Annotated in this window: 206 protein-coding genes and 1 pseudogene (1 of these 207 cut by a window edge); 117 read left to right on the forward strand and 90 right to left on the reverse strand. The window is 52.9% G+C overall.

Annotated elements, in window-relative coordinates; all coding sequences use genetic code 11:
• Nucleotides 1–23: 23 nt before the first annotated feature.
• The 6 genes from BN8_RS04785 to BN8_RS04805 all read right to left on the reverse strand — a co-directional run bounded on the left by BN8_RS04785 (nt 24) and on the right by BN8_RS04805 (nt 3,826).
• A complete protein-coding gene (locus BN8_RS04785) occupies nt 24–665 on the reverse strand; it encodes a VOC family protein (protein WP_009280680.1) in 642 nt (213 codons plus the stop codon).
• Between the two features lie 211 nt (nt 666–876).
• Nucleotides 877–1,398 carry a hypothetical protein gene (locus tag BN8_RS04790; RefSeq protein WP_009280681.1) on the reverse strand — a complete coding sequence of 174 codons (522 nt, stop codon included), beginning with the start codon at nt 1,396–1,398 and terminating at the stop codon, nt 877–879.
• 106 nt (nt 1,399–1,504) lie between these two features.
• Nucleotides 1,505–1,981 (reverse strand): cupin domain-containing protein, encoded by a 477-nt coding sequence (locus BN8_RS31540; protein WP_009280682.1) that lies wholly within the window; start codon nt 1,979–1,981, stop codon nt 1,505–1,507.
• A 225-nt stretch (nt 1,982–2,206) separates the two neighbouring features.
• Nucleotides 2,207–2,914 (reverse strand): porin family protein, encoded by a 708-nt coding sequence (locus BN8_RS04800; protein WP_009280683.1) that lies wholly within the window; start codon nt 2,912–2,914, stop codon nt 2,207–2,209.
• A 200-nt stretch (nt 2,915–3,114) separates the two neighbouring features.
• Nucleotides 3,115–3,249 (reverse strand): hypothetical protein, encoded by a 135-nt coding sequence (locus BN8_RS33745; protein ID WP_009280684.1) that lies wholly within the window; start codon nt 3,247–3,249, stop codon nt 3,115–3,117.
• A gap of 7 nt (nt 3,250–3,256) precedes the next feature.
• Nucleotides 3,257–3,826: a cupin domain-containing protein gene (locus BN8_RS04805; RefSeq protein ID WP_009280685.1), complete on the reverse strand. Its 570-nt coding sequence runs from the start codon at nt 3,824–3,826 to the stop codon at nt 3,257–3,259.
• Between the two features lie 523 nt (nt 3,827–4,349).
• Between BN8_RS04805 and BN8_RS04810 the strand changes: the two genes are divergently transcribed.
• The 9 genes from BN8_RS04810 (at nt 4,350) to BN8_RS04850 (ending at nt 13,411) form a co-directional block, all read left to right on the forward strand.
• Entirely contained in the window at nt 4,350–6,248 is a 1,899-nt protein-coding gene (locus BN8_RS04810; protein ID WP_009280686.1) for an AAA domain-containing protein, read from the forward strand.
• 390 nt (nt 6,249–6,638) lie between these two features.
• A complete protein-coding gene (locus BN8_RS04815; RefSeq protein ID WP_009280687.1) occupies nt 6,639–7,169 on the forward strand; it encodes an outer membrane beta-barrel protein in 531 nt (176 codons plus the stop codon).
• A gap of 203 nt (nt 7,170–7,372) precedes the next feature.
• Nucleotides 7,373–8,443: a sensor histidine kinase gene (locus BN8_RS34005; protein ID WP_229367739.1), complete on the forward strand. Its 1,071-nt coding sequence runs from the start codon at nt 7,373–7,375 to the stop codon at nt 8,441–8,443.
• 207 nt (nt 8,444–8,650) lie between these two features.
• Nucleotides 8,651–9,724 carry a sensor histidine kinase gene (locus tag BN8_RS04825; RefSeq protein ID WP_009280689.1) on the forward strand — a complete coding sequence of 358 codons (1,074 nt, stop codon included), beginning with the start codon at nt 8,651–8,653 and terminating at the stop codon, nt 9,722–9,724.
• The gene (locus BN8_RS04830; protein ID WP_009280690.1) at nt 9,721–10,503 is read left to right on the forward strand and encodes a LytR/AlgR family response regulator transcription factor; all 783 of its coding nucleotides are present in this window, start codon (nt 9,721–9,723) and stop codon (nt 10,501–10,503) included. Before BN8_RS04825 ends, BN8_RS04830 begins: the two co-directional genes overlap by 4 nt.
• Before the next feature lie 25 nt (nt 10,504–10,528).
• Nucleotides 10,529–11,008, forward strand: coding sequence for a hypothetical protein (locus BN8_RS04835; protein ID WP_009280691.1), 480 nt, complete (start codon nt 10,529–10,531; stop codon nt 11,006–11,008).
• A 24-nt stretch (nt 11,009–11,032) separates the two neighbouring features.
• A complete protein-coding gene (locus BN8_RS04840) occupies nt 11,033–11,746 on the forward strand; it encodes a 16S rRNA (uracil(1498)-N(3))-methyltransferase (protein WP_009280692.1) in 714 nt (237 codons plus the stop codon).
• 96 nt (nt 11,747–11,842) lie between these two features.
• A complete protein-coding gene (locus BN8_RS04845) occupies nt 11,843–12,502 on the forward strand; it encodes a DUF4159 domain-containing protein (RefSeq protein WP_009280693.1) in 660 nt (219 codons plus the stop codon).
• A gap of 102 nt (nt 12,503–12,604) precedes the next feature.
• Entirely contained in the window at nt 12,605–13,411 is an 807-nt protein-coding gene (locus tag BN8_RS04850; RefSeq protein ID WP_009280694.1) for an acyl-CoA desaturase, read from the forward strand.
• A gap of 68 nt (nt 13,412–13,479) precedes the next feature.
• On the opposite strand, the gene BN8_RS04855 is transcribed toward BN8_RS04850, so the two are convergent.
• The 3 genes from BN8_RS04855 to BN8_RS04865 form a co-directional block, all read right to left on the reverse strand.
• On the reverse strand, nt 13,480–14,007 hold the full coding sequence (locus tag BN8_RS04855; protein ID WP_040005455.1) for a 5' nucleotidase, NT5C type: 528 nt from the start codon (nt 14,005–14,007) through the stop codon (nt 13,480–13,482).
• Nucleotides 14,008–14,092: 85 nt separating this feature from the next.
• Nucleotides 14,093–15,517: a dihydrolipoamide acetyltransferase family protein gene (locus tag BN8_RS04860; RefSeq protein ID WP_009280696.1), complete on the reverse strand. Its 1,425-nt coding sequence runs from the start codon at nt 15,515–15,517 to the stop codon at nt 14,093–14,095.
• Nucleotides 15,518–15,595: 78 nt separating this feature from the next.
• Nucleotides 15,596–16,849, reverse strand: a complete 1,254-nt coding sequence (locus BN8_RS04865) for a competence/damage-inducible protein A (protein ID WP_009280697.1) — start codon at nt 16,847–16,849, stop codon at nt 15,596–15,598.
• 96 nt (nt 16,850–16,945) lie between these two features.
• Between BN8_RS04865 and BN8_RS04870 the strand changes: the two genes are divergently transcribed.
• The 3 genes from BN8_RS04870 to BN8_RS04880 all read left to right on the forward strand — a co-directional run bounded on the left by BN8_RS04870 (nt 16,946) and on the right by BN8_RS04880 (nt 19,279).
• Nucleotides 16,946–17,707 (forward strand): DUF4197 domain-containing protein, encoded by a 762-nt coding sequence (locus tag BN8_RS04870; RefSeq protein WP_009280698.1) that lies wholly within the window; start codon nt 16,946–16,948, stop codon nt 17,705–17,707.
• A 61-nt stretch (nt 17,708–17,768) separates the two neighbouring features.
• Complete coding sequence (gene gldC, locus BN8_RS04875; protein WP_009280699.1) at nt 17,769–18,119, forward strand: gliding motility protein GldC; 351 nt, start codon at nt 17,769–17,771, stop codon at nt 18,117–18,119.
• Between the two features lie 11 nt (nt 18,120–18,130).
• Nucleotides 18,131–19,279, forward strand: a complete 1,149-nt coding sequence (locus tag BN8_RS04880) for a DUF255 domain-containing protein (RefSeq protein ID WP_009280700.1) — start codon at nt 18,131–18,133, stop codon at nt 19,277–19,279.
• Nucleotides 19,280–19,381: 102 nt separating this feature from the next.
• Here BN8_RS04880 and BN8_RS04885 read toward each other — a convergent pair whose 3' ends face one another.
• The 4 genes from BN8_RS04885 to ispG form a co-directional block, all read right to left on the reverse strand.
• The gene (locus BN8_RS04885; protein WP_009280701.1) at nt 19,382–19,936 is read right to left on the reverse strand and encodes a tetratricopeptide repeat protein; all 555 of its coding nucleotides are present in this window, start codon (nt 19,934–19,936) and stop codon (nt 19,382–19,384) included.
• A 62-nt stretch (nt 19,937–19,998) separates the two neighbouring features.
• Nucleotides 19,999–20,349 (reverse strand): MmcQ/YjbR family DNA-binding protein, encoded by a 351-nt coding sequence (locus BN8_RS04890; RefSeq protein ID WP_009280702.1) that lies wholly within the window; start codon nt 20,347–20,349, stop codon nt 19,999–20,001.
• A complete protein-coding gene (locus tag BN8_RS33540) occupies nt 20,346–20,534 on the reverse strand; it encodes a DUF6728 family protein (RefSeq protein WP_009280703.1) in 189 nt (62 codons plus the stop codon). Before BN8_RS33540 ends, BN8_RS04890 begins: the two co-directional genes overlap by 4 nt.
• Nucleotides 20,535–20,640: 106 nt before the next feature.
• Nucleotides 20,641–22,704, reverse strand: coding sequence for a (E)-4-hydroxy-3-methylbut-2-enyl-diphosphate synthase (ispG, locus tag BN8_RS04895; RefSeq protein WP_009280704.1), 2,064 nt, complete (start codon nt 22,702–22,704; stop codon nt 20,641–20,643).
• Between the two features lie 442 nt (nt 22,705–23,146).
• Between ispG and BN8_RS04900 the strand changes: the two genes are divergently transcribed.
• Entirely contained in the window at nt 23,147–23,617 is a 471-nt protein-coding gene (locus BN8_RS04900; RefSeq protein WP_009280705.1) for a hypothetical protein, read from the forward strand.
• A 126-nt stretch (nt 23,618–23,743) separates the two neighbouring features.
• On the opposite strand, the gene BN8_RS04905 is transcribed toward BN8_RS04900, so the two are convergent.
• From BN8_RS04905 to BN8_RS04915, 3 genes are all read right to left on the reverse strand, one after another.
• Nucleotides 23,744–25,498, reverse strand: a complete 1,755-nt coding sequence (locus BN8_RS04905) for a pyruvate dehydrogenase complex dihydrolipoamide acetyltransferase (RefSeq protein ID WP_009280706.1) — start codon at nt 25,496–25,498, stop codon at nt 23,744–23,746.
• Nucleotides 25,499–25,689: 191 nt separating this feature from the next.
• The gene (locus BN8_RS04910) at nt 25,690–26,232 is read right to left on the reverse strand and encodes a hypothetical protein (protein ID WP_144051590.1); all 543 of its coding nucleotides are present in this window, start codon (nt 26,230–26,232) and stop codon (nt 25,690–25,692) included.
• A gap of 321 nt (nt 26,233–26,553) precedes the next feature.
• Nucleotides 26,554–27,789: a class I SAM-dependent rRNA methyltransferase gene (locus BN8_RS04915; protein WP_040005457.1), complete on the reverse strand. Its 1,236-nt coding sequence runs from the start codon at nt 27,787–27,789 to the stop codon at nt 26,554–26,556.
• 115 nt (nt 27,790–27,904) lie between these two features.
• On the opposite strand from BN8_RS04915, the gene BN8_RS04920 reads away from it, so the two are divergent.
• On the forward strand, nt 27,905–28,774 hold the full coding sequence (locus BN8_RS04920; RefSeq protein WP_009280710.1) for a sugar phosphate isomerase/epimerase family protein: 870 nt from the start codon (nt 27,905–27,907) through the stop codon (nt 28,772–28,774).
• Nucleotides 28,775–28,848: 74 nt separating this feature from the next.
• Here BN8_RS04920 and BN8_RS04925 read toward each other — a convergent pair whose 3' ends face one another.
• Nucleotides 28,849–29,877, reverse strand: coding sequence for a zinc dependent phospholipase C family protein (locus tag BN8_RS04925; protein ID WP_229367741.1), 1,029 nt, complete (start codon nt 29,875–29,877; stop codon nt 28,849–28,851).
• 130 nt (nt 29,878–30,007) lie between these two features.
• Between BN8_RS04925 and BN8_RS04930 the strand changes: the two genes are divergently transcribed.
• The 3 genes from BN8_RS04930 to radC all read left to right on the forward strand — a co-directional run bounded on the left by BN8_RS04930 (nt 30,008) and on the right by radC (nt 31,713).
• Nucleotides 30,008–30,406 carry a Dabb family protein gene (locus BN8_RS04930; RefSeq protein WP_009280712.1) on the forward strand — a complete coding sequence of 133 codons (399 nt, stop codon included), beginning with the start codon at nt 30,008–30,010 and terminating at the stop codon, nt 30,404–30,406.
• Nucleotides 30,407–30,598: 192 nt separating this feature from the next.
• The gene (gene rpsT / locus BN8_RS04935; RefSeq protein ID WP_009280713.1) at nt 30,599–30,871 is read left to right on the forward strand and encodes a 30S ribosomal protein S20; all 273 of its coding nucleotides are present in this window, start codon (nt 30,599–30,601) and stop codon (nt 30,869–30,871) included.
• A gap of 146 nt (nt 30,872–31,017) precedes the next feature.
• Nucleotides 31,018–31,713, forward strand: a complete 696-nt coding sequence (radC, locus tag BN8_RS04940; RefSeq protein ID WP_040005458.1) for a RadC family protein — start codon at nt 31,018–31,020, stop codon at nt 31,711–31,713.
• A gap of 51 nt (nt 31,714–31,764) precedes the next feature.
• Here the strand turns inward: radC and BN8_RS04945 are convergent, their stop codons facing one another.
• The gene (locus tag BN8_RS04945) at nt 31,765–32,916 is read right to left on the reverse strand and encodes a site-2 protease family protein (protein ID WP_009280715.1); all 1,152 of its coding nucleotides are present in this window, start codon (nt 32,914–32,916) and stop codon (nt 31,765–31,767) included.
• Nucleotides 32,917–32,978: 62 nt separating this feature from the next.
• Nucleotides 32,979–33,647: an HAD family hydrolase gene (locus tag BN8_RS04950; protein ID WP_009280716.1), complete on the reverse strand. Its 669-nt coding sequence runs from the start codon at nt 33,645–33,647 to the stop codon at nt 32,979–32,981.
• An 84-nt stretch (nt 33,648–33,731) separates the two neighbouring features.
• On the opposite strand from BN8_RS04950, the gene pepT reads away from it, so the two are divergent.
• The 3 genes from pepT to BN8_RS04965 are packed head-to-tail and all read left to right on the forward strand — an operon-like array spanning nt 33,732 to nt 35,881.
• A complete protein-coding gene (pepT, locus tag BN8_RS04955) occupies nt 33,732–34,979 on the forward strand; it encodes a peptidase T (RefSeq protein WP_009280717.1) in 1,248 nt (415 codons plus the stop codon).
• 12 nt (nt 34,980–34,991) lie between these two features.
• The gene (locus BN8_RS04960; RefSeq protein WP_009280718.1) at nt 34,992–35,462 is read left to right on the forward strand and encodes a DinB family protein; all 471 of its coding nucleotides are present in this window, start codon (nt 34,992–34,994) and stop codon (nt 35,460–35,462) included.
• A gap of 14 nt (nt 35,463–35,476) precedes the next feature.
• Nucleotides 35,477–35,881, forward strand: a complete 405-nt coding sequence (locus BN8_RS04965) for a hypothetical protein (protein ID WP_009280719.1) — start codon at nt 35,477–35,479, stop codon at nt 35,879–35,881.
• Nucleotides 35,882–35,931: 50 nt separating this feature from the next.
• Here the strand turns inward: BN8_RS04965 and BN8_RS04970 are convergent, their stop codons facing one another.
• A complete protein-coding gene (locus BN8_RS04970) occupies nt 35,932–37,602 on the reverse strand; it encodes a CsgG/HfaB family protein (RefSeq protein WP_009280720.1) in 1,671 nt (556 codons plus the stop codon).
• Nucleotides 37,603–37,956: 354 nt separating this feature from the next.
• On the opposite strand from BN8_RS04970, the gene BN8_RS04975 reads away from it, so the two are divergent.
• The 8 genes from BN8_RS04975 (at nt 37,957) to BN8_RS05010 (ending at nt 46,771) form a co-directional block, all read left to right on the forward strand.
• Nucleotides 37,957–38,943: an MBL fold metallo-hydrolase gene (locus BN8_RS04975; protein WP_063827455.1), complete on the forward strand. Its 987-nt coding sequence runs from the start codon at nt 37,957–37,959 to the stop codon at nt 38,941–38,943.
• 88 nt (nt 38,944–39,031) lie between these two features.
• Nucleotides 39,032–39,664, forward strand: coding sequence for a ribonuclease H1 domain-containing protein (locus tag BN8_RS04980; RefSeq protein ID WP_009280722.1), 633 nt, complete (start codon nt 39,032–39,034; stop codon nt 39,662–39,664).
• A complete protein-coding gene (locus BN8_RS04985; protein WP_009280723.1) occupies nt 39,664–40,362 on the forward strand; it encodes a tRNA1(Val) (adenine(37)-N6)-methyltransferase in 699 nt (232 codons plus the stop codon). Before BN8_RS04980 ends, BN8_RS04985 begins: the two co-directional genes overlap by 1 nt.
• Before the next feature lie 73 nt (nt 40,363–40,435).
• Nucleotides 40,436–41,428, forward strand: a complete 993-nt coding sequence (locus tag BN8_RS04990) for a glycosyltransferase family 2 protein (RefSeq protein WP_009280724.1) — start codon at nt 40,436–40,438, stop codon at nt 41,426–41,428.
• A 168-nt stretch (nt 41,429–41,596) separates the two neighbouring features.
• Nucleotides 41,597–42,244, forward strand: a complete 648-nt coding sequence (locus BN8_RS04995) for an inorganic pyrophosphatase (protein ID WP_009280725.1) — start codon at nt 41,597–41,599, stop codon at nt 42,242–42,244.
• A 197-nt stretch (nt 42,245–42,441) separates the two neighbouring features.
• Nucleotides 42,442–44,211, forward strand: a complete 1,770-nt coding sequence (gene sppA / locus BN8_RS05000) for a signal peptide peptidase SppA (protein ID WP_009280726.1) — start codon at nt 42,442–42,444, stop codon at nt 44,209–44,211.
• Nucleotides 44,212–44,289: 78 nt separating this feature from the next.
• Nucleotides 44,290–45,480: a helix-turn-helix domain-containing protein gene (locus BN8_RS05005; RefSeq protein WP_009280727.1), complete on the forward strand. Its 1,191-nt coding sequence runs from the start codon at nt 44,290–44,292 to the stop codon at nt 45,478–45,480.
• A gap of 67 nt (nt 45,481–45,547) precedes the next feature.
• Complete coding sequence (locus BN8_RS05010; RefSeq protein WP_009280728.1) at nt 45,548–46,771, forward strand: acyltransferase family protein; 1,224 nt, start codon at nt 45,548–45,550, stop codon at nt 46,769–46,771.
• Here the strand turns inward: BN8_RS05010 and BN8_RS05015 are convergent.
• The 3 genes from BN8_RS05015 to BN8_RS05025 form a co-directional block, all read right to left on the reverse strand.
• Complete coding sequence (locus tag BN8_RS05015; protein WP_009280729.1) at nt 46,752–47,954, reverse strand: acyltransferase family protein; 1,203 nt, start codon at nt 47,952–47,954, stop codon at nt 46,752–46,754. The two genes, BN8_RS05010 and BN8_RS05015, sit on opposite strands and share 20 nt — an antisense overlap.
• A 164-nt stretch (nt 47,955–48,118) precedes the next feature.
• A complete protein-coding gene (locus BN8_RS05020) occupies nt 48,119–49,354 on the reverse strand; it encodes a S8 family serine peptidase (RefSeq protein ID WP_009280730.1) in 1,236 nt (411 codons plus the stop codon).
• A gap of 231 nt (nt 49,355–49,585) precedes the next feature.
• Complete coding sequence (locus tag BN8_RS05025; RefSeq protein ID WP_009280731.1) at nt 49,586–50,860, reverse strand: glycosyltransferase family 4 protein; 1,275 nt, start codon at nt 50,858–50,860, stop codon at nt 49,586–49,588.
• A gap of 213 nt (nt 50,861–51,073) precedes the next feature.
• Between BN8_RS05025 and bioB the strand changes: the two genes are divergently transcribed.
• Both bioB and BN8_RS05035 read left to right on the forward strand, forming a co-directional pair.
• Nucleotides 51,074–52,075, forward strand: a complete 1,002-nt coding sequence (bioB, locus tag BN8_RS05030; RefSeq protein WP_040005460.1) for a biotin synthase BioB — start codon at nt 51,074–51,076, stop codon at nt 52,073–52,075.
• A gap of 44 nt (nt 52,076–52,119) precedes the next feature.
• Complete coding sequence (locus tag BN8_RS05035) at nt 52,120–52,617, forward strand: hypothetical protein (RefSeq protein ID WP_009280733.1); 498 nt, start codon at nt 52,120–52,122, stop codon at nt 52,615–52,617.
• Nucleotides 52,618–52,696: 79 nt separating this feature from the next.
• Here the strand turns inward: BN8_RS05035 and BN8_RS05040 are convergent, their stop codons facing one another.
• Nucleotides 52,697–53,500 (reverse strand): hypothetical protein, encoded by an 804-nt coding sequence (locus BN8_RS05040; RefSeq protein ID WP_009280734.1) that lies wholly within the window; start codon nt 53,498–53,500, stop codon nt 52,697–52,699.
• Between the two features lie 155 nt (nt 53,501–53,655).
• On the opposite strand from BN8_RS05040, the gene BN8_RS05045 reads away from it, so the two are divergent.
• Nucleotides 53,656–54,444 (forward strand): UDP-2,3-diacylglucosamine diphosphatase, encoded by a 789-nt coding sequence (locus BN8_RS05045; RefSeq protein ID WP_009280735.1) that lies wholly within the window; start codon nt 53,656–53,658, stop codon nt 54,442–54,444.
• A 48-nt stretch (nt 54,445–54,492) separates the two neighbouring features.
• Here BN8_RS05045 and BN8_RS05050 read toward each other — a convergent pair whose 3' ends face one another.
• The 4 genes from BN8_RS05050 to BN8_RS05065 form a co-directional block, all read right to left on the reverse strand.
• On the reverse strand, nt 54,493–55,218 hold the full coding sequence (locus BN8_RS05050; RefSeq protein WP_009280736.1) for a carboxypeptidase-like regulatory domain-containing protein: 726 nt from the start codon (nt 55,216–55,218) through the stop codon (nt 54,493–54,495).
• Nucleotides 55,219–55,343: 125 nt separating this feature from the next.
• Nucleotides 55,344–56,177: a phosphatidate cytidylyltransferase gene (locus BN8_RS05055; protein ID WP_009280737.1), complete on the reverse strand. Its 834-nt coding sequence runs from the start codon at nt 56,175–56,177 to the stop codon at nt 55,344–55,346.
• The gene (locus BN8_RS05060; RefSeq protein ID WP_009280738.1) at nt 56,158–56,376 is read right to left on the reverse strand and encodes a putative signal transducing protein; all 219 of its coding nucleotides are present in this window, start codon (nt 56,374–56,376) and stop codon (nt 56,158–56,160) included. Before BN8_RS05060 ends, BN8_RS05055 begins: the two co-directional genes overlap by 20 nt.
• A 126-nt stretch (nt 56,377–56,502) precedes the next feature.
• Nucleotides 56,503–57,447 (reverse strand): CPBP family intramembrane glutamic endopeptidase, encoded by a 945-nt coding sequence (locus BN8_RS05065; RefSeq protein WP_009280739.1) that lies wholly within the window; start codon nt 57,445–57,447, stop codon nt 56,503–56,505.
• Nucleotides 57,448–57,623: 176 nt separating this feature from the next.
• On the opposite strand from BN8_RS05065, the gene dusB reads away from it, so the two are divergent.
• The 9 genes from dusB (at nt 57,624) to BN8_RS05110 (ending at nt 67,694) form a co-directional block, all read left to right on the forward strand.
• Entirely contained in the window at nt 57,624–58,616 is a 993-nt protein-coding gene (gene dusB, locus BN8_RS05070) for a tRNA dihydrouridine synthase DusB (RefSeq protein ID WP_009280740.1), read from the forward strand.
• 41 nt (nt 58,617–58,657) lie between these two features.
• The gene (locus tag BN8_RS05075; protein WP_009280741.1) at nt 58,658–59,569 is read left to right on the forward strand and encodes a DMT family transporter; all 912 of its coding nucleotides are present in this window, start codon (nt 58,658–58,660) and stop codon (nt 59,567–59,569) included.
• A gap of 60 nt (nt 59,570–59,629) precedes the next feature.
• Nucleotides 59,630–60,124, forward strand: coding sequence for an acyl-CoA carboxylase biotin carboxyl carrier protein subunit (locus BN8_RS05080; protein WP_009280742.1), 495 nt, complete (start codon nt 59,630–59,632; stop codon nt 60,122–60,124).
• A 165-nt stretch (nt 60,125–60,289) separates the two neighbouring features.
• The gene (pyrH, locus tag BN8_RS05085; protein ID WP_009280743.1) at nt 60,290–61,009 is read left to right on the forward strand and encodes a UMP kinase; all 720 of its coding nucleotides are present in this window, start codon (nt 60,290–60,292) and stop codon (nt 61,007–61,009) included.
• Between the two features lie 87 nt (nt 61,010–61,096).
• Nucleotides 61,097–61,657: a ribosome recycling factor gene (frr, locus tag BN8_RS05090; RefSeq protein WP_009280744.1), complete on the forward strand. Its 561-nt coding sequence runs from the start codon at nt 61,097–61,099 to the stop codon at nt 61,655–61,657.
• A gap of 324 nt (nt 61,658–61,981) precedes the next feature.
• Complete coding sequence (locus BN8_RS05095; protein WP_009280745.1) at nt 61,982–64,600, forward strand: YfhO family protein; 2,619 nt, start codon at nt 61,982–61,984, stop codon at nt 64,598–64,600.
• A gap of 5 nt (nt 64,601–64,605) precedes the next feature.
• Entirely contained in the window at nt 64,606–65,754 is a 1,149-nt protein-coding gene (locus BN8_RS05100) for a T9SS type B sorting domain-containing protein (protein WP_040005461.1), read from the forward strand.
• 32 nt (nt 65,755–65,786) lie between these two features.
• On the forward strand, nt 65,787–66,890 hold the full coding sequence (locus tag BN8_RS05105; RefSeq protein ID WP_009280747.1) for an alcohol dehydrogenase catalytic domain-containing protein: 1,104 nt from the start codon (nt 65,787–65,789) through the stop codon (nt 66,888–66,890).
• Between the two features lie 3 nt (nt 66,891–66,893).
• On the forward strand, nt 66,894–67,694 hold the full coding sequence (locus tag BN8_RS05110; protein ID WP_009280748.1) for an alpha/beta hydrolase: 801 nt from the start codon (nt 66,894–66,896) through the stop codon (nt 67,692–67,694).
• Between the two features lie 68 nt (nt 67,695–67,762).
• Here BN8_RS05110 and BN8_RS33855 read toward each other — a convergent pair whose 3' ends face one another.
• The gene (locus BN8_RS33855) at nt 67,763–67,882 is read right to left on the reverse strand and encodes a 30S ribosomal protein THX (RefSeq protein ID WP_083882483.1); all 120 of its coding nucleotides are present in this window, start codon (nt 67,880–67,882) and stop codon (nt 67,763–67,765) included.
• A 75-nt stretch (nt 67,883–67,957) separates the two neighbouring features.
• Between BN8_RS33855 and BN8_RS05115 the strand changes: the two genes are divergently transcribed.
• On the forward strand, nt 67,958–69,334 hold the full coding sequence (locus BN8_RS05115) for an ethanolamine ammonia-lyase subunit EutB (protein ID WP_009280749.1): 1,377 nt from the start codon (nt 67,958–67,960) through the stop codon (nt 69,332–69,334).
• Nucleotides 69,335–69,344: 10 nt separating this feature from the next.
• Here BN8_RS05115 and BN8_RS05120 read toward each other — a convergent pair whose 3' ends face one another.
• The 12 genes from BN8_RS05120 to rimP all read right to left on the reverse strand — a co-directional run bounded on the left by BN8_RS05120 (nt 69,345) and on the right by rimP (nt 84,214).
• Entirely contained in the window at nt 69,345–71,429 is a 2,085-nt protein-coding gene (locus tag BN8_RS05120; RefSeq protein ID WP_009280750.1) for a BatA domain-containing protein, read from the reverse strand.
• A gap of 107 nt (nt 71,430–71,536) precedes the next feature.
• The gene (locus BN8_RS05125; protein WP_009280751.1) at nt 71,537–72,238 is read right to left on the reverse strand and encodes a metallophosphoesterase; all 702 of its coding nucleotides are present in this window, start codon (nt 72,236–72,238) and stop codon (nt 71,537–71,539) included.
• On the reverse strand, nt 72,235–73,284 hold the full coding sequence (locus tag BN8_RS05130) for a hypothetical protein (RefSeq protein ID WP_009280752.1): 1,050 nt from the start codon (nt 73,282–73,284) through the stop codon (nt 72,235–72,237). The genes BN8_RS05125 and BN8_RS05130 overlap by 4 nt, the downstream gene beginning before the upstream one ends.
• On the reverse strand, nt 73,281–74,927 hold the full coding sequence (locus tag BN8_RS05135) for an NAD(P)-binding protein (protein ID WP_009280753.1): 1,647 nt from the start codon (nt 74,925–74,927) through the stop codon (nt 73,281–73,283). Before BN8_RS05135 ends, BN8_RS05130 begins: the two co-directional genes overlap by 4 nt.
• Entirely contained in the window at nt 74,917–76,470 is a 1,554-nt protein-coding gene (locus BN8_RS05140; RefSeq protein WP_009280754.1) for a polyamine aminopropyltransferase, read from the reverse strand. Before BN8_RS05140 ends, BN8_RS05135 begins: the two co-directional genes overlap by 11 nt.
• Entirely contained in the window at nt 76,463–76,669 is a 207-nt protein-coding gene (locus BN8_RS05145) for a DUF350 domain-containing protein (RefSeq protein ID WP_009280755.1), read from the reverse strand. The genes BN8_RS05140 and BN8_RS05145 overlap by 8 nt, the downstream gene beginning before the upstream one ends.
• Before the next feature lie 12 nt (nt 76,670–76,681).
• Nucleotides 76,682–76,876 (reverse strand): hypothetical protein, encoded by a 195-nt coding sequence (locus BN8_RS05150; protein ID WP_009280756.1) that lies wholly within the window; start codon nt 76,874–76,876, stop codon nt 76,682–76,684.
• 5 nt (nt 76,877–76,881) lie between these two features.
• On the reverse strand, nt 76,882–78,192 hold the full coding sequence (locus BN8_RS05155) for a DUF4178 domain-containing protein (RefSeq protein WP_009280757.1): 1,311 nt from the start codon (nt 78,190–78,192) through the stop codon (nt 76,882–76,884).
• A complete protein-coding gene (locus BN8_RS05160) occupies nt 78,189–78,542 on the reverse strand; it encodes an S-adenosylmethionine decarboxylase family protein (protein WP_009280758.1) in 354 nt (117 codons plus the stop codon). The genes BN8_RS05155 and BN8_RS05160 overlap by 4 nt, the downstream gene beginning before the upstream one ends.
• Nucleotides 78,543–78,714: 172 nt before the next feature.
• Nucleotides 78,715–82,206 (reverse strand): translation initiation factor IF-2, encoded by a 3,492-nt coding sequence (infB, locus tag BN8_RS05165; RefSeq protein WP_009280760.1) that lies wholly within the window; start codon nt 82,204–82,206, stop codon nt 78,715–78,717.
• 177 nt (nt 82,207–82,383) lie between these two features.
• Nucleotides 82,384–83,628: a transcription termination factor NusA gene (gene nusA / locus BN8_RS05170; RefSeq protein WP_009280761.1), complete on the reverse strand. Its 1,245-nt coding sequence runs from the start codon at nt 83,626–83,628 to the stop codon at nt 82,384–82,386.
• A 76-nt stretch (nt 83,629–83,704) separates the two neighbouring features.
• Complete coding sequence (rimP, locus tag BN8_RS05175) at nt 83,705–84,214, reverse strand: ribosome maturation factor RimP (RefSeq protein WP_009280762.1); 510 nt, start codon at nt 84,212–84,214, stop codon at nt 83,705–83,707.
• Nucleotides 84,215–84,501: 287 nt separating this feature from the next.
• Here rimP and BN8_RS05180 point away from each other — a divergent pair, with 287 nt between their 5' ends.
• Nucleotides 84,502–85,629 carry an endonuclease/exonuclease/phosphatase family protein gene (locus BN8_RS05180; RefSeq protein ID WP_009280763.1) on the forward strand — a complete coding sequence of 376 codons (1,128 nt, stop codon included), beginning with the start codon at nt 84,502–84,504 and terminating at the stop codon, nt 85,627–85,629.
• A gap of 3 nt (nt 85,630–85,632) precedes the next feature.
• On the opposite strand, the gene BN8_RS05185 is transcribed toward BN8_RS05180, so the two are convergent.
• The 4 genes from BN8_RS05185 to BN8_RS05200 form a co-directional block, all read right to left on the reverse strand.
• Nucleotides 85,633–86,043: a molybdenum cofactor biosynthesis protein MoaE gene (locus BN8_RS05185; protein WP_009280764.1), complete on the reverse strand. Its 411-nt coding sequence runs from the start codon at nt 86,041–86,043 to the stop codon at nt 85,633–85,635.
• A 73-nt stretch (nt 86,044–86,116) separates the two neighbouring features.
• Nucleotides 86,117–86,365 carry a molybdopterin converting factor subunit 1 gene (gene moaD / locus BN8_RS05190; RefSeq protein ID WP_009280765.1) on the reverse strand — a complete coding sequence of 83 codons (249 nt, stop codon included), beginning with the start codon at nt 86,363–86,365 and terminating at the stop codon, nt 86,117–86,119.
• A gap of 147 nt (nt 86,366–86,512) precedes the next feature.
• The gene (locus BN8_RS05195) at nt 86,513–86,860 is read right to left on the reverse strand and encodes a hypothetical protein (RefSeq protein WP_009280766.1); all 348 of its coding nucleotides are present in this window, start codon (nt 86,858–86,860) and stop codon (nt 86,513–86,515) included.
• An 88-nt stretch (nt 86,861–86,948) separates the two neighbouring features.
• Nucleotides 86,949–87,902 (reverse strand): polysaccharide deacetylase family protein, encoded by a 954-nt coding sequence (locus tag BN8_RS05200; RefSeq protein ID WP_009280767.1) that lies wholly within the window; start codon nt 87,900–87,902, stop codon nt 86,949–86,951.
• 156 nt (nt 87,903–88,058) lie between these two features.
• Here BN8_RS05200 and BN8_RS05205 point away from each other — a divergent pair, with 156 nt between their 5' ends.
• The 8 genes from BN8_RS05205 (at nt 88,059) to BN8_RS05240 (ending at nt 98,716) form a co-directional block, all read left to right on the forward strand.
• A complete protein-coding gene (locus tag BN8_RS05205; protein ID WP_009280768.1) occupies nt 88,059–90,491 on the forward strand; it encodes an endonuclease MutS2 in 2,433 nt (810 codons plus the stop codon).
• Between the two features lie 361 nt (nt 90,492–90,852).
• Nucleotides 90,853–91,761, forward strand: coding sequence for an LEA/WHy family protein (locus tag BN8_RS05210; RefSeq protein ID WP_040005544.1), 909 nt, complete (start codon nt 90,853–90,855; stop codon nt 91,759–91,761).
• Between the two features lie 32 nt (nt 91,762–91,793).
• Nucleotides 91,794–93,251 (forward strand): dihydrolipoyl dehydrogenase family protein, encoded by a 1,458-nt coding sequence (locus BN8_RS05215; RefSeq protein WP_009280770.1) that lies wholly within the window; start codon nt 91,794–91,796, stop codon nt 93,249–93,251.
• Between the two features lie 176 nt (nt 93,252–93,427).
• Entirely contained in the window at nt 93,428–94,474 is a 1,047-nt protein-coding gene (locus tag BN8_RS05220; protein WP_009280771.1) for a sensor histidine kinase, read from the forward strand.
• Complete coding sequence (locus tag BN8_RS05225) at nt 94,455–95,279, forward strand: LytR/AlgR family response regulator transcription factor (RefSeq protein ID WP_009280772.1); 825 nt, start codon at nt 94,455–94,457, stop codon at nt 95,277–95,279. The genes BN8_RS05220 and BN8_RS05225 overlap by 20 nt, the downstream gene beginning before the upstream one ends.
• Before the next feature lie 103 nt (nt 95,280–95,382).
• On the forward strand, nt 95,383–96,834 hold the full coding sequence (locus tag BN8_RS05230) for a S41 family peptidase (RefSeq protein ID WP_009280773.1): 1,452 nt from the start codon (nt 95,383–95,385) through the stop codon (nt 96,832–96,834).
• A gap of 256 nt (nt 96,835–97,090) precedes the next feature.
• Nucleotides 97,091–97,594: a hypothetical protein gene (locus BN8_RS05235; protein ID WP_040005462.1), complete on the forward strand. Its 504-nt coding sequence runs from the start codon at nt 97,091–97,093 to the stop codon at nt 97,592–97,594.
• A gap of 39 nt (nt 97,595–97,633) precedes the next feature.
• On the forward strand, nt 97,634–98,716 hold the full coding sequence (locus tag BN8_RS05240; protein ID WP_040005463.1) for a PQQ-binding-like beta-propeller repeat protein: 1,083 nt from the start codon (nt 97,634–97,636) through the stop codon (nt 98,714–98,716).
• Between the two features lie 191 nt (nt 98,717–98,907).
• Here the strand turns inward: BN8_RS05240 and BN8_RS05245 are convergent, their stop codons facing one another.
• From BN8_RS05245 to BN8_RS05275, 8 genes are all read right to left on the reverse strand, one after another.
• Nucleotides 98,908–99,384 carry an SMI1/KNR4 family protein gene (locus tag BN8_RS05245; protein ID WP_040005464.1) on the reverse strand — a complete coding sequence of 159 codons (477 nt, stop codon included), beginning with the start codon at nt 99,382–99,384 and terminating at the stop codon, nt 98,908–98,910.
• A gap of 112 nt (nt 99,385–99,496) precedes the next feature.
• Complete coding sequence (locus BN8_RS05250) at nt 99,497–100,165, reverse strand: hypothetical protein (RefSeq protein WP_040005465.1); 669 nt, start codon at nt 100,163–100,165, stop codon at nt 99,497–99,499.
• Entirely contained in the window at nt 100,162–101,634 is a 1,473-nt protein-coding gene (locus tag BN8_RS05255) for an IS1182 family transposase (protein ID WP_009280775.1), read from the reverse strand. Before BN8_RS05255 ends, BN8_RS05250 begins: the two co-directional genes overlap by 4 nt.
• A gap of 72 nt (nt 101,635–101,706) precedes the next feature.
• The gene (locus BN8_RS32795; protein ID WP_144051591.1) at nt 101,707–102,162 is read right to left on the reverse strand and encodes a hypothetical protein; all 456 of its coding nucleotides are present in this window, start codon (nt 102,160–102,162) and stop codon (nt 101,707–101,709) included.
• A gap of 133 nt (nt 102,163–102,295) precedes the next feature.
• The gene (locus BN8_RS05260; protein ID WP_009280777.1) at nt 102,296–102,814 is read right to left on the reverse strand and encodes an acyl-CoA thioesterase; all 519 of its coding nucleotides are present in this window, start codon (nt 102,812–102,814) and stop codon (nt 102,296–102,298) included.
• Between the two features lie 228 nt (nt 102,815–103,042).
• Nucleotides 103,043–103,309, reverse strand: coding sequence for an esterase-like activity of phytase family protein (locus BN8_RS05265; protein WP_009280778.1), 267 nt, complete (start codon nt 103,307–103,309; stop codon nt 103,043–103,045).
• A 31-nt stretch (nt 103,310–103,340) separates the two neighbouring features.
• Nucleotides 103,341–104,630, reverse strand: coding sequence for an amidohydrolase family protein (locus BN8_RS05270; protein ID WP_009280779.1), 1,290 nt, complete (start codon nt 104,628–104,630; stop codon nt 103,341–103,343).
• 162 nt (nt 104,631–104,792) lie between these two features.
• Nucleotides 104,793–105,248 carry a DUF4920 domain-containing protein gene (locus BN8_RS05275; RefSeq protein WP_009280780.1) on the reverse strand — a complete coding sequence of 152 codons (456 nt, stop codon included), beginning with the start codon at nt 105,246–105,248 and terminating at the stop codon, nt 104,793–104,795.
• A 163-nt stretch (nt 105,249–105,411) separates the two neighbouring features.
• Between BN8_RS05275 and BN8_RS05280 the strand changes: the two genes are divergently transcribed.
• On the forward strand, nt 105,412–107,454 hold the full coding sequence (locus tag BN8_RS05280) for a M13 family metallopeptidase (protein WP_009280781.1): 2,043 nt from the start codon (nt 105,412–105,414) through the stop codon (nt 107,452–107,454).
• Nucleotides 107,455–107,498: 44 nt separating this feature from the next.
• Here BN8_RS05280 and BN8_RS05285 read toward each other — a convergent pair whose 3' ends face one another.
• The 4 genes from BN8_RS05285 to BN8_RS05300 form a co-directional block, all read right to left on the reverse strand.
• Entirely contained in the window at nt 107,499–108,668 is a 1,170-nt protein-coding gene (locus BN8_RS05285; RefSeq protein ID WP_009280782.1) for a spore photoproduct lyase family protein, read from the reverse strand.
• 512 nt (nt 108,669–109,180) lie between these two features.
• Nucleotides 109,181–109,495 carry a hypothetical protein gene (locus BN8_RS05290; RefSeq protein WP_144051592.1) on the reverse strand — a complete coding sequence of 105 codons (315 nt, stop codon included), beginning with the start codon at nt 109,493–109,495 and terminating at the stop codon, nt 109,181–109,183.
• Between the two features lie 289 nt (nt 109,496–109,784).
• Complete coding sequence (locus BN8_RS32800; protein WP_144051593.1) at nt 109,785–110,030, reverse strand: hypothetical protein; 246 nt, start codon at nt 110,028–110,030, stop codon at nt 109,785–109,787.
• A 312-nt stretch (nt 110,031–110,342) separates the two neighbouring features.
• On the reverse strand, nt 110,343–110,855 hold the full coding sequence (locus tag BN8_RS05300) for an RNA polymerase sigma factor (protein WP_009280784.1): 513 nt from the start codon (nt 110,853–110,855) through the stop codon (nt 110,343–110,345).
• 563 nt (nt 110,856–111,418) lie between these two features.
• Between BN8_RS05300 and BN8_RS05305 the strand changes: the two genes are divergently transcribed.
• The 3 genes from BN8_RS05305 (at nt 111,419) to BN8_RS32395 (ending at nt 114,675) form a co-directional block, all read left to right on the forward strand.
• Nucleotides 111,419–112,426, forward strand: coding sequence for an IS110 family RNA-guided transposase (locus BN8_RS05305; protein WP_009280785.1), 1,008 nt, complete (start codon nt 111,419–111,421; stop codon nt 112,424–112,426).
• A 555-nt stretch (nt 112,427–112,981) separates the two neighbouring features.
• Complete coding sequence (locus BN8_RS05310) at nt 112,982–114,250, forward strand: glucuronyl esterase domain-containing protein (RefSeq protein ID WP_009280786.1); 1,269 nt, start codon at nt 112,982–112,984, stop codon at nt 114,248–114,250.
• Nucleotides 114,251–114,375: 125 nt separating this feature from the next.
• A complete protein-coding gene (locus BN8_RS32395; RefSeq protein WP_009280787.1) occupies nt 114,376–114,675 on the forward strand; it encodes a hypothetical protein in 300 nt (99 codons plus the stop codon).
• Nucleotides 114,676–114,888: 213 nt separating this feature from the next.
• Here BN8_RS32395 and BN8_RS05315 read toward each other — a convergent pair whose 3' ends face one another.
• Nucleotides 114,889–115,638, reverse strand: a complete 750-nt coding sequence (locus tag BN8_RS05315) for a TIGR04283 family arsenosugar biosynthesis glycosyltransferase (protein ID WP_009280788.1) — start codon at nt 115,636–115,638, stop codon at nt 114,889–114,891.
• A 107-nt stretch (nt 115,639–115,745) separates the two neighbouring features.
• Between BN8_RS05315 and BN8_RS05320 the strand changes: the two genes are divergently transcribed.
• Nucleotides 115,746–117,305 carry a hydroxymethylglutaryl-CoA reductase gene (locus BN8_RS05320; protein WP_009280789.1) on the forward strand — a complete coding sequence of 520 codons (1,560 nt, stop codon included), beginning with the start codon at nt 115,746–115,748 and terminating at the stop codon, nt 117,303–117,305.
• Nucleotides 117,306–117,431: 126 nt separating this feature from the next.
• Here BN8_RS05320 and BN8_RS05325 read toward each other — a convergent pair whose 3' ends face one another.
• Nucleotides 117,432–117,872: a hypothetical protein gene (locus tag BN8_RS05325; protein ID WP_009280790.1), complete on the reverse strand. Its 441-nt coding sequence runs from the start codon at nt 117,870–117,872 to the stop codon at nt 117,432–117,434.
• Nucleotides 117,873–117,956: 84 nt separating this feature from the next.
• On the opposite strand from BN8_RS05325, the gene BN8_RS05330 reads away from it, so the two are divergent.
• From BN8_RS05330 to BN8_RS05360, 7 genes are all read left to right on the forward strand, one after another.
• A complete protein-coding gene (locus BN8_RS05330) occupies nt 117,957–118,259 on the forward strand; it encodes a DUF4286 family protein (RefSeq protein WP_009280791.1) in 303 nt (100 codons plus the stop codon).
• Between the two features lie 89 nt (nt 118,260–118,348).
• Entirely contained in the window at nt 118,349–118,909 is a 561-nt protein-coding gene (locus BN8_RS05335; RefSeq protein ID WP_009280792.1) for an RNA polymerase sigma-70 factor, read from the forward strand.
• A 105-nt stretch (nt 118,910–119,014) separates the two neighbouring features.
• Nucleotides 119,015–120,064, forward strand: a complete 1,050-nt coding sequence (locus tag BN8_RS05340; RefSeq protein ID WP_009280793.1) for a FecR family protein — start codon at nt 119,015–119,017, stop codon at nt 120,062–120,064.
• 33 nt (nt 120,065–120,097) lie between these two features.
• Nucleotides 120,098–123,586 (forward strand): SusC/RagA family TonB-linked outer membrane protein, encoded by a 3,489-nt coding sequence (locus tag BN8_RS05345; RefSeq protein ID WP_009280794.1) that lies wholly within the window; start codon nt 120,098–120,100, stop codon nt 123,584–123,586.
• Nucleotides 123,587–123,678: 92 nt separating this feature from the next.
• Complete coding sequence (locus BN8_RS05350) at nt 123,679–125,316, forward strand: RagB/SusD family nutrient uptake outer membrane protein (protein ID WP_009280795.1); 1,638 nt, start codon at nt 123,679–123,681, stop codon at nt 125,314–125,316.
• A gap of 11 nt (nt 125,317–125,327) precedes the next feature.
• Nucleotides 125,328–126,002: a hypothetical protein gene (locus BN8_RS05355; RefSeq protein ID WP_009280796.1), complete on the forward strand. Its 675-nt coding sequence runs from the start codon at nt 125,328–125,330 to the stop codon at nt 126,000–126,002.
• Nucleotides 126,003–126,224: 222 nt separating this feature from the next.
• The gene (locus BN8_RS05360) at nt 126,225–128,387 is read left to right on the forward strand and encodes a beta-galactosidase trimerization domain-containing protein (RefSeq protein ID WP_229367744.1); all 2,163 of its coding nucleotides are present in this window, start codon (nt 126,225–126,227) and stop codon (nt 128,385–128,387) included.
• Between the two features lie 43 nt (nt 128,388–128,430).
• Here BN8_RS05360 and BN8_RS05365 read toward each other — a convergent pair whose 3' ends face one another.
• Nucleotides 128,431–129,579: a LacI family DNA-binding transcriptional regulator gene (locus BN8_RS05365; protein WP_009280798.1), complete on the reverse strand. Its 1,149-nt coding sequence runs from the start codon at nt 129,577–129,579 to the stop codon at nt 128,431–128,433.
• Between the two features lie 306 nt (nt 129,580–129,885).
• Between BN8_RS05365 and BN8_RS05370 the strand changes: the two genes are divergently transcribed.
• The 12 genes from BN8_RS05370 to BN8_RS05425 all read left to right on the forward strand — a co-directional run bounded on the left by BN8_RS05370 (nt 129,886) and on the right by BN8_RS05425 (nt 152,853).
• Nucleotides 129,886–132,909 carry a SusC/RagA family TonB-linked outer membrane protein gene (locus BN8_RS05370; RefSeq protein WP_009280799.1) on the forward strand — a complete coding sequence of 1,008 codons (3,024 nt, stop codon included), beginning with the start codon at nt 129,886–129,888 and terminating at the stop codon, nt 132,907–132,909.
• Between the two features lie 67 nt (nt 132,910–132,976).
• A complete protein-coding gene (locus tag BN8_RS05375; RefSeq protein WP_009280800.1) occupies nt 132,977–134,455 on the forward strand; it encodes a RagB/SusD family nutrient uptake outer membrane protein in 1,479 nt (492 codons plus the stop codon).
• A gap of 29 nt (nt 134,456–134,484) precedes the next feature.
• Nucleotides 134,485–137,064, forward strand: coding sequence for a hypothetical protein (locus BN8_RS05380; protein WP_009280801.1), 2,580 nt, complete (start codon nt 134,485–134,487; stop codon nt 137,062–137,064).
• Between the two features lie 58 nt (nt 137,065–137,122).
• Nucleotides 137,123–139,135: an early set domain-containing protein gene (locus BN8_RS05385; RefSeq protein ID WP_229367747.1), complete on the forward strand. Its 2,013-nt coding sequence runs from the start codon at nt 137,123–137,125 to the stop codon at nt 139,133–139,135.
• Nucleotides 139,132–140,856: a sodium:solute symporter family protein gene (locus BN8_RS05390; RefSeq protein WP_009280803.1), complete on the forward strand. Its 1,725-nt coding sequence runs from the start codon at nt 139,132–139,134 to the stop codon at nt 140,854–140,856. The genes BN8_RS05385 and BN8_RS05390 overlap by 4 nt, the downstream gene beginning before the upstream one ends.
• Entirely contained in the window at nt 140,853–143,696 is a 2,844-nt protein-coding gene (locus BN8_RS05395) for a glycoside hydrolase family 2 TIM barrel-domain containing protein (RefSeq protein ID WP_009280804.1), read from the forward strand. Before BN8_RS05390 ends, BN8_RS05395 begins: the two co-directional genes overlap by 4 nt.
• Nucleotides 143,671–145,953 carry an FAD-dependent oxidoreductase gene (locus BN8_RS05400; protein ID WP_009280805.1) on the forward strand — a complete coding sequence of 761 codons (2,283 nt, stop codon included), beginning with the start codon at nt 143,671–143,673 and terminating at the stop codon, nt 145,951–145,953. The genes BN8_RS05395 and BN8_RS05400 overlap by 26 nt, the downstream gene beginning before the upstream one ends.
• A gap of 144 nt (nt 145,954–146,097) precedes the next feature.
• Nucleotides 146,098–149,733: a DNA polymerase III subunit alpha gene (dnaE, locus tag BN8_RS05405; RefSeq protein WP_009280806.1), complete on the forward strand. Its 3,636-nt coding sequence runs from the start codon at nt 146,098–146,100 to the stop codon at nt 149,731–149,733.
• Between the two features lie 9 nt (nt 149,734–149,742).
• On the forward strand, nt 149,743–149,970 hold the full coding sequence (locus tag BN8_RS05410; RefSeq protein ID WP_040005471.1) for a type II toxin-antitoxin system MqsA family antitoxin: 228 nt from the start codon (nt 149,743–149,745) through the stop codon (nt 149,968–149,970).
• A 140-nt stretch (nt 149,971–150,110) separates the two neighbouring features.
• A complete protein-coding gene (gene trxA, locus BN8_RS05415; protein ID WP_009280807.1) occupies nt 150,111–150,440 on the forward strand; it encodes a thioredoxin in 330 nt (109 codons plus the stop codon).
• A gap of 137 nt (nt 150,441–150,577) precedes the next feature.
• Complete coding sequence (locus BN8_RS05420) at nt 150,578–151,795, forward strand: pyridoxal phosphate-dependent aminotransferase (protein WP_009280808.1); 1,218 nt, start codon at nt 150,578–150,580, stop codon at nt 151,793–151,795.
• A 227-nt stretch (nt 151,796–152,022) separates the two neighbouring features.
• Nucleotides 152,023–152,853 (forward strand): LOG family protein, encoded by an 831-nt coding sequence (locus tag BN8_RS05425; protein WP_009280809.1) that lies wholly within the window; start codon nt 152,023–152,025, stop codon nt 152,851–152,853.
• An 85-nt stretch (nt 152,854–152,938) separates the two neighbouring features.
• Here the strand turns inward: BN8_RS05425 and BN8_RS05430 are convergent, their stop codons facing one another.
• Nucleotides 152,939–153,940: a ComEA family DNA-binding protein gene (locus BN8_RS05430; RefSeq protein WP_009280810.1), complete on the reverse strand. Its 1,002-nt coding sequence runs from the start codon at nt 153,938–153,940 to the stop codon at nt 152,939–152,941.
• Nucleotides 153,941–154,052: 112 nt separating this feature from the next.
• On the opposite strand from BN8_RS05430, the gene BN8_RS05435 reads away from it, so the two are divergent.
• Complete coding sequence (locus BN8_RS05435; protein ID WP_009280811.1) at nt 154,053–155,558, forward strand: glycine--tRNA ligase; 1,506 nt, start codon at nt 154,053–154,055, stop codon at nt 155,556–155,558.
• A gap of 85 nt (nt 155,559–155,643) precedes the next feature.
• On the opposite strand, the gene BN8_RS05440 is transcribed toward BN8_RS05435, so the two are convergent.
• Nucleotides 155,644–156,528: an AraC family transcriptional regulator gene (locus BN8_RS05440; protein WP_009280812.1), complete on the reverse strand. Its 885-nt coding sequence runs from the start codon at nt 156,526–156,528 to the stop codon at nt 155,644–155,646.
• Nucleotides 156,529–156,664: 136 nt separating this feature from the next.
• Here BN8_RS05440 and BN8_RS05445 point away from each other — a divergent pair, with 136 nt between their 5' ends.
• From BN8_RS05445 to BN8_RS05455, 3 genes are all read left to right on the forward strand, one after another.
• Nucleotides 156,665–157,540 carry a sugar phosphate isomerase/epimerase family protein gene (locus tag BN8_RS05445; RefSeq protein WP_009280813.1) on the forward strand — a complete coding sequence of 292 codons (876 nt, stop codon included), beginning with the start codon at nt 156,665–156,667 and terminating at the stop codon, nt 157,538–157,540.
• Between the two features lie 44 nt (nt 157,541–157,584).
• A complete protein-coding gene (locus tag BN8_RS05450) occupies nt 157,585–158,703 on the forward strand; it encodes a Gfo/Idh/MocA family protein (RefSeq protein WP_009280814.1) in 1,119 nt (372 codons plus the stop codon).
• A 75-nt stretch (nt 158,704–158,778) separates the two neighbouring features.
• Nucleotides 158,779–162,573 carry a PVC-type heme-binding CxxCH protein gene (locus tag BN8_RS05455; protein ID WP_040005472.1) on the forward strand — a complete coding sequence of 1,265 codons (3,795 nt, stop codon included), beginning with the start codon at nt 158,779–158,781 and terminating at the stop codon, nt 162,571–162,573.
• Between the two features lie 56 nt (nt 162,574–162,629).
• On the opposite strand, the gene BN8_RS05460 is transcribed toward BN8_RS05455, so the two are convergent.
• The 3 genes from BN8_RS05460 to BN8_RS05470 all read right to left on the reverse strand — a co-directional run bounded on the left by BN8_RS05460 (nt 162,630) and on the right by BN8_RS05470 (nt 164,874).
• A complete protein-coding gene (locus BN8_RS05460; RefSeq protein ID WP_229367752.1) occupies nt 162,630–163,520 on the reverse strand; it encodes a sensor histidine kinase in 891 nt (296 codons plus the stop codon).
• Nucleotides 163,521–163,750: 230 nt separating this feature from the next.
• On the reverse strand, nt 163,751–164,275 hold the full coding sequence (locus BN8_RS05465; protein ID WP_009280817.1) for a hypothetical protein: 525 nt from the start codon (nt 164,273–164,275) through the stop codon (nt 163,751–163,753).
• Between the two features lie 62 nt (nt 164,276–164,337).
• Nucleotides 164,338–164,874 carry a TrmH family RNA methyltransferase gene (locus tag BN8_RS05470; protein ID WP_009280818.1) on the reverse strand — a complete coding sequence of 179 codons (537 nt, stop codon included), beginning with the start codon at nt 164,872–164,874 and terminating at the stop codon, nt 164,338–164,340.
• A 164-nt stretch (nt 164,875–165,038) separates the two neighbouring features.
• Here BN8_RS05470 and BN8_RS05475 point away from each other — a divergent pair, with 164 nt between their 5' ends.
• The gene (locus BN8_RS05475) at nt 165,039–168,092 is read left to right on the forward strand and encodes an outer membrane beta-barrel family protein (RefSeq protein ID WP_009280819.1); all 3,054 of its coding nucleotides are present in this window, start codon (nt 165,039–165,041) and stop codon (nt 168,090–168,092) included.
• A 77-nt stretch (nt 168,093–168,169) separates the two neighbouring features.
• Complete coding sequence (locus tag BN8_RS05480) at nt 168,170–168,790, forward strand: hypothetical protein (protein ID WP_040005473.1); 621 nt, start codon at nt 168,170–168,172, stop codon at nt 168,788–168,790.
• Nucleotides 168,791–168,809: 19 nt separating this feature from the next.
• Here BN8_RS05480 and BN8_RS05485 read toward each other — a convergent pair whose 3' ends face one another.
• The 3 genes from BN8_RS05485 to BN8_RS05495 all read right to left on the reverse strand — a co-directional run bounded on the left by BN8_RS05485 (nt 168,810) and on the right by BN8_RS05495 (nt 172,006).
• A complete protein-coding gene (locus tag BN8_RS05485; protein WP_009280821.1) occupies nt 168,810–170,156 on the reverse strand; it encodes a dihydrolipoyl dehydrogenase family protein in 1,347 nt (448 codons plus the stop codon).
• A 200-nt stretch (nt 170,157–170,356) separates the two neighbouring features.
• Complete coding sequence (locus BN8_RS05490; protein WP_040005548.1) at nt 170,357–171,427, reverse strand: M42 family metallopeptidase; 1,071 nt, start codon at nt 171,425–171,427, stop codon at nt 170,357–170,359.
• Between the two features lie 150 nt (nt 171,428–171,577).
• Entirely contained in the window at nt 171,578–172,006 is a 429-nt protein-coding gene (locus tag BN8_RS05495) for a helix-turn-helix domain-containing protein (protein ID WP_009280823.1), read from the reverse strand.
• A gap of 132 nt (nt 172,007–172,138) precedes the next feature.
• Between BN8_RS05495 and BN8_RS05500 the strand changes: the two genes are divergently transcribed.
• The 10 genes from BN8_RS05500 to argB all read left to right on the forward strand — a co-directional run bounded on the left by BN8_RS05500 (nt 172,139) and on the right by argB (nt 181,463).
• Nucleotides 172,139–172,816, forward strand: a complete 678-nt coding sequence (locus BN8_RS05500) for a ClpP family protease (RefSeq protein WP_009280824.1) — start codon at nt 172,139–172,141, stop codon at nt 172,814–172,816.
• 121 nt (nt 172,817–172,937) lie between these two features.
• The gene (locus tag BN8_RS05505; RefSeq protein WP_009280825.1) at nt 172,938–174,098 is read left to right on the forward strand and encodes a methionine aminotransferase; all 1,161 of its coding nucleotides are present in this window, start codon (nt 172,938–172,940) and stop codon (nt 174,096–174,098) included.
• A 229-nt stretch (nt 174,099–174,327) separates the two neighbouring features.
• Nucleotides 174,328–175,560, forward strand: a complete 1,233-nt coding sequence (gene clpX / locus BN8_RS05510) for an ATP-dependent Clp protease ATP-binding subunit ClpX (protein ID WP_009280826.1) — start codon at nt 174,328–174,330, stop codon at nt 175,558–175,560.
• A gap of 175 nt (nt 175,561–175,735) precedes the next feature.
• Nucleotides 175,736–176,338: a hypothetical protein gene (locus BN8_RS05515; RefSeq protein WP_009280827.1), complete on the forward strand. Its 603-nt coding sequence runs from the start codon at nt 175,736–175,738 to the stop codon at nt 176,336–176,338.
• 156 nt (nt 176,339–176,494) lie between these two features.
• The gene (locus BN8_RS05520; protein WP_009280828.1) at nt 176,495–177,136 is read left to right on the forward strand and encodes a hypothetical protein; all 642 of its coding nucleotides are present in this window, start codon (nt 176,495–176,497) and stop codon (nt 177,134–177,136) included.
• A gap of 2 nt (nt 177,137–177,138) precedes the next feature.
• Nucleotides 177,139–177,867: an alpha/beta fold hydrolase gene (locus BN8_RS05525; RefSeq protein WP_040005474.1), complete on the forward strand. Its 729-nt coding sequence runs from the start codon at nt 177,139–177,141 to the stop codon at nt 177,865–177,867.
• Between the two features lie 170 nt (nt 177,868–178,037).
• Nucleotides 178,038–179,180: an aspartate aminotransferase family protein gene (locus BN8_RS05530; RefSeq protein WP_009280830.1), complete on the forward strand. Its 1,143-nt coding sequence runs from the start codon at nt 178,038–178,040 to the stop codon at nt 179,178–179,180.
• 18 nt (nt 179,181–179,198) lie between these two features.
• Complete coding sequence (locus tag BN8_RS05535; protein ID WP_040005475.1) at nt 179,199–179,576, forward strand: GxxExxY protein; 378 nt, start codon at nt 179,199–179,201, stop codon at nt 179,574–179,576.
• A gap of 47 nt (nt 179,577–179,623) precedes the next feature.
• Nucleotides 179,624–180,571, forward strand: a complete 948-nt coding sequence (locus BN8_RS05540) for an N-acetylornithine carbamoyltransferase (protein WP_009280831.1) — start codon at nt 179,624–179,626, stop codon at nt 180,569–180,571.
• Between the two features lie 88 nt (nt 180,572–180,659).
• The gene (gene argB, locus BN8_RS05545) at nt 180,660–181,463 is read left to right on the forward strand and encodes an acetylglutamate kinase (RefSeq protein ID WP_009280832.1); all 804 of its coding nucleotides are present in this window, start codon (nt 180,660–180,662) and stop codon (nt 181,461–181,463) included.
• Nucleotides 181,464–181,474: 11 nt separating this feature from the next.
• On the opposite strand, the gene BN8_RS05550 is transcribed toward argB, so the two are convergent.
• Nucleotides 181,475–182,005 (reverse strand): C40 family peptidase, encoded by a 531-nt coding sequence (locus tag BN8_RS05550; protein WP_009280833.1) that lies wholly within the window; start codon nt 182,003–182,005, stop codon nt 181,475–181,477.
• A gap of 234 nt (nt 182,006–182,239) precedes the next feature.
• A complete protein-coding gene (locus tag BN8_RS05555; RefSeq protein ID WP_144051594.1) occupies nt 182,240–183,283 on the reverse strand; it encodes an App1 family protein phosphatidate phosphatase in 1,044 nt (347 codons plus the stop codon).
• Between the two features lie 76 nt (nt 183,284–183,359).
• Between BN8_RS05555 and BN8_RS05560 the strand changes: the two genes are divergently transcribed.
• Together BN8_RS05560 and BN8_RS05565 are read left to right on the forward strand one after the other, a co-directional pair.
• Nucleotides 183,360–184,250, forward strand: a complete 891-nt coding sequence (locus BN8_RS05560; RefSeq protein WP_009280835.1) for a diacylglycerol/lipid kinase family protein — start codon at nt 183,360–183,362, stop codon at nt 184,248–184,250.
• A gap of 104 nt (nt 184,251–184,354) precedes the next feature.
• Complete coding sequence (locus BN8_RS05565) at nt 184,355–186,094, forward strand: T9SS type A sorting domain-containing protein (RefSeq protein WP_009280836.1); 1,740 nt, start codon at nt 184,355–184,357, stop codon at nt 186,092–186,094.
• 1 nt (nt 186,095) lies between these two features.
• Here BN8_RS05565 and BN8_RS05570 read toward each other — a convergent pair whose 3' ends face one another.
• Nucleotides 186,096–186,932: a hypothetical protein gene (locus BN8_RS05570; RefSeq protein WP_009280837.1), complete on the reverse strand. Its 837-nt coding sequence runs from the start codon at nt 186,930–186,932 to the stop codon at nt 186,096–186,098.
• 62 nt (nt 186,933–186,994) lie between these two features.
• Here BN8_RS05570 and BN8_RS05575 point away from each other — a divergent pair, with 62 nt between their 5' ends.
• Nucleotides 186,995–187,948: an NAD(P)/FAD-dependent oxidoreductase gene (locus BN8_RS05575; RefSeq protein WP_009280838.1), complete on the forward strand. Its 954-nt coding sequence runs from the start codon at nt 186,995–186,997 to the stop codon at nt 187,946–187,948.
• 13 nt (nt 187,949–187,961) lie between these two features.
• On the opposite strand, the gene BN8_RS05580 is transcribed toward BN8_RS05575, so the two are convergent.
• The gene (locus BN8_RS05580; RefSeq protein ID WP_009280839.1) at nt 187,962–189,236 is read right to left on the reverse strand and encodes an NAD(P)/FAD-dependent oxidoreductase; all 1,275 of its coding nucleotides are present in this window, start codon (nt 189,234–189,236) and stop codon (nt 187,962–187,964) included.
• 208 nt (nt 189,237–189,444) lie between these two features.
• Here BN8_RS05580 and BN8_RS05585 point away from each other — a divergent pair, with 208 nt between their 5' ends.
• The 7 genes from BN8_RS05585 (at nt 189,445) to BN8_RS05615 (ending at nt 195,514) form a co-directional block, all read left to right on the forward strand.
• Complete coding sequence (locus BN8_RS05585) at nt 189,445–190,059, forward strand: anthranilate synthase component II (protein ID WP_009280840.1); 615 nt, start codon at nt 189,445–189,447, stop codon at nt 190,057–190,059.
• A gap of 14 nt (nt 190,060–190,073) precedes the next feature.
• A complete protein-coding gene (locus BN8_RS05590) occupies nt 190,074–190,868 on the forward strand; it encodes an alpha/beta fold hydrolase (RefSeq protein ID WP_009280841.1) in 795 nt (264 codons plus the stop codon).
• A gap of 156 nt (nt 190,869–191,024) precedes the next feature.
• Nucleotides 191,025–191,693 (forward strand): CBS domain-containing protein, encoded by a 669-nt coding sequence (locus BN8_RS05595; RefSeq protein WP_009280842.1) that lies wholly within the window; start codon nt 191,025–191,027, stop codon nt 191,691–191,693.
• Nucleotides 191,694–191,805: 112 nt separating this feature from the next.
• Nucleotides 191,806–192,681 (forward strand): NAD kinase, encoded by an 876-nt coding sequence (locus BN8_RS05600; RefSeq protein ID WP_009280843.1) that lies wholly within the window; start codon nt 191,806–191,808, stop codon nt 192,679–192,681.
• 218 nt (nt 192,682–192,899) lie between these two features.
• Complete coding sequence (locus BN8_RS05605; protein WP_009280844.1) at nt 192,900–193,901, forward strand: DUF6089 family protein; 1,002 nt, start codon at nt 192,900–192,902, stop codon at nt 193,899–193,901.
• Nucleotides 193,902–193,937: 36 nt separating this feature from the next.
• Entirely contained in the window at nt 193,938–194,612 is a 675-nt protein-coding gene (gene porG / locus BN8_RS05610; protein ID WP_009280845.1) for a type IX secretion system protein PorG, read from the forward strand.
• 110 nt (nt 194,613–194,722) lie between these two features.
• On the forward strand, nt 194,723–195,514 hold the full coding sequence (locus tag BN8_RS05615) for a M23 family metallopeptidase (RefSeq protein WP_009280846.1): 792 nt from the start codon (nt 194,723–194,725) through the stop codon (nt 195,512–195,514).
• Nucleotides 195,515–195,593: 79 nt separating this feature from the next.
• Here the strand turns inward: BN8_RS05615 and BN8_RS05620 are convergent, their stop codons facing one another.
• The 3 genes from BN8_RS05620 to BN8_RS05630 form a co-directional block, all read right to left on the reverse strand.
• Nucleotides 195,594–195,800: a hypothetical protein gene (locus BN8_RS05620; protein WP_009280847.1), complete on the reverse strand. Its 207-nt coding sequence runs from the start codon at nt 195,798–195,800 to the stop codon at nt 195,594–195,596.
• Nucleotides 195,801–195,806: 6 nt separating this feature from the next.
• Nucleotides 195,807–197,288 carry a CCA tRNA nucleotidyltransferase gene (locus tag BN8_RS05625; protein ID WP_009280848.1) on the reverse strand — a complete coding sequence of 494 codons (1,482 nt, stop codon included), beginning with the start codon at nt 197,286–197,288 and terminating at the stop codon, nt 195,807–195,809.
• Between the two features lie 76 nt (nt 197,289–197,364).
• Entirely contained in the window at nt 197,365–197,895 is a 531-nt protein-coding gene (locus BN8_RS05630; RefSeq protein ID WP_009280849.1) for an L-threonylcarbamoyladenylate synthase, read from the reverse strand.
• 217 nt (nt 197,896–198,112) lie between these two features.
• On the opposite strand from BN8_RS05630, the gene BN8_RS05635 reads away from it, so the two are divergent.
• Nucleotides 198,113–198,343, forward strand: a complete 231-nt coding sequence (locus BN8_RS05635; RefSeq protein ID WP_009280850.1) for a DUF2905 domain-containing protein — start codon at nt 198,113–198,115, stop codon at nt 198,341–198,343.
• Here BN8_RS05635 and BN8_RS05640 read toward each other — a convergent pair.
• From BN8_RS05640 to BN8_RS05650, 3 genes are all read right to left on the reverse strand, one after another.
• Nucleotides 198,312–199,889, reverse strand: coding sequence for a hypothetical protein (locus BN8_RS05640; protein WP_229367756.1), 1,578 nt, complete (start codon nt 199,887–199,889; stop codon nt 198,312–198,314). The genes BN8_RS05635 and BN8_RS05640 overlap by 32 nt on opposite strands.
• Nucleotides 199,890–200,034: 145 nt before the next feature.
• Nucleotides 200,035–200,838 carry a sugar phosphate isomerase/epimerase family protein gene (locus BN8_RS05645; RefSeq protein ID WP_229367759.1) on the reverse strand — a complete coding sequence of 268 codons (804 nt, stop codon included), beginning with the start codon at nt 200,836–200,838 and terminating at the stop codon, nt 200,035–200,037.
• A 200-nt stretch (nt 200,839–201,038) separates the two neighbouring features.
• Nucleotides 201,039–201,584 carry a hypothetical protein gene (locus BN8_RS05650; protein WP_144051595.1) on the reverse strand — a complete coding sequence of 182 codons (546 nt, stop codon included), beginning with the start codon at nt 201,582–201,584 and terminating at the stop codon, nt 201,039–201,041.
• 219 nt (nt 201,585–201,803) lie between these two features.
• On the opposite strand from BN8_RS05650, the gene fbaA reads away from it, so the two are divergent.
• Nucleotides 201,804–202,883 (forward strand): class II fructose-bisphosphate aldolase, encoded by a 1,080-nt coding sequence (fbaA, locus tag BN8_RS05655; RefSeq protein WP_009280854.1) that lies wholly within the window; start codon nt 201,804–201,806, stop codon nt 202,881–202,883.
• 126 nt (nt 202,884–203,009) lie between these two features.
• Here the strand turns inward: fbaA and BN8_RS05660 are convergent, their stop codons facing one another.
• Nucleotides 203,010–204,128 (reverse strand): D-TA family PLP-dependent enzyme, encoded by a 1,119-nt coding sequence (locus BN8_RS05660; RefSeq protein WP_009280855.1) that lies wholly within the window; start codon nt 204,126–204,128, stop codon nt 203,010–203,012.
• Nucleotides 204,129–204,139: 11 nt separating this feature from the next.
• Complete coding sequence (locus BN8_RS05665; RefSeq protein WP_009280856.1) at nt 204,140–204,517, reverse strand: RidA family protein; 378 nt, start codon at nt 204,515–204,517, stop codon at nt 204,140–204,142.
• 256 nt (nt 204,518–204,773) lie between these two features.
• Between BN8_RS05665 and BN8_RS05670 the strand changes: the two genes are divergently transcribed.
• The 3 genes from BN8_RS05670 (at nt 204,774) to BN8_RS05680 (ending at nt 209,211) form a co-directional block, all read left to right on the forward strand.
• Nucleotides 204,774–207,500, forward strand: a complete 2,727-nt coding sequence (locus BN8_RS05670; protein WP_009280857.1) for a DUF5686 and carboxypeptidase regulatory-like domain-containing protein — start codon at nt 204,774–204,776, stop codon at nt 207,498–207,500.
• A gap of 70 nt (nt 207,501–207,570) precedes the next feature.
• Nucleotides 207,571–208,674 carry a glycoside hydrolase family 5 protein gene (locus tag BN8_RS05675; RefSeq protein ID WP_040005478.1) on the forward strand — a complete coding sequence of 368 codons (1,104 nt, stop codon included), beginning with the start codon at nt 207,571–207,573 and terminating at the stop codon, nt 208,672–208,674.
• 12 nt (nt 208,675–208,686) lie between these two features.
• Nucleotides 208,687–209,211 carry an MOSC domain-containing protein gene (locus tag BN8_RS05680; protein ID WP_009280859.1) on the forward strand — a complete coding sequence of 175 codons (525 nt, stop codon included), beginning with the start codon at nt 208,687–208,689 and terminating at the stop codon, nt 209,209–209,211.
• Here BN8_RS05680 and BN8_RS05685 read toward each other — a convergent pair.
• The 3 genes from BN8_RS05685 to BN8_RS05695 form a co-directional block, all read right to left on the reverse strand.
• Complete coding sequence (locus BN8_RS05685; RefSeq protein WP_009280860.1) at nt 209,180–209,956, reverse strand: peptidase associated/transthyretin-like domain-containing protein; 777 nt, start codon at nt 209,954–209,956, stop codon at nt 209,180–209,182. The genes BN8_RS05680 and BN8_RS05685 overlap by 32 nt on opposite strands.
• 71 nt (nt 209,957–210,027) lie before the next feature.
• Nucleotides 210,028–210,690 carry an HAD family hydrolase gene (locus BN8_RS05690; protein WP_009280861.1) on the reverse strand — a complete coding sequence of 221 codons (663 nt, stop codon included), beginning with the start codon at nt 210,688–210,690 and terminating at the stop codon, nt 210,028–210,030.
• Between the two features lie 122 nt (nt 210,691–210,812).
• The gene (locus BN8_RS05695) at nt 210,813–212,021 is read right to left on the reverse strand and encodes an MFS transporter (RefSeq protein ID WP_009280862.1); all 1,209 of its coding nucleotides are present in this window, start codon (nt 212,019–212,021) and stop codon (nt 210,813–210,815) included.
• A 131-nt stretch (nt 212,022–212,152) separates the two neighbouring features.
• Here BN8_RS05695 and BN8_RS05700 point away from each other — a divergent pair, with 131 nt between their 5' ends.
• Nucleotides 212,153–213,001, forward strand: a complete 849-nt coding sequence (locus BN8_RS05700) for an AraC family transcriptional regulator (protein WP_009280863.1) — start codon at nt 212,153–212,155, stop codon at nt 212,999–213,001.
• Nucleotides 213,002–213,030: 29 nt separating this feature from the next.
• Here the strand turns inward: BN8_RS05700 and BN8_RS05705 are convergent, their stop codons facing one another.
• From BN8_RS05705 to BN8_RS05715, 3 genes are all read right to left on the reverse strand, one after another.
• Nucleotides 213,031–213,675: a hypothetical protein gene (locus BN8_RS05705; protein ID WP_009280864.1), complete on the reverse strand. Its 645-nt coding sequence runs from the start codon at nt 213,673–213,675 to the stop codon at nt 213,031–213,033.
• A 69-nt stretch (nt 213,676–213,744) separates the two neighbouring features.
• Nucleotides 213,745–214,758, reverse strand: coding sequence for a glycoside hydrolase family 113 (locus tag BN8_RS05710; RefSeq protein WP_040005479.1), 1,014 nt, complete (start codon nt 214,756–214,758; stop codon nt 213,745–213,747).
• A 19-nt stretch (nt 214,759–214,777) separates the two neighbouring features.
• Entirely contained in the window at nt 214,778–215,716 is a 939-nt protein-coding gene (locus BN8_RS05715; RefSeq protein WP_009280866.1) for a hypothetical protein, read from the reverse strand.
• Nucleotides 215,717–216,233: 517 nt separating this feature from the next.
• Here BN8_RS05715 and BN8_RS33860 point away from each other — a divergent pair.
• Nucleotides 216,234–216,440, forward strand: coding sequence for a PLDc N-terminal domain-containing protein (locus BN8_RS33860; protein WP_040005480.1), 207 nt, complete (start codon nt 216,234–216,236; stop codon nt 216,438–216,440).
• Nucleotides 216,441–216,490: 50 nt separating this feature from the next.
• Here BN8_RS33860 and BN8_RS05725 read toward each other — a convergent pair.
• Nucleotides 216,491–217,954: pseudogene (locus tag BN8_RS05725) on the reverse strand (IS1182 family transposase); the annotation flags it as partial.
• A gap of 172 nt (nt 217,955–218,126) precedes the next feature.
• Here BN8_RS05725 and BN8_RS05730 point away from each other — a divergent pair.
• A complete protein-coding gene (locus tag BN8_RS05730; protein WP_040005481.1) occupies nt 218,127–218,450 on the forward strand; it encodes a hypothetical protein in 324 nt (107 codons plus the stop codon).
• A 428-nt stretch (nt 218,451–218,878) separates the two neighbouring features.
• Nucleotides 218,879–219,280 carry a hypothetical protein gene (locus BN8_RS05735; protein ID WP_009280868.1) on the forward strand — a complete coding sequence of 134 codons (402 nt, stop codon included), beginning with the start codon at nt 218,879–218,881 and terminating at the stop codon, nt 219,278–219,280.
• A gap of 53 nt (nt 219,281–219,333) precedes the next feature.
• Here BN8_RS05735 and BN8_RS05740 read toward each other — a convergent pair whose 3' ends face one another.
• On the reverse strand, nt 219,334–220,995 hold the full coding sequence (locus tag BN8_RS05740) for an ArnT family glycosyltransferase (protein ID WP_009280869.1): 1,662 nt from the start codon (nt 220,993–220,995) through the stop codon (nt 219,334–219,336).
• A gap of 84 nt (nt 220,996–221,079) precedes the next feature.
• A complete protein-coding gene (locus BN8_RS05745) occupies nt 221,080–221,928 on the reverse strand; it encodes a 2OG-Fe(II) oxygenase (RefSeq protein ID WP_009280870.1) in 849 nt (282 codons plus the stop codon).
• Nucleotides 221,929–222,107: 179 nt separating this feature from the next.
• Between BN8_RS05745 and pgi the strand changes: the two genes are divergently transcribed.
• The 6 genes from pgi (at nt 222,108) to BN8_RS05775 (ending at nt 229,320) form a co-directional block, all read left to right on the forward strand.
• Complete coding sequence (gene pgi, locus BN8_RS05750) at nt 222,108–223,763, forward strand: glucose-6-phosphate isomerase (protein WP_040005482.1); 1,656 nt, start codon at nt 222,108–222,110, stop codon at nt 223,761–223,763.
• Between the two features lie 161 nt (nt 223,764–223,924).
• A complete protein-coding gene (locus BN8_RS05755; RefSeq protein WP_051041012.1) occupies nt 223,925–224,707 on the forward strand; it encodes a porin family protein in 783 nt (260 codons plus the stop codon).
• A 222-nt stretch (nt 224,708–224,929) separates the two neighbouring features.
• Entirely contained in the window at nt 224,930–225,805 is an 876-nt protein-coding gene (locus BN8_RS05760) for an outer membrane beta-barrel protein (protein ID WP_009280873.1), read from the forward strand.
• A gap of 145 nt (nt 225,806–225,950) precedes the next feature.
• Nucleotides 225,951–226,967 (forward strand): outer membrane beta-barrel protein, encoded by a 1,017-nt coding sequence (locus BN8_RS05765; protein WP_009280874.1) that lies wholly within the window; start codon nt 225,951–225,953, stop codon nt 226,965–226,967.
• Between the two features lie 109 nt (nt 226,968–227,076).
• Nucleotides 227,077–227,643 carry a precorrin-2 dehydrogenase/sirohydrochlorin ferrochelatase family protein gene (locus tag BN8_RS05770; protein WP_009280875.1) on the forward strand — a complete coding sequence of 189 codons (567 nt, stop codon included), beginning with the start codon at nt 227,077–227,079 and terminating at the stop codon, nt 227,641–227,643.
• 21 nt (nt 227,644–227,664) lie between these two features.
• Complete coding sequence (locus tag BN8_RS05775; RefSeq protein ID WP_009280876.1) at nt 227,665–229,320, forward strand: M28 family metallopeptidase; 1,656 nt, start codon at nt 227,665–227,667, stop codon at nt 229,318–229,320.
• Between the two features lie 58 nt (nt 229,321–229,378).
• Here BN8_RS05775 and BN8_RS05780 read toward each other — a convergent pair whose 3' ends face one another.
• Nucleotides 229,379–229,744, reverse strand: a complete 366-nt coding sequence (locus tag BN8_RS05780; protein ID WP_009280877.1) for a hypothetical protein — start codon at nt 229,742–229,744, stop codon at nt 229,379–229,381.
• Nucleotides 229,745–229,803: 59 nt separating this feature from the next.
• On the opposite strand from BN8_RS05780, the gene BN8_RS05785 reads away from it, so the two are divergent.
• Nucleotides 229,804–230,262 carry an OsmC family protein gene (locus tag BN8_RS05785; protein WP_009280878.1) on the forward strand — a complete coding sequence of 153 codons (459 nt, stop codon included), beginning with the start codon at nt 229,804–229,806 and terminating at the stop codon, nt 230,260–230,262.
• Between the two features lie 148 nt (nt 230,263–230,410).
• Nucleotides 230,411–230,686, forward strand: partial view of a DUF3667 domain-containing protein gene (locus tag BN8_RS05790; protein ID WP_009280879.1) — the start only. It continues 612 nt past the right edge of the window; only the first 276 of its 888 coding nucleotides appear in the window; it begins with the start codon at nt 230,411–230,413; its stop codon lies beyond the right edge, outside the window.

Raw genomic sequence — 230,686 nt, forward strand, 5'->3', positions numbered from 1 at the left:
TTTTTGTGGGGGTAATGTGTAGATCAAATACGTAGCGAATGCGTCTGCTCACCGTCGGTCTGGAACACCACCTTGCATTGCTGCTGAGCGGCAGGCACATCGGTAAACAACCAGTTGCGGCCGGTTTTGGCCAGAATGAACAGACCATAATCATCGCCGATAGCGTTGAAGTCGTTCATTGGCTGGCTTTTCAGAAACTGCCCGATGCCGAATTGCCGCGACAGTTGCCGGGTGGTAGCCGGTACGTCGTTCGTTACTAGTCCAATTTCACTGATGCCCTGAAAGATATCCTCGGCCGGCTCGATAAAGCCTGCATCCTGCCGTTCGATGAACTCGACGAGGTTGCCGTTCGTATCGAAAAAGTAGGCGGCCCGGGCTTTCCACTTCGGGAAATAAGCCACTTTGCAATGCGACGGACTCGTGTCGATATACGGCAGTTGAAACGAGTTCTGGTACTGCTCCAGCGAATAAAGCGGGATGTTGAACGCAAAATGGTACGGCTTGACAGGCTTATTCGTTTGGCGGAACACCAGTTCGCTCCAGCCTACCCGGAACGTAGCGCTCCAGTAAGTATAGCTCACCATTGGCAGCAGCAACTGGTGCGCGTAGAACTGCTGCGTAGCCAAAAGGTCGTTAGTTTCGAGTTCAAGTCGTACGATTTTCATGGCTGGTCATATTGGTTGTGGCTACCGTCAGGCGTAGTCGTTGCGTGGGTTGCCCGCCCTGGCTGAGCGTACGACAGGTGACTATCCATGACAATATAAGTCAATTCGCGCTTATTCATGTCCCCACCACACCTGCGTGCGGGGTTTCGGCCGATGAACAGGCCGCCGGCGGGGCCTGGGCAGAAGGATTTGAATGAATCGTTTCATGGTTTTATACTGATTTCCAGGTCATGAAAGCCGCGTATGCCTGCCCGTCTTCCGTGATTGATACCTTTACCTTCAGCGTGCTGGATGAAGATTCAACGACGGTCCATTCCGATACGTCGGTTGGGTTTTCGCCGTCGATGATGCGTAGTTTTTTCGATTGATCGTCGTATGACCAGGTGCTGGGTTTGACCGGGTTCGGGTCTGAATCGTCGTCGCAGCGGAGCCGGCCGGCATCGCCGGTCATCTTGCCGCCCCGCTCAAACGTAACGGTGTTGTCCAGATCGCAGGGGCGGAGGAACCTGGTCAGGTCCGAATCAAGTTTGCCGTCGCCGTCGAGGTCGATGGCCGGATCGAGCGTGAAAGCAGTCATCTGCCATTTTTTGCCCACAAAGTTGGGGGCTGACGTACCGTTGCCGGGCTGGCCGGGTTGCGGTTCAACGCCGTCTTTCGTTTTGTCACAGGCGGCTGTGAACAGGAGCAGGCCAAGCAGAATTGACCAGAGGGTGAGGGTTGATGTGCGGTTCATGTTGTGTATTTGTTGTTGGTTGTTATTGGTTCAATCGGGTAGGTTGTAAGTTCCAGGTTTGATATTCAGACACCGGGTGTCATCAAACCTGGAACCTGAAACTCGATTAGTGCACGTACTTGATGCCGTAACGGGTCGATGTTTCCAGGAATACGTTCATGACTTCGGCGGGCATGGGACCTTCGGGTTTCGGCGGCATGATGGCTTCCGTAGCTTCTTCGCTCAGTTCATAGAAAAAGTTGACAAAGTTGCCGGGCGTCATATACACCAGAATGTTGGCCGTCGGGCTGATGACGCTGTAGGCGTGGGGAACCTGGCGGGGCAGAAACACCGTCTGACCGGCGGTAGCCTCGATGGTTTTGTCGCCGACCGTTACGCGCAGCACGCCTTCCTTGACGTAGAACATTTCGTCTTCCAGTTCGTGAATGTGCATGGGTGGCTCAGAGCCGGGACGCATGTTGAATTCGACCAGGGAGAAAGCGCCGTTGGTTTGCTCGTTGCTAACGTGTACACGCATCAGGTACCCGCTGAAGTACCGAATAGCGCCGGTTTGGGCAATAGGTTGTGAAAGTTCAGTTGTCATGGCTGTTAAAATAGAGGTCTGTGTTTTGGTTGATGGCTCAAAGTTGGGGCGCTACGGCGCGTATTCTATGGACCACTCCAGTCAACCGGAAAAACGGACCGATGAAACGAGTTTTCGCGGTAACCAGGCGACTTAGACTGGAGCACTGAAGTCGACAGCCATAAAAAAACGACCACGGTAAACCGTGGTCGCTGTTGGTGAATGTGAGATGACATTCGGGCGCGATCAGAACGCAAAACCGGCTGTGATTTGCCAGAGACTTGTTTTACCCGTGAAGCGGGCGTCGTTGCTGGGCGTTTTCAAACCGACTGACGAGAAATCGGACAGGCTGCCTTCGTAACGGAGGTCGAGCTGCAAGCCCAATAGTGAAAGGCCACCCCCGGCCTGGTAGCCAAACACCGCCTGTTTGGCCGTTTTGTCAATCGACTGGGTCGTATATTGCTTGAAAGCCTCTTTCAGGCTGTTATTCTCAGAAACCGTGAGCGAAGCGATGGGACCGGCGTTGAACCGCAGGGGACCCAGCCGGAAGCCTACCAGCAAAGGAATGTCGAACGTAGTAAACTTGACATTCACCTGCTGGGTCATGAGGCCCGTCTGCACAAGGTCAAATGTTCCCCCCTTCGACGATAGCAGCAACTCCGGCTGTAGGAAAACCTTGTTGCCCAGCCGTACGAATACCCCTCCGACAATTCCCGTCGTGCGTGAGTTGTTCGACTGGAAAAAGTCATAAACGACCTGCCCGCCCGACAGCACCGGCATGCCGTTCTCCATGAGTCGGGGTGTTCGAAACTCCAGGGTGTTTAATTGTGAAAAGTTAGCCCCGACTTTCAGGCCTATTGACATTTTCTTGCCCGACTGCGCCTGGCAGGGTAGGGTGGGGATAAGGGCTGACAAACTAAGCGAAACCGCGAGTACTGTTGAGCGAAAAGACATTGGATGGCGTAAGGAGTTAGTTATACTACCAAAGATGCCGGGTTGGTGACAGATGGACAACCGCCGACTGTCCGAACTGGTATAACCGCTGGTTGGAATGCGGTAGTTGCGGTGTCAGTTGCAACACAAAAACGCCCGGCCGTCGGGATGGACCGAAGCCGGGCGAAATGGAATGGAAGCGTTGCCGGTGTGCCGGCGGCTTACATGATGAACGTACGTTGCGACATCTCCTCCAGGTTCGAGAACTGATAGGCCTCCGAAGGCGATGCATAAGCGGGCTGGTAGCCGGTAAGCCGGCCGATCCACCGGCGAAGTTTAAGTATGAGCAGTTGCATAATGTTGTTAGCGGATCATAACGTACCGCCGATGCAGGGTGGCGGCAACCCCTTTTTCTATGGCCTTGCGGGATAACCAGCGCATAACCGGGGCCGCCAGAAACAACCAGCGGGGTAGTCCCGAATCGTCGAGTGTGTAGAGATAGCCCATCGCAAGCGGACTCCTCGGAATGCCCGTCCGGTGGCTGTACTGACCATCGCAGGCCAGCCCGTAGGCAATCTGGATCGATTGCTCGAAATTAGGACAGCCGGGAGCGATCTCCCACCGAAACTGGCAGGTCTGAGCTGACCGATTCGTGATGCGATGCCGCGTTCCGGGCAGTATGGTTATCGACTCGCCGGGCTTCAGGTGAACAAACTGTTTGTTAATCAGGAGGGTCAATTCCCCATCCAGACACGTAAACGTCTCCTCATGCTGGTGCTGGGCATGGGCTGGTACGTTCCCGTTTGGGGGCAGAATAACCTCAAGCAACGTATGACGCCCCTGGCTCTCGCTGCTGGTCTCGATGAATGTAATGTAGTCCCGGGCGGCCGGGTTGCGGATTGTTCTCAGAACGTGTCTTCCATGAGTAACCATGATGTGGAGCGTTTTGGCTAAACGTAAAGAGTCTTTTTATATGAAATGGGTTGTACGATGTCAAAAAAATATTGCACTGGTTACGGCTGCGTCGGCAGATCATCCTGCCTTCTTTTTCGGATTAGCTTCAATTTTATCATCATTTAGTGAAAAAAATTTTACTTATCCGTGCACCTTTCGGGCTATACGTTATGGCTGATGGTACCGTGCAGAACACCTCCATGTAGCCGGGAGATGAATGCAAACATCCGTATTGCGGGCAGGCGGATCAACTAAATTGGTATGAAGTGCCACGTATTGCCGCTGAATGGGCAATCTGGCCGTACGAAATGTGTACCTGCCGGCCTGTTTTGCGTTGTTTATGCCAATAAGATGGGACTTTTTGAGCAGAAAAGCTACAAGCATCAAACCAGATGCAAGCACATACAGCACTCTGCAAACTAGTACATGTCAATTGCCTTTGATTGAAACCTGATCGTTGAAGTCAGATTAAGGATTGACAGTAAAATGAGGATCTTTGTACATGGATTATTTTATAAATCTGCTTGATTTACTAAAGCTCGAACGCGAAGAAGACCGGAATCAATACCGAAAACTCACCGAAACCACCTCCATTACCGAACGCCGGGCCAATGGCATGACCTGGTATCCAGTCGCGATTCGCGGCTCTGAACTAGGTCGGGGCGATTACCTGACTGTTGAACTCGAACGCACGACGCATCAGGAGATTCCGCATCAGTTTCGTTTCGGCATGCCCGCCGTCCTGTTCAGTAATCACGATCCAAAAAATGATCGTGCAGAAGGCACCATTTCACACCAGAGTGGCAATCGGCTTAAACTCACCCTGCGCGTGGATGAACTTCCTGACTGGTCGCGGGACGGAAAGCTGGGCGTGGAACTGCTGTTCGACGACAACAGCTATGATGAAATGGAGCAGGCTCTGAAAACGGCCAGTACGTTGAGCCGGAAATCGGACCATCGGCTCATTAATATTCTGACCGGCGAACAATCACCAACGTTTCGGTCTGAGGTAGCAGAGCTTTCCCTGCCCCAACTGAATCCGAGCCAGGTAGCCGCCGTCGACAAGATCCGGTCGGCCAACGAGCTGGCCATTGTTCACGGCCCGCCGGGCACCGGCAAAACCACAACGATCGTGCAGGCCATCAAAGCGCTGATCAGGCAGGCCAATCAGAAAGTGCTGGTGGTCGCGCCCAGCAACACCGCCGTCGATTTGCTGAGTGAGCGACTACACGACCAGGGGCTGAACGTACTGCGGGTGGGCAACCCGGCCCGGGTGTCAGAACGGCTGATGGCGCTCACGCTCGATCATAAGGTGAACGAACATCCGTATATGAAGGAGGCCAAGAAGCTGAAGAAACAGGCGAATGAGTTCCGAAACATGGCCCATAAATACAAGCGTCAGTTCGGGAAGGCCGAACGTGAGCAGCGAAAAGCCCTGTTCGACGAGGCCCACCGGATTATGAAGGACGTCGCTAATTCGGAGCAGTACGTCATTGATGATCTCATTGCCAGGGCTCAGGTGATCACCGCTACGTTGGTAGGGGCCAACCACCACACCGTTCGGAATCTGACGTACCATACCGTCGTCATCGACGAGGCCGGTCAGGCGCTCGAACCGGCCTGCTGGATTCCGATCCTGAAAGCGCAGAAAGTCGTGCTGGCCGGGGATCATTGCCAACTGCCACCGACCATCAAATCGCCCGAAGCGGCCCGGCGCGGGTTGAGTGAGACCCTGCTCGAAAAATGTATAGCCATGCACCCCGAAGCGGTTTCTTTACTTGATGAGCAATATCGGATGCACGAGCACATCATGGGCTACTCCTCGGAGGTGTTCTACGAGAAAAAGCTGAAGGCCCACGCGTCGGTAGCCCGCCATACCCTGTTCGACGGTGATACGTCGCTGGTGTTTGTGGATACGGCTGGTTGCGGTTTCGACGAGAAACTCGACGGCACCAGTTCCACCAACCCCGACGAAGCAGCCCTGCTGGTAAAACACCTGACCCAGCTCGTAGCGGACCTTAGTACGTACTACAAACCGCAGGACTTCCCGACGATCGCCGTCATCTCGCCCTACAAACAACAAATTGCCATTCTGAAAGAACAGATAGCGAACACTCCGGAGTTACAGCCCTATAGCCACGTGATTTCAGTGAACACCATCGACAGTTTTCAGGGGCAGGAGCGGGATATTGTCTACATCTCGATGGTCCGCAGCAACGCTGACGGCGATATTGGCTTTCTGGCCGACATCCGGCGCATGAACGTCGCGATGACGCGGGCTCGTAAGAAACTGGTCATTGTCGGCGACAGCGCTACGTTGGCGGGGCTTCCATTCTACGCCGACTTCATTGCGTATGCTGAAGCACTCGATACCTACCAAAGCGCCTGGGAATGGCTGTGAGGGCACCTGTCGGTACGTTGCTTTGACGGACTATTTGCATCGTTTGTCGGTATTACATGAGAGACAGCCATACGGTCTGGCAGAGTCGAAAGGAAGCCTCATTTTCATGCTTGAAAAAGCGAGAGGTTTTGGTTAGTCACGTAGTCTGAACGGGTAATTTTTCAATGGCTCTTAACGCGATTGTAGTCGGGGTGTTCCCGGTACGCGCAGTCGCACCTGTTTTTTCTGACCTTTTCCGCCGGTTCAAAGGCGTCAGATAACAATTCATACAGGAAAGCAAGCACTTGGTGCGAATTTACATAGCAGACGGACGCTTCACCCACCACCTTTGTATCGTCAAGCACAAAAAACAAGACAGAATCTTCCTCTTTTTAACCAACAACAACTACAATGAAACAACTACTTACTTTCGCTACCGCGCTGTTTTTGAGCGCATTTGCTACCAGCTCATTTGCCCAGTCGTACAAGAACGGCGATAACCTCCTGAACGTCGGTATCGGTCTGGGGGCTTACACGGCCGGCGGACTGCCCATCGGCGCATCATTCGAGAAGGGCATTACTGACCAGATCAGCGTTGGCGGTTCGTTCGATTTCGCCCGCTACGGTTACAACTACGGTGGCTACAAATGGAACTACACGTTTATGTACATTGGTGCCCGGGCTTCGTACCATGCCGGTGAACTGCTCAATATCAGCAACGACAAATTTGACCCATACGCTGGGGTATCGCTGGGTTTCCGGGCCGCTTCGTATAAGGACAACTCCGGTTATTCAGACAACTACTACAACCCGTATAACAGCGGTCTGTTCCTGGGGCTGCACATCGGTAGCCGCTACCGGTTCAGTGAAAAACTTGGGGTGTTCGGCGAGGTAGGCTACGGGATCGCAGCCCTGAAACTCGGCCTGAGCGCAAAATTCTAAAAATACTACATAGAGTTTGGATAGAAGGCTGACTCCCCGGCGACCCTGTCGCCGGGGAGTTTTTTGTTACGTCTATGACCGTTGTGACAAACGGACTACAATTCATCAGGTTTTATCCTCAATTCATTCAGGCTGATACGCAATTCATACATTCCATTGGGAGGATGTTTTGCCGATTCCTGTTAAGTTTGATAATAGTCAGCATGAACGTTTTCATTAACCGAACACTATTTTTCTTTTCCAAACCGGAGTGGTGGTACCACGTCCTGATGATGCCGTTGCTGTTTCCACTTGGCAACTACTACTTCATCGGAACGCGTTACTTCGACGATACCCGGGTGTGTCTGGTTGGAACGGCTATTATCTTCGTTTTATACTGGATATCAATCGTTTTGCTGACGCTGGTGGTTCGGAGCGTGATCCGGTGGTATCCGGATGTGCGGCAGACCTTGCCCCGGACGTTCGTAATGCTGGTGCTGGTGGGCTTGGTAACGGCGCTGCTGGCCCTCTTCGACGTGTGGGTGTACAGCCTGGTGCCGCTGACCGGCGTCCGGTTTTCATGGGAAACCGTGAAACCAATCTGGGCGCTGGGGCTTGTGTTCGACGTATCGATGTGCCTGACGCTGACGATGCTTTATACCTACACGAAGTGGCACGAGAACCAGGCCGAAACGGAACAGCTTAAACGCGAGGCTCTCCAGCACCAGTTCGATACGCTCAAGAATCAGATCAATCCGCATTTTCTGTTCAACAGCCTCAACTCGCTCTCATCGCTGATCGGCGAAGACACCGAACGGGCCGAACAGTTTGTCGATCAGTTGGCGAAGGTTTACCGCTATCTGTTGCAGTCCAATACCCGGGATCTAGTCCCTCTCCGGACGGAACTGGATTTCATCACGGCCTATATCAATCTGCTGCAAACCCGGCACGGAAACAGCCTGCAGGTTGAGCAGGTGGTTGATCCGGCGTATCTGGAAAGCAGTCTGCCACCGCTAAGCCTCCAGGTGCTGATCGATAATGCCATCAAGCATAATGTTATGCTGGCCGACAAACCGCTTTACATTTCGATCCGCACGATGCCCGGGGGCCAGTTGCAGGTGGTTAATAACGTCCAGCGAAAGACCCGTCGGTTCGAAACCCACCGGTCGGGGCTGGCCAACCTGATGGCAAAATATCGGCTACTGAGTACCACCCCAATCGGGATTGAACAGACGGAGGTAAATTTCGGGGTCACGCTGCCTTTACTTACCGTTTCCGGCGTATTGACCTCCTGACAACCCAGCCGAGTAGCCCTGATCCCGAAAGCTGATGAAAATTTTTTATGAACTGCGGTTTATCCATTCGTACGCGCATTTACTCAGTACGCGTTACGGAAAGGACGTTTCGGTAAGTATTGACGTGGAATCGGCCCATATTGATAGTAATTTACCACCTTTACCACGTCGACTACGTATCAGCCGGTCTGAACCGGTAGCTGTTTCATGATGACACTTTCTCCCAAACAACGGGTGCCCTGGTGGCTCAGTCTGAATGCCCGGATGCAATGGCATATGCTGCTGTTGTTTCCGTGGTTCATTCCGCTGGTGAGCTATCTATTGCTGGGGCCGCGTTACCTCGCCGACTGGCGGACGTTTGTGGGAGCTACTGCGTTAAACCTGACCATTGGAGTTCTGTGTCATTTCTCGCTCGATTCCCTGACAAAGAGTGTTGTTAGCTGGTATCCGGATCTGCGGCAGACGGGCCAGCGGGTGCTGCTCCTGCTGCTGGTGTTCCTGCTGGTCACGCCCGTTGCCATTCTGGGGGGGCTCTGGCTATACGACCACTTCCACCTGTTCGGGTACACTGTTCACCCTACCATTCTGAAGCGGGTTATGCTGTTTAATATCGCGGCTAATCTCGTTTCGGTGGGCGTGTACGAGAGCGTATACTCGCTCAACAAATGGCGGGAAAACATGCTCGAAAAAGAACAGTTGAAAAAAGCCAATCTGCAAAGCCAGTTCGAAAGCCTCAAGAACCAGGTAAATCCGCATTTTCTGTTCAACAGCCTCAACTCGCTCTCATCGCTGATCGCCGACGAACCCCGGAAGGCCGAAGAGTTTGTCGATGAGATGTCCAAAGTGTATCGCTACCTGTTGCAGACGAACGAGGGCGAACTGACGACGCTGGAAACGGAACTGGCATTTACCCGGTCGTATTATCACCTGTTAAAAACCCGCTATGGGGCTGGTATTCAACTGAACGTATCCGTAGCAGCACCGTATGAAACGTATCAGTTACCGCCCCTGACGCTTCAGATGTTGATTGAAAACGCCGTTAAACACAATGTTATCCACGTCGGTCGTCCGCTCATCATTGATATCGTAGTGAACGAGTCCGGATACCTTCAGGTTCGTAATAACCTTCAGCGGAAGTCCGTTCGGGTTGCTTCGAATCAGGTTGGGCTGGCGAATATTTCGGCTAAATATCGTCTGCTGACCCAAACCGAACCGACCGTCAGCGACGACGGCGGCTACTTTACCGTTGTTTTACCCCTTTTATCACCTGTAACTGTATGAATGTATTAATCGTGGAGGACGAAGATTTGGCGGTTCGTAAACTGAGAAAACTGGTGCAGGAAGTCGACCCGACGCTCGACATTGCGGGTGTTACAGCCAGCATCGAAGATACGGTTGACTGGATGAACCAGCACCCTGCTCCCGACCTGATTTTTATGGATATTGAACTCGCCGACGGGCAGAGTTTCGAGATATTCGAGCGGGTCGATGTGCGCAGTACGGTCATCTTCACGACCTCCTACGATGAATACGCGCTCCAGGCATTTAAGGTCAACAGCATCGATTACCTCCTGAAGCCCATCCAGCGCGAAGATCTGCAACGTAGTCTGAAAAAATTCTACGACCTGCACGGCCGCAACCAGGCGCAGGAAGCCACCAATCAGCCCCTGAATCTGGATAAGCTACTGCGCGAACTGCAATTGCAGCAACAGCCGAAAGAGTATCGCAAGCGGTTTCTGGTTCGGCAGGGGCAGCGATTGCTCTCGATTGAAACCGGTGATATTTCTTATTTCTATACCGACGAACGGTTCAGCTTTTTCCGGACGCACAACAATCAGAAATTCCTGGTCGACTACACGCTCGATGAACTGGCCGACGCGCTCGACCCAGCCCAGTTTTTCCGCATTAACCGGGGGCTGATCCTGACCCACCGGGCCGTGGAGCAGATGCAACCGTATTTTGGTAACCGACTGGCCTTAACGCTCCGGCCTGCGTTCGAGAAGGAAGCCATCGTGAGCCGTGAGAAGGTGAGCGATTTCAAAAAGTGGATGGGAAAGTAGACCGTACAGCCTGTTTTCTACGTCCATGGCCAGACTCATCTTTGGAGGCATCATTGCCATTCTGCTGCTGGGATTATACGCCTACGCGACCATCGTAGCGATCATTACGGTCGAATGTCTGGTGCAGCCCGGGCCAGATTCGGCCTGCCAGTACGGGCCAAACCTGACCGAGGGTTTTACAACCATCCTGAACCTGGTGGGCGGTCTTGTATCTGCCCTGGTAGTGGCCGTACTGGCCGTGACCAAACCCGACGATCCGCCGTCCGCCCTGGCGCTGACCGCTAAAATTCGGCCGGTAGATCTGACTAAAACTACCCAAAACGTCGTTACGGGCGTTTCAGTCGCCTACGTGATCGTGTGGCTGATCTGCGGCCTGGCTGCGCTGATTGTCGGTTATATGCAGCATGCCGACGTAGTGCCTGCCCTGACCGCTTCGGGCAAGTCGTGGCTGGGGTTGGCTGTTGCTGCGGCTTATTCCTACCTTGGGGTCAATCCGGCCCGTTAGTTTTGGCCGTATCTTTGGGGGAGTATGCATTTGTTTTATCAACCCGACGTCCAGACGGTTCCCTACCTGACCGACGATGAATCCCGCCATGCGGTCAAAACCCTGCGCCTGGGTGTTGGCGACACCATTGCCGTGACGGATGGGCACGGAAACCGGTTTTCAGCCGTTATTACAAAAGCCGATGCCCGGCAGTGTGCATTCCGGATAACCGGTCAGCAAAGCACCCCTCCGCGTCCATTCTCCATCCGATTGTGCGTAGCGCCAACCAAAAATCTGGATCGCATAGAGTGGTTTGTCGAAAAAGCCGTTGAGGTAGGCATCGAACGTATCAGCTTTTTTTTCGGGCAGCATTCCGAGCGCCGGGTGCTCAAACTGGAGCGCCTGGAGAAAATTGCCGTAGCCGCCATGAAGCAATCGCTGCAAAGCTGGTTGCCTCAGATCGATGAAGCTGTTTCATTCGATAACTTACTGAAAACCATAGGCGAGGGTGAGCGGTTTATAGCTCACCTGCCGGAGCGGTCAGCCGATACGGACGAACCGCCAGCGCATCTGTTGCGGGCAGCCACCTCGGGTGGAGAGTATGCCGTGTTGATTGGGCCTGAGGGTGATTTTTCGGAACGGGAATTGCAGGCAGCTACGACAGCCGGATTCCGAATGGTAACGCTTGGGGCAAACCGGCTACGAACAGAAACGGCCGCACTGGTAGCTTGCCAAATTTTGACTATATTGAATACGTAAACAGGTTTGCCACCAATTACACTGGGTCTACCAATTCTACTTCAGTTCCGTGTTGCTTTGTTTGATGTAATCCGCGTAGTCGGCGGTAAAGAAGAGATGAGAAAATTAATTTGCTTACTAATAATCGGGTTTGTCTCGCTGGCTACGGCCAAGGCGCAGTATGCCTACAAAATTGCTAAACTGAAATACAATGGCGGGGGCGACTGGTACGCCAACAAAACATCGCTGCCGAACCTGATTAAGTTTGCCAATGCGAATCTCCGGATGAATATATTCCCCGAAGAAGACATTGTGGAGCCGGGTAGTCCTGATATTTTTAACTATCCGTTTGTGCATATGACCGGTCATGGCAACGTGGTTTTTTCAGACGCTGAGGCCCAGAATATGCGTCGCTACCTGATGTCGGGCGGTTTTCTGCACATCGACGACAACTACGGGATGGACAAGTTTATCCGGCGGGAAATGAAAAAGGTATTTCCGGAGCTGAACTTCATCGAACTGCCGTTCAACCACCCCGTGTATCAGCAGAAGTATAAGTTTGCCACGGGGCTACCGAAAGTACATGAGCACGATGGTAAAGCACCCCAGGGATTTGGCCTGATCTATCAGGGGAGGCTGGTGTGTTTCTACAGCTACGAGTGTGATCTGGGCAACGGCTGGGAGGATCAGAGTGTTTATAATGACCCTGAGCCCGTTCGGCAGCAGGCGTTGCGAATGGGCGCCAATCTGCTCCAATACGCGACAACCATAAATTAGTTTGGTATTTTTCGGTTGTCGAAATACAAAACCGCGCGAAAAACGTTAGTTTTGTATAGATTTTCTAAGTCTGTCTTTTATTCACTTTAACTATATTACGTTGTGATTGTACTGGCTGCATTTATTGGGCATTGGTACCTCTCTCTGTTTTGCCAAACATTCTTCCTGCATCGCTACGCGGCTCATAAGATGTTTTCAATGAGCAAATTCTGGGAGCGGTTCTTCTATTTCCTGACGTACCTGTCGCAGGGGTCGTCGTACCTGAGCCCCCGGGCCTATGCTGTGCTGCACCGGATGCACCACGCGTTCAGCGATACGCCCAAAGACCCCCACTCTCCGCATCACACGAAGAACGTGTTCACGATGATGTGGAAGACGAAAGACATTTACAATGCGGTACTGCACCGCAAGCAGCCGGTCGAACGTCAGTTCGATCGCAACTATCCCGTTTGGAACTGGATGGAGAAAGTAGGTGATTCGTGGGTATCACGAATTGGCTGGGGAGTACTCTATAGCCTGTTCTACATCTTTGCGTACATCTACCTGGATATGCACTGGGCGTTTTTCTTCCTGCTGCCGATTCACTTCCTGATGGGGCCTATTCACGGTGCCATCGTAAACTGGAGCGGCCACAAATACGGTTATTCGAACTTCGATAACCACGACCACTCGAAAAACTCGCTTATGCTGGACGTACTGATGCTGGGCGAATTGTTCCAGAACAACCACCACAAGCGGCCGAACTCGGCTAACTTCGGAGCCAAGTGGTTTGAGTTTGACCCCACCTACCCGGTTATTAAAGTGTTGCACAAGCTGCGCATTATCGAGCTACGGGCACCGAAGCAAAGCAGTCAGGCCCAGCAGGAAGTTGGCCATGATCGCGTTGTTAACAAAGAAGTGGAAGCATAAAGAATACGACTTATCATCGACAAAAAAGGGAGCTCGACCGGGCTCCCTTTTTTGTCGATATGAATTATCTATAACAGAACGGCGGCTACGTCCTGCCAGTTATTAACGCGCTGGTACGCGGTTTCGTCGCGGTTGTGCAGAGCCGTAAACAACAGACCCTGCCCCTGAAACGTACGGATGTTGCGAGGCAGATCGTCGATCAGGAAGTCGGTGTTCAGTACGCTCTTGTCGCCCATGAAAATGTAGTTGCGCCACGAGATGGCCGGGAAATGCTCCTGAAGCCAATCCCATTTTTCACGTAACGAATTAGGGAATTCCTGGGCTGCGGACGCCACAAAGACGTCGTATTTCTGCATCAGTTCAGCGATAACAGCCTGCGCTCCTTCCATTACCGGAATATCGCGGAAGAAACCCGGTTCGTAAACGCGTCGGGAAATTGTTTGATACTCGTCTTCGTCGAACAACTCATGGAATGACTTTTCTTTCAGCTGTTCCAGTGTGTAACGGGGCGCTTCGCCTTCCAGATACAATTTTACAAACTTAGCGTGGGTATCGGCCATGACATCATCCATGTCGATGGCAATGCGTTGTTTCATGCGTGTTAGAATTGCAGATATTGAACGTGGGCTATCAGACTTTTGGCTGGAGCAGGTCTGGTAGCTAACATCCAGCATCCAACGTCTATAAAGTTCGATTTATATCAAATTGCTCCAGATAATCCGCAACCCGCCGAACGAACTGACCGCCCAGCGATCCATCCACGACGCGGTGATCGTAGGAGTGGGAGAGGAACATCAACTGCCGGATGCCGATCAGGTCGCCCTGTGGCGTTTCGATCACGGCGGGCTTCTTCACGATTGCGCCGAACGCCATAATGGCCACCTGCGGCTGCAAAATGATCGGTGTCCCCATTACGTTGCCGAACGTACCGATGTTCGAAACGGTGTATGTACCCCCAGCCAGATCGTCGGCGGTGAGTTTGTTTTCGCGGGCGCGTTTGCTCAGATCGTTCACCTTCTTGGTCAGGCCGATGAGGTTGTACTGGTCGGCATCGTGAATAACCGGCACGATCAGGTTGCCGCTCGGTAGGGCCACCGCCATGCCGATGTTAATTGAGCGCTTGACAATGATGTTGTCGCCGTCGACCGATATGTTGATCATCGGAAAATCCCGGATGGCCTTCACCACCGCTTCGATCAGCAGGGGGGTGTACGTCAGGTTTTCGCCGGTCTGCTGCTTAAACTGATCTTTGATCTTGGTGCGCCACTGTACAACTGGGGTCATGTCAGCCTCAACAAACGAACTGACGTGGGGCGAAATCTGCTTCGACTCGACCATACGCTGCGCAATCATCTTGCGCATCCGATCCATCTGGATAATGTCCGTTTGGCCATTCAGCGACGTAGCCGGTTTAACCTGCCCATTACTGCCTGGCGTGGCTTCGGGCTTCGTAGGAGCCGGTTGCTGCGCAGCAGGAGCCGGTGTTGGTTCGGTCGTTACGGGTGCCTGAATTGGTTGCTCCTGCCGCTGCTGCACATAGGTCAGAATGTCTTTCTTGGTCACACGGTTGCCGGTGCCAGAGCCGGGTATCCGGTCGAGTTCAGCCCGCGCAATGCCTTCCTCTCTGGCAATATTCAGCACCAGGGGCGAGTAGAACCGATTTTCATAAATAGGGGCATCGGTCGTGAGTGACGTAGCGGAGGCCGCCACTGCTTTTTCAGAGTCGTGGCTGCTCATTGACGAGATGCTGGCTTCCAGTTCCCGGGCGACTTCGTGTACTTCGGACTCCGCGGCTGCCGGTTCGTCTTGGTCAACTGTGGGAGCTTGGGCTGGAACAGGCTCTTTAGACTCCTCGGCGACGGTGGCATCAACCTCAATCCGAGCGATAGGGGCACCTACCGCTACGACATCGCCTTCGTTGACGAGCGTTTCTTTCAAGATGCCGTTGTGCAGAGCCGGTACCTCCGTATCCACCTTGTCGGTAGCTACTTCCAGTACAGATTCGTCGGTTTCAATACGGTCGCCGGGCTTTTTGAGCCATGAAATGACCGTACATTCCATTATACTTTCGCCCATTCTGGGCATAACCATGTCGATGAGTGCCATTGTTTGTTAAATAAAAGGAATGATGAGTGATAAAGTATGAACGAATGCAGGGAGTTGATGTTCAGGCTTTACCCTTCGTCATTGGTTTAAGAGTTCTTCGCGGAGCAAATTTAACAGATACGTGCTGGTGAGTTGAATATTTTGGTCGCGATACTTCCCAAGTCTGAGCAGGCGGGTCACCGTACGCTGTTCTGTCGCGCAGGCAATCCAGATCGTACCGACGGGTTTGTCGGGCGTACCGCCGTCTGGTCCGGCAATACCACTGGTTGCGATGCCAACGTCGGTTCCGAGCGTTTTCCGAACGCCCTCAGCCATTTGCCGAATGGTTTCTTCACTGACAGCCCCAAACTGCTCCAGGGTTTCAGGTTTAACACCTAATTGACTAATCTTAACGGAGTTGCTGTAACTAACGACGCTGCCCCAGAAGTAAGCCGAAGAGCCGGGTACTTTCGTTATCTGAGCTGACACAAATCCGCCGGTGCAGCTTTCCGCAATGCCCAGCGTCTGGCTCCTGTCTTTCAGCAATCGACCAACAACAACCTCCAGTTCGTCGTCGTCAAAACCAAACACATGCTGCTGGATAAGGGGCATGACCTTATCAACCTGTTCGGCCAGTTCGCGGTCAATCTGAGCCGTATCCTGGCCTGTGGCCGTCAGCCGGAGTTTCACCTGCCCGAAGCTGGGCAGATACGCCAGCCGGATATGAGGGGGCAGGTTGTCTTCCCAATCGGCGATCCGTTCAGCCAGAAACGACTCGCCAATGCCGACTGTCCGGATGATTTTGTGTTTGATGACCGGCGTGCTGAAATGGCCCTGCAACCGGGGTAGAATCCGGTGGGTCATCAGGTTTTTCATCTCAAACGGAACGCCGGGCAACGATACGTACACTCGTCCGCCGTGCTCAAACCACATACCGGGCGCCGTACCCCAATCGTTCTGAATATACACCGCATTGGCCGGCAGATCGGCCTGACCGCGGTTGAGGTCGGTCATGGGGCGCCCCCGCTTCTCAAAAAAACTCGTGACCAGGGCCAGGGCTTCCTCGTTGCGAACCAGCCCGACACCAAAGTAATCGCAAAGCGTTTTTTTGGTGATGTCGTCCTTGGTTGGTCCAAGGCCCCCCGTCAGAATGATGACATCGGCGCGCTGGTGGGCTTCGTGCAGAACGGCCAGAATGGCCTCGGCCTGATCACCCACCGACGACTTGCGGACGGTGCGGATGCCAATGTTTGTAAGCTCGGTGCTGATCCACTGGGTGTTCGTGTCGGTGATTTGCCCGAACAAAATTTCGTCGCCGATCGTAACCACTTCGGCTCGTATAATGTTGGTCATACTGTAGCACAGGCTGAAGCCTGTATTAATCAAGGAAGCACGTTTTAAACGTTTGCCTCCGAACGCGATCAAAAGTACGTAAAAACGTTGTATTGCATGAACAGGAAGATGTGGCTGGCCTTCGTATTGGCCTCGTTCTTTATCCAACCGGCCCTGGCCCAGGATTCATCCCAGACTCAACCGCAAAAACGCAATGGGTTGGGCGGATTTCTCGAAAAAGTAATTACGACCGCCACCGGCGGAGAGGGTAACCTGTCGGCAACCGAGATTGCCCAGGGCCTTAAGGAAGCCTTACAGGTAGGGGCCGGCAAAGGGGCCGACCAGGCGTCGGCAGTCGACGGATATTTTAAAAATCCGCTCATCCGAATCGCTTTTCCGCCCGAAGCCCAGCGCGTAGCGACCCGGCTGCGGCAATTAGGGTTTAATAAGCAGGTCGATCAGTTCGAACTGTCGCTGAACCGTGCCGCCGAGGATGCGGCCAAAAAAGCGAAGCCTGTATTTCTCAAAGCGATTACGCAGATGACTATTCAGGATGCGGTAGGGATTCTGCGGGGGCAGGACGATGCCGCTACGCAGTACCTGCGCCGGACGTCGGGTGCTGAACTGGTTCGTGAGTTTACGCCCATTGTCGATAAAGCACTGGCGCAGAACAAGGCGACCCGCTACTACACTGATCTGGTGACCACCTACAACAGATTGCCACTGGTTCAGAAAGCCAACCCGAACCTGACGGAATACGCCACCAACAAGGCTGTAGATGGCCTTTTTCTGTTGATTGCGCAGGAAGAAAAACAGATTCGCGAAAATCCGCAGGCCCGCGTAACGGAGCTTCTGAAGCGGGTGTTTAACCGACAATAGCAATCCCTTCGACTATAGGCGTTAACTTTGCCAACGTATTACACGTTGGCAATTTTTTTGTATGAGAAAATCTGACATCCATTTCAGCGTTGAATTAGACGACCAGAGTGTTCCCGATAAAATTTACTGGGATGCAACCGATAACCCCAACGAAGGGCTGAGCGACACGCGGGCCATTGCGATTGCGCTCTGGGATCATTATCACAACAGTACGCTCAAAATTGACCTTTGGACGAAGGATATGGAGGTAGTTGATATGAAACGCTTCCTGATCGAAATCATGAGTGGTATCGCTGATACAGCCGTCAGCGCCACCGGCGATCAGCGCATGGCGACCGATATCGAAAATACCTGCCGTATTCTGAGCAAGCGACTGGAGGAAGAGATTCGGGCGCAAAAGCAACAACAGTAAGCGTCGCTTGTATGAAAAAAGTAGTGTTTTTGTTTTTCCTGGCCGTTCAGGCGGCCGTGGCTCAGAAAGCCGGTATTCAGTTTCGGGCGACTCCGCTGGACAAGGTATTTCAGGAGGCCCGACGGACGGGAAAGCCGGTGTTTGTGGAGGTTTTCTCGCCTACCTGTCACGTCTGTGAAAGCTTCGTGCCAACGCTGAACGATGCCCGGGTAGGCCGGTTCTACAATGATAAGTTTATCAGCACAAAGCTGGACATTGGCCTGCCGACCACGAAGCAGTTTCTGGACCGACGCCAGTTGTTTGTGCCGTCGCTGCCGTTGTTTCTGTATTTCGACCCCCAGCAGAACCTGATCCACTTCGCGATGAGTAATAACTCCACCGACGAAGTGATCCGCCACGGTACCAACGCCCTGAACCCCCAGGCCCGGAGCCAGACTATGAAGGCGCGGTACCAGCAGGGCGAGCGGGCAGCCAATTTCCTGATTGACTACGCAATGTACGCCCGGGTCACCCGCGACACCGTAGCTGGCATGGCGGCTATGAACGACTACGCCAAACAGCAGAACCCGGCTACGTTCGCTAATCAGACGAACTGGCTGGTGTTGCAGAAACTGATACTGGACTACGAAAACCCTATGTTTCAGTACATGATGGCGCACCTCGATACGTATCGGAAAGCCTACGGCGCAGAACCAACGCTGCGGGTGGCTGAGAACATCCTGATGTCGTCGCTGTACAGCGGCCGGGGTGCCCAGTATCCGCCAGCCAAGATTTTGCAGATTCAGCAGCAACTGGTGAAGGCGGGTATCGAACCCCGGGTGGCGGCTAACCGTACGCTTCTGCCGGAGGTCAATGCCTATTTCAGAACGCATCAGACGGCTAAAGCAACCGAGCGCATGGATGCGCAGGCCACTACCAATCCGCTGACAGTGCCTGAATACCTGTACATCTCACGGTTGTTTAACCGGAACAGTCCGGACGCCAGCGACGTACCGACAGTGGTGAAGTGGATTAACAAGGCCCTTACATTAAAGCCATCGGTTAAGGAACAGGCTGATCTGTATGCGGAGCTGGCGAATGCGTACCGCAGGGGCGGAAAAGCGGACGAAGCCCAGAAAGCTGCGCAGCGGTCAAAAGAATTGACGCAGGCCAGACGGTAAGCGGTTTACGGATTTTGATATACGGTTTTCGGTTTACAGATAGGAACGCTGGCAGCATCACCAAGTGCCACCCACCAAAAACTGTATACCGAAAACTGTATCTTATTTTTGCTGGTATACCGGCCGGGTGAACGGCGGCTGGCAGAGGAGGTGGAATGAATTTTCGTCGCCCAGCGATACGGCCCGGCGCAGATCACTCTCGGCCTGCGGGAGCTGTCGAACCTGAATACGGGCTAAAGCCCGCCAGCGGTAGGCATCCGGGTTTTCGTCGCGGAAGTGCCAGACGGCCTTGTCAAACTCCCGGAACGCTTCGTTATACTGTTCGACGTGGTAGTGAGCAATACCGCGGTCTAAGTAACAGTCGGCAAGGGTGTTGTCGCGGTTGACGGCCTGGGTGAGATCGTAAATGGCTGAATAGTAATTTTCCTGGGCAAGCTGGCATTTACCCCGATAGGCGTAGGCAACCGCCGATTTCGGGTACTGCCGGACCGCTTCGTCGAAAAACCGGTGGGCTTCAACGAAATGCCGGCTTTTGATCAGCTTAATACCCTTCTGAAAACGCTTGAGATCCTTGTCGGACGGAGTGTCGTGATCAGTCAGGTAATAGCGGATAACCAAATAAGGGATAAACAGCAGACTTAACAGCGCAACTTCCATAACTCAGTCTGGTTTAGAACCTCAAATTACGCATTTTGCCAGCAGGCAGACAAGTGCGTTACTCAGTTTAATTGCTCCCGTACGGCTTTCGGCAATCCTTTCTTTACCAGTTCGTAGGAGTGGTCAATCCATTCCTGGACCTGATTTGTACGGATGCTACCATCCAGCGTAATGGAGTTCCAATGCGTTTTATTCATGTGATAGCCGGGGCGCACAGCCGAGAACGTTTCGCGAAGCTGTAAGGCTCGCTCCGGATCACATTTAAGCGCCAGCGTCGTAGGCTGATTATCCAGCGACAGTAAGGCGAACATCTTACCACCCACTTTGAAAACCAGCGTCACATCATCAAATGGAAACGATTCCGTGACGCCCGGTTTTGCTATACAATAATCTCGTATGCTTTCGCTGTTCATCGCGTACAGGCGCGAAAAATCATCACAATTAGACAGATGGTGAACATGATGATGGAGATTCGGTTAATGCCATGCATCATGCGCAAATTGACACTTGTTGGGCGATTGGGGTCCGGCTTGCGGAAAACGCGCAGGAAGTACCGGAAAACTTCGCCCAACTTGAAATAATCACTTATTCTACGCACAGGTTTTGGTGTTGCTACAGGTTGATAAGGAACTGTTTAGGCATATTGTTCCCTCCTCAGGCAACTATTTTACGGTAATTTTGGAGGCTGAGCAGGCTGGCTCAGATCATGACGCTACCACTTCCGGCTCAATCCAGCGGTCGTCTTCGCGAATTAGCTCGATCAACTCATCAACCGCCCGATCGGCCGGAACTGATTTTTTGATCACCTGCTGGCCACGGTACAGCGCGATCTTATCCCGCCCAATACCAACGTAGCCGTAATCCGCGTCGGCCATCTCGCCGGGGCCGTTCACGATACAGCCCATGATGCCGATCTTGACACCCTTGAGGTGATCGGTACGCTGGCGGATCATGGCCGTTGTCTCCTGCAAATCAAACAGCGTACGGCCGCACGATGGGCACGAGATGTACTCGGTTTTTGTAATACGTGTCCGGGCTGCCTGCAAAATACCGAATGCCAGGTTATTGAGCGATTTAAGATTCTCTGGTGTTGGAGGTTCGGCTTGAGTAAGGGCAGGAGAGAGCATCACGCCATCGCCCAGCCCATCAACCAGCAACCCGCCGAGGTCGGTAGCCGCAAAGAGAGGAATGTCTTCGGATGGTACGTCCGGATAGCTCCGTTGGATCACAACCGGTGTCGTGATACCGTTGTTGATCAGTTCGACGAACAGCCGGCGCAGTTCGGGCATGGCATGGGCGTTGTCGGTTTGCGCTAACAGAACAACGGTTCGGTCGTTTTGTAGAGCGTTCAGTAAGTCAGTTCCTGTCAGAGGTGATAAGTCGGTTAGCTGACCGAAGATCTGACGAGGCAGTAAATCATTCAGCGACACCCGCACAAAGTTCAGTCGGGGATGCCGGTCGCTACCGTTCAGGTATTCGTCGACCGTCAGCAGCGGAAAGGTGTTAACCTGATCGGCTACCGTCTGCCAGACGGCGTAATCCAGGATTTCCTTCAACCCGTTGGGCAACATAAACTGCGCCGGTTGCGAACCCGTGTATATATAATCCGCGCCAAGGTCGTTCATCCGCCATTTGTCGGGGACAGGCAGGTAAAAGTGCCCGATCGGCCGCAACACCTCATGGTCGGTCACAGGTACGTGGCTAAAATCGGCAATGACACGCGGTACGTTGCCACCGCCAATGTTGGCAGTTTCGAGCGTAGCTCGGCGGGTGTACTGAAACGGGTTGATTGGATAGGTCGTAACGGCCGGGATAGGCGCGCTGTGGCTGGCCCGGTGTGTATATCGATCGATCAGAGCTTTGGCCACCGGTGCTTCGCGCTCGGGTTCTTCGGTCAGGGATACGCGGACGGTATCGCCCAGGCCATCTTCCAGCAACGTACCAATCCCTACGGCCGACTTGATACGACCGTCTTCGGCTTCACCTGCTTCCGTAACCCCCAGGTGCAGCGGATACGGCTTCAGTCCTTCCTCATCCAGTCGTTGAACCAGTAGTCGGTATGCCTGAACCATTACCTGCGGATTGCTCGACTTCATCGACAACACGATGTTGTAATAGTTCTCGTCTTCGCAGATGCGCAGAAACTCCAGCGCCGATTCCACCATCCCAACCGGCGTATCACCGTAGCGGCTCAGGATACGGTCCGATAACGAGCCATGGTTAGTGCCGATGCGCATAGCCGTACCGTATTCCTTACAGATGCGAACCAGCGGTAGAAATTTTTCGCGGATCCGGTCGAGTTCGGCCGCGTAGGAAGCATCTGTATACTCAATATGTTCGAAGCGTTTCCGATCGGCGTAATTACCGGGATTGATACGCACTTTCTCTACGATCCGGGCGGCCAGTTCGGCAGCATTGGGTGTGAAGTGAATATCCGCAACGAGGGGCGTAGTATAGCCCCGTCCCCGCAGTTCCTTACGGATGTTTTCCAGGTTCTGCGCTTCCTTCACACTGGGAGCCGTAATGCGAACGTATTCGCAACCGGCCTCAATCATGCGGATGGTTTGTTCAACGGAACCCAGCGTGTCCATGGTATCGATGGTCGTCATGGATTGCACCCGGATGGGGTAGTCCGAACCCATCGGAACGTCGCCAATAGTTACGGTTATGGTTTTACGGCGAACGTATTCCGTTAATGAAGGTGTATAAAGAACCGGCAAACTGATATTGTCAACCGGGGTTACTGGCGTTTGCAGTGAATCGAGCATGTGCTTATCAGCAAAGACGATGTATAAAGCAAAGGTACGGAAAAAGTAGCTACCCTTTTAAGGGTAAAACAGTAGGCTTCTTGTAATTGTTCGCTAAATTATAGATATAAACAAAGGGTGAAATTGTGCATTGGTATAGAAATTGTGAGGGAATTTAACCGCAATTTATTGGCCTGTTAAGTTTATCTAAACTGGCGCGAAATGTTTATTTGAAACTGTGTCAAATCACTCTATAAATAAACATGTAAACCGTTTATGATAAAACAGTCAATAATTGCTTATCGTCAATAATTGCATTTTGTATGTGATTACCGTTTGCACAGTCTTCATTACCTTATATGTAATTAGTGATGATTAATTACATTATTTGACTCTATATTGTGCATTCTAAAATTCTTTTCTTAATCTTGTATTGACACTCAAAAAACAGCTTTGTATTAATATGAAAAATAAACCTCTTCATTTTTTCTCGCCGTCTGACAATGAGCTGCCTGCACCCGAAAAAGTGGTCAAGGCAGAGCCATTAAAAGGATCTGTTTCCAGCGCTGGTAAATTGGTTTTTCCGCTTAAAACCATCGAAGGATTAGGCCTTAATCCGTCCGAAGCTCGTTTTAAAATTGGTACACCTCAGGGAAAACGAAAGCTGAAATCATTGTACCTGATACCAACTTCTGACGACACCGAGAACACGTTTGAGCTGTCAAAAGTAGGACGTACGTATGGTATTCCACTGAGTGGCATTCTTCAGAAACAAGGCGTCGACTACTCCACAAATAAATTAGGGTTTTCGGTAAAGCCGTTTGATTATGAAGAAGGTACAACCGGTTATGAACTACGATTAGAGGAGGTTTCAGATGAACCACGCGTACCGAAACCGCGTGGACGCCGGCCTAAAAATCAAGCGGCAAGCTGATAGTAAACGCTCAGCGTATTGCTGAAAATATGCTACTAACTTTTGTAAATCAGTATATAGTATCTAACAAAAACGTCGACTCCATAGAGTCGACGTTTTTGTTAGATACAAATTTTAAATACGAGGTTACACCAGCATCCGCATTGGATTCTCCAGCAGTTCTTTAAACGTCTGGAGGAAAGCGGCACCCGTAGCGCCATCGACCACGCGGTGATCGCACGACAGTGTCACTTTCATTACGTTAGTCGGCTTCGGAGTTTCGCCTTCAAACTTCACCGTTTGCTTGATTGTTCCCACAGCCAGAATGCACGAATCGGGCGGGTTAATGATAGCCGTAAATTCATCAATACCGAACATACCGAGGTTCGAAATGGAGAACGTACTGCCTTCCCAATCTTTCGGTTGAAGCTTACGGTCTTTCGCTTTACCGGCCAGGTCTTTCACCTCTCCCGCGATGGTCGACAGTGTTTTCTGATCGGCATTACGTACAACAGGTACCAGCAAGCCCTCGTCGATGGCAACGGCCACACCGATGTTAACGTAGTGGTATTTCCGGATTTTGTCGCCGAGCCACGATGCGTTTACATTCGGGTGCTGCTTCAGCGCGATAGCAGCCGCTTTGATCACGAAATCGTTGAAAGAAATTTTGACCGGGCTTATGCCGTTGACCGTACCGCGCAGTTCCATAGCCTTGTCCATGTTGATTTCCATGGTCAGGTAGAAATGCGGGGCGGTATACATGCTTTCGCTCAGACGACGGGCAATGGTCTTGCGCATCTGGCTGACCGGTACATCTTCGAAATCTCCCTGGGCAACCGGGGCAGGGCTTGGTGCTGGAGCCGGTTGAGTTGCCTGTGGCTGAGCTGGAGCAGCTTGAGGAGTCTGAGCAGGTGCCTGAGTCGGTTTCTGCTGCGGTACAAACGACTCAACGTCACTTTTTACGATTCGGCCTTCCGGACCGCTGCCATGCACCTGCGCGAGGTTGATGCCCCGTTCTTCGGCAATTCGTTTGGCCAGTGGCGATGCTTTAATACGGCCGTTTGATCCGGCTGCCTCCTCGTTTTCGCCGGCATACGACAGGTCCGTAGCAGCATTGTCGGGCTGGGTAGCCTGCGGGTTCTGCTGAGCGGTCGCGTTGCCTGATTCGGCCGGTTGGCTGGCTGCGGGAGCCGGGGCTGCTGAGCCACTGCCGTCGAGCAGAACTTTGAAGTTGGCACCTTTCTCGCCGACTACGGCAATGACGTCATCAACTGCAACGGCCTGACCTTCTTTTACGCCGATGTACAGCAGGGTACCCTCCTCGTAAGCTTCGAGGTCCATGGTCGCCTTATCGGTTTCTACCTCAGCCAGAATATCACCGGATTTTACCGTATCGCCTTCTTTTTTGTGCCACGCCACAATGGTCCCTTCGGTCATCGTGTCGCTCATCTTAGGCATCCGGATCACCGCAGCGTTTACGTTTTCAGTTGGGGCGGCCGAAACCGCTTCCTGATCCGGCAGGTTTTTCGCCACCTCGTCCTGCTTGATTGGGCCACTGGGGGCCGGAGCTGCCCCGTTCGAGGCTGATGCTGCCGGTTTAGCTTCTTCGGCCGGAGCCTGGCTGCCGCCACTCGAACCATCGAGCAGCGCTTTGTAATCTTCGCCATCAGCACCGATCACCGCAATGACACCGTCTATCGGTACCGACTGACCTTTTTCAACGCCGATGTACAACAAAGTACCTTCTTCATAGGCTTCGAGGTCCATCGTGGCTTTATCGGTTTCCACTTCAGCCAGCACATCGCCGGATTTTACTTTATCACCCACTTTTTTGTGCCACTCCGCAATGACCCCTTCGGTCATGGTGTCGCTCATTTTGGGCATTCGGATTAGTTCAGCCATACGAAACGCTATATCGATTTATGCAACGAGACAATTGTGTACTGATGGGTCAAAATTAGCGGAAAGCGGTCATGTAGCACAGGCTTCTGTCTGATTTTTTGGTATTGCGAGTTCAAGACCAGACAGGTTATAGCCTGCACTACACGATAATGCATTCATCAACCTGAAAATAGAAACTTCAGCTACGTCAATTATAGCTGGGGCTTTATATCATATTTGTGGGTTGGTCCTGAAATACCATTCACTTGTAAACTGGCCTCCCCATAACCGGTTGAAGGATTCAATGAAAACGTAATGTACGCTACGTCTGCCTGTAAAAACCTGACTGGCTGCTTTATGTTTCTTCGATACATTACCGACGTATTTTTACCATTCGTTATGGCTATTCGCGCTTCCGGGGCCGCCGATACCGTTCGTTCTGCGGTCGAATTATATTGAAAGCTAAGATTACCAATAAACTGAATCGTATTCTCGGAAAAATCAGCAACCGGTACTGCATAATTATTGATCGTTTGAGGAGCTGCCAGCCCAAACATCGTAGCGCCTGATGCCAGCACTTTCCCCATTGCATGATAGATTACTACGCAGGAAACCGTTACTAATTGACGATTTACCTGGAATGGAACATCGAGTCGAATCGCCCTCAATGAACTATCTGTTTGGTTAAGTAGCCCATTTGTACAGCCTTCGTCAAACGGGTTCCTGCTTTCGCAATCAGCAGCTACCGCATGCATAGGTGCCAGTTGCCTGTATTGCTTCAGCAACGTTATTAAACTGGCACTCCCCTCCGTGCGGGCCACCGCTCGCAGATACGCCCACGAAACAGGAGGTGATGTTGAAATGGCCGAAAGTGAACTTGTTTTCACCGTAGTTCTGGAGAAACCCGTAAGAAAAATCAGCAGGGCAAAACCAGAAAAATAGCCTATCAATAAATACGTGTGGTGCCTGAACCGACGACTGGTTGACATAACGTAACGTACTGAAAGTTATAAAACTCAAATCAGAGCCCGCTAAGCTAAAAACTGTTCAAAAATGTTTCATTTCACTCTTTTCATTTATTCAACCCATAACACCAGCCCTTTCAGATAGCCACCTTCGGGGTGGAAGAGGCTCACCGGATGGTCGGCGGGCTGACTCAGGTGGTGCAGCACCCGGACCTGCCGACCCGCTTCGATGGCAGCCGCTACGATGGTGTTGTAAAACAGTTCACGATCCACTACCTGCGAGCAGGAGAACGTGAACAGAATACCGCCTTTGGCTACCCGGCGTAGTCCTTCGGCGTTCAGGCGCTTGTAACCCTGCACGGCCCGGTGCCGGGCCGATAAACTTTTGGCGTAGGCCGGAGGGTCCAGAATCACTACGTCGTACTGCTCATCGTCGGGCGATGTTTCGTCCTCGTCTGTTTCGTGAGCGTGTGCCTGTGCTTTCAGAAAATGCATGACATCATCGGCGTAGGATTCGTGGGCATCGGCCTGATCGAAATTGGCTGCTACGTTCCGGTTCGTAAGGTCAATGGCTTTCTGCGATACATCGACCGAATGCACCGCCCGGGCACCGGCTTTCAGGGCATATACGGAAAAGCCACCCGAATAACAGAACGCATTCAATACTTTCTTGCCTTTGGCGTAACGGGCCAGCAGATAGCGGTTATCACGCTGATCGAGGAAAAAGCCGGTTTTCTGCCCTGTAACCCAGTCGACCATAAACGTGTGTCCATTTTCAAGCACCGGATGGGGCGTTTCAACCTGCCCGAGAAGATAACCGTTCTGTACGGTCTGGCCGTACTGCTCCGGCAAGGTTTCGGCGCTTTTGTCGTAAACGGCGATCAATTCATCACCCAGTACCTGCTTTAGCGCTTCAGTAATCAGATGGCGTTCGCGGTGCATGCCAATTGAATGAGACTGCACAACTGCCACGCCGTTGTACACGTCGATGATCAGCCCCGTGCAGCCGTCGCCCTCACCGTGAACGAGCCGGTAGCAGTTGGTATCAGTTGGAATGATGGCCTGCCGTACGCTACGGATTCCGGTCAGCTTACGGGTCCAGTAGTCGACGTCGGGCGTAACGGGGCCTTCTTCGGTGGCTGCAAATGAAAAGATACGAACGGCGATGCTGCCGTCGTGGTAGTGACCCGTTGCCAGGTAGTGACCTTTCCGGTCGTACACCTCAACGACATCGCCATCCTGTGGGTTGCCTTCGTAGCGCCCGATAGCACCCGAAAATACCCAGGGATGAAACCGCCGGACAGCTTCGTCGCGGCCGTTCTGCAAATATATTTTTGATGAACTCATTCGATCCATGTATGCTCTAACGAAAAACGGATTGCAAAGGTCGCAAAGAATATGGTGTTGATTTTGCCAAAACTTAATAACCTTTGCGTTTAGTATCATAAATCCTTTTCTGCGTATGCAACGTCGCTTATTTCTGAAACAGGCCGGCTTCCTCAGCGCCGGTGCCTTTGCCCTTAACCAGACCGATTTATTGGCCGGTGCGCCCGCCGAAACGTTTAAAACCTTCGGCGTTCAATTGTACAGCGTTCGGGACGTATTGCCTAAGGACCCGAAAGGTATTATGACCCAACTGGCTCAGATGGGCTACAAGCAGTTCGAAAGCTACAGTGGGCCACAGGGCTTTCTGTGGGGCATGTCGCCGAAAGAAATCAAATCATTCCTGAACGATCAGGGCGTAACGATGGTCAGCACGCATTTTAACTACGGTGCGCAGGCCGGCAAACCCGACGAACTAAAGAAAAGCATCGACATGGCCAGCGAGGCCGGATTGAGCTACCTGTTGTGCCCGTACATTGGCGCGCAGAAAACGATGGACGACTGGAAACGCATTGCCGACGGCTTCAACCGGGACGGTGAACTGGTGCGCAAAAGCGGGCTTAAATTCGGCTACCATAACCACGATTATTCATTTAAGCCGCTCGATGGGCAAATTCCGCAGGAGTTTTTGCTGGCGAATACGGACCCCAAGAACGTCATGTTCGAGTTGGATCTGTGCTGGATCGACGTAGCAGGGCAAGATACGATCGCGCACCTGAAAAAGTACGGGAAGCGGTACGAGCTGTGCCACATCAAGGATTATACGAAGCAGAACGGTAAACCGGTGCAGAATGACCTTGGCAAAGGCGCGGTTGACTTCAAAAAGACCTTACGCGTAGCCAAAGACAGCGGCATCAAATACTTTATTGTGGAGCAGGAAGAATACCCGCAGGCGGTCATGACCAGCATGAAGAATGACGCTGAGTACATGAAAAAACTGGTGGTGTAGTTCTGACCCGAAATTCAGACTTACCCTAAGCCCCTTCAGCGGTTTGGGGTAAGTCACAGTATCGATGCGACAATCTATTCTTCCCGCGCCGAAAACAGTCGTTTCAGCCAGCCTTTTTTCTCTTCTGCTTCTTCCTGCTGCTCCTGTTCCGTAAGCTGGTATCTGGCCAGCGCTTTCATGTCGGGCTGACCCGCGTCGACCCAGCAGGTATACCAGAAATCGCCGACCATCTTCACCGACGCCCGCATCTGGCGTTCGACCTGACCCCGTAGTAGGGTGTGGTACTGCTGCGAAAAATCGGCTGAATACACTTTTGTGGTCAATCCATTACGTTCCTCAAAGCTGAATTTCCGGGTATCGCCGGTTGCGGCCGTCAGTTCCCGTTCGAACCGTAGCACCGAATCCAAGGCTGCATGGGCGGTAAAGACTGCCCGCCAGGCAGCCTTTTGTGGCGAATAGAGGTACTCGGCCGACCCCGTCAGAAAATCATAATCCGAACTGAATAACTCCGGTAAACGCGACTCCCAGAAGCCATGAATGCCCTGCTGCCCGGTCAACTGGCCATTGTAGTTGCGGGTGGTGTGAAGTGGTACGTTCGCGTCGGCAATGTAATGCCCCAGATCGGCCGCTACGCGCAGAATTCGCCGGACGTCGCGCTGACGGAATGCCTCGGTCAACTGATACTTGGTCAGTTGGATCTGCCACGGCACAATACCGTGTAAGGCTAGTGTATCGGCCCCGTACCGCTCAGTCGCATCCCGGTACAAGCGGGGTAGGGTTGCTGCCGACGTGTCGGCGTACACATCCAGATCGATGAAATGGCGGGGGGCTTCTCCAACGACAGCATACCGGCGTTTGTCGGGGTTAACGGCGTTGTCGGTCAGAAATCCAAGGTGTTTTTTAAAGAAGGGCATCATCTCGGCGGGGAGTGTAAAAACGGCCAGCCGATTGATTTGCTGATGGGCATGAAAGCCCCAGCCAGGCGCCTTTGCAATAACCTGATCGCCAGTTGATGGCAGGTTTAAACGACAAAAGTCGGTAGAGGCAGTAGCTACGCCGGACGCCCCGGTAAGAAAACAGATGATAAAAAAGTTACGGAACATTATTTGCAAAATAAAAGTTAAGTACATTTGTGTTGCTGTAGTACTTTTTGGTGAAAAAATTTAAACATTCACACAAAACTACAGCATATTTCAGAATAAAATTTTGTTAAAAACATAACTTACCAAAACAATGAATCGTAAATCCATTGGATACGCGTTAGTTACAGGATTCTTTCTGGCATTTGCCCTGATAATCTACGGTGCCTATTCACCCGCCCGCAAAGCGCAAAAACAGCGGATTGTGTGCGTTAAATTCAAAAAAGGGGTAGAAAATCAAGCAGTTGAGCAGCATATGCACGGTTTTGCGGCCCTGAAACACGAAATTCCGCAGATCGTCAATTACTCATCTGGCCGGACCATTTTGCCAAATGGAGCCGTTTCTGATTATGACGTAATGCATTACCTGACGTTTCAAAGTGAAGACGATATTCTGGCGTACGAGAAAAGTGAAGCTTATCGCCAGTTCATTGAACGGAACAAGGGTATATGGGAAAAGACCCTGGTTGTCAATGCCGACATCCGGCCGTAGTACGAAGGGCTTTACTGGTTTACGGTTTTCAGTTCACAGTGGTGTAGCGTCGTTAAGGCGTAAACTGAAAGCCGTAAACCAAATGACTACCAGTCACTAAACTAAGATTTTTGAGCAGACCTGTTGCTGTTTCTGACTAATTCTGCTATCTTTGCGGACTCATTTGGCGACTTCGAAATTTATTGCATAAAAATGGCAAATCACAAATCCGCTAAGAAAGCGATCCGGTCAAGTGCAAAAAAGCGGCTGTTGAACCGTTATCAGCACACCACGACCCGGAATTTAGTTAAAAAGCTGCGCACGACAACTGACCACGCGATGGCGGTTGAACTGTTCAAAAAGGTTTCTTCAGCCCTGGACAAGCTGGCGAAGCGTAACGTCATCCACAAAAACAAGGCTTCTAACAGCAAGTCGAAGCTGGCTCGTTTTGTTAACAAACTGGCTCCTGCTCAGGCAACTGCCTAAAGATTGGCTTCTTGTCACGGCCGGTTTTGAAGCTGGCTGGCAGTAAAGATGGCCCTGCTTTCATGAATCAGACCTTATCTGCATGCCGGGTAAGGTTTTTTTATGCATTTTCGGGACGTATTCCATCCGTAACGTTACCCGAATTAATGTCCTACGATAATCCCCGCAAAATCCTGAGCTGGGCGGAAGAAGACCGTCCCCGCGAAAAATTGATGCTCAAGGGCAAAGCAGCTCTATCTGACGCTGAACTCATTGCTATCCTGATCGGCTCCGGCACCACAGATATGACTGCCGTTGACGTATCAAAAATTATTCTTCAGAGTGTCAGCAACAACCTGAACGACCTGGCCCGATTAAGCGTCAAAGACCTCTCGAAATTCAGGGGAATCGGCGAAGCAAAAGCGATCAGCATTGTGTCAGCACTGGAACTGGGCCGTCGGCGCAAAGAGCAGGATCGGCCGCAGCGGGCGCGGATAACCTGTTCGCGCGATGCCTACAATGAGATGATCCCCCACCTGATGGACAAGCCGCACGAAGAGTTCTGGATTCTGTTGATGAACCGGGCCAACGAGATTTTGCGGCCGGTGCAGATTAGTGCCGGAGGAATATCAGGAACGGTTGCCGACCCCAAGCTGATCTTTAAGCAGGCTATCGAGCACCTGGCCAGTTCCATGATCCTCTTCCACAATCATCCGTCGGGTAATCTGACGCCCTCGCAGGCCGACAAGGATCTGACGCGAAAGCTCAAGGATGCCGGTCGCCTGCTCGACATTCCGGTGCTGGATCACCTTATTTTTACCGATAAGGCATACTTCAGCTTTGCCGACGAAGGTTTGCTGTAGCAACGCTATGCTGATCGTTCGGACGGGTTACGCTGGCCTGTCCGGACGAGATCAGCCGATTATGAACGGTCTGGGACTGAAACACAACACAAACACGACCAAAGCCAGCCAGCCAAGAATCTGACGCTTCAGGTCTAGTGGCTCGTCGAGTTGGGTTTCGGGGTGATAAATGCCTAAAACTCGTCCGAGAACGAACGTAAAGACTAAGAAATTTGAATAGCCTTCCCAATCGGGTCGTATCCACGAGAACACCAATTGAGCAGCCACAATGCTGAGAGCAACCATCAGGCTATTCAAGCGGTTTTCGCTGATGCGGGAACAGCAGATGTAGACGAACAGGATATACCCGCCAAAGTAGAGCAATTCCGAAAAGAAAGCTTCGTCAGTCGACACGGCAAAGTCGCTGGGTTTGAAAACGCCCAGCCCGGCGTAAAACACAAAGACGATGAACAGAGCCGGGGCCACCCATTGAAATCGCTCCCGACCGATGAGTCCGTAAAGGATATGTCCGCCATCCAACTGACCAATTGGAATCAGGTTCAGCGAGGTGAAGAACAAAGCCAGATACCCCGCCAGCAGAAACGGATAATGCGTAATCTCGTTGGGATGTGGTAATAGTGTTGGGTCGGCTACGTATGTCTTGAAAAACCAGAACAATGGCGAGTTACCCAGACTGATAGCAGCACCTTTGGGAAGGTTCAGGTAGGCGTATTCACCGTAGCGCAACCCCCATTTTTTGTACTCCGGATGGATCGTGAAAATGTAATCGATAGGAGGCAGATGCGTAAATCCATACCACAGCACGATCAGCGCCAGGACAAAGCCGGCCAGTGGTCCGGCGATGCCAATATCGAAGTATTTCCGGCGGCTGTTCACATAATCCTGAATACGGATAAACGCCCCCAGCGTACCGATGCTTTGCCCGATGCCAAACCACAACGGTATGTAATAGGGTAGGGTAACGCGTACCCGGTTAGCTTTAGCGACAAAGTAATGCCCGAATTCATGAACGGTCAGGATGGCCAGAAATGGAACAGAAAATTGCAGACCAGCCAAAAACTCCGGCCAGCCGAGCGTTTGCATACCTTCAACGGGAATAAACAACCGGCCATAGATCCACTCCGCACCTGCCAGGGTGGTGGTGATGAGCGTGATCACGAATAAGCCGATGTGGATGAGGTAACTTCTAATGCGTGGGTTCATTGAAACTATATGATGCGTGATGTAAGATGTATGATTTCAGGCAATACATCATAGCTACTACATCATACATCTTTCAGGTAATCGATGATAGTTAATGGGGGCTGCACGTGCACGGCCGTAATACCTAACTCTGCAGCGGCCCGGATGTTCGCGGCATTGTCGTCGAGGAAAGCCGTTTCGTCGGCTGCAATACCGGCTTCGGACAATACGTGCTGGTAGATCTCGGGCGATGGCTTGGCGAGCCGGACTTCATAAGAATAAAAAACGCGTTCGAAGAGTTCCTCCAGGGTTGGTTGACCCAGTTCCGTCAGGATATGGTTTACCTGCCGGATGTGGATCGGGCTCGTGTTGCTGAGCAGAAACAGACGGTACCGATCTTTCAGTTGCCTGATTCGTTCAACCCGTTCGACGGGCAGTTCAAGCAGTACGGTGTTCCAGGCCGTATCGATTACTTCATCAGCCCAGTGGTCTGCCGTTTCCGTATTGGGATTGTTGCTACGGTTGTTGAGCAACTGGCGAACGTGGGCGCGGAAGGCTTCATCGTCGATCAGGCCGGTTTCGTACTGCATACCGATGTTGTGCTGGTTCCAGATCGCCCGTACGTCGTCTTCGGGCATATTGGCCAGCATAGCAAAGTTGCGGAGGGGAGCGCTCAGGTCGATCGGGATGATGACATCGCCAAGGTCGAAGATGATATTTTTCAGATTGGGTTGAGTCAGAATTGAAGACATTTGTAGCGGATGAATGTTCGTCGGCGCAAAGTAAGCCAAACTTACGTTTACATTTGCAGCCTACGTGAATAACGGCAAAACGATATGAACGACTATCGCTTCACGGCACTCGAGCGGTTCCTCCGCTACGTCCAGATTGATACTCAATCGGACCCGCAATCGACGGCCAACCCATCGACCGAAAAACAGAAAGACCTCAGCCGCGTCCTGGTCCAGGAATTGCACGGGATGGGCATTACAGACGCCGAGCTTGACGAGTGGGGCTACGTATACGCGACTATCCCGGCCAATACCGATAAGTCAGATGTGCCGGTCATCTGCTTCTGCTCGCACGTGGACACATCGCCCGACGTAACCGGGGCCGGGGTGAAACCGATCGTGCATGAGCATTGGAATGGGGCCGATATTGTTCTGCCGGATGACCCGGCGCAGGTTATTCGCGTGGCCGACCACCCCGATTTGCGGGAACAAATTGGTAACGACATCGTCACGGCCAGTGGCACAACGCTCCTCGGAGCCGACAACAAAGCGGGGGTAGCTGAAATTATGGATGCCGCGCATTATCTGATGACCCATCCGGAGGTGAAGCATGGTACCATTCGGCTGCTGTTCACACCCGACGAAGAAGTTGGGCGCGGTACCGAGAAAGTGGATATTCAGAAACTGGGTGCTCAATTCGGCTACACGATCGATGGCGAAGCTCTCGGGACGCTGGAAGACGAAACGTTCTCGGCCGATGCCGTTAAGGTTATCATTCAGGGCGTCAGTACGCACCCTGGTTTCGCGAAGGGTAAACTCGAGAACGCGCTGAAAATAGCCGCCGATTTTCTGGCCGTCCTGCCTAAGGACACGCTATCGCCCGAAACGACCGAGGGCAAGGAAGGCTTCGTTCACCCGACGCGGATGGAAGGCAACCAGGATCAGGCTGTGGTGGAGTTCATCATTCGAGACTTTACCGTAGCGGGGTTGCACGAAAAGGAAGCGTACCTGCAGGAACAACTGGACAACGTACTGGCCCATTATCCTAACTCAACGGCGCAGTTCATCGTAAAAGAACAGTACCGGAACATGAAAGAAGTGCTGGATCAGCATCCGGCCGTAGTGGACAATGCCCTCGAAGCGATTCGCCGGGCTGGCCTGGCTCCCGAACGACGTAGTATTCGGGGTGGTACGGACGGGTCGCGGCTGTCGTTCATGGGACTGCCCTGCCCGAATATTTTCGCCGGTGAACACGCCTTTCACTCCCGGCTGGAGTGGGTATCGGTGCAGGACATGCAGAAGGCCGTGGAGGTGATTGTAAACGTGTGTCAAGTTTGGGAAGAACGAGCGTAGTCAACAAATTGTATGCTGGCCAAAACGTTTGACATACTTTTCGCGCGGGATTTAAAGCGATTATTACAACAGATCGAGGCTTATCCCGATGAGGCAATATTGTGGGAGGTGGCACCGGGCATCAGCAACTCGGCCGGTAATTTATGCCTGCACCTGATCGGAAACCTGAACACCTACATTGGTAAACAATTGGGTGGAACCAACTACGTGCGTGATCGGGATGCTGAGTTCTCGACGAAACACGTACCCCGAGCCGAACTGCTGGCTGGTTTGACCACAACAAGCGAGGTCGTAAGCCGAACGTTATCCGCGTTGCCGGATGATTCCTTCAACGAGCCTTACCCCGAGGAGGTGCTGGGCTATCCCATGACGATCCATTACTTTCTGACGCACCTCAGTGGTCATCTGAACTACCACCTGGGCCAGATCGACTACCACCGTCGCCTGCTGACAAAAGGCCAACGCGTTACGTACGTACAATGACCAACCATTAACCTATGCCTGCTGCCCGACTTGTCGTAGACTTTGGCTTAGTGGTGCTGATCTGGCTCGTACAGCTTATTATATATCCCAGTTTTCGGTACATGAGTCCGGAACAACTAGCGGTCTGGCATCCCAAATACACCAATCTCATTACGGTTATTGTCGGGCCGTTGATGCTGGCGCAGGTGGGGCTAGTAGGGTGGGAGCTGTTCACCCGTTTTTCGTGGCTGGCGCTGATCTCGGCCGTTCTTGTGGGATTGACCTGGGTTCTAACTGTGTTTCAGGCGATACCGCTACATAATCAGATCGCGGCCGGAATAAACCTGTCAGACACGATCGAACGACTGATTTCGGCAAATTGGCTTCGAACGGTAATATGGACGGTGATTTTTCTACTGGGGCTGGTGCGGACCGGCTGATATGAAAACCGGTAGGCCATTGCAAAATAACCTACCGGTTTCGGTCAAATCTACAGCATTGTCAGGCTGGCGCTACCTTCTTCAAGCGCGGTGACCTCCAATTTTAGAGCCGGGTTCTTGGTCAACAGGTCGATCAATTCGTCGGTGGTTCCGGTATGTTCAATCCGAATCGTACCTTCTGTGCCTTTGAACGTTTTCTGCACGCCTTTTACTTTCGGATTTTTCTGAAGTGCTGCTGCCACTGCATTGACTTTGGCAAAAGTGGTGTTAGCGATAGTAATCTCCGTGTTACTAGTCGAAGCACCGACACTGGCTGGTTTTGCCGATGGGGCTCCACCGCCCGTTCCGGCAAAGATAATGTTGCGGGCGCAGAGTTGTTCCAGCATATAATCAGCCATTTTGTTCCCCACATTGGTCAGAGCCATCTTTGCCGCTACCGTTTCGGATACGTCCACCGCGCCGGCCTGTAATACGTTAGATGCCAGGATGGTTGCGTCGTCGGTGGTTAAAGCCCGCAGTTCAATACGTCCTCTGAATGCATTCATACCATTGTTAGCATTGACAAGTTCGCTGGTAGCCATCCCCGTGATGATGATGTTAGCCCCCATCTTCAGGCCGAGAGCGGCAAGTTTGGCCGGATCGCTCGCCAGACTGTCGGAGCGGGTCCGCATTTTTTCGTATACCTTGGGGTCAATTACCCGAAATCCAGCTTCGATGAACTTCCGGATAATCTCGTTTTCGGCGGTTGCCTGCTCAATGACTACAGGTTTGTAAACGGCGTTTGTCTGCGGTTTTGCAGGTTCGGCAGTTTGTTTCTTACGTCCGAAAATGGCGGTAATCATTTCGCGGGTTTCTTTCCGTTCCTGATACTCACGCTCTTCATCCGTTAACCGGCGAGTCTGGGCATTAGCCGTACTGGCCGAACCGGTCTGGGCTTCCGGGATTAAAATCATCACTTTGGGCGCACCCTTTTTGAGCATGTTGCAGCGCGACGGATCAAATTTTTTAGCCGTTTCAGGCTTCATTGGCTCCGGTATCTCTATCTTATCTTTGGTGTCGGCCAGGAACTCTGCCGAGCGGATGACTGCGATTCCACAGGCATCTGTAACGGCGCTGTTCTGGCTGCTTGTAGAAGTTTCGATGCCAAAAATCTTCGTTGTACGAGCACCAGCTTCCTGCCCTTCGGCCCGTACTATTTTTGACGCCAGAATCTCACCGGTTTGTGGATCAAGAATTTTGAGCGTGAAGCCAACTTTGGCCGACTTTTTGGAACTGCCGAAGCCCATTACCTGCTGCGATCGCTCAGAAACCAGGTACTCCGTTACTTCGCCCGTGACGATTAGTTGCGCCATAAGCATCTTGCCCGCTTCGGGGCCGCCACTGCCGTATCCACTTTGGGCAAAGCTCATTTCGCCGGTCATGTCGCTGGCATTTCGCTGCATTTCCAATACCCGGAAGCAGTTTGTCTGTTGTAGCGCCGAGGTAAGCATTGTGGCCAGTTCATCGCCGAATTTTCCATCAGCACTGGTTTTTGATACGTCGAAACGAGCTACACGTACCGTTACGCGTTTGCTGGCTGGCAGAGCCTGGCACTTTTCTGCCACTTGAGCAATCGTAATTTCCGGTTCTTTCGACTCGTTTTTGTTTTTCTGGGCCAGCAACAAGGTTGGCAATAAAAGCCAGATACTAATCAATACAAGTGAGGGGTAAATAGACTTCATGCGGATAGGATTTGAAATGATTAACTAGTTTGTATATGTGTTAAATCAAATACTTATATAAAAGTCAGCCGGATTCATAGTCATTCCGGTTCGAGGCTGGCACGTATGTATTCAGGCCGATCTGCGATAAGTGACAGAGAATCAAAAAATATTTTTGGGAAGTCGAAAATGCAGAGATGTCGGTTCTGTCGTATTTACTTAAGGTGTTCTCTAAAGATTCAATAGTTACCAAGGCGTAGTACATCTATCACTCTACTTTATAAGTAGGCCATTGGGTTGATGTATTGAACATTCTCCGTGGGGCAACGTTGACCTCATGAGATAAACTCATTGACGCCAACCGTTATGGAAACAATGCCAATAGCTGACCGGCCTGTCGCCGAAGCGCCTGATGCCAGTGGGATACCCATGACCCCGTACGACGTAACCGACGACGTTCGGGGCATGAAAATCCTCTTTGTGAACGTATTTTTTATCGGTAAACCCGGTCCTGGTAATTCATGGGTCCTGGTCGACGCTGGTTTACCTGGCTTCGCAGGCCAAATCAGGAAACGGGCTGAAGAGTTGTTCGGACCCGGTACCAAACCGCAGGCCATCGTACTCACCCATGGCCACTTCGACCACACGGGGGCGTTGAAAGCATTGTTGACGGAGTGGGATGTACCTGTCTACGCGCATACGCTGGAGACTCCGTTTTTACGTGGAAAATCGCATTATCCGCCACCGGACCCGGCTATTGGTGGGGGAGCCATGGCGTATATGTCGTGGATGTTTCCGACCGGCCCGACCGATCTGGGCGACCGGCTGCAGACCGTTGGAGATGGCGATGAGATTCCTGGATTATCCGGCTGGCGGGTAATTCATACACCTGGCCATGCGCCCGGTCATATCTCGCTGTTCCGCGACAGCGACCGGACGTTGATTGCAGGCGATGCCTTTATCACGACTGATCAGAACTCAGTGACGGCTGTCGCGACGCAGCGGCAGGAATTCCACGGGCCACCGGCTTATTTTACCATCGATTGGCAGGCTGCCAGGCAATCGGTTCAGAAGCTGAATCGGCTAAATCCAACCGCTGCGGGGGTTGGACATGGCGTATCCGTACATGGACTGGATTTGCAGGTTGGTCTGAACCGACTCGCGCATGACTTTGAAGCCATGTCAATTCCGTCGGAAGGTCGATACGTGAAGCAGCCGGCCGTGACCGACGAGAACGGTATAATAGATATGCCGGCTCCCACATCGTATAACGTAGCCCGGGCTATTGGCTGGGGACTACTAGCCGGGGTGGCGCTGTACCTGCTCTGGCCCGGTGGCAGTAGTGATGACGATGACGAATAGCCACTATAAGACGTGATAAGCGGCTCTGACTACGTAGTCAGAGCCGTTTTTGTTTCCGTATCTTTGCTGATCACTTAGTTGACGTTAAATGGCGAAGAAGCCAAAATTTTATGTTGTCTGGCGGGGTCGGAAAACGGGCGTTTTCGATAGCTGGGAAGAGTGCCAGGCACAAACGGCCGGCTTTGACGGGGCGCTGTACAAATCTTTTGATACGAAACCGGCGGCCCTGAAGGCATTTCAGGAAAAACCTCATCTGCACATTGGCGGAACCCCGAAACCCGCCAAACAGGGCAAATTATCGGCGTTGGTGGGAAACCCAATTCAGGACAGTCTGGTGGTCGATGCGGCCTGGAACACGGCTACCGGCGATATGGAGTACCAGGGAATCTACCTGGCAACAAAGCAAAAGCTTTTCACGATGGGACCGTATGCCGACGGGACTAATAACATCGGTGAGTTCCTGGCAATTGTGCATGCGCTGGCCCTCCTGCACCAGAAGGGGAGCAACATCCCCGTTTATTCCGATTCACGAACGGCCATCGGCTGGGTCAGCAAGAAGAAAGCGAACACAAAGCTGGAAGAAACGTCACGGAACGAAGAGCTCTTCGACCTGATTGAGCGTGCTGAGAAGTGGCTTCAGACGCACCGCTACGCTAACCCCGTATTGAAGTGGGAAACCGAATACTGGGGCGAAAACCCGGCTGATTTTGGCCGAAAATAATGTTCCGTTTTAAGCAATTTATCATTCAGCAGGATCGGACAGCCATGAAGGTCTGCACCGATGCCTGTGTGCTGGGGGCCTTCGCCGACGTAACGGCCGGCCGAATCCTTGACATCGGTACCGGAACGGGTCTATTGGCGTTGATGGCTGCTCAACGGAATCCTGACGCATTTATCGATGCGGTCGAATTAGACGATGCGGCTTATGGTCAGGCTTCCGAGAACGTATCGGCCAGTGCGTTCAGAGAACGTATTTGGGTCATACACAGCCGGATTCAGGCATTTGGCAGTGAGGAAAAACGTTACGATCGTATCCTTACCAATCCGCCTTTTTACTCCAATCACCTCCGGTCGCCGGATGCGGCCGTCAATCGGGCTTTGCATACTGATGATCTGCCATTTACGGAACTGATTGAGGCTGTCGGGCGGTTACTGAAAACAGATGGACAGTGGTGGGTGCTGCTACCGCCTTACGAGACGGGCGTACTGACTCAACTGGCCGGGGCTATTGGACTGTGGCCGTTCAGCCGCTTGCACCTGCGGCACCATGCCCGTAAGTCGGTTTTTCGAATTATTACCGGCCTGCAATATGGTACTGAGGACGTTACCGACGAAACGCTGGACATCTACGAGCCGGACGGCCGAACGTACACGGCTGCGTTCCGGGCGCTGCTACAGCCGTTTTATTTGATTTTCTGATGAGTTGTTGCAGCCCTTGCGCTAATCCTTGCGAACTTTGCGTTTATAGTTTGTCTCCGGTGGAGATACATTCATGACTGACACCTTGCAACTTACCGTCCTTATCCCGCTCCTGAACGAAGATGAGTCGCTGCCCGAACTGCACGACTGGATCACACGGGTCGCGACGGAACAAAATTATACGTACGAAATTATGTTTATCGACGACGGCAGTACCGACAACTCCTGGGAGGTGATCGAACGGCTGGCCAGCGTCGATGCCCATGTACGGGCTATTCGCTTCAACCGCAACTACGGCAAAACGGCCGCGCTGCAAACCGGTTTTCTGGCTGCCCGTGGACAGGTCGTCATTACGATGGATGCCGACTTGCAGGACAGCCCCGACGAAATACCGGAACTGTACCGAATGATTACGCAGGACGGCTACGACCTCGTGTCGGGCTGGAAGCAGAAACGTTACGATCCGCTCAGCAAAACCCTGCCAACCAAGTTGTTCAACGGGGTATCACGCTGGATTTCGGGCGTTCAACTGCACGATTTCAACTGCGGTCTGAAAGCCTACAAGCAGAAAGTGGTCAAGTCTATTGCGCCGACGCTGTACGGCGATATGCACCGCAACCTGCCGATTGTAGCCAACTGGAACGGCTTCCGGAAAATTGGTGAGAAAGTGGTGCAGCACCGGGCCCGTAAATACGGTACCACTAAGTTTGGCCTGGAGCGGTTTATCAACGGCTTTCTTGATGTGCTGGTTATTGCGTTCGTGCACCGATTCAGCAAACGCCCTATGCACCTGTTTGGCGGGCTTGGTACGTTGTCGTTCTTCGTCGGAACGGTCCTGACAACGTACCTGATCGGCGAGAAGCTATATAACATTGCGCACCAGATCCGTTACCGAAACGTCACGGACAATCCACTGTTTTTCTTGGCGCTGGTGGCAATTATCCTCGGTGTTCAACTGTTTCTGACGGGCTTTCTGGGTGAAATGCTTGTGCGCCAAAACCTGAATAAAACGGCAGATTTTCAGGTTGCCGAACGAATTGGTTTTTTGGACAACATCTCCGTTTAAAAATAAAACCGTTTGTTGTCAACGCAAGTTTGTATTTTTGGAGCGTATACCCATTCCGCCCCTGCCTTGTCAGTGCGCCAAGCGCATCAAACTGATCAGGCAGGGGCGGAATGTGTGTTTAAACAACCTGACAAACCAAGATTTTTACAGTTTTTTCTTTAAAATCGTATGCAAGCACAATTTGACGCTACTCAACTGGATCAAATGGCTAAAACTCCTTCAAAAGCGCATCCCTGGCACGGTATCTCGGCGGGCGATAATGCTCCCGAAATCATTACGGCCTTCATCGAAATCGTACCGACCGATACGGTCAAATATGAAATTGACAAAGAGTCGGGCTATCTCAAAATTGACCGCCCGCAACAGTATTCAAACATCATTCCGGCCCTATACGGCTTTGTGCCACGGACCTACTGTGGCGACCGGATCGCCCAACTGGCTTCCGAGCGGTCGGGGCGGCTGGTCGAAATGGGCGACGGCGACCCCCTCGACATCTGCGTACTGACAGAACGTGAAATTACCCACGGCGACATCCTGTTGCAGGCTATTCCCATCGGCGGTTTCCGGCTGATCGACAAAGGCGAAGCGGATGATAAAATTATTGCTGTGCTGAAAGGGGATGCCATGTATGGGCAGTACCGGGATCTAAGCGAACTACCGGAAGCGGTTGTAAAGCGGCTGCGCCACTATTTCCTGACCTACAAAAACCTGCCAGGGGAGCCTGAGATTATGGAACTGGCCAGCATCTACGGCCGTGATGAAGCCCTGGAGGTGATTCGTACGTCCATGGACGATTATGCCGAAATGCCGGCGTAACGGTGGCTGTTGTGCAGAACATATGACGGTAACCAATTGAATTTGACTAATAAATAGCCCGGTGACAGCCGGGCTATTTTGTTGGGTACCATTTATCCGCCATATTGTACACTCAACATTTTTTGAGTCATGTGACGCATAAACTGCGTTTACTTTTGTTATTCATCCAATGACTAACCAACGCGAAATACCCATTCATGCGACAGTTTTTTAAATACGTACTGGCCACCATCGTAGGCCTGTTACTGTTCTCGATCGTTGGATTTTTGCTGTTGATCGGCATTGGCTCGGCGATTTCGTCGACAGCCGACCGGCAAACCACGGTGAAGGAGAATTCAGTGTTGAAGCTTAACCTGAACAGCCCTATTCAAGAACGAAGCGTTGACAATCCATTCAACGGATTTGGACCGTTCGATTCATCGGGCGACGCAATTGGCCTTGTTGAACTCAAACAGGCACTTAAAGCCGCTAAGGAAGACGATAATATCAAGGGCATCTATTTGCAAAGTGAATACCCTCAGGGCGGCTGGGCGTCGCTGGAGGAAGTTCGTAACGCCCTGATTGACTTCAAAACTTCGAAAAAGTTCGTGTATGCCTTCGGTGAAAACATGACCGAGAAAGGTTACTACGTGGCTTCAATGGCCGATAAAATCTACATCACCCCAACCGGCGGTCTGGAGTGGAACGGTCTGAATGCCGAATTGACCTTCTTCAAGGGGACGCTGGATAAGCTGGGTGTGAAGCCGGAAATCTTCCGCGTAGGGGAATTCAAGAGCGCTATCGAGCCGTTCGTGCGCGACGACATGAGCGAACCCAACCGGCTCCAGGTTTCGTCGTTCCTGAACTCGGTGAATAATCACATGCTCGTGAAGGTAGCCGAAAGCCGTAAGGTACGTGTGGACTCGTTGAAGCAATACGCCGATAACCTGCGTATTGAAGAACCCGAGGACGCGCTACGTACCAAACTGATTACCAACGTTGGCTACCAGGACGAGTTTGAAAGCCAGATCCGGAAGCAACTCGGTATCGAGGAAAAGAAAAAGATTAACTACATCTCACTCGGTAAGTACGAGGATGCGAACAAACCGGATGCTGAACTGGGCAATAGCCGAAACCGGATTGCAGTGATTGTGGCTTCGGGCGACATCACCGACGGTGAAAGCAGCGAAGGAACGATCGGCTCCGAAACCGTAGTGGAGGAACTGCGCAAAGCCCGGCTCGACGAGAAAGTGAAGGCCATCGTGCTACGTGTCAACTCCGGTGGGGGCAGTGGGCAGGCGTCGGACGCAATGTACCGCGAGGTAGAACTGGCCCGCAGAGTGAAACCCGTCATCGGCTCTATGTCCGATTACGCGGCTTCGGGCGGGTACTACATGCTCATGGGTTGCAACCGGATCGTTGCCGAGCCGAACACCATTACCGGATCGATTGGCGTGTTCTCGTTGCTGTTCAATACCGAAACGTTCTTCAAGGACAAACTGGGTATTACCTACGACCGCGTAAAAACTAACACGAACGCTGACTTTCCGGCTGTAACGCACGAAATGACACCGTTCCAGAAACAGGTGCTGCAGCGTGGTACGGATCGGTTCTACAAAATTTTTACGACGAAAGTGGCGAACGGTCGCAAACTGCCCATCGATAGTGTGAAAGCTATCGCGGGTGGACGCGTCTGGACGGGTCAGCAGGCCAAAGCAATCGGGCTGGTGGATCAGCTCGGTGGCCTTGACGATGCTATAAAGGTCGCAGCCCAATCGGCCAAGCTGAAGGAAGGTGACTATCGGATACGCTACCAGCCTCGGAAGAAAGAGTTCTTTGAGCGGTTGTTCAGCGCATTTGGCGATAGTGAAGAAGCCCGGCTTCAAACACAGCTAGGCGAACTGGCCCCCTATGTTAAATACCTGAAGAAGCTCCGGACGATGGAGGGCATTCAGATGCGACTACCGTTCGACCTCGATATTCGCTGATTGCTGATGAACAGTTATTGAAAGCGGACGGTTTAAACCGTCCGCTTTTGTAATTTAGAGCGGTTATCCTGTTTTGCTATGCGTACGCTGCCCCCTAACCTTGATTTGTTTGCTTTGATTATCCTGCTCGGGGTAGCGCAAGGAGTATTTCTGGGGTTATTTTTTCTGACTGGTAGCCGGGGGCGGCTTGTTGCTAACCGGTGCCTGGGCTGGTTCAATCTGGCCCTGTCGGCTATCAGCGCCGAAATCTTTCTAAATTACACAAACTATACGTTCCAGGTGTTATGGACGGTCGATCTGGCCGAACCATTCAACTTTGTGCTGGGGCCGCTGTTTTATTTCTACGTTTTCAGCCACATTTATCAGCGATTGCCCCGGGGCTGGGTTTTGCATTTACTGCCATTTGCCATCTGGCTGGTCAACGCCGTGACCTGGGTCTATCAGCCCCCGGAATTTAAATACAACTCGTACATCTATTCCTGGCATCCCGAAATAATGTACATACCCTCCGGATCGTATCTGGATGAGGATTTTACGGGCGTTCGTGGCTTAATCAACGAACTAACCTTATTAAGCTGCGTCATCTATGCAGCGACGGCATTATTGACCATCCGCAAGGCAGCGCAATCCGTCGCGACACGGGCTGCGGCCAAACTGCCGATGCTACGGTATTTGAGCTGGTTGTTTGCGTCGGTGCCGGTACTGATTACCGTTGTAAAGCTTCAGTTTTATAAAGACCTGGGCGATCACCTGCTGGCATCGTATATGGCGCTAACCATCTACGTAACCAGCTTTCTGGTCATGCGCGGTTCCAATTTTTTTCAGCCCGACCCGCCCGTGAAGGAAGCGGAGGGGAGCGGTGAATCGCGTAAAAAGTACGAAAAGTCATCTATTTCGGAGGAGGTGGAAGAGGCCGTTCTGCAAAAGCTGAATCGCCTGATGACCGACGAGAAACCGTACCTGCAAAGTGATCTGTCGCTGCCCAAACTGGCCGGTCAGTTGAACACCACTCCGCACCACCTTTCGCAGTTGCTCAACGACCGGCTGCAGCAAAGTTTCTTCGACATGATGGCCGAATACCGCATTCGTGAAGCGAAGACCCTCCTCCATGATCCTGCCATCGCACACCTCAAGATCGACGAGATTGCCGAGCGGGTAGGGTATAACTCCACATCGGCATTCCATACGGCATTTAAACGAATCACCGGCCAGACGCCCGCCCAGTTTCGGGCATCTGCAACTTCGTCCCGGTCGGCGCGAACTTCGTAACTATCGGAAAATAGCTTGTTTTGGGGCAAACAGGGCCACTTTTGTGCATCATCTTACTTGCAACGAAATGGTTACTGCTTCCGCACATTCCCCAACCTTAACGCCCTCTGCGCTAACAGCGAGCCGCCGGTACGACCTGGACTGGCTGCGTGTATTCGCTATCATCACCCTATTGTTTTACCACACCGGTATGATCTACGTGAGCTGGGGGTGGCACGTGCAGAGTAAAGAAACCAGCCCCGTGTTTGAGCTAATTATGCGCTGGCTTCATAACTGGCGGATGCCGTTGTTGTTCTTTATTTCCGGGGCGGGCAGCTTCTTCGCCCTACGTAAAGGGTCTTTTGGAAAATATGCCGGTGAGCGTTTTCGGCGGCTGTTCATCCCGGTTGTATTCGGCATCTTCGTGATTGTACCTCCCCAGATTTATTACGAATGGCTGTTCCGGGGACGCTTCACGGGAAGTTACACCGAATTTTACCCCTACGTCTTTCAATTCGAATCCTACGAAGATGGTGGTACAGGCGGGGCCTTTAGCTGGCATCATCTATGGTTCGTGGCTTACCTGTTTCACTACGCCATTCTAAGCATTCCGTTGTTCTGGTTTCTAAAAACCGAACGTGGGCAGCGGCTCACCGACCGCATTGGTGGGCTCATCGCGCGAAAAGGGGGCGCTTTGTGGCTGGTTGTTCCTCTATTGGTGAACGACGTAGCGCTGGGTGGTTTATTTCCCGATGAAACTCACGCCCTCACCGACGACTGGGCGTATTTTATGAAGAATATGATCCTGTTCTGGCTGGGTTACGTACTGATCAGCCGACCAAATTTCTGGCAGATCATCACGGACCAACGCCGATATTTTGTCGTTGCGACGCTGATTTGTACCGTCATCATGTACGCGGCTCCTGTCGTGCTGGGCTACGACCGTATTGATGGATCTGTACTGCTTACAACGTTGTACAGTTTCGTTAAGCTGGGACTAACCTGGTTCTCGGTGCTGATGACGGTGGCGTACGGCTACCGCTACCTGAATGTCAACCGACCAATTCTAGCGCACCTGACCGAAGCGGTTTATCCGTTCTACATTCTGCACCAGACGGTTATCGTCATCATTGGCTATTACGTACTAAAAACGAGCCTGGGCGTGTACGATGGATTTCTGGTGGTGAGCCTTTCGTCATTTATCGTATCGGTCGCTATGTATCTTCTGCTGATCCGGCCGTTTAGCTTACCAAGGGTGCTGTTTGGGATGAAGGCCCGGAGTGTTAGGCAACTCAACGAAAAAGCTGCCTGACTTTAGTGAGGAATAGTGGCGTATCGGCCGTGCTGCGTCGAAGCTGAAGTACCATACGCCAGATAGGCGTAGCACGGCGGCCATTCAGAACCTGCCCTACAACCGTGTCGCGGACGAACAAATCATAGCTGATTAGAGAAAGAGCGAACGTTATTGCCAGCCCTACAGCGAATTTACCGAAGGCTGTCCACGCTACCGGCATCAGCCAGATCTGAACGTACGTGCAAATGAGCAGGTGAATGATATAGACCCAATACGATGATTGGGCGAGGTAGCGCGAAAGTGGACTGGGTTGGTCGAGGTAGCGCTGGAACAGACCAATCAGACCAAACGAAATTAACCAGGTACTGGTCGCCGACAGGGCCGAAAGATCTACGCGATACGTTGTTGGCAGGGCCGTGTTGTGGCTGATCTGCAACATCATTATGGCGTAGATCACAAACACGACCAGTCCCCCCAGGAGCAACCACCAGGCTGGTCGCTGTATTGAGGTCAACCAGTGGGGTTGCTGAAACAGGAGCCACCCAAAAACGAAATACATACCCAGCCCAGCCAGAATGATTGGGCTGGGGGTCAGGTCGCTGGGGGTGTAAAAAGTAGCGCCGGGCATGAACCACAAAAACAGCGCACTGAAGGCAATCCAGACCGGGATAGCCCAGCCGGATACCAGCCAGCGGCTGAGGGTATGTCCAGGAAGCGTAGCTTTCAGCCCTTTGATACGTACGGCCACGTACACCCCCACGTAGAATATAAGCAGGAAGTACAGAAACCACAGGTGAACGGTAGGCGTGATAACAGGCAGCAGAAACGTACCGGTCGAAAACCATTTGACGACCGGTGCCATCGTGTAGTTTGAAAAGCAGTAGACGTATGCGGCCTGAATCAGGATATTGATCGTGAAGTAGCCAATCAGAAAAGGGATCAGAATCCGGTTGGCCCGATTTTTTACGAACGTGACCACACCCCGGCGCTCAACCAGAAGGGCGGAAAAGAAGCCGGACATGATGAAAAAAGCGGGCATTCTGAACGTATGAATGAACAGAAACATCATGTCAAAAAAGGGATGATTCGCTATGGGGTCATCCGGGAGGTAAGCTGCCTCCATATAGGGACCGGCTGCGTGGAGTACCAGCCCCATCAGCATCATAGTTGTTCTCAGATTGTCAAGCGAATGGTAGTGCATTGACAGTACGGATACAGTTTGGAGTAGTAAATTAAAGCCTCACCCCTCCTTTGAAAAACTAATCTACTGAATGGATGTCTATGTAGTTGATTATCAACCCGAATATGTAACCAGTAACGGCTCTTTTGTTTGAAAAGCCGTTGTATCTGGTTCGGGAAAGAAAATCATTTAGGTGTTCGCGTTGCAATCAGATCGGGCGTCTTGTCCCGGTCGTTTTTCACCGTCCCTCTTGAATAAATCTTGCCCTTAGTTACCAGTAAAATCCCGGATGCATGGGCCGTGCATAACGTTGTACCGCCATACACATTGACATAGCCGCCGTTATAGTATGTGCTTTTGATCCGGTTGCCGGGAGCCGCAAAGTCGATGGGTGGATTGCCCATGCAGGAGAATGAGCCACAGAAATTTCCACTCTGGTCATGAGCCGAGATCGTATAGAAATTGGTCGTGTTGACCCGGGCCGGTGAAATTTTATTGGCATCCCGATTCCCGTTTTCAACATTTCCCGCGGCTGCCGCTGCGTATATATCCCCACGGCTCATCATCCGCACAATGGCATCGTCGGCCGCCTGATTGGCTGCGAAGCCTAAGCTTAGGTTAACCACATCGCCGGACCGGGCGTTGGCTGTAACAAAATCAAGGCCGGCAATTGTATTGGCTACCGTACTGGTATTATCCTTCCCTTTTGTTTTCACTGGCACAACCCGGACACCGGCGGCAACCCCTACCAGACCGATTGAGTTATTGACCGCACCGATAATACCAGCTACCACCGTGCCATGCCCGTTCAGATCGTCCAGGGTCTGAGCGTCGGGGCCCGTTGTGAAAACGTTGTATCCGCGACTAACATCGATCCGTAAGTCCGGATGGTCGAGATCAATCCCAGTATCCAGAATATACACGACGTTTGGATGGTTCGAACAGTCAACAAAACCACCTACTGAGTTAATCCCCCAGGGAACCTCCTGACCCGCTGCAGCTTTGGCTCCTTTTTCCGTGACCTCCCCCTCAATGACGTCCGGCAGCGACGCCTGATTAGGGGCAATGTAGTCAATACGGGGGTCTTGCCGAAGAGCGGTCACCTGTTCGGTGGTCAGTTTGGCCGCAAAACCGAATAGCGCATGGCTAAAGACGTGTTGAACCGCCGTGGATTTAACATGAAACTGGGTTAGAAATTGATTGGTAAACTGTCGGTTTGCTTTTTGCAGATTTTGGAATGTCCGGTCAATTCGTGCGCCGGCCATTGGGTCTTTTTTGTAAACGACGATATACTCGCCTTCAATCGTCGTCGGAATGGTGGATGGATCGAAAGAGCTATCAATCGGGCGACAGCCGTTTGTCCATACGAAAACCAAGGCAATTGCGCTTGTGGATAGAACTTTAAAAAATGAAAGCTTCATGATGGTAAAGGACAGAGCCTGTTAATCAATGCAATTATTGATTAAATAAAGAAGCTTACAGACACTCAATAATGATTTATTTACTGGTTGGTATAGATAATTTGGTAAGCGGATGTAAAATGGTAGATAAGTTAAAATATACTATTCTGACTTATGTTAATTCATTCGTCTACATAAATTAGTTCGAGTGGGCAGACCTGAACATCAACAGGTCTGCTCAAGTGCTAACCATCAAACCTGCTGATCTACCTTTTGATGGTGCGACTGCGATAATGGCGAGGAGGCTATCAAAGCGTTTTCAAGCCGGTCAACGGCGTCTTCAACGCTCCACCGCTCCCGAACAACCTGCCGACCATTTGCCGACAGCCGTTCGAAGAGAGCCGGATTGGTCAGGACCTGCTCCAGAGCTCGGGCTATTTCGGCGGGACTACGACCGGTCAGTAATCCATTGTACCCATTGATGACCGTTTCCCGAACCCCACCTTCGCCAATGGCTACCACCGGAAGGCCACAGGCGTTGGCTTCCAGTGGAGCGAAACCAAATGGCTCGAGGGTTGATGTGTACAACAGACATGAAGCGGTATTTAGCAGTTGTACTAACTCACGATGGGGAACGTACTGACGGGGTTCGAATGCTACCCCTTCCTGCTGGCTGAGGGCCAACAGACTTGCCATATAGTCTTTGTTGCCAATGTTGCCTACCCACACCAGTTTAGGACGGATGGATTCGGGAATACGGGCCAGCGTGCGAATAGCCGTGTCAACTCCTTTGGGCGGGTGAAATGATCCCAATCCCATCACGAAGTTTTCGCGGGCCATATCCAGAAACGGGAACAGGTCGACATCGACGCCCAGATAGCAGACCTCACCAGGGCCGCCATAGGCCCGTAGCAGGCTTTCGTTGCTGAAATACGAATTAACCAGAATTTTGTCATAGCTCTGGTAGTTTGTAAACTCCTCACGCACCAGCACGCGTGCCCGGTGCGTCCTAAGCAAGTCCTGCCAGTATGACGTGTAATAGGAAGGCTTCAGAATGTTGTGCTGAATAGAGGGTAAGCCTTTCCAGATCAGGTTGGGATAAGCTTCGTATAGACTGCGGTTCGGCTCCTGCAGATACAGTACTTTAGGGATTGTCTTAACGAAACGGCCGATAAACGGCATGTTGAAGAAGTGGCACGAATTCGCAAACAGAATATCAAAATCACCCGCTTCAATCTCTTTGGCGCAGGCCTCGCAAAAGGCCATCATTCGCTTGATACGGGTACTATTGAGGAACAGCAACGAACGAACATCATCTACGTATTCGATCCGTAGTCGGGTGGCAATGGTGAGGGGGAGTATGTGTGTACGAGCGACATACGCGTCTACATCCAGGAATTGGCTGTCGGCCAGTGACGATGTCCAGACTTCGATGTGATGACCTCGCTGAGCTAATCCTTTTATGTGCTGGTGTAACGCCCGGCTCGCTCCGCCACTGGGCAGATTGTGCCATACTGCGATTTTCATAATTCGTAAAACTGCGTAATGGAATGGAGTTGTATTGAAATGCCCTAAAATAAGATACCAAACGTAATTATTTTGCTGCTTGACTTACAACAAAACATTCTTATTTATTACACGAATATAGTAAGAATTGTGTACATGGTAGGTATCCGATGCTAACACAAGATTGGCAAACTGATGAACTCTGCCTATTTTTGGCTTTCGACTCTCAATACTATGACCGCTATACGTAACGACTGGACTCGGGCCGAAATCTCCGAAATATACAATTCTCCTGTTCTTGACCTGGTGTACCGCGCTGCTACGGTTCACCGACAGTTCCACGATCCGCAGGAAGTGCAGGTCTGTACACTATTATCGGTCAAGACGGGCGGCTGTCCTGAAGACTGTGCTTACTGTCCGCAGGCGGCCCGTTACCATACCGGCGTGACGGTGCATAAGCTCATGGAAGTTGATGAGGTGCTGACGGCCGCGCAACGGGCTAAAGAAGCCGGTAGCACGCGATTTTGCATGGGCGCGGCCTGGCGGGAAGTTCGCGACAACCGCGATTTTGACAAAGTACTCGATATGGTACAGGGCGTCAACGCAATGGGGATGGAGGTTTGTTGTACTCTCGGGATGCTGACCGAAAGCCAGGCCCAGAAGTTGAAAGATGCTGGCCTGTATGCCTATAATCACAACCTCGACACCAGCGAAGAATTCTACGGCGATATTATCAGCACCCGCACCTACGATGACCGGCTGGAAACCATTGGTCACGCCCGTAAAGCCGGTATTTCGGTCTGCTCGGGGGGAATTATCGGTATGGGCGAGTCCGATTCCGACCGGATTGGTATGCTGCATACACTGGCTACGCTACCTGAACATCCTGAATCGGTGCCCGTGAATGCACTCGTTCCGGTTGAAGGCACACCGCTTGAAGATCAGCCGCGTGTGTCGGTCTGGGAAATGGTACGGATGATCGCTACCGCCCGGCTCATCATGCCGAAAGCGATGGTAAGGCTCTCGGCCGGTCGCGTCCGGATGAGCATTGAAGAACAGGCACTGTGCTTCCTGGCCGGAGCAAACTCGATTTTTGCCGGCGATAAACTGCTCACCACCCCGAACCCGGGCGATGACCTGGATCAGCAACTTTTCCAGACGCTGAATATCCGCCCTCGTCAGGCATTCAAGGATGCCAGTCAGCCTGCCATAAAGTTTGAACAGATTCCTGTCTGAAGATACGATAATGGCAACTTGGGCGTTGGTCTGAAAAAAGACGTATGCAATTTGTACAAAAGAAAGGGTGGCTGGTCGCTGCTTTGTTAACCGGCCAGTTGGCTCTGAACGCCTGCCAAACACAATCTGACATCGTAACGCCTGATCAGGCAGTAGCCATCAATTCCGTAACGTCGGCATCTGACTGGACAGCCGTTAAAGCCGAGAACTGGACCGAGAATGCGGCAGATCCGGGCAAGCGGGTCGCTGGTTTTGTCGATAATGCCATCACGTCGTCTATCGTCGCCGATGGAATGGTGGTAGCGTTCTTCCGCGATGCCACGACCAAAGAGATTAAAACCCTGCCCGCCGTAATCGACGGTCGGCTGATATCGTTCTCGTACCACGCCCTCAATGATAAGGGTATCATCAGCATCGAGCAGGAGAGCAACCAACCTGTTGCCGGTGAGTATCGCTGGGTAGTAGTGTCCAAGGAAGCACTCGCAACGGCCAATTGGAATGAGTACACGGCCGCTAAACAACGACTCGGTCTAACTGACTAAGTTTTCATGCTATACACCTATTAGCCAGGAAGGCCCGGTACGTACCGGGCCTTCCTGGCTAATAGGTGTAATTGCGAGCTTACTCAGCCACATCCAGATCAGCATTTACATCATCAAAGTGAGACAATAGTACACCGGCAAGCTGAACGGCCTTGTTCATGCGAACTTCCGGTTTTTCTTTTGTCTGGACTTTCAGATTCAGAATGTGATTATTGTACAGCACATGCAGCGTGTTTTTAGCCGGCTCCCAGATGGCCTTGTCCCCAACGCCCGTAATAGCAACGCCGGTTACTGTGTTTACAGCCGGTTCGGTGAAGACCGTTGCCTGGGGCGGAATGCGGGCAACGGTCGTCGCCGTATCATTCTGGGCCAGCGTATCACGACCCGCCGGGCTGGTTGGTAAAACGGGCGGCCGTTCAGAAACAGTTCCCGTTGGGTCGGGTCCAAACAGCGATTCAGCTCCTACATCGCCCATCTGACCAGTAGTAATTCCCTGTTTAGAGGGCTGGTACATCTTGTCAAAAATGTATTCCGCGTGGTAGATCGACGGATACGGTTTAGGACCGCCAAAAGCGACGCTTACCTGATTGCCTTCCCACTCGAACGTACAACCGTTGCGGGCATCCGTAACGGATAGTTCTTCCAGTAAGCCCACATTAAACGTACTTTGAATCATCCCTTCGTCCAGTACGTTACACGGTGCATCATAGGCGAAGCGGTGGTCTGTGCTCAACAGCCAGGTGCCCGATACTTCCCGGGCCAGGTATGGGCTTCCGGTGCCGCCCGCATCGTTGGCGTCGTCGACGGTATTACCGTTATCGCCCTGGAAGCAAGAGGAAAGGCTCACCAGCGGAATGGCCAGCCACAGTAATTTGGTTTTCATAACGTGTACGTAGTAAATCCAGCGTTTTTGATACTACCAATTTGCCCGCCGGGTTGTTTGATTTACCAATACAATTTGACGAATTCGGCCTCAAGCCAGGAGGACGTACCGACAATTCAAACCGGGATATTATTTTTGTACGTTGCACTGAACGAATGTCTGTTATCGAAACGATTGCTTTGCCCACTGGCCGAAAGGTTTATTTTGCTTCTGATTTTCACCTGGGGGCTCCCCCGCTTGAGAAGAGCCGCGAACGGGAACAGGCGGTTGTGAACTGGCTGCAGTGCATTGAAGCTGATGCCGAAGTTATTTTCCTGGTGGGCGATGTGTTCGATTTCTGGTTCGAGTATAAGCGGGCTATTCCCAAGGGATTTATCCGATTACAGGGTAAACTGGCACAACTGACGGATGCAGGTACGAAAGTCGTGCTGTTCACGGGGAACCACGATATGTGGATGAACGATTATTTTACGCAGGAACTGGGTATTCCGGTGTATCGTCAACCACGGCAGTACGAGATCGGCGGCAAACGCTTCCTGATTGGGCACGGCGACGGACTTGGTCCCGGCGACTACGTATACAAACGGCTGAAACAGGTTTTTGAAAACGACATGGCCCGGCGACTGTTTCGCTGGGTACACCCGGACGTAGGTATTCGGCTGGCGCATGCATGGTCGCACCGGAGCCGGATCAGCAACAACGAGAAGGGGGAAGACGAATTTCTGGGTGAGGACCGTGAATGGCTGATGCTTTACTGTCGGGAGGTGGAGCAGCGGCAGCACCACGATTTCTACATCTTTGGCCACCGGCACCTGCCCCTCGATCTGGCCGTAGCCGCAAGTAGTCGGTACGTGAACCTCGGCGAATGGGTATCCGCCCGGACGTACGCCGAATTCGATGGGACAGACCTGCACTTGAAGACCTGGAAATCTGGTCAGGAGTAATCCCGATCAGGTGTAGCGAATCTAGTGCCGCACGCACCGCCAACTTAATTACTGATTCTGCAAAATGTCTTTGCGGGATACGTTCTCACGCGGGGCTTTGTTCAGTTCGCTCCGCCACTCCTTGCTCTTTAAGTCGCCCCGTTTGACCGATCGGATAAAATTAGCCCAGGCAAAGGGGTTTGTGAAGGCAAACGTAGTAGCCTGGCTTCGGTTAATGATGTTCTCCCGCCCGAAAAACTGCTGATTGACAAAGTTCTGGTGGTTTGCTACGGCGCCCATCGGCATTGTAGCGGCCTGACGCAGAATGGCCTGCGGGTCCAGGTTTTTAGCCAGGTTTTCGCGTTCCTGCTCGTCGGGAAGCTTCAGGTTTACGAACGCATTCTTAAACAGTTCTTCCGTAGCATACGGGTATACCTTCACTTCGGCCAGCGTTTTTACGTCTTCCTGCAGCGCAACCACCGCCGAATAGGTTACGTCGCTGAGACGACGCGGGATAATGTGATACTGTGTTTTAAAACCGACGTAGCTGAAAATGATACTGTCGCCGGGGAATACGGGCAGGGCAAAGTAACCGTTCTGGGCTGACAGAACGCCTTTTCCGGCTTTAGGAATGTAGATATAGGCACCCGGCAGCGGCTCGTTGGATTTGCCACCGGTGATGAATCCTGTAAAGGTAATCTGTCGATCCTGACCCTGCCCGAACGCGGTTGTAAAGAACCCCGTCATCACGAGCAGACCCAGCCCGACCACTATATGAGTCAACGCTTGTTTCATAGCAAAAGACCAACGGAGGTCAGAAAGACGGTACTATTATACAAAACAACGAATGAATTGGTAATGTCCGATATAATAGCAAATAATTTAAGAAAAGTTAGGAATTACCAGTTCAAGCGGTAGCGTTATGTAAACAACTTCAGAAACGTAATGATAAACGGTGCGGCCAGTAGAAGCCCATCAAACCGGTCCAGAAAGCCACCGTGGCCCGGAATGCTGCTACCCGAGTCTTTAATGGCGATGCTCCGTTTGAACAGCGATTCGACCAGGTCGCCGTAGGTACCCGTTACGACGATAATGGCGCCAACGCAATACCACTGCCACGGGCGCAGCTCGGGGGCGTAGAAAGCCAGTCCCAGGGCAATCAGGGCGGCTGCCGCTGCACCCCCGAGGGCTCCTTCCCACGATTTCTTTGGGGATACTCGTTCAAATAATTTTCGACGCCCAAATTTGGTTCCGGCGAAGTAAGCGCCAATGTCGCTGGCCCAGAGCAGCAACAGACAACCCAGAATAATCATTGGGTGGTAGGTGCCGCCCCGTAGCGCCATCACAATCAGAAGCGCAAACGGTACGGCTACGTAAATGATGCCCAGGAACGTAAAGCCGATGTTGGTAAAGGGCTTCATATCGCGTTTTTTGTACAGCTTGATCAGAAAGATCATCGACGAGGCCGGGCAGATTAGAAAGTAGTTATCGAATCCAATCATCCGCTTTTCGATGAAGAAAGCCAGCGCACACACAAAACACCCGACAATGGTGCCGTAGACGGTCAGGGGCTGGAAGCCGTCGAGGCCGAGCAGCCGATAAAATTCGAGTTGGGTTAGGGCACTAATGACACAGAACAGCAGCGCGAAAGTCCAGTCCTGGTACCAGATGCAGAATAAAATTACCAACACCCCAACAACGGCCGCAACGACCCGTTGTTGGAGGTTAGTCATGTTAGCTAAACGTTGCTTCATTCTCCAGAATTACTTTGGCCAGCACGGCGTGGCTGACCGGTACGTGCACTTCACTTTTACCCCAGCCAATGGTTGGGTAACTACTGCTTTGCCGATTCACCACTACCGCCGGAATGTCGTGTTCGGCGAGTAGTGCCTTGGCCAGTTCGGCCCGATGCGGCATTGGGGACACATATACTTTTTCCCAGTTTTCAGTCATGATGAGGTTGTGTTTGCCGGGCAGGGGCGGTTTGTGGTTTACGGTTTTCGGTGAAAAGCCAATCTGATTAAATCTACGCGGATTCTTCCGTGAACCGTAAACCGACAACCGTGAACCGATGATCGGTCAGGGTATAGCCCGGTTACGTTCACGAAAGTAATACAATATCCCTAACGACACCGCCAGGGAGGCCACGGCCGCTGCTACGGGAACGGCCTCGGTGCTTTCAATGTCGACCGGTACCATCTTCTGCTGGTACAGATAAACCATCAGCACAGTGAATCCATTATTGACAAAATGGGCCAGAATGGGTACCCACAAATTCCCCGACCAGACGTAGAGATAACCAAACAGGGCACCCAGCAGCATCCGGGGAACGAAGCCGAGAAATTGCACGTGAATGGCACTGAACAGAATCGCAGCCAGCCAGATGCCCGCGTGAACGTTGCCAGTCCAGACGACCAGATTTCGTTGCAGGATACCCCGAAACAGTACTTCTTCGCCGATGGCCGGGATGATGGCAATAACGAGCAGGGCAACGATGAGCTGAAGGGGTGTATTAAACGTAGTCAGGTATTTTGTGACGCCTTCGAGGTCTTTCTCCTTGTCCCGAATCCATTGTTCGAGCGGGGCGAGCGTCTGTGGGAGCCGCAGGTTCTGGTTCCATTCAATTACCAGACCGTTGAAGGGCATGAACGCAATAACCACCAGCACTACCAGCCCAAGCCCGGCTACGGCCGACAGCGGCCGTCGGCTGAACTGCGGCCAGGTCCGGTGTTCGACCCAATACCAATAGGCCAGTGATGGCAACAGGAACGTACCTAGGTGATTAACAGCCTGCAAAACCATCAGTTCGAACCAGCCGTTCGGTTGGGAGGCTGGTCGGGATGCGAGGGCCAAAAGGTACGCCTGAGCTTCGGTCAGACCGACGCCTTTGATGGCAATAAAGCCCAGCAGCGCAAGAATGGCGCTGAATACACCGCCCAGCAGCGTAAAGCCCACGAGCATCATCAGACCGCCCAGGGTGGGCGGGCGCGAGGATGGGTGGTTAGAAGTATTAATTGGTTGCATATTTCCTCGTAAATTTACAGACTCATTTGCACAATCGGTGCGTTGAACTTGTTTCAACTACGTATTGTACTAAACCTACCGTTTTAAACGGTTGTTAGAAAATAGGTTAGGGGCCTGGGGCAGGGGTGTCGCGTAACCCCTAAGCCCTCTGTCACAAGCTCACTGCAACAAGCGATATGGTTAAAATTGGCAACATAGCATTACCGGATTTTCCACTGCTGCTGGCTCCGATGGAGGATGTCAGCGATCCTCCGTTTCGGGCGGTATGTAAAGCAAACGGGGCCGACCTGATGTACACCGAGTTTATTTCGTCGGAAGGGCTGATTCGCGATGCGGCTAAAAGCGTTCAGAAACTGGATATTTTCGAATACGAACGGCCCATCGGTATTCAATTGTTCGGCTCCGATATTGAAACCATGGGTGCTTGCGCCGAAATCGCTAGTCGGGCCAACCCGGACCTGATCGATATCAACTACGGCTGCCCGGTCAAGAACGTAGCCTGCCGGGGAGCTGGCGCTGCCTTGCTGCAGGATATTCCTAAAATGGTTCGCATGACCGAGGCCGTAGTGAAAGCGACGCACCTGCCCGTGACGGTTAAGACGCGGCTCGGCTGGGACGAAAACACGAAGAACATACTGGAAGTGGCCGAACGGCTACAGGATATCGGTATTCAGGCGCTCACCGTTCACGGCCGGACGCGCGTACAGATGTACAAGGGCGAAGCTGACTGGACGCTGATTGGTCGGATCAGGGAGAACCCCCGCATCAACATTCCTATCTTTGGCAACGGTGATATCGACAGTCCCGAAAAAGCGCTGGAATACAAAAATCGATACGGCGTCGATGGCGTTATGATCGGCCGGGCGACGATTGGGTACCCCTGGATTTTCAACGAGATCAAGCATTTTGTGAAAACTGGTGAGCATTTGCCCGCGCCAACCGTGGCCGATCGGGTGGCCGTATGCCGACAGCACCTGGATTTTTCGATCCGCTGGAAAGGCGAAATCACCGGGATTTTCGAAATGCGCCGACACTACGCCAATTACTTCAAAGGACTGGATAACTTTAAAGCGTATCGGATGCAACTGGTGCAGGCTGGTACGTACGACGAATTACTTCGCATTCTGGATGAGGTTTCGGAGCACTATGCCGAAGCCGTATTAGCCTGATAGAACCGAACCTAACGTTCGGTTCTATCCCTACTGACTACATGACAACTACTACCGCTCCTGTTGCCGTCGATCAAAAGCGTCCACTGCTGGTGTGGGGGCTGCTGTTTGTGCTGGCACTCGTATGGGGTAGTTCCTTCATTCTGATCAAGCGGAGTCTGACAGTTTTTCCGCCGGAGCAGGTGGCCGCCGGACGTATCTTTTTTGCGCTGTTGTTCTTCATTCCCTTTCTGGGCGTTCAGACTCGAAGCGCCGATATCCGGCAATCAGTACGGGGGCGATGGGTAGCGTTGCTGGCTGCCGGGCTGCTGGGCTTTCTGTTTCCTGCCTTTTTATTTGCTATAGCCGGTGCTCACCTGAACAGTTCACTAGCGGGAGCACTCAATGCATTGAGTCCGCTGTTCACGCTTGTTACAGGTGCCCTGTTTTTCGGTCGGGTGATTCGTCCTACACAGGTGCTGGGCATTCTGATTGGGCTCGGCGGTTCGATTCTATTGATTTTCTACAGCGCTACCGGCTCGTTTTCCATCAATGGGTACGCCCTGCTGATTGTGCTGGCTACCGTTTGCTACGGTACGAATATTAACCTCATCGGCCGACACCTAAGCCATTTGCCCGCGCTCGTGTCAACGGCCTGGCTGTTTGCCTTCATTGGTCCGCTGGCCTTGCTGATTCTGTTTACTACCGACTTTTTTACCCGGATTACCCTTTCCAACGCGTCGCTGGCGCTGTCGGCGCTGGCATGCCTGGGTATTCTGGGGTCAGGAGCCATGTCGGTGCTGTTCAACCGAATCATTCAACTGGCGTCGCCCCTGTTTGCGTCGTCGGTGACGTACCTGATGCCGGGCGTTGCGTTGCTATGGGGCGTGCTGGATGGTGAACAGGTGCATCTGGTGCAATACGCCGGTATGGGCATCTGTCTGTTTGGTATCTGGCTGATTAATAAATCTTGACAAGGTAACAGGCCGAGACTGCTAACTAAACCAATCAACAACGTAAACGAATTCAGGAAAATGTACCAGATAACCCTTACCGATCAGCCGGTTACTATTGATTTCACCGCCGAGGGGCCTACTATCAACGGCCAGTCCTACGCCTGGGATGTTGTTCGGCTTTCGGAACGGCAATTTCATATTCTACACGACAACCGGTCGTTTCGGGCTGAACTGCTCGACCTCAATGCCGCTGAAAAGACGGTTCGGGTAAAAATCAATGATCACATCCACGAAGTGAAGTTGAAAGACCGCTTCGATCTGCTGCTGGAGCAGATGGGGATGAGCAGTGCGGCCGGTTCGAAAGTCAACGATCTGAAAGCGCCCATGCCAGGTCTAATTGTAGGCATCAGTGTGCAACCCGGCGACGTAGTCAAGAAGGGGGATAGCCTGCTGGTTCTGGAGGCTATGAAGATGGAAAACGTCCTGAAAGCCCCCGGCGAAGGAACCGTTCGGACCGTCCGCATTGCCAAAGGCGACCGGGTCGAAAAAGGGCAGGTGCTGATTGAATTTTAAAAAGAAGCAGGAAAGGGAGAAAGGGGAGGAGAGGGAGAAAAAAGTAAAAGCCTGGCCCCTCTTTCCTTTCGTCCCCTTTCTCCCTTTCCTCCTTCCCATCCTTTTCTCCCTTCCTCCTTTCCTCCTTTCCTCCCTTTCCCTATCTTTGCCCGCAAAATTTTCCGAATGTCTCAGCCAACTAAGTACAAACGAATTCTGCTCAAGTTGAGCGGAGAAGCTTTGGCCGGTCCCAGCGGCTACAACATCGATCCCGCCGTACTCGAGCAGTACAGTAAAGAAATCAGGCAAGTTGTTGACATGGGCGTCCAGGTTGCCATCGTGATCGGCGGGGGCAATATCTTCCGGGGCGTGTCGGGCGAGCGCTCGGGCATCGACCGGGTGCAGGGTGACTACATGGGAATGCTGGCTACGGTCATCAACGCCATGGCCATTCAGAGTTCGCTCGAAAAGCACGGGATGTTCACGCGGGTCATGTCGGCCATCAAGATGGAGCAGGTCTGCGAACCGTACGTTCGTCGGCGGGCAGTACGTCACCTCGAAAAAGGTCGGGTCGTAATCTTCGGCGCTGGAACTGGTAGCCCCTACTTCACGACCGACACCACGGCTAGTCTGCGGGCTATTGAAATTGAAGCCGACGTCGTGCTGAAAGGAACGAAGGTGGATGGGGTGTACTCGGCTGATCCGATGAAAGACAAAACCGCTGAGCGCTATACCAGCATCTCGTTTCAGGACGTTTACGAAAAGAAACTGAACGTAATGGACCTGACGGCTTTTACGCTCTGCCAGGAAAATAATCTTCCGATCATTGTCTTCAACATGAACCAGCAGGGCAGTCTGCTCCGGGTGGTACGTGGCGACGAAGATGCGGGAACGTTAATTCACTGATCTTAACAAAACAGTGTTTTCGGTTTACAGTTTTTGGTACGAGTACATACGCCTAAAACCGTAAACCATAAACCGAAAGCCATACAAATGGAAGACATCGAGCTATATCTCGAAGACGCGAAAGACACGATGGAGAAGGCCCTCAAGCACCTGGCCATCGAACTGACTAAAATCCGCGCCGGTAAGGCATCGCCCGATATGCTCAACGGCATTCAGGTTGAATATTATGGGTCCATGACTCCGCTCAACCAGGTGGCCTCTGTTAACACGCCCGATGCCCGGACGATTGCCATCAAGCCATTCGAAAGGAAAACGATCGGTGACGTTGAAAAAGCCATTCGAAACAGTAATCTGGGCCTGGCGCCAATGAATGATGGCGAAACAATCCGGTTAAGCATTCCTCCCCTGACCGAAGAACGTCGGCGCGACCTGGTGAAGAAGGTCAAGCAGGAGGTTGAGGTAGCCAAAGTAAACATCCGCAACATCCGCAAGGACACCAACGAAGACATCCGCAAACTGACCAAAGAAGGCGTTTCGGAAGACGCCGTGAAGCAGGGCGAAGAGCGCGTTCAGAAACTGACTGACAGCTTCATTGCGCGGGTGGACGAGGTGTTTGCCGCGAAGGAGAAAGATATTTTGTCGGTGTAGAGACGCAACATATTGCGTCTCTACGAGCCGTAGAATTATTAACCGGTCCTGGTTATCAGGACCGGTTATTTTTTTGAATTTTACCAATTCACCGTAACTACTCAGTAATGCAATCTATCTCTGATGATCCGGTTGAGCGGTTGATCCAACACCAGTACCGTATTGATTCGGCACACCTGGCTGGTTATGATTATGGATCGAATGGGATGTATTTCGTGACCATCTGTACCCGGAGCCGGGAATCGTATTTTGGCCAACAATCCGCCTGCTCCGCCTGCCGTTATCCCCTAAACCTGTATCTTTGGGCTACGTATCGTTTGCTCTATGAATCAACCTACTTTATTCCAAAGGCTTCGGCCGCATCTGATCGCGTTGCTGGGGCTGCTGGTGCTCGCTACCATCTACTTCGCTCCGGTGCTGTCGGGCAAGACGCTGGCCATGCCCGATGTGCAGGAGAGTGCAGCAGCCGCTCGCGAAATCCGCGAAATTGCCAAAGCTACCGGCGATAAACCGATCTGGACCGATGCCGTCTTCAGCGGGATGCCGGCCTACATGATTGATTTTGAATACCCATATATCTTTGTTTATAAAGTCGTCAGTACGGTCATCTGGTGGTTGCCCGCCAACGCCAACATCGTGTTTGTGTTGATGCTCGGAGCCTATATCCTGCTGGTGGTGCTGGGGTGTAATCCGTGGCTGTCGGCGTTAGGAGCCGCTGCTTACGGACTCGGTACGTTCAGTATCGTCAGCCTGGAAGCCGGGCACGTATCGAAGCTGTTTGCGCTGGGCTACGGTGCCGGTATGCTGGCGGGCGTGGTCCTTTGTCTGCGCGGACGCTACTGGGTGGGAGCGGCCGTAACGGGTCTGTTCACCAGCATGGAATTTGGGGCCAACCACATCCAGATTACGTATTACCTCTTCATGACCATTGGCCTCTATGTCCTGTACGAAGCCATTGCCCTGTTTCGGGCCGGCAAAACGCGACAGCTTGCCCTGGGACTGGCTACGCTGGCGGTAGTCGGGGTGGTAGCGGCTGGTAGCTTTGGTAAGCGGCTGCTGGTGCTGAATCAGTACACGAAGGAAACCATCCGGGGGGCATCGGAACTGACGGCCAAGACGACAAATCCTGATGGACAGTCGACCACCAGCGAATCGAAAGGCGGTCTCGATAAGGATTATGCGTTTACGTACAGCTATGGCATTGCCGAAACACTGACGTTGCTGATTCCCAACTTTTCTGGTGGCGCATCGGTTGGCGGAGGACTTGGTGCCGACTCTGAGTTTTACAAGGCGATGGTCAACAAGGGCGTCGACCCGGCCGCAGCCCGGCAGTTTGTCGAACTCGGTGCGCCAACCTACTGGGGTGATCAGCCGGCGGTGGGTGGCCCGGCCTACGCGGGGGCGGCTCTGCTGTTCCTGTTTGTGCTCGGGATGTTCATCATCCGAACCCCGCTCCGGTGGTGGCTGCTCAGCGCGACCGTATTGCTGGTCATGCTGACTTGGGGGAAGAACTTCGCGGCTTTTAACTATTTCCTGTTCGATACGCTGCCGTATCTGAATAAATTCCGGGCGATGACCATGGCCTTTACGCTGGCGCAGTTGTTCATCGCGGTTGGGGCAGCTCTGGCCGTGCAGACCATTGTGACGCAGAAGCTGACGTTCGCGCAATTGAAACAGCCGCTGCTTATTAGCTTAGGCCTGACGGCGGGCGTAGCACTCATTCTAGCTGTGCTGGGGGGCTCTTTCTTCGATTTCCAGTCGGACTTTGATGTGGATCGGCTGACGCGCATCTTCGGCGATCCCAGCGTGGCCAATGACATGGTTCGGGCACTGGTCAGCGACCGGATTAGCCTGATGCGGGGTGATGCCTTCCGGTCAATTATTCTGATTCTGCTGACGGCCGGGGCGGTCTGGCTGTTCGTGACCAACAAACTGAAGCCGTCTATTTTCTACCCGCTGGTGTTTGCCGTTGTGGTATTTGACCTGTTTGCGGTCGACAAGCGGTTTTTGAACAACTCGGATTTTGTAGCGAAAACGGAACTGAGCATACCGTATCAGCCGACAGCCGCCGATCAGCAGATTTTGCAGGACAAATCGCTCGGCTACCGGGTGTTCGATCAGACCGGTTCGTTTATGGAAAGCAACCGGGCATCGTATTTCCATCGTTCGATTGGGGGCTATAACGTAGCGCGGCTGCGTCGCTACAACGAGTTGATTACGTACGCGTTTCCGGTCAACACGCTCAACATCCTGAACATGTTGAACGCCAAGTACGTCATCGCGCAGGGGCAACCAGCCGCTAATCCGCAGCAACAGGAGGCACCCGCTCCGGTTGCCCAACAGAATCCGGAGGTATTAGGAGCCGCCTGGTTCGTCCAGACGGTGCAGCAGGTGGATAATGCCGACGCGGAAATGGCGGCCATGAAAACCCTGAATCCGCGCGACACAGCGGTGGTCGACAAGCGGTTCGCCGAACAACTGACCGGATTGCCCGCTACGATGGACCCGGCCGGCAATAGCATCCGTCTGACGAGCTACCGGGGTGATAAGCTTACGTATGAAGTAAATGCCGCTCGTGAGGGACTGGCTGTGTTCTCCGAAATTTACTACCGGGGCCACGAGGACTGGCAGGCGTATCTGGACGATAAGCCCGTACCGCACATGCGGGCCAACTACGTGCTGCGGGCGATGCGGATTCCGGCCGGGCGTCATACGGTTGAGTTTCGGTTTGAGCCGCCTTTGGCAAAAACCGGCGATACGATCGACCTGATTTGTAATGTCCTACTCCTGGCGCTGTTTGGCGTGGTTATCTTCCGCGAAGGCCGTCGGCCAACCCCCGAGCCAGAACCAGCCCCGACTCCATCACCCGCTCCGGCCATTGCCCAGGAGCCTGTTGAGCAGACGCCAAAGAAGAAAACGACGAAAGCGAAATCATCGCGCTGACAGCTATGAACGGACGAGTGACTGGCATCGGGCTTGTAATAGGGCTGCTTTGGATGATCAGTGGCTCGTCCGTAGTTTATGCGCAATGCGCTACGTCGACCTCCTTTACGGGGTCGTTGCGGGTGCGCAATTCGATTGGCTGCGTACCGTTGACCGTTCAGACCGGCAGCGATCTGGTTGGGGTGCAGAACGTTCGCTACGTTTACGAATATGACGGCCAGCGCGAAACGCCTATCACGGCTGCCAGTACCTACACGTACAAAAAGCCTGGGGAATACCGGATTTTACAGTTATCCGAAAAAGAAGGGTTACCCTTGCGGGCCTGCGCCACCATCATCGTCTATGATACCATTCCGCCGACGGTAGACCTGACGGCCTGCGGTAATCAGGTGACGCTCCGGGTAAGCGATTCGCAGACGGATTTCTGGCGGTACGATTACATGGTCGTACGGTGGGACGATGGGCGTGTTGATACCCTGAAAACCATTCCCGTAGCCATTGGGCATACGTATACCAACACGTCTCCGCGCCGGATTCAGGTGCAGGGCTTCCATCGATACGGCCAGTGTGGAGGGACGGCATCCCGCCTGTTTGTGCCTAATCAACCGGCCGTAGTACGCGGGCTGGAACTGTTGAACTTGCAAACGGGCCAACTCCGAATCGATAACCCCAGTGGTACGCCACTAACTGTCGAACGGCGGCTTGGTAACGGTGTCTATTCGAAGCTGCCCGGTACGTTGTCAGGTAACGCACCTTCTACCAGTGTACCACTCGATTCGGCCGAAATCACCTGCTTCCGGGTCGTACCAACATCCAATTGCCCGGGTGAAAATCCGTCGCCGGAGCTGTGCTACACGCCACCCAACCAGGCCGCGGCCGATGCCGTGTACCTACCCGATGCGTTTAGTCCGAACGACGACGGTGTCAACGATACGTTCGGGCCGGTCGGCAAGCTGCCCCCCGGCGACTTTCGGCTGACGGTTGCCGACCGCTGGGGCCGGATTGTGTTTTCTACCGATGATCCATTAAGTCCGTGGGATGGGGTACTGAACGGCCAATCGCTACCAACCGGTACGTATGCCTACCAACTCGAAGTTCGCCTGTCCAGCGGACAAATTAGTCGGCGGAGCGGACGGGTGCAATTGATTCGTTGAGTAGCTTTACCCAACTATTCCAACGAACCACCATGCAAGCCAAAGCCGCTATTGCCACGGGCAACGGGTCGTTTACCATCCAGACTATTGATGTGCAGGAGCCGCAGGGCGATGAACTCCTGATCGAGATGAAAGCCGCCGGGCTCTGTCATACCGACTACGATTCCATGTCGTGGGGCAAGTCGCTGGTTATGGGCCACGAAGGGGCGGGTATTATACGGCAGGTTGGGCCAGCGGTGACAAAATTCAAGCCCGGCGATTCGGTCATTCTCAACTGGGCCATTCCCTGCGGCCGGTGTTTCCAATGCCAGGAGGGGAATCAGCACATTTGTGAAGTAAATTCACCCGTTACGGCCGGAAACCGGGTTAGTGGTGGCCATGCTACGTTGGAGAGCACCACCCTCGACGGTACGCCCATCGAACGGTCGTTCAGCATTGGTACGTTGTCGGAGTGGACACTGGTCCGCGAAGCAGCCGCCGTTAAGCTTATCGTGGATATGCCTTTTCCGTCGGCCGCCATCGTGAGTTGTGGCGTCATGACCGGCTACGGCTCAGTTGTCAATGCGGCCAAGGTAAAGCCGGGGCGGTCGGTGGTGGTGCTTGGTACGGGGGGCGTTGGCCTGAACGTGATTCAGGGGGCTCGCATTGCCGGTGCGGGGATGATCATTGCCGTCGACGTAAACGAGAACCGGCTGAACATGGCCCGGCAGTACGGCGCTACGCACACTCTGCTGGCCGACCGCGCCGACGAAGGCTTGTTACAAGCCGCTCAGCAGGTCAAAGCTATGACCAATGGGCGCGGAGCGGATTACGCTTTCGAGTGTACGGCCATCCCGGCGCTGGGGGCGGCTCCGCTGGCGATGGTCCGCAACGCGGGCGTGGCCTGTCAGGTAAGCGGTATTGAGCAGACCATTTCCATCGACATGAACTTGTTCGAGTGGGACAAAATTTACATAAATCCGCTCTACGGCCAGTGCCGACCGGAAATTGATATGCCCATTTTGATGAATCTCTATCAGAAAGGGGATCTAATCCTCGACGACTTAGTCACCCGTACCTACGCCCTTGATAACCTGAATCAGGCGTTCGATGATATGCTCGCCGGACGTAATGCGAAGGGTGTGATTGTGTTCTGACGTATGCCATTCCGAACGATTGAACTTTCCGATCCGCGTTTTGAGCGCGATGGACTGCGGCTCATTACGGTCAAAACACCGAATCTGCGCGGTCGGGGCGATATGACACTCTGGTTACCTGACGTAGTAAAGCAACCTTTGCCGCTCGTTATTCTGTTGCACGGCGTGTATGGTAGCCATTGGGTATGGGCGTTGAAAGGTGGAGCGCACCACACCGCCGACCAACTTATCCGTGAAGGTAGAATTCGTCCGATGGCACTGGTGATGCCATCGGATGGCCTTTGGGGCGACGGCAGTTGCTACCTGCCCCACGATGGTCAGGCGTTTGACCGCTGGATTCTGGATGATGTACCACAGGCCGTAACCGAAGCCACAGAGGTATCGATAGAGGGTCTGTTTATCAGCGGCCTGTCGATGGGTGGCTACGGGGCGTTACGGTTGGGAGCCATGTATCCGGAGCGCTTCAAAGCCATCAGCGGATTGTCGTCGATTACCGACCTGAAGCAGATCAAACTGTTTGTGGAAGAACCGCTGGTGGCGTATCAGCAGGCCACATCTGAGGATGAATCGGTCCTTAGCCTGATGAGACTGAATCGCGACCGATTACCACCCATTCGCTTCGATTGCGGTCGCGACGATCTACTGATCGACTATAACCGCGAGCTACACCAGGCCTTGCTGGATGATAAGATTCCCCACCAATACGAAGAATTTGACGGCGGGCACGAATGGACGTACTGGGAAACGCATCTGGTCGAAACGCTGCTGTTCTTTAATGAGGTAGGCTCCCGAACGTCGGAGTAATTGCTAATAAAAAACATCGCTGACGAGGTTTGCCAGCGATGCACTAGCATTGCTGTTCCATGGTTCAGTTAGGCGCTTTCCTTAGTTGGTTTTGCTTCCGCTGATGGCTGCGATTTACTGGGTCGGCTTTTACCGTAAGACCCCGGCGTGATTTTACCTCTGCGGCTTCGCTTATCTCCTTTTCCCATATTGGTCGGTTTAGATTGGTTTGAATTTTTATTACCAATTTAGGGGTGTTATTGTTTGTTTGAACAACGTTACTCATGTCATACCGCCATACCGTTCGTCAGACAACCTACGTTTTTGAAAATCTGAAAATCCTGTTGGCCAAAGCGACGCCCGGTCGGTCGGGCGATCTACTGGCGGGTGTTGCAGCCGGTTCTGCTGAAGAACGCGTGGCGGCTCAGATGGCGCTGGCTGATTTGCCGCTGACGACATTCCTGAACGAAGTCGTGATTCCCTACGAACGGGATGAAGTGACGCGTCTGATCATCGACACCCACGATGCCGTCGCTTTCGCGCCTGTTCGACACCTGACCGTTGGCGGGTTTCGGGATTATCTGTTGTCGGAGCAGACCAATACCGCAACTCTTCGGGCGCTGGCTCCCGGCCTGACACCCGAAATGGTGGCCGCTGTATCAAAACTGATGCGGAATCAGGACTTAATCACCGTAGCCGCCAAATGTGAAGTAGTGACCCGCTTTCGGAATACGATCGGTCTGCACGGCCGGTTTTCAACCCGATTGCAGCCGAATCACCCAACAGACGATTACCGCGGAATTGCCGCCAGCATCGTTGACGGCTTGCTCTATGGCTCTGGCGATGCGGTTATTGGCATCAATCCCGCTACCGATCACGTCCAGACCGTTGTGCGTTTACTGGACATGATTGATCAGGTTCGGCAGCGGTTCGATATCCCAACGCAATCCTGTGTTCTCAGCCACCTCACCACCACGCTACAGGCGATTGAACAGGGGGCTCCGGTCGATCTGGCATTTCAGTCGATTGGCGGGACTGAAGGGGTTAATACGTCGTTTGGCGTGAACCTGAATCTACTGAAGGAAGGCTTTGACGCGACGCGGGCCCTGGGGCGCGGAACGGTGGGGCAGAACGCCATGTACTTTGAAACGGGTCAGGGGAGTGCGCTGTCGGCCAATGCGCACCATGGCGTCGATCAGCAAATTTGCGAAGTGCGGGCCTACGCCGTAGCGAGGGCGTTTGAGCCACTGCTCGTCAACTCCGTGGTGGGGTTCATCGGACCGGAATATCTCTACGACGGTAAACAGATCATCCGGGCGGGACTGGAAGATCATTGCTGCGGAAAACTGCTGGGACTGCCTATGGGCGTTGACATTTGCTACACCAACCACGCCGAAGCTGATCAGGACGATATGGATACGCTGCTGACCCTGCTCGGCACGGCAGGCGTTACGTTCATCATGGGTATCCCCGGTGCCGACGACGTAATGCTGCACTACCAGAGCACGAGCTTCCACGATGCCTTGTACCTGCGCGACCTGCTGAAACTACGTCCCGCCCCCGAATTCGAAGCCTGGCTGCTGCGTATGGGTTTGCTGAATGAACAGGGACAATTGCAGCCGGTGGCAAAAGGGCATCGCTTGCTGGAACTGGCGGGCTGAAAAGTGTTGATTACCCTTTCATAAACCGCACCAGCGCTACCTCAATCAACAGGAAGGCCAGTGCCCCCATCAGGAAGTATTTCCAGAGGCTCCGACCCAGGTTTTCCTGCTCCAGAACCTGCACAAAATCACCATCCTGGATGCTGTCGAAGACTTCGACGTTCGGCTGGTTGGCAAACGCCCGGCGGAGTTCGTCGGCCGAGTAAAAATCCATTGCCGATTCCTGATTGCCGTGGTTGAAGGCCAGCAAGCGCTCTGTCTTACCAGCTCCGGGACCGTTGTTGAGCTGCAGTTCGTAATAGCCCGACTCTACCTCCTGACCGGTAGCCAGTTCATTGCTCTTCGGCATTTCCAGCAGCAGTTGATTGCCAACCAGTCGCTGAACGGGGATTATCTCCAGCTTATCGCGCTTGAGTTTGTACACCGCCCGCTCGGATGGATTGCTGATCGGCAACGAGATCAGGCTCTCGTCAAACGAGTACGCTGTCCGTTGCGGCCGGACGCTGAGAGCTGCCATTTTGTACATGACCGGCACAAACAGGGCGTGTTCGGCCAGGTTGCCATACTGCGTAGCCAGTGGGTTCGCCAGGAGGTACACGTAGCCCTGCCCTGCGCGTGCCTGCGAGAGCAGCGGATTGCCGTCACGCAGACTTAACAACCGGTCGCCACCACTCCAGCGCCAGACAGGGGCTGCACTCGGCAGGTTCAACGGATCTGACTGATACGTTTGCTGAAACACATCGCGGAAGAAAGGATTCCGGCGGTCTGGTTCAGCCAACGGTAGCAGCGTAGGCGAGGAGCCGGCCGCCCCGCTGCTCTGCACTCCAGCAACACCTAAAGCGCTCAGGAATGGGTTGTAGTTACTGATGTCGGGCGTTGGGGGAGGGATGATCGCCAGACTACCACCCTGCCGGACAAAGCGTTCCAGTTCGGTGCGGAGCGTACCGTTCACCTGCGAAACGCCTTCAAGCACCACCAGGTCGGTTTCTTTCAATTGCCCAACGTCGAAATTCTGGGCGTTGAAGCTCCGACGGACGAAGAGGCTGTCGTTCGAGAAAACAGTGTTGATGTAGTCCGTGTTGGCCCGTTGCTCGTACACGTGCATGACCCGTACGGCCGGCGACGCTTCAATGACGAAAAAATACTGGTTATCAAACGTAATAGGGTAATCCTCAAAGACAATTCGGCCCCGGTGATAGCCTTTCGACGTTACGTTGAAGTTGAGCGAAACCGTTGCCGAACCACCCGGCGCAATGGTAGCCGAGGCCGTTGACGTCTGTGTATCATCGAGATAAAGCCGGATTGGTAGGTTGCGGACCTCCTCCCGGCCCCCGTTGCTGAGCTTGACGTTCAGGCTGTTGTTTTGCATTTCCCGAATGAATGGCGTGCTGAGCCAGACCGAATCAACGTACACGTTTTTGGTTGCCTGGGCATCGAGCGGCACCAGAAAAAGCCGGTCGGTCGTGTCAATCTGTAAGCGCGACAGATCACCGGCGGTACTTTTTTGAAAATCGGAAAACCAGAACAACTGATTCCCGCCACTCGGACTGAGTGAACTAAGCAGGTTACGCTGCCGCTTATACACACTCTCCAGCGTCCGGGGCGTGTGCGCAAACCGTATCGACGTAACGCGGTCGCGGATTGCTTCGGCGGAGCCGGCCTGCTGCTCAGCCGCCGAAAAATCATTGGTTAATAACTGAAGCGAAGTCGCGTTGCGGAAAAGGGTCAGTAATTCGTCGAGCCGGCCGATGGCAATATCCAGATACCGCTTCGTGTTGCGCTCGTTCTGCATACTGTACGAATTATCGACGTACAGGCTGGTGACGCCCTGCCGCGACAGCCCGATTTTGTTCTTGCTTGGGATAAATGGCTGGGCAAAAGCCAGTACCAGACACGCCAGAAACAAACAGCGAGCCGCCAGAATCAGCCAATGTTTCAGCCGCCGAAACGACTTGGTTTCGGTCTGGACAGTTTTCAGCAGGGCCACGTTGGAGAAAAACACCCGACGGGTCCGGCGGAAATTAAATAAGTGAATGGCGATAGGTACCGAAACGGCCAGCAGACCGAACAAAAACGACGGATACAGAAAACTCATTCAGACAGTTCGCCGAAGCGACGGGTTAATTCAGAACGTTAGACAATCGGACTGCCGAGCGGCTACTCTTTCTATGGAAGCATCTAGGGTCTATTATTTAACGTTCATCAAAGGTCAAGATTATAAAACGCCGTCTTCGTTTGCAAGACGTCGGTATAGGTAATGGAACTGGTTTCGTCGCCTACAGTTCGAAAATCGCTGATCGGCGTGTGGCCAACCACCTGATGGAAGCCAGTCAGATGGTCGGTCAGGGTTTCAGACCGGTCTGCCCAGACCGGTCCACTGAACGGGTCGTCTCCACCCCGGACGGGTGCCACCTCGAACAGAATCGACTGAAAGTCCGGGCTTTGATGCAGACGATTCAGTCCATCCGCAACTGTTTCCGGGTTATTCAGCAGGGCCAGAATCTCCGCATCATCGACCTGCCGTTTCGCTGAATTCATCCAGCCGTTGGTCACCCCCGCGTGGGTAAACAGGTAGTTTCCTTCCTGGTAGGCCAACTGGAACGAATCCTCATGGTTCCGGAACAGGTCGGTGAGCGTCGGCTGCATGGCGGCCCGAAAACCAGAACAGCTATAATCGGGAAAATGCAGGTACTGAGCGTCGTGGTTACCAATCAGAAGGACAATTTTTTCCGGATACCGTTGCCTGAGCTCAATGATTTGGTGAAAATTATTCAGGATCACACCGTCGCTCAGCGAATGACTATCCACGTAATCCCCCAGAAAAATTACCCGGTCGTAGTCGGCTACATTCACATGTACCCAATTACCTCGTCCGTGTATGTCACTGATTGTAACGAGTTTCATGTCGTTTGGTTTCGGCGCCAGATAAACCCATCCAGCACGTAATGCGTCATTTGAGGGAGGGCCAGTAGCGGAACCAGCAACGCCAGTATCTGTTGGTCGGTTATGGCCGGTAAGATCTGAAACCAGCCGAAGACCGTCTTGTGTTCCCGCCAGATAAAACCATCCCACAAACCCTCCTCAAGATACGCCAGGATAATGAGTACACCAACAAAAACTATCCAAGTCCGCCGAGTGATCAATGCCAGAAAACGGCCCGGGGTATGATTGGCATACGCTACGTTGGTGCGGTCGCTGATCCAGATCAGGGCCATGTACGGAATCCCGTGCGAAACGACGTTAAGCATAGTAAACGCCAGGTCGCCGTTAAACCAGATAATCCCAAAGTACCAGGATACGCCCGTGCCAGCGATCAGGAGGTTACGGGGCCAGTTAAACCAGCGGGTGCGTGTATACAGCCAGCATTCTTTCAGTACGTAGGCGCTCAGCACTAAGCCGTAAAGCACCGCGGCCAGGGACTTCAGCGCAGTAACGTCTCCCTGCACAAAATCCCCATCGACAAACCAGTTGAAATGCCGGTCGGGGGTTAGGTGCCACCAGAGAATGGGGTACAACGTAGCTGCGTAGATCACACACGTATCCAGACTGGCAGACCATCCTGGCCGGGTTTCAGTCCGGCTGTAGATACGCATGAAGCCGTACTGTTGCCGGACGAAGTGAAAAACCGCCAGGTAGGCCAGACAGCGCCAAAACCACAAACTACCAGCGCTGTGCAACAGAACGCCCGCTACGTAGCACAGCAGCGGCACCGTCAGGTACAGTATTCGCTGACGCTGAAAACGTGCTTTGTTAAAATAAGTGCGAAACAGCGTACTGTACACGTGCGCTACGTCGATCAGCAGAACCAGAGCGACCCAGCCGACAACCGGCATCTCGTCAGTGGTTTTGAACCGATCGGGCAGGAGCAGTACGATGAGTAGCGCTACGAACGGCGGAGCCAGCACGTAGAGGCCGTCGAACCGTGGGCTTTTTATCCAGGGCTGTTTCATACCGTTTCGGCTACCTCCCGAGCCGCCCGGATGCCCTGGTAAAAGGCTTCCTCAAAAATCGAAACGCCACTCAAATCCGAATGGGCGAAAAACACACTGTTCGCGATAGGCTGAGCGGCCTGTCGGCGTTCCGGGCCCCAGACGAATCCCGGCGAGGGCGCAACCATGCCGTGCCCCCACACCCAGATGTCGGCCTGCGAGACATAGGGCGTCACACCCGGATGAGCCATTTCCAGTTCGTCCAGAATTTGAGTCAGCCATTGTTCGTAGGTCGTGCTGTAGGCTTGCCGACGCGCTACGTCCGGTTCGGTGTCCGTCAATGGTTTGTAATACGTGATGACCTTGTGGGGGCCATCCCGCAGATCCTGGTGATTGGCCGTAATATAGCCGACGGATGAAGCGCCGTAGAGGACGTTATCCCAGCACAGCGACATCCCCCGGCCCTGCGGCAACCCATTGAGTGTCAGATTGGCCACAATCCACGGGGCGTACCGAAAGCCGTTGAACGAGCTACGTTCTGGCGCCAGCTTTTGAACGATGTGTTTCGTAATGAACTGGGGCGTTGCCAGAATCACCTTATTCGCGTCGATTACGACGTTGCGGCTTGTTGTTACGTCGAAAGCCATGACGGTCACGCCAGTATCGTTCAGTTGAACATCATAAACCAGCAGATGCTGACGAATTGGCGAGGTCGCTCCGGCGCGTAGCTGATCAGTCAGAAAACCGTTGCCCTGCGGCCAGGTTAGCACCGACGATGCATTGGCATTAGCTGCCTGGCCTTTGCGGGAAGCAAAGTAGTGAATACCGGCCCAGGCCGAAGTCGTTTCCGGCGTAGCCCCGTAGTCGTCGCGACAGCAATAGGCCAGGTACCACCGCAGGTAAGGCGATGTAAAGCCCTCTTTGTCGAGGTAACCGGCGAACGACACCCGGTCTAACCGACGAAATGTTTCGTCCGACGATGACCGGTCGAGCGGAATCGTAAAGGCGTCCAGACCATCGGCGCCCCTGGCTGTTTTAAATTGGTCAATTACCCGAAAAAAACGGTTGATCTCGTCTTTGTCGCTGCTCGGTACCCCGGCTTCAGGAACCAGGCCTTCCTGCCAGAAGCCGTTGATAAACAGTCGCTCTTCCGGATCGTGGCACAGGAAATAATCATTATAAAGGGGAAGGCCCTGCGCATCGGAACCGGTAATGATCTTGCTTTCGCTCAGGAAGTCGAGTAATTCCTGATTGCGTAGATCAGGAATTGGCAGGTAATGCGCTCCGTAGGGATAAGCAGAAACAGAATTTCGTCCATACGCTGCGTTACCGCCGGTTTGCCCATCCATTTCGAGCAGCAACGTATCGACAACGCCCAGTCGCTCCAGCCAACGCCGGGCCGATAGCCCCGCCACCCCGCCACCTGCAATGAGTACGTCCGTCGTTAGCCGATCCGATACGGGTAGTTTAGCCAATTCGTTGACCGCCCGCAGGCGGTGGCCGGCCTGGTGATTCGCGCCAGTCATACCCCCCTGAATGTGGCTGATCGAACGAGCCGATGTACAACCGGATACGTTAACACCGGCCGTCAGGAGCAGTGCTGCCCCGACACCAGCCTGCGCCAAAAACGTACGCCGATTAACTGCGTCAGAATTATTGTCCATACGGTGCCCACTCTTCTTCGAACGACTGAACCAACACCTGATTATTCAATTTATTCACTTCCGTTGGCACTTCGGCCATGTCGGGCGGAAAGTATAGCATGTCACGGATGGTTGATGGGGTAACGTAACGCAACCCTTTCGGCAATGGGCCATCCAATCGCCAGTGCTGATTCCGGAGGGCCAGTACATACCCCCATTCACCAAAAGAGGGTACGTACGTATGGTACGGAATCGTCTGAAAACCAACAGTGGCCAGTGTATGATTGATGCACCAGAATGACTTCCGCGCTACGTAGGGTGAGGTTGACTGCACCACTGCCAGACCGTCGGGAGCCAGCCGTTTTTCCAGTTCGGTGTAGAACGTAGTGCTGTATAATTTACCGATGGAGTAGTTCGAAGGGTCTGGAAAATCGACAATAATGACATCATAACGGGCGGTATCCTGCCGTATCCACGTAAACGCATCGTTATTGATAACCTGAACTTTAGGCGACAGCAACGAACGATTATTCAACTGTACCAGCGTCGAATTCTGCTGAAACAGCTTTGTCATGCCAGGGTCGAGATCTACGAGTTTAACTCGCTGGACAGACGGGTATTTTAATAACTCCCGTACCGCCAGACCATCGCCCCCGCCCAGCACCAGTACGTTCCTCGCCAATGGGCGGGCCTGCATGGCCGGGTGTACAAGCGCTTCGTGGTAGCGGTACTCATCCGCCGAGCTGAACTGTAGATTCCCGTTTAAGTACAGCCGTAACTCACGATTGTTGCGGGTCAGCACAATGCGTTGGTACGGTGTGCTCTTGGTGTAAATCACCGTATCCTGGAATGCCAGCCCCTCGGAATAGGTCATAATCCGCTCGGCGTAGATAAAACCCGTGGTAAGCAGACCAACCGACACCAGCAGAATTAAGCTAAACCCCCGGCGGAACGGCCGGGTTTCTGCAAATCGATAGAGCAGGAAGGCTGCTACGCCAATGTTCAGCAAACCAAAGAACAACGACGTCCGAATAAGCCCTAATTGTGGGATCAGGATCAGCGGAAAAATGAGCGACGCCAGCAGCGCACCGATGTAGTCGAACGTAAAAACGCGCGAAACCAGATCTTTGAACGTGAGCTGATTCTCCAGAATCCGCATCAGAAGCGGAATCTCCAGCCCAACCAGAATCCCCGTCAGACCGACCAGGGTGTAGAGAATCAGCCGGAATGACGCGACATATTCAAACAGAACAAACAAGAGGGGCGCACTACATCCGCCAACAAGACCGACCAGGATTTCGATGCGGATGAACCACTTGAGCAGGTTACCTTCGAGGTACTTCGACAGCCACGAGCCGATACCCATCGAAAACAGATACGCACCGATAATGGTCGAAAACTGCGTAACCGAATCCCCCAGCAGGTAACTGGCCAACGTACCGGCTACCAGCTCGTAGATGAGGCCACAGGTAGCGATGACGAACACCGATACCAACAGCAGCCAGTGCAGGGATGTCAGTCCCGACCGCACCGTAGTCGGTTCCGGTTCCGCTTCCTTAACCATGAATGGCCGAACTGATAATGATGGATACGGCGATCATGAACGCAGCCGCCAGAATAGCCAATGCTACGTTCTGCTCGTCAACAATTTTCTTCCAGAGATTTTCAGGCGCAATTTTTTCAATAATGATAAAACAAACGACCAGAATGAAAATGCCGAGCAGTGAGTAAACTATTGAAGCGGTGATGTACTTGAGTTCCATGCGGGATTTAGGTTATTTGTGGTGTAATCGGTTGTAGACACGGCCGCCGGTACTACCTGAATGACCGTAATACCCTCGGTTGTTCTCAACGCTGTTGACGTCGTCGCCGAACACACGGGTACCGCTGAAGCCGGCCCAGGTGAACAGAAGCAGGGCTACTAATACGGCAGCCGCGTAAAATTTTATCTTCTTAATTTCGTCCAGCATCGGTCTTATTCGTTAGTATCTATATCCGAAAAATCGCTGTTGCTCCAACGGCTTTGTTCGTACCACTGCCGACGCCAGTATAGAATCGCCGGATACAGGCAGAGCAGTAGTAACAATATAATCAGATTGGACCACAGCATTGGATTCTGTTTGACCGTCACCCTGAATGAAACGGTATTGCCAGGTGCCGTGGCCGGGTAGATATTCAGATGATAGCGTCCGGATGGGATGCGCGAGAGCACGGCATCGTCGGTTCGGCTGCCTTCCGACCAGTTTTCTCCCCCTTCGCGGCCGTAGTAATACTCCAGTGCTTTGGTAAGTTCGTACGTCTTGCCCGTCTGATCATTGATCAGCGACATAGGTAGTTCGAGCCACTGGTTAGCCAGCTCAGCGCGTAGATCAATAGTCAGCACTGCAGGGCCGTCGACTGAAAACGTGGGTGTTACAATAGGCTTGAAACTGACCGATGCCGAATCCAGTACCGGCTCTGTTTGATACGTTTCGTTGAATAACTGCCGGGATGGTCGGCTGAAGCTAATAACCGCCTGAATCAACAACAGCACCACAACGGCCATACCCGTAAATGACAGCAACGCATCCCAGCGTCCTTTCGGATCAGCAGGCTGGATGGCTCCCACACCATACGGCGTGGGTAGTGTATCTTCCGACAGATCAAAAGCCGTAACGATATCCGTATGCCGGATGTACCTGGCAACGTACCAGTCCGAACGAGACCCATTCTGCTCGCTGATGAGCATGAAAGGTGGGTGTATATATTCAGAAATAGTTAATTCCTCATCGTCGAGGATATTCCAGTCGAATTCGCCGACGGCATCCAGTACGGTTGCCTTGTAGCGGTTGTAGAGCCGGTACTGACGTTGCTCCGTATCGACATAATACGCTTTCCCGGTGGTATGGTATTCGGTATACTTTTTATCGATAGGCTCAACATACATCCAGTGTCCATTGTATTCGGCTAACTGCGCATACCTGCCATTTTGCCGCAATAGCATGTATTCTGTCCATTCGTAAGGAGCTGTGGTTTCTTTCTTACGCATGAACCCAACCACCCGCATAAACTGGCCGTCCAGATACCCTTCGGTCCCGATAGGAATGGGAATGAGCGAGGTCGTGCTGGCGAATGTAGTTAGTATGTTGGGTGGTCCTTCGTATTCATATTTAAAGAATGTGTGGCAGGTCGGACAACCATAAAAAGAACTCCCTTTTACGTCATAATACGTAATGGCTGACTGACACCTGGGGCAGTCGAGCGTGGCCGATGGGGGTGTCTGGCCAGAAGGAACTGCATCAGTCATCGCGTAAGCTCCTGTTTAGAAAGTTCGGTGGCTGCGAAATACGTCAATACATCAGCGTGAAATTGACGGGCTTTCGCTGAATTGTCGCGCAGGTAATTGGACAGAAAGACATCGAAGGTCGCGAGTCCCAGTTCCGGCCAGGTATGAATCGATACGTGCGACTCCGTCAGGCAAACTACGGCCGTAAAACCGCCGTTCGGAAAGATGTGGTAGGCCTCTCCAACCTTTGTTAGCTCCAGGCTCTCAATGAGTTGGTCGAACGTCGTTCGGCAAGCTGCTGCATCGCCTAGAAGCTCCACCGAAGACAAAAAGGTTGACAAGAGGTGCAGACCGGGTCGGTATGCTGTCATGGTTTAGGTTACAGTAACGTGTTGTAAGATACAGACACAAATGTATTTGCGGAAAAATTGCAGGAAGGAAAAATCGGAGTATCGGTTGGCGGGTTGTACAATCGGCATAAAAAAGCCCTCCAGACGTCGACGTCTGGAGGGCGGTCATTCGTTTATTTATTGAGCGTTGTCTTTACAACGTACGCTTCACTTCTTTAATTTCGAAGGCTTCGATCGTGTCGCCTACTTCAATATCGTTGAAGTTCCTGACACTCAGACCACATTCGTAGCCGGAACGCACTTCGCCAACGTCGTCCTTGAAGCGTTTCAGAGCGCTGATTTCGCCGGTATGGATCACGATAAAGTCGCGGATCACCCGAATCTTGTTGTTCCGTTTGATGATACCATCCGTTACGTAACAACCGGCTACCGTACCTACCTTACTGATCTTGAACACCTCGCGAACGTCAATGTTACCCGTAACAACTTCTTCCGTTGTCGGTGCTAACAGACCTTCCATGGCATCTTTAACCTCGTTGATCGCGTCGTAGATGATTGAGTACAGACGAATCTCGATCTGTTCCTGCTCAGCCAGACGACGGGCGTTTGCCGATGGACGAACCTGGAAGCCGACAATGATGGCGTCGGATGCGGAAGCGAGCAGAATGTCCGACTCCGAAATCTGACCAACCGCCTTGTGAATGATGTTCACCTGAACTTCTTCCGTCGACAGTTGGAGCAGCGAATCGGAGAGTGCTTCTACCGAACCGTCCACGTCACCTTTCACGATTACGTTCAGTTCTTTAAAGCTACCGATCGCTTTCCGTCGACCAATTTCTTCCAGCGTAATGTGCTTACGGGTACGCAACGTCTGCTCACGCAGCAATTGCTCACGTTTGTTGGCAATTTCGCGGGCTTCGCGCTCCGTTTCCATGACATTGAATTTGTCACCGGCTTGTGGAGCACCCGGCAAACCAAGAATCTGCACCGGAGTGGCTGGACCCGCTTCCTTGATGCGTTCACCACGGTCGTTGGTCATAGCGCGAATACGTCCGTAGTGGGCACCCACGAGCATAATATCACCCTGACGGAGCGTACCATTCTCAACCAGCACCGTTGATACGTACCCACGGCCTTTGTCGAGCGAGGCTTCAATGACCGTACCCAGCGCCCGACGATCGGGATTCGCTTTCAGTTCGAGCAGTTCGGCTTCGAGCAAGACTTTCTCGAGCAGGTCGTCAACACCCATACCGGATTTTGACGAAATCTCCTGCGCCTGGTACTTACCACCCCATTCTTCAACGAGGAGGTTCATGGTCGCCAGTTCTTCGCGGATTTTATCAGCATTGGCACCCGGCTTGTCGACCTTTGAGAAGGCAAAGACAATCGGTACGCCAGCTACCTGAGCGTGGTTTATAGCTTCCCGTGTTTGTGGCATGACGCTGTCGTCGGCCGCAATCACGATAATAACGACATCCGTCACTTTCGCACCACGGGCGCGCATGGCTGTAAAGGCTTCGTGACCCGGTGTATCCAGGAACGTGATCATCCGGTCATCGGCGGTTTTCACGCTGTAGGCACCAATGTGCTGCGTGATACCACCGGCTTCACCGGCGGCAACTTTCGCCCGACGAATGTAGTCGAGCAAAGATGTTTTACCGTGGTCAACGTGACCCATGATGGTAACGATCGGGGCGCGTGGTGCCAGATCTTCCGGAGCATCAGCTTCTACGTCGACACCCGCTTCGGTTTCGTCTTCGGCTGATACAAACTGTACGTCAAAACCAAATTCGTCGGCAATTACCGTAATGGCTTCTGCATCGAGTCGCTGGTTAATTGACACGAACATGCCCAGGTTCAGACAAACCGAAATAACTTCGTTGACCGATACGTTCATCAGCGACGCCAGGTCGTTGGCCGAGACGAACTCCGTTACTTTCAGCGTTTTTGCTTCAAGCTGCTCTTGTTCATCCAGCAAACGGCTGCGTTCTGCACGTTCATTACGACGGTCCCGACGGCGGTCGGCACCACGGTTAGGCTGGTTACCGGCCATCCGGGCGTTGGTAGCCCGAATACTTGCCCGAACGTCTGCTTCGGAAGGCGCTTCCCGGCGGTCACGACGATTGTTGTCGCGGCCACCACCACCCCGGTTATCGCGTCCGCCACCCTGGCGGTTGTTGTTATTATTGTTGTTGTTGTTGTTCCGGCCACCGCCACCTTGTCCCTGGGTGCGGTTGTTGTTATTGTTGCCACCCTGGCCCTGACCTTGGCCTTGTTGATTCTGGTTATTGTTATTGCGGTTGGCAGGTGCCTGGTTCCGGTCACCCTGGTTCTGACCTTGCCCGTCGCGTGCTTCGCGCGGAGCACCATCCCGAGGGCCACCTTCGCGTGGTCCGCGGTCGTTGCGGTCATTCCGGAAGTTATTACCACCCTGGCCCTGCGGCTGACCACCTTCGCGCGGTGTACCCGGTTGGTTAGGCTGGCCAGTACCACCAACGGCTCCTTCGCGACCACGAATCCGCTTGCGCTTCTTCTTACGGTCGTCGGCGTTGTTGCCTCCACCCTGACGTGGGTTATTGACGGGCAATTCAATTTTACCCAGAATCTTCAAGCCACCTAATTGATGGCTACCGGCCGCCCGAATCGTTTCGGGTTCAACGGTCGCATCATCCGAATCAGTTACAGGTGGCGTAGGGATACGCTCCTCGCGCGGCCGGTTTTGCTCCGGTCGGGGCTGATTCTGATTTGCCGGACGATTCGACTGATTAGTGGGCCGATCGCCTTGTCCCTGCGGACGCTGGTTGTCCCGGCGATCGTCGCGCCGTTCTTGTGTCGGATTTCCTGTCGGCTGAGGACGCTGTTGGTTGCCCTGCTGCTGTGGCGACGGTGTCGCCTGAGCGGGTTGTTGAGCAGCGGGCTGCCGATTTTCAACCGGAGCTGCCGGCTTTACATCCGGACGGGCAACCGGTTGTGTGGCAACAGGCTGGGGTGTTTCGGGTTTTGGTGTCTCAACCGGCTTAGGTTGAGCGGGCGGAGCCGCCACTACCGGCTGCGGTTGAACCGGAGTTGGCTGTGGCTTCTCAACGGGTTTGGTAACCTCGGCCTGGGGAGGGGTTGCGGAAGGCACTGTGGGCGCTGGCTTAGGCTGAGCAACTGGCTCTGCAGGGCGCGTACGCTCAACAGCCGGTGCTGGGCTGGGTTGTGAAGGGGCCGCTTTGGGTTGCTCCGGCGAGGATTGAGCCGGTGGCGTACCCGGTCGGGCATTCAGATCAATTTTGCCCACCACTTTGAGGCCCGGGAGTCCCGTTCCTACAGACTGAGTAGACGACGAGGCCGGCTGCGGAGCAGCGGGCCGTGGCGTTTCCGCCGGTTTAGATGCTTCGGGTTTGGGAGTGTCCACAATAGGACGACCTGCGTCATCACGACGGTACAAAATGACATCCTCCTCCTGACGGCGCGGTGGCTCGGCGACCGCAACCGACGGTTCGGAACGGCGAGCTCCGGTCAGGAGTTCATTGGATTTGTATTCCTTCGCCAACACCTCCAACTGCTCAGCGTTGATTTTGGTGTTGGGATTACTATCAACCTTGAACCCTTTGGCAGACAGACTTTTCAAGATAGTATCTCTACCTATCTTGAGAATGCTTGCCACTTGGCTAAGGCGCATTGACTTATCTTCTGCCATATATTCGGTTTAAGTTCGGCAAATTTAATGCTTGTTGGTATCCTAAGAACACCGGTTTACTAAATAAAAATCCCACGTAGTCATTAAATATGGACGCCGGATGCCGGGTGGCAGTTCGCAGACCCAAATTAGGTAGGCCGCCTGCCAGCCGGCTTATCGGAGTCGGGCACCTGAAAATTATTCAAACTCCCGACGCAAAATGCTCAGGATTTCGTCAATTGTATCCTCTTCGAGGTCCGTTCGGCGAACAAGTTCATCGCGGTTCAGTGCCAGAACACTCTTGGCCGTATCGAGACCTACCCGGCGGAGTTCGTCGATCATCCACTCGTCGATCTCGTCGGTAAATTCTGACAGGTCAACGTCCTCGTCGTCTTCCTGACCTTCGTTATCGCGGAATACGTCAATTTCCATATCCACTAACCGGCCTGCCAGTTTAATGTTCTGACCGCCTTTACCAATAGCAAGCGACACCTGGTCGGGCTTCAGGAATACCGACACGCGTTTGGCTTCCCGGTCGATCTGCATTGAACTGATCTTGGCGGGGCTAAGAGCCCGGCTAATGAGCAGTTCGAGGTTTTCGGTGTAGTTGATTACGTCGATGTTTTCGTTCCCCAACTCACGAACGATGCCGTGAATTCGCGAACCTTTCATACCGACGCAGGCACCAACGGGATCGATCCGGTCGTCGTAGGATTCTACGGCTACTTTGGCCCGCTCGCCCGGCTCCCGGACAATTTTCCGGATGGAGATCAGGCCGTCGTAGATTTCGGGTACCTCGATCTCGAACAGTCGCTCCAGGAATACCGGCGACGTGCGGGACAGGATGATCTTGGGCGATCCGTTGATCATTTCGACACGACCCACGACGGCTTTGATAGTTTCGCCTTTGCGGTAACGATCTTTCGGAATCTGCTCGGTACGCGGCAGGCTCAGTTCGTTATTCTCAGGGTCGACCAGAATAATTTCGTGCTTGAGCAACTGGTAGACTTCTGCCGTAATCAGGTCGCCGACCTGATCCTTATATTTCTGGTACAGTAACTCTTTTTCTAAGTCCTTGATTTTCTGGATGAGGGTCTGACGGGCCGTCTGTACCACCCGTCGTCCAAAATCTTCCAGCTTCACCTCTTCGGCTACCTGTTCGCCTACTTCAAAGTCGTCCTGAATTTTTCGGGCTTCGGCAAGAGGAATTTTGTCATAATCCCAGATATCTTCCGAGTTATCATCGACAATCTCACGGGTGCGCCACATTTCGAGGTCGCCACTTTCGGCGTTGATGATTACGTCGAAGTTCTCATCGGTGCCGAACTTTTTGCGAATCATTGTCCTGAACACATCCTCCAGTATAGCGATCATGGTGGGCCGGTCAATATTTTTCGACCGGGCAAAGTCCGCAAATGATTCGATCAGTAATCCACTGGTCATGGTAGTTTGCAAGTTAATCAGTTGATCAGTCGTCGATCGGCGGAAGATGTTCCAACGCGTTTACCGACCGGCTGACTCATTTGAATGATATTTCTACGTTTGCTTTCAGAATCGCATCGAAGCGAATCGGTACCGGGCCGGTCACTTCTTCAATGCCAAGCTTAGCGTCTTTCTTTTTCTGCGTCTTCGATTTCTGTTCTGGCGTGATGTTCAGGATAATCTGATCGTCAGCAACGGATTCAAGTACGCCCGTCCGGGTCGTACCGTCGGTAAGGGTCAATTTAAGGCGTCGACCAATATTCCGTCGGTACTGGCGTGGGAACGTCAGCGGATGATCCACACCCGGCGACGATACCTCCAGCGTAAAGGGTGCTCCGTCGAACAGGTCGGTTTCGTCCAGTTGCGCCCCAAACCGGCGGCTAATGTCAACGCACTCATCAATCGTAATCCCGGTATCGCTATCCAGTAGGAGGGTTACTTTAATGCGCCCCCCCTGGCGGCCGGCTACCTGACAATCAACAATATAAAATTGGCCGTCGTTCAGATACGGCTGAATCAGCTCCGCGATGCGCGTTTTGTCATCCATGCAATAGGGCTAACAAAAAAGGGAGTGCGACTCCCTTTTTTACTTAACAGAAATACGTATTACGACTGCAAATATAACAGATTTACGAGCGAATTGCAAACGTGTCCACAGCGAGGGGCAGGGCGTTGCAGCGTCAGTACGTTGGGATAATAACTGACAGCCCCAAAAGCCGTATAGTGGTTGTATTCAGGGGGCCGTGCCTGGAAAATAGCACGTTTCTGTTAATTATGACGTACTTTTGGGCCTGTGTGCGTCGGTGAGGTCTGATGCCAAACGTACGATAAATAATGCGTTTTCGAGTTGGTGAGCTTATTGCGTATTTTTTTCGATCGCTGTTTTGGTCGTTTAATCTGCTGCTTGTTTTATATACGCTGCTGGCTTACTGGCTTTTATATAAACTTCCGATCGAGCATTGGTCGGCCGGTATGATCATGATCACCCTGCCGGTGGCCTGGGTGTTTAACCTGATCGTCGTGTTTTTCTGGCTGGCCACGCGACCCTGGCGGAGCTGGTTGTCGGGGCTGGTGCTGATTCTGGGCGTTATTCTGTTCGGGGAGCGAACCTTCCAGTGGCATCAGTCTACGGGCAATGCTGCGGTATCGACGCCCAGTCATCCGGTCATAAAGGTGTTCAGCTACAATGTAGGGATGTTCAACCTCAGCGACTACTGGGCTCGTCAGCGGAGTTCGCCACCCATTCGCCGAACGCTCAACTACGTGCTGCGGTACGATGCTCCCATTAAATGCTTCCAGGAGTTCTGCTCGTCCACTACCTTGCCCGAATACAACATGGTTCGCCGGTTTCGGAACGCGGGCTACGAACATTCTGTAGTGCTGTACCCGGAACTACTGGGCACGGACTACGGTGACCTCGGCGTCGCGATCTTTTCCAAATATCCGATCATTCATTCGGGGCGGGAGATTTTTAACGGCCGGAACGGATTGGTGTGGGCCAATATCAAGGTCGGTAACGATACGATCCGGATTATCAACGTACACCTGCACTCGATGGGCATTCGGGTGGGCAAGGTACTCCGCCAGGACGAACTGACGGGGGTGAAACAGGAAACCCGGGGTATTCTGAGTGCACTCCGCTTTGGGTTTATGGAGCGTCGTGAACAGGTCCGTAAGGTCGAGCGCCACATCACCGAAAGTGAGTTTCCGGTAATCGTTACGGGCGACCATAACGATACGCCCTACAGCGTTGTCTACGAGCGAATGCGTCGGGTACTGCGCAACAGCTTCGAGGCCGCCGGCAGTGGGTTCGGCTTTACGTACAATCGCCTGCCGGGCTTTATCCGCATCGATCACCAGTTTTTTGATCCAAAGCACTTCGATGCGCTCGATTTTGAGACCATCAACTACGTGCGCTACTCCGATCACTACCCAATCATGGGCACTTACCGTATCAAGTAGGTATTACGGGGTGGCGTTGACCCACACCTCGCCGTCAGAGAAGATTTCCTTTTTCCAGATCGGAACGGTTTGTTTGATGGTGTCGATCACGTAGCGGGTGGCGTCAAATGCATCGGCGCGGTGGGGCGTAGCAACCCCAATCAGAACGGCAATTTCCCCGATGCGAAGCGTACCCTTGCGGTGGATAACCACGCAACGCAGCAGCTTCCAGCGCCGGTTGGCTTCGTCGACAATTTTCCGCATTTCACTGATCGCCATGCGGTCATAAGCTTCGTATTCGAGGTGATCGACGGAGCGCTCCTGCGTCTTGTCGCGAACAACGCCGAGAAACAGATCAATAGCCCCTGCTTCGTCGGCCTGCAATAGTTTTAGGGCTGACGCAACATCGATAGGGTCCGTGGTAATGGCAATCATAACGTAACAGTGATCAGTGAGTGAGGGTCAACAGGTTTTAGCCGGCATAATGTCAACGTAGACAACGTCCGGCTTAGCCGCCACTAACGGGTGGAATCAAGGCTACTTCGTCCTTGCTGTTGATGACCGTATCGGAATCTGCGTATTCGCCGTTGACGGCTACCAGCAACGATCGGATGTCGGACAGACGGGGATACTGCTGCTGAAGTCGTTGCAGCAGATCACCCACGCGGTTCCCGTCGGATAGGGGGACCGATACGGCCGACTGACCCGTAATATCGCGGGTGATCCCGAACAATAATACTGAAATGGATGCATTCATGATTCAAAGTAACAGCACAAATGGTATCAAGTCAACGTATAGACTTGGACGTACTGTTTTTCGTTGTATCTGCCATTGGTTTGAAACAAAAGTGCCACCGCTTGATCAAGCGGTGGCACCCGGAAAGACACGTAGGTCGTTCCTTACTTATTTCGAGTTATCGAGTTTCCGTTCTGCTTTTTTCAGCTTGCGGTCGGTTTTGTCGAGGGCTTTGTTCGTGCCGTCCTTTACGTCTTCCTTCGTATTCTCAGCGGCCCGGTCAATCTTACGGCCTGCTTTTTTTGCGCCCCGTTTTACGTCCTGGCTCGTTTCCTGAGCCGCATCCGAAATCTTGTCGCCGGCTTCATCGGCTTCCCGTTCAATTTTGTTGCCGGCAGCTTTTGCCGTACGTTTTGCCTGACGGCCCGTTTCTTTGGCATTCTCTTTAACGTCCTGAGCCGTAGCAACCGCTACCGAGAAAACCAGCGCAGCGGCCAGCATCATGAGCTTTTTCATAATCGTTGTGTTACTGTGTAGTTGATCAAGATGATATCAACTCACTAACGATTACGGAACGAGAATGTTTAGCGGAATTAGCTTAAAACTATTGACGAAAGCTGCCCACCATGTTCCGGTAAAGCGTTTTAGCACTCCACGGGCCACCGGCAATAATCCGCCGGGTGGTCAACAAGGGCAGTTGCGGGTCGCGTTTTTTCTCAGCCAGCGTAAAGGCCATCAGATACCCCCGTTTTTTCAGTTCCGGCAAAGCAGCTTCGTTCCATAATCCGAATGGATAGGCAAAGTAACGTACTGGCTTGCCCGTAATGGTTTGCAGTTTTTCGTTCGGCTCGTCGATCTGAATTTTCCAGTCGTCGCCCTGGTATTTCTTCACGTTATGGTGGTCCCAGGTGTGGGCACCGATGGTATGCCCGCGGTCCGACAGATCCTTGATCTGCTGCTTGTCCATGTACGGCTGGTAGCCCCGGCGACCAATAGCAACGGTCATGATGAAGAACGACGCTTTGAAGCCGTGCTTTTCCAGAATCGGGGCCGCTACGGTGTACTGGTCGAGGTCGCCGTCGTCGAAGGTGATCATAACGGGTTTAGCAGGTAATGGCGCGCCGGTGGTTAGGTAGGCGTAGTACTGATCGGGCAGAATGGTGTGATAACCGCTGTCGGCCAGCATTTGCATGTGGTCTTTGAACAGATCCGGTGGGACAATGTAATCCTTCGCACTTTTTGAGTCGCGGGCCCGCCAGTCGCGGATCTGGTGGTAACAAAGGACCGGTACCTGCTGACGGCTCAGGATGGTAGCCGGATCAGCAATTTTCCCGGCTGGGATTGTGGTCGGATCGGTGACCGGGGCTGCGGTTTCGGTTGGTTTAGCGGCCGTGATGGCCGATTTGGTTGAGGCTTCGGCTGTGGCTATCGCTCCGGCGTTCGTGTTCGCCGAGTTCGTATCGGCCGATTGACCTTGCTTACAACTTGTTAAGCCGCTGATTGTGAGAAGAAAAAGCCCAAGGGCTGTTACGACAGGTAAAACTGGACGAGTAAACATAGCGATTTAGTATGCCCAAACATACTCAAAAACTGAAATGCTGTATCTGGCCGCTACGTTTCTAAACGCTTTTTAATCCGGACGAACCAGTGATTTACGGAAAACGTTATCTACAAGGCGGGAAACAATTGCCCGCCTGTTCCATACTTTTGTTAAATGCTTTACCCTGATAAATTAGAAAGCAAATTAGGTTTCGATACAATCCGCGAACGTTTGAAAGCGGCCTGCGTCAGTTCTCTGGGGCAGGATTATGTCGATAAGATTCGCTTTACCGATAATTTTCAACTGATCGATAAACTGTTACGTCAAACGGCTGAGTTTAAGCAGATCGTTCAGTACGAACCTGATTTTCCGCAATCGAATTACATTGACGTTCGGTCGCAGCTCAGCCGGGCTCGTGTCGAAGGGCTGGCCCTGACCGAAGCCGAATTTTTTGACCTTAAACTGGCTCTGCGTACCATTCAGGATTGCCTTCGCTTCCTCGAAAAGCGTGAAGAAGAGAGTGCGTTCCCGTACCTAAAAGAACTGGCGGGGCCCGTAGCCGTTGACCGGAAACTGACCGACGCGCTGGAGCGAATCATCGACGACCGTGGAAACGTACGTGATTCGGCCTCGCCCGAACTCGCCCGCATCCGCCGGCAGATTATCGCTGAGCAGAACAACCTGCGTAAACGGCTGGACACCATTCTGAAACAGGCCCGGCAAAACGGGTGGATACCCGACGATCTAAGCCTGACGGTACGTGGTGGCCGACTTGTGATTCCGATTGCGGCCGAACACAAACGCAAGATCAAAGGCTTTGTGCATGACGAGTCACAGACGGGGCAGACCGTGTTTCTGGAGCCGGCCGAGGTGTTTGATGCCAACAACGAGATTCGTGAGCTTGAATACGAAGAGCGTCGCGAGATTTACCGCATCCTGCTGGCGCTGACGGATCAAATACGTCCGCACTTACCGGAGTTGCAGAAAGCTGTTAACTTCCTGGCCCAGATTGATTTCATCCGCGCCAAGGCGAAGCTGGCTGTGCAACTGGATGCGTCTATGCCGAAGTTGCAGAACCGGCCATTGGTGAGTTGGGTCGATGCCCGCCATCCGCTGCTGTACCTGTCGTTTCAGAATCAACGTAAGAAGGTAGTGCCGTTGGGCGTCCGGCTGGACGAAAAGCAGCGTATCCTGATTATCTCCGGTCCGAACGCAGGTGGTAAATCCGTCGCCCTGAAGACCATTGGGCTGATTCAGTACATGCTGCAATGCGGGATGCTGGTGCCCATGATGGAACACTCGGAAATGGGCGTGTTTCAAAACCTGTTCATCGACATTGGCGACGAGCAATCACTGGAGAACGACCTCAGTACGTACAGCTCGCACCTGACAGCTATGAAGCAGTTTCTGGTCGGAGCCAACAAACGGACGCTGTTCCTGATCGACGAGTTCGGTACGGGAACGGAGCCCGGGCTGGGCGGAGCCATTGCCGAAGCGATTCTGGAAGACCTTAATAAGTCCGGTGCCTATGGTGTAATTAATACGCACTACACCAACCTGAAACTCTTTGCCGACAAAACGCCGGGGCTGGTCAATGGGGCGATGCGCTTCGATGGTGAGCACCTGGAACCGCTGTATGAACTCGAAATTGGTCGGCCGGGTAGTTCGTTTGCCTTCGAGATTGCCTCCAAGATTGGTCTGCCGAAAGCGGTGGTTGATCGGGCAAAAGAGAAGCTAGGTACCCAGCAGGTTAACTTCGAGAAGTTGTTGAAAGAACTGGATATTGAGAAGCGGGTATTTGCCGAAAAGAACCTCGATGTCAGCATCAACCAACGCAAGCTGGCCCAGCAACTGGCCGAGTACACAGCCCTGAAGACCAGGCTTGACAACGAGCAGAAGCAACTACTGAACGATGCGAAACAGAAAGCTAAGGCACTTGTTCAGGAAGCGAACCAGCGCATCGAAAACACCATCCGTGAAATTAAGGAAAATAAAGCCGAACGTGATGCTACCCGGCAGGTTCGCCAGCAACTGGAGCAGTTTGAGCAGAAAGAACTGAAACCCGAAACGCTGGTAGTCGAAAAACCGCAACAGCAGGAAGAATTTGAAACGGCGGGCGGTGAGATCACCGTGGGCAGCTACGTCCGGATTCAGGGACAGAACGCCGAATCCACGGCGGCCATCGGCGAAGTGCTGGCATTACGTGGAAAAGACGCCGAAATTCGCATTGGTGACCTGAAATCGAACGTAAAGCTGAACCGTCTGGAAAAGGTGAGCCGGAAGGTGTTTAAGGAAGCCACCGCAACCGACGAAAAGCCACGGAGCGTAGGCGGTAACCTCGACCTGAACGAGAAGATGATGAACTTCAGCTTCAACCTGGACATCCGGGGGAAGCGGGGCGAAGAAGCACTCGGCGAAGTGGACCGTTTTATGGACAACGCCCTGATGCTGGGCTATCCGGAACTTCGGGTCGTACACGGCAAGGGCGATGGCATCCTGCGGAACCTTGTCCGGAACCACCTGCGCACGTACAAGCAGGTGGCCCGTATGGAAGACGAACACGCCGATCGTGGTGGCGCCGGGGTGACGATCGTGAAGATGAAGTAAGCTGCCTGGTCTGCTAAAAACAAGGTGGGGTAGGTTCTCAAACCTACCCCACCTTGTTTTTAGCAGACTTTATTCTGGTAGATACCTCTGTACATTCCACGGATTATGAGCGTGATCCCCAGCAGGTCTACCGTGTGCTTCTTTGGTTTCTGTTGAGTCGAATAACACGTCGATCAACAAGCTGGGTGATTCGACAACGCCTTCAGCTCATTCGAGCGCTTCATGTTCGTCAAACGAATAGGTCTTTTTAGCTGATTCGGCAATCATGTATAACGTACTGGTTGTTAGGGACAGCAATAAAAAAAATATAACCCTTGATCCTCACTGTCAGTTTAGCGATGTACATGTTTGCGACAGCGTTATGAAAAAAGGATGGTTAATAGCTCTCGGCCTGCTGGTGTTAGGCTGCATCGGCGCGTACATATGGTATAACCGACTAAAAACCAATGCGGAAGCCGAAGGGGGGGCGTATGACGACACCCTGAAACCCCGACTAGAGGTAAGCACCCTTGACATCACAAACATTGATGATGATGTCATCACCATGAATGTGAAGATGCTTATCGACAACCCCTTACCGGTGGGTTTTAAAGCGAACAACCTCAAGTACACCGTGTACATGGCCAAGACACCCATCATTGAGGAAACGTACGCCAAACCTATTGAGGTCGAGTCGGGCGACAGTACGCTGATTACCCTGCCGATGAAACTGCGTAACAAAACGCTGATGACGGTTCTTAAAACGCTGGAGGAAAAAGGCATCGACAGTACGACCTACGGCGTTCGGGCCGCGTTTGACCTCGATGTGCCGATTGTAGGCGAGCGAACCTTTACGCAAACGATCGAAAAACGGTTGCCTACCTACTACCTACCCGAAATCAAAGTGGAAGATATCGACTTTGGCAAGCTGGGACTCAAGCAGACCGATGTAGCGGCTAAGGTGAGTGTAGTGAACAAAAACAAGTTTCCCTACAATATCACCGATACGCATTACACCGTTTCGATTGATGGCAAGAAGATTGCCGAAGGTAGCCAGCCGGAGCCAATTCTGATTAAGAAACAGGCTACCACGCCCGTTGTCTTTCCCGTTACGGTGAAGCCGGGTCAGTCGCTTAGTCTGCTGCCTAAAATGCTATTTGATAAGAAAGATACGCCGTTTCTGGTGACGTTTCGCTGTAAGATTATCGATAAGGATGGCAACGCAGCCTTTGACAATAGTAAGTTGAATACGACTATACGCGGCACACTGGCCGACTTTAAGAAAGACTAGCCTGCCGGGAAACCAACGGTCTGGCTACCACCATGAAACAACACTACGACCTGATAGCGATCGGAGCTGGCTCGGCTGGCCTGAGCGTTGCCATTGGCATGAAGCGACTGGGCTTCGATGTCCTGCTGATCGAACGGAATGACCACCGGGTAGGGGGCGATTGTCTCAACGACGGCTGTGTGCCCAGCAAAGCCCTGATTTACGTCAGCCGAATGGTGCATCAGGCGCGGCAGTCGACCCGTTTCGGGTTGAAGATCGATGGTGATGTTGATCTGGCAACGGTCATGCAATACGTCCGCGAACGGCAGGACATTATCCGGGAACACGAAAACGCGGCTTACTTCCGCCAGGCCGAGGGGCTGGATGTTGAGCTGGGTACGGCCCGGTTCGTTGGTTCGCAGGAAATCGAGGTAAATGGCCAGCGGACATCCGCGAAAAATATTGTACTCTGCACAGGCTCCCTACCGCAGCAACTGAACGTACCTGGCGTTGAGCATGTCAAAGTCTACACGCACCAGAACCTGTTTGATCTGGACCAACTGCCGAAACGTCTGTTGGTTGTCGGAGCCGGACCAATTGGTATGGAGATGGGGCAGGCGTTTCGGCGGCTGGGCAGCGACGTAACGGTGGTTGGCTCCGACGACCGGATTCTCAGCAAAGAACTGCCCGAAGCATCGACCATCCTGCAAAAGCGGCTCGAAGCAGAGGGCGTTGCGTTTCGGCTGGGGGCTAAGGTGACCGCGTTTGCGGACGCTCACACGGCCGAGGTGACATTGGCTAATGGCGAAACTGAGCATGTACCGTTCGATGTAGTGCTGGTGGCCATCGGCCGGACGTTCCGCTTCGATGACCTGAACCTGCCATCGGCCGGAATCGATCTTGACGACAAAGGCCGACTGAAACTGAACGATTACCTGCAAACGACGAACCCACACGTATTTGCGGCCGGGGACGCGGCTGCGGGCGCTCCGGCGGGGGCGCGGTACTTTTCCCACGCGGCTGAACTCCACGCGTCGACGCTGATCACGAACCTGATTAGTCCGGGTGGTAAGCCGTTCGACAAAAAACTGAGCTACGACAACTTCTCGTGGGTGACGTTCACCGAGCCCGAAATTGCTACGTTCGGATTGCTGGAAGACGATCTGAACGAACGCGACATTGCCTTCGAGCGGATTGTCTATGACTTCGCTCACGATGACCGGGCCGTTGTTGAGGACTACGAATACGCGAAAATGATACTGTTCGTGGAGCCGCAGTCGATTAACCCGTTCAGCACGAAGATATTTGGCGGGACATTTATCGCGCCCAACGCGGGTGAACTCGTTCAGGAGTTGATCCTGGCGGTTCAGCACAAACTAACCGCAGGCGACTTCTTCAACAAAATATACCCGTATCCGACGGCCAGCCGCGTCAATAAAAACATCTGGACCGACCGGATTCTGGAAGGTGTGCCGGGTGTGCTGAAGAAAGCCGTGAAGTGGTTATACTAGTCCTCATCAGGGCCTACCTTTCACCCTGTTGAGTCAGCCTTTCCGACACTTCGGTAATCACTACCTTTCCCGTCAGTGAGATTTATGGCATTTTTAAGGAGCGGTTTAAGAGAGCGATTTGGAATTAGAAGGAGTGTCTTTCAGCCAAAGCGATTACCTTAACCGCTCCTCAAGTCATGGAAAAGCTGAACGACCGGTGGATGCGGTTAGTGGGTGTACCACTCATTTCTATCGTCTCCAATTTCATATTCTTCCAGCCCGCCAACGACGCCAACCACATCAGCCGGTGGTTAGCGCTGGGTGTAAGCCTGGTTGAGTGTGTGCTGCTTTGGGAAACCGTGCGGCTGGGCATCGTCTGGGCGCGTCGTCGGTATCCGCGCCTGAACCAGACAACCCCGCGCATATTGATGCAGGTAGTCTGGTTTATCGTGGTGACGGTTGTGCAGCGCGTCGTCATCATCTATGTCTACGATGTGACGCAGTTCTGGGGCTACCGAATGTCAGAGCGAGCGTATTGGGTTAATACGTTGATTCCATTCCTGTTCACCGTACCGATTGCGGCTATCTACGAAGGACGCTACCTGTACCGGCAATGGTGGGTTACGTATTATGAGGCCGAGCAGTTGAAGAAACAGGCGCTCCAAAGCCAGCTCGACTCACTGAAGGCGCAGATTAACCCACACTTTCTGTTCAATAGCCTCAGCACGTTATCGTCGCTGGTGGGGGAGAACCCTAAACTGGCCGAGCGGTTCATTGAGGAACTGGCCTCGGTGTACCGCTACGTCCTGCAAACCAATGAACAACTGCTGACCAGTTTAGCCAACGAACTGGACTTTATCCGGGCGTATTTTCACCTGCTGCAAATGCGATTTGGCCGCAGTATTGAGTTGGACGTAGCGGTCGACGAACGGTATCATTCGTTTCTGATTCCGCCCCTGACGCTGCAACTGTTAGTCGAAAACGCTGTAAAACACAACGCGGCCCTTCCCAATAAGCCGTTGCTGATCCGGATTTATTCCGATGAAGTCAATAATTTATTTGTGATTAATTCCGTGCGACGGAAACAGAACGTAGTACCGTCAAACCAGACCGGTCTGGCCAATATCACGGCCAAATACCGGCTGCTGGGCCAACCGGATGTGATTGTCAAACAGACGGATGAATGCTTTCAGGTGATGGTACCGCTTATTCCCGAAACCCGCTATGACTATTCTCATCATTGAAGACGAAGAACTAACCGCCCGCAAACTCCAGCGCCTACTGACTGATGTGGAACCAACGCCAACCGTCGTCGGCATGACGGTCAGCGTGGAGGAGTCGGTGGCGTGGCTGCAAACCCATCCGCAGCCCGACCTGATTTTCATGGACATTGAACTGGCCGACGGACAGAGCTTTGATATTTTCAATCAGATAGCCGTAAAAAGTCCGGTGATCTTTACCACGGCCTACGACGAATACGCCATCAAAGCCTTCAAAGTCAATAGTATCGATTACCTGCTGAAACCCGTTAAGGAAGACGACCTGCGGCAGGCGCTGGTCAAGTTGCAGACCTTACGGCAGGTGCTGGCAGGCCATGAACGTGGCATGGAAACTGGTGGCCTGGAAAATTCACTGTCGAGTCTGCTTGATTATCTGCGCAATGCCGCCCCAGCGACGGCTTTGAAAAATACGGTTCAATCGCCCGCTACATTTCGGGACCGGTTTATGATCAAACAGGGGCAGCGCCTGTTTTCGATTGGGCTAGACGAAGTGGCTTATTTTTTTACGCGGAATAAGATGTCCTTCCTGAAAACGCGGGACAACCAGGAATGGCTGCTCGACTACACCATCGATGAACTGAGCCACATGGTTGATCCCAGGCGGTTTTTCCGGCTGAATCGGCAGGTGATTGTCGAACTCCGGGCCGTCGACAAGGTACATCTGTATTTCAACGGGAAGCTGAAGATTAACCTACAACCGGTCTTTGACGAGGAAGTGATTGTGAGCCGCGAAAAAGCGGGCGATTTCAAGCTGTGGTTGGGCGAATGAAACCGACACTCCGGATGCAAATCCTGCCTTTTCGGTAGCCGCTCCGTTTTGATAGCGGCTTTTTGCGGCCAGTTTTACGTCGTCAATCACGAACTGATACGTCATGAAAATTACCTTCCTCACAATCTGTTTCAGTCTGCTATTTTGTCTGTCGCTGGTAGGTCAGACCTTAACGCCCGAACAACTCCAGGCAGACTTTAACCGCTTCCGAACGGCGCTGAATGAAGCCCATCCGGAGATGTACCGCTACACCCCGAAGCCTGCGTTCGACTCGCTCTTTACGGCAACGGCGGCCAAACTCAACCGCCCGATGACGCAGCATGAATTTTACGTAACGATGCTGCCGCTGCTGGTCGCCCTGCGCGATGGACACATCAAATGGATAGTGTCGGGGCGGGACGAACACTACCCGTTTTTCACCGACAAGCTCTTTCCGCTGAAGCTGTACTTCCTGGGCGAAAAAGCCTGGGTAGTCGGCAGTTACGGCAACACGAACGTACCGACCGGGGCTGCGATCACGTCGATCAACGGACAAAGCATATCGGCAATCATACGGAAGCTACTGCCCAACATGACCTTTGCTGACGGTGACCGCATCGGGGGTAAATACGAAGACCTGAACCAGTACTTTTCGGGTTTTTATGCTACTCACTTCGGTGGACCTGACGCCTTTACCATCACGTACCAGACGGGCAACGACGAGAAGTCAGCGATGCTGCCAGCAGTGACCGAAAAGACGATTAAGGACTACGTCGAAAGCCACAAACCGGCGGTTCAACCTCCGTTCCGCGTTACGTTTCTGGATAACGGTGGCTCCTTGCCACAGACGGCCATCGTAACCATCGAACGGTTTTACACCGACAAAGGCGAGCAGGACTATTCCACGTTTTTGAAGGAAGCGTTTGCGCAGATTAAGCAGAAACAAATCAAGAACGTAGTGCTCGACCTGCGGAACAACGAAGGTGGGGAAGAATCGTACGGCGTTCAACTCTATGCGTACTTAGCTGAGAAACCGTTTCGCTACTACGACCACATCAGCGTTCGGCAGAAGCACAAGTTCTCATTCCCGGTCTGGACGTCGAAGCTGTACCTGAAAATGCGGTGGCTGGTGGTTAAGAAGCGTGGAGATGGGTATGTCTTTACGTACCAACGCGGCCTGAAAACCGTGAAGCCCGAGCGCGACGCCTTTCACGGTAATCTGTACATACTGCTCAACGGCAACAGTTTCTCAGTGACTACTGAGTTTGCAGCCCGCGCTCATGCCGACAAACGCGCTACGTTCATTGGGCAGGAGAGTGGAGGAGGCTACGCCCTGAATAGCAGCGGCATTTTTGCCATCACCCAACTGCCCAACTCAAAAATCGACCTCGGCATCGGTATGTTCGGCTTCCACATGGCCAACCTTCCGAACGACCTGAAGCCGGGGCAAGGTATTGTTCCCGACCATATCGTTGAACCAACCGCCGAGGACGTATTGAGCGGCCACGACCGGGCGATGGAATACACACTTAACTTGATTCAGGGGCAAAAAGCCGCATTGACCAAGTCAGAATAGGTTCTGTACCATAAAGCCCTGTCAGAGCACATTAACTTTGGCGGGCTTTGTTATGTGTAATGAAGGTATGAGAAACCAGCAGTTTAGGGGGCACTGGCCGGTGAGGATCAAGCCTTGTTTTGCACATCAAGGAGTTAAGAGAAGTGCGCCGTGTTGGCAACAGAAAATAGTGGATTAGAGCTTGAATGAAACGGTTCTGTTTAGTATATTTTAGCCATTTCCGGTTAACATATAAGAGATTATACAACAGAAAGTAATGAGTATTGACGCAATTGCGAATGAACAAATTTGCATCATTAAGAAGAATCTAGATCCTCAGTCAGAACACGAGTTTAATACTTTATTAGATGCTTTTACTACTTTAGAAGCAATTGATTACCAACTTCTTAAAGATCCTTTAATACTGATGAAAAGCCTAATCGGGTTAGTTAGTGATAGGTTAGATAGCGGTTACGTGCAGACACTTAATACGTTGATTCTTAAATTTAAAGAGGTTATCCAATATCAAATGTATTATGATGTCATATTTCAAGATATGACTCTTGATTTCAAAGCTAAGTATTATGCTTATCAAGACTTGTTGCTACGAGACCTAAGTATTTTGGATAAAGGAAGAGCCTTTACTGAGTTTATCAGAACCTCTGGAGCCGGCTACAAAACCTTCATAAAAAGCTCACTTTCAGAACACATTGAGGAGTTAAAAAAATATAGTGCTTTTGATGCTGCCAACGTGTTTGAAAAGGTGTTTTTAGCCATCTAGCTAACATAATCGCACTTATAAAACAGTTTTTACCATTAGATGGAGTTTAAAAGAAAGACACTTCAAATATTCCCTTATCCCAATTGTTGGGATGCAAAAGATGGTATACTGATTGCTCATTTGCTTCAAGGAAATCATCAAATATCGGACGTGAGAACTGGGGAAATATACTGTGAGCTTGATATGAAAGGGTATGGAAATACAATTTACATTCGCGAAAAGTACTTTTTAGATATTGGCGCAGCAGACGGTGTCACAGCTTATGAACTCATTACAGGCAGTGAAATTTCTTTAACCGACAAGACGGGTATCAGTTATCAGCCACGTAGTAGCGAGTCAGTTTCCAAAACTAAATGGGTTGTGAATGTTGGAAGCGATGAAACGAGCGAAACAGGTCTCTTTGATTCTACTAACAATCGACTTATTTGGACTGCTAAGTCTCCTTATCGTTTTATTGAAAATCTGTTATGTAGTAGGAATGACGAATCTTTTACCCTGTACGACATAAATACTGGCCAATCGCTATGGCAAGTTGATGTTCGGGAGATAGGCAGGTACATCCCGCCCCCCAGCTTATATCTACCAGAACAGGCAGGTAAGATCATTTCCGTCCTGGGGAAATACGACGGTATTGTTTGGCTGCACTTGGAAAGCAGTAAACTGCTTGGTATCGACGTTGCCACCGGAAACGTTTTGCACCAAATCGGGCCGTTCGGACCTTTCCCGGAGTTGGAAATTGAGTGGTCGATACCCAGCACACACAAATGCTACCTGGATAAGGAACAAGGCAATATAATTGGGATGCGCTGGAAAATGTACTGGATCATTGACCTGAAGAAAGACCAGCCTAAACTCGAATACCACTGGCTGGCCGACGAACTAGACGCTTATCAGGTATACGAGAGTGTGCCCTACGGAGGGTGTTTTTCGCCAACACACTTCTTCTTCGCCCAGTACGATGACAAGCGAATAGCTGCCCTCAACAGGCAAACCCTGAAAGTGGATTGGGTACACCGATTAGAGCCTATATCGGGTAAACGCAGCATCATCAACCGTATGAAGTATGATTCAGACCGCCTTTTCGTCTTCGAGACAGCAGGGCTATTACATATTTTTGAATAAAGCCTTCTCCGAAAATAACGTAAAAACGATTTTGTACTATTACACTTTTCTGAGCTATTTATTATGACATACAATTCTCACCTTCTTTCACTAACATATTCATAGTTATAAAACGAGTCTAGAATAAATACAATTTTCATAAAGCGATCAAATTGTATTATTCTGAGTGTGATAGTTTCAGATAGCTTTTACTACTCACAGACATTATCAGCGCAAATTGTTAGAAATTCATCAATAGAGTTAGCAATATGATAGGTTCTTGCTTTCGATTCTATCGTTTCGTCAATCTCAAAATCCATACACCAAACACCTTTTTCAAATACTGGAGATATAGAGAGGCATACGTATACACTGAAAATATTGGTATGAGCAATTGGAAGCAGATGGCCTGTGTGACAAAATGCATTCCACTCAACCTCTATTGTGTTTGGTATATAACTGTTGTATTCATATTCAATCTCATCAACAGAATAGAAATAGGCAAAGTATCCCATATATTCTGGTAGGTCACAGAGTTGAAAATGGGCACCTTGGTAGCTAAGTAAAAATTCTGTTTGTTCCGCAGATAGATGAATGTTTAACTTTTGCTCTAAAGCTTTTATTTGTTCGATTGTAGCTAGTTTCTCCGGAAGTGATTTCAAAAGTTTATCGAATTCTGTGTTATTCATTGTCTGTAATTTGCATTATACCCATACTCGTTTTATAACTAAGATTATGTAATGAGATTAAAGTGAGAAATCTAGTCAAATGCTCTTCGATTCACTTATTATAAAAGTCATATTAATTTCGTTCGCAAAAATTACCAATAGCTTTTGCGCGAATTGCTGGGTCAACCTCTGAAAATAAAGTAGTTGTTTTGACTTGGTACTTCTGCAACATCAAAAATTCTTCACTCCACTGTTTTGTCTGATACTGAGTATAATCTAAACCTAATTTGCGCATCCATTCCATCGTGATTCGATGATGAACGAAAGCCACATTGAAATGCGTTAACCAGCCCAAGTGCTTAACCTGTTCGTAAGTCGCATATTCTTTATAATAATCTGCCAGTGCCCCTCCCCAATAAACTACCCAAGTTGCATCTTGAGGTATCTTGTCATAGTCAAAAGGTTCATCTGACTCATTGTTGAGGATTTTAAATTCTGGAAGTAAATGATCAAAGGGAATAAGAGGTAAATAACCTACGGCTTTCCATCGGACTTCACCTTTTCGTTGAGGAGGAGTACCCATAGATAACAGATGACTTGTTAGCAAGTCAAACTGTTGGAAATGCTCAAGTTCAAACTTTTTGAGGGCAACTTCTGAGCGATAATCTAATATCTTCAACAAGAATGACGGTGATACATGACCTAATTGATTGGGGTCAATTGTTTGTACATAAGCATATCCTAATTGATTAGTTAGAGGTACTTCCCACACTAACCCTTGATAGCCGTTTTCTAGCTTCATCGAAACTGAAAATTTGTTGTATAAGTGCAGTGGCTGTTGCAAAAGTAGATCAGTATACAATAGAACTGATCAGGTACTGGTAGGGCAATTACCATTCCGCTTTGTTCAGCCGGCGTAAAGCGCATAAACTTCTTCAAGTTGTAGGCCATGGCCGCCACGTACATCACCTTAGCTGCGGCTTCTCGGCCCCGGGAATTAATTTGGCGTAGACCATAGTAGTTGATCAGACTGCCTAAGACGGGTTCCACAGTTGCCGAACGGATGCGTATCATGCGCTTGCCGAGTCGACTTGATAACCGACCCATCATTCGTTCGTATTGAGCTTTGTAGTAGGTATGATGCAGGCGCTTTTCCTTGGCTTTCTTACCCTTACACTCTTCACTGATAGGACAGCCCCTGCAATCAGAGGTCTTAGCCAAGTATCGCTTCTTGGGGTTACCCTGCTTATCGATCAATAACTTGTCAAAGGCCAAGCGTTTGCCTTGACTACAGGTGTAACTATCACTTCTAGTGTCATAGTGAAAGCCAGGCCGTTCGTCTTTGTACTTGCCATGAGGAGGAATGAAGCCGGTCAGTCCCTTGGTTTCCAATAACTCATAGTTCTCCCCTGAACAATACCCAGCATCGGCCACTACAGTGTTCATTAGTAGACCAAAAAACTTTAAACGGGCCTGAGTTGAATCGACAATCGGCAGTAAGTTGCGGCTATCGCGCCGGTCAGCCGAGCCAGCCTCGATATGGGTGATTACATGCTGAGCGGCATCGACGCTTATGCTGGCCATATACGCTAATTGGCGGGGCTTTCCCGTTTTGAAGGCAATGCGAGCATCGGGATCAGTGGGACTGTAATGAGTGAGATTGCTGACAAGTTGCCCCGCTTTGTTGGGCGCTGCTTTCCGGATGTTCTTGTGAAACCGGTGGATGTGCTGCAAACGATCTGCCGAAGCGGTTAGCCGAGGGGCCTTTGGCTTACCTAACCTGGGATTGGTCTCATACGACCAGATGGCAGGCTTGGGTTTGAGCCGGCTCATCGACGCATTGGCTTTGATATAAGCCGAATCAATGACTTGCGTATGGCCGCTGACAAGCCCTTTGTGGATGCACAAGCCGACGATGTGGCTAAAGCAAGCTTCAAAGACCGTAGCCGGGATGCGTTGGCGGGTCCGTGACAGGGTGCTGTGGCAGGGCAAGGGCTGCTCTAGCCCATAGCCAACAAAGGTGCGGATGCCCAGATGCAGCTTAGCCAGGTCAAGTAGTTTACGATCCGATGTGCTGTTCTCAAAGTGGCCAACCAGCAGCAGCTTGACGAACACCACCGGATCGATAGATGGTCGTCCCATGGTGCTATAGAAGGGCTCAAACAGGGGCCTGATGAAGCTAAAGTCGACCTCCTGTAGCAATTGGAGATAGAAGTAATGAGCTGGCAGGAGTTTAGCCAGCGAAGTGTTCGATGGATGATAGCCGAGCATAGGCTCTTAACCTACTACGCCCTCAAGGTGTTACTTTTGCAACAGCCACCTGCAATTATGTTAAGTAATGGCTTATTTCCAAACTTTTAAGTCTGGATGTGCTTCGTTTAAATAATTTAGAAGCCACTCTTTAGCAGATCCACAAGCAATTAAATTTTCGTGGTCATTATAAGCCAGTAAAAAGGAGGTATTTGAATCGGTCAAATAGAACGTAAACCGATAGCATTCTGCTAGAACAGGGATAAGGTTACCACCATCATCAAAGAGAAAGCAACCATCGTTTTCATCAGGTTCAAAAAACAGAATCACTTCTTTACCTGATAGTAAGCTATCAAACCATTCCCAAGCGAAAGGATAGGTGACAGATATTGGCCTATTTAAATGCTCCCAGAAAGGATACACATATTCAGAGCCTGAAAACAGTCTTAATACCTGATCCCAAATAGTCAACTTAGACTGAAAGATAACCCTTTCAGATAAGCCTATCTTACTGACAGCATTCTTAACTTCTGAGCTATGTGGTACCACTTAACTGTTGTATAATCTCTTATACGTTAACTATTACCCAATGTAAAAAAAAGGTTTTGTTCTGAATGTTCTGTAATCAATGGTATCAGCGCAAAGACCCCAATTTTTTGCAGCGCCTTTGCGCTGAACCGCATTACTCTACTCGCAAATATTCCCGTAGTTCCTTGGCGTCCTGGGCATTCATGCGGCCGGCCAGGACCAGACGTAGCTGCCGCCGACGTAACGCGCTTTCATAACGGGCTTTCTCCTCATCAGTTTCAGGAATTACGGCCGGTACTTCAATAGGGCGACCGCTTTGGTCAACGGCCACGAAGGTGTAAAAGGCGCTGTTGGTACTCACCCGAACGCCCGCCGGAATGTCTTCCGCCCAGACTTCGATGAATACTTCCATCGACGAACTAAACGCCCGGGTAACCTGCGCTTTCATCGTAACGATGTTGCCGAGCTTAATCGGTTCGGCGAAGGATACGTTGTCGACCGAGGCCGTGACGACAATACGGTTTGAGTGTTTCTGAGCGGCAATGGCAGCCGCAATGTCCATGAAGTGTAGCAGGCGCCCGCCCATCAGGTTGTTGAGCGTGTTGGTATCGTTGGGCAGGACCATTTCGGTCATGACCGTCATCGATTCGCGGGCGTATTTTGGTTGAGGCATGTAAAAAACAGATTGTACGTTGATCGCAAAGGTACGATTCTGATCCGTAGGAAGTGTTTGGGAACTTGTTTGAACGCTTCAAACTCTATCCCCAACCCCCTGGAGGGGGTTTAGCTCCGCTATTCCCAGAATCTTGACCTAAGAAGCGCCAAGCCCCCTCCAGGGGGTTGGGGGTAGAAAAAAGCCCCGCTGCTGACAACGGGGCTTCTATCAGAAATCGTTGATGCACTACGGCAGTACCTCGAACGCCAGAAACTGCGTGATCTGCGCGGCTCCGAAGTTATCGTCGGATACCATAACCAGCGAGTAGTTGACATTTGGCAGTTTTAGTACCAACGTCATGACTTCGAGGTTGTCGATGTGCGGAACACCACTCGACGCTACGTCGTACAGCAGTGTTTTTGTAACGGGCTGGCTCGTCTGGCAGTCGTATTTGATGATCCGGATGGGTGAACCCGCTACGTTGAAAGCCGCCCGGGGACCATCTTCGTACATGAGTCTATTTTACAAATGGTTTGACTTCAGCTTACTGCTTATATACCTTGCCGTCTTTCATCACGAATCGTACGGCCTGTAACGTTTTGATGTTCTGAACAGGATTCTCGTCCACGGCAATGATGTCGGCCAGCTTGCCGGTTTCAATCGAACCAATCTGTGCATCCATACCCAATAGTCTGGCGTTGTTCAGCAGGGCCGATTTGATGGCTTCGACCGGCGGCATACCGGCCTCAACCATGTACTCAAACTCCTTGGCGTTGTAGCCGTGGATGTAGACACCCGCGTCCGTACCGAACGCGATCTTCACACCGGCTTTGTATGCTTTCCCGAACGTAGCCTGAATCTTGGGGCCGATGGCCAGCGCTTTGGGCGTTACCAGGGCCGGATAGTAGCCGAACATCCGGGCCGAGTCGGCAACGGTCTTGCCCGCGATGATGGTCGGTACGTAGTAGGTGCCGTATTTTTTGAACAGCTCGATGGCTTCGTCGTCCATGTACGTACCGTGCTCGATGGTCTGTACACCCGCGCGGATGGCCCGTTTCATCCCCTCAGCACCGTGGGCGTGGGCCGCTACCACAAACCCGTAGTCCTTGGCGGCATCGACAACGGCTTTCACTTCTTCCGGTGTGAACTGCGGACCGGAGCCGTCTTTGGCGTTGCTCAGCACCCCGCCCGTGGCCGTGATTTTGATCAGGTCGGCTCCTTCCTTGTAGCGTTGCCGAACGGCTTTGCGGGCATCCTCAGGGCTGTTGATAACGCCTTCGGCCGGACCAGGATCGCCCATCAGGTCGCGCCGGTAGCCGTTGGTTGGGTCGGCGTGGCCGCCCGTGGTAGCGATAGACTTTCCGACGGTGAAAATACGCGGCCCCTCGACCAGTCCGCGGTTCACGGCATTCCGCAGAGCGATGTTGATGCCTGAACCGCCGAGATCCCGAACGGTCGTGAAGCCGGCCAGCAGGGTTGTTTTGGCATAGCTGGCGGCCTGGAACGCTACATCCGGCACGTTCTGCGTAAACGCATCGATCTGGCCACCCCGCCGGGTCTGGGATTCCAGGTGGACGTGCATATCGATCAGGCCGGGCAGAACGGTCTTGTTTTTCAGGTCAACGACTCGATCCTGACCGCTGGGTGATTGGTATCCTTTCTGAACGGCAGTGATCTTGTTACCTTCCACCACAACCGTCATTTGCGGCTGGAGGTCGTTGCCGGTGCCGGTGAAGAGGTTGCCGCAGTGAAGCAGGGTACGCTGTGCAAGCAGGGGAGACGTAGTGAGCAATAAGCTGGTCAGCGCCAGCAGGTTCAGGTACTGTTTTTTCATGAATGTTTCAGTGGGTTGGGTACGAAAAAAGCCGCAACAGTTAGTCGCGGCCCTGAATATAGCTAATTGAACAGTGATGCCACAGATTCATCAGCTTTACACAGATTTTATTTGTGCAAAGCTGTCGGTCCGTCGATGCGGGTTTCTGCGGCAGTTGAACGTTTATTTCTTCACAATCACCCCGTCGGCGACAAAAGTCAGTGCTTTTTCGGGCTCCGTGATTTTCTCAATTTCTTCTTTTGGCTTACCGGCGTCGTGGGCGTAGTGGCGCAGTTCGTCAACGGGCGTCACGGTGGTCTGGGCGGTGCCTTCTACGACGACTTTCTTGCCTACGATGTCTTTCGGTACGAAGAAGCCGTAATCCTTGAATGTAACGCGCATGGACTGGCCATCACCGGTTTTTACCTTCATCCAGCAGCCTTTCATTTTGCAGACATCTTCAACCACGCCTTCTACCTTAGCGGGCATTTCGGCTTTCGTTCCCATTTTATCCACGAGCTGCGTAGCCTGGATGGCACCTTTTTCGGAAATCTTTTTGCCATGGTAGCTTACTTCGCTCTGCGCCGAAACCGTGAACGATGCGCCGACGAGCAGCCCAATGATCAGTATGTTTTTCATAATGAGATAGTATATGACTGATTGACAGGCAAAGATACGAAGATTGCGGCTTGCCACTTGTACTTTGTTCTGGACGGCTATCAAAAATCTCAATAAAATTCGTCAAAAATTTATAAGCTTGTTCCTTAAGTAGCTACTTCAATTAACGAATCATCTCCGTACTATGACGATGAATAAACAACTTCTGGCGGCTGGGCTTTGCGCCTTATCCGTAGTAGCCTGCCAGCAGAAAGATCAGGACACACCCCGCCGTACTACGTTCTTCGACAAATCGGGCATGGATACCACCGTATTGCCCGGCAATGACTTCTTCAGCTACGCCAACGGCAACTGGGTGAAAAAGACCAAGATTCCCGACGACCAGACCGGCTGGGGGTCGTTCTATTCGCTGTACGACGAAAACCAGTTGAAGACCAAAGCGATTCTGGAAGAAGCCGCCAAAGCTGATGCCAAGCAGGGGAGCGTTGAACAGAAAGTGGGCGATTTTTACGCCAGCGGCATGGATACGGCCACCATCGACAAACTAGGCTACGAGCCGCTCAAAGCTGAACTGGCTAAAATCAACGCACTGACGGATTATAAGCAGGTGCTGGCATACCTCGCAGCCGACGAATCGAACCGTGGGGGAGAATTGTTCGGTTTTTACATCGGGGCCGACGACCGCCAGAGTTCCATCAACCGGATCAACTTCGGCCAGGCGGGACTATCCTTGCCGGAGAAAGAATACTACACCAAGACCGACGAGCCGACCAAAAAAATACGGGCTGCTTTCGTGGCTTATATCGCCAAGATGTTTACGCTGATCGGGGTCGATTCGACCACGGCGAAAACCAAGGCGCAGGGCATACTGGATTTCGAAACGGCATTGGCCAAGGCGCACAAAGCCCCGGCTGATCTGCGCGACCCCGTGGCCAACTACAACAAACTGGCCGTAGCCGATCTGACCCGGCAGATGCCGAATCTGAACTGGCGGCAGTTTATGGACAACATGGATCTGAAGCGAATCGATACGGTGCTGGTTGGGCAGCCGGGCTATTACCAGGCACTGGATAAGCAACTGCCAGCCACACCCATCAGCGTACTGAAAGACCGGCTCGTATTCGACCTGCTCGACCGCAACGCAGGGCTTCTGAGTAAACCGTTCGAAGAGGCCAGCTTTGCCTTCAACGGCAAAACGCTGTATGGCCAGCCCCAGCAACCCGAACGCTGGAAACGCATTGCCAATCAGGTAGATGGCTCGCTGGGCGAGGCCCTGGGTGAACTGTGGGTGAAAAAGTATTTTCCACCCGATGCGAAGGAACGGATGCTGACGCTGGTGAACAACCTCCAGAAAGTGTACCGCGAACGTATCGAAAAGCTCGACTGGATGTCGCCGGAAACCAAAAAAGTCGCGTTGATAAAACTGGATCGGTTTACAAAGAAAATCGGCTACCCTGATAAGTGGAAGGATTACTCGGACGTTGAGGTGAAACGTACCGACTATTTCGGCAACGTACAGAGCGCCCGCAAGCATCACTACAAGGAAGAATTCGCCAAAATTAACCAGCCCGTCGACCGGTCGGAGTGGGGAATGACGCCCCCGACCGTAAACGCCTATGCCAACCCTACCAACAACGAGATCGTGTTCCCGGCCGGAATCCTGCAATTCCCGTTCTTCGATAAGGACGCCGACGACGCTATCAATTACGGGGGCATCGGTATGGTGATCGGCCACGAGATGACTCACCTGTTCGATGATCAGGGCCGCCAGTACGACCCCAACGGCAACCTCCGCGATTGGTGGACGAAGCAGGACGCTGAGCGATTCAAAGCTAAAGTAAAGCCCGTAGTTGACCAGTACGGCAACTACACCGTGTTGAACAACCTGCGGCTGAACGGCCAACTGACCCTGGGTGAAAACCTGGCCGACCTCGGCGGCTTGACGCTGGCTTATCAGGCGTTTAAGCTAACGGAGCAAGGTAAGAGCAATGAAAAAATCGACGGATTAACGCCTGATCAGCGGTTCTTCCTGGGCTTTGCGCAGGTCTGGCGCATCAAGATTCGCGACGAAACCCAGCGCGTGCTGGTGTCGGTCGATCCGCATTCACCGGCCAAGTTCCGCGTTAATGGCCCACTTACGAATTTCGAGCCGTTCTATAAGGCGTTTAATGTACAGCCCGGCCAGAAGCTGTACAAGCCTGAAGTCGCCCAGGCGAAGGTTTGGTAGTTCTCTCACGGCAGCGGTTCCTGCGGGGACCGCTGCCGTGAGGGCTACGTCCAGTACAGAATCGGTGCGTTTGGAAAACGCTTCTGCCACTCGGTATAGAAAAACGTTTTCAGTTCTTTCATGTCGTCCGGCCGGTAAACGTACTTCGTGCCGCCGAACTTGTTGCGCTTTTCGGCGCGGGTAGCCTCCTCCATGTCGAGGGTCGTGTTGGGATACCACTGCAACAGCACATCCTTTGAGCCGGGCGTGAAGCGGTGGCTGATCAACTCGACGTTCATGTCCAGCGGTCCGGCGGTTCGGCTAAAATCAAGCACCTCGGCGATGCGGTCGAGGAGGGCGGTGTAATGCTCCCGCCAGTCCGGAATCGGCATGATTGGCGCGATAACCAAACCAATCGGGTAGCCGCCACCCCCCAACTCCTTCGGTAAGGCCAGCTTACGAATCGCCTGGAGCCGGGCCTCAACCGAGGCCGTACCACCCTCCAGCCGTCGGGCAACCGTATCAGCGTTGAGGCTGACGCGGGCGCGGGTCTGGCCATTATGGGGCAGATCGAGCAGACTGTCCACCTGGTCGTATTTCGTCACAAAACGCAACTGCCCTTTCGCCCGCGTACCATAGTATTTGATACATTCAGCCAGGCTACCGGTCAGGTGTTCAATGCCCAGTACGTCGGTATAGCAGCTTACCTCAAACGTAGTCGGGCGATCAGCGTCTGTGCCCTGCCAACTGCGGTTTGGTGGGTACGTACCTTCATAGGCAGCCGTACTTTCCAGCATTTTGGGCAGATTGGCGTAGACACGCACAACCGGTGGGCCGGCCAGACTACCAGCCAGATAACAGTACTGACAGTGGGCGGGACAACCTTCAGCCAGGTTCATCTGCCAGTCGGCCGAGGGCGGAATGGGTTGCAGGCGGAAGGCACTCTTCGGGGCGTTAACAACCGCCAGCGTGTTCTTGGCAATACGGTACGTTTCGCGGTCGTCGGCTCCGCGCAGGCCGGTGATGCGGTTGTTCTTCATGACCTCGATCGGCAAGTTCAGGGCCGTAACGCGCTCGTAAATCTGCTGACCAAATGGCTCGTCGAGCGCATCAGGGGTGAACACAACGCGCTTCGGCATCCAGATGCGGGCTGAGCGCGTATCCGCAGTACGTACAGGGGTATTTTGTTGAGGAGATAAAGGCGTAGAAGCCGCGGGTGTATGTTCCAATACCATGTCGACGTTGAGGGGCAAACCCGTCAAATCATCACGAACCTTTCGCTGTGGGCTGCCAGATAAATAACACGAATAGCGGCCGTATAAATCCCATAATCTGGTTTAAGTTGTATATGTAAGCTATTGATTTTTAGTGTTTTGTGAAATATTTTGGTCATTATAGCAGTACGCTGTGCTGACGAAATCATATTCAGTGTTTCATCACAATGGAAACGCCCAACATATTGTTATGCGTTGGGCGTTTCCATTGTGATGGAAGAATCACTCGTTCGCCCGTCAGTTCAAGGAAATGAGATTGTAGAAACGACTAAAAAGGGCTTAATAAAGCCAGTTGCTGGTGAAAGATCGGCCATTTTGTTCGTATTATGGAGAGCGCTGTGTTCTTGCTTGCCCTACTCCGCTTGAGCTGGCTCCGGCAGGTCGCTATCCGTGAATCAATGCGTCAATCAGACCGGCGACCTGTTGGTATCTCCAGTGAACGATTGGGTAATAGTTAGACGCTGTTAATGGTTTCAGATTAGTCCGGCCGTAGCACCCGACATGGTGGCTATGTAATACGTTGCCCCATAAACGCCCAATAAAACCAGAAAGTTGTTTTCGGCGGCTGCTTTGTAACTGATGTCGTACTTGTAATTGAACTGTCGACAGTTGAACGTGGGGTCGTACTGAATTATCAATTCACCATCCTGATTTTCCAATACGTACTTGCCCTGAAAAAGCGGTGCTTTTAATACATATTCCTGCGTTTGCCGAACCATCAATACAACTTGCCCTAACCAGTTCATGGTTAAACTGGCAAGCTCGGCCCCGTCTTTTGTCACAGCCATGCGTGTGCTAAAAATACCTATGGGCCGAATTGCGTATGATTCGCCATTTGCTAGCCTAATTTCGGCTTTGAACGAAAATAAATTTTGATAGATTAGTTCGCCCAACAATTGTCCATTCTGGGTTAATTGAAACGTCTTTGTGTCTGTCGATTGCGCTTGCATGCTTTTTTGAGTTAAGTCCTTAATACAAAATAAAAGAAGGCAGTCCCTTGCCAGGATAACCACTAAGAAGTAAATCGATGTCTTTTGCCGTTTATTTGTCTTACGTGGTCTACTTGCAACGTAAACGTCAGTCAGCCTGTAATTTTCTCCGAAGCTTTTCCAGGTCCTGTTTTCTGGCTTTGTATTGCCTGTGCTCCCAACCGGTGGTATAATAACCCACCACAAAAAACACAAGTAGGGCCAGCGTTGGCCAAACGGATTGTCCATCTGTCCAGACACCCAGCACACTCAGCACACTGATGGGGAGCATGTTCCACCGCATGAGGAGAGAGAGACGAACCTGATAGGTAGCAATGGCAAGGGCATAATCCAATTCACCAAGCAGGGTGCGATCTGTTTTTTTTCAGTCTGTAATCGACGTATCCGACTGACCATACTATAAAGGCCCGTAACCAGCATCCAGCCCGCCATTAGGTAGATAAATACATTCGCTGACCGGTTGATCACATTAAGGCCCAGCACGAAAAGCCCACCTCCGGCGTAAGCAATCAGTAAGAGCAGTTCTGTCATGTTGGTAATCTTGCGTACCTGACTTTTTTGGGCCAGAATATGCTCGGTCAACGCCTGTTCGTTGATCGACCAGAGTGGCTTTCTGGTCTGGGAATCCCAGATTTTTTGCAATTCGTCAAATTCCATGATAGTGCTGCTGTTTGGATTTTGAAACAAGCTGGCTTTTGATCCGATTAATTTTTACGCCCAGATGTGATTCTGAAATACCCAAAATGCTGGCCATTTCTTTGTAGCTGAACCCATCCAGCAGCAGTAGGCAAAGAGAACGATCTATTTCATCGAGTTTATAAATTTCCTCGTACAGCCAGGTGAGTCGTTCATCGGGCTGATCGTCAGGTTCCGATAAAATAGACGGCAGTTGGTCGAGTGGTTGGTTTGCCTGCGTATGTTTGCGCTCTTTATTGACCCATTTAATAGCCGTATTCAGGGCAATACGATAAATCCAGGTCATCGGGGATGCCTGGCCCCTGAAACCCGGAACAGAGCGCCAGATCTGAATGATAACTTCCTGAAAAAGATCATCCTGATCCATAGCCGTCCAGGCATACGATCGTACGACTTTAAAAAGCAGTGCTTTATACCGAACGAGCCACTCGTTGAAGGTATGGTTCTGCTCCTGCTCACTCATATTACCCGTAGTTTACGCAATTAGTACCCGGCGAGCAGTGAAATATTACAAGGAGTAAAAAGAAAATCTATTGGTGACTATTTTCCTCCTTTGAACGGCCCAATGCGCTCCCTATTACTTTAGCAGTCCGGCAGGCCATCTCGCTCAAACCCGGCCGGCCATAGAGGCCTGTTTGTTGGATCCCCGAACGGCTAACGGCTGTAGTCTGACTGAGGAACCAATTTCATTTTTTGATCATTTTGAGGAAGTTTGTGTGCGCTCGTTACCAACGAAATGACCACCATTACGGATCCCAAGCAGATGGCGGCTTCGGCCTTTAGATTTACCTCGTTGCACGTTTCCAAGATTATACGTGTAGCTTAACCCCACTCACAACCTGTGAGAACCAACTCCGGCAGGATTACCTTAAGGCTTCGGCAAGGAAAGACCTATGGACGGATTCAGGGACCTGCCGGATTACTTTAGACATTCGCTTCAAATAGAAATGCGGGCTTACGACCCATAAGAAAGGTATTGAGGGGTCTAAACGTTGGTCAATCCTTATTTTTTTACCCTGTAAACTTATGCAGCAATTTGACTACTTCATTGGCGTAGATGTATCCAAAGCCACTCTGGATTTTGCGGTTGCTAAAGCCAACCAAATCTTGTTTCATCAGCAAGTAACTAATGACAAAAGAGGCATCACTCAGTTTCTCAAAGAGTTGCGCCAGCTCACAAAAGCCAGTCTAAAACAATGCTTATTCTGTGTGGAGTTTACCGGAATCTACAATAACCCATTACTTAACGTACTCCACCGACAGGGTGCCCCTATCTGGGTGGAACGAGCCGCTCATATTCAAGAGAGTATGGGACTGACACGGGGTAAAACCGATCAAGTAGATGCCAAACGCATTGCCCTATTTGCTTACAAGAACCGCGATGAAGCTCGCCTGTGGACACCTCCCAGAGCCATCATCGCTCAACTGGACCGTCTAACTGCACAGCGTGCCCGCCTGGTTAAGGTGATTAAAATGCTGCAAACTCCACTGACTGACACGGAGGGCTTTGTTGGAAAAACAGAACGTAAGGCTGATCAACAGGCGTGTGCCGCTTCTCTCAAATCGCTCAAAGCCGACCTACAGTCAATTGATCAGGCAATTGCAAAACTGGCTCAACGAGATCCTGAACTAAAACGACTTTTTGAGCGAGTCACTTCCGTAGTGGGCATCAGCCAAACGACTGCTGCTGAGATCATCGTAGCGACTAACGAATTCACGACCATTTCAGACCCCAAGAAATTCGCTTGTTATGCTGGCGTGGTGCCCTTTGAACGGAGTTCTGGCCAACGAAGAGGAAAACCCCAGGTTAGTCATATGGTCAACAAGAAAGTCAAATCGTTACTTCATTTAGGAGCCATGTCGGCCATTCAGCATTGTCCTCAATTGAAACTATATTACAAACGCAAGGTGGCCGAAGGAAAGAACAAAATGTTAGTTCTCAACAACGTTCGCAACAAGATGGTCCACCGGATTTTTGCTTGTGTTCGTCAAGATCGAAATTATGACGAAAACTTTTCGCACTCCTTTGTTTAAGTCATAGAAATCCGTCCGACTGCCTTGTAGGTGTAGCTGTCTTTGTATATAGCTCAGGGACCAGTATACGAGCCGGTCCGCCGGGCGGTAAAACCCGAGTAAGTCATCAAGCGGCAGCGGCCGTCCGTCAGGAAACGCTTAAAGGCTTTATTTCATTTAGGAGCGATGTCCTGCATCCGAAAGGAAGGCGAGCTGCAAAAGTATTACCAACGAAAAATAGGCGAAGGCAAGATCGGATCGCCGAAGCGACAAGATGCTGCCGGGCCGCCGGGCGGTATTAAATGCTATTCGGAACAATCGGACCGCCGAAGCGGCTCATCCACCGAGTGTATGCGGTAGTTCGCCGGAAAGAGAAACATAACGAAAAGTATATCTCACCCCTTGCTTAGGTCATAGAAATCGGTGCGATTACTGAACTGTCTCTTCTTACTTAAAAACCATTGCTCAGACACTTTTAACACCCAAGTGGATGCGTGTCGAGTAATCTGGCGCATTTACCCAAAATGTGTTATACTACCTCAACAATCTGATTCTGGATGTAAAACAAGTTAGTCAATGAACAAGCTCCTAGTTACGCTGCTTCTTTTGCTGACCGTTCGCCTGGCCTACGCTCAGAAAATTGTCAATAACTATGACGAGGCCAACGTAGGTACATTTGCCCTGCCCGATCCGCTGGCTTTGCCGGGTGGTGGCCGAATCACTACCGCCAAACAGTGGGAAATGCAACGGGCCAGCTGGTTAAGGACATTTCAGGAAACGATGTATGGCTATACGCCCGACAAAAAATTAACCCTACGATTTCAGGTCGTTGAGACGAAGCATGATGCACTGAACGGGCAAGCCATTCGCAAGCGGATCAATATCTACGTGACCGAGTATCCGACTCTGTTACCCATCGAACTGGTTCTATACGTACCCAAGGCGGCCAAAAAACCGGTTCCTGTTTTTGTCTCCCTGAATTTTGTGGGCAATCACGGCATTACGGCTGAAAAAGACATTCCCCTGTCGGAGCGGTGGATGCGAAATAGCCCGGATACAATGAGTACCCCTGCCGTCGTGAAAAACAAAGCCAACGAGTGGGCAAGGGGTGTACAAACCCGCCGTTGGCCGCTGGAAGCTATTTTGGAGAGGGGGTACGCTGTCGCCACGGCCTATTACGGCGATATCGAACCCGACCACCGGGACGGGTGGAAGATAGGCATCCGGTCTATGCTGGGCGACACGGCCAAAGCGAACAACTGGGGGGCTATTGGGGCCTGGGCTTGGGGCCTGAGCCGGATGCTCGATTATCTGGAAACCGACAAGCTGGTCGATGCGAAGAAAGCGATTTCGCTGGGCCATTCCCGATTGGGCAAAGCCGCTTTATGGGCGGGTGTTCAGGATACCCGGTTCGCCATGACCATTTCCAACGATTCCGGTGAAGGCGGGGCAACCCTGACCCGTCGCAACTTCGGGGAGAACGTGTTTGACATCCATAAGAACAATTCGTTTTGGTACTGCAAAAACTACTTTACGTATCTGGGGCATCCCAATGATTTACCTATGGATCAGCATATTTTGCTGGCATTAGTTGCGCCCCGGCCTTTGTACATCGCCAGTGCTTCCCAGGATTTGTTTGCCGACCCGAAAGGGGAGTTTTTGAGTGCTCTGAACGCCGAACCGGTCTATAAACTGTATGGGAAAGCGGGCCTGGGCACTACGGTTTGGCCCAGGCCCGGCATGGCGATAGGCAACACGATCGGCTATCACCTCCGTGACGGCATACACGACATCCTACTTTACGACTGGGAGCGTTTCATGAACTTTGCCGATAAGAACTTGTAAAACCCTATGCTCGTGTCTCTGCGTCTGACACTTTTGGTTGATTTTACATGTGCTGACCGCCCTACGTGCGGCCCACGGCCAGAACCCGGCTGGCGCGCCCAAAGCAGAGCCGAAAAAGGGTGTGTATGTCAACATGCACTACAACCAGCCGCTCCGACCGCAGGTGCATTACCCCACCCTCCGGGCAAATCGCCGACCCCACCGGCCTGATTCGCTACAAGGGCAAGTACCACCTGTTTTATATGTTCGACGAATGGTCTCGTCCCTGTAGGAACAATAAAAACTGGGGCCAATCCATCAGCGACGACGGCATTAACTGGGAACAGCTCCCCCACATTACCAACCCGGTCATCGACAACCCACCCAGCAGTGTCAACCTCCTATCAGGATTAATTTTGAGTATCAATCATCGAGTCCAAAACTGACAACCTTTTTTCAGGATCGGACAAACGGTCAACGCTTTTCAGGACGGGTCATCCCAAAGTGGCTGGTTTGTAAACAAGTGATTCTCCAAGCAGAATGTATTGCCGAAAAGTAGACTTAACTCTACTCGTTGAAATGTAGAGATGGTCAGGCTTAATACCCTATCGGTTAGATATTTACATCCGACCGCACTATAGGCTCATATGCATTCGGATTTACCGAATATCATCGTACCATCGTTTCAGCTTATCCGGCGGGTAACCGATGCCCCATAGAAACCCAATCGCCAGGAAAATACCGTTCGCTTTCCAGAACCCCCATTTAGCCACGCGCCGATCCGACGATTCCACGACGCGGTTTACCTGCCGGATGCGACCAAAGCGTACCAGTTTCAGCAGCAGGTCGGCTTCTTCCATGATCGGCATATTATCGGTATAGCCACCCACGGCCAAAAACTGCTCCCGTCGGCAGAAAATCACCTGATCACCAAACAGGAGCCGGGCACCTTTGAAAAAGAACAGATGCGGCCGGAACAGCATGGGGGCATAGTAGGTCTTGATGTAATTGTGAAACGACGTCAGCCAGCGCGTTTTAGTTGGTCCGCGCATAACCGAAATAAAACCACCGGCGGCAATCCTGGGGTCGTTGAGGGTCCGTTTGATCACTGAAAGTGCGTCGTCGGGTAGGGACGTATCGGCGTGCAGGAAACACAGAATGTCGCCCCGGGCTTGTCTGGCGGCATGGTTCATCTGACACGACCGCCCTACCTGTGGGCAGGCCACGACCCGCAGCCGGGGATAGTCCTGCTGAGCGGCTTTCGCCAGCCGAACGGTCTGGTCGGTACTCCCGGCATCAGCCACCAGCACTTCGAGCGGTTCGGGACACAGGCGCCGGAGCAGGCGAAGTGTTCGCGGCAGGTCACGCTCTTCGTTCAGCGTAGGGATGATGATGGAGACGTTGAGCATACAGAGTCCAAACCAATTTAGGGCGGGTCGGTTTACGTATCGATGGATGATACTAGCAGCCGGTCGCTAGTTTAGTCATTCTTTTCGTACAAATTTTCCTCTATACGGTGTTTCGATTCCTTCCGAATGTGCTGCTGAAGCAGCTTTATACGCGCCAAAGCCTGCGTAACACCAGCGTTGGTTTTACCTTCTCGCTCAAGAACCGCCTGGCCGATGCCCGGTTTACGGGCCTGCAACGGGCTCTGATTGACGGACATGAATACCCTGCCGACATCTTTACAATTGAACCTGATGGTGCAGAACCCGTAGCCGTAAGTGCCATTTCAGCTTCACAGCCACTGGACTTTCCGCTTCGGCGGTCGGTGCGGGTGCGGGCAAATGCCGACCACCTGACGCCCGGGCTGCATACACTGGAAATTACGTTGCATACCCAACCGTTCGGTACCATCACGCTGCGGGTCGAGGATGAACTACAAACGGAAGCAGCAACCCAGGGCCGCTCTGCCGGTGTTCCCCGCGACCCGGTCAATGACTACAGTCCCGAAGCGATCGACCAGCGCCGACAGTTTGTAGGCCAGTTTGCAGGGGTTGATCTTCAGCACGTAACTCGTCAGTCGTTCGATCCCGCTCTGGTAACGGGCAATTGCGAACAGTTTATCGGGGTGGCACAGGTGCCGATCGGCGTAGCCGGACCGCTGCGGGTCAACGGGGAACATGCGCAGGGGGAATTCCTGATTCCTATGGCCACCACCGAAGGAACACTGGTGGCCAGCTATAACCGGGGCATGAAGTTGATCAACCTCAGCGGTGGCGTTACGTGTACCGTGCAGGACGACGGGATGCAGCGGGCACCGGTGTTCCAGTTTGCAGATGCCCGACAAGCCCGTCAGTTTGTGCAGTGGGTCAACGAGCACCAGCCAGAACTGGCAGCCGAAGCCGAATCGACCTCGCGGTTCGCTAAACTACGGTACATTGATAGCTACCTGAACGGCCGGCTGGCGTTCCTGCGCTTTGGCTATTCGACCGGCGACGCGGCCGGGCAGAATATGGTCAGTAAGGCGACGCTGGCGGCCTGTAATTACATCCTGCAGCAGGTTGAGGGTATTGACCATTTTTTTCTGGAATCGAACCTGGCAACGGACAAGAAGCCGTCGCAGGTAAACGTACTGAGGAGCCGGGGCAAACGCGTAACGGCAGAGGTGCGCATTCCCCGCGATCTGCTGATCCGGGAGCTACAAGTCGAACCTGAGCAGCTCCACCGACACGCCCGCATCGGCGACGTAGGGGCGCGGCTGGCGGGGACCAACAACAACGGCCTGCATTCAGTCAACGGTTTAGCGGCTCTGTTTATCGCGACGGGGCAGGATGTGGCCTGCCTGGCCGAATCTTCGGCGGCCATTACGTATTCGGAGATTACGCCCGAAGGTGATCTGTACGGTTCGGTTACGTTGCCGTCGCTGGTTATCGGCACGGTGGGGGGCGGCACCGCCCTACCAACGCAGCGGGAATGTCTGGAGCTGATGGGTTGCTTCGGTCCCGGCCAGGTGAACAAACTGGCCGAAATCATGGCTGGGGTCGTAGCCGCGGGAGAACTGTCGCTCGCTGCGGCTATCTCGTCGCTCGACTGGGTGTCAAGCCACGAAAGCAGCCGATTTGCGGGGAAGTAACGGGTCGATATGGGCTCATGCGCCCGTAGTGAACAAACGAGCTGAAAGTCTCCAATGTGCTTTTTCTGTCATCCCGGCGGCCCGGTCCTGACGTCGGGATGACAGAAATTTGAAACTCAGCCATCATCAGAACCAGCCCGCGCCGGGAATACGGAACGGCCAGGGAATCAGAGCCAGAATAAGCAGCAGCCCGAGACCATACCAGATGGCGACAAACCGCTGCTTGGTAGTGGGGTCGGTGGCGCGTTTCGACCGCGAGTAGCCGACCGTGATGAGGGCGATGGCCACCAGCATACCCGTGATGTGCTCAACGGTGTAGAAGCGGTATACCTTATCGCTCAGCAACGCACCGTCGAACTGCACTTTAGGACTGACGAAATACAGAATCAGCCCCAGCACCAGTTGAATATGGACGGAAATAAGGGTAAACAGGTATAGCTTACGGTTACCGTCCGTGTAGCCGGAGCGACCCTGCCAGCGTTGAAACGCGACCACAACGGCTGCAAGTAATAAAATAAGGGCTATCCAGCGAAGCCCCGAGTGAGCATGAACAAGTCCAGGATACATAATCTGAAGAAGTAGGTAAACGTTTACCAGGCAAAGAAAAAGACAAAATGTCAACTTTCGGTTGAAAAGAGTTGTTCGTGCTCTATGATTCTTTACAATGTTACCGTCAACATCGATGCAACCCTGGAGCAGGACTGGCTCCGGTGGATGAAAGCTGAACACATTCCCGCCGTCATGGCTACGGGGTTACCCGTCAGCAGCAAGGTGCTCCGATTACTTACCGAACTCGATAACGGCGGGGTGACCTATACCGTCCAGTATTTCTTCAATACGCTGGAGGACTACGAAATCTACCAGAACGATTTTTCTCAGGCCCATCAGCGGCAACACCACGACCGCTACCGGGACCGTTACGTATCGTTCCGGACATTACTGGAAGATGCCTGATCTTTCTGGCTTGGGCGAGACAAACTGATTATTTTTAATGTTTGCCACTATTTGAGGAAAATATTGAAGAATAATCAGAAATTGCCTGAGTGAAAGCAACTTCGGAGCAACTACAGCATTGGCTCGACCGCATTGCCCGGCACGATGATCGCCGGGCATTTCGGATGCTGTTTGACGTGTTCTATCCGCAGTTGCTCCGGTTGGCTGTATACTACCTCAAAGTGCGCGAAACGGCTGAAGAGATCGTGCAGGATGTATTCGTTAAAATCTGGCAAATTCGGCAGACGTTACCTGCGGTCGGTAATTTTCGCTCCTATCTCTTCTCCACTACCCGTAACCATTGCCTGAATCAGTTGCAGAAAAAAGGCAGCCCGGTCCTGATGAGTTTCCACGACGTACCGATTGATGGCCTGGCCGGTCCCGATCAAACCCCCGACGAAGCCGTCGAATTTCAGGAAACCCAGTCGAAAGTACAGACGGCGATCAACAACCTTCCTCCGCAGTGCCGTCTTGTTTTTCAATTTGTAAAGGAGCAAGGTCTGTCATACAAAGAAACGGCCGAACTGCTGCAAATCTCCCCCCGAACGGTAGAAACTCAGATCGGTATTGCCCTCAAAAAACTGGCTGCTGCTCTGGGTGACTCTCATTGATTAATGCCTGACGGGTTCTTGCCTTAAAATTTTCAAAATTTTTCTTGAATCGTTTACGGGTTGTTGAGGCCAAACACTGTCTTAGCAGATGAAACCATGTGAACGATGAACGAATCGATTGATTGGGAACTACTCGGCAGGATTTTCGCGAACGAAGCGACCGAAGATGAACGGCGGGCGTTCAACGAGTGGCTGAAGGCTAACCCCGAATCGCAGCCGCTGGTCGATGCGCTACGGCAACACTGGCAGGCTTCGCCCCCCACGGAATCATCGCTGGCAACGTCGGTGGCGTTCAACCAGGTCTGGGGCCGTATTGAAGCCGAAGAGGAGACAGGTACGGCTGTCCGCCGGATTGGGCAGCGTTCGTGGCTGGGTTGGGTCGCGGCTGCATCCGTTGTACTCGTCGGGCTGGTCATCGGCTGGAACGTCTACCAGAGCCGAAGTGTTGAGCCGACGCTGGTACAGCAGGCTAACCCCAAAGGTACCCGCTCGAAAATTCACCTGGCCGACGGCAGTACCGTATGGCTCAACGCCGACAGTCGGCTGAACTATCCAAAGACGTTTACGGGCGCATTGCGTGAGGTATCGCTGGAGGGAGAAGCTTTCTTTCAGGTGGCGCATAATCCGAAACAGCCGTTTGTGGTGCGGCTGAAAACCGGGTCGGTACGCGTACTGGGAACGTCGTTCAACATCCGGGCGTATCCGGGCGACAGTATCGTTGAAACGTCGGTCGTAACGGGTAAGGTGGCGTTTATTCCGAAGCAGCCGGCCAGAAAACGCGCCGACTTGCGGGCTGAACAGACGATACAGCCCGTATCTGATACGTTGTTCCTGACGCCGAACCTGAAAGCTGTTCAGTCGCTGACATCGCGACAAGTTATGACGCAGTCGACGGTGGCGGCTAACCAGATCGCCTGGACAGAGTCCAAGCTTGTCTTCCGCAATACTCCACTGGGCGAAGTGGCCAAAACACTGGAGCGCTGGTACGGCACACCGGTTTCCCTCGAACATGAATCGCTCCGCCAATGCCCGCTGACGGGTACGTTTCAGAACCAGAGCCTGAAAGAGGTCATGAATCTGATTGCCATGACCAAGCGGTTCGATTACGAACTGACTGAATCCCGGCTTACCATCAAGGGACCGGGCTGCGAATAGAATAAATCCCAACCGAGTTTAACCCTACTATCTATGAATCGAATCACTACTGGTTGGCTGTTGGTCGGCATGCTAAGTAGCGGCCCCTTTCTTGGGGCGCAGGATGTAGCCAGTACTATTAAAGTGCTCCCGGCCGGGCGGCTGGGCGACAATACGTTCGTTACGTTGTCGGCAGAGGGACGAACGCTGGACTCTATCCTGCGCGATATTGAGCAGCAAACCGCCCATACGTTTGTGTACAGCGACGACCGGTTCCGGCACCTGAAACCGTCGGTGCAGGTCGTTCGTCAGCCGCTGATGCAGGTACTGGCCGAGTTGTTTACGCCCCTTCAGGTAACGTACCGGATTGTTGGTAAACAGATTATTTTATCGAACCAGGACCGCGTACTGACCGGCCAGGTGGTTGATAGCGAGAGTGGCGAAACGTTGCCGGGCGTTAACATCACCGTCAAAGGAACCAACCGCGGGGTGTCGTCCGATGCGCAGGGAAACTACCGCATTACGTTGCCTAACGGGAGTACTACGTTGGTTTTCAGTTACGTGGGGTACGTATCGCAGGAGGTGACCGTCGGCAATGAAAACACCCTCACCATCAAACTGGTGGCCGACGTGCGGGGGCTGGATGAGGTGCAGATAGTGGCCTTTGGCGAACAGCGGAAACGCGACCTGACCGGCTCAATCGCTTCCATCAAATCCGATGCAATCCGGACCAATACGGCCGCCAGTCCCGATGTAGCCCTCCAGGGTCGGGCAGCGGGTGTGCAGATTACGCAGGCCGGTGGGACGCCGGGTGGGGCCGTGCGGATCAACGTGCGGGGCGTCGCGTCCATTAATTCCAATTCCCAGCCGTTGATTGTGATTGATGGCGTACCGGTGCTGACGTCGGCGTATGGTGCGGGCGGAATCGCCATGAATCCGCTGGCCGAAATCAATCCGAACGATATTGAGAGCCTGGAAGTGCTCAAAGATGCGTCGGCGTCGGTGCTATACGGGTCGCGGGCGGCCAACGGCGTTATTCTGATTACGACCAAAAAGGGTAAAAGCGGTAAACCGAGCTTCGACGTAAGCTATGAGGAAGGCGTTACGAGCGCGACCAATCGGGTCAAGTTTTTGACTAATCCGTCTGATTACTTCGCCGTGCTGAAGCGGGCTGCGGCTCAGAACCGGCTGGCGGGATTGGCACCAGTGCCTTCAAATCTGGTAAACCTACTGCCCACAGGGATTCTAAGTGGCTCGGATGCAAACATTAATAGTCGGTTTTTAGCGGATTCAGCAACGCTTTATAACACATCTACCGACTGGCTTTCGGAAACGCTTCGGCAAGGGTCGTACCGGGTGGCCAATCTGGGAATCAGTGCGGGAACGAACAAGCTATCGGTTTACGCCAGCGGGTCGTACCGGCGGGACAACGGCATCGTTATTGGGCAGTCGCTCGAACGGCTGAGTGGTCGGGTTAATCTGACGTACCGGCCGATCCGACAGGTGCAGATCGGCGTCAATGGGTCAATCAATGGACTGGAAACGCAAACCATTCCGCTGGGTAACTCATTTCGGTATGCCCTGACGACGGCCCTGCCCGTTTATCCGGTACAACTGGCCGACGGTACGTATTTCAACGGCATTAACTACGGTAGTAATCAGATCAACATCGGGTCGAATCCCGTGTTTTACCGGAATAATTACAGCAACGTTGTCAACACGACCCGCAGCATCAATACGGCCTTCCTGCAAGTGGAGCCGCTGCCGGGGCTGGTGTTACGTACCGAGTGGGGATACGACTTCCAGAAAAGCACCAACGATGTGCTGCAAACACCGGCGGTATTTCCGGCGGGGGTTAATGGCCAGGAGCGAAACGGAAACGGCAGGGCCGAAAACCGGGATGCTACCAACAACACCTGGAACACGAACAATACGCTGACCTACACCCGGAAACTGTTCCGGTACCACAGCCTGAAGATTCTCCTTGGCAACAGCGTGCAGAGCCAGAGCGGTAAGTCCAATACGTTCATTACCGAAAACGTGCCCGAAGGCGCACGGGGCGGCAGCGATACGGCGCGGGTTGTCCAGACCGACGATAGCCCGGCGTTTCGGTTTGTATCATTCTTTGGGCGATTGAACTACGCCATTCAGGACAAATACCTGTTCGAAGCCAGTTTTCGGACCGATGGCTCGTCGCGGTTCGGTCCGGGTCGGCGGTTTGCGTCATTCCCGGGCGTATCTGTGGGGTGGGTGCTGAGCGATGAACCGTTCCTGCGCGACCGCCTGAAAGCCGTTTCGCTGCTCAAACTCCGGGCGTCGTATGGCTCAACCGGTAATGCTGAAATCGGCAACTTTTCGTGGCAGAAGACCTTCACTTACGTTGGCTACAACGCAGCCATTTACGGTGGCATTCAGGGCGGGCAGTTTACGAATCCGGGCAACCAGGACCTGAGCTGGGAAACTACCCGCCAGTTTAACGCGGGGCTTGACTTTGGGTTGCTGAACAACCGCATCCAGGGTTCGTTCGATTTCTATAACAAAATATCCGACGGCCTGCTGCTGGAATACAGCCTTGGCCCACTCTATGGCACCATTAACAACACCATGACGCTGAACCTGGGCTCGGTACGTAACCGGGGGCTGGAGTTCAGCGTCAGTTCGCAGAACATCGTCCGGCCGCGTTTTCGCTGGACGACCGACTTCAACATCGCCCGCAACAAAAACGAGGTGCTGAGTACGTACACGGCGTCGTTTTTGAACTATCCGTATCAATTCATCAGCGGGCCGAGTATTGCGGCTGTGGGTTATCCGCTGGGGACGTACTACATGCCCACGTTCGCCGGTTTCGATCCGGCAACGGGCAACGAACTGTTTTACGAACGCGACCGGACGGCATTTACCGTTACGGGACAAACCGTACGCACGGGTAATCTGTGGGATGGGACAATTAATAATCAGTCGGCTAACAATCAGTTTATCCAAACCGGCAAAACACCGTATCCTACCTTCTTCGGTGGCCTGACCAACACCTTCACGCTCGGCCAGATTGACCTGAGCTTCCTGCTGTACTACCAATACGGCAACTGGATCTACGACCAGGGTGAACGCTCGCAGAGTTACCCGACAGTCGGGCAGGTGCTGCGGACAGAGGTCCCGGGCATCGGCAACCTGAGCGATGAAGTACGTCGGGCAGAAACAGGTGGTGTTTACCGGCTGCAATGGCAATCGAATGCCCGGGGCTTTGAGTCGACCCGGTTTCTGCACGATGGGTCGTTTGTCCGTCTGAAAAACATCCAGATTGGCTACTCGCTGCCCCGGGAAACGGCCCGGCGTTTTCGGCTGCGGACCGCCCGTATCTACGTAACGGGGCAGAATCTGCTGACGCTTACCCAATTCAAAGGCTGGGACCCGGAGATTTTCCGGAATGCGGGTGTAGGTAATACGCCGGGCGAGCAGGGAACGGCCAACCTCCAGCCGGGGGTGACCAGCAACGATCTGCCGCAGGTTCGGACGGTGAGTATCGGGTTAAATGTGGGATTTTAAAGTACCCCCAACCCGCTACAGGGGGCTTCTGCACCTGCTTCATTGTTGAGCAGAAGCCCCCTGTAGGGGTGTGAGTATAAAAGAACTTAGCCATGAAAAAGATACATTTTCTACTATTCATCGCTCTCTTATGCGGTTTAACAGCCTGCGAAAAGTTCATCGCCGAACCAACCTCATCAACGCTGATTTCGCGCGAAAATCTGCGTACCGTTGAGGACCTGGATATTCTGATGACTGGTGCCTATTCAGGAATTGCCCGTGAGGTTGCCTTTTCAGGAAACGCTGTTCTGATCGGCGATATGTTCGGCGACCTGGTGACGGTTAATAACACGAACTTCCGCAATAACCCCGGCCGACTATCGCGGGTGTACCTATGGACGCACCGCGAAGAGGATTATGGCGCGCAGGCCGAGTTTCTGCAATGGTCGACGTTTGGGCTCAACAATGCCAACAACGTACTGGAGGTCCTGCGCCTGAATCAGGTGCAGACGCCCGGCGAAGCTGATCCGCGCCGGGACATTGCCCGCCAGCGAAACCGGATCGAGGGTGAGGCCCGGTTTGTGCGGGCGTTGTGCGTGTTTGAGCAAACGCGATTGCTGGGGTATCCGTGGGGCTTTCAGCCGGATAACGCGCAGCCGGGGCCAATCGGTAATTTCCAGTCGCTGTCTACATTCGGGGATCTGGCGTATCCGCGACTGAGTGTCAAAGCGGCTTACGATAGTGTACTGTATGATCTGCACCGCGCCGAGCAACTACTGCCCGACGCCTATGATCCCGCTTTGCATCCGGTCGATTTTCAGCCACGGGGCAACAAATACGCAGCACTGGCGCTGATGGCGCGGGTGTACTGGCAGCAGGACAATATGGACAGCGTGCTGGCCGTCACGAACCGGCTGCTGGGCGCGGGCAGCGCCAACCGGTTCCCGCTGGAGCCGGGTGCTACGTTGCTAAGGAACGTTTATCAGCGGGCGGGTATTCTGCCGACAACCAATGCCACGAACCGCAGTGAGGTGATTTTTGAACTGGTACACGTGGTTGGACGCAATCCACGCACAACGAATGGAGCACCGATTCGTGCGAGTTATGTACTGCAAACGAACTACACAGCCGCTCAACTCGCGAACGTGAACAACCTGAACTCCGGTCCGAACCTGCGGTTGAGTCAGCGCTTCAAAACCCTCGCCAACTTCGACCGCCAGCGGGATCTACGCTACCGAAACCTGATCGATACCTCGCAGGCCAGCAATGCCAACGCGGCCTGGGATAGCCCCAATCGGCTGTGGTTCACCAAAAAATGGGGCCATCTGGGTACTACCAACCTGGGACCGGCGCAGGGGGTGAACATGAACGTTTCCCTGTTTCGGTCGGCGGAATTTGTGTTGATGCGCGCCGAAGCCAACGCCCGGAAAGGCAATGCTGCCACGGCACTGGCAGACCTCAACGCCGTTCGGACGCGGGCCGGGTTGCCTGCCCTGGCGGCAGCGCCAACCGACTTGCTCGACCAGATACGGACAGAATACGTTCGGGAAATGTACGCCGAAGGAACGCGGGTACACGACCTCAAACGACGACGGGCCAGCGTTAACCCCGGCGACCGGACACTGTCGCCCAACCGGGCTGACTGCGCAGCCGGGGGATGCAACGAAGTGCCCTGGAATAGCCGTTTGCTGGTGTTTTTAATACCGCAGACCTTCCTGGATCGGAATCCGCTCGCTACACAGAACGATTAATCCTGACCCTCATGAAACGAATCAACATCCTGATAATCTGCCTGCTCGGTGTAGCCTTTGTCGCTTGCCAGGACGAAACATTACCCAGTATATCGGCCGATGAAACCCGAAAGAGTCAGCTTCGTGGTACCTGGCTCCCCACCGAACTGACCATGCGTTATCAGATCGGCTTAGCGCCCAACCAGCGTGATACGGCCATTCGCCTGACGCCCACGACGCAACCGTTGCTGGTGGCTGGTCGTCCCAATCCGATCACGGCCTTTACGGATACGTTGACCTTTGGAAATGCCGCTACGACCGGCCTTGATACGTTTTACCTGGCCAACCGGGGTATTCGCCAGCGTGGCTACTTTTTCGTGACGGGCGCTACCGAGGGTGGTTCGTTGCTCCGGATTGGCGTAGCCACTCGCACGGCCGGGCAAATTACCCGCTGGAATTACGACATCGTGTCGCACGGCAACGTATCGGTTGGAGCGAATAACTCAGCCAGCTTTGCACCCGCTACGTACCAGAACTACGCCTATTCCATTCAGGAACTGAACGGATCGCGGTTGGTGCTGTCGTTCCAGTCGCCAACTAACGTAGCCAACCTGCCGCAGGTGCCGATTACGGCGGCAAACCAGAATAGTACGTCTGCCTGGGCCGGCCGACCGGTATTGTTTACGGCCACCTTTACGAAGCGATGAAAGAATGAATATATACTTTATATTACCCCCAACCCCCTGAAGGGGGCTTAGCTCCGCTTGAACCAAAAACTTGACATTAGCAGCGCTAAGCCCCCTTCAGGGGGTTGGGGGTAAGACACAGAAGTTATCTTAAAATGCCCTAAGTAATCAAAGGTCAATAGTGAATTATAACTTTATAATGCGGTGATGCTGAAATCAAGGGCGGTCAGTCAAACAATTTTGTTGGTCTGGTTAATCTCAACTACAGCTTACAGTCAATCCAGCGACCCATTTTTACACAAACTCTACGACCGCCTGCACGAATCACGAGCACAAACCAAATACCGCCAACTCGCGCCTATACCGGTCGGAGCGGTGTACGTGCAGCGGCCGGGCGAAGGTGAAAAAGAAATCCGCGAACACTTTCGCACCATGAAACGCCTGGGCTTCAACGCCCTTAAGCAGATTATGACCGTACCCGGCTGGACGATCGAGCAGGTGCAGTTGATGGCACTGGAGGAAGGCATTATTCCGTGGTGGTACGGCGAAGGTGGCTGGGAGGCCATTACGGACAATTTGCTCAAAAAGCTGGCTATCCCGCTTCAAACGCCCATGACGGAAGTACGACGACACCCGCGCATAATAGCATATCAGACGGAGGTGTTGCGTCGTCGGATTCTTAATACCCAAGCCTATATCAAAACAAATGGCAGGCCGCTCAAGGATCGCAGCGTGGCTTATGAACCGGAACTTGGTGGGCGCGGCTTCGACCTGACCGAGCGTGGTAAGCAACAGTTCAGGCAGTGGGTTCGGAAGCAGTACGGCACCATCGGGCAGTTGAATAAAGCATGGAACCAGCACCATGCGGGTTTGCAGCCCGGCGAGACTGAGCCATTTCAGTCGTGGGATGATTTTGAGCAACGCTACGATAAACTGGGCGGCAAAGAATACCGGCATCTGCATGACATCCTTAATTTCAAAGCCGAACATGGCATCGCGAGCATCCGGCAGACCTGCGAACAATTCCGGGCGTTCGACTCCAGCGCGGTGTTTCGGGGTGGGGGCGAAATCGGGTTGTTTCACCCGCTGGCCTGGTATGGCGTTGATCTGGAACGTATCGCCGATCTGATGACTCAATACGGCTCATTCTACCCGTCGATTCACTTTGCCTGGCATTATGGCGAGGTGAACTACGAACTGGTACGGCCGTTTTACATGCAGGCGTCATTAGCCAATGACTTCTTCAAAGGCGGCTGGGCGGCTACCTGGGAGTCGACTGGTGGACCGCAGCAATTTAGCGGGGGTAGGGGCGGTGGAGCCGACTTCACGGTTGATGAAGGCACCATTACGCAATTTCTGCTGAGCCAGATCGCGGCCGGGTTTCGTGGCTGGGGTGCCTGGGCTTACAACGCCCGCACGGCTGGCTGGGAGGCCGGTGAATACGCCTTACTGGACCGCCATAACCAGGTGACGCCCCGCGCCATCCGAATGGGGCAGATTGGGCAAGCCGCCAACCGCTACCGCGACGAGCTGTGGGCCGCGCATAAGGAGCCGGTCGTCGGTGTGCTGTATGACTGGCACAACGAAGCCATGTGGGCGGCCATGACCGAATCGGGCCGCGATGAATTTAAGCACCGGCCGATGCAGGCCCGCGTGGGGGTTAGCCGGGCGCTGATCAACGCCAACGTACCCTTTGAGTACGTTACCGTGCCGGATTTGAAAAAAGGGCTGGGGCCACGGTATAAGGTCATCTACCTGCCTGCTGAACTGAGTCTGAGCGATGAGTTGCTGAAACTGCTGACGACCTACGTTGAACAGGGTGGGCGGCTGGTGCTGGATGTACCCTCGGCGTACTACGATGACTATGCCGCGCTGTTTCCAACCAACGACGGAACGCCATTTGAGCGGCTAACCGGCGTAACGATTCGCGAGTACCAGGGGGCCGGTGCTAACCGGACGTATAAGCTGGGTGAGACAACCGTGACGGGCATGATTGCCAGTCTTCTGCCTACGAAAGCAAAGGTCATTAGCCGCTACGACGATGGGCAACCGGCCGTGACAGAACACCGGTTTGGTAAGGGAACGGCCGTTGTGCTGGGCTACGAAGCCGCTCGGATGTGCTTCAGACCGAACAATGCAGCCTCCGAAAAACAACTACTTGCCAGTACGCTTGGACCGTATCAGGCCCCCTACACCTGCGATGGAGCCATTGCCTATCGTCTGGCAAGCCCACAAGCCGACCATTATTTTCTGGTCAATGATGGTCCGGCCAAAAGCGTAACCCTGGCGACGGGTACGATGCGGTACAAAAACGCAAAAGACGCGGTAACGAGTGAGCCGATTAACCTCAGCCAACCCATCCGCATCGATGCCAATAGTGGTCGGTGGGTCAGGGCAGAGCGTTGATGTAACCTGGATCAACGGTCAGGATACGCACCAGCGGGCCAGGCTACGCAACCGTCGACCCTCTCACAATCAACTCGGTGGGTAATACAACCGTCTGAGGTTCAAATTTTTCCTCGCTGGTCAATTGCCGGAGCAGTAACCGTGCGGATTCCTGCCCGATCTCATTAATCGGCTGTGAGACTGTTGTCAGACCCGGCTCTACCAAGGCGGATACCGGATCGTTGCTGAATCCCACAATGGCAATGTCGTCGGGAATGCGCAGACCGCGGCTTTTGATCACTTGCAGTGCTTCGATCGCCGTCGGATCATTGATGGTGAACAGGGCGTCGGGTGGTTGGGGCAAGTTCAGCAGGTGGTTGATGTAAATGTTTGCTTTTTCGAGCGTCAGATCATAGGAGATAACCAGTTCTGGTTCTTCGGCAATGCCGTACTGCCTGAGGGCATCACGGTAGCCGTTCAGCCGGTTCCGACTGTTGGCCAGGCTATCGGGGCCGGCTAAGTGGGCGATACGTCGGCGACCGGTCTGGATCAGGTGCTCAACGGCCCTGAATGCCCCCGCCTGATCGTCGACCGTTACTTTCGATACAGTCATGTCTTCACAAAACCGGTTGAAAAACACCACCGGAATATCGCGACGCTGAAACGCCCGGAAGTGTTCAAAATTACGGGTTTCCTTGGTGTGCGATACCAGCAGACCGTCCACCCGGCTAGCCAGTAGTGCCCTGGCGTTGGCTACTTCTGTTTCGTACGATTCGTTGGAGTGACAAATGACAACATTGTAACCTGCGTCGGCCAGGACGTTCTGGGCACCAATAATCACCTTGGGGAAAAAGAAGCTGACAAACTCCGGCACTATAATGCCAACGGTGTTTGTGCGGCTTTTTACCAGGCTGTGTGCCAGCAGGTTAGGCTGGTAGTCGAATTGCTTGACCGCGTCCAGGACCGCCTGTCGGGTACCCGGATGAATATCGGACTGCCCGCGCAACGCCCTGGACACCGTTGACTTTGAAATACCCAGCTCCTTCGCAATATCAACAATCGTAACCTGATGCCGTCGCATCGGGCGGGTAGCTTCGGCGGTTGGGAAGCTGAAATGCACCTGGCACGACTTGCAGAAATAGCGTTGTTTCCCCCGCACAATTCCTGTCTTATTGATCGCGTCAACCTGCTGACAATGCGGACATTTAACCATGTGAATTGTCTTTTTCCGTGATACGAGATTTTGGTAGTATGTGGCAGGCCTGCCAAGCTCACAACTGGTATGTTCAGCTTTGCCAGTACCTCAAAGAGAATCACCACCTATCGGTTTCGTTACCGGGAACGTTCCCGGTGTTTTCTGTTGGATAAATCTATGAATTTCACTTGAAAAGTCAATTCGGGCTAATAGCTTCCGTCTCAAAGTCTGCTAATCGTGTCTGTTAATCAACGCTGTTTATTAGTCCGATTTTTACTTTTTCCAAGAAGCTTACTTGATACTAACCTTAATCTTACTTCACGTATGAGGCACCTCTTCTGCCTGTTCTGGTTTGTCCTGTCCACGTGCGGGATGGCCATTGCGCAAACACCGGATCGCACCGTGGCGGGACGCGTCACCAGCCAAACCGGCGAGGGATTACCCGGCGTTAACGTTGTCATAAAAGGTACCCAGAAAGGCACCACAACCGATGCAAATGGTCGGTATTCCCTGACAGGCGTTCCGGCGGGTGCGACGCTCACCTTCTCATCCATCGGCTTTGCTTCGCAGGAAGTTGCCGTAGGTAACCGCTCCACTATCGACCTGAGCCTGTCGTCCGACGAACGGTCGCTGTCGGAAGTGGTCGTGGTTGGGTATGGAACGCAGCGCAAGATTGAAACTACGGGCTCTATCGCGTCCGTGAAAGCCGCTGACATTGTGCAGACACCGGTTGCCAACGTAGCGCAGGGGTTGCAGGCCCGCGTTTCGGGTATTCAGATCAATCAGAACTCGGGCGCACCGGGTGGCAATATCAGCGTACGGATTCGGGGAACGAACTCCATTAATGGCACGTCGGAGCCGCTGTACATTGTTGACGGCATTCAGATTTCGAATGGTGGAGGTATTAATGACGTTAGTCCATTGTCGACCATTAACCCGAATGATATTGAGTCGGTTGAAGTTCTGAAAGATGCGTCGGCAACGGCAATTTACGGATCACGGGCGGCCAACGGCGTTATTCTGATTACGACCAAGCGGGGTAAAGCTGGTATAACACGTGTTACCTACGACGGCTATTACGGAACGCAGCAGGTAAACCGAAAACTGCCGGTGCTTAATGCGTCTGAATTTGCGCAACTGGAGAATGAGGTATTCCGGAATAATTTTTACCAGAACCCATCCAGTTTGGGCGAAGGCGTCAACTGGCAGAATCTGATATTTCGGGAGGCTCCTATTCAAAATCACCAGCTAAGTATTAACGGTGGCTCGGAGAAGACCCAACTGGCGGTTTCGGCTAACTATTTTGACCAGCAGGGAATCGTTATCAACTCGGGTTTTAAGCGCTATTCCGTACGTGTAAACCTCGACCACCGGATTAGCGAGCGCGTTAAAATGGGCGCCAGCATTTTGGGTAGCTATTCTGTCAGCAAGAATGTACCGTACGGTACGCAAAACCTGGGGGATGCTGATGTGGTGACGAGCAGCATTCTGGGTGCGGCCGTAGGGGCTCCGCCGACCTTACAGCCTTACCGGCCAGATGGCAGTATTTTTCCCTTTGGTGAGCAGGCCAACGGGCAATACCGCGAGGTGGCCAACCCGCTCGGTCTGGCCGCTATCTCAAACCAGATTGCTATCCGCCGAACCCTGGCTAACTTCTATGGTGAAGCGTCATTACTGAAAGGACTGACGTACCGGGCGTCGTTCAATGTTGATCTCGATAACCGGTTACGCGACGTGTATTCGCCCCGCTCGATTGTCTCCCGTAACGACCTGAACGATAACTCGGGTTCAGGTTCGAAAACGAATGAGAGTAACACCGTTCTACTGCACGAAAGTATCATGACCTATGCCACTGCGTTGGCAGCTCAGCACTCGCTGAAAATTACGGGGGTGTTTGCAACGCAGAGCAATCTGTACGACCAGAACGTAATCAATGCCAATGGTTTCCCGAACGACGCAACAGCTAACGAGGCTTTGCAGTTGGCCCTCAACCGTACAGTCAGTAGTTTTCGCTCGAAAGAGCGCCTGGATTCCTACCTCGGTCGAATCAACTACGGCTTTAAGGACCGCTACTTTCTGGATCTGACCGCTCGGGTGGACGGTTCGAGTAAGTTTGGGGCAAATAACAAATACGGCTTTTTCCCGGCCGTGTCGGGGGGCTGGCGTATTATCGAAGAGCCATTTCTGAAAGGCATTGACTGGTTAACGGATCTAAAATTGCGCGCCAGTTGGGGAATTACCGGAAACGCGGGCGGCATTAGTCCGTACCGGTCGTTGGCTACAGTGTCAGCGTCGGGTAGTGATTATCAGTTCAACCATGTTTACCAGACCGGGATCAACCCGTCGGGTATTGCTAATCCGGACTTGCGCTGGGAGCGCTCCATTCAGACAAACATTGGTCTGGACCTTAGCTTGTTCAACAATCGGTTGAGTCTGGTCATGGACGTGTACAATAAAGACACTCGTGACCTGTTGTATGTCAAAGGCTTACCGCTTTCGTCGGGGTACGGTAGTATTGTCGGGAACTTTGCCCGTCTTCAAAATCAGGGGATAGAACTGGCTACGAACGCCCGCCTTCTTCAGGGAGCCGTTCGGTGGGATGTATCCGCTAACGCTACGATTAACCGCAACAAAATTGTTGATTTGGACGGTGGTGTCACGCGCGAACGGTTTGTGACAACCTACAGCGTACTGAGCGTCGGGCAACCGCTGGGCATGTTCAAGACGTATGTATTCGACGGTATTAACCAAACCGGCGAAACGATTCTGCCGGGCTACGACGGGCGATTGGGTGGCCACAAAATCAGGGACATCAACGGTGATGGTACCATCAACTCGGCCGACCAAATCTTCACCGGCAACCCGAACCCAACGTTCATCTTCGGTTTTTCAACCAATCTGGCTTACAAGAACTTCGATTTTAGTGCTTTTCTGTCGGGAACACAGGGTAACTCAATCTTCAACCAGGCGCGGTTTGCTTTTGAGACACCATTGGGTCAGCGTAATCTGCTGAAAGGCGTGGTCAATCGCTGGTCGCCTACAAACCCGAATAACGAGTACGCCAGTGCCGCTCAGGGAAGTCGCCTGCCCGTCAGCGACCGCTTTGTAGAGGATGGCTCGTACCTCCGCTGCAAGAACATTACGTTGGGCTATACCCTGCCGAAGTTCAAGGGCATTGAGCGGGTTCGAGTATACGCCAGCGCCAACAACCTCTTCACGATCACGAATTACACCGGTTTCGACCCGGAAGTCAACACCTTCGCCGGGAACAACACCGTCATTGGAGTCGACAACTTAGTCTATCCCCCTGCCCGGTCGTTCCTGGGTGGATTGCAGGTTACATTTTAATTGCGAATGAGCGAATAGCCTAACCATTTAACAGGGGCCTGTCTCTTTAATTCACTCATTAAATAAGATGAAAAAGATAGTCATTCCTATACTCTCTACTTTGTGTCTCACAGCCTGTGAGTTGAACGAGACCGTGTATTCCTCCATTTATACCGAGGCTTTTTATAAGACGGCATCGGATGCCGAGAAAGGGCTGATTGCCGTGTATGACCCACTGGCCGATATGTGCGCCGGTCCGGCCATGACGCTGGCGTCAGACTTTAGCGCGGACCAGTGCTATCCACGAGCGGTAGTCGGTCGTAATACGTTGACGCTGTTTACGTATGATCCGAACTATACTACCCAGCGGACGGCTGGCCGACTGAACGAAGCTCCTCAGCAGATATGGGCCTCCTGCTACGACGGTATTGAGAAAGCCAACTGGATTATCGAGCGGGTACCCAGTGCGAACATGGATGCAACGCGCCGAAGCCAGATCGTGGGCGAAGCGTATTTCATGCGGGCGTTTTATCACTGGACGCTGGCCAAAAACTTCGGTGATATTCCTGTGAAGACGAAAGCCAGTGTTTCGCAGGCTGAAGCCATTGTGGGTAAAAGTGCCAAAGCTGACGTGTACAAGCAGATATACGCTGATCTGGAGCAGGCTGCTGCGGCCGGGCTCGTTTCCGGTCCAACAGTAGAAAAAGGTCGTCCGTCAAAAGAAACAATAAGCGCCCTGTACGCCAAAGCGGCTCTGTATAACGAAGACTGGGCCAAAGCCTTACAAAAGGCACAGGAAGTAATTAACTCAGGCAAGTACTCTCTGATGACCGACGTTCGGGATGTGTACCGTTACGACCGCGAAGACGCGGCTCGAGTAGAAAACATGTGGGCGTTTGAATCGGAGGGCGGTTTCAGCCCCAGCCGTGGACATCAATTAACCGGTTTGTGTGGACCAACCGGTAACGCGGGAGCCGAATATGCCCGGACGTCGTTCGGCTCCATGTTTGCTTATCAGTCGTTTTTCAACTCCTTTGACCCAAAGGACAAACGGCGCCAATTGCTTGACACAACCTACGTGGACAGAAGTGGCAGAGTAGTGCCTCAACGAAGCATCACGCCGATTACGACGCAGGGCGTTTTGATTAAAAAATATCAGGACCCCATCTCAACAACTGGTAACCTGCCGAATATTCCCATCTTGCGCCTGCCCGACATGTATCTCATCGCGGCCGAAGCCGAAGTCCGACTCAACGGGCCAACAGCCACGGCCTACAGCTACATCAACGCTGTTCGAAAGCGGGCAGGTCTTGACGATCTGAGGACTGGGTTAAGCAAAGAAGCTTTCATCGATGCCGTTATCCAAGAGCGTTCGTGGGAATTCTTTGCCGAGGGTGACCGCTGGTACGACCTCACTCGCACCGGTAAATTCCTGACGGAAGTGCCTAAGGCTGTCAACAATGTTTATCCAACCCGGACGGTGCAGGCCCGTAACAAGTACTTCCCAATTCCGCTGGATGAGTTGAATGCTAACCCGCAACTGGAGCAAAACCCGGATTGGAAGTAGACCAACAACAAACAGCCATTCTGTATGGTATGAGAACATTGTATCTTTTGTACGTCTTGCTGTCTTTATGGAATAGCGGGGCAATAGCTCAGACGGCCTTGAAACCGGCGTTGGAAAACGACCAGCTTCGACTTCGTTGGGAACAGGCAACTGATGGTTGGCGTCTGCGGGAGGTCTCGGTCAGGCAAGGCAATCAGTGGAGGCCTGTCGCCAATCCGTCCGGCGAAAACACGCTGCTCTACTCGGCCGAAAAGCCGTCTGCCGAACCCGAACGGACGTTTACGTCGAATACGGGCGAGGAGTTTCCGGGACCAAAGTACCACTATCAGCAGGACCAGTGGCGGCAGACGACCAGTCCCGTTGGGTTGAACACGGCCGGAAGGGCGTATCATTTCTTTCCTGAACAAGCGCAGCAAACCGGAAAAAACGGCGTTCGCTTTCAACAGGAGACCGACGTAGCCACGGTCGTTTCAGAATGGTTGCTCGATCCGAAATTTCCGACGGATGTAGTCATTAAACAGACGATTACCGTCAAGAAACCGGGCTACTACTCCTCGGCCAGTCCGACGGTGGTTGCTGTCTCGGAAAACGACCTGGCCTGGGCGACGGTACCGGGGTATTTCCAGGGCAATGCGATCCAGAAAGATTTCGTGCGGGCGTATGCCTACGGTCAGGGAGTGCCCGAGTTGCCAGTCATCTACCGCGAACGGTGCGCCAGTACGCTATGCCCGATGGTGACGACAAAAGCGGGCCAGACGATCGCTGTGATACCCGACCCGTCGCTGGGCCGCGATCCGTGGGCGGTCGACAAGATCACGCAGGAGGACTGGAACATTGGTTTGTCGCACAAAAACCGGAAGTCGCAGCTCAGCCCGACGTTATACTATCCGATTCTGGGTGAACCCAAATCGCAGTTCAGGGCGGGCGATGTGCTGACGTATTCGTTCCGCATCACTCTGAACAATGGCGACTGGTTCAATACGTTGAAGCACGCAGTGTATGATGTGTACCTGTTCAGGGAATCGCTGGCGTTGCGGCAGAACAGGCAGTCGCTGACTGACCGGATTCAGAAGATGCACCAGTACCTGACTGATCCGGTTACGTCACTCTGGAATGTGGAGGAGTATCAGAATCTGAAAATTGGTGGGCAGTCGTACCTCGGCGGGGTAGTTGGGTCGAACAAAGACGCCATGAAAAACTCCGACTACGGCGCAATGTGGATGCTGGCAAACGCGACCGGCGACCCAAAGTTGACGCGTGAAGTACTGCCCTACGCCCTGAATTTCAAGCTGACGCAGCAACAAACGCAGGATGGATTTTTCAAAGGCGCGGCTGTGGGGCAGTACTATCTGGCCAAGTCGAAGAAGTTTGTGGAAGAGTGGGGCGAGGTGGTTGAACCCATCGGCCTGACGTATTACACGATGCTCGACATGGGCAACATCCTGTTGTTCGAGCCGGATAACCAGGCGTTGAAAGAGCGTCTACGGCTCGGGGCCGACCGCTTGTTGCAGTGGCAGAAACCAGACGGTAGCTGGGCCGTCGCCTATGACAAACCCACCGAAAAGGAAGCCTTTCAGGATATTCCCGACACTCGCCCGACGTTCTACGGCCTGATCGTTGCGCACCGGATATTGAAAGACGATAAATACTTGCAAGCCGCCCGCAAAGGAGCCGACTGGTTCCTGGAAAATGCCGTCAAAAAAGGCCATTTTCTGGGCGTATGTGGCGATGCCCGTTATGCTCCGGACTTCGCTACGGCACAGTCGGCGCAGGCATTGCTGGATCTGTATGACCTGACCAAGGACAACCGATATAAAGACGCGGCTATTACAACGGCGAAGATTTACACCACATCAATCTACACCCACCCCATACCAAACCGGAAGGTCAAAGATGTCAAAGATATTCAGCGAGAGGATTGGGAGATTGCGCAGTCGGGTTTGGGCTTTGAACATGGCGGCATTTTCGGCTCAGCCAATCGGCATGGGCCGATTCAATTAGCCAGTCACGCAGGTTTGTTCATCCGGATGTACGAGTTAACGAAAGAGCCGTTGTTCGCGGACATGGCCCGGGCCGCGGCCGTTGGTCGACATGCCTTTGTGGACGATAAAACGAGCGTCGCATCCTATTACTGGCAGACCATGAACAAAGGCGCGGGTCCGTATCCGCACCATGCCTGGTGGCAGATCGGCTGGATTACCGATTACCTCATGGCCGAAGCTGAACTACGGTCGGGCGGCAAGGTGACGTTCCCACGTGGGTTCGTAACGCCCAAAGTTGGCCCGCACCAGACGTATGGCTTTGCGCCCGGCACCATCTACGGTCAACCTGCCAGCCTCATCATCCGCGAAGGCCTTGTAGCGCCCGGCAACCCGAATATTGAATACGTAACGGCGCTGTCGCCGGACAAAAAAAAGCTGTTCATCGTCTTGCTGAACAACCGCGCCGAGGCTACGCAGGCAGCCGTAAAACTACAACCGACTGTGATTAAGACCGGCAACGGCCGATTGACAAATTTGACAAACAAGAACACCGTCGACACGCAACAGGTAACGGTCAGCCTAGCGCCATTTGGCATTGATGTCTGGCAGTTTGAGTGGCAACAATAGAACAACATTAAAGATGGTACGACTACTCTTTACCAGCTTGATACTCAGTGTTAGCCTCGTGACAGTTTCTGCTCAGCCCCGGCCGAACATTACCATCAAAGGCAAGCCCTTTGTCAATCAGGCGGGCTACAACCTCGGTGAAGCCAAACGGTTTACGGTGCCGGGAGCGGCTGATGGAACGGCGTTTACGGTAAAAGAAGCCGGTTCGGGCAAGGTCGTCTACAAGGGAATAATTAAGGATTACGTCGGCTATTTTACCGACTTTAATCCTGCCGGTTCTACGAAAGAATACATTGTCAGTGTACCGGGGCATGGCGAGTCTGTGCCGTTCTGGGTAGCCGATCACCTGATGGAAAAAGTGTCGACGCGGCTGGCCTATCAGTTTTTCATTGACGTACGGGGTGGCTACACAACGTCGCTGCTGCCGTCCAACGTCACGGGCGGTGGTCCCTCGCGCGATGGCGGTGGGCACGGACTGGAAACCGTTTTTGAAGGATTGCTTTATGCATCCAATCCGGCGCTGTTCGACCGCTGGACGAAAGAATTACGTCAGTACGGCAACAAGGTCTACCCGGTTGTTCCACCCGACGATACCGAGCCGGATTCCGACCACGGTGAGTACGGTGAACGCCCGTACGCCGAATATCGTAAGATGCCTGACCTTATCAAGCTGTTGCTCTGGCATGCCGAGTTTGCCTACAACAACGTCGGTTACAACGGTAAAGCGGGCGGGGCTTACGAAAATCTGCGTGATTTCGATGGAACGCGGGTATTTGGCTACCAGGGGCAACCCATGCAAAGCTTCGATTACCAGAACCTGCTCGATCAACTGGCGGCTACGTGTGCTTTCTATCATGCGTTTCTGAAGCCATATCTACCCGAGAAAACGTACCGTCAGTACCGGGCTACCTGCCTCCAGCGCTGGGAGATTTACGAGCGGCAGAAAGAGGTACGCTACTGGGTAAACAGCAAAAAGTGGATTGACGAAGGCTGGCGGGAGTTCAACGAAATGGGTAACGCCTACGGGCAGGGACTGCTCCGGAACCTGCTCATGTACGAGGCTGAGCGACATGAACCCAATGGGGGCGAATCGGCGCGTTTTCTAAAATACGCTCAGGATTGTGCGACCGATATCATCAAAAACTGGAACTTTGATAACGAGTGGCACACCTGGGCCATGCGTAACGCTGAACACATTACGCCCCAGGCGCTGGCCCTGTTTCTGATGCTGGAGCCGGAAAAATGCCCGGTCGGTACAAAGGAGAAACTGGCCGCCTGGGCCGATTACATCAAAAGACGCTCCAACAACCTTTGGCAGTACCGCACCCATTCGGACACGGAATGGGCGCACCGCAAGAGTAAAGAAATCGGCACAGTATGCGGTCTGGGTGGTTCCCTGTTTGCCGTGGCGCAGGTGCTGAACGATCCAAAGCTGCGGGAAATCGGCTGGTCGCAGGTAAACAATGTTTTTGGGCTGAATCCGTCCGGTTGTCACTTAGGCAACAAGAGTGCGGCCCGGGTTGCCCTGAATGGCTATTGGGCGGGTGTAGAACAGGGCTGGCCTTATATTCACTCATTCGGCGCTGGTGAGCTGGCCTATTGCCGGGGCACTATCGATGGTTCGCCTACGAATAGTGGTTTTCCGTTCAACCCTGACTCAGCCTCACTCAGTGACCGTCCGAATTTGTATGCAACAGAAGGCTGGTGCCTGACCAACCGGGCCTGGATGACCTCTGTCACCTTCTCGACGTTTGGAAGCCACGTCGTTCGCATCCTGAATAAACAGAATCAACCCATTACCAACGCGAAACCTGGCGATGTCGTCACGCTGGAGCTAAAAGCCGCGCTGAATCAGGACTGGACTAAACCGGAGGATGGTTACGTACTGGTTACCGCTGGAAATACGTCTGCTACCAAAGTGGCATTGACAGAAACCGGGCCTAACACGGGGCTGTTCCGGGCGGCCTATACGATACCAGACGGAAGTAACTTGCTCACGGTCAGTTACGGGTATCTTGGCTTCCAGAAAAAAGCAATATTAACCCTTAATGGGGCAAATGCCGCCAAATGAATACAACAATCGATACCGCTGTCATTGTCATTTTCTCGGCCTTTGTGCTGGGAATCGGGATGCTGTTTGCCCGGACGGGACGGAACCTGAAGTCATTTTTTGCGGGTGGCGAGGCCGTGCCGTGGTTCATCGGCGGGCTGTCGCTGTTCATGAGCTTTTTCTCGGCCGGTACGTTCGTAGCCTGGGGAAGCATCGCCTATAAATACGGCTGGGTCGCTATCACTATTCAGTGGACGATGTGCATCGGGGCGTTGGTCACCGGCCTGTATCTGGCTCCGCGCTGGAAACGAGCCGGAGCCTTAACGGCCGCCGAGTTCATTCGCGAACGACTGGGCCTGACTGTGCAAAAAGCGTACATTTTCATTTTTACGCTGGTATCCGTGTTCATCAAAGGCTCGGTGTTATATCCGGTTGCTAAGCTGGTTAGTTCGTCGCTGAACCTGCCGTTGGTGCCATGTACAATCGGCCTGGGGATCTTCATGATTGCGTACACGGCGGTTGGCGGCCTCTGGGCCGTGATGGTGACGGATATTCTGCAATTCGTGGTGTTATCGGCAGCCGTGTTTATCCTGCTGCCATTGTCGCTGGATCGGGTAGGGGGCTTTGCGGGGTTTACGCAGAACGTACCGGATGACTTTTTCGGACTGCTCAACGGCGAATACACAATTGGCTTCATTCTCGCTTTTGTGTTCTACCACATCGCCTACATCGGCGGCAACTGGACGTTCGTTCAGCGGTATACCAGTGTTGACAGCCCCAAATCAGCGCGGAAGGTAGCGTTTCTGTTTGCGGGTTTGTACCTGATTAGCCCGGTGATCTGGATGCTGCCGCCGATGATCTACCAAGTCATTAACCCGTCGCTGGTGGGGTTAGATACGGAGAACGCGTACCTCAAAATCTGCCAGCTCGTGCTGCCACCCGGTCTGCTTGGCCTGATGCTGACAGGTATGTATTTCTCCACTTCTGCCAGCGCCAATACCGCCCTGAACGTCGTTTCGGCCGTGTTTACCAATGACATCTACAAAGGTTTAGTTAACCCCAATGCGTCTGATAAACAACTGATTCGGGTGGCTCGCGGCTCGTCGTGGTTTTTTGGGCTGGGTATGATCGGCATTGCGTTGCTGGTGCCGGCCGCAGGGGGTATTGTTGAAGTTGTGTTGAGTATATCGGCTATTTCGGGCGGACCGCTGCTGGCACCGCCACTCTGGGCGTTGTTCTCCAAACGTCTGACCAGTCGGGCAACGCTCTGGATTACAGGTGTCGGCCTGTTTGTCAACCTGTTCTTTAAAGTACTGTCGCCCTGGCTGCTGGATTACAAACTGTCGCGTGCCTGGGAAACCGCGATTGGCGTAGGCTTGCCGTTGTTGCTGCTGCTGGGGTATGAACTGTACCAGCGATCGCGAAACGTAGTGGCCGATGACTATCTGAATTACCGTACCATTCGTGAGCAGAAGCGGGAAGACGCCCTGTTGCAGGCCGAACAACCCGAAGAGGCCGTGGCTATCCGTCAGCAAAATCGTTTCGGCCTGCGGGTCATTGCCGGTTCGCTGGTGTTCACGGCAGTGATGCTATTTGGGCTGAGTTTGCTGGCTACATCGGGCGCGGGAGCAACGGCGGGCATAGCGGTCGTGATTTTACTGGCGGCACTGATTCCCTGGCGGGCGGCACAACGCGTTGTCGTAATCGATCCTTTACCTTCTAAAACGCCACAACCGTTATGACAAGACGCTTAACCATACTAATACTTCTACTGTCCTCCGTTGCTTCTGCACAAACCACTTCCCTCAACGGCACCTGGGCATTCCGAACAGACCCGAACGGTCGTGGCGAATCGGCAGGGTGGTTCAGAGCAGACTACGCCCCAATGGAGTGGGACTCACTGCCCGTGCCCGGCAACTGGGATTTACGGAATGAATACGCGCATTACGCTGGTAAAGGCTGGTATCGGAGAACGTTGACAATTCCTGCCAGTCTGAAAGGTAAAACCATGCGGTTATGCTTCGAGGCCGTATACCACGATAGCAAGGTCTGGCTGAACGGACAGCTTTTAGGAACCAACAACAGCGGTTATCTGCCGTTTGAATTTGACGTTACCTCACTGCTGAACTACGGTGGACCGAACACCATTGTGGTCTGTGCTGATAATACGTTCCGGCGTGGAGCGATCTGGAACTGGGGCGGCATTCGGCGGCCGGTTAGGCTCGAAGCAACGGAAGCCGTCCGTATTGTTCGGCAGCACATCACGCCCACTGTTGATTTGTCGAAACGTACGGCCGCGGTAAGTGTGAAGGTGCTGTTGCAAAATCACGGAACGACACCCGAGTCGGTACAAGGCGAAGTGACGTTGTCAGCACCAAACGGCTACCAGAAGAATCTGCCGTTTACCGCAACAGTGCCACCAAAGCAAACCCAGGAGGTTGTGGTCAGCACGAACGTAAGCAGTAAGCAGGTTCACCTCTGGCATTTTGACGATCCGTTTCTGTATTCATCTGCAGTGACAATACGTACTGATAAGCCAGTGGTTGACCGCTTCGGCCTGCGTAAAATTGAGGTTGATAACAAAAATTGCGCCTTTAAGCTGAATGGTGAAGCCATTCGACCAATGGGTTTCAACCTCGTCCCGGACGACCGCACCACGGGCAATACGCTTCCTCTCTGGCGCATCAAGGAAGACATTGACAAGCTGAAAGAACTGGGTACTAACCTGGCTCGGCTGACGCACCTGCCCTTACCCAAAGAAGCGCTGGACTACCTCGATGAACGCGGTATTATGACCTTCGCCGAGATACCGCTCTGGGGGTTTGATCAGTTGGCCGACAAAGACAAACCAACGGCGACTGAATGGCTGGAGCGCATGATAGCGCGAGATTTTAACCATCCGGCCATCATCGGCTGGAGCGTCGGTAACGAGATCGGCGATTATCCCGGAACGATGGCGTATGTCGAGTCGGCGATTCAACTGGCTCACAAACTTGACCCCAATCGGCTGGCCGTGATGGTTAGTCATACGGCGCAGCGCAAGCCCGATGCGATTCAATTTTCGGACTTGGGCTTAATTAATAAATACGGGAAAAACCTGGGTCAACTCGCCGATCAGATTCATGCTCAACACCCCGACAAAGTGCTTTTTTACACCGAATATGGCTACGGTCAGTTGCAGGAAAACCTGGATGCTGACGTAGACGCCAAGGCAATGGTGGATTCGATTCGCAACCGGCCGTACCTGATTGGTGGCTCGCTCTGGACGTTTAATGATTACCGAAGTAGTTTCATTGGTACCAAAGAGTTCACTGAAAATCGGCCGTGGGGCGTTGTCGATGTGTTTCGCCAGCCCAAGAAAGCCTGGCATTCCTTTCGTCGAGAAACGGCCCCTATTCGATCCCTGACCGTCTCGAACGTATCCCGCAACAGTGCTACGGTTGTGCTGACACCCCGGCGTGTCCTCGACCTCCCGGCCTATACCCTGAACGGCTACCGGCTCGTCTGGAAAGCACTCGACCGCAATGGTCGGTTTGTGCAGGGCGGCTTCTCAAATCTGCCCACTATCAATCCTGGTGAGGCTCCTATCCAGCAAGCGGTGCAGTGGGCAACTGGTTCGGCTTCGTCTGATGCGGTGCAGATCGCGCTCATATCGCCCCTGAATTACACCGCTTACGATACAACTATATATTTCAGTAAGCCCCAGTCACCAACTGTACTGGCAGCCATCAGCGGACGTACTGAACAGAATGATCTACGAGAAAACAGCGGAACCGTTCGGGTGACGTTTGCACCAGCCCCTATGGCTACTGGCTATAAGGTGCGTTATGGTACTGACGGGCTCTCGAACGAAACCGTACTGACCATGAACCCGTATGTAGACGTTCCTAAACTAGCGTTTAACAAAACCTATCAGATTGCGCTGATCGCGGTTAATCCAGCGGGTGAAAGTGAGCCTACATCGGTTCGTTCGGTCAAAGTAGAGCTGGATTCGTACGTACCGCCCGCCATCCAATATGTCGAATCGGCCGACCGTGGGTTCTTCGTAGGATATGCTACCCAGGCAGATGATTACCTGTTCCAGATTCAATACACCACTAAATCGGGTGATTACACGAATGCGCCAATCCTGCAATCAGACACCAAGGGCGTATTGTTTGTTCCGAACCTGACCAATGGCCAACCGTACTTTTTCCGGCTCCGTCGGTTGAAGCACAATAACTACCAGACCGCCTGGTCGGAGGAGCGAACCGTGACGCCCGATGGCGGGCAGCTACCATCGGTGCCCAACGTGCAAGGCGTTATCCGTCAGCCAACAGAGGTTATTGTCTGTTTCGAGCCGGTCAGGAAAGCCACGGGATACGTTCTCGAATATCGACAGACCGGCAGCTCAACTACAGCAACTGACACCTGGACAAAAGTTGATATTAATGCTGCGCAGGGTGGCTATTTCCATCTATCAGGTTTAGCTAAAAACACACCCTATCAATTCCGTATGGCATCGTTGAATGCCGTCGGCCAATCTGATTTTTCACCTGTAATCGACGCTCAACAGTATGCTGAAGTCCGACGCAACCGGTAAACGCACTCTGAAAACCATTCGCTACGAAGCTGACCTGATAGTGGTTGGGGGTGGCTTATCCGGCACCTGCTGTGCCATCACCGCGGCTCGGGCGGGCATCCGTGTTGCACTCGTTCAGGACCGGCCGGTGCTGGGCGGCAACTCGTCCAGCGAAGTGCGGTTGTGGGTGTTGGGTGCTACGTCGCATATGGGTAACAACAACCGCTGGGCGCGAGAAGGGGGTGTTATCGACGAGATATTGGTAGAGAACTGGTACCGGAATCCGGAAGGTAATCCGTTACTTTTTGACACAATCCTGCTGGAAAAGGTTGTCAGTGAGCCTAATATTACGTTGCTGTTGAACACGGCTGTTTACGACGTAGAAAAGTCAAACGCCGACACGATCAGCAGTCTGAAAGCTTTTTGCAGCCAAAACAGTACTGCTTATGAGCTGACGGCACCGTTGTTTTGCGATGCATCGGGCGATGGTGTCGTTGGCTTTCAGGCTGGTGCCGCTTTCCGGATGGGCGCTGAGTCTCAGGAAGAGTTTGGCGAGAAGTTCGCGCCTTCGGCCGAGTACGGTGAGCTGCTGGGTCATTCATTGTATTTCTATACCAAAGATACCGGTCGGCCGGTGCGGTTTGTGCCACCGTCCTACGCCCTCGATGACATTACGACGATTCCGCGTTATCGCCGGTTCAACGCCCAGGAATACGGTTGCCAGCTCTGGTGGATTGAGTACGGCGGGCGTTTGGACACCGTTCACGATACCGAGACGATCAAGTGGGAGTTATGGAAAGTGGTGTATGGTGTCTGGAATCATATCAAAAACTCCGGCCAGTTCCCCGAAGCCGAAACCATGACGCTCGAATGGGTAGGGACGATTCCCGGCAAGCGCGAAAGTCGTCGGTTTGAGGGCGATTACATGCTCAGACAACAGGATATTGTCGAACAACGCATCCATCAAGACGCCGTGGCTTTCGGTGGCTGGTCGATTGACCTCCACCCGGCCGACGGGGTCTTTTCGGAGAAACCGGGCTGCAATCAGTGGCATGGTAAAGGACTTTACCAGATTCCGTACCGCTGCTTGTACAGCCGCAACATCTCGAACCTCTTCCTTGCCGGTCGGATCATCAGCGCTACACACGTTGCTTTTGGATCGGCGCGGGTGATGGGCACGAGCGCCCATGTTGGTCAGGCGGTGGGTATGGCCGCTGCTTTGTGTACGCGCGAGAATACATTGCCCCGCCGTTTAAGTGAGCCGCAAAAGATTGGTTTGTTGCAGCAAGAATTACTGAAAACCGGCCAGCACATTCCGGGCCTGCGCTTGCACGATGAGCGGGACCTGATTCAACAGGCAACACTGACCGCATCCAGCGAGTTTGTCCTGACCGAACTCCCTGGCGACGGTCCGCTGATATCACTGGCACAGTCAGCCGCCCAGATGCTGCCGCTTCCAACCGGTCCCGTTCCTCGCCTGACTGCCTGGGCCACTGCTGATCAGGACACGACGTTAACGGTAGAACTACGCAGGAGCACTAAGGCCGATAATCACACACCGGACGTTACGTTGCAGACATTGACAATCCCGTTGAGAAAAGGAAAACACGAGGTTGATTTAGACTTCAGTGTACGTATCGACGAGCCATGTTATGTATTTGTCATGTTCATGAAGAACGAACACGTCAAGCTGCAATACAGTAACCTTCGTGTAACGGGCGTGTTGTCGGTGTTTAACAAAATCAACGCGGCTGTGTCGAACTACGGCAAGCAGGAGCCGACCGAAGACATCGGTGTTGATACGTTCGAGTTCTGGTGCCCCGAACGGCGGCCGAAAGGCCAGAACGTCGCCCTGAAATGTAGCGGTGGTATTGGCTTATTTGGTGCCGAAAATATTCGGAATGGCATTCAGCGGCCAACCAGCCAACCCAACGCTTACGTTGCCGAGCTAACCGATCCAAATCCAACGCTAACCGCAAGCTGGCCGACCAAGCAACGTATCAGCCGCGTCGAACTGTTTTTCGATACAGACTACGATCATCCATTAGAGTCAGTGATCATGATCCACCCGGAAACCGCTTCGCCATTCTGCGTTCGGGAGTACATCTTGTGCAACGATCGGCAGAAACGTATCTATCACGAAACCAACAATCACCAAAGCCGGAACATAATCCGATTTGCAGAGCCCATTGAAACCAGTAGCCTGACGATTCATCTGAAAGAAACAAACGGTGGCGCTCCGGCTTCGTTGATGGAGGTAAGATGTTATGCGGACTAGCGGTTAACTTTTACGTCGTTCATTATCTACTGATTACGTTTTTTATTAGCCTGGGTCCTTTTAACCAAGAGTCCAGTTGCCTATTTTTACCCTGTTAACTTCTCAACATAATCAGGTTAAACGGCGTAATCTCAGTACTGACGTATGCAATTCTCCCACCTCCACTGCCACACGCAATACTCCCTGCTCGACGGGCAAGCCGACATTAAGAAACTGGTCAAAAAGGCCAAAGCGGATAATATGCCCGCCGTTGCCATCACTGACCACGGTAATATGTTCGGTGTGTTTGAGTTCGTGGCCGAAGCCAGCAAACAGGGCATCAAGCCCATCGTTGGCTGCGAGTTCTACGTGGTAGAAGATCATACCCGCAAGCAGTTTACCAAAGAGGTCAAGGACGTTCGCTACCACCAGTTGTTGCTGGCTAAGAACCCGCAGGGGTACAAAAACCTGGCGAAACTCTGCTCGCTGGGGTACATGGAGGGCTTGTACGGCAAGTACCCGCGTATTACCAAAGCCCTGATCGACCAGTATAAAGAGGGGCTGATTGCGACTACGTGCTGCATCGGAGCCATTGTACCGAAAACGATCCTTAAAAAAGGAGAAGCGGAAGGCGAAAAAGAGTTTAAATGGTGGCTCGATCGCTTTGGTGAGGACTACTACGTTGAACTTCAGCGCCATGATATACCCGATCAGATCAAAGCCAACGAGGTGCTGGTCAAGTTTGCCCGTAAGTACAACGTCAAGATCATTGCGTCGAACGATTCGCACTACGTGGACCGCGACGACTGGGTTGCTCATGATATTCTGCTGTGCGTGAACACCGGCGAAAAGCTGGCGACGCCCTCCGAAAAAGAATTCAACGACGAAGAAGGACCCAAGAAAGGTACCCGATTCGCGTTCTTCTCCGACCAGTTCTATTTCAAGAACACCCAGGAGATGACCACGCTGTTTCACGACTTACCCGAAGCCATAGACAATACTAACGAGATTGTCGACAAGGTAGAAGTGCTGAAACTCAAGCGGGACATTCTGCTGCCTAACTTCCCCATCCCACGTGAATTTCAGCTCCACGACGATGACGTAGCCAATCAGTGGGAGTATCTGAAACACCTCACGTTCGAAGGAGCCAAAAAACGGTGGGGTGAGATCGATCAAAAAGCACAGGAACGGCTTGATTTTGAGTTGTTTACGATAAAGACGATGGGCTTCGCCGGTTACTTCCTGATCGTCGCTGACTTTATCAAAGCGGGTCGGGATCTGGGCGTGATGGTGGGGCCGGGGCGGGGCTCAGCGGCCGGTAGCGCGGTGGCCTACTGCATCGGTATTACCAACATCGACCCCATCAAATACGATCTGCTGTTCGAGCGTTTCCTGAACCCCGACCGGAAGTCAATGCCCGATATTGATACGGACTTCGACGACGAAGGCCGTCAACGGGTAATCGACTACGTGGTTGATAAGTACGGCAAGCAGCAGGTGGCGGCCATTGTTACGTATGGTACCATGGCGGCTAAATCGGCCATTAAGGACGTAGGGCGGGTGATGGACTTGCCGCTGCCGGATGCCAATGCCCTGGCGAAACTCGTGCCGGATAAGCCGACCTATAATATGACCCTGAGACGGATTTTTGAAGATCCGATTGATGGCCCCGGCGGACTGGCAAATATTATTCAGCCTGAAGAGGTTGATAATGTAAAGAAGATGCGGGCGCTCGAAGCCGGTGACCAAAGCGTGGGGCGGGCCATGAAACTGATCGATACGGAGAAAGTTCAGAACGTATTGCAACAGGCGCGTCGGCTGGAAGGTACTGTTCGGAACACGGGCGTTCACGCGGCCGGGATCATCATTGCGCCCGACGATCTGTCGAACATCGTGCCGGTCTCTACGTCAAAAGATACCAACCTCATCATCACCCAATATGAGGGTAAGGTGATTGAGGATGCGGGCGTTATCAAGATGGACTTCCTGGGGTTGCGCAACCTGACGATCATCAAGGAGTGCCTGCGGCTTATCAAGCAAAATCACGGTGGATTAATAATCAATGGGGTTGAAACGGATATCGACGATATTCCGCTTGACGATCCGAAAGCCTACGAACTGTTCCAGCGGGGCGAAACCAACGCTATCTTCCAGTTCGAATCCGACGGTATGAAAAAGCACATGAAGGACCTGAAGCCTGACCGCTTTGAGGACCTCATTGCTATGAACGCCCTGTACCGTCCGGGCCCGATTCAGTACATCCCGAACTACATTAACCGGAAGCACGGCCGTGAGGAGGTCAAATACGACCTACCCGAAATGGAGGAGTTTCTGGCCGATACGTATGGCATTACGGTCTATCAGGAGCAATTGATGCTCCTCTCGCAGAAGCTCGGCAACTTTACCAAAGGCGACGCTGACGTACTGCGGAAGGCAATGGGTAAGAAGCAGAAGGACGTGCTCGACAAGATGAAGGGCAAGTTTATGGACGGCTGCTCAGCCAACGGCCTGAACCTGAAAATCTGCGAGAAAGTCTGGAGCGACTGGGAGGCCTTTGCTTCCTATGCCTTTAACAAGTCGCACTCGACCTGCTACGCGTTTGTGGCGTATCAGACGGCTTACCTTAAAACGTACTACCCATCGGAGTACATGGCGGCCGTCCTGACAAGCTGCCTTGGTAACATTGAAAAAATCACGTTCTTCCTGGAGGAGTGTAAAAATCTGGGTATTCCGGTGCTCGGCCCCGATGTCAACGAATCGGAGCGGGTGTTTGGCGTAAACGCCAAAGGCGAAATCCGATTCGGTCTGGGTGGTATCAAAGGTGCCGGTGACGCGGCCGTGGAAGCCATCATTGAGGAGCGGCAGGCGGGTGGTCCGTATCAGGATATTTTCGACTTTGCCATCCGGGTTAACCTCCGGACGGTGAATAAGAAAACCCTCGAATCGCTGGCATATGCCGGAGCGTTCGACGCGTTGGATGAATACCATCGGGCGCAGTATTTCGATGTGCCGCCCACGGAAACCAGCCCCTTCCTGGAAAAAATTATCCGGTATGCCAACAACTACCACGCCGAGAAAGCCGCGGCCCAACAATCGTTGTTTGGCGCGCTGACGGGGGGCGAGCCGATGCTGCCGCGTCCTAAAGCGCCGGTGGTGCAGGAATGGAACCAGATTGAGAAACTCAAGTTTGAGAAGGACGTAGTTGGTTTCTACATCACCGGTCACCCGCTCGATGAGTTTAAGCTCGAACTGGAAGGGTTCTGCAACTGTACGCTGGATAAGTTATACGAGACGCGCCAACCCGAAATCAAGGTCGGTGGTATCGTATCAGCGGTGCAGACGAAGATTGCCCGGAATGGTAATCCCTTCATGATCTTCAAGTTTGAGGACTATAGTACCTCTGTCGAGATGACCCTGTTCGGCGACGACTATGTACGGATGGCGCAGTACGTGGAGGTGGGTCGCTTCCTGCACATAACGGGTAAGACGCAAAACCGCTGGAACTCCGACCAACTGGAGTTCAAGCCGACAAGTATGCGGCTGCTCAGTGAGATGCGCGATAAGTTCTGTAAAGAGCTACGTGTCTCGTTATCGCTGGATTCCGTAAATGCTCAACTGATCGCTAAGATAACAGAACTGATAAACGCGCACCCCGGTACGTGTACATTGCTACTGAACGTAGCCGACCCCATCGAGCGGATCGAGGTAAGTCTGCTGTCGCGGACAGTAAAGGTTGCCCCATCTAATACGTTGCTGCGGGCGCTGGATAGCCTGGACGGGGTGACATGCAAGGTGGCGTAATGGAGAAATATGATCTGCTTAACCTGTAAAATGGGCACTCCTGAGCCGGGTTTAACCACTGTCACGTTGGAGAGAAACGGAGCTATAGTGGTTTTTAAAGACGTTCCGGCTCAAATCTGTGACAACTGTGGTGAAAAATATTTCGATGCGGATATAACTCGCCGACTGCTCACGCAGGTAGAAGACGCAGTGGCCAGGGGGGCTGAAGTTGAAGTTGTTCGTCTGCAAGCTGCTTAACGCCTGATACTATTAATACGGCTATACAGGTTTTGGAATCTATTAGCTCATGATCCGCACTATAGCCTAGCCGGAACTTATCCGTATTAAAACGGTTTATGGTGTAGAATCTTATTTACACACATAAAACTCGTTTAGTCATGGCAGCAGGATCACGCGCCTTTGAAGCAACTGACGCGAACTTTAACGATTTAATTAATTCCGATAAACCGGTATTGGTAGATTTCTGGGCCGAATGGTGTGGTCCTTGTAAAATGATCGGTCCGGTTGTAGAGCAACTGGCCGACGAATACGAAGGCAAAGCCGTTATCGCCAAAATGGACGTTGATCAGAACGCCCGCGTGCCGCAGCAATTCGGCATCCGCAGCATCCCGACACTGATGGTTTTCAAAAACGGTCAGTTGGTCGATAAAGTAATCGGTGCCGTACCGAAAAACATCCTGGAGCAGAAATTACAAGCCGCGCTGTAATCGGTAAAACATAGATGAAGCTGACCCCGGACGAATTAACGTCCGGGGTCAGCTTTTTTGTGGCAACTTAAACCAGATGAGGGTCAACAGTTTTTGTACCTTTGCGGTCCGGCTTTGGAAGCCAGTATGTTGCTAGTATGGAGGAAATTCTGAAGAGCGAACGGCTCACTAACTTGAAGTACGATATCCGGGGACCGGTCTACGAAAAGGCCCTCGAACTGGAAAGTCAGGGGTATAAAATCATCAGCCTGAACATTGGTAATCCTGCGCCTTTCGGTTTTGATACACCCGACGAAATTGTCCACGATATTATCCTGAATATCCGCAACGCGCAGGGCTATTCCGACTCACGCGGGTTGTTTGCGGCCCGCAAGGCGGTGATGCACCATACTCAGAACATCGGCCTGCCGGGTATAACCATCAATGACATCTTTATTGGAAACGGCGTTAGTGAGTTGATTCTGTTATCGATGCAGGCGCTGATTAACGAGGGCGATGAGGTGTTGGTACCTTCGCCGGATTATCCGCTCTGGACCACATCGGTAGCCCTTTGCGGTGGTCGGCCCGTTCATTACATCTGCGACGAAGCTGCCGACTGGAATCCCGATCTGGCCGATATTGAGCGTAAAATTACGCCCCGTACCCGGGCCGTTGTGGTTATCAACCCAAACAACCCGACCGGTGCTGTCTATGATAAGGCTGTACTGGAAGGCATTGCCCGCATCGCCGAAAAACACAAAATCATCGTGTTCTCGGACGAGATCTACGACAAGATTCTGTACGATGGGGCAACGCATCACCCCATCGCCAAAAATGTGCACGATACGTTATGCATTACGATGGGCGGGCTGTCCAAGAACTACCGGGCGGCTGGGTTTCGTGGTGGCTGGCTGATCCTGAGCGGAGCCAAGCAGAAGGCAAAATCATACATTGAAGGACTCACGTTGCTGGCCAGCATGCGGCTATGCGCGAACGTCCCGACGCAGTATGCGATCCAGACGGCGCTGGGGGGATACCAAAGCATCAACGATCTGATAGCGCCCAGTGGCCGGCTGCATAAGCAAATCATGCTGGCCTACGACCGAATGGTGGCCATTCCGGGCGTGTCGTGTGTGAAGCCCAAAGGGGCACTTTATATCTTTCCCAAACTTGATCTCGATCGTTTCCGGCTTGCCGACGATAACCAGTTTGTGTACGACCTGCTGACTGAGCAAAAGGTGCTGGTTGTGGCAGGAACGGGCTTTAACTACGTACACAACGACCATTTCCGTATCGTATGCCTGCCAACGGTTGACGAGTTGACGGTGGCGCTCGACCGCATCGAAGCGTTTCTGGAAAGCCGACGTATCGCGTAAGCCGATCAGCGGGTAACTACTCATTACGTTAACGGCAAATTAGGTGGGCGGACCACAATAATTACATAATACGCTACGGGAAACTTTCACCTGAAATATTCGTTATTACATTCCGCCTTGATGCAAATTACCGACGTGTATGGCTGACGTCAGTGAGCAGACGCGGGCGGTTTACAAATTAACCAAACAGTGTGTACGAGTTAGGACTCACCGTTTTTGCAGAAAGTATGGAAGAAACAAAAGAAAATGCAGCCGTTTCGGTGACATCAACATCGACGATGCAACGCTCAGAAACCCAGAGCCCAAACCAGATAGCCAAAGATCTACCAAAGCGTGACGAGTTACTTTTAACGCCCGACGAACAACGGATCAAGGAAGCCTTTCAGGACCGGAACTGGAACGAAGTTAAAACCGCCGACTCCTGGGTTATTTTTAAAGTAATGGCCGAGTTCGTTGAAGGTTTCGATAAACTGGCACAGATTGGCCCTTGTGTGTCCATTTTTGGATCAGCCCGGACCAGACCTGATAACCCGTATTACAAGATGGCCGAGGAGATTGCCGCCAAACTGGTTCGACACGGCTACGGTGTGATTACGGGTGGTGGTCCTGGTATCATGGAAGCCGGTAACAAAGGAGCTTTTGAACAAGGTGGTAAATCCGTTGGTCTGAATATCAAACTCCCGTTTGAACAGCATAGCAACATCTACATTGATCCGGACAAGAGTATCAATTTCGATTTCTTCTTTGTCCGGAAGGTCATGTTTGTCAAATATGCCCAGGGCTTTATTGTGATGCCGGGCGGTATGGGCACACTCGATGAACTTTTCGAGGCCATAACGTTGATCCAGACCAAGAAGATAGCCCGCTTCCCGATTGTGCTTGTTGGTCGGTCGTACTGGCAGGGTCTGATTGACTGGATCACGGAGGTTATGCTGGGCCAGGAACATAACATCAACCCCGAGGATATGAAACTGATCAGCCTGGTTGATACCCCAACCGAAGCCGTGGAGGTGATTGACGCGTTCTACGCCAAATACCTGCTGAAGCCTAATTTTTAGAAGGAGAAAAGGAGGAGGGGAGGAAAGGAGGAGGGAATCGCCCGGTAGCCATCCTTTTCTCCTTTCCTCCTTCCTGCTTTCCTCCTCAAAATTCTAGATACGGCGCTATCTTCTCGATCGTTTTGGCGTCCAGGATTCGAATCGGGCGGAGCGACTCCGCGGAGGTGTAGGCCCCGTGCTGTTCGCGGTACTTGACGATGATTTCGGCTTGCCGGCGCGACAGGAAGGGGTGCCGATCCAGGGCTTCGGCGGTGGCTGTGTTGACCGGTATTTTTCGTGGTGCCGACTGAATTTTACCAAACTTCTGCAACTCATCCAAAGCCAGCGAATCCAGGCCGTAAACGTCGTGGAATTGGTCAGTCGACACGAAGCCGCCCAGGGCATCGCGGAATTTAACGATTCGTCCGGCGAGCGTTGACCCAATACCTTTTAGCGCAATCAGTTGCGACGTATCGGCCGTGTTGATATCAAACGGCTGGAGGGCAGGTTTAGCTTTCTCCGGAAAGGAAGGTCTTTCCGAAGATCGACCCGATTCATTGGCATACGGCTTATCGCTGAACGCAGCGAAGCTCCTTTCTCCCTCCTCCTTTCCTCCCCTTCCTCCTTTCAAAACAATATACGGCTCCAACTGATCGTACAGGTCGGGCGGAAAGTCATAGATTTTCAGCAGATCTTCTTTTTTGCGAAACTGACCCCCTTTGCTACGGTATTTGTCGATACGCTCGGCCATCCAGCGCGGCAGACCCAGTTGCTGCCACTGCGTAACGCTCACTGTATTGGGGTCGAAGGGAAACAGTTTGGGCTCGCTGAAATGCTCAGCGGTGGTTCGGTTGCGGTCACTGGCGTAGTGGCTCTGGCGTTCGGCATCCTGCTTTGTCGTCTCCGTCTGCATCAGGGCTACCAGGCTGTCAAGTTTTCGCTGATCAGCGGCCGACGTATCGACAACGGTATCGGGCACAAGGTAGCGGTACAGAAAGGGAATAAGCAGGCAAAGCAGCGTTAGAAAAATCACGACGACAAAGCCCCGACTTTCTTTATGGGACATGCCGAAATAGTCGCGGATGAGCGACTGGAAGCGATTGAACATGAAAGTTATCGTTACGGTTGGTAAAATAAATTGGCAAGATAAGTGACTTAGAGAGTTGAAATCCAACCGGCGGGCAAATTAATTCAGTCGCTTATGTAATTTTGCCGCCACTATGACGACGAATACTCCAACAGCCGGCGCTCCGGCTACTTCGCTTCAGGACATTATTGGCCATGCCAAAGAATACGGCTTTGTATTTCCTTCTTCCGAAATCTACGACGGCCTTCAGGCTGTATACGATTACGGGCAGAACGGGGTAGAGCTGAAAAATAACCTTAAAACGCTGTGGTGGAAGGCCATGACGCAGCTCAACGACAATGTGGTTGGGATCGACGCGGCCATTTTTATGCACCCGCTGACGTGGAAGGCGTCGGGGCACGTGGACTCGTTCAACGACCCGATGATCGATAACCGGGATTCCAAAAAACGGTACCGCGCTGACCAACTGCTGGAAGGAAAAGCCGAAGAATATGCCGCTAATGGTCAGCCCGAGAAAGGGCAGGAACTGCTGCACGAAATGGGTCGGTTGCTGGATGCGGGCGATTTGAATGGTGTTCGGGAATTGATCATCAGCGAAGGCATTAAAGACCCCATTTCGGGCACGGATAACTGGACGGAAGTGCGTCAGTTCAACCTGATGTTCTCGACGCAGGTCGGTTCGGTGGCCGAAGATGCCAGTTTGATTTACCTTCGTCCCGAAACGGCGCAGGGTATTTTCGTTAACTTTCTGAACGTACAGAAAACCGGCCGGATGAAAGTGCCTTTTGGTATCGCTCAGATCGGTAAGGCGTTCCGGAATGAGATCGTGGCCCGGCAGTTTACGTTCCGGATGCGGGAGTTTGAGCAGATGGAGATGCAGTTCTTCGTCCGGCCCGGCACCGAAATGGAGTGGTACGAACGTTGGCGCGACACCCGGATGAAGTTTCACCAGGCGGTAGGGTTGCCGACTGAAAAGCTGAAGTTTCACATCCACGAGAAACTGGCGCACTACGCCAACGCGGCCGTTGATATTGAGTACCAGTTTCCGTTTGGCTTCCGCGAAATTGAAGGGATTCACTCGCGGACGGATTTTGACCTGAAAAGCCACCAGGAACTCTCGCGCAAGAAGCAGCAGTACTTTGATAATGACATTGATCCGGCGACGGGTAAGCCCTATGGCAACTACATCCCGTACGTAGTCGAAACATCGGTTGGGGCGGATCGGCTCTTTCTGGCGGTGTTCTGCAATGCCTATACCGAAGAAGTTGTTGGGGAAGGCGAAGACCAGAAAACGCGAACGTATCTGAAACTGCATCCGGCGCTGGCTCCGATCAAAGCGGCTGTGTTCCCGCTGGTGCGCAAAGACGGCCTGCCCGAAAAAGCCGAGCAGATCGTCAAGTCGCTACGGAGCGAGTTCCGGGTTGTTTACGAAGAACGCGACGCCATTGGTAAGCGCTACACCCGGCAGGACCTGATCGGAACGCCGTTCTGCATCGCCGTTGACTACCAGACGCTTGAAGACGATACCGTAACGATTCGCCACCGCGACACGACCCTTCAGGAGCGTGTTCATATCAACGAACTGAAAGCCCGCATCGGTCACGACGTGTCGATGGAACGGATATTGGAAAAACTGTAACTGATAGGATTTACATCCATTAGGGGGCTAACTAAACACCACCGTTTGGTTAGCCCCTTTGCTTTTTTCTGGGGTTGTGTCTCCCTTACAGCGCCCGATAGGTACGCACGTATTGCGAAGGCGTCTGGCCAGTAATCTCTTTAAACTGCCGGTTAAAATTTGACAGGGTGCGGAAGCCGCTGTCGAAGCTGATCTGCGTTACGTTCAGCCGGCCGTCGATCAGTAGTTTGCAGGCGTGGCCAATCCGCACTTCGGAGACAAAATCGAAGAACGTTTTGTTGGCGCGGGCCTTAAAATACCGGCAAAAAGCCGAGGGAGTCATCCCGGCCAGATCGGCAACCGTATCGAGGCAGATGGCATCGTGAAAATGGCTCAGCACATAGTCGTGAACCTGCTGCATCCGGTCCGTTTCCGAGGGCTTCACCGTGTTGGTATAACCAAGGCTGGTAATGAACCGGTGGTCGATTGCGCACGACAGGTCATTCAGCAGGGTTAGCAGCGTCAACAACCGACCGAAGCCGGCGGGCTGACGAACCAGTTCCTTCAACGCCGTTTCGGCCCGGCTGCGGGTGGAGCCCGGTTGAGTACCGCGCCATTCCAACCCACGTTTGGCGTAATCCATCAACTGGCGCAGGCGGGTCATTTCCTGTTTCTGAAAAAAATCGGTACCCAGAAAATCCTGCGTAAAATAAACCACGATCCCACGGGTCATCAGGCCCGATTGTTTGCAGAAATACGCCTTATCGCTCCGCCACAGGTGAGGCAGGTTGGGGCCGATCATTACGAGGTCTCCTTCGCCAAAAGGCGTAATCGAATCGCCGATAAACCGCGTACCGGTACCTTCTTCCACCAGAAATAGCTGGTAGTGTGGGTGAAAATGCCAGTTGGGATCAAAGTGCGGTTCGACCAGTTCCTTCACGGTGAACGAGGCCGCAACGGGTTCTAACTCTTTACGAAGGGCCGTTTTCATGAATCTTCCTGCTTTTTGACAGACGAAAGTATTGTTTCAGGCTGAGCGAGGTAAAATATAGTCAGTATTGGCTAAGAAAAGCCGAGTTACAAGCAGACCTACTCATTATGTTTGTAGTAATTAACGTAGCCAAAGTATGAATAAAATAGGTGTCAATCTGTTTTTATGGACAACGAGCATGGACGAGGACCTGTCTGACACCTTGCTGTTTCTAAAAAATTCGGGTTTTGATTTCGTTGAAGTGCCCATCAGCAATACGGATATTGCTAAGTGGGAACGTATTGGCGAGCAACTGGATGGACTGGGTCTTGAGCGGGTAGCCTGCTCTATCTGCGGGCCGGAGTATAGCCTGATCAGCCCGGATGCATCCGTTCGCCGGGCCGCCGTCGAACGACTCAAAGCGGTAATCGATTGCACCGTCGCTATGGGCGCAACGCTGCTGACCGGACCGTATCATTCGGGCTTCAAAACGTTCGCGGGGCGTCCGGCTACGAAGCAGGAATGGGCCTGGTCGGTGGAAGGGATGCGCGAAGTTGCCGACTATGCCGCTGGTCAGGGTGTAACGCTCGGTATTGAATACCTTAACCGTTTTGAAACGTACCTGCTGACCTGTACCGACGATCTGATTCGCTACGTTGAGGCCGTTGATCATCCGAACTGCCGGTTGATGTACGATACGTTCCACGCTAACATTGAAGAGAAAGACGTAGCCGAAGCCCTCCGCCAATCGGCTCCGTATCTGGTGCACGTCCAGATTTCTGAAAACGATCGGTCAACACCCGGCCAGGGCAATGTTGATTTTAATGGCGTGTTTCAAGTGCTGCGGGACATCGAGTACGACGGCACTATTTCCATCGAGGCCTTTGGTCTGACGCCTGCCGATCTGGCGGCTGCTGCGCACATTGTCCGGCCCATGTTCGAATCACCGGAGCAACTGGTCACCGATGGGCTGGCATTCATACAGAAAAAATTAGGCGTAGGTGTCGCTACGTCCGTGCAAGTCAATTTATAAACCCAACGAGTGCGCTTGCACTTGTCCTACATTTAACCAGTCAAATGCAGAAAGTTAACATTGCTATTGTTGGTCTCGGTTTCGGCGCAGAGTTCATCCCGATTTATCAGCGTCACCCGCACACGAATATGTACGCCATCTGTCAGCGTAACGTCGAGAACCTGAACAAGGTCGGCGACGCGTTCGGCATCGAAAAGCGCTACAGTAATTACGACGAACTGCTTAAAGACGAGGCCGTCGATGCCGTTCATATCAACTCACCGATTCCAAACCACGCCGAACAGAGCATAAAAGCCCTGCGGGCCGGCAAGCACGTCGCCTGCACCGTACCAATGGCCACTACGGTTGACGAGTGCATGGAAATCGTGAAGGCGTGCAAAGAGTCGGGCAAGAAGTATATGATGATGGAGACGGTGGTATACAGCCGTGAGTTTCTGTTCGTTAAGGAATTATATGAGAAAGGCGAACTCGGCAAGGTGCAGTTTCTGAAAGCCAGCCACCAGCAGGACATGGACGGTTGGCCGGACTACTGGCCTGGTCTGCCGCCGATGCACTATGCGACGCACTGCGTTGGTCCGGTGGCGGGTTTGCTCAGGCTCGAAGCTGATTACGTTTCGTGCTTCGGTTCGGGAACCATCCGGGAGGAACTGGCCAAGATTCACAATTCGCCCTTTGCCATTGAATCGGCGCATATCAAGTTCAAGGATAGCGATCTGTCGGCCTACGTGTATCGGTCGCTGTTCGATGTTGCGCGCCAGTACCGCGAAAGCTTCGAGGTGTATGGCTCGCAGAAGTCGTTTGAATGGCCGCTGATTGAGGGTGAAGAGGCTGTGGTTCATACCGCCAAAAAGGCCGAGCACGAAATTCCGGAGCGCGTAACGGTGCCTGACTACGCCCACCTGCTTCCCGAAGAAATCCGGCAGTTTACGATGAAGGGCGTGTACGATATGGATGAGCAGCACCTGTCATTTGTGCAGGGTAGCGGCCACGGCGGTTCGCACCCGCACCTGGCGCATGAATTTGTGATGGCAATTGTCGAGGACCGTGACCCTTTCCCGAACGCAGCTCAGTCGGCCAACTGGACGAGCGTGGGTATTCTGGCGCACGAGTCGGCGATGAACGGCGGCAAGCTGATGAATATCCCGGATTTTGTGAACGTATAACCCTTAAACACAGCGGTGACGGAGATGCAGGCAGCGACTTGGCTCCGTGATACCTCTGTTTTCTCTGTGTTTACAATGAAAAAACTCATTCTTTTCTCGCTCATTGCGGCAGGCGGTTTGCTTACCCAATGCGCCCGCCAGTCGGGCAGTAATACGTCGGTCCGGTCAAATACTACGGCGGAGAATCAGGCCGCCGACGATCGGCCGCGCCGGACTGAAATTCTGTTTCTGGGCGACAACGGCCACCACAAACCCATTGAGCGGGTACCGCAACTGATGGCTGCGCTGGGAAGCAAAGGCATCAATATCACGTACACGGATCGGCTCGAAGACCTGAACCCGGAGAACCTGAACAAGTACGACGGTCTGCTGATCTTCGCCAACTGGGACAGCATTCCGAAGCCGCAGGAAAAAGCCCTGCTCGACTACGTGTCGGCCGGCCACGGGCTGATTCCGGTTCACTGCGCGTCGTTTTGCTTCCGCAACTCTGCTGAGTACGTCGATAAAGTGGTTGGTGGCCAGTTCTGGCGGCACCGGATGGATACGATCCAGACCCGGTTCACGCAGCCTGAGCATCCGGCCGTAATGGGGCTACAGTCGTTCAAAGCCTACGACGAAACGTACCTGCACAGTCATCTACAGGCCGACAACAACGTGCTGGCGGTTCGCGAGATTAAAGCCGATCAGGCCAAGGACAAGCCCAATGTTAAGGAAGAACCGTATACCTGGACCCGGACGTATGGCAAAGGTCGTGTGTTCTACACCGCCTACGGCCACGACGAACGGACCTGGAGCCAGCCGGGCTTTCAGCAGTTGCTGGAAAAAGGTATTCTCTGGGCGGTTGGCGATAAGGTGAAGAAGCTGCACGATGACCTTAAACCGCAGCCGTTTGCGTATCACGAAGCCCAACTGCCGAACTACGAAAAGCGCCCTGGAGCGCAGTTGCAGCAGAAGCCGCTGTCGCCGGAGGAGTCGATGAAGCACATTCAGGTGCCGGTCGATTTCACGCTTGATCTGTTTGCTCAGGAGCCGAATGTGATGCACCCTATTGCTATGGCATGGGATGAACGTGGCCGGTTGTTTGTGCTGATCACCAAGGATTATCCGAACGAGCGTAAGCCGGGCGGTGGCTCTGACTACATCGTTATCTGCGAGGATACCGACAAAGACGGCAAGGCCGATAAGTTCACCAACTTTGCCGAGGGGCTGAGCATTCCGACCGGGATGGTGTTTGCCAACGGCGGGCTGATCGTATCGCAGGCCCCGCACATGCTGTTCCTGAAAGACACGAACGGCGACGACAAGGCCGACGAGAAAAAGATTCTGTTCACTGGTTTCGGTACGTTCGATACGCACGCCGGGCCGAGCAATCTGCACTACGGCTTCGACAACTGGATCTGGGGCAGCGTTGGGTACTCAGGTTTCAATGGCAAGGTGGGCGACGCCGACAGCCTGCGGTTTGGCCAGGGCTTCTTCCGCTTCAAACCCGACGGCTCGAAACTGGAATACGTCACCAATACGTCGAATAATACCTGGGGACTGGCCTTTAACGAAACCGGCGATGTGTTCGGCTCAACGGCCAACAACTCGCACGGCTGGTACATGGCTATTCCGAATCGGTATTTCAAAGGAGCGCCCAACGGTAGCCGGGGCACGGATACGCACAAGGACATGAAGCCGATTACGGAGAAGGTCCGGCAGGTCGACGTATTCGGGGGCTTCACGGCCGCTGCGGGCCATAACTTCTACACGGCGCGCTCGTTCCCGAAGAAATACTGGAACAAGATTGCGTTCGTAAGCGAACCGACTGGCCATATCGTGCACCAGAACATCATGGAGAAACACGGTACGGATTTCGAGGATATTGATGGCTTCAACCTCATGGCGGGTGCTGACGAGTGGTTCGCGCCGGTATTTGCCGAAGTTGGTCCCGACGGTGCGGTGTGGGTGGTCGACTGGTACAGCTTCATCATCCAACACAATCCAACCCCGAAGGGCTTCCAGAATGGGTCGGGTAACGCCTACGAAACCAATCTGCGCGACTTTACACACGGCCGCATCTACCGCGTGGGCTACAAGAATGCTCCGGCCTATACGCCCATGACGCTGAGCAATGATCGCCCGCAGGAGCTGGTAGCTGCTTTGAAAAATAAGAACATGTTCTGGCGGATGCACGCCCAGCGGATGCTGGTTGAGCGCGGTCAGAAAGATGTTGTTCCGCAACTGATCGAGTTGGTCAAAGACCAGTCGGTCGATGAGATCGGTATCAATCCGGCGGCTATCCACGCGCTGTGGACGCTAAAAGGGCTCGATGCAGACATGACAGCCCTGGATGCCAACCTGGTCGCGTCGGCGCTCAAGCACCCGTGCCCCGGCGTTCGCAAAACCATGGTGCAGGTAATACCGCGTACTGAAGCCGGTGCTACCATGCTGCTTCAGGCCAACGCACTGAACGATAAAGAGCCGCTAGTGGTCCTGAATACGTTGCTGGCCATGTCGGAAATGCCGCTGTCGGCAAACGCAGAAACAGCCATCCTGGCCCGGCTTAACCAGGCTACGGAAAACGACGACCGCTGGCTACCCGATGCTTTCGCGTGTGTGATGACCAGCCACGGCGGTCGGTTGATGCAGGCCTACATGAAGCAGGTATCGACCGGAGCGGTTACCAAACCCGCCATGCACGACCACTCGTCGATGAGTCACGGCGCTGCATCCACCGCATCCGCTCCGACTGATATGGTAGCCAGTACGTCGACGGCACCGATGGTAAGCAAATCGCAGGGCAACCAGCCGGATCTGGTCATTACGAAGATCACGGCCGATCCGAAGTCGCCGTTCGTACGGGAAACATCCCGCATCGCGATTGAGGTCACAAACCAGGGCGGTGGCGCCGTACCGAAAGGAACGGTTACGCCCCTAAGCATCCGAATCGAAGGGCCGGGCCGCAAGATCGATATGGTCAGTCTGGTTCATAACGCGGGCATTGCGCCGGGCGAGACGGTGACCATCACGAAAAATACGAACGGTCCGTGGACAGGTGACATCACGTTCCAAGCCGAACAGGCCGGTGATTTCAACGTTACTGTTACGGTCGACAAGGACAACCAGATTGCCGAGGGGAACGAAGCTAACAACACGATGCGGCAGAAGCTCGTGTATCGGCAGCCACAGAAACTGGCTACGTTTGCGCTGGAGCGGGCCGCCCGCAGTTACGCAGCAGCCGCTCCTGCCGATTCGGTGGTTGCCATGCTTCGTCAGGCACAGAAGCTGAATCCGGATGACGGCCAGGCGCTCATCAAAGGACTGTCGGAAGGCTGGAATCCGCGTCGTAAGGGAACCGTTTCCGACGAATCCAAAACGTTTTTGGTTAGTCTGAACAATGCCTTGCCCGAAGATGGCCGTAACCGCTTGAACCGGCTGATGCAGGCATGGGGGCTACGTTCTGCCGACGATGATATTGACCCGAACGCCGAAGTGATCCGGATCAAGTCGGTACGGGAAGCCATGAAGTTCGACAAGAAAGAATTTACGGTAACAGCGGGCAAAACGATCGTCGTTGTGTTTGAAAATCCGGACGCGATGCAGCACAACATCGTGATCGGCAAGCCTAAGTCACTGGAGGTAATCGGAGCCGCGGCCGACAAACTGATTACCGCTAAGGACGGGGCTGAAAAAAGCTACGTCCCGTCGATTCCGCAGGTGATTGCCGCATCGCCGTTGGTGAATCCTGACCAGACGTACCGGCTTACGTTCAAAGCGCCGGATCAGGTTGGTGACTATCCGTTCGTCTGTACCTTCCCTGGCCACTGGCGGCTGATGAACGGGGTGATGCGGGTGATGAAAGCAGGACAAGCGATCAACGCGAAGTAAACCGGCTGAGATTTCGTAAGGCGCTGGCAATGCAAATTGACCAGCGCCTTTTCTTGTCAGGCACGCTGCCGGGAAGCAGACGTAGGGGACGAGGTTGTTACCGGGGCTAGTAACGAAGCAGTGGGAACCTGAATCATAAATTCACTGCCTTCGCCTACCGTGCTTCGTACATTGATCTTCCACTGGTGCGACTGAACGATGCGCTGAACGTAGCTCAGGCCAAGTCCAAAGCCTTTTACACTCGGCTGGTTATCATTATGGACCCGAAAAAACGGATGAAAGATACGCATCTGCAAATGCGCCGGAATGCCCACACCCCGGTCGCTGATCGCGATCAGTAATCCATCGGGGTTAATCTCCGTGTGTATGGTGATTTCCGGCTGGCCGGTGCTGTATTTGACCGCATTATCCAGTAGGTTGTGCAATACGTTGGTCAGGTGGAGCCGATCGGCCAGCAGCCGCATTTCGGGCGCCATCAGACACAAGCGTACGTAGTCTTCGTACCGCTCCGATACCGACCGCAGCAGCAAATGGATGGAAATCGGCTCCGGATTCAGAATTAACGTATTGCGATCGGCCCGGGCCAGGGTGAGCATGGTTTCGACCTGGTGCTGCAGTCGCTCGGTCTCTTCGCGGATGATCCGCATGTATTTCTCCGTGCGCTCGGGCTGGTTTCGGGCAATGGGTGAATCCAGAATGTCGGACGCCATCCGGATGGCGGCAATCGGGGTTTGAAATTCATGCACGATGGCGTGCAATACTTCCGTCTGCACGGCCGAGCGCTGTCTCCACCGCAGCAGACACCAGAGCGCGTAGGCCAGTAACACCTGCGAAACGACTGCAAGCAGAAACACCGCCACCCACCTTGACGAACCGATCAGGCGTGGACTTGTCGGTACGGACGAAGGCCAATTAAGATACAGTAGCCCCGCCGTGAGTGCTGACAATAGTAAAGCAAAAGTTAGTAAAGATATTATAGTAGAGCGTTGAACCATAGAATCGGCAACTAAGGATGCTAAATGTACTCAAACCCGCTAGAGAATACTGAGTCTATTAACGATTAGTACAAGTTCGGTTACGTAAATGTCCATATAAAATGATCATAAAAGCAAGAGCCTGAGAGAAAAAAAGCCCGCCAGGGGGCGGGCTTCATAACCAGTAAGTGGTTATTTTTTTGTTAAGCGTTATCAGTCGACGACGGTTCGGTTGCGTTGGCGGGTGCCTGTGTAGTCGTGTCGACGGTAACTGGCGTCGATACCGACGGCTTGCGGTTGGCGGGTGCAGGCTTGGGGGCCGGGGTGGTGCTGCGGTTCCGAGCCGGAGCTGGACGCGGTTCCGGTTTGGTTGGCTTAGGGGTTTCGGTCGACTGGCCGTTCGTCTGGGCAACGGGTGTCACGTCTTCCTTCGCTTTTTTGTTGGCCGATCGCTGGGCGTTCTTGTCGGCTTTTTCAGCGTTTTTCTTGGCCTTCTTCTGATCCTTTTTGGCCTTTACGTCCGCCTTTTTAGCCGGGTCTTTTGCCTTTTTCTTCTCGTCTTTGGAGAGCAATTTCGTCAATTTCTTAGCCAACTTTTCGGCTGATTTTTCAATTGACTTCTTGATCTTTTTGCTGGACTCACCAGCTTCACTGAGTTTAGATTCGATTGAGTGAATGATGTCGGAAGCCAGCGCCTGTTGTTTCGTTTTTGTTTCTTTGTTTGCCATGATTTAAAATGGAAAAATTTGCAAATGACTACGCTTTATTCCGGATATTCAAAAATTCTATGTTAAGTTTTTGTTACATTTTGGATAAAATTCCAGCAGACAATTCCAGCGCTGACAGCTACGTTGAGGGAGTGCTTGGTGCCGAATTGAGGGATTTCCAGCACAATGTCGGCGGTATTAATAACGGCATCGCTGACTCCCGTTACCTCATTGCCTAACACGAATGCGTACTTTTTGTTGACGGCCGGCTCAAAATTCAGTAGCGAAGTACTACCCTCCGCCTGTTCAATTGCGGCAATTACCCAACCCTCCGATTGCAGTTGTTTCGTCAGGGAAGAGACATCGGGCGCGTAGGTCCAGGCGACTGATTCCGTAGCGCCCAGCGCCGTTTTGGTAATGTCGCGGTGGGGAGGGACACCGGTGATACCGCACAGGTATATCATCTCGGCCCGAAAGGCATCAGCCGTCCGGAAAACGGAACCTACGTTGTTAAGACTACGTATATCGTCCAGAATCAGGCAGAAAGGGAATTTAGTGGCTTGCTTGAAGGCATCAACCGACAAGCGGTTTAATTCATCGACGCTTACTTTTCGGGGCATGTTGTGTAAAACTGATAAGGAGCAAAAATACAAGGCTCCTGCCAGTTGATAACCCTAAAAAACATATCCACTAAAATCGGTAGATGTGATGCAACGTTTTCTTATGGATTTATCTCTATGCATTCGTATACACCATCTCCTTTGGCCTAAACAATATCCATCGCATGCGCCTGCTGCTGTTAGCTCTGCTGGGTTTAGTATTGGTACGTGAAGCAGCGGGGCAATCCCCATCTACTGCTAAGCAGGGACCAGGTTCTATTGTCGGAACGGTAATGGACTCCCTGACCCGCCAGCCGTTGTCCGAAGCCTCGGTGTCGGTATTGGCCGCCCGGGACTCAGCCCTTGTTTCCTTTGCCATTACCGATGCCGCGGGGAAGTTCGCGTTCCGCAACCTGGCCGAAGGGCGCTACCGGGTCGTGGTTACGTTTGTAGGGTACCGTAGCCGTCTGAAACGGGCCGTGATTACAACCGCCAGCCCGAGTGTCGATGTCGGTACGTTTGACCTGGTGCCACAGTCGCAGACGCTCGGGGAAGTATCCGTGCAGGGCGAACGCGCCCCTGTAGCTGTCAAGGGCGATACGGTTGAATTCAACGCCGGATCGTTCAAAACTCAGCCGAATGCGCCGGTTGAGGATCTGCTCAAAAAACTGCCCGGCGTGGAGGTAGACGGCGACGGTGCCGTCAAAGCCAAGGGTAAAGATGTCAAAAAGATACTGGTGGATGGGAAACCGTTCTTCGGCGATGATCCCAAGATGGCAACCCGAAATCTGCCCGCTGAGATTATCGATAAGGTTCAGGTGTACGACCAGCGCTCCGAGCAGTCGCAGTTTTCGGGCGTTGACGATGGCGAACGTGAGGTAACAATCAACATCACGACCCGGCGCGACCGTCGTAAGGGAACGTTTGGGCAGCAGGCTGTGGGTATCGGGCCGCGTCCCGGTGATGGCCTGCCGGGCGATGATCCGCGGTACTTTGCCCGCCTGAATCTGAACCGGTTTAATAATGGCCGGCAGTTTTCGGTAATGGGCATGGCCAACAATATTAACCAGCAGGGTTTTTCAGCCCAGGACCTGGGCTTAGGGGGCGGAGTTGGTTCCGGGCCGGGGGCCTTGTCGGCCCGGACGGGGGGCGGGGGCGCAATTGGTCGGGGTGGGGGCGGATCGCTTGGCTTTGGCGGTAACAACAACGCCATTACCCGGTCGCTGGCCGGTGGATTGAACTACCGGGATGCATGGGGGAAAAAGATCGAGGTGGCCGGGAGTTATTTCTTAACCAACACCAATACGTTTACCGACCAGCGCAGCCGACGGGAGAACGTATTACCGAGCGAAACATCGCCTAATTCGTCTACAACCGGAACCAGCCGGGTCGATTCGGCTTTTGTGACAAACCGGCAGAACGGATCGGAAATCAGTAACACGAACCACCGGTTTAACCTGCGCTTTGAATACAAAATCGACTCCCTGACTACGTTACGGATTTTGCCCAACTTCTCGTGGCTGAATTCAAGCTACGAAAGCCAGAGCGATGCCCGGACGGTGGATGCCACGGGTGCTCTGGTAAACACGAGCAATACCAATTATTCATCGACCGGCAGCGGGTTGAACGGTAGCAACAACGTCCTGTTGCTGCATCGGTTCCGCAAGCGGGGCCGCACCGTATCGCTGAACTGGAACATGAATGTGAGCAACCAGAGCAACGAAGGATTTAACCGGTCAGTCAATTCGTTTGCGACGCCAAACACGCCCCTGCCGGGCACGGAAGGTCCGGGCAGCACGACCTCCGCATCCGGGTTGTTTTCGCGGGAGATTAACCAGCGCAACGAGCAGCAGACACGCTCGATGACCAACGGCGTAAATCTGACCTATACGGAGCCGCTGTCGTTGAAACAGACGCTGGAACTGCATTACGCGCTGTCGAACAACCGGAATACTTCCAACCGCACCGTAGCCGACTACAACGAAGCGACTGGTCAATACGACCAGCCGAACGCGCTGCTGAGTAACCGCTTTATCAATACGTTCATGACCAACCGGGCGGGGGTGACATGGCAGACCCGGCAGACAAAATTCTTCTACGCGCTGGGGGTAGATGTGCAGCAGGCCGGTTTGAGTTCCGATAACCAGACGCGCGATACGAGCTTTACGCGGACGTTCACGAACGTACTGCCGAATGCTTTGTTCACGTACACGTTCGACAAGAACCGGAGCCTGAACATCAATTACCGGACGCGCATCAACGCGCCGAGCGTGAACCAACTGCAACCGGTACCCGACAACACCAATCCGCTGAACATCCGGCTGGGGAACGCCAACCTGCAACCGGAATACAGCCATAACGTTTCACTGAACTACAATCGGTTCCAACCCGCTACGTTCCGGAGCATGTTTGTGTCGCTGAACGCCAGCCGGACGGACAACAAGATTGTTAATGCCACGACGTTTACCCGAGCCGGCGCGCAAACGACCCAGCCTATCAATACCGATGGTTATTACAGTCTGAACGGCTTCTTATCCTTCGGGCGGCCGTTGATGCTGAAGGAGCAGCGCGTGAACCTGAATCTGGGTACAAACCTGAACTACAACCAGGGGCTAAGCTTTATCAACGGGCAGCAGAACCGGTCGCAAAACTGGTCGGTGGGGCAGCGAATCGGACTGAACACCAACATCAGCGAAAAACTGGACGTGAACCTGTCGGGGTCGATCAATTTCCAGACGGCGCGGTATTCCATTCAGACGCAGCAGAACCGGAGCGCCGGACCGACCACCTTTCTCAACCAGACCGCTACGCTCGATCTGTTCTATCAGTTGCCCCTGCGCTTTACGTTTAACTCGAACGTAACGTACAATAACTACGGCGGCCGGACGGGGAACTTCAACCAGTCGTTTGTGCTGTGGAATGCGACTCTATCGCGACAGTTTTTCAAGCAGAAGCAGGGGGAACTGCGGCTACAGGTGTTCGACCTGCTGAACCAGAACCGAAGCATTGTCCGGAACGTGACCGAAACCTACGTCGAAGAGATACAGAGCCGGGTACTGAACCGGTACTTCACCGTCAGTTTCGTGTACACCTTACGGCGGTTCGGTGGGGGCGGTCAGCCAAACCAGTCGCAGGACGGCCAGGAGCGGCAGTTTCGCCGGATGAACCGGGAGTTTTCGCCCAATGGCCCTGGTAACAGGCCGGGTGGGGGCGAGCGTGGCGGCCGACGTCCATTCTAAACGGTGTTGTTGACCTGTAGGCCGGTTATTGAGTAGGTATGGGGCGGTCTGGTCTTGTAACAGAAACTACGTCTGTCATGAAAACAGGTTTACTCATCGCTGCCCTGTCAACCGTAAGCGCAGCCGCCTTTGCGCAGGGAACATCGGCGCAACCATCCCCGGAGATTCAGATCAAAACGGCGGTGCTGGCCGCGCCGGCCGACAAACGCGACGGGGCCATGGTCTATGGCTACGATGCGAAAGGTGCCTTTGTTGTACTCCGGAAAGGAACCAACGACATGGTCTGTCTTGCCGATGATCCCGCCAAAAAAGGATTTAGTGCTTCCTGTTACCACCGTGATCTGGAGCCGTTTATGAAACGGGGCCGGGAGTTGCAGCAGGAGGGGAAAAAACCGGGCGATGTGCTAACCATCCGTGAGCAGGAAGTAAAAGCGGGGAAGTGGAAAATGCCCAAACAGCCGACGACGCTCTACGTATTGTCGGCCAAGGACGAAAATTACGACCAGGCCACGGGCGATGTGAAGGACACGTACCTGCGCTACGTCGTGTACATCCCCTACGCAACAGCCGAGAGCACCGGACTGCCCCTAAAACCCGAAGCACCCGGCATGCCCTGGATCATGGACCCTGGCACGCACCGGGCGCACATTATGATTAACCCGCCCCAGTCAACTACGCCGAGTGCGGCCAAACAATGAGCTTAACGTAGTAACTTAATTACTTTAACATCGACGCTAAGCCTGATGCGCGGGTAGGGTAGGCAAACAAGGTAGTACGCAGGCTCTCGACCGGAATCTTGTGATTGATGGCCAGGGTCAGTACGTTGATCAGCTCGTCGCTACCGACCCCGAGGAGGTGAGCGCCTACCAGCAGGCCGGCGTCTTCGTCAATAAGCAGCTTATAGCCTGAAATCGGTTCATTAATTCGCCGGGATTCGTACCAGTCGGTGGTTTCGCTGAAGGATACTCGTATGGTTTTGCCGGACTTTCTGGCTGCTTCTTCGCTCATGCCTACGGTAGCCAGATCTGGCCAGGTGAACACCACCGACGGAACGGCCGTTTCGGTGTAACGCTGCTGATTACCGTTCAGAATGTTGGCCGCGACGATGTCTGCCTCCCACGAGGCTACCGGGGTTAGGGGAAGCCCCTTTTCGGCCACATCCCCGCAGGCATAGACAGCCGGGTTGGATGGACTTTGCAGAAACTCGTTGACGGCTACGCCCTTTTCGTTATAGTCTACCCCAGCCTTGTCGAGGTCCAGGTCCAGTAAGTCGGCCGGTCGGCCAGCCGTGTGGACAACCAGACTGGTGTTTAGCGAGCGTTCCTGCCCCTGCTGCTTTATACCGACGCGGAAGGCACCCGGCTCACCCGCCACCGAAACGACCTCGGCATTCAGGAGAATGGAAATGCCCATGTCTTCGGTGGCTTTGACCAGCAACTTGACCAGATCCGGGTCAAAAGGCTCCAAGGGCCGTTCGCCCTGATGCACGATGGTCACTTTGGCACCGGCCTGGCTCGCTACGTGTGCAAACTCAAAGGCGATGTAGCCGCCACCTACCATCACAATGTCATTGGGCAACTGCTCCAGTTCCATAAAGCCCGAACTGTCAGTTAACAGCTCTTCGCCGGGAATGCCGAGCGGGGCCGGGCGAGCTCCGGCGGCAATGACAATGTGATCGGCCTGCAACTGCGTGTCGCCTACTTGAACCGCATTGGGCGCAATGAAGCGGGCCGTGCCGTGGAAGGCCGTAATCCCGGCTTCGGCAAATTGCTGCTCGGTTTTTTCGGGTATGGGGTCGGTGAACGTTCGCTTGAACCGGATCAGTTCTGGCCAGTCGATTCGGGCTGCGGTTGCTATGCCGTTCTCGCGCATGCGCCCGGACCGGGCAACCAGTTCAGAGGCTCCTACAAGTATCTTTTTTTGGTCGCAGCCGCGCTGGGAGCACGTACCGCCGAAGGGGAGTTTGTCAATGATGGCTACGGACTTGCCGGCCTGGTGGAGCTGTTCGGCCGTGCTCTTACCGGCGGTACCGGTACCGATCACAATCGCGTCGAATTGTTGCATACGTACGCCTGACAGGCAGGCAGTCTGGTGAATCGATGGGAATCAAACGTATATACCCAACTAATTAACCACAATCCAGAGCAAAGGTTAGGGAGCTTGCTCCCAGTAATAAGCCTCTATAAACGTACAAACCCCTCCCGGCAGTAAGTCAGGAGGGGTTTGTACGTTTATAGAGGGTAGTTATAAATGCTTAGCCAGTGCTATTTAATGTACCGGAAATCTTCCCCGCCCTTCAGAGCCAGCAGCGTTTCGTACATCAGCCGGACTACGTTCTGCACGTCGTCCATGTGAACGGTTTCGACGGTGGTGTGCATATACTTCAACGGCAGCGAGATTAGGGCTGAAGCGATGCCCTCACTGGCGTAGGCAAAGGCGTCGGTGTCGGTGCCGGTTGAGCGGCTGACCGCCTGGCGCTGGAACGGAATCTGCTGCTGCTCTGCTACGTTGATGATGAAATCCAGGACGTTGTTCTGCACGGCCGGACCGTAGCACAGCACCGGGCCATCCCCGCATTTCAGGTCACCCTGCTCTTTTTTGTCGTACTTAGGCGACTGCGTGTCGTGCGTAACGTCGGTGCAGATAGCCAGGTTAGGTTTGAGCCGGTGGGCGATCATTTCGGCCCCCCGTAACCCAATCTCTTCCTGCACGGAGTTAACTACGTACAGCGTGTAAGGCAGCGTGATGTTGTTTTCTTTCAATTGCCGGGCCACCTCCGCAATCATGAAGCCGCCCATGCGATTGTCGAGCGCCCGGCCCACGTAGTAGCGGTTGTTCATCTCCGTCAGGCCATCGGAGAACGTGCAAACCGTACCGACATGAATACCCATGTCGAGCACTTCCTGCTTCGTAGCCGCGCCCACGTCGATAAACAGGTCGGTTACTTTGGGGGCGGTGTCTTTGGCCAGATCGCGGACGTGGATGGCCGGCCAGCCGAAAACACCCGTAACGACGCCTTTTTTCGTGTGAAGGTTTACCCGCATCGACGGGGCAATCACCGCGTCGGAACCGCCGTTGCGCCGGACGAACAGGTAGCCGTTGTCGTCGATGTAGTTGACGAACCACGAAATCTCGTCGGAGTGGGCTTCAATCACGACGCTATAATCTTTACCAGACCCTATGACGCCCACGGCCGTGCCATACGTATCGACAATGTACTCGTCAGTGTAGGGCTTGATATAATCTAACCAAATCTGCTGCCCCGACGATTCGAAGCCGGTGGGCGAGGCATTGTTAAGGTACTGATACAGGAAGGCTTTACTTTGTTCAGTCATCAGTTTGTGTGTCAGGAATAAATGCAGAGTAGATGAAACGGCGGCCAGCATCTGACGCTACCCGCCGGGGAATTTTGCAAAAGAAACGACCTTTTTTATCCGAACAAAGCCAGATGGTCGGTTAATGTCCGGATCGAGTGAGCCGTTTATCTAAAACCCAATGCGCTGCCGACTTTGCTCCAGATTCTGCCCGAGACCCAGGGCGCGGGCCAGTTCGAAGGCAATCCGGTCCTCGTATTTGCGTTTGTAGTTCTCGACCTCCAGCCGGAGCTTTTCTATTTCCAGTTGTTGCTTCTCGATCGTCAGCCGCAGCGTTTCGAGTTCGTGCTCGACGGTCGGTTCGGCCGGCACAACCTCAACGGCGGGTGTGGGAATGGCCTCGTCAGTCAGCAGAATCAGGGGCGATACGTTCAATACCTGCGCAATCTGGGTCAGGCGCGAGAGCGTTAAATCGGTTTTCCCCCGTTCGATGTCACCGTAGGCCGTAGTCGATAAGCTCAATAAATCGGCCATGTTTTCCTGCGAATAGCCGCGCTGGAGCCGTTGCAGGCGGATTCGTTCGCTGACAGATGTCTTCATATCAAGTATGTACGATAAAATCTAAACCGTAACCGATAGTACTTTTTACGGGGATAACGCATTTTTGCAGAGAAAGAATTCTCGAACTTACATCAACCTTTATTCGTTTCAAACCAAAGGAGTAACCACAATATGAATCAAGAACAGGAATTCCGCAAGTTTGCGGTGCATCATATGGGCCTCAATGGCCTGACCGTAGATGGGTACATGAACCACACCATCAACAACATGACCCGCGCCGTTATTGAAGAGCGCCCGATGAATTTCCGGGAAGTTGACGTGTTCTCGCGTCTGATGGCCGACCGGATTATTTTCATGGGCCTACCCGTAGATGACAACATTGCGAACATCATCGTAGCGCAGTTGCTCTTCCTCGAATCAGCCGATCCGAAGAAAGATATTCTGATGTATATCAACAGCCCTGGTGGCTCTGTATATGCCGGTCTGGGCATCTACGACACCATGCAGTATGTCCGCCCGGATGTAGCCACGGTCTGCACAAGCCTGGCCGCGTCCATGGGAGCCGTATTGCTGGCCGGTGGTGCTGCCGGTAAGCGTTCTGCGTTGCCGCATGCTCGTATCATGATTCACCAGCCGTCGGGTGGTGCGCAGGGGCAGTCGGTGGATATTGAAATCACCGCCCGTGAGATTGTGAAGCTGCGGGAAGAACTGTACACCATTCTTGCCAATCACTCGGGCAAGTCGGTTGAGCAGATTGAAAAAGATTCGGACCGCGACAAATGGATGCGGGCCGAAGAAGCTAAAGAATACGGTCTGATCGACGAAGTGCTGCGCCGGGATCGCGCGTAAGCCTCCGACGAGAGAAACCAGCTAAGCCGAAGCGAAGGGACTTCCAGATCCCTTCGCTTTTTTGTTTTGCGCACAACTCCGATTTTTGCCGGGCATCCGACCAACCGGATTCAACCATCGCATGATTACGCCGTCTCGCCATCTGTTGCCCTCAAAACTGCCCAACGTCGGAACGACCATTTTTACGGTCATGTCCCGACTGGCGCAGGACACTGGTGCTATTAATTTATCACAGGGATTTCCCAGTTTCGACTGCTCGCCCGATCTGGTAGCGCTGGTCGAGAAGTACCTGCGCAAGGGAGCCAATCAGTATGCGCCCATGGCGGGTGTTCCGGCGTTGCGGGAGGCTCTGGCTCATAAAACACTGGCTGCGTATGGGGTGAGCTACGACCCCGAAACGGAAATCACCGTTACGTCCGGCGCAACCGAGGCTCTGTATGCTGCCGTGGCCGCTGTAGTCCGGCCTGGCGACGAGGTGTTGGTGTTCGAACCTGCCTACGATAGCTACGTACCAGCGGTTGAACTGAACGGTGGTAGTCCCGTTTTCGTAACCCTGACGCCACCCGATTACCTGATTGACTGGGAAGAGGTACGTAGTAAAGTAACCGACAGAACGCGGCTGATCATGGTCAATACGCCCCACAACCCAACGGGCCGTGTCTGGACTACCGATGACCTGAACCAACTGGCCGACATTGTTCAGGATAAACCGATCTGGGTAGTAAGCGATGAAGTGTATGAACACATCCTCTTCGAGGGTCGGACCCATCACTCGCTCATGACCCACCCGGTGCTACGGGAACGAACGTTTATCTGCGGTTCGTTTGGTAAGACGTTTCACATCACAGGCTGGAAAATTGGCTACTGCCTGGCACCCGCCGGGCTGACGACCGAGTTTCGGAAGGTGCACCAGTTCCTGACATTCAGCACCGTTACGCCCATGCAGTACGCCCTGGCCGATTTTCTTAGCGTTCCTGAGCACTACGAGTCGTTACCGGCTTTCTACGAACGCAAGCGCAACCTGTTTCTCGACAGCATCAGCGGATCGCGGTTTCGGTTCAAGCCCGCCGAGGGGAGTTTCTTCCAGATTCTTTCATACGCCGGGATCACCGACGAACCTGATTATGATCTGGCCATCCGGCTGACGAAGGAGATCGGCATTGCTTCTGTTCCCGTATCGGTGTTTTATCAGCAACGGAATGATTATCAGTTACTGCGCTTCTGCTTTGCCAAAGACGACGAACTGCTGCTGCGGGCCGGCGAACGATTAAGTCGCTTATAAATAACCGATTAATAAAGGTTTCGTGAGTTTATGTATAGTAGCGGTTGGTTACTAACCTACCGATGGATAAATTTGCTTTTACTAGGTAGCCAAATCCTAACTCATCGCGCTTTTTTGGCAGGATTTTACCAACAAAGACTTTAAACGAATAGTTGAACGAGTCCCAGCGAATAGCTTCTTACTGGCTGAGTAGCTGGGTATAACCAGAATATTTACACTGCAAACGTACATGCCACAAATCAGTTGCTCGTTCTGCGGACGGCGCAAAAACGAGGTGATGCTGCTGCTGTCGGGGATAGACGCGCACATCTGTAACTACTGCATTGAGCAGGGGCACCAGGTGGTGCTGGAAGAAATGCGTCCCCGGCGAAGCGAACCCAGTGAGGTTCATTTCAACCTGATCAAGCCCGTAGAAATGAAGCGCCACCTCGATCAGTACGTTATTGGTCAGGATGAGGCTAAGAAGGCAATTACCGTTGCCGTATACAACCACTACAAGCGGCTCATGCAGCCCAAAACCCAGGATGAGGTAACGATTGAGAAATCGAACATCATTATGGTGGGCGAGACGGGAACCGGCAAAACGTATCTGGCCCGCTCCATTGCCAAAATCCTCGAAGTTCCGTTCTGCATTGCTGATGCTACGGTGATCACGGAAGCGGGTTACGTGGGCGAAGACGTAGAAACGATTCTGACGCGCCTGTTGCAGGCTGCCGATTACAACGTGGAGGCCGCCGAACGGGGTATCGTTTACATCGACGAAATCGACAAGATCGCCCGCAAGTCGGATAATCCCAGTATCACCCGCGACGTCAGCGGAGAGGGCGTTCAGCAGGCATTGTTGAAACTGCTGGAAGGATCGGTCGTGAACGTACCGCCCCAGGGTGGCCGTAAGCACCCCGATCAGCGGATGATCGCCCTCAACACTGAAAACATCCTGTTCATCTGCGGGGGAGCTTTTGACGGTATTGACCGGCATATCACCAAGCGGATCAACACCCGTCCTATCGGCTTCTCCGGCGACCGTCGTCTGAATGATACGTTCGAGAAAGGCCACTTGATGCGCTACATCTCGGCGCTCGATCTAAAGTCATACGGACTAATCCCGGAACTGATCGGGCGGCTGCCGGTGCTGACGTATCTGGAACCGCTGGATCGGGAAGCGCTGATGCGTATCCTGACCGAACCCCGGAACGCGATCACGAAGCAGTATGAAAAACTGTTCCAGATGGAAGGAATCAAACTCCTCTGGGACGATAGCGCCCTGAACTACATTGTCGATCAGGCGTTGCAATATAACCTCGGAGCCCGTGGACTACGCTCAATCTGCGAATCCATCATCACCGACGCGATGTTTGAAATGCCGTCGCAAGCGGGTGTAAATGAATTGACAATCAGTCTGGAATATGCCCGCGAGAAATTTGGTAAAACCAGTACATATACCTTACGCTCGGTGGCATAGATAAACGTCTGTACTTCTGGCTTTTAGCGAGTTATAATAACGCCCGGCTTCCTTGCAGAAGCCGGGCGTTATCTTTTCCATTCAATCATATATCAGGGGCAATCATAACAAACCAGAGGAGTGTCAGTTGTGTAGGGAGTCCCAAACAATTTACACAACAATAAACACTCAAATTATGAAAATTAGTACACAACGCTACCTGCTGGTACTGATGAGTGCCAGTTTTTTTATGGCCTGTAGCCGTCCCTACGCTACTTTTCAACGTGCTGACCGCGAGTATTTTACAACGGCCAAAGCGGTAGAAACGCCAGTCAGTACAACCACCCCGGAAGCACCGGTATCGCTTGATGTGCCGTCGACATCAGTACAACCCGCTTCAACGCCAGGCATTCAGGCCGTGCAGCAGCAACTGAACGATGCCGTTGCTAAAAATGACAATAAACTGGTCGAGAGTCGGAAGGTACAGAAACGGCTGGCGAAGGTGCAGCAACTGCTGACGGCCGCCGGGCAGAATCAGTCGGCTGTTGCTTCTACAAAAGCTACCAATACCCGCAAGATAACCCTCGTTGAGCGGTTGATGACCAAGAAGTTAGATAAGCAGATTCATAAGAAGCTGGCTCCTAAAAAAGCTACGGCCAACACAACAATTCTGGCAACGGGCGCCGTGGTAGTCATCATCGGTTTGCTGCTGATTCTGCTCACCGCCGGAACCGCCAACACCATCGGTGTCATTGCGTTGCTGGCCGGCGCGATCATCTTATTGGTCGGATTGCTCTAGTGATACAGCGTAATGCCTGTAGAAAAAATAGGGTAAACGCGCTGTATTCTGCTTTTTCAGACGTTCACTCGTTTTTTTGAGCGAAACACAACAAAGTAATGCAAGGACTGTTGTTGTGGTGAATCATAATTCTTCTCACGTTAAATCTTACTATTAATGAGTACTTCTTTCACTAAACATCTCTGTGCAGCCCTGTTGGGCGTTGCCGTTTTCTCTTCATGCAGCCGTCCGGTTGCCTACTTTCAGCCGAGCCAGCGCGAACAATTCCGGGCGCAGACAACGGAAACGGTAGCTGCTACGCCGTCAGTAGCTGTTACGGAAAGCGCAGCAACGCCTGTTGAGTCGGCACCGGCCGAAGTGGCTGCCGCTGAAACGGCTACCCCGGCGGCTCAGGTTGCCCAGGCGCAAGTGGCGCTGGATCAGGTGGAAGCTTATGTTCGTAATGACAACAAACTGGCTACGAACAAAAAGCTGGAAAAGCGGATGAATCGGGTGAAAAACCTGATGAACACCGTCAGCCAGAAAGAAGCGACTACCCTCAATACAACGACCTCAGCGAAGAAGCTGAACCTGTTCGAACGGGCTATGGTCAAGCGGATCGACAAGCAGATTAAGAGCAAAATGGCTCCGGACAAAACCAAGAAAACGATGGCAACCACCCTGCTGAAAGCGGGTCTGATCATTGGTATCATCGGTTTGATTCTGCTGCTGGTTGGCAATGGGATCGGAGCCACTATCGGTCTGATTGCATTGATTGCGGGCCTTGTCCTGATTATCCTGGATCTTGTTAACGCCTGATGATGAGCGAGTCAGTCGCTTTGGTGTTACTCCATGGTCATGGCGTAGATGCTTCCATCTGGGACGGCATCTACGCCGGTTTGTCTACAGATGCGCGGGTGCTGCGACCGGATTTTTCGCGGCTCACAAACCACAGTACGATCGAAGCCTACGCTGAAGATCTGTACGGCCGGTTGCAGAATGGTCAGGTGGATAAATGTGCTGTGATTGGGCACTCGATGGGCGGCTACATTGCCCTGGCGTTCGCTGAAAAATACCCGGATATGATTCAGGGACTTGGCCTGTTTCACTCCACGGCTTTCGCTGATGATGAACCGAAGAAAGAGCAACGGCGACAAGTGATTCGGAAACTGGACGAGGATGGTACGCGCTCATTTCTGGAAACGGCGATACCGAACATGTTTGCGCCGGATAACCGGGATGCGATGAGCGAAAAGGTTCATGCGTTAATCGAGCTCAATAGTGTGATACCGCCCCAGGCTCTGCAGGCTGGTATTCGGGCTATGTTGTCGCGGCCGGATCGGACCCACGTACTGAAGAATGCTGCCTACCCGGTACTGATCGTTACCGGCCAGCATGATCAGATTGTGCCGCCCGAGAAAAGCCATGAACTGGCCGAAATGGCGGCCGATACGGAGCTTGTTGTGCTCGATGCGTCCGGGCACCTGGGCATGATCGAGGAACCAGAGCAGGCACAGGCGGCCATTCGGCAGTTTGTCGACCGTCTGTAATACGATACGTTTTCAAAAATGATAATAAAGGAGGCAAATCGCTTCCTTTTTGTTTTTTAAAGGGGTTTTCACTTGATAATCCGTAAACTTGCACCCAGTTTAATGAATTCCGTTTGCTATCCGCAGTGCAGAAGGGGTAGCAACGTGCGTAGCAGTAATCTACTCCTCTCATGGCAGAGCTTTTTAACGTTTATCCGCTGTACGATATTGAACCTGTTCGGGCACAGGGCAGCTATTTGTGGGACACTAAAGGCGACCGGTACCTCGATCTCTACGGCGGTCATGCGGTAATTTCGGTGGGGCATACGCACCCGCGCTACGTGCAGGCGCTGACCGATCAGCTTAACCGTATTTCATTTTATTCCAATTCCGTACGTATTCCGCAGCAGCAGGAACTGGCCGATAAGCTAGGGGCTATGTGTGGTCATCCGGATTTTGCGCTGTTTTTGTGTAACTCCGGTGCTGAGGCAAACGAAAATGCTCTAAAACTGGCGTCGTTTCATAATGGTCGTACGCAGGTTGTTGCGTTTCGGAAGTCGTTTCATGGCCGAACCGCCGGAGCCGTTGCCGCTACCGACAATCCGGCCATCGTAGCGCCGGTTAACTACAATCAGCACGTTACGTTCCTGCCGTACAATGACTCTGCTGCCGCTCTGGTCGGCATTACGGATCAGACCTGCGCCGTAATTGTCGAAGGGATTCAGGGAGTGGGAGGGATTCACGTTGCCACCGACGAGTTTTTGCAAACACTACGTCGGCGCTGCGACGAAACCGGAGCGGTGCTGATCCTCGATGGCGTGCAGTGTGGCTACGGTCGGTCAGGTCGGTTTTTCTCCCACCAGTTCAGCGGTATCGAACCGGATCTTATCACCACCGCGAAGGGTATGGGCAATGGCTTTCCGATCGGGGGCGTACTGATTTCGCCGAAGTTCAAGGCGTCGTTCGGGCTGCTGGGTACTACGTTCGGCGGCAATCACCTGGCCTGTACGGCGGCTATTGCGGTACTGGACATCATGAAAGACGAGGGCTTACTCGACAACGCGGTCCGCATGGGCGATTACCTGATGAACGGTATCCAGCAGATTGGCGGGTATAAGGAGCTGCGTGGCCGGGGGCTGATGATTGGCATCGAATATGATTTCCCTGTTGAACCGCTGCGGAAATCACTGCTGGTCGATCACCGGATGTTCACGGGCGTAGCCGGTAAGCATACCATCCGGTTATTGCCGTCACTAGCGATCGGCGTCGACGAAGCGGACCTGTTTCTGGAAGCACTGGAGAGATGTTTAAACGCAGAGCGCGCTGAGCTGTAACGCAGAGTTTATGGAGGAATGAGAGAAAATGAGATTACTGAGGAATTCATTGGTTGTGCAATGCGTGTTCATCGTAAACTTGGTCCGGGACTCCTTGAATCCGTTTATGAAGAATGTATTGCTTATGAGTTGACGAAGTCAGGATTATTTTTCGAGCGACAAAAGGCTTTGCCTGTTATTTACGAGACTATAAAGCTTGAGGCTGGATATCGTGTTGACTTCATGCTTGAGCGGAAAGTGATTATAGAGTTAAAAGCTGTAGAGATTTTAAATGACGTGCATCTGGCTCAATTAATGACCTATTTGAGGTTGGCAGACTGTCGACTTGGGTTACTCATCAATTTTAACGTTACACTGCTTCGGCAAGGAATTCGACGCGTTGCTAATAATCTTTAACTCTGTGAACTCTGCGCAGCCCTCTGTTCCTCTGCGTTTAAGAAACAATGACGAATTTTATCTCCCTCGCTGACGTCGCTGATATCGACGCCCTTATTCAGTCCGGCCGCGACGCCAAAGCTAATCCCTTCGCTGATCAGCACCTCGGTCATAACAAAACCATCGGTCTGATCTTCTTTAACTCCAGTCTTCGCACCCGACTGAGCACCCAGAAGGCCGCCCAGAATCTCGGCCTGAACGTAATGGTTATGAATGTCGGCCAGGATAGCTGGGGGCTCGAAATGGAAGACGGCACGATCATGAACGGCGATAAGGCGGAGCACGTCAAGGAAGCAGCCGCCGTAATGGGAAGGTACTGCAACATACTGGGCATCAGGGCGTTTGCGGGCTTACAGGATCGCGATAAAGACTACAGCGAACAGGTGATGAATCAGTTCAAAAAATACGCGGCTGTCCCCATTATCAACCTCGAATCAGCGACGCGTCACCCCCTCCAGTCGCTGGCCGATTGCATAACCATTGAAGAGTTCAAGCCGGTGCCTCGCCCTAAAGTGGTCCTTACCTGGCTACCCCATTTTAAGCCGCTGCCACAGGCCGTGGCCAACTCATTCTGCGAATGGATGAACCAGCGCGATGTCGACTTCGTGGTGACCCACCCGGAGGGGTATGATCTGGCACCGGAGTTTGTGGGTAACGCTCGTGTGACGCACAACCAGGACGAAGCCTTTGACGGAGCCGACTTCATTTACGGAAAAAACTGGTCATCGTACATTCGCTACGGCAAAGTGTTGACCCAGGACTCGTCGTGGATGGTAACGGGCGAGAAAATGAAACTCACCAACAACGGTAAATTCATGCATTGCCTGCCCGTTCGCCGGAACGTGAAGGTATCCGATGAGGTACTGGATAGTCCGCAGTCAATCGTGATCGAACAGGCTGCCAACCGCGAATGGTCCGCCCAGGCCGTATTGAAAGCAATTCTCAATAATCTTTAACCGCAAAGACGCAAAGGAGACGCTAAGAACACTAAGAATCTTTGCGCACTTTGCGATACCCTTTGCGTCTTTGCGGTTGAACTTCTACATGAACAACCTCACAGTTATTAAAATAGGGGGAAACGTCATCGACAACCCCAATGCCCTAAACCGCTTCCTGACCGACTTTGCAAAGCTTCTCGGCGATACGATCCTGATCCACGGGGGCGGAAAAATTGCTACCCAGGTTGCCGAAAAACTGGGCGTGCAGACTACCATGGTCGATGGTCGACGAATTACTGATCAGGCCATGCTGGATGTCGTAACGATGGTGTACGGAGGCCTGGTAAACAAGCAGATCGTAGCGAAACTACAAGCCCTGGATATTAATGCGATCGGGTTGACCGGCGCAGATGCCAATATCATTCTGGCGCAGAAACGCCCGGTCAAGGATATCGATTACGGCTTTGTCGGCGATATAATAGAAGTGGATTCCGGTCGTCTTCAATCGTTTCTGCATCAGGAATTAACCCCTGTGATTGCTCCCCTGACTCATGATGGAGCTGGTAACATGCTGAACACCAATGCTGACACGATGGCCTCAGCAGTTGCCGTTGATATGAGCCGTCATAAGGCCGTAACGCTCGTGTATTGCTTTGAGAAGAAAGGCGTACTGTCGGACCCTACCAACGATGATAGTGTTATTCGGGAACTGACACCAGCGTTATATACGGAGTATAAAACGGCCGGTACGATCAACAAAGGTATGATTCCGAAACTGGATAATGCTTTCAATGCCCTCCGGAATGGTGTTGAACGGGTGGTCATCTGCCATGCCGACGAAGTGGCTATGGCACTGCAGGAGGGAGCCGGAACGACGCTTCGGGTTGCGGCAAACCAGCCGGAAAGCTAGCCGCGCTGGGCTTATTTTTCGGCCAGCAGGTTCACAACGCGCCGAACACCCATGAACCGGCGCTGGTAGTAGCTGGCGTGGAGGTAATCGTAACGAACGCCCCCGTTCCAGGCGGAGTGAATGAATTTGATACGGTCACCGATTACCTCAGTGATCAGGCCAACATGACCGATGCGGCTACCCCCGGCGCTGTGTCCTTTAAAGAAAATCAGGTCGCCGGGCTGCGCTTCTTCCTGATCAATCTCGACACCCACATTACCCTGAGCTGCGCTGGAGTGGGGGAGAGTAATACCAAATCGATTAAAACAGAAACGGGTAAAGCCTGAACAGTCGAAGCCGTTGCGGGGGGAGGTGCCGCCGGAGCGATACCGCGCCGACAGGTGTTGCTTGGCAAAGTGAATCAGATTGCTGACAAGGGGAATCTGATCGTAAAAAGAAGTGGTAGTGGTGGTGAGATCGGATTGAGGTACGGTGGGTACGGTTTGGGCTTGAATCATGCCAAACGAGACAGTACAAAATACTGTCAGGAGCACTTTTCTCATCAGAAACGTAGGTTAAGTACAAGTCCTTTGAGATAAAGATAGAGGTGGCTGGCAAGAACACAAAATTTTTGTGTATTTTTTTCTACACTATTGTTTTGCGCTGGACGTGCCAAAAAATGTTACCGATTGATAATTAACCCGCTACGAATTATAAATTATACGTTGGCTATAAAAATTTTAATGATATGTGTCTAAAAAATTCAATTTATGTACAAATAGTGTTAGGTGCTGATATTAATTAGCTGCTACCAGGCCAATTTGCTGGGAATGCCGAATTGCTTCATCGCTATGCGTGAAATAACAGCAGGAAACGCCAGCGGCTTCGATCTGATCGATAAAGGTTTGAGTTTGAGCCTGATGAGCTGCATGCACCCGGCGCAGGTAAACACAGATTATCTGGTTTGGAAAATGCCCTACGAGTGAAGCATAGATAGCCGGGTCCTCCTGCGTGTCGTCGCCTAATAGAATGAATTTAAGGTGAGGGTATATTTCCAGCAGACGAGCAATGCGCGTAAACTTTGTAGTATGTTTATTCTGCCCGCTTTTTAAAACCTGATGCAGCCGTTTTAGTTGATTGAGTAAATAAATGCCTTTTGGTAAACCGTTTTCCCTGGAAAATGTCATGATATACTCGTAGAGATTCCATTCGCTACTCGAGACGTAGAAGAAGGCATTGGGAGCGTGTTGCTCCGTACCGGCATAAGCAAGCAATTGATAGTGTCTGACTACATCCTTGAAGGGCTGACGACTGTAGGCATTCTGCGTCAGGAGAACCTTCAGCCGTTTCAGGACGGTGGCCGAATGCGAAATGAGGAACGTATCGTCAATGTCGGAGACGCAGGCATACTGCGTTGGATGCGGGACGTATACCTGGCCGATGCCAGAAGCTAGTATCGTGTCGTTTGGAGTAGGGCCAGTCATAAGCGCTACGTCAAGCTGGTGCCATCCAGGAGGAAAAGGGATATCCGGTGTGTATTGCAATCGAAAAAAGCCATCTTTGTCCGTTCTAACCTGAATAGGAGCGTCAGTGATTTGACCAAGCAGTTGAACCGTTGCGTTGCTATACGATCGGGTAATGAACAGGCGAAGCAGCGCAAAGGTGTTGGCCAGTACGTTGCGTCGGGTGGTGGTGAATTTAAGCGGACTTATGTTCAGGACGTGGCCCTGTATGATAAGCAGATCGGGCCGGCCATACCCATGGTATACCTTAACGGTTGGTTCGTTGGTAATGCCTAGCCACCTGAACAATGTTCGCTTCCAACTGCTGGTTCGTTGCATCGTTTCTAGAGTACTATCTATTGTAATACGGTCTAAAGCCGGTTTACACTCACTTAACTGTTGATCTGAAAATAAGTTGAAATTTCTATTTGCCATCAATCCGGTATCAGGAGGGGTTGCCAAGGCCGGTTGGGAAGATGGGATCAGGGCCTATTTCAGCGAATCAGTTCACGAAGCTGATCTGATGCAGTTGACGGGCGAAGACGATGATGTTCGGCTCCGGGAACGGATAGAGCAACTCAGGCCCGACTGTGTGGTGGCGGTTGGGGGCGACGGAACCGTCAAGCTGGTTGCTGAACAACTGCTCAAAACAACAACGCCCTTAGGCATACTTCCGGCCGGTTCGGCGAACGGTATGGCCCGGGAACTGAGTCTCCCGTCGCGCCTGGAGGACTGTCTGGACGTAATTGTGAACGGTCAGGCGCGCCCGATCGACGTCATTGCCATCAACGGAAACAACATCTGTCTGCACTTGAGCGATATTGGCCTGAACGCGCGTCTGGTACGCTACTACCAGCGTAATAACTGGCGCGGCCAACTGGGTTACGCCCGGGGCGTGATTCGGGTGCTGCTGCGGAAGCGACTGCTCACGGTACAGATCCGGACCGAGCAGCAGGTGCTGAACCGGAATGCGTTCATGGTTGTGCTGGCCAACGCCCGAATGTACGGAACTGGTGCCATCATCAACCCTGAGGGCAATGTGGCCGACGGACGGTTTGAAGTGGTGGTGTTACGTCGAATTTCATTCTGGGAGTTTTTGAAAATGTTCTGGCGGTACCGGCCCTTCGACTCCTCGAAAACCGAAATCTTCTCGGCTACGTCGGTTTGCATCGAAACGCGCCGGAAGGTTTATTTTCAGGTAGATGGCGAATACATGGGGCGGGTAGCCCGGATTGACGCCGAGATCCAGCCTGGTCAACTGATGGTTATGCTGCCCCAGACCGCCGATGGCGGGACGGTGCTTTGACTAACCAGTCATGTGACAAAATTTTCATGATAAACTGTTACTTTGCCGGCGTGAAGGTTGCCTTGATGGTTATCCGGTTAATTTATAGTTTAATTTATTGAAGTATGCCCAGGTATACGTGGTGGTTGTGTTGTCTGCTTTGTGGTTTGTTATCAGGGCCGGTAGGCTGGTCGCAGGGATTAATTACGACTGAATCCATTAGCACTACGTCGGTGTGCCCAGCGGCAACCATCGAGGTACCATTTATCACTACCGGTGCTTTCAACAGCGGGAATGCGTTTACGGTACAAATAGCAGCCGAAGGCGGTTCGTTCGCCAACATTCCGACGGGTACGCCCACGTTGATTCAGACCAACCGGGTCGTTACGTCCTGGCGCGTTACGGCTACGGTGCCGACGTCCACTACGGCGGGGGGGTATCGGGTTCGGGTAACGTCCAGCAATCCGGCTTCGATCGGGTCCGCCAGTGCGTCTACGGTATTTGTCAGAACTGTGTCGGCTCCACCCGTTGTGGCGCAAACGCGCGTTGACCTCTGTCAGAACGGCTCTTCACAGCCTCTACAGGCAATCGGTACCGGGCTAACGTGGTATGAACCCTCTGGCGTTGTATCGACTACGTCCCCTGCGCCACCAACCCGGAACGCAACGCAGAAACCGGAAGGCGACATTTATTACGTAACTCAAACGGAGCCGAACGGCTGCGAAAGCCAGCGGGTGGCTATTCAGGTGTTTGTGCAGGCAGTTCCGACGCTGTCCATCAGCGGAAGTACGGCTGTAAACCTGGGAGCCGAAGTCCCTCTGAATCTATCATTTACCGGCACCGGGCCGTATCAGTTCAGGCTTTCCAACGGGCTGGTTGGCACAGCAACCAAAGACACGATCATCGTGGTGTTGCCTGAGCAGACGACTACGTATCAGGTGGTCGAGGTTAGCAACCGGTGCGGAACCGGATCGCCGGGTAATAACGCATCCGCAACCGTAACGGTCAATGTGCCAACAATCACGACGCTGGCCCTCACGACGACTTCGCTTTGTGCCGGTACTGAACTGTCGGCCCGATTTCTTAGTAATGGGTCGTTCACGCCGGGCAGTACGTTTCGATTGCAGGTAGCCGGAGTTGTAGCTGATTCGGCCCGGGCCGTGTTTGCTGAAATTCCATCGAGGTACGACGGCGACGGACTGGTGACGGGCCGATTGCCCGATACACTGCGCAGTGGTCCGTACTGGGTGCGGGTGATTGCGACCAACCCCAAAGTTCCCGTCAAAGGTAGCCTGAGTCCTACGACCGTAACGATTCGAGCCTTGCCAACGGCGACGCTGACGGGAAATCAGCAGACTTTTGAGGGGCAGCCAGTTAGTTTTTCCATTGTTTTTACGGGCGAAGGTCCCTGGACGTTTACGTACCGTGATACGGCCGCAACGAGACCGCTTGTGACAGTGACGACCAGCACAAACCCCTACGTAGTTGATGTGGCCCCGTTCCGTACGGCAGTGTTTCGGCTGGATTCGGTCAGCAACAGTTGTGGCAAAGGGCCGCAGCGAACCAACAACATCATTACAATCACGGTACAACCCGTACTGGGGCTGGAGGGCCGGTCACTGCTGGAATCAGTGGACGTGTATCCGGTACCAGCCAGTACGTCGCTAACGGTACGGATAAATGGACAAACGCTGGCTCAGCCAGCGGTTATTGACCTGAGTGACCTGTCCGGTCGGCCGGTATTGCAGCGTAAAACCAGCCAGTCTACGGCGGTACTGGAACTGGGCGAGCATCCGCCCGGGATTTACATCCTTCACGTTCGGGTGGGTGATCGAACGGCCGCTCGCCGTATCGTGAAGCAGTGAATCACCGGCTGCGTTTGACCCGTTCCAGTCGTCGGTACTCTTCGTAAAAAGGTTCTCCGTTCTCAACGGCCTGGGTTAGTGTCGGCACCCCCCGGAGGCCCACTACTGCCAGCCAGCGTGATACCTCGGCTGCGGCCGTCTGATAGGCGAGCATTACGTGCTGATAGCCACCGCCGAAAAAATCGCGGGTTGATTCAAGCTCCGACAGCTTGATCATAGGGCCGTAGCGGGAGGGAATATCAGCATAATCGTCGTCAAATGCGGTTGGCAATGAATCCGGGCGCTCCCAGGTGTCGGGATTCGTAAACCGATAGTCGACCATCAGGGCCAGTCCTTCGTTAAACCACTGCGGAATCTGCCGCTTGACCGTCCACCAGCCCAGCCGGGCAAATAGTTCGTCGTGGCAAAGTTCGTGGGCGATTACGTCCGTATTGTTGCCTTCCGGCCCCAGTACCAGATAGGATGCACCCCAGGGCGTTCCTAAGCTACACCCGGCCCCTTCGCCACCAGCGCAGTAGCGTTCGTAGTCGGCCTGGTCGGGACAGTAAATAAGCGTAGCCCGGCCTTGTCGGTGCCCACCCCAGAATCGGCGAATGCGGTCGCGGGCGGCCGAAACGTGCCGGCGTAGTTCATCCTGCTGCCTGGGTGTTGTCGATTGGTTGACATAAACCGAACCGCTGCTATTGGCTGCGTCTAGCCGAACACCCTTCAGGAGCGAAAAATCATCCGAGCGACTTACCCACGCACACCGTAGTATGTGCGGATACAGAAGCAGAAGTCCAATAGGCAGGGCAATCAGGAACGAAAGACCATAACGCAGCAGTACGTTTTCACGCATGAAGATGTCAACAATTCGCCGGAATGATTGTTGACCTAAACATACGAATACTACCCTAATTTATGCCCACCTCACTTATTATTGGCGCGGGAATGTCCGGTTTATCGGCCGCCCGCGAATTGGCCCGTACTGGCTGGACCGTCACTGTTATTGATAAAGGTCGGGGCGTCGGTGGCCGGATGGCTACCCGGCGCCTTGAACAGGCCCGAGCCGACCACGGGGCTCAGTACTTTTCTGCAAAGACACCCGCATTTCAAGCGTACGTTCAGGAACTGCTGGCGGAGGATGTAGTGAACGAGTGGCGGCTACCCGATGCTGACCACCCTCGATACATTGGCCGGGATGGCATGAGCACTGTTGCTAAACAACTGGCTCGGGATCTCGACGTCCGCACGGGGGAACGGGCCGTAAATATCGAGAAAACTGAAGCCGGTTGTCTTGTACTGACGGAGACCGGCGGGCGTTACGAAGCTGATTCCCTGCTGGTAACCATCCCTGTTCCTCAGGCGCTGACCTTATTCAACGACAGCGGATTAATGCTGTCTGACTCAGAACAGGCAGTGCTGGCAACTATCGTGTATAAACCCTGCCTGGCTGTCATTGTCGCTTTAAATAAACCCAGTCGGATTCCGTCGCCGGGTATACTACGTTTTGATGAAGGGCCGGTTTCATGGGTGGCCGATAACCAGCAGAAAGGTATTTCGCCTAACCAGCCATCCGTAACGATTCACGCCAGTCACGCATTCAGCCAGGACCACCTGGAAGACGACCTGAACGCTGTTGGACGGGAGTTGATCGATCAATTGCCGGAGTTCCTGCCTGCCGACGCAGTAGCTACGTATCAGGTACACCGCTGGCGATACAGCCAGGCTGATCAGCGCCACGACGAATCTTTTCTCCAGATCAATGCGCCCTTCCCGCTGCTCATCGGGGGCGACGGCTTTGGTATGGGCAACGTCGAAGGAGCCTTTCAGTCAGGCTATGAAATGGCTCACTGGCTTATGCAGAAAGTGTAAGCCGCTCCGGGGTCTACGCTGCCTGGGTTTCGCTGATCATCTCGGCCACTTCACGGCCGGTCTGCATGGCTGCATTCAGCGATGGGTAGGCTGTCCGGTCGCCACACTGATACAGATGCGCATCGAGCCTTAGGGGTGCGTGGACGTCGGTTAGAGCAGAGCCTGCGTTGTAGGCTGGTAGCGCGTGGGGGATATGATAGGTTCTGATGTGCTGCCAGTTCTTTACTGTTTCGCCGAACCAGCCTGTCAGTTCTGTCCGGATACGTTCAGCCAGTACGTCTTCCCGTACGGTTTCCAGCCCCTGAGTGCTGACGGAGATCAGGCTCTTTCCGGTCGAGGTATACCCCGGCGCCACATCGGTCATTACGGCAATGTTGTGCACAGCCGATGCCCGGTTGGGGTTCAGCATGAGCAGTTTTTGCTGGTTAGGCGACTCCGGGGCCGCGAAGTACGTGCAGGTAGTGTGGTTAAACGCCTGCTCTGGTGGAGCCGTGCGGTTCAGAAGCTGAGCTGCCTGGACCGCATCAACAGCCAGCACAATCGTTTTTGCGGCAATCGTATCGCCGGTTGACAGCCGAATCTGATGCCCGTCAATGCTACTGACCGGACTGTTCAGGCGAATCTGGTCGGGAGTTAACCGGTTGGCCAGTTGTTTTGGGATTTCGCCAATTCCAAGGGCTGGTACAGCCGCATCGCCACTATAGAACATCCGGAAGCAGAACTCGAAGAAATTGCTGGATGTCACGAGCGCATCTTCCAGAAACACTCCCCCAAAAAAAGGCCGGAAGAAAAATTGAATTATCCGTTCTGAGAAACCCATTTCACGCAGGTATGCCAGCGTAGTCGTTGGGGTCTGTCGAAACAGGTCCGGAAGGGTCAGGCCCTTCGTTCGCCGGAGCAGCTCAACGATACGTAGTTTATCGGCCAGGGTACCAACCGGCGAAGCCAGCGTCTGAAACACCGATTGAGGTTCCTGAAAAGGATTGAGAAAGGTAGCCCAACGCGAGTCGCCTTCGCCCTCGTACCGGATCAGCGCTCCCGACCGGAAAGCCCGCAGGTTCAGGGCCGTGTAGTTGAGCAGCCGCTGGGCTTCGGGATAGGCCGTCAGGAGAATCTGAAAACCACGGTCGAGTCGGAAGCCGTCAATCTCATCGGTCCGGACGCGTCCACCTACGCCATCAGAAGCTTCGAGCAGGAGCGCGTTGACGCCGGCTTGCTTGAGGTAAACAGCGCAGGTTAAACCGGCTATACCGGCACCAATAATAACGACGGGCGATTCAGTGGCCATGCAGCAATTTGATCAGAAAGCCAAAGTTACTCCATCTGCCGACCTGTTCATACGAATCAAAACATCTGCTTAGTACTTTTTTTATAAAAATTGAATAATTTAAAGTTATGTATTAGGCAAGTATTTGATAATCAGTAATTGGTGGATATTGATTAGTAATTTTTTTAGGAATTGTAAATTTTGTCTATAACCTTTGTGTTATAGGGGCATGAACGTATTGGTGGTAGACAATTTCGATTCGTTTACGTATATGCTGGTCGATTATCTGCAGCAGGCAGGTGCCGACTGCCGTGTACGGCGTAATGATGAATCGTTGCACCAACTGACGGCGGAGCCGGTCGACGGTGTGGTTTTGTCGCCCGGACCAGGTACCCCCCGGCGGGCTGGTCAGTTGATGAATGTGATTGATCACTACTACCAGCGGGTGCCCATGCTGGGGGTTTGTCTGGGCCATCAGGCGCTGGGCGAATACTTCGGCGCTACGCTGACGCCGGCGCTCAGGCCAATGCACGGAAAGGTGGACAGGCTCCACGTATCATCCCGTGATGTCTTGTTTGACGGGCTGCCCGAACAGTTTGCGATAACGCGGTATCATTCACTGCTCCTGCGCAATCTGCCGGCTGAACTCGTAGCAACGGCCAGTACGGATTCCAACGAAATTATGGCAATGCGGCACAGTTTCTGGCCGATTTGGGGAGTCCAGTTTCATCCGGAAGCGGCTCAGACAGAGCACGGATTAGGATTATTAAAGAATTGGATTAAATTTGTAAAAAATAGGACCGTTAGTGCGGAGAAGATGATGTTAGCCCTCGCTGCATCCTAAACTGCTCAAAAGGTATGAATTATCAGATTCGGGAAGAAGCGGGGTTCCGCTATGTTGATGAAGGTCAGGGTGAGGTTCTGTTGCTGCTGCACGGCTTATTCGGAGCACTCAGCAACTGGGACGGTGTCATTAATGGATTCAAAGACCAGTATCGTGTCGTGATTCCTATGATGCCGATTTACGAAATGCCCGTTCGGGAGGCAAGTCTGGAAGGGTTAGTTGCGTTTATCGAGCGGTTTGTAGCGCAGAAACAACTGACCGATCTGACACTGCTGGGCAATTCGTTGGGCGGACACGTCGGGTTGCTGTATACCTTCAAACACCCGGATATGGTGCAGCGGATGGTTCTGACGGGTAGTTCGGGCCTGTTCGAAAACTCAATGGGCGGCTCATTCCCCAAGCGCGGCAGCTACGACTACATTGCCGAACGCGTTGCCTATACCTTCTATGACCCGAAAGTAGCGTCTAAGGAACTGATTGACGAGGTGTTCGAAATCACCAGCAGTATTCCTAAATGCATGAGCATTGTGGCTATTGCCAAGTCGGCCCAGCGTAATAACGTAGCTAAGGATCTGTATAAGATCCAGGTACCGACGCTGCTTGTATGGGGACTCAATGATACGATTACCCCGGCTGAAGTGGGTCATGAATTCAATCGGCTCATTGATAACGCTGAACTGCATTTTATCGACAAATGCTGCCACGCGCCTATGATGGAGCATCCCGATCGGTTTAATCAGTTGCTCAGCGACTGGTTGACCCGGCATCCGTTGGCAGTCAATTCGTTAGCTGGGGAAGAGGTCGTATAGCCAATCCAGTGCTTTTCAGGGCTATTTGCTTAGCGGAGCGTTTTGTCGGCGCCGTCTGCCGGCTGAACCGTTTATCCATTTTTCGCTAAGTGTTGGAAACTATGGTGTAATTTCCGTAGTTTTCTGCCATACAGTTTCTACTTATCGCCAATTACTATGCTTGCTGCTGAACTGATAGACCCAATGCTCCCGGCGTTGAAGCCCACCGACTCGGTTGGGCAGGCGCTCGACTGGATGCAGGAGCACCGCATCGGGCAACTGGCGCTGATTGATCAGAGCGAATACCGGGGCGTGGTTAGTGAAGAGTTGCTGATGGACGTTCCGGACGAAGAGCAGCTGCTTAGCGAGGTGATGCGTTTGTTTGAGCAGGTGTACGTCTATGAAACGCAGCATCTGCTGGAGGTGCTCAACCTGCTCATTGAAAACCGGCTGGAGGTGATTGCGGTGCTGAACGAAGGCCGTGAGTTTATGGGAACCATCTCTGCCAGCGAACTACTCAAGCAGTTTGCGCAGGAGCTGGGCGTGCAGGAGACCGGTGCCATCCTGATTCTGTCGATCAATGAGCGCGACTACTCTATGGCTGAGATCAGTCGGCTGATTGAATCAAACAACGTTAAAATCATCAGCAGCTACTATTCCAGCGCAGCCTACGGGATGCCGGATAAGTCGCGGTTGACGCTTAAGCTGAACCGCCGGGACATTACGCCGGTGGTATCGACGCTCGAACGGTTCGGTTATCAGATCGAAGCCGCTTTTGCCAATGTGCCGGTGGAGAGTATCGATCAGGAACGTCTTGATCTGCTGCTTCGCTACCTCAATACATAGTTTTTGGTTTTCGGTTTACAGTTTACGGTTGCTCCGCCGTCTGTGTCTTCAACGGTGCCAACCGTAAACTGAAATCCTTAAACCGAAAACCGTAAGCCGAAAACCGTCTTACATGAAAATCGCCATTCACGGGCGCAACTTCCCCGAATCTGCCAGGTCGTATATCCAGTCCATGTTTGATGAGCTGGCTCAGCGACAGGCCACCATCCTGATCTCCCATGCCTATCGCGGCTTTCTCGACATGGCTGGGATTGTGCACTACAGCGAAGAAACCTACCAACCCGAAGAGGGAGTCTCAGAAGCCGATTTTATCTTCAGCCTTGGGGGCGATGGGACGTTGCTGGATGCCGTTACGCACGTAGGAGCCCGACAAATTCCGATCGTTGGCATTAATATCGGTCGGCTGGGCTTTCTGGCTACGGTAGCGCCGGCTACGATTCGCTTCATGATCGACGCCCTTTATAATCAGCAGTATAGCATTGATGAGCGGTCGCTGGTTAGCGTTCAATCCAACATCGACATCTTTAATGGGTTGCCGTTCGGCCTCAACGACTTCACAATCACCCGAACCCAGACGTCGTCGATGATTACAGTGCATACGTATCTCGACGGTGATTTTCTGAATTCGTACTGGGCCGACGGCCTGATCGTCTCGACGCCTTCCGGATCAACCGGCTATTCGCTCAGTTGCGGGGGGCCGGTGCTGTTGCCGCAAACGAATAATTTCATCATCACGCCCATCAGTCCGCACAACCTCAACGTCCGACCCATGATTGTGATGGACAGTTGTCGGCTTTCGTTCGAGGTGGAAAGCCGAAGTGGTAATTTCCTGGCGGCACTGGATTCGCGTTCCTATACCGTAGATGTATCGACCCGTATCAGTGTGCAGAAAGAGCATTTTAAAGCGCGGCTCGTTAAGCTCAGCGACGATAATTTCCTGAACACGCTGCGGAGTAAACTGAACTGGGGGTGGGATATTAGAAATTAAAAGGAGGAAGGGGAGGAGAGGAGAAAAGGGGGAAGGATTTAATAACTGATTTTTCCCTTCTCCTTTCTTCCCTTCCTCCTTTCCTCCTTTTTTTCTTCCTTTTTTCCAGCGTGGCATAATTTTAGTGGGAATCTTCCAATAAAAGCGACACGTTGGCCGTTTCCGAGATGAACCGGCCAATCAATGCCGGATCAGGTTGATTCACGTAAATAGAAGTTATGAAGATATACCATTATGTGACAGCAAGCCTGCTGACAGCTCTTTTTATGGGCGGTACCGCAGCCGAAAGCTCTGCTCAGCGGCTTTACAACGGTTTTGCTCCTTATTCTTCCGTTTCCTTTGGTGTTGGGTCTTCTCACTATTACGGCGACCTGGCCGGTTATCGCCGGGGGCTTCGGGCTACGTATATCATGCCCCGATGGAATGTCGGACTTGGGTATACCCGCCAGTTTACACCTAAATTTGCGGCCCGGGCTATGTTTACCTGGGCACGTATTTCGGGGGATGATTATACGTTCAACAAGGTGGATCCGCTCAAATATGTACAGCAGTACGCCCGAAACCTGCACTTTCGCAATGACCTGAAGGAATTTTCCATCACGGGTATTTACAACTTCATTCCGGACGGACGTAACTCCAACGCACGGGCTAAGATAACACCTTACGTATTCGGGGGGCTGGCTTTGCTGGCTCATAGCCCCGAAGCCCGCACGCCTTACAACGAAAGTTCACCTGACTCGTCGCGCCGGTGGGTAAAACTTCAGCCACTTCGGACGGAAGGGCAGGGACAGCCAGGTAAAGATAAACCGTATTCGTTGGTGACACTGGCGGTTCCGGTAGGTATTGGCGTTCGGTATACGTTCAACGAATCGTTCAACATTGGTTTTGAAATCGGGTACCGCTACACCTTCACCGATTACCTCGACGACGTAGGTGGCAATCCGTACCCGGATCTGAACAGCTTGCAGGGGATAGCAGGGGAGATGAGTAACCGGCGGTTTGAGCGAATCGCAGCCCGCAAACGGAATGGCCCCGACCGGTATGCCGTGCTGGAAGATTTATTCAACAATGGTACGGCCGAAGAAAAAGCCGCCATTCAGGGGGCGCTGGAAACTCCGCTGCGGGGTGGCAGCGGGATACTCAGAGATGGCTACGTCCTGACAAATCTGTCGATTCATTACATTATCCCGGGCAAGATCAAGTGTCCGCCGATCAAATAGACAACGGTACGTAACTAAGTACTGTCTTCAAGTCTGATGAGCTATTTCCGAGTCATGATAGCCCGACTCTTCGCAGTCGGGCTTTTTATCAGTTTTGGCGCTCAGGCGCAAAAGATCGAAATTGGAGGAGGAGTTGGTGGGATGCTCTATAAAGGCGACGTATCACCGGCGCTCAACCCGCAGTTTTACCGACCGGCTGCCAATGTATTTTTTCGCTACAACGCGACCCGGTCCTTTTCGATCCGTGGAGGCCTTGCCATTGGTGGTATCCGGGGCGACGACCAGGCCAGCGGTGATCCGCTGCAACAAGCCCGTAATTATTCGTTCCGCACGCGGGTCAGTGAGGCTACCATCGACCTGGAGTATAATTTTCTGAATTATGTGCCGCAGCGAAACGTACTGAACTGGACGCCCTATGTTTTCGCCGGGTTTGGTCTGTCGAGCTACCGGAACACGGTATTTCGGGGGCGGGCGTTGCCCAGTTTCCCGCTTGGTATCGGTATCAAATACGAAATTAAACGGCCCTGGAGCATCGGGTTTGAATTTGGTACCCGCTTTTCGAACAACGACTACATCGACGGCCTTGGTGAGCGCACGTTTGGCGTCAATAACTTCAATAAACTCGCTCAGGGAAATCCGGCTCTGAAAGACAGTTACACCTACACGGCCCTGACCGTTAGCTACACCTTCTACAAAATCGTTTGCCCGTGAGTGCTCTGGGATCCTAATTCCAGCTTCCCGTTCCATAAATCGACCATCTTTGTGTACTTTTGGCGACTTAATCCATCGTAGCAAGGGTGAAAATTGACGTATATTCGTTCATGCGAATTGTCGGGATTGTGGCGGCTGTGTTAGTAGGAGGAGTCAATGTGGCTTCATCACAGGTTGTCCTGATTGATTCAAACGAGCCTACCGTGTATGCGTACTGCCAGCAGTTTCAGACGCTTTACGTGCAGATTCGGGAACAAACGATCGAACCTGACTCAGCCCGGGCGGTGTTCAGCGGCATTATGAAAGGGCTGCAGGAGCGCTTCCGTAATCAGGAGACTACCGTCTACGATAGCGTACGGATTGACAGCCTGATGCGGAACGGTGCGTATTTTAATTTTCCATTGCGGGGGTATTCGCCCCGTTCCATTGGCGGCACACACGGCGAGGGCTACCGTGGGCGGGGCTTCGATCTGTTCGATTACAAAGTTCGCGGAAGCCACCCAGCGCAGGATATCTTCATTTACGACCGCAATCAGGATAATCTGGACGATAACACAAAGGCCCCGGTCGATGTGCTGGCCATGACGAGCGGTGTCGTGATCGGTATCGAAACGGGATGGCTGCCGGGCAGTGAATACCGGGGTGGCAACTGGATCTGGATGTATGATCCGGCGCTGCACGGTCTGTTTTACTACGCCCATAACAACGTAGTGGCCGTAACGCCCGGGCAGTGGGTGCAGGCCGGTGAGAAGATTGCCGAAATAGGCCGTTCCGGTTATAATGCCTATAAGGCTCGCTCTGGAACGCACCTCCACCTGATGTACCTGCAAATTGGCCCGGATGGACTGCCGCAACCGCGGAACACGTATGAGTGGTTGCTGACGGCCCGGCTTACGAAATAAGCAGCGGAGCAGGGACCGGGGTTGTCTGCACGGTACGTCTGACAGCCCCGGTCCCTGCCCCGCTTATCTGGCAACGGCATTATAGGTCCCGTACCAGATTCACCCCGGTGATCAGAAAGATCATACCGACAAAAAAGGGAGCGGCTGCTTCGCCTTTACTAATGCTCATGCCCAGAACGGGTTTGTTATCAGAGAGAAAGGCAATCAGCGCGAACAGGACAACGGCTACACCCAGGATGGTCAGCGAAGCCCCGAAAAAGCGTCGAAAATTCGTGTTGTTCTCCATTATCAGTTATTCATTACTACTGGTTAATTCTTTAACGGGCGTAAGCCCATGCTTTCGGCCTTCTTCGAGCAGGAAGGGGTAAGCTGCGTCGAGTGTATTGGCCACAATGCCGTCCAGAATGGCTTCCCGCACAATTGACTTCAGCACACCGACCTCTTTGGACGGGGGCAAGCCAAACGTTTCCATGATTAGCTCGCCCGTAATAACCGGCTGGAAATTACGGAGCTTGTCGCGTTCTTCAAGGTCGTGGAGTTTCTGTTCAACTTTATCGAAGTTCCGAAGGTGTTTCTGCACTTTTTCGTAATTCTTCGACGTAATGTCAGCGCGGCAGAGGTTCATGAGGCCCTCCAGATCATCGCCCGCTTCGACCAGTAGCCGGCGTAGCGCCGAATCGGTAATCTGTTCTTTCACCAGCGCAATGGGGCGGAGGTGGAGCCGGACGAGTTTCTGCACATACCGCATGTGTTCGTTCAGGGGCAGCTTCATGGTCCGGAAGATGCCGGGTACCCAGCGAGCGCCCAGATCTTCGTGCCCGTGAAAGGTCCAGCCCACCTTGGCATCAAAGCGTTTGGTAGCCGGTTTGGCAATGTCGTGCAGCAGGGCCGCCCAGCGCAGCCAAAGTTCCTGATCCGGATTCGTGTCGGCGGTCGATCGCTTACGGTTCGCTACGTTGTCGAGCACCTGCAACGTGTGGTAAAAATTATCCTTATGGCCTTTACCTTCGATGGTTTCTACGCCTTTCAAGGCTACCAGTTCGGGGAAGATGCGGTCCAGCAGGCCAGCGTGGTACAGCAGCTTGAACCCGTAGGAGGGTGTTGGCGACAGGATAATCTTGTTCAGCTCGTCGGTGATGCGTTCGCGCGACACGATCGTGATACGCTCGTTCATCCGTACGATGGCGTCGAACGTATCGGGTTCAATGTCAAAACCAAGCTGCGACGCAAACCGGATGGCCCGCATCATTCGCAGCGGATCATCGGAGAACGTAATGTCCGGGTTAAGCGGTGTCCGGATGATCTTGCGTTTGATGTCCTTGAGGCCATCGAACGGATCGATCAGCTCACCAAAACCAGGGCCGCCGGTGTGGTTCAGGCTGATGCCCATCGCGTTGATGGTGAAATCGCGTCGATTCTGGTCGTCTTCGAGGGTACCGTCTTCTACGATCGGTTTGCGGGAGTCTGACCGGTACGATTCTTTGCGGGCACCGACAAATTCAACCTCCCAGTCCATGCCATCCTGGTGGGTGCGCAGCATGGCGGTGCCGAAATTAGCAAATACAGCTACGTTCGTTTGCAGCACCTTACCAACGGCTTCGGCGAGAGCAATGCCGCTGCCGAGGCACACAACGTCGATGTCGCTGGATGGGCGCTTCAACACCAGGTCCCGTACAAATCCGCCGATCACGTAGGCTTGTACACCCAGGGCATCGGCCTGGCGGGCGATGATATCAAAGACAGAATTTTTATGTAAGGTGTCGCTAAAGTTCATAAGTCATTCTGCGGTTTCGGCCCGACTGTCGGCTGAATCCGGCGCTGATTCGGAATGGTGGAGCTACCAGTCATTCCTATTTTCGTAAAAATTCTACTTCTCCACCCAGTCCCAGCCGAAGGATTCTGGGTTTGGTCAGGGTGGCTGGTGGCGTACCAAATCGATTGTTCACAAGACCCTCGGCCACCAACGGCAGTGCCTGCGCTTCGAATGGTATGATCAACAGCCCACGGCCCAAACTACCCAGGAGCCGCTGCACATCGGCGTTCAAGGACCGGCGAACGGCGACCTCCGGCTGCTGGTCAAGCAGGACCGGCGACAGGTTTTTGCCTTGCTGATACACCACGGTCAGTGGGTTTTCTGCAAACTCGACCAAATCGAACGCAATGTCGGGTACCCTGGCCACGTATAGCCCGAGCATATCCGTGTTCGGAATCAGCACGGTGGGTCTTGACCCTGCCGGAGCGGTTGCCATAACCGTCAGCAACTGCCGAACAGCGTCGTCGTTAACCGGGTCGGCTGCTATTGACCAGCCGGTTTCGTCGGCCAGGGCAACGAGTTGTCCCTGCCGGAGTTGATAAACGGTATCGCGGGTGTTTACGGCCATGATTTAATAACCCGCAAAGATACGTCAGGTTTGGGCGCTACCAATAAGTTCGTATGGGTTCAGGTGAGATTTTAGGGTAAGGAATCCTTTCCGATGCACTGACGATCTTTAAGGGTTTGGGGTGATGATACGCAAATGCAGTGCTTAAGCAGTGTTAGTCCGGAGAACCATGCCGACAGACGGTGCGTTATCAGGCCGTAATTAGTACGTTTAACACATGACGCCAACTGTGGGCAAATACATCATCCTGATCGGGGCCGCGATTCTGCTCGTCGGGGTGGTGGTGTACTTCTTCGGGGATAAATTAAACTGGCTGGGCCGGTTGCCGGGTGATATCCGGATTGAGGGTAAAAACGGTGGCGGGTTTTATTTCCCCATCGTGACGTGTATCGTCGTAAGTATTGTCCTGAATCTGCTCATCGTCCTGATCCGGAAGTTTTTTGGCTAGCCGATTCGGTTGAATTATCGGTGGCAGACTGGGGATCGTAAGTCAGCTTATTAATGTAAAACACCTCGCGCTGGTTGGTGAGATTACGTTCAGCCGCGATCTTCTGAAACCCACAGGCCAGAAAATGCCTGTCGTACCAGGCCGACAGGTTATCCTGCGCCGAAAACGTCACTTTGTCCTGTTCGGAGTTGGTTTGCAGCTTATAATTCGCGACTTCCTTCAACACCTTGCTGCCCTGAATCACTTCCGTGTTGATTTCGCCTTCGTTCGGGTAGGCCAGCACCATGTGATCGCCCTGCTGGGATACCTGCACCATTTCAAGCAGGTCAGGGCTGGTCAGCTCTTTGATAGGCAGGCAGTTGTCCCACAATAGCTTGCCCTGTTTATCAAAGCCGCAGATGAAGGCATGGGTATACCGAAATCCTTCGACGTACCTGCTGGTGGGCCGTAGCACACCTCCGTTCAAACTGGCCCCACTGTATTGCGGATAATATACCTCAGCTACAAGTGTGAGGCCCTCGGGAGTCGGTTTCAGGTCATGGACCAGCAGCCGGTAGCGGAATTTGACATCTTTGCCTTCTTCCTTTTTCTTCAGCATCCGCGCCAGCATCTTTTGCTGCCGACGGGGTTTGAGGTAATTAAAGAAGTTTTTTAACTGCGAAAACTCGATGTACTGGATGTCCTCTCCAGCCGATTCAGCTACGTCGGTTCGACCAGGGGCGTTGTGCCGGATGCGGGTAACGTAAATGCCCTGTGAGTAAGGCGTACAGTCGGTGGAGTAGTTGCCGACCAGCAGCGATTCGTGTTCGTCAACCGGCAATAGCTTACCCGAAATCAGACTGTTTTGGGCATCATCGAATGTCAGCGTGCGCAGTAGCTTGCCTTCGTAGGAGAACGTCCGGACCGAAAACTGGCAGCCGCGCCGGAGCGTATGAACCAGTACGTGTACTTCTTGCCGGCTCTCGTCTACCTCCAGACTGTTTATCTCCATGTGGTTAACGTACAGACTGGGTAGCACCTTCGTTGACCGGTCGAAGAACGAGAACGACATAACCAGCGGTCGGTTATGGTGGTAGCCGCCAACGTAGGCCTGGTTGCCCAGTACTTTAAAATGCCGTATGTCGAACGGTTCGATCAGATTACCTTCGAAGGTCTCGGTGGTGCCGTCGTCGAGATTCAGCCGCATGAACTGAAAGTGATCCGTATCCGGCTCCCGAAATAACTGATACTGATACCGGTCGTTGTGGAACGACTGAATGGGGCGATACCGGCTGTCCTGTTTGAACTCTGTTTGCCAGATGAGTTTGAGGTCAGTATTGTATTTCTGAAAGCGGAAATGGGCGGGGGTGTTGTCGTAAAAGGCACCGGTCCGGATCGTAACCAGCACTCCTCGTTCGGCCAGGGGCGTTACGTCGAAGGCTTCTTCTTCGTTCGGATTGGAGGCCAGTTCCAACCGGAGCGAATGGGCCAGTTGTGCGCGAACCGGATTGACCATACCCAGCCAAAGCACCAACAACCAGCCGATATGACGACAACCTGTTATCATTAGTCAAAAATAATAAAAAAAGCGAAGGGCAGGGGGCTTGGGGCAAAGGGTTTAGGGCAAAGGGCTTGGGGTAAAGGTGATAGACGTGTGTAAACCCTACGCTTCGCCCTAAACCCTTTGCCCCAAGCCCTTTGCTCCTGGCTCACTACGCCCACCGTTTCTTCAGAAAATCTTTCATGAACACGTTCACATCCCACTGACTCGCAACGGGCTGCTGGGTGTACGGTAACGTGGGCAAATACCCTGCCGGACCAAACTCACACGTAACGGTTACCGTATTGGCCCCGGCTTTTTGCTGCCGTTCGCGGATCTGGTCCCACCAGCGGGCGTGTTTTTCGAGGGCATCTTTCCACTCCGGGGCGCGGGGGTCGTTGACCTGTGGCCCTTCCGGATGCCCGACGCGGCAATGGATGTGGTCGCTACGGTCGATAGCGCGGGTAACGTTGTCGGCCTGATCGTCGAGGTACGATTCTGCTACGTTGACCCAGTGCGAATAGTCGGCCGTAAGCCGCAGATCCGGGAATTTGAGCAGATAGTGCTGAATACCCGGGGCGCTGTAGGTAAAACGACCCCGGTGCGTTTCGTGCAAAATCCGGATGCCCGTTTGTTTCTGAACCTCCAGCGCCACCTGAATCAGTTCGCCGTTCTGCTCAAAGGTAAAGTAATCGCGGCCGGTATGTGAATTGATGAACAGCGGCTTAAACGACGCAATGTGAAGCAGGTCGTCGCGGAACGTTTGTTTATGTTCCGCAAAGGTTTTTCCGCCCCCGAAGGCCATCAGAATGACACTGAGGCCGTTGTCGCGCATCACGGTAACGGCTTCCTGGCGTTTGTCGCGGCCGGCGGCAATTTCCATGCCGTCGTAGCCAGCGGCTTTCACACGTTTGGCGGCTTCGGGGTAGGAGAGGCTTTCCATACCCCACATTGGGCAGAAGAACTTGGTCGTCACGGTATACTAAGGGTTTATGTGCTGGCAAAGTAACCGGAAAATGCCCTATTGGTCAACTCAGGAAATGTGTGGAGCCGCCGATTTATTAAGTAGTGAGATGCAGACCTGTCCTGGCCAAGCTCCAGCTTGGCCTGTGTGAAAAATTAAATCAATCCCTCACGGGCCAAGCTGGAGCTTGGCCAGGACAAATGCACCAGGTTTTAGGAAAGCCAAAGTGAAATTCGTTTTTTGATAAACCAGATACTATTACGTTTCTCAAGCAGGAAGCAACTGCCGGAGCCGCCGTCGGACGTACTGGTTTCACTGTAGAAACAAATAGCTTTCGTTCGGTCGGGCGAGTAGACTACTTGCGATAGGTAAATGAGTTTTTCCAGGTTTTTGTAAGTCGCCTGAAGGTCAAGGAAGCTTTGCTGGTCAGATCGACGAGGGAGAAAAGCAGCTTGTCGACATTGCAGTTTCGGCAACGTTGAGAGAGTACGTTCCGTAAACTTTCTATGGTTGATACCTTTCAGGAACGAACGCCAATCTGTATCAAGCACGTACTCTGTTGCCAATCGCCTGAACGTAGTCAACTCATCAAATTCATCGAGTGAGTCGGCGGTCGGTGTAATCGTTGTCCGGTTGATTAATACCAGCCGGTTTTGGTGTGATTGGTCCGTTTCGTGGCCGCATTGACTATCCGCATCGATCAGTTGAGCATAGATGACGTAATCAGTGGACGCAACCGGTAGAGTTGTTTTTGCCACGTCAGAGCGCACCCAGCTTACAGGGAGTAGTAATGTGAGCAGAAGAAGTAAATGCCAGTTTAGAATCATTGGTCTGAAGGAACATAGCACCACACGATAGTAGCATTTTATCGGCAATATCACGTACTTTACCGGCTCGAAATAGAAAAATTTGTCTGCTTGGTTTCAGTCAATATTTTCTGGGATGAGTTACTAATCAAACCTTTTTTCCTCTGAGTTATGAGCGAAATCGCCACCCGATTTGCCCCGGGCGTTGTCACCGGCGACGGCGTCACCGAAATTTTCCGTCACGCCAATGAGAATGACTACGCGCTGCCAGCCGTTAACGTTGTTGGTACGGACTCTGTCAACGCCGTTCTGGAAACGGCTAAAGCGGTTAATTCTCCCGTAATCATTCAGTTCTCGAACGGTGGAGGAATTTTCTACGCCGGCAAAAGTCTGCCGAACGATAAGCAGCAGGCGGCCATTGCGGGGTCTATCTCGGGCGCACTGCATATCCATAACGTAGCCGAACTGTACGGCGTGCCCGTGATCCTGCATACCGACCACTGCGCCAAAAAACTGCTGCCGTGGATTGATGGTCTGCTCGAAGCTGGTGAGCGCCACTTCGACCAGTACGGTAAGCCGCTGTTCTCGTCGCACATGCTCGACCTGTCGGAGGAGCCGCTGGAAGAGAACATCGAGATTTCGTGCAAGTATTTTGAGCGGATGGCCAAGATGGGCATGACGCTGGAAATTGAACTGGGCGTAACGGGCGGTGAAGAAGACGGCGTCGATAATTCCGACGTGGACGATTCTAAACTGTACACCCAGCCGGCCGAAGTGGCCCACGCGTACGAAGAGCTGAGCAAGATTTCGCCGAACTTCACCATTGCGGCTGCATTCGGTAACGTTCACGGTGTCTACAAGCCCGGTAACGTAAAGCTCCAGCCGATCATCCTGAAGAATTCACAGGACTACATCCAGCAGCACTTCGGTACGGGACCGCTGCCGGTGAACTTCGTGTTCCACGGCGGATCAGGATCGAGCCGCGAGGAAATCCGCGAAGCTATCAAGTACGGTGCCGTGAAGATGAACATCGACACCGATATGCAATGGGCGATGTGGGAAGGCGTTCTGAACTACTACAAGGCGAAGGAAGCGTATTTGCAGGCGCAGCTCGGCAACCCTGAAGGAGCGGATTCGCCGAACAAGAAATACTACGACCCGCGCGTATGGTTGCGCAAAGGGGAAGAAAGCATGGTGAAGCGCCTGACGGTTGCGTTCGAAGATCTGAACTGCATCAACCGCCTGGCGTAAAATCTCCGGCCTGGCCGAAGCCGACGTACTCCGCAGTACGTCGGCTTTCTGTTTTATAGGGTGGCGGACCACGTCAGACGGCACGACTGATGTTTCCTGGCAGGGGGCACGTCTGACGATGGTCCGTCAGACAGTAATTCGCCGTTTGCGGGCCGTCACCTGCCAGGTTTCGCGGACTTCCTGGTTTTCGGCTACGTACAATTCCTCGTACAGGTTGACGGTTGGGCAGATGTGATACGGTACACCGTACAAGAGATCACCTACCTGAAGTGCGTCCCAGTCCTCAACTTGCAGCACCCCATGTTCTTCGCTCTGGCTGAGCAGTTCATAGCCGGTCAGGTTCAGGAAGCGCACCCGTTTGTCGATGGGATTCTCGGCCGCTACGCCCTTGTGGCCCAGGTCAATGGCTACTAAACCCTGTTTCGGTTTAGAGATCACGCGGGTCAGCAACAGAGCCGCGTAGTTGAATGGCTGCTCAGTCAGTTGATCGCCGTAGCCCCAATCCCAGAACACGCAGGTGCCGGGACTGCAATACGTATCGGCTCGCAGCGCGTGGGCCGTAAATGCAGGCGTCCCTCCGGCTATGACCATAGGCTTAGGCAGATCATTCGCTTCGAGCGTTTCCAGAAAAACCGCTACGTCCATAAAACCCTGATCGATGGTTCGTTGCCGGTCGGCGAAGTTAGCGTCGCGGATGTGGCCATCGTAGACATGCAGGCCGTGGGAGCGTACGTTTGATAAGGTTTGCAGCAGTTGGTAAAAAGGCAGTAGCTCTGCGTCGAGCAGGTGACCCGAGCGATCCATGCCGTTATTAATGTCGATGAATACGTCGGCCACCAGTCCGTGTTCTCCAAAAAGCTGGTTGTGCAGCCTCGCGTTGTCAGCATCGTCGAGCAGCGACGCCATAAACACCGCTGGATACTGCTGACGCAGGCGGATCAGCCGTTCGATTTTAGGGCCGACTAACTGATGGGCAATGATGAGGTGCTTTCCACCCGCCTGCGCCACCATCTCGGCTTCGGCAATGGTGGCGCATTTGAATTTTGTGATGCCGGCCGCCAGCAGCATCTGCACGACTTCGGGCGTTTTAGTGGTTTTAACGTGGACGTACAGGCGGTCGGGACCGCCGGCAATCTGAATCATCTGCCGGATGTTGCCCGCGATCCGGTCTTTGTAGACTACCAGCGAGGGCGTATCCAGTTCGTAGCTGTTGTTGAGGGTGTACCAGGCGGTGTCGTTCGTCATGTTGTAATGGGTTATTGGTGCGCAACCGCTTCCAGTTCAATCAGCACATCAAAATGCAATTTGGGGACCGGCACGATGGACCGGGCAGGTCTATGAGCACCGAAAAAGCTGGCGTATACAGCGTTGACTCGTTGCCACAGATCAATGTCGGCTACGTACACCGTTGTTTTCAGGACTTTTTCCGGCGATGAACCCGCTGCGTCGAGTATCGTTGCCAGGTTCTGAAGTACGACCCGGGCCTGCTCCTCAATGGGAAGCAGGTTATACGTTTCGCCGGTCTGAAGGTTTTTAGGTAAGATGCCCGAGACGAACACCAGCCCGTTATGGACAACGGCCGGGGCGTAGTGACCGGCCGGGGGCAGTGCGTTAGGTACCTGAATTTCGTGCATGTTATACAGAAGATGCGCTTGGACTGGCAAAGAAAACCGAAAGATTGTCGGGGGCCAAGCATTTTTTGCCTGCCCGTCGGTGAAAGCCAGGATTACGAATTTTTAACAAACTTTTCGGGCAACTATTCAGGCTGTGTCTGCATCTTCAACCTGGTAAGCGAAGCCGGTTCGTGCATAAAAACAACCGTTTATCACGTACAAATCGGTCGCTGTTCGTTACCTTATTATACTTGTTTATAGACCATTCCGCCTACCTATGAAAAATGGCTTACTCGTTCTGCTCGTGCTTTTTTGTTCTATAGCCCTCTTCGCGCAGACGCCCCCGCAATCCCGCTCGACTACCGGACTGCGCGGTACGGTTAAAAGCGCAAAGGGAGAAGCGCTGCCCTATGCGGCCGTTATCGTGAAAGGAACATCGATCGGTACGATCACCAATGCCGAAGGACGCTATGAAATCGGGCTGGCACCGGGGCGCTACGAAATCGTTTTCCAGTTTCTGGGTTTCCAGTCGATGCAGAAGGCTGTGGAGGTAGGCAATGAGTTTGTCACGCTGGACGTTACGCTGCAAGAGCAGGCAATCCGGCTGGCCGAGGTACAAACCAGGGGCGGACAGGAAGACCCGGCCTATAGCATCATGCGCCGGGCTATTGCTAAAAGCCGCTTCCACCAGTTGCAGATCGATCGATTTAAAGCGCGGGTCTATACCAAATCGTCCTTCACGGTGCTGGACCTGCCCAATGCGGCCGAGTGGATGTTCAAAAAGCAATTGAAGGAAGCCGAGAAGGAAGCCAATTTTAAAGTTGGCCGACCCATCCTGAATGAACAAATTGCTGAGGTGTCGTTTCAGCAACCGAATACGTATCGGCAGCGGATTGTGGCCAACCGCAACTCAACCGGCGATTTTGCCACGCCCAGCCAGTACTATAACGTCAGTTTCTACAGCCCAACGGTGGCCAACGTCGTGTCGCCCCTGTCGCCGAAAGCGTTTGCGTACTACCGGTTCGAATACGAAGGGACGTTCAGCGAACAGGGCGTGGAGATTAACAAAATTCGGGTCATACCCCGGCAGTACGGTGAGGGGGTATTCCGGGGTGTCATCTACATCATCGAAAATACCTGGGCCATTCACAGCCTGCAACTCGAAACGATCAGTGCTCAGGGATTCACGGTCAACACGCGCTTCCTGTACAGTCCGGTCAAAAGCGTCTGGGTGCCGGTTAACCAGCGGTTCGATGTCAACGGTACGTTTTTCGGGGTCAAGTTTACCGGGCAGTTCGTTAGGAATCAGACTTTTAATGAGTTTGTGGTCAACCCGGCGTTTGTGGAGGATGTTCGGGTTGTGGACGAGAAGAAAGACCAGCCCGCCGTTACGTTGTCGAACCGCGACATCAAAGGCCGTCAGTTCGATGAGATGGTGAAGAAACAGAAAGAGTTTTCGACTAAGAACCTGAAGCAGCTCATTAAGGAATACGAGAAACAGGAAAAAGAGGAACGCAAGAAAAAGAAAGAGGACGTAGCCGTCATGCGCGACGACTCACTGGTGATCGATTCGCTGGCGACCAAACGCTCCAATACGTTCTGGGATTCATTGCGGTCGGTACCGCTGACAACTGCCGAATCGGTCAGCTACAAAAAATCGGATAGTCTTAAGATTGTCCGCGAAATTGGAAAGATCAAGACCGATAGTACCGGGCGCCGGGATACGACCAAACGTCGGTCACCTAACAAGTTTTCGCCCGGGCAGTTGCTGGGCGGCTACACCTGGAACCTGAATAAGAAAACGGCTCTGGTGTACACGAGCCCTTTGATGCAGGTCGAATACAACACCGTTGAGGGCTACGCCGTGGAAGGAGGACTGCAACTGCGGTATCGCCCCCGGCGAGATTCGACGCTTCGGCGTTTTGGGTCGATTCCGCAGCGTCAGTGGACGATTGGCGGAACGGGGCGCTACCAGTTCGGGCCAAACAAATTGGTGGGCTACGGCACGGCGCAGTACCAGCACCGATTCAGCCGGATCGGGTTATCGGGCGGGCGGTACGTGTTTCAGTTCAATCCCGACAATCCGATCAGTCCGGCTCTGAACACCCTTACGACCACCTTTTTTGAGCAGAATTTTTTGAAAATTTATCAGAAAGACTACGCTACTCTAACGGCCAGCGTGTCGCCGTTCGACCAGCGCATTACGTTGTCGGGAAGCCTCGAATACGCGGAGCGAACAGAGCTTTTCAACTTCAGGGAGGACCCCAGGCCGTTTCTGCGGGTCGATGTTAGAGGTCGGTCGTATACGCCCAACCGCCCAACTAATATTGAATTGGCCAATACGGGTTTCCCGGTGCATCAGGCCGTGGTGCTGAACCTGACAGCCTCGGCGCGACTGGGCGCTACGCAGTATTACATCCGCAACGGTCAGCGTTACGCTCGTCGGGCCAACGACAGCCCGTTGCTGACCCTGAACTACCGCAAAGGCATCTCGGGCCTGGCAGGCAGCGACGTAGACTATGACTTTGTGCGGGCCACCCTCAGCCATTCGTTCGAGACCGGCATCCGCAGCCGCCTGAACTACCAGCTCAGCGCCGGTACGTTCCTGAACGACAAAAAACTCTATTTTCCCGATTTCAACCATTTTGCCGGGAATGAGTTCTTCTTCCAGCAGGGCGATGTGGTATCGACCTTCCGGATGCTGCCGTATTACCAGTTCAGCACCGGCCGGAATTACCTGGAAGGGCACGTACTGGCCGAATTTCGGAAGTTCCTGCTGACGCAGATCACCCTGGTGCGGCTGACGGGCCTGAAAGAGAACGTGTTCGTGCATTACCTGCGGACACCGGCCCTGAAGAACTACACCGAAGTTGGCTATGGTCTCGACGGCCTGATTCCGCAGGTGTTGCCGGTGTTTCGGATTGAGGTTATCTCGCAATTTCAGGACCTGAAGTACCAGCGGCTGGGTTTCCGGATCGGTACGACGCTCAAATTTGGCCGATAGTATCCCGGACGCGGGCGTCTGGTCAAACTAACTGTAACATAAACCGGACGGGGCGTCCGGGCTACTACGTATGCACCGTCGTCAGTTTATACGGACATCGATGACCGCAGCGGCCGGAATCGGTCAGTTGTCGGCTGGGTCTGCCATGGAAAAACCAAAGCCAACATTACCTGATCCGCAGCCCGGTAATCTACCTCGATGGCGGGGCTTCAACCTGCTCGAAAAATTCGTTGCCGGTACGTCGGGGCCGGTGCCCGAAGGACCGTATCACGAGCGCGATTTCGAGTGGATTGCCAACTGGGGGTTTAACTTCGTTCGACTGCCGATGTCGTACCGGTGCTGGGCACCCGGCGATCCGGTCCGCTGGACCGAACTAAACGAGCGGGTGCTGAAAGAGGTTGACCGGGCGGTGAAATATGGTCGTCGGCACGGTGTTCACACGAACCTGAATCTGCACCGCATTCCGGGCTACTGCGTGAATCCGCCCGCCGAACCGCTCAATCTCTGGACCGACGAGCGGGCACTGGAAGCGGCCGTTTTTCACTGGAAACACCTCGCCGAACGCTACAAAGGCCGGCCGAATCGCGAAGTGAGCTTCGACCTGATCAACGAGCCGGCCAATGTCGACGAAGCCAGCTACGTCCGGGTAATCAAGGCGCTGGTTGATGCCATTCGTTCCGTTGACCCCGACCGGCTCATCATTGCCGATGGGCTGCAATACGGTACGCAGCCGGTGTACGGACTTACCGGCATGAACCTGGGCCAGAGTACACGTGGCTATATGCCCATGAACGTGAGCCATTATCAGGCGTCGTGGGTACCGATGAGCAGCGAATGGCCCGCGCCCGCCTGGCCGACCAACTGGATGAACGTAACGTGGAATGCCAATACGTTGCGGTCGTTTGCCATTGAACCCTGGCGAAAATTACAGGAAAAGGGCGTTGGCGTTCACGTCGGCGAATGGGGCTGCTTCAACCGTACTCCGCACGATGTGGCGCTACGCTGGATGGAAGATCAGCTCAAACTCTGGAAAGAAGCCGGGTGGGGCTGGTCTTTATGGAATTTCAGGGGCGAATTTGGCGTACTCAACAGTGGCCGTAAAGACGTAGCGTACCAGGAATACAAAGGCCAGCAACTGGATGAGAAGATGCTGGCTTTACTACAGACGTATTGACGAATCGACTTCGTGCAAAGTATAAAAGACTTATTTGAGGTATTTCCGCGTTCGGGCCGTATCGAGTGGATCGGGATTCGGCCCGAACGGCGCGGTATCGTTACGGTGGTCGATCAGGTACCTGTATCCGACAAAGCAGGGCTTGTTGGCGATCACTACAGTGGCCGGAGCGGGAATCGGCACGTAACGCTCATTCAGGCCGAACACCTGCCGGCCATTGCCGCCTACGTGGGCCGCGACCGTGTCGATCCGGCCGAACTTCGCCGTAACCTCGTTGTATCGGGGCTCAACCTGCTGGCTCTGAAAGATCACTATCTTCGACTTGGCGACGAGGTCGTGTTACAGGTAACGGGTCAGTGTCACCCCTGTTCGCGCATGGAAGAGAACCTAGGGCCGGGCGGCTACAATGCCATGCGGGGCCACGGTGGGTTAACGGCCCGGGTCATTCACGGCGGTACAATTCGGGTAGGCGATCCGGTCCGGGTGGAGCTGGCTGTCGCGGGGGCTATTCCTGCCGACCGTCCGGATCAGCCGTGATTCGGCTGGGTCGGTTGAAGCCATTCCGGTAGCGGTTGCGGAGTTGCTGAATCGTATTGATCAGCTCGTAGTCGGAAGAGCGGAGCAGGAACTCGTCGCTCAAATCGCAATAATCAAGAAAACGGTCGACATCCTCGCCTTTCAGGTCGGTGGCCTGATCGACCAGCAGCCGAAACCGTTCAACCGCCAGTTTGTGCCGTCGGTCTTCCTGCATAATGACGTACGCTTTCCGGTCTGTTTTCGGGCGTTTGGCGAACAGTTCGTACAGCAGCGTTACGCCTGCTCCGTCGGCAATCCGGTTGAAGGCTTGTTCGCCCGTCACTTTCTCGGAAGCTGTTGGCTCCTCAAGCACCTGCTGAATCTCCCGCTTAACTTCTTCGTAGCGTTTGGCCGTTACGGTCACCTCCTGCAAATCCACTACGCGGTAGGGCATCGGCGGCAGCGCTTTGGCAACAATCTGCGGGTTTTCGGAGCCGTCGAAGCGGATACCTACCCGGCTGTAGGTCTGGCTCGTCATAATGAGCGAATCGCCGGGGCTGGCCGTAATGAAGAATCGACCGGCCGTATTGGTGCGGGCACGCTGGCGGGTTCGCTTGTTAATTACCGTTGCCCGATCAACTCCCTGTTTTGTGGTCTGGTCAACTACCGTACCGACAACGTATTTGCCCCCTTGTGCCCACGACCTGTCCGTTGCTCCGAAAAGCCCAGAAAGCAGAAACAGGATAAACAAGACTTGCGGGCGCATGCTCAAACGGGTTGTTGTGCAGGAATCAACAAAGGTAGAGACTTTTGAGCGCCCGAAAGGTTTAACCGCTGTTAAAAAACCTTAAGGAGTTGTTGTAGCCGGGCCGGGGTCATTTCTGTAAAATCGGCAATGACATCGTCAACAAGCGGCTGTAGCTCGTCGGGTGTTTGGGTAGTTGCGACGCCAACGACATAAGCCCCGGCGCTTTTCCCGGCCCTGATACCCGGAAAGGAATCTTCGAACACGATGCTGTCGGTTGGGGCTACGTTCAGCAATTCCATCGCTTTCTGATAAATCTCTGGATCGGGTTTAGGGCGGCTAACCAGACTTTCGTTCAGCAGCACATCGAAGTAGGGCCGGAGTTCAAGCTCATCCACTACAAAATCGAGGTTTTCGACCGGGGCCGAGGTCGCTACGGCCGTGCGAATCCCGGCAGCTTTCAATGCTTTGAGAAAATCGGGCAGGCCGGGCACGGGTTTGATATGCGGCCGGTACACGTCGCGGAACAGAGCTTCCTTTTCGTAAGCAATCACGGCGGTTTCTGCGGCTGACAGAGGCCTGTCGGCGAAAAGGTGCGCGACGATGTCGTTGTTGTGTTTGCCGGACACGTACGTAATAAAGTCCGCGTCGGTGAGGGTTTTGCCGTGGCGTTCGTAGTAGGCTCGCCAGGTGTCACGGTGGTATGGATTGGTGTCGACAATGACGCCATCCATGTCAAAAATTACAGCTTTCATGAAAGTGGTTTTTTACCGCAAAGACGCAAAGGCTTCGCAAAGATCGCAAGGGTTATAATTAGTAAGCTTTCCTTGCGCTCTTTGCGGTTACTACATTGCGTCTTTGCGGTTAAATAAGGCAATTAAAATAAATTTACCAGTCTCGCCAGGACGGCTGAAACTAACAGCACTACGGCGACAAACGCCAGACCGAGGGCTAACCCAAACGCTTCGGCCACAAAACCGATAACCGGCGGACCCGCCAGAAAGCCCACAAAACTAAAGGTGGCAAACGTAGCCAGACCAGCGGCAGGCGGAATACCCGGAATTCGCAATGAGGCACTGTAGAGAATCGGAGCCCCGAGCGAACAACCTACACCCAGCAGGGCAAAACCCAGCAAGGCCGTGGTGGGATACGGAATCAGGATCGCAACCAGCAGACCAACGGTACCGATGGTTGCCCCAACCTGGAGCCAGCGTTTCGCGCCAATCTTCGGAATGATTGCATCGCCCAGGAAACGCCCGGCGGTCATTGTCAGCGAAAAGCAGGCAAATCCGAGTGGCGCGATCTGGCTGCTGGCTCCCAGCGTCTCGCGCAGATAAACGGCACTCCAGTCAAAAGCCGCTCCCTCGCCGAGCGCAATGGCCAGTCCGATCAGAATCATCAGCATCAGGTCTCGGTTGGGCCGCACGAAGGATGAGGCCGCTTTTCCACCTTCAGCCGCCAGGTTACTCGACCGAATGCCGGCCAGAACTGGCTGAACGAGGAACGTCATCAGCAGAATGAGCGCAGCCACAGTCGCGATGTGTACAAACGGCGGTATGTGCTGCGCAATGGCGATCCCGGCCAGTCCGGCGCTGACCATCCCGCCCAGGCTCCACATACCGTGGCAGGACGACATGATGACGATACCTTCGGCCCGTTCGATATTGGTGGCGCAGGTGTTCATGGCTACGTTGATCAGCGCGGCCCCTAAGCCCAGTAAAAACAAACCGAAACAAAGCACCAGCGGGTGCGTGGCACTGATGGGAATCAGGATACTCAGGCAAAGCAGAACAGCCGACCACAGGCAGGCGCGGGCTTCGCCCAGCTTCGCAACGATCCAGCCCGTCAGCGGATTCATCATGAGCAGACCAACCGGAAGCGCGAATAGTGTCATGCCGAGTTGAGCGTCGGAAAGGTGCAGTTGCTGCTTAACGTAAGGGATGTGGGCACCCCAACTTGCCATCAGAATACTCTCCGACGAAAAAACCAGACCAACCGCCCGGGCCTGCTGATGTGAAAAGAAGGTCAGCAGGTTTCTCACGAAAAGATTGCCCCGCCAATTTTGTGTTGAGATGGTTGAATTCATGATACAAATATAGGGGTGCAATCAGGCTAAGCCTGACACCAAATTTACCGGTTATGATGCTGAGTTTGCTTCGAGTGACCGAAAAAGGCGTATATTTGGTTAATGAGGGTGTAATATAACCGCACAAGATCATGCGTCTTCAGTTCGAAAAAGTTGAGCCCGAAGCTGGAAGCTCGTTCAAGATTGTCCATCTGACGGCACCCGAAACCTGTAAGTTTTACTGGCATTACCACCCCGAACACGAGATTGTATACATTCCGTCCGGGAACGGCCGCCGACGGATCGGTACGCACCTGTCGCAGTACGAAGACGGCGAACTGGTATTCATCGGTCCCAACCTGCCGCACCTGAACTTCAGCTATAACAAGCGGGAACAGCACGACGAAATTGTGGTGCAGCTACGGGAGGATTTCATGGGGGGCGAGTTTATGCAGCGACCCGAACTGGGCAGCGTCCGGTGGCTATTTGAGCGGTCGCATAGCGGGCTGTCGTTTGGAGCAGCAACCAAACAGGCCGTGGGACCGCTGCTGAAGCAGCTTCCGGACCTGTCGCCTTTTGACCGTCTGATGACCCTGTTGCAGGTGCTGCAACGCTTATCGGTCGCTACGGATGTACAGTCGCTTCAAGCCGATGGCGTCCGGTTTGAATTGAATATCCGGGAGCAGGAACGCATCAACCGGGTCTACCAGTACGTTGAGCGACACTACGCTGAGCCGCTGGACATCCGGGCCGTGGCCGATCTGGTGAGCCTGACCGTACCAGCGTTCTGCCGGTATTTCAAGCGGATGACGCAGATGACCTTCACTGATTTCGTGAACGAATATAGGGTTAATCAGGCCCGGCGATTGCTTCATTCGTCGCGGACGGTGGCTGATGTCGGGTTTGCGGTGGGATTCAATAACCTGTCGCATTTCAACAAGACGTTCCGGAGCGTTGCGGGCCAGACGCCAAGCGCGTACCGAAAGGCACTGGTTGGTTAAAAACTAGTCTGCGGTAAGACCTGGCAAGGTCAACGATGCGGAGAAGCGGGATAGCTTTTGGCCGCATGGCGTTTGGCAAGGAGGTTCTTCATAATCGTCAGCGGAACGTTGCAGGTGCGAACATACAGTCCGCTGTCGTTGATGGTGAGTACCAGAAAGTTTGTGCCGAAGCTGCCCAACTGCTTCCGATCAACGGACAGAATGTGTTTGCCGGCGGTCAGCCGTCGGGTAAGTACAGCGACCTGACTTGCCTTAAAAAATGAATTGAGGTGATAGATGGTCAGCTTTACCAGGCAGTCGCGCCGAACATCGACCAGAACCCGCAGGGCATACGTCAGCGTGTAATCAAATCTACTCAGCAGCGGTATCTGATTTGGCTGCCGGGCCAGATCGATCCGAATCTGGTCTTTCAGCAACGGGATGATAGGAGCCAGACCCTCCACAAACCGAATCTGCGGATTCTGAGCCGAAAACGTAGCCCGGATGGTCGCCTGCTGCTGGCTGGTGACCCCCCGACCAAACGCGACCAGGGCAAAATCACTACCGTTGAAGTCAATGTGCGCCGTTGCGATGGCATTCGTGTACGTAGCCCGGAGGTTATCCTCAGCCAGGGCGTCGGTCAGGGCGCTCAGTATGCTACGTCGCTGACCTATGAGCAATATGTCGTTTTTCATCCGGCGTACCAGTAGGCTATAGCTAATAGGTATACATAGTGTCGCAGAAAGGCCGGCCGGTATTGTGCGCTACTGCCAGTTTTTACGGAGAACGACCTGGGCCGATTTGCCTTGCGGGCTGAACTGATCGCGTTCGCGGACTTTGTGAGCGTCGGTCATAAACCATTTCCAGACAAACCCACCCGCAAACCACGGCTGAGGCCAGACAGCTTCCAGCAAGGCTGCATAGGCATTGGCCTGAGCCGTTTCGTTGGTAGAGCAGTCTGTCTCAGATTCCCACGGACGTTGAGTAGAGAACGTGCAACTTCGGTAACCAAACTCAGTAAACAAAACGCTTTTTTGTAAGCGGTAGCTAAATGCCCTTAATTGACGCAGATGGGGCCGCCAACTGGAAATCAGTGTGTTGACAGATGGGTCCTGCTTGTCGGAAAGTGGGAAGTAAGCATCCACGCCCACGTAGTCCAGTTCGTTCCAGAACGGAATCTGTTCGTAACGATCCCAGTTCGCTGCGTACGTAAGTTTCCCTTTGTAAATAGTTTTAACGTCTCTGATAAGTTGCTTCCAAAAATCCGGACGAGCAACGGCAAAACGATCCAGTTCGGTTGTGATGCAATACAGATCGACACCGAGTGAATCGGCCAAGTGAGCAAAATGCAGAACGTATTGTCGGTAGTCGGCTTCGAACGTCTGCCAGTCGGTTTCGCGATCGAAAGTCAGGTCGAGGTGAGAACCGCCCTGCATCCAGACGTGCGGCTTCAGCATCACCTTCAAGCCCTGCTGCCGGGCCATCCGGATGGTCTCGGCCACCCCCGTCGGCGTTTCGCCCCACCACTGCCACTTACCCCGGTCGCCCATATTACCGCTGAAATAAAAATGCGGCTCATTCTTGCGGCAGAAACCATAGGGTACCACCGCCACCCACTCGCCACCTGTTTCGCGTACCGTTTCCAGCGATTCTGGACCCGGTTGTTGGCGGGGCGCCACGAGGTTCACGCCTTTAAGCTTAGGGCCGTTATGGACAAACGGGGGCGAGGACTGGCATCCCAGCAGGACAAGAAGTAGTACAATAGCCCGACTGATCATGCGGTAAGTTAACAAAAACTTAGTCGGAATACGTGTAGGCCCGGCGGATGAGTTCAGTATTCCCATCGCGCCAGAGGGTGCGTTCGGTAGTTTCGGCGGGAAGAGCGTGTTCGTTCAACTGGTGGTCGTAGTAAGTTCGGGAGCGATTACCATACACGTCGGAAAAGGCCGACTCCCGGAAGAGACCGTAGCTGTTAATCCATCTGTTTTCAATATCTGATGGGAAATAAGGAACCACAGGGTGTCCTTTAAATTCCCCTTTCGCAACTTCGACCGACCGGCCGACCGTCTGATGACGGAACTGTATGCGGTAGGTATCCCCACTGATTCGGATCAGGCGGTCGCTGGTATCGTAGCGACAACGCCGGGAAAACGATTTCTGAGTGAAATCCCGAAGATCCGTGACCAGCGAGCGTTCGGAAACAATACCCTGCCTGGATAAGCTATACACCCGATCGACCTGGAAATGGGGTTGTTCGCGGAGCGAATACATAATCTGGCTGAGCATACCATCGGCGTTGTAGATGTATTCGGTCACATCCTGGTAGGGTACGTCGCCGGTCGGACGATGGTTTTCGGTTTCGCGGATAAGTCGCCGGTTGGGGTAATCATACGTAAACTGACTTTCAACGATCTGTATTTCTCGCTTATCGGTCTGGAGTTGTTCGCTCTCTATCAGCGACAGCAGATAATTATTTTGGCTGTACGTATAGCGCGTTTCGGAAGAGTAGGGGACGGGACCGTACCGCAACAATCGGCGGCTCGTCAGTAGCCCGTTTGTATCGTAATCGTAATGAATTTCGAGGGCTTCGACGTGTTCATAACTGCGTTGGTAGATAGTGGTCTCACTTAATAAACGATACGCTTCGGGGAGGGGAGGATAAGACGCAGGTGGGGACAAGCCAATCGAACTAAGTCGTTTTAGCTTTGAAGCAATAGATTGTAAAAAATTGTTCATAGTTACATAGGTGGATAGTTAAAAAGACAAAAAAGCGCAAAAAATAAATTTGTTTGCGTTGAATACGTATTCTTTTTACGAAACGGCAGGGCGAAAGGTTTGACGATTGGCCAAAAAAACGGACATTACCTGATGTATGGTAGTAATCGGAGCGATTTTACTGGTTTTTTAATGAATATTCAGCGCCAATCTTTTCCCCTAAAAACAAGCCCTTGTCGGCCGGCAAACGTTGTGTTAACGGTACAACAACAGGACTCGGTCGGATTGTACTATTTTATGTAGAGACCGTAGCTGTCCGGCCGTTCATCAGTAGCATCATCGTTGGGCATCGGCCCGGGAGGTTAATAAAACTGGTGTGGCTGTTGCAAAAGTCGATACGCGCTTACGGCAGCTCGGTTAACCGGCTATTTTCAGCTGGCTAGTTGCCAGAAATTGGCGGGCAGATCGAGCAAATTCTGGCCATTCAAGGCTTTTGCAACAGCCACAGCACTTATACAACAACTCAATTTCTATAGATATGCTATCGCCTAACTCAGCTCTTATCCTTTGGCAGATCATCGTATTGACTCAACTGCTTGGACCTATTTATGCCTTAGTCCAGCTTTATAGAGATGCGATATCTTTCAAAATAAAGACAGTTTGGTGCTTCGTCATTCTATTTATTCCTCTCGGCTGGATTGTCTATCTCATTTTTAGAAAACAGATCTATTCTGTAAAGTCGTAAGTTGGGTTATTTGTATATTCAGCTTTTATCTTGATTGTGGCTACAAATAGTTCTAATCGAATAACATATTCATAGTGGCTGTTGCAAAAGTAGATCAGTATACAATAGAACTGATCAGGTACTGGTAGGGCAATTACCATTCCGCTTTGTTCAGCCGGCGTAAAGCGCATAAACTTCTTCAAGTTGTAGGCCATGGCCGCCACGTACATCACCTTAGCTGCGGCTTCTCGGCCCCGGGAATTAATTTGGCGTAGACCATAGTAGTTGATCAGACTGCCTAAGACGGGTTCCACAGTTGCCGAACGGATGCGTATCATGCGCTTGCCGAGTCGACTTGATAACCGACCCATCATTCGTTCGTATTGAGCTTTGTAGTAGGTATGATGCAGGCGCTTTTCCTTGGCTTTCTTACCCTTACACTCTTCACTGATAGGACAGCCCCTGCAATCAGAGGTCTTAGCCAAGTATCGCTTCTTGGGGTTACCCTGCTTATCGATCAATAACTTGTCAAAGGCCAAGCGTTTGCCTTGACTACAGGTGTAACTATCACTTCTAGTGTCATAGTGAAAGCCAGGCCGTTCGTCTTTGTACTTGCCATGAGGAGGAATGAAGCCGGTCAGTCCCTTGGTTTCCAATAACTCATAGTTCTCCCCTGAACAATACCCAGCATCGGCCACTACAGTGTTCATTAGTAGACCAAAAAACTTTAAACGGGCCTGAGTTGAATCGACAATCGGCAGTAAGTTGCGGCTATCGCGCCGGTCAGCCGAGCCAGCCTCGATATGGGTGATTACATGCTGAGCGGCATCGACGCTTATGCTGGCCATATACGCTAATTGGCGGGGCTTTCCCGTTTTGAAGGCAATGCGAGCATCGGGATCAGTGGGACTGTAATGAGTGAGATTGCTGACAAGTTGCCCCGCTTTGTTGGGCGCTGCTTTCCGGATGTTCTTGTGAAACCGGTGGATGTGCTGCAAACGATCTGCCGAAGCGGTTAGCCGAGGGGCCTTTGGCTTACCTAACCTGGGATTGGTCTCATACGACCAGATGGCAGGCTTGGGTTTGAGCCGGCTCATCGACGCATTGGCTTTGATATAAGCCGAATCAATGACTTGCGTATGGCCGCTGACAAGCCCTTTGTGGATGCACAAGCCGACGATGTGGCTAAAGCAAGCTTCAAAGACCGTAGCCGGGATGCGTTGGCGGGTCCGTGACAGGGTGCTGTGGCAGGGCAAGGGCTGCTCTAGCCCATAGCCAACAAAGGTGCGGATGCCCAGATGCAGCTTAGCCAGGTCAAGTAGTTTACGATCCGATGTGCTGTTCTCAAAGTGGCCAACCAGCAGCAGCTTGACGAACACCACCGGATCGATAGATGGTCGTCCCATGGTGCTATAGAAGGGCTCAAACAGGGGCCTGATGAAGCTAAAGTCGACCTCCTGTAGCAATTGGAGATAGAAGTAATGAGCTGGCAGGAGTTTAGCCAGCGAAGTGTTCGATGGATGATAGCCGAGCATAGGCTCTTAACCTACTACGCCCTCAAGGTGTTACTTTTGCAACAGCCACCATAGTTATAGAACGGGTCTGGAAATAATATCAAAGATTAACTAAACACCTTGTGTTTCAAATTAGTATTATTCTGATATTTAGAGACTTATTCTACTTTCTCAACCTTCAAAGCCTTAGGTTATGAAACATAAACATATTGTCTTGACTATATTAATCAGTTGTCTTACGTTCAGTTTTATTGGCTGTAGCAAGGTTAGTAATGGTATTCCTCCGTCACCGACCACTAGTAAATTCTTGAAAGGAGCTGATGGACCACCTCTATTGATAGTTGATAATGTAGAGAAGGGATATCTTGATGAGAATAGCCAGGGTAAACTTAACCCTAACCAAATTGATCATATCAAGGTCCTTTCGCCAGCTTCAACCAATGATTTAGTTAGTCAATTTGGGCAAAAAGGCAAAAACGGCGTAGTGCTCATAACAACAAAGAGAGCGGGTAAATAACTGAATTCAATTTGCCAAAACCTACAAAAAGTACAAAACATACTCGGCAACCGCTACCGAGTGTGTTTTGTACTTTTTGTTGAGTAGTTCTATAACTACAGTGGCTGTTGCAAAAGTCTGGACTGGATACAAATTGCCTAATCGACCCGTCAATTTCTGGCTATTTATTTGTTGAAAATGCCCTGTTCATGGAGCTACCATAGGTGAATAGCGACTTTTGCAACAGCCACTGGTGTTTTGTTAAGCCATCGGAATTTACAAACTCTAGCCGGAAGGGTATTAAGGTGGTGAATAAGAATGAGATACTAATTTTTAGAAAGAAGCAAATACAGGTAAATAATTCTGTAAAGTCGATATGAGTGATTGGTTTTTGGATTAATTTTATAGTTTCACCGACTGTACAATACGTTTTACCCTCTGTAACATTTATGCAACGAGCCCAATTAAAGGAGTTTTACGGCTACGCCATCATTCTTGCCGTACTGACGATCGCGCAATTGTATTCTGTTTACGTCGCTTCTACCACCGATCTGCTCCTTACCTGGAAGCACTACGTTGGTTTTGCTGCCACGGGCGTATCGGCTATTCTGCTGCTGCTCCGTCAATCAAAATACCTCTTTTTTGTCCTGGGCCTGACGCTCATGCTAGGCTACGAAAACCTGGTTGGGTTTACGCCGGAACTGGTGTATACCTCAACCCGCTACTATTTTAACAACACCGCCCTGCCGGTATCTTATCAGGATTTTTCGATGTATTTGCTGCTGATCTGGGCCTACGTCGCTCACGGTCGACTGCGGATGATGGCGCAGGCGCTCTTTGTGCGGTCCTGATTAATGTCCGGGCCAGGCCGCGCCAGCGGAGCGCCCCTGCCTGGCCCGGACGTTTACTGAGCCTTTCGCACGAAAAACTTAAAGCCGTTTTCTTCTTTCAACTTCCTGATGTACGGCAGGGAATCCAGGGCCGTTTGCTCAGTCACCTTCTGGCTGAACCAGACGTCCTTGTCGATCTTGCCCCGTACCAGCCAGTCGGGATTGTAATAGTTCGGGTTGGTGACCGGTGGTTTCTGGGTGTAGAAGAATGGACCGTAGCTCCGGTAGCCAAACGCTTTGACGTATACATCTTTGCCCTGCGCGCTCTCGAAGAAACGCATGGCAGCCGCCTGCGAAATAGCTTCAATTCGGCCGATAAAAAACCACAGCGTAAGCGTAATGAACACGGCCATTCCGCCAAACAGGGTCACAATGGCCCGTGATGTTTCACGCTGGTTGAACCACCGCAGGCTTACGATCAGTACGATCAGCAGCCACACGCCCGGTAGTAACTCCCACCCCGTCCAGTTAACCTGGGCGTTCAGATTACCCTGCGTAAACGCATCCTGATCGGCCACGGCCCGGACGTAGTCCATGCCGTAGAGGGCCAGCAGCGGCAGCGCCAGAGTAGCCAGTACGTAAATACCACCTATAACGATTAGCCCAACCCGCATCCAGACATCCATCCGGATTTTGCTGTCTTCCAGTTGCAGCAGGACCAGTGTAGCCAGGTACGTCAGCGGGAAGTAACACATGGACGAATAGTGCACAATTTTAGAGCGTACGATGGTAAATAGAATCAGTACGACCCAGAACAGAATCAGCATCCAGCGCTTGAACTCACGCTGATACGGCCGCTCGATGAATAGCGGTCCCTGCCCGCGAATGGCAAAGATGGACGCCGGGAAACAGCCGACCAACAGCAGGATAAAGTGGTATCCCGGAAAGCCGGCGTGGCCAGCGTCGGGCTGCTTGAACAGGCGGAAGTTGTATGTCAGAAATTCGCGGATGAACGTCGGTCCATGCAGATACGTCTCCAGACCATACCAGGCTATGGAAACCAGCGTAGCGGCAATTGAATAAAAAACAAATTGGATGGGCGTGATAAACCACCGGAAACGACTGAGAATCCAGTAAACGCCCAGGGTCAGGCAAACGATCAGGTACGCCACCGGTCCCTTCGTGTTGATACCCATGCCGAGTACAAAGCCCCCGATGAATAAATAGGCCCACACGCTACGTGGCAGCTTGATGCCCGACAGGCTTTCGCGCTTCCAGGAGGCAAAGATCAGGTTGACCAGTCCGATAAAAATGAACAGGTTGAAAAACGGATCGATAATACCCGAGCGGAAATACAGGTGGGGCGTAACGGAACCCAGATAAGCCAGCGACCAGAGCAGTCCGAAGCGATGGCCATGCAGCTTATAACCCAGGTTATACAGGTAGATGAGCGTAATAATGCCGCAGACGGCATTCGGGAAACGGGCCGCAAACTCATTCGTACCGAACAGGTGCATCGCCAGCGACTGGCACCAGAAAAAGAAGGGTGGTTTTTCGTAAAACGGCTGAAAGTCAACATGGACACGGAGGTAATCACCCAGCACAACCATTTCCCTCGAACACTCCGCAAAATTGATCTCATCCCAGTCGAACAGACGAACGCCCCCCAGAAACGGGATGAATAACAGGGCGCCCAGCACGCCAAACAGGATGGAAAAGAAAAGTTTTTGGTTCATCAACAAAACTGTTAACCACGAAAAAGCCCCACATGCCGAAGCTGCGGGGCCGTAAAATTAGGCAAAAATGGTTCGGAAACGGTATTACTTCTTGCCCCCCAGAAAACGCAGCACCCGGCTGACAAACGCATCGTTGATGCCCAGCGTCCGTTTGATAGTTGTGTAGGTTGCCACGGCTTTCTTGTCCAGCCAGATCAGAATGGCTTTAGCACCATCGTCCGGGCGGGCTTTGTAATTGGTAGCCCGGAGCGTAGGAGTTACGGCTTCCTCCGTGAAATAATACAGTGCAATGGATTTGCGGGTCATGTCTTCCGGACAAAGAATCGGGTCGGGCAGGCCGTGGTACGAATCTTCGTCGGTATTGAAAATGACGCAGCGGTTGAAGATCGGCGCAATTTTCTGCACCACACCGGTCATCTGCCGGTCCCAGAGTTCGAGGTCGCCCCGGTATTCGGGCTTCCAGTCGGGATTCAGGTAAATAAGGAGGTTCACGCGCCGACGCCAGTTGCGCTTGTGCGGGTGGACCGTGAAATCAGCATGAACGTTCAGGAAGCCGTTGCGCTTGGACTGGTGCAGGCCACCTCCCTCGAGCGAATCGTCGGGCAGTAAATTTGGAATACCGGTCAACTGACTGATGTACGAAACGAATCGGGGCGAGTTCAGTTCCCGAATCACCGTCTGAATAAACGGCGGCAGCAGGTCCATCTTGTTGAGGCCATGCTTCTTCTCGTTGACGTGTACGTAGTGAATCCAGCCCGCATCGCCTACCGCCGGAAACTCGGACAATGCCTTCTCGGCAGCCCATTCCTCCAGAAAATTCTCCAGCGCAATGTGCGGATAGGGTTGATTGTGCTGATAGACGCGGGCATCGGTTGGAAGAGAAGCTTGCCAGCGGTCATAGTCGAAAAGCGTATCGGCAGCGGTCGTATTCATTGAGCAAAGGTAACGAGAAACAAAGCTGTTGCCAACGAAACCGTATTCTGAGCAAAAAGATTGCAGTCGATGGAAGAATTAGCCGATATTCGCGCCGACGAAAAAGAGTTTGTGGTTTGTCGTTATCAGCGACCGCACTTAACTACAAACGACAAACCACAAACCAAAACTCAATCCCCATGCTCGCCAATCACCGTTTCACCAGTCTCCCGGCCTACGCCCAGCTCCAGAGCCATTACGAAACCGTTAATCAACAGCATCTGCGTGACCTCTTCGCCGAAGATTCTGAGCGGTTTACGAAATTTTCGCGCCGGTTTGAGGACATTCTGCTCGACTTCTCCAAGAATCGAATCACCGACGAGACCTTTGGACTGTTGCTGCAACTGGCCGAACAGGCGGAACTGAAAGACGCGATCGGCAAGATGTTTTCCGGCGACCGCATCAATCAGACCGAAGACCGTGCGGTGCTGCACGTAGCGCTGCGCAACCGGTCGAATACGCCGATTAATGTCGACGGCAAGGATATTATGCCGGAGGTAAATGAGGTTCTCGACCGCATGAAATCATTCTGCGAGCGTGTTCGATCGGGCGAGTGGAAAGGGTACACCGGCGAAGCCATCACCGATGTTGTGAATATCGGTATCGGCGGCTCCGACCTCGGCCCCGTCATGGTTACGGAAGCCCTGAAGCCGTACGCCAGCGAGAACCTGCGGGTGCATTTCGTGTCCAACGTCGATGGCGTTCATATCTACGAAACGCTCCAGACGGTTAAACCCGAAACGACGCTGTTTCTGATCGCGTCGAAAACGTTTACGACGCAGGAAACGATGACCAATGCCCAGACTGCCCGCCAGTGGTTTTTGGATGCGGCTAAGGACGAAGCGGCCATTGCCAAACACTTTGCGGCCCTGTCGACCAACAGCAAGGAAGTGGCGAAGTTTGGCATTGATACCGAAAATATGTTCGGTTTCTGGGATTGGGTCGGTGGTCGGTATTCGCTCTGGTCGGCCATCGGGCTGTCCATTGCGCTGTACGTCGGGTTCGATAACTTCGAGGAACTCCTGGCCGGTGGGCACGATATGGACCAGCATTTCCGTGATATGCCGTTCGATCAGAATTTGCCGGTGATTCTGGCGCTGGTCGGCATTTGGTACAACAATTTTTTCGGGGCGCAGACGGAGGCCATTCTACCGTATGATCAGTATCTGCACCGGTTCGCGGCTTATTTCCAGCAGGGCGATATGGAAAGTAACGGTAAGTCGGTGGACCGCGACGGTAACCCGGTAGATTACCAGACTGGCCCGATTATCTGGGGCGAACCGGGCACCAACGGGCAGCACGCGTTTTATCAGCTCATTCACCAGGGCACGAAGCTAATTCCGTGCGATTTTCTGGCCCCGGCCATTAGCCAGCGCCCCATTGGCGATCACCACAAGATTCTGATGGCCAATTTCTTTGCGCAAACCGAAGCCCTGATGAACGGCAAGACAGAGGAAGAAGCCGCCGAAGAGCTACGCAAAGCCGGCAAGAGCGAAGACGAGATTGCGAAACTGGCTCCCTTCAAGATGTTTTCGGGCAACCGGCCAACCAACTCGATTCTGTTTCAAAAGCTGACACCACGCACGCTGGGCCGCCTGATCGCGCTGTACGAGCACAAGATTTTTACGCAGGGAGTAATCTGGAATATCTTCAGTTTTGACCAGTGGGGCGTTGAGCTGGGTAAGCAACTGGCGAGCCGGATTTTGCCTGAACTTCAGGATGATACGCCAATAAGCAATCACGACAGTTCTACTAACGGTCTGATTAATAGTTTTAAGCAGTTACGTAAAATCTAAAAACATCATACGTCATAAGTAGTTATATGGGGTGTGTCCGAGCGGATACACCCTTTTTTATTCACTATATAAACGTTATGACAACTATGAAATGTAAGCACACTTTACTGGCCCTGGGCCTGTCTTCGATTGGTCTCGCGTACGGTCAGACCACCTCTACTATGTCTTCCACAACGAGCACATCTACCTATAGCTCTGGGACATATAATGCGGGCAGTACAACCGATACGATCCGGGCGACTTCGACGGATACCCAGATGTCATCACCGATGAATACCAATTCATCGACTGGCTCGATGAGCACCCCAGCCACAAATAGCTACAACAGCGCTACCACGACGACTACGACAACCACTACGTCGGACATGGGTACTATGAATACCAGCTCAAACCGCGACGCCAACGGTCGCCGGGCGGATGGTAAGCAGGGCCGCTTTGGTATCTATGCCGGTGTGAACGCATCGCAATTTATCGGCGAACCGATTGCCGGCGACGAAACAACGGGCCGGGTTGGTTATCAACTGGGTCTGTACGGCCGGACGGGCGGTACGATCTTCGGCCAGATTGGGGCCGAATTCCGGGCGTCATCAACAGAATTGTTCCGGCGGGGTGGCGGTCAGACAGTAGGCGACTTGCGCGATCGGATTGACCAGTACTTCATCGCCGTACCTATTTTCATCGGGGTACGTGCCGGTGGTCCGCTGGGCTTCCGCGCGCAGATTGGTCCTGAACTGGCTACGTTGTTTGCCATTGGCGACAATAACTTCCAGTTTGGCAACGATGATCTGAACCGCCTGATTCTGAACGGGGTGGCCGACATCGGTATCAATCTCGGGCCATTGACTTTGGACGCGTTCTACAACCGTGGATTCGTGAACGTATTCGACCAGGGTGCCGATACCAAGCGTCAGATCATTGGTCTGAATCTGGGCCTGCGCTTCTAGAAACATTTTGCTAGTAGAGACCGACTACGGCTAAAGGTTGTAGCTGGTCCAGGAAAAGCCACATCATCGAATGTGGCTTTTTGTATTTTTCGCAGGTCATGTTTCATATGTGAATAGTATAGGGCATTATCTATTGTAATTTAATAAACATAATTACTACATAGATGTTGTAGGGTTGTAATTCAGGTAATTGGGTTACGTGTAATATAAACTAATCGAATCATGCAGAAGACACTCACTTGTTTATTGATTTTGATGATTGGCGTAGCAAATGCTCAGAACACAACGGGGTCTACTTCCTACACGCCTTCATCCACTCCAAATCCATCACCCATTACGACCGACAGTACCCGGGTGGTCAACCCCGCTCCCAATGCGGTGACGCCGTCGAGCCCAACCTCCGGCAACCAGACCTATTCAACGGCTCCTCAGGGAAGCTTCAATACGGGCACGTCTGTAAATTCGGCTCCTGCTACGAATACATACGGCACGACGACCACGGATACGTACAGCACGAATACCGACACCCGGATGCGCGACAAGCGGGCGTATGATTACAAAAACTTTGTTTTCGGTATCTATGCGGGTTTGAACTCAACTCGTTTCAGCGGAGAGGACATCGACGGCGATAACCTGCGTGGACGGCTGGGGTATCAGGCTGGTTTCTTCGTGCGGGGTGGCAAGCGGTTATACGGTCAACTGGGTGCCGAGTTCTTTGCGTCAAGTTCGAATTTCTACCGGCCGGGCGATGGCTCGTCGGTCGACGAAATTGAAGACAACATCAACATCCAGTATGTTCAGATTCCGGTGTACATCGGCTACAAGCTGGTTGAGTCGGACCGGGGTATCTCGGCGGTGCGGTTGCAGATAGGTGCTGAATACGCGAACCGGATCAACTCAAATAGTGGTAATTTTAACCTGAGCAACTCAGAAATAAAAAGCGGTACGTTCAACGCCCTGGGGCAAGTGGGCTTCGACATCGGTCCGTTACTGATTGACCTGACGTATCACCACGGCCTGAGCGATGCATTGGAGGGTACTGGCTTTCCTGGATCACAGCGTCGGATCCTGAGTGCCAGTGTTGGCTTCAAATTCTAAACGAAGGTGACGCATCAGACAAAACCGCCCGAAATGGCGGTTTTTTGTTTTTTATGATCGTTTACTCTAGCAATTCAGTAAACATTCCTTTCTGGCCGGAGTTTCATAAGTGAGAATAAAGTGGTATTAATCAACTCAACACGTTATGAAAAATCATGTAACAGCAGCCCTGCTGGCCGTAGGGGTATTTGGAACAGGTTTGGTATTCGGCCAACGAAATTCGTATAATGAGCGGTATGATCGCTCCCGGGATTACGACGACCGGTCATATCGGCGCGACGACGCCCGGCGCGACGACTATCGGATGAGTGACCGACGCGACGACGCCCGACGCTACCGGGATGATCGCCGGATGTTCGATGACCGCGATCGCTACCAGATGGACGAACGACTCCGCGAGCGGCAGGACGATCGCCGGAACCAGAGCGTAGATGATATCCTGGATGAACGACGCGACTACGTCCGTCGGCGGGAGCAAAACGACAACTACGACAACCGGTATCGCGAAGAACGCATGGATCAACGGCGGTTCGATCGTTTCGATCTGGGCAAAGCTTACGATGAAGGTTACGACGATGGGCGGTCCGACGCTGAGCAGACGCGGAAAAAGCAAAAACGTGAAGATTACAAAAACTTTACGGTTGGTGTGTACGCTGGTGCGAACTCAACCCGGTTTGAAGGCGAAGATGTAGAAGGTAATCAATTGAGTGGCCGCCTGGGCTATCAGTTGGGTTTGTTTGTACGGGGCGGTGGCCGGCTGTACGGACAGATCGGGGCGGAGTACCTGACATCCAGCAATGATTTCTACCAGCCCGGCGACGGTACGTCTCCTGAAGGGATCATCAATAACATTGATCAGAAATACCTGCACATTCCGGCTTATATTGGTTTCAAGCTGGCCGAGTCAGATCGCGGTATCTCGGCGGTACGGTTGCAGGTAGGGGCCGAATACGCTACGCCACTGGGTGTCAACAACAACGAGTTCAATTTCGAACGGTCTGATTTTAACAACGCTACCATCAATGGTCTGGCGAGCATAGGCTTTGATGCTGGTCCGCTCATGGTCGGTTTCGTGTATCACTACGGCTTTGCTGATGTATTGAAAAACACGGAGAACTCGAAACGCCGGATTCTGGGTGTAAACGTTGGATTTAAGTTTTAAAAAAACAAAGTCGTAAGTCTGCGAGTCGTAGGTTGTAAGTTTGTGATAGGAAGTGAGTGCGCTGGAAAGACACTTACAACCTGCCTGCTTGCGACTTACGACTTTGTTTATGAATACGCTGTTTCCCATTTTCGTTAAGATTGAAAACCTGAACACGCTGGTCGTCGGCGGTGGGTACGTAGGGCTCGAAAAACTGACCGCTTTGCTCTCGAACGCGCCCGACGCACCCGTTACGCTCGTAGCCCCGGAAATTCGCGACGAAATCCGCGAACTGGCGCAGCAGCATCCGAATTTGACCCTGATTCAGGAACGCTACCAGGCGGAGTATCTGCAGGGGCGGGACCTGGTCATTGTCGGCACCAACGACAAGGCCGTGAACCGCCAGGTACAGCAGGACTGCAAGGCCCGTCAACTACTGGTCAACGTGGCTGATACACCCGATTTGTGCGATTTTTACCTGAGTTCGGTCGTGAAGAAAGGCGACCTGAAAGTTGCTATCTCGACCAACGGCAAATCGCCTACCTTTGCCAAACGATTCCGTGAGGTACTGGAGGAAATCCTCCCCGACAGTTTGCAGGAAACCCTCGATAACCTGACGGCCATCCGGAATCAGCTCAAAGGCGACTTCGTCCAGAAGATGGAGAAGCTGAACGAAATTACGAAGGTACTACGGTAACTCATTGCCCTTTCACCTGCTATGCATACACGCTCCTTTCTTCCGAAGGTTGGCTTCGTGGTTGGTTTGTTGCTACCCGCTCTGGTAAGTCAGGCTCAGCCAGGTCAGGCCGAACCGGATCAATCCCTGATAAACGGGAAGGCGTTTACCCGCCACGTTCAGACGCTGTCATCTAATGCGTTTGAAGGTCGTAAACCGTTCACGTCTGGCGAGACAAAAACCATCCAATACCTCAAAACAACCTTTGAAAAGCTGGGACTGCAACCCGGCAACGGGTCCAGCTACTTTCAGGACGTACCGATGGTCGACATCGCGTCGGTACCGGCAGGGCCGCTGGTGCTGAAAGGGAAAACGGAAACGCTGTCGCTTAAGCCACTGGAGGATTTTGTAGCCACTACGCCCCGGGTGCAGAAACAGGTGTCGCTCGATAAGTCGGAACTGGTTTTTGTCGGGTATGGCATCGTGGCCCCGGAATTTGGCTGGAACGATTACGCTGGGCTGGACGTGAAAGGCAAGACCGTAGTGGTGCTGGTAAACGACCCCGGCTCAGTTGACAGTACGTTGTTCAAAGGCAACACCATGACGTACTACGGCCGCTGGATCTACAAGTACGAAGAAGCTGCCCGGCAGGGAGCCGCCGGGGTGTTGATTGTGCACGAATCAAAGGCTGCCAGTTACGGCTGGTCGGTTGTCCGCAATAGCTTTTCCAAGTCAAAGCTGTACCTGAAAAGTGACGACGGCAATCAGTCGCGGGCGTTGGTTGAAGGCTGGCTGACGCTCGATGCCGCCCGGAAACTGTTCAGCTCAGCGGGGCTATCGACCGAGTTGTTCCGGCAGGCCGGTCAGAAAGGATTCAGACCGGTGCCGATGGGCGTTCGGGCGTCGATCACGCTGGACAACACCATCAAGGAGTCTGTTTCCCGGAACGTACTGGCGGTGCTGCCGGGCACGACCCGCCGGGACGAATGCATCATCTACTCGGCTCACTGGGATCACCTCGGCAAGGGCGAACCGGTTAAGGGGGATTCGATTTTCAACGGAGCCGTCGATAATGCAACCGGTACGGCCGCCGTGCTGGAAATTGCCGAAGCCTTTACCAAATTGAAGACGAAACCGGCCCGGTCGGTGGTGTTTTTGCTCGTTACGGCCGAGGAGCAGGGACTGCTGGGGTCGGAGTACTACGCCCAACACCCCGTGTTTCCGCTCAACAAGACTGTCGCCAACCTGAACATCGACGCTCTGCAGCCCATCGGCCGCACAAAGGACATCATTATTGTCGGTAAAGGGCAGTCGGAACTGGACGACTACGTAGTGGCGGCTGCGGGCCGACAAAATCGCACGATCCGGGGTGAGTTCAATCCCTCGGCGGGCAGCTACTTCCGGTCCGATCACTTCAACTTTGCCAAAGTGGGAGTGCCCTCGCTCTATCTGAAAGCCGGTGTCAATTCGGTGACTAAGGGCGCGGCCTGGGGAAATGCGCAGTTTGAAGACTATAACCTGAACCGCTACCACACCCCGGCGGACGAATACGCGCCGAACTGGGACCTCTCGGGTGTAATTGAAGACATGCAGATTCTGTTCAATGTGGGATATCGGCTGGCTACACAAACGAATTTCCCGAATTGGAAACCCGGCTCCGAATTTAAGGCCGCTCGGGATAAAATGATGGGCAAATAGGTCCGTAGGGCCGGACGCCCGAAGTCGTGTATTATCTACAGACAGAAGTCAGGTCAGCTCAAAAGTGACTGAACAATGAAGTGGCCCCGAAGATCCCCTGGAACGTTACCGGCTGGTCGCGCAGAATGAGGAAATAGATCAGGCCAGCCAGGACCAGATAGCCGACGGCGAGCCACTTTTTCTTCTGCTCAAACTCGGCGGGGTGGTGATGGTAGTCGTAAATCATGGAAGCCGACAGCCCCAGTACCATCAGAAAGAACGAGAAGATACCGAAATCTGTTCGGTACGTACGGAGGGCCTGCAGGAAGTGCGCGCCTGACACAATATAAAGCAGCCAGCAGCCAAAACCCGCCCGGTACAGGTAGACACTCAGCCGACGGTCGTTTTTTAGGTCGAATAGGTCTTCGGTGAATTTTTCGGACATGGCAGGCTCGGTTTGAGTTGGTGAATATACGAACGTACCTTTATAAACGCAACAATACAATGCTTGATTCTCAAACGGTTGAATCAGCTCAGCAATTTAATACCATGCACGTTGAGCTGGTGCGCGTCGACGACGCTTTTCATTTTCAGGCTACTGGAACCGCCGGTGTTGCCCTTGATATTGATGGATCGACAGACATTGGTGGCCATAACGCCGGGGCCCGGCCGATGGAAATGCTGCTTATGGGCCTGGCCAGTTGTTCGGCCATTGACGTAATCCTGATCCTGAAAAAGCAGAAGCAGGTAATCGACGATTTCCGCCTGCGCGTCGACGGCCTGCGGGAGAAAGATGCCACGCCCGCGCCGTTCCAGAAGATCCACATCACGTACCTGCTGAAAGGCCAACTGGACGCCAACAAGGTGCAGCGGGCCATCGACCTGTCGATGGATAAGTACTGTTCCGCTACGGCGCAGCTTCGCCCAACGGCCGAGATCACGTATTCGTTTGAAATAGCGTAAAGACAGAGTAGAGGTATTCGCTGAGGCATACAGTACGTTGTGCACTTCCCGGATACCTTTATTATTGTTCTGTTAACGATTGTTTATCTGGGGAAAGGGGTAAAATTAAAGCCATATATTCGTTATTTTTGGCAAACCCCTCTTCTATATGATCTCGATTAACTCTACCAAGCAATCGCATCATCATCATGACCACCTGACCAGTGAGGTGGTAGCCTGCCAGAACTGCGACCACGAGTACACGGGCCGCTATTGTAGCCAGTGCGGCCAGCGGGCCGATACGCACCGGATCAACTGGCACTACATCTGGCACGAGATTCCGCATAGTGTCTGGCACGTTGACCACGGCATTGCGTACACCCTGCGCCAGTTAACGGTTCGTCCCGGCCATACCATCCGAGAGTTTCTGGAGGGGAAACGGGTT

This window comes from Fibrisoma limi BUZ 3 (assembly GCF_000296815.2).
Lineage (GTDB): Bacteria > Bacteroidota > Bacteroidia > Cytophagales > Spirosomataceae > Fibrisoma > Fibrisoma limi.

Coding starts and splice junctions, on each gene's coding strand:
- BN8_RS05125 (WP_009280751.1), bottom strand. CDS start 72,238: ATGAAACTCGTTACAATCAGTGACATACACGGACGAGGTAATTGGGTA.
- BN8_RS33860 (WP_040005480.1), top strand. CDS start 216,234: ATGCTATCGCCTAACTCAGCTCTTATCCTTTGGCAGATCATCGTATTG.
- BN8_RS05550 (WP_009280833.1), bottom strand. CDS start 182,005: ATGAGAAAAGTGCTCCTGACAGTATTTTGTACTGTCTCGTTTGGCATG.
- BN8_RS05435 (WP_009280811.1), top strand. CDS start 154,053: ATGACGACGAATACTCCAACAGCCGGCGCTCCGGCTACTTCGCTTCAG.
- BN8_RS05590 (WP_009280841.1), top strand. CDS start 190,074: ATGAATTATCAGATTCGGGAAGAAGCGGGGTTCCGCTATGTTGATGAA.
- BN8_RS05120 (WP_009280750.1), bottom strand. CDS start 71,429: ATGAGTTTTCTGTATCCGTCGTTTTTGTTCGGTCTGCTGGCCGTTTCG.
- pepT (WP_009280717.1), top strand. CDS start 33,732: ATGAACGACTATCGCTTCACGGCACTCGAGCGGTTCCTCCGCTACGTC.
- rpsT (WP_009280713.1), top strand. CDS start 30,599: ATGGCAAATCACAAATCCGCTAAGAAAGCGATCCGGTCAAGTGCAAAA.
- BN8_RS04870 (WP_009280698.1), top strand. CDS start 16,946: ATGAACAGGAAGATGTGGCTGGCCTTCGTATTGGCCTCGTTCTTTATC.
- BN8_RS04835 (WP_009280691.1), top strand. CDS start 10,529: ATGGCCAGACTCATCTTTGGAGGCATCATTGCCATTCTGCTGCTGGGA.
- BN8_RS04800 (WP_009280683.1), bottom strand. CDS start 2,914: ATGTCTTTTCGCTCAACAGTACTCGCGGTTTCGCTTAGTTTGTCAGCC.
- BN8_RS05755 (WP_051041012.1), top strand. CDS start 223,925: ATGTCTTCCACAACGAGCACATCTACCTATAGCTCTGGGACATATAAT.
- BN8_RS05160 (WP_009280758.1), bottom strand. CDS start 78,542: ATGACAGCATACCGACCCGGTCTGCACCTCTTGTCAACCTTTTTGTCT.
- BN8_RS04950 (WP_009280716.1), bottom strand. CDS start 33,647: ATGTCTTCAATTCTGACTCAACCCAATCTGAAAAATATCATCTTCGAC.
- BN8_RS04920 (WP_009280710.1), top strand. CDS start 27,905: ATGCAACGTCGCTTATTTCTGAAACAGGCCGGCTTCCTCAGCGCCGGT.
- BN8_RS05235 (WP_040005462.1), top strand. CDS start 97,091: ATGAGTATTGACGCAATTGCGAATGAACAAATTTGCATCATTAAGAAG.
- BN8_RS05365 (WP_009280798.1), bottom strand. CDS start 129,579: ATGGTTAAATGTCCGCATTGTCAGCAGGTTGACGCGATCAATAAGACA.
- BN8_RS05220 (WP_009280771.1), top strand. CDS start 93,428: ATGGAAAAGCTGAACGACCGGTGGATGCGGTTAGTGGGTGTACCACTC.
- BN8_RS04855 (WP_040005455.1), bottom strand. CDS start 14,007: ATGAAACAACGCATTGCCATCGACATGGATGATGTCATGGCCGATACC.
- BN8_RS05615 (WP_009280846.1), top strand. CDS start 194,723: ATGCGAATTGTCGGGATTGTGGCGGCTGTGTTAGTAGGAGGAGTCAAT.
- BN8_RS05355 (WP_009280796.1), top strand. CDS start 125,328: ATGAAACGAATCAACATCCTGATAATCTGCCTGCTCGGTGTAGCCTTT.
- BN8_RS05310 (WP_009280786.1), top strand. CDS start 112,982: ATGAACAAGCTCCTAGTTACGCTGCTTCTTTTGCTGACCGTTCGCCTG.
- BN8_RS05095 (WP_009280745.1), top strand. CDS start 61,982: ATGAATCAACCTACTTTATTCCAAAGGCTTCGGCCGCATCTGATCGCG.
- BN8_RS04825 (WP_009280689.1), top strand. CDS start 8,651: ATGATGACACTTTCTCCCAAACAACGGGTGCCCTGGTGGCTCAGTCTG.
- fbaA (WP_009280854.1), top strand. CDS start 201,804: ATGAGCGAAATCGCCACCCGATTTGCCCCGGGCGTTGTCACCGGCGAC.
- BN8_RS04965 (WP_009280719.1), top strand. CDS start 35,477: ATGCCTGCTGCCCGACTTGTCGTAGACTTTGGCTTAGTGGTGCTGATC.
- BN8_RS05390 (WP_009280803.1), top strand. CDS start 139,132: ATGAATACAACAATCGATACCGCTGTCATTGTCATTTTCTCGGCCTTT.
- BN8_RS05635 (WP_009280850.1), top strand. CDS start 198,113: ATGACGCCAACTGTGGGCAAATACATCATCCTGATCGGGGCCGCGATT.
- porG (WP_009280845.1), top strand. CDS start 193,938: ATGAGCTATTTCCGAGTCATGATAGCCCGACTCTTCGCAGTCGGGCTT.
- BN8_RS05485 (WP_009280821.1), bottom strand. CDS start 170,156: ATGCAACAATTCGACGCGATTGTGATCGGTACCGGTACCGCCGGTAAG.
- BN8_RS05130 (WP_009280752.1), bottom strand. CDS start 73,284: ATGAAACAGCCCTGGATAAAAAGCCCACGGTTCGACGGCCTCTACGTG.
- bioB (WP_040005460.1), top strand. CDS start 51,074: ATGACCGCTATACGTAACGACTGGACTCGGGCCGAAATCTCCGAAATA.
- BN8_RS05735 (WP_009280868.1), top strand. CDS start 218,879: ATGCAACGAGCCCAATTAAAGGAGTTTTACGGCTACGCCATCATTCTT.
- BN8_RS31540 (WP_009280682.1), bottom strand. CDS start 1,981: ATGACAACTGAACTTTCACAACCTATTGCCCAAACCGGCGCTATTCGG.
- BN8_RS05555 (WP_144051594.1), bottom strand. CDS start 183,283: ATGCAACGAACCAGCAGTTGGAAGCGAACATTGTTCAGGTGGCTAGGC.
- BN8_RS05420 (WP_009280808.1), top strand. CDS start 150,578: ATGGAGGAAATTCTGAAGAGCGAACGGCTCACTAACTTGAAGTACGAT.
- BN8_RS05075 (WP_009280741.1), top strand. CDS start 58,658: ATGACAACTACTACCGCTCCTGTTGCCGTCGATCAAAAGCGTCCACTG.
- BN8_RS04910 (WP_144051590.1), bottom strand. CDS start 26,232: ATGCATGCGGTAGCTGCTGATTGCGAAAGCAGGAACCCGTTTGACGAA.
- BN8_RS05710 (WP_040005479.1), bottom strand. CDS start 214,758: ATGATCAGTCGGGCTATTGTACTACTTCTTGTCCTGCTGGGATGCCAG.
- BN8_RS05625 (WP_009280848.1), bottom strand. CDS start 197,288: ATGAACTTTAGCGACACCTTACATAAAAATTCTGTCTTTGATATCATC.
- BN8_RS05350 (WP_009280795.1), top strand. CDS start 123,679: ATGAAAAAGATACATTTTCTACTATTCATCGCTCTCTTATGCGGTTTA.
- BN8_RS04830 (WP_009280690.1), top strand. CDS start 9,721: ATGAATGTATTAATCGTGGAGGACGAAGATTTGGCGGTTCGTAAACTG.
- BN8_RS05675 (WP_040005478.1), top strand. CDS start 207,571: ATGCACCGTCGTCAGTTTATACGGACATCGATGACCGCAGCGGCCGGA.
- BN8_RS05105 (WP_009280747.1), top strand. CDS start 65,787: ATGCAAGCCAAAGCCGCTATTGCCACGGGCAACGGGTCGTTTACCATC.
- BN8_RS04915 (WP_040005457.1), bottom strand. CDS start 27,789: ATGAGTTCATCAAAAATATATTTGCAGAACGGCCGCGACGAAGCTGTC.
- BN8_RS05440 (WP_009280812.1), bottom strand. CDS start 156,528: ATGAAAACGGCCCTTCGTAAAGAGTTAGAACCCGTTGCGGCCTCGTTC.
- BN8_RS05240 (WP_040005463.1), top strand. CDS start 97,634: ATGGAGTTTAAAAGAAAGACACTTCAAATATTCCCTTATCCCAATTGT.
- BN8_RS04930 (WP_009280712.1), top strand. CDS start 30,008: ATGAATCGTAAATCCATTGGATACGCGTTAGTTACAGGATTCTTTCTG.
- BN8_RS05730 (WP_040005481.1), top strand. CDS start 218,127: ATGAAACATAAACATATTGTCTTGACTATATTAATCAGTTGTCTTACG.
- BN8_RS04995 (WP_009280725.1), top strand. CDS start 41,597: ATGCAAGCACAATTTGACGCTACTCAACTGGATCAAATGGCTAAAACT.
- BN8_RS05465 (WP_009280817.1), bottom strand. CDS start 164,275: ATGGCAAACAAAGAAACAAAAACGAAACAACAGGCGCTGGCTTCCGAC.
- BN8_RS05340 (WP_009280793.1), top strand. CDS start 119,015: ATGAACGAATCGATTGATTGGGAACTACTCGGCAGGATTTTCGCGAAC.
- BN8_RS05255 (WP_009280775.1), bottom strand. CDS start 101,634: ATGCTCGGCTATCATCCATCGAACACTTCGCTGGCTAAACTCCTGCCA.
- BN8_RS05480 (WP_040005473.1), top strand. CDS start 168,170: ATGAAAACAGGTTTACTCATCGCTGCCCTGTCAACCGTAAGCGCAGCC.
- BN8_RS04985 (WP_009280723.1), top strand. CDS start 39,664: ATGTTCCGTTTTAAGCAATTTATCATTCAGCAGGATCGGACAGCCATG.
- BN8_RS04885 (WP_009280701.1), bottom strand. CDS start 19,936: ATGGAAGTTGCGCTGTTAAGTCTGCTGTTTATCCCTTATTTGGTTATC.
- BN8_RS05250 (WP_040005465.1), bottom strand. CDS start 100,165: ATGAAGCTAGAAAACGGCTATCAAGGGTTAGTGTGGGAAGTACCTCTA.
- BN8_RS04925 (WP_229367741.1), bottom strand. CDS start 29,877: ATGTTCCGTAACTTTTTTATCATCTGTTTTCTTACCGGGGCGTCCGGC.
- sppA (WP_009280726.1), top strand. CDS start 42,442: ATGCGACAGTTTTTTAAATACGTACTGGCCACCATCGTAGGCCTGTTA.
- BN8_RS05740 (WP_009280869.1), bottom strand. CDS start 220,995: ATGAACCAAAAACTTTTCTTTTCCATCCTGTTTGGCGTGCTGGGCGCC.
- BN8_RS05475 (WP_009280819.1), top strand. CDS start 165,039: ATGCGCCTGCTGCTGTTAGCTCTGCTGGGTTTAGTATTGGTACGTGAA.
- BN8_RS05620 (WP_009280847.1), bottom strand. CDS start 195,800: ATGGAGAACAACACGAATTTTCGACGCTTTTTCGGGGCTTCGCTGACC.
- BN8_RS04890 (WP_009280702.1), bottom strand. CDS start 20,349: ATGAACAGCGAAAGCATACGAGATTATTGTATAGCAAAACCGGGCGTC.
- BN8_RS05490 (WP_040005548.1), bottom strand. CDS start 171,427: ATGACTGAACAAAGTAAAGCCTTCCTGTATCAGTACCTTAACAATGCC.
- BN8_RS05445 (WP_009280813.1), top strand. CDS start 156,665: ATGAATAAAATAGGTGTCAATCTGTTTTTATGGACAACGAGCATGGAC.
- BN8_RS05195 (WP_009280766.1), bottom strand. CDS start 86,860: ATGAAAAAGCTCATGATGCTGGCCGCTGCGCTGGTTTTCTCGGTAGCG.
- clpX (WP_009280826.1), top strand. CDS start 174,328: ATGCCACAAATCAGTTGCTCGTTCTGCGGACGGCGCAAAAACGAGGTG.
- BN8_RS05450 (WP_009280814.1), top strand. CDS start 157,585: ATGCAGAAAGTTAACATTGCTATTGTTGGTCTCGGTTTCGGCGCAGAG.
- BN8_RS05135 (WP_009280753.1), bottom strand. CDS start 74,927: ATGGACAATAATTCTGACGCAGTTAATCGGCGTACGTTTTTGGCGCAG.
- BN8_RS05375 (WP_009280800.1), top strand. CDS start 132,977: ATGAAAAAGATAGTCATTCCTATACTCTCTACTTTGTGTCTCACAGCC.
- BN8_RS05285 (WP_009280782.1), bottom strand. CDS start 108,668: ATGGTATTGGAACATACACCCGCGGCTTCTACGCCTTTATCTCCTCAA.
- BN8_RS34005 (WP_229367739.1), top strand. CDS start 7,373: ATGAACGTTTTCATTAACCGAACACTATTTTTCTTTTCCAAACCGGAG.
- BN8_RS05210 (WP_040005544.1), top strand. CDS start 90,853: ATGAAAAAAGGATGGTTAATAGCTCTCGGCCTGCTGGTGTTAGGCTGC.
- BN8_RS32395 (WP_009280787.1), top strand. CDS start 114,376: ATGTCAACATGCACTACAACCAGCCGCTCCGACCGCAGGTGCATTACC.
- BN8_RS05275 (WP_009280780.1), bottom strand. CDS start 105,248: ATGAAAAACATACTGATCATTGGGCTGCTCGTCGGCGCATCGTTCACG.
- BN8_RS33855 (WP_083882483.1), bottom strand. CDS start 67,882: ATGGGAAAAGGAGATAAGCGAAGCCGCAGAGGTAAAATCACGCCGGGG.
- BN8_RS05400 (WP_009280805.1), top strand. CDS start 143,671: ATGCTGAAGTCCGACGCAACCGGTAAACGCACTCTGAAAACCATTCGC.
- BN8_RS05260 (WP_009280777.1), bottom strand. CDS start 102,814: ATGCCTCAACCAAAATACGCCCGCGAATCGATGACGGTCATGACCGAA.
- BN8_RS05290 (WP_144051592.1), bottom strand. CDS start 109,495: ATGGCTGTGACAAAAGACGGGGCCGAGCTTGCCAGTTTAACCATGAAC.
- radC (WP_040005458.1), top strand. CDS start 31,018: ATGTCCTACGATAATCCCCGCAAAATCCTGAGCTGGGCGGAAGAAGAC.
- BN8_RS05565 (WP_009280836.1), top strand. CDS start 184,355: ATGCCCAGGTATACGTGGTGGTTGTGTTGTCTGCTTTGTGGTTTGTTA.
- BN8_RS05665 (WP_009280856.1), bottom strand. CDS start 204,517: ATGCACGAAATTCAGGTACCTAACGCACTGCCCCCGGCCGGTCACTAC.
- BN8_RS05715 (WP_009280866.1), bottom strand. CDS start 215,716: ATGAACAATTTTTTACAATCTATTGCTTCAAAGCTAAAACGACTTAGT.
- BN8_RS05205 (WP_009280768.1), top strand. CDS start 88,059: ATGCTTTACCCTGATAAATTAGAAAGCAAATTAGGTTTCGATACAATC.
- BN8_RS05765 (WP_009280874.1), top strand. CDS start 225,951: ATGAAAAATCATGTAACAGCAGCCCTGCTGGCCGTAGGGGTATTTGGA.
- BN8_RS05410 (WP_040005471.1), top strand. CDS start 149,743: ATGATCTGCTTAACCTGTAAAATGGGCACTCCTGAGCCGGGTTTAACC.
- pyrH (WP_009280743.1), top strand. CDS start 60,290: ATGTCTCAGCCAACTAAGTACAAACGAATTCTGCTCAAGTTGAGCGGA.
- BN8_RS05065 (WP_009280739.1), bottom strand. CDS start 57,447: ATGCAACCAATTAATACTTCTAACCACCCATCCTCGCGCCCGCCCACC.
- BN8_RS05525 (WP_040005474.1), top strand. CDS start 177,139: ATGAGCGAGTCAGTCGCTTTGGTGTTACTCCATGGTCATGGCGTAGAT.
- BN8_RS04845 (WP_009280693.1), top strand. CDS start 11,843: ATGAGAAAATTAATTTGCTTACTAATAATCGGGTTTGTCTCGCTGGCT.
- BN8_RS05540 (WP_009280831.1), top strand. CDS start 179,624: ATGACGAATTTTATCTCCCTCGCTGACGTCGCTGATATCGACGCCCTT.
- BN8_RS05705 (WP_009280864.1), bottom strand. CDS start 213,675: ATGAAAAACGACATATTGCTCATAGGTCAGCGACGTAGCATACTGAGC.
- BN8_RS05230 (WP_009280773.1), top strand. CDS start 95,383: ATGAAAATTACCTTCCTCACAATCTGTTTCAGTCTGCTATTTTGTCTG.
- BN8_RS05185 (WP_009280764.1), bottom strand. CDS start 86,043: ATGATTGCCATTACCACGGACCCTATCGATGTTGCGTCAGCCCTAAAA.
- BN8_RS05670 (WP_009280857.1), top strand. CDS start 204,774: ATGAAAAATGGCTTACTCGTTCTGCTCGTGCTTTTTTGTTCTATAGCC.
- BN8_RS05010 (WP_009280728.1), top strand. CDS start 45,548: ATGGTTACTGCTTCCGCACATTCCCCAACCTTAACGCCCTCTGCGCTA.
- BN8_RS04970 (WP_009280720.1), bottom strand. CDS start 37,602: ATGAAGTCTATTTACCCCTCACTTGTATTGATTAGTATCTGGCTTTTA.
- BN8_RS05200 (WP_009280767.1), bottom strand. CDS start 87,902: ATGTTTACTCGTCCAGTTTTACCTGTCGTAACAGCCCTTGGGCTTTTT.
- BN8_RS04960 (WP_009280718.1), top strand. CDS start 34,992: ATGCTGGCCAAAACGTTTGACATACTTTTCGCGCGGGATTTAAAGCGA.
- BN8_RS05110 (WP_009280748.1), top strand. CDS start 66,894: ATGCCATTCCGAACGATTGAACTTTCCGATCCGCGTTTTGAGCGCGAT.
- BN8_RS05775 (WP_009280876.1), top strand. CDS start 227,665: ATGCATACACGCTCCTTTCTTCCGAAGGTTGGCTTCGTGGTTGGTTTG.
- rimP (WP_009280762.1), bottom strand. CDS start 84,214: ATGGATGACAAAACGCGCATCGCGGAGCTGATTCAGCCGTATCTGAAC.
- BN8_RS05045 (WP_009280735.1), top strand. CDS start 53,656: ATGTCTGTTATCGAAACGATTGCTTTGCCCACTGGCCGAAAGGTTTAT.
- BN8_RS05495 (WP_009280823.1), bottom strand. CDS start 172,006: ATGAAGACATCTGTCAGCGAACGAATCCGCCTGCAACGGCTCCAGCGC.
- BN8_RS05585 (WP_009280840.1), top strand. CDS start 189,445: ATGAACGTATTGGTGGTAGACAATTTCGATTCGTTTACGTATATGCTG.
- BN8_RS04805 (WP_009280685.1), bottom strand. CDS start 3,826: ATGGTTACTCATGGAAGACACGTTCTGAGAACAATCCGCAACCCGGCC.
- BN8_RS05630 (WP_009280849.1), bottom strand. CDS start 197,895: ATGGCCGTAAACACCCGCGATACCGTTTATCAACTCCGGCAGGGACAA.
- BN8_RS04865 (WP_009280697.1), bottom strand. CDS start 16,849: ATGACCAACATTATACGAGCCGAAGTGGTTACGATCGGCGACGAAATT.
- BN8_RS04945 (WP_009280715.1), bottom strand. CDS start 32,916: ATGAACCCACGCATTAGAAGTTACCTCATCCACATCGGCTTATTCGTG.
- BN8_RS04790 (WP_009280681.1), bottom strand. CDS start 1,398: ATGAACCGCACATCAACCCTCACCCTCTGGTCAATTCTGCTTGGCCTG.
- BN8_RS04785 (WP_009280680.1), bottom strand. CDS start 665: ATGAAAATCGTACGACTTGAACTCGAAACTAACGACCTTTTGGCTACG.
- argB (WP_009280832.1), top strand. CDS start 180,660: ATGAACAACCTCACAGTTATTAAAATAGGGGGAAACGTCATCGACAAC.
- infB (WP_009280760.1), bottom strand. CDS start 82,206: ATGGCAGAAGATAAGTCAATGCGCCTTAGCCAAGTGGCAAGCATTCTC.
- BN8_RS33745 (WP_009280684.1), bottom strand. CDS start 3,249: ATGCAACTGCTCATACTTAAACTTCGCCGGTGGATCGGCCGGCTTACC.
- BN8_RS05015 (WP_009280729.1), bottom strand. CDS start 47,954: ATGCACTACCATTCGCTTGACAATCTGAGAACAACTATGATGCTGATG.
- gldC (WP_009280699.1), top strand. CDS start 17,769: ATGAGAAAATCTGACATCCATTTCAGCGTTGAATTAGACGACCAGAGT.
- moaD (WP_009280765.1), bottom strand. CDS start 86,365: ATGAATGCATCCATTTCAGTATTATTGTTCGGGATCACCCGCGATATT.
- BN8_RS04815 (WP_009280687.1), top strand. CDS start 6,639: ATGAAACAACTACTTACTTTCGCTACCGCGCTGTTTTTGAGCGCATTT.
- pgi (WP_040005482.1), top strand. CDS start 222,108: ATGCTCGCCAATCACCGTTTCACCAGTCTCCCGGCCTACGCCCAGCTC.
- frr (WP_009280744.1), top strand. CDS start 61,097: ATGGAAGACATCGAGCTATATCTCGAAGACGCGAAAGACACGATGGAG.
- BN8_RS05115 (WP_009280749.1), top strand. CDS start 67,958: ATGTCATACCGCCATACCGTTCGTCAGACAACCTACGTTTTTGAAAAT.
- BN8_RS05330 (WP_009280791.1), top strand. CDS start 117,957: ATGATTCTTTACAATGTTACCGTCAACATCGATGCAACCCTGGAGCAG.
- BN8_RS05020 (WP_009280730.1), bottom strand. CDS start 49,354: ATGAAGCTTTCATTTTTTAAAGTTCTATCCACAAGCGCAATTGCCTTG.
- BN8_RS05455 (WP_040005472.1), top strand. CDS start 158,779: ATGAAAAAACTCATTCTTTTCTCGCTCATTGCGGCAGGCGGTTTGCTT.
- ispG (WP_009280704.1), bottom strand. CDS start 22,704: ATGCTCGATTCACTGCAAACGCCAGTAACCCCGGTTGACAATATCAGT.
- BN8_RS05380 (WP_009280801.1), top strand. CDS start 134,485: ATGAGAACATTGTATCTTTTGTACGTCTTGCTGTCTTTATGGAATAGC.
- BN8_RS04980 (WP_009280722.1), top strand. CDS start 39,032: ATGGCGAAGAAGCCAAAATTTTATGTTGTCTGGCGGGGTCGGAAAACG.
- BN8_RS04880 (WP_009280700.1), top strand. CDS start 18,131: ATGAAAAAAGTAGTGTTTTTGTTTTTCCTGGCCGTTCAGGCGGCCGTG.
- BN8_RS05780 (WP_009280877.1), bottom strand. CDS start 229,744: ATGTCCGAAAAATTCACCGAAGACCTATTCGACCTAAAAAACGACCGT.
- BN8_RS05215 (WP_009280770.1), top strand. CDS start 91,794: ATGAAACAACACTACGACCTGATAGCGATCGGAGCTGGCTCGGCTGGC.
- BN8_RS05315 (WP_009280788.1), bottom strand. CDS start 115,638: ATGCTCAACGTCTCCATCATCATCCCTACGCTGAACGAAGAGCGTGAC.
- BN8_RS05745 (WP_009280870.1), bottom strand. CDS start 221,928: ATGAATACGACCGCTGCCGATACGCTTTTCGACTATGACCGCTGGCAA.
- BN8_RS04840 (WP_009280692.1), top strand. CDS start 11,033: ATGCATTTGTTTTATCAACCCGACGTCCAGACGGTTCCCTACCTGACC.
- BN8_RS05785 (WP_009280878.1), top strand. CDS start 229,804: ATGCTTGATTCTCAAACGGTTGAATCAGCTCAGCAATTTAATACCATG.
- BN8_RS04975 (WP_063827455.1), top strand. CDS start 37,957: ATGCCAATAGCTGACCGGCCTGTCGCCGAAGCGCCTGATGCCAGTGGG.
- BN8_RS05040 (WP_009280734.1), bottom strand. CDS start 53,500: ATGAAAACCAAATTACTGTGGCTGGCCATTCCGCTGGTGAGCCTTTCC.
- BN8_RS05270 (WP_009280779.1), bottom strand. CDS start 104,630: ATGAAAAAACAGTACCTGAACCTGCTGGCGCTGACCAGCTTATTGCTC.
- BN8_RS05300 (WP_009280784.1), bottom strand. CDS start 110,855: ATGAGTGAGCAGGAGCAGAACCATACCTTCAACGAGTGGCTCGTTCGG.
- BN8_RS05425 (WP_009280809.1), top strand. CDS start 152,023: ATGGAAGAAACAAAAGAAAATGCAGCCGTTTCGGTGACATCAACATCG.
- BN8_RS05685 (WP_009280860.1), bottom strand. CDS start 209,956: ATGCGCCCGCAAGTCTTGTTTATCCTGTTTCTGCTTTCTGGGCTTTTC.
- BN8_RS04990 (WP_009280724.1), top strand. CDS start 40,436: ATGACTGACACCTTGCAACTTACCGTCCTTATCCCGCTCCTGAACGAA.
- BN8_RS05640 (WP_229367756.1), bottom strand. CDS start 199,889: ATGATAACAGGTTGTCGTCATATCGGCTGGTTGTTGGTGCTTTGGCTG.
- BN8_RS05760 (WP_009280873.1), top strand. CDS start 224,930: ATGCAGAAGACACTCACTTGTTTATTGATTTTGATGATTGGCGTAGCA.
- nusA (WP_009280761.1), bottom strand. CDS start 83,628: ATGACCAGTGGATTACTGATCGAATCATTTGCGGACTTTGCCCGGTCG.
- BN8_RS05060 (WP_009280738.1), bottom strand. CDS start 56,376: ATGACTGAAAACTGGGAAAAAGTATATGTGTCCCCAATGCCGCATCGG.
- BN8_RS05145 (WP_009280755.1), bottom strand. CDS start 76,669: ATGGAACTCAAGTACATCACCGCTTCAATAGTTTACTCACTGCTCGGC.
- dusB (WP_009280740.1), top strand. CDS start 57,624: ATGGTTAAAATTGGCAACATAGCATTACCGGATTTTCCACTGCTGCTG.
- BN8_RS05140 (WP_009280754.1), bottom strand. CDS start 76,470: ATGGTTAAGGAAGCGGAACCGGAACCGACTACGGTGCGGTCGGGACTG.
- BN8_RS05520 (WP_009280828.1), top strand. CDS start 176,495: ATGAGTACTTCTTTCACTAAACATCTCTGTGCAGCCCTGTTGGGCGTT.
- BN8_RS05325 (WP_009280790.1), bottom strand. CDS start 117,872: ATGTATCCTGGACTTGTTCATGCTCACTCGGGGCTTCGCTGGATAGCC.
- dnaE (WP_009280806.1), top strand. CDS start 146,098: ATGCAATTCTCCCACCTCCACTGCCACACGCAATACTCCCTGCTCGAC.
- BN8_RS05530 (WP_009280830.1), top strand. CDS start 178,038: ATGGCAGAGCTTTTTAACGTTTATCCGCTGTACGATATTGAACCTGTT.
- BN8_RS05345 (WP_009280794.1), top strand. CDS start 120,098: ATGAATCGAATCACTACTGGTTGGCTGTTGGTCGGCATGCTAAGTAGC.
- BN8_RS05580 (WP_009280839.1), bottom strand. CDS start 189,236: ATGGCCACTGAATCGCCCGTCGTTATTATTGGTGCCGGTATAGCCGGT.
- BN8_RS05395 (WP_009280804.1), top strand. CDS start 140,853: ATGACAAGACGCTTAACCATACTAATACTTCTACTGTCCTCCGTTGCT.
- BN8_RS05770 (WP_009280875.1), top strand. CDS start 227,077: ATGAATACGCTGTTTCCCATTTTCGTTAAGATTGAAAACCTGAACACG.
- BN8_RS05050 (WP_009280736.1), bottom strand. CDS start 55,218: ATGAAACAAGCGTTGACTCATATAGTGGTCGGGCTGGGTCTGCTCGTG.
- BN8_RS05150 (WP_009280756.1), bottom strand. CDS start 76,876: ATGCTGGACGAAATTAAGAAGATAAAATTTTACGCGGCTGCCGTATTA.
- BN8_RS05055 (WP_009280737.1), bottom strand. CDS start 56,177: ATGAAGCAACGTTTAGCTAACATGACTAACCTCCAACAACGGGTCGTT.
- trxA (WP_009280807.1), top strand. CDS start 150,111: ATGGCAGCAGGATCACGCGCCTTTGAAGCAACTGACGCGAACTTTAAC.
- BN8_RS05570 (WP_009280837.1), bottom strand. CDS start 186,932: ATGCGTGAAAACGTACTGCTGCGTTATGGTCTTTCGTTCCTGATTGCC.
- BN8_RS05180 (WP_009280763.1), top strand. CDS start 84,502: ATGCGTTTTCGAGTTGGTGAGCTTATTGCGTATTTTTTTCGATCGCTG.
- BN8_RS05660 (WP_009280855.1), bottom strand. CDS start 204,128: ATGACGAACGACACCGCCTGGTACACCCTCAACAACAGCTACGAACTG.
- BN8_RS05280 (WP_009280781.1), top strand. CDS start 105,412: ATGACGATGAATAAACAACTTCTGGCGGCTGGGCTTTGCGCCTTATCC.
- BN8_RS05505 (WP_009280825.1), top strand. CDS start 172,938: ATGATTACGCCGTCTCGCCATCTGTTGCCCTCAAAACTGCCCAACGTC.
- BN8_RS05605 (WP_009280844.1), top strand. CDS start 192,900: ATGAAGATATACCATTATGTGACAGCAAGCCTGCTGACAGCTCTTTTT.
- BN8_RS04900 (WP_009280705.1), top strand. CDS start 23,147: ATGAAAAATAAACCTCTTCATTTTTTCTCGCCGTCTGACAATGAGCTG.
- BN8_RS05305 (WP_009280785.1), top strand. CDS start 111,419: ATGCAGCAATTTGACTACTTCATTGGCGTAGATGTATCCAAAGCCACT.
- BN8_RS05600 (WP_009280843.1), top strand. CDS start 191,806: ATGAAAATCGCCATTCACGGGCGCAACTTCCCCGAATCTGCCAGGTCG.
- BN8_RS05690 (WP_009280861.1), bottom strand. CDS start 210,690: ATGAAAGCTGTAATTTTTGACATGGATGGCGTCATTGTCGACACCAAT.
- BN8_RS05430 (WP_009280810.1), bottom strand. CDS start 153,940: ATGTTCAATCGCTTCCAGTCGCTCATCCGCGACTATTTCGGCATGTCC.
- BN8_RS05595 (WP_009280842.1), top strand. CDS start 191,025: ATGCTTGCTGCTGAACTGATAGACCCAATGCTCCCGGCGTTGAAGCCC.
- BN8_RS05080 (WP_009280742.1), top strand. CDS start 59,630: ATGTACCAGATAACCCTTACCGATCAGCCGGTTACTATTGATTTCACC.
- BN8_RS05155 (WP_009280757.1), bottom strand. CDS start 78,192: ATGACTGATGCAGTTCCTTCTGGCCAGACACCCCCATCGGCCACGCTC.
- BN8_RS05535 (WP_040005475.1), top strand. CDS start 179,199: ATGAGAGAAAATGAGATTACTGAGGAATTCATTGGTTGTGCAATGCGT.
- BN8_RS05005 (WP_009280727.1), top strand. CDS start 44,290: ATGCGTACGCTGCCCCCTAACCTTGATTTGTTTGCTTTGATTATCCTG.
- BN8_RS05265 (WP_009280778.1), bottom strand. CDS start 103,309: ATGTACGAAGATGGTCCCCGGGCGGCTTTCAACGTAGCGGGTTCACCC.
- BN8_RS05035 (WP_009280733.1), top strand. CDS start 52,120: ATGCAATTTGTACAAAAGAAAGGGTGGCTGGTCGCTGCTTTGTTAACC.
- BN8_RS05575 (WP_009280838.1), top strand. CDS start 186,995: ATGCCCACCTCACTTATTATTGGCGCGGGAATGTCCGGTTTATCGGCC.
- BN8_RS05225 (WP_009280772.1), top strand. CDS start 94,455: ATGACTATTCTCATCATTGAAGACGAAGAACTAACCGCCCGCAAACTC.
- BN8_RS05700 (WP_009280863.1), top strand. CDS start 212,153: ATGCGTCTTCAGTTCGAAAAAGTTGAGCCCGAAGCTGGAAGCTCGTTC.
- BN8_RS05470 (WP_009280818.1), bottom strand. CDS start 164,874: ATGCCCCGAAAAGTAAGCGTCGATGAATTAAACCGCTTGTCGGTTGAT.
- BN8_RS04810 (WP_009280686.1), top strand. CDS start 4,350: ATGGATTATTTTATAAATCTGCTTGATTTACTAAAGCTCGAACGCGAA.
- BN8_RS05025 (WP_009280731.1), bottom strand. CDS start 50,860: ATGAAAATCGCAGTATGGCACAATCTGCCCAGTGGCGGAGCGAGCCGG.
- BN8_RS05695 (WP_009280862.1), bottom strand. CDS start 212,021: ATGAATTCAACCATCTCAACACAAAATTGGCGGGGCAATCTTTTCGTG.
- BN8_RS05370 (WP_009280799.1), top strand. CDS start 129,886: ATGAGGCACCTCTTCTGCCTGTTCTGGTTTGTCCTGTCCACGTGCGGG.
- BN8_RS04860 (WP_009280696.1), bottom strand. CDS start 15,517: ATGGCACTCATCGACATGGTTATGCCCAGAATGGGCGAAAGTATAATG.
- BN8_RS05245 (WP_040005464.1), bottom strand. CDS start 99,384: ATGAATAACACAGAATTCGATAAACTTTTGAAATCACTTCCGGAGAAA.
- BN8_RS05500 (WP_009280824.1), top strand. CDS start 172,139: ATGAATCAAGAACAGGAATTCCGCAAGTTTGCGGTGCATCATATGGGC.
- BN8_RS05100 (WP_040005461.1), top strand. CDS start 64,606: ATGAACGGACGAGTGACTGGCATCGGGCTTGTAATAGGGCTGCTTTGG.
- BN8_RS05515 (WP_009280827.1), top strand. CDS start 175,736: ATGAAAATTAGTACACAACGCTACCTGCTGGTACTGATGAGTGCCAGT.
- BN8_RS04905 (WP_009280706.1), bottom strand. CDS start 25,498: ATGGCTGAACTAATCCGAATGCCCAAAATGAGCGACACCATGACCGAA.